This is a genomic window from Sphingobium sp. S6 (genome assembly GCF_905120495.1).
Classification (GTDB): Bacteria; Pseudomonadota; Alphaproteobacteria; order Sphingomonadales; family Sphingomonadaceae; genus Sphingobium; species Sphingobium agri.
The window spans coordinates 1-227728 of record NZ_CAJHOG010000004.1 but is presented as its reverse complement, the minus strand read 5'-3'; the positions used below and the strand labels follow the sequence as shown (position 1 = coordinate 227728).

Genomic DNA, 227728 nt, shown 5'->3' with positions numbered 1-227728 from the left:
ATCGGGCTGTTCGACTTGGCCAGCATCTCCTTCGCCCGCTCATTCTTTGCCTTGAGGTAGACATTGCTCGCCAGATAATCCGCCATCACCGTCTCGCGCGGCACGCCAAGCAGCGTCAATATGACCGCGCTTGCCCAGCCGGTCCTGTCCTTCCCCGCCGTGCAGTGATAGAGGATAGGCGCGCCGTTCAGCTCATCCAGCAAGCCGGCATAGGCCCGCCGCGCGCTTCCCAGCGACACGAAATCGCGGTTCGCCGCCGTCAGCAGCTCCGCGCCCTTGCCCGCCGCGATCGCCGCCATCGCCTTGCGCACGTCACCGCCCAGCGATCCCTCGCTGTCCCCTGCAACATCCAGGATCAGGGGCTGGCTTCCGCGCGGCAGCCGGTCGGGCTCCCTCGTCCTTTCGCTTTCGGTGCGCAGGTCCGCGACCAGCCGCAGCCCCAGCCCCTCCATGGCCTTGAGGTCGGCATCGCTCACCCGGTCGAGTTGGTCCGACCGAAACAGCAGGCCCATCTTCACCCACCGCCCATCGGTGGTGCGATAGCCGCCAATATCCCGCAGATTGGCGATGCTCGGCAAATGCAGCGCCCGATCTGCGATGACCAGCGGCGCGCCACGGTCTGGCACCAAAGTGAAATAAGGCCGCGCGCCCGCCGCTGGCATGCTGACCGTGATGCTGTCCTTCCCGGGCCCACGGGCCACGGGCTCGCCTGTCAGCACGGGGAAGGGCGTTGACTCCGCATAAATGGTGACATGGTCCACCCCCGCTGCGTCCCACGCGATCTGATAGTCGTCGCTCGTCCCAAGCTTCGCCGCCGTCGCGGTCAGGAACGGTATGGCCCCGCCGCGCGCTTCGTAAGCAGGGGTGGCGCAACCCGCCAATCCGGCAACAGAAACGGCCAGAGCAGCAGTGACGAAGGCACGGCGGTCGAGCAGCAAAGCGGTCATCCTGCGATCACCCTCTCTGGGAAGAAATATTGCCGCCATCTACGACGATTTCAGACGCGGTGATATAGCTTGCCTCATCGGACAGGAGGAAGCGCACGACCCGCCCCACTTCTTCCGGCGCGCCCAGGCGGCCAAGCAATATGCGCTTTTCGAAATAGCCTTCGGGCATGGCCTCAACCGCCGGGCGCATCATGGGTGTCAGGATCTGGCCGGGCGATACCGAATTGATGCGGATGCCATCTGTCGACAGCCGGTCGGCCATTGACCGGACCAGCGACAATATCCCGCCCTTGGCGGCGCTGTAGATCGGGTTGAGCGCATTGCCGAGCGTCGCATTGATCGACGCGATCGCGACGATGGCCGAACCCGGCTGCGCGGCGAGGTCTTGCCGGATCGCCTGGACGATGAAGGCAAGCGAACGGAGATGGATCGCGATCCCGCTGTCCCAGCTTTCGGCCGTCAGCCCGTCGATCGACGCCGTATCCACGACGCCTGCGGCATGGACCAGCCCGCCCGGCGCGCCAATCGCCTCGCGCGTTGCCGCAAGCGCCGCTTCGATGCCGCCCAGGTCGCGCAGGTCGATAGCTATGTTGGTCGCCGCCGTGCCATGCTCCGCCGTGATGGCGCGGGCCGCTTCAGCGCCCTTGCTGTCATCGATGTCCCATAGGGCGACCGGGCGCCCCACGGCGGCCAGCGCATGGGCGGACGCCAGGCCTATGCCAGATGCACCGCCGGTTATGATGACGGGCGAAGACGGCGATGCGAGAGCAGGGTTGAGCGACATGAAACCGTTCCTTCACTTGGGCGATGGGCCTTGTTTGTCGAAAAAGCCGTCGAGGCGGATGTTGCTGATCTGCGGTGCGCCATCGGCCAGCGACACCCACATGATATGATCCTGGGCCGCAGGATCGTCCGCCTTGGCTCCGGGCATTCCGCCGGTGACGCCCAGCTGGATATAATCCTGCTCCTTCCGGCGCTCATAGGCATATTTGTGAAAATGCCCCGCCAGCATGGTATAGGGACGGCCTTTCAGCATCGCCTCTATGCGTTCGAAGGCTGGCGACGCGACCTTCCACGCGGGCCGGTGCATCAACACGAAGGTCCAACGCGGGCGCGGGTTGTCCGCCAGCGCCTTGCGCACCATCTCAATCTGTGTCGTGCTGATCGCGACACTTTCGGACGCGGGCAGCTTGGTGGCGAGTTTGCCCAGCTCAGGCTCCCGGGCAAACAGCGCCTCGGCCAGTGCAGCATCGCCCTGCAACGCGCCCATCACTTTGCCCATCGCCTTAACGCCATAAGCTTCCAGCAATTTCTTGCGCGCGATCTTGGGCTGTGGTGGATCCTCGGTGTTGAGGATGATGAACAATGCGCCCTTGTAGCGGAAATGATAATAGTCCGCGCCCAGCTTCGCGCGCCAGATCTGCTGCTGCACGTCGTTGGTCAGGTCATGATTGCCCGGCACATAGAAGAATGGGGTGTGGAGCTGGTCGATCGCACCGTTGACCTCCTTCCACTCCGCCTCGATCTGTGCTCGGTCTTCCGTATTCCCCTCGATCAGGTCGCCGATATTGATGACGAAGTCGGGGTGAAGCCGATCCACCTGCGCCAGCGCCTTCTCGAATATGCCGGGCCGGTGCTGTCCCGTGCGATCGCCGATGACGACGAAGCGCAGGCTGTCCGCCCCGGCAAAGGGGCGCGCTGTCCGCGCGACATCCTTCGCTCCCGGCTGATAATCTCCGGCAGCGACACCGGCCGCCGAACAGGCAAGCGCCAGGACTGGCAGAGCAAGGCGGATCAGCTTCACTGTCCTTCCCCCCTTAAAATTCGACGTTCAGGTCGATGCCATAGGTGCGCGGTTCGCCGAACAATGCGCCGGGGCGGCCGACATTGAACTGCATGATGTAATAATTCTTGTCCGTCAGGTTGCGGCCCCACAGGCTCGCGCGGACGCCCTTCACGCCGGGGATGTCGCCCAGCGTCAGGCGGGCGTTCAGCAGGCCATAGTCGCCGATGATATATTTGCCGCTGCTGATCGTGCTGTTGGTGAACTTGTCGCTTTGCGCGGTATAGTTGACGTTCGCGCTCAACTGGCCGATCGGCAGGCGGGGCAGGTCATAGGTCAGGTCCAGCGCGATCGTATGTTTGGGCGCGTTGGTGAAGCGGTAATTGTCCGCGATATTCGTGCCGGTTGCGTCCAGGATCTCGTCATAGCGCGCGTCCAGATACCCATAGTTCACCGACAGGCGCAGGTCGCGCACCGGCGCCAGGGTAAGGTCGATCTCCACGCCCTTTACGGTCGCCTTGCCCGCATTCAGCACGTCGGTCAGGCGGATATTGGTCGGGTCCGACTGAACATTGACCTGAATGTCGGAATATTTTGATATGAACGCCGCCGCGTTGAAGCGCAGCCGATTGTCCAGCCACTGGCTCTTGATGCCTGCCTCATAGGACCAGAGCGTCTCCGGCCCGAAGCCTTCGTTGAACCGCCCGATTGAACTGGCGCGGACGTTGAAGCCGCCGCTCTTGTAGCCCTTCACCGCCTTGGCATAGACATTGACGTCCTCCGACGCGTCGAAGGCGACGACGAAGCTGGGGCTGAAATCCTTGAACGTCTGGCTGCCATCGCCAAAGCCCGGCACCGTCGTGATCGGGCCGCCATTGACCTGGGTCTGGCGGGAAAGCGTCGCCTCGCGCTTGTCCCAGCTTTGCCGCAGCCCGACAGTCAGGTGCAGCCGGTTGTCCAGCCATTGCGGCGTATAGGTCGCCTGGCCGAACAGCGCGTAGGAACGGTTTTCGATGGTCGCGGTGGTGAAGCTGCGCGTCAGTGTCGGCGGGCTGTAGCTGTTGCTGAAATTGTCGCCGCTCTCGGTGAAGTAATAGAAGCCCGCGACATATTGCAGCCCACCGTCCAGCGCGTCGCCGATCAGCTGCACTTCCTCGCTCCACTGGTCCTGCTTGGCGCGGCTGCTGTTCTTTTGCAGCGGATTGGGGCCAAGGGCGCCGGTCAGATAATCCTGGTTCTGGAAATTATCGAGCTTGCGATAGCCGGTGATCGACCGCAGCGTCAGCGCGTCGCTGGCTTCCCATTCCGCCGTCAGGCTGTGGCCTAGCGCGGTGATGTCGTTGGGCAGGACGTCGCGCACCAGCGGGCTTCCCGCTTCGGGCCGTTCGAGCACCCGCGGATGAAGCGGCGACAGCGCGACATAATAGGGCGTGTCGCCGATCTCCGTGCGATCATAACTGTAGCGCAGGTTGAACCGGTCGAAGGCTGCCACAGCAGGTCAGCGCGCATCGCTTCCCGATCCTTGTCGCCCCACCGTTCGATGCCCGTGCCAGGATTGCGGATGAAGCCATCCTGCCGCTGGTTCACATAGGACAGTCGGGCCGCGAAGGTCTCGCCCAGCGGAATGTTGACCGCCGCCTTGAAGCGCCGGTTGTCATAATTGCCGATCGTCACCTGACCCTTGAAGCCGAAGGCGCCAAGGTCGGGCTTGCGTGTGATGAAGTTGATCGCGCCGCCCGTTGCGTTACGGCCATAAAGCGTGCCTTGCGGGCCTCGCAGCACTTCGATGCGCTCCAGATCGGCGACTTCCATCGCCAGGCCCTGGCTGCGCGCGACATAGACGCCGTCCATATAGACCGCGACGCCGCCATCCTGGGTGATCTGGTCATCGGACAGGCCCACGCCGCGCATGAAGATCTGCGTCGTCGCGGCATTGTTGGGGAAGGGGGTCAGCTGAAGGTTGGGGACTTGGGCGCGCAGGTCTGTCAGCCCGCTTATGCCCTTATTTTCCAGGTCCTGCGCGCTGAATGCGGCGATCGAAATCGGCGTATCCTGCAGTGATTCCTCGCGCTTCTGCGCGGTGACGACGATCTCCTCGATCGCGCTGCCTGCCTGATCCTGTGCCAGTGCGGGCAGGGCGGTCGAACTCATGAGCAGCGTGACGACGGAACGGGCAATCAGGTGATTCGGCATATATCCTCCCCGGGAAACTCCATGCTTCGGTGGGCCATCCGGCCGCATTCTCATCGAGCATGTGCGAATCTACCTACTAGTTCGTAGATAGTTGTGCAACTCCATTCTTGTCGCTACTTCATTCATGCAATCCGCGTTGCCACCGTCCCGCTCCACCGCATAAGAACTTGATCATGACAGCAACCAGACAGACAGTCCGCCAGGCCAAGGGCGACGCCACCCGGCAACAGATACTCGACGCCGCCGAACGCATCTTCGCCGAAATCGGCTTCGCCGCCGCACGCCTCGATCATGTCGCGGAAAGCGTCGGCATCCGCCGTCCGTCGATCCTCTATTATTTCCCCGGCAAGCAGCAGCTTTACGACGAAGTCGAAGCGGACATCTTCGCGTCGATGCACGCCTTCGTCCTCAACCGGACCGAAGACGTCACCGAACCGATGGAGCGACTGCTCGCCCTGCTGGACGCCTGGCTGGATTTCCTCGTCAGCCGCCCCACCGCCGCGCGGATAATCCAGCGCCTGATCGCGGACTCGGCCGCCTACGGCAACAATCCGGTGCGCTTCTCCGAATCCGCGCTTCAGGATCTGGAGGATGTCGTCGCGGCAGGCGTCGCCAGCGGGCAATTTCATCCCGTTTCGGCGATGGTTCTACTCAACAGCGTCGCGGGCAGCGCATTGCATTATGTCTGCAACGCGCATCAGCTTGGTCGCTCACGTTCCTATGACCCGGCGGATCCCGCCCAACTGGCGCAGTTCCGCTCGATGATGCACCGCCTCGCCCGGGTGGCAGTGGCTCCGCAGGACTGACGGCGGCGTCCCGCGTCACTCCCGATCCGCCACCTCGCGTAGACGACCGCTGTCGGTGAGTTCGATCCAGCCATAACCAAGCCGGATCAGCCCCGCTCGCTCGAAAGCGGTAAGATGCAGGTTCACGGTCTTGCGGCTGAAGCCGATCATTTCCGCGAATGTCTGTTGGCTCAGACTGACGATCAGCCCGCGCTCCGACGAAGTAGCCGAAGCCAGTAGGCGTGCAGCGATCCTCTGCCGTGGCGGCAGGGCCATCAGTTCCGCCAGCATGTGCAGGGTTCTGCGCATGTTCGTGTAGGCAAAGTCGGCAATGGCTCGCCAGATTTCCGGCCGGTTCTCGGCAATCTGTTCGAGCGCCGCCTCGCTGATCTCCAGCAGGATACTCGGCCGCACCGATATGGCCGTCACCAAGCGGGGACCGCCGCTGAACTTCGTTGCGTGGCCCAGGACCGATCCGGGGCCGGAAAGCCCGATCATCACCTGCCTGTCGCCCGGCGCGGTGCAGTAGGAATGGAACAGGCCGTCGATCACGATGAAAAGCCCGCCCCGCTCATCCCCTTGCGTCTGCGCCCATTGGCCCGTTCCAAGATGGATCAGCCGCCCGTGCGCGAGGAGTTCTTCCGCCAGCGCGGCGGGATAATCCCGCAGCCAGTCCGTGCCGCGCAAGAGACGCAGCGCCGATGTGCGCTCACTGATTTTCACCCGACTGAATGTAACAGAGGTGACATTCTTCCGCCAAAAACTTCTCTAGCCTCTGCGCAAAAATATGGAGAGAGTGCCATGACCGCCGCAACAGAGAAGGTCGTGAGGATCGGTGGGGCTACCGCATCCTTTTCCGACACGGCATTGTCGGTGCCGCAGCTGCTGGACGGCGGCAGGCTTGATTATCTTGTCTTCGATTATCTGGCCGAAGGATCCATGGGCCTTTTCGGGCGGATGCAGGGCGCTGATCCATCAGCGGGATATGGCACCGATTTTCTGACCGTCCATGTCGGACCTCATCTGCGCCAGATCGCAGCTCAAGGCGTGAAGGTCGTCGCCAATGCCGGCGGCGTCAATCCGGCAGGACTGGCGGCCGCGCTCGACCGCATGATCGCGGAGGCAGGGCTCTCTCTTACCGTCGCTTATGTCGAGGGCGACGATCTGCGCTCGCAAGTCGAGCAACTGAGGGCCGCTGGCCACCGCGACATGTTCACGGGCGCCGCTTTCCCCGACAATGTCATCAGCGCCAACGCCTATCTCGGCGCCTTTCCCATTGCGGTGGCGCTGGAGAAGGGCGCGGACATCGTCGTCACCGGGCGGGTGGTGGATAGCGCCATCGTCCTGGGGCCGCTGATCCACGAATTTGGCTGGGGCGAAGGGGATTTCGACTTGCTGGCGGCGGGGACGTTGGCGGGTCACTTGCTGGAGTGCGGCGCTCAGGTCACGGGCGGCACCTTCACCGACTGGCGCGATGTGCCGGATTGGGCAAATATCGGTTTTCCGATCGGGGAATGTCATGCGGACGGGACCATGATCCTGACCAAGCCCGAAGGGACGGGTGGCCTCGTTTCGATCGGCACCGTGGCCGAACAGCTGCTCTACGAAGTCAGCGATCCGGCGGACTATATCGTTGCCGACGTCTGCTGCGATTTCAGTGAGGTCAGGCTGGAGCAGCAAGGCAACGACCGGGTGAGGGTTTCCGGCGCGAAGGGCCGCCCGCCGACCGAAAGCTACAAGGTTTGCGTCACCTCGGACGGCGGATGGCGCGCCGTCGCCTACCAGCCGATCATCGGTGAGCAGGCTGCAGAAAAAGCAAGGCGGCAGTCCGAAGCGCTCTATGCGCGCAGCCGGGCGCTGCTGCGCGCCCATAATCTGGCCGACTTCACCGAAACCGACACCGTCATCATTGGTGAAGATGCAAGCTTTGGACCGCATGGCGGCGGGGCGGGCGCACGGGAAGTCATCTGCAAGATGGTCGTCGATCATCCCGACCGCCCGGGAGCGGATCTATTCGCCCGCGAACAATGGGCAGGCATCAGCGGCATGGCGGTGGGCACCACGATCAACCTCGCCACCACGGTACTGCCCAAGACCGAGATATTCCTGTTCGTGGTCAGCAAGAGCGGCATCGTGCCACAGGTGACCGTTCGTGGTGAGACCTGGCCGGTGCCAGTGCCTGTGGGCCAGCCTGCATCTGTCCTGGCGAGGGCACCGCAACCAGTTCCCGATACGCCACCCGGGGCGGTCGCCGTCGACCTGATCCGGCTCGCATGGGCGCGCAGCGGCGACAAGGGGCATCTGTTCAACGTCGCCGTCATCGCGCGTCAGCCGCAATATCTGCCTTGGCTCCGCCTGTCTCTAACCCCTCAAGCGGTGGCGGACTGGTATCGCCATTTGGCGTCGGGCGACGACCTTCCTCGGGTCGATCGCTATGAAGCGCCGGGGCTGCACGCTCTCAATTTCGTGGTTTACGACGCCCTGGCTGGCGGCATCAATGCCAGTACCCGGCTCGACCCCGCCGCCAAGGGGATGGCGCAAATGCTGCTTCGCTTTCCCGTCCTTGTTCCTCCCGATCTGGCCGCCACGATCGGCGGGCATGACTTCGCTAACGGAGATCGTTGAGATGGCCGATTATTCCTATTTGATGAGGGGCATCAAGACGGTGGAAACCGACAGCAGCGTGCTTGTCAGTTCCTCCCGCTATCTGAATGACGCACGCGTCCGCGATTGGGTGGCGACCCATTTGCTCCGGCGAAACGGACCTGACGTGCCCACCCCTTCGGATTCGATCCAGCTCGTGCAGATACTTCGTGAGGTTCAGGACATCGATCATATCAACGCCCTGTTCGCCGCGGAACGGCAGAAGAATCCTGCACTCGATGCATGGTTCCGCGAAGGTTTTGTTTCGACATTCGGGCGCGATGACCTCAAACATTATGGCCCGGACACGGTTGGGGGCATCTTCTATGCGCAGTTGACCGGCAATGATCTCCAGGTCGACATTGTCCCGCCATTCACACCGCGCAACGACTTCGAATATTTCCAGCTGCGCGCCGGGCAGACGCACGATCTTGAACATATCCTTGGCGGCGGCGGCTTTGATTTCATCGGCGAGCTGGTGCCCTGTTATATGCGGCTCACCAATTTGTTCGTACATATGAGCCCGGAACTGGCGGGGGAGCTTTCCGCCTTCTCCATTCTCGGCTCCACGCGCATCATCACCCGCGCGGTTCTCCATTACCCCCAGACCTGGCTGGTGGTTCAGGACGCGGTGGAAAGGGGCGCGAAGGTCGGCCGGGATTCCGATCCGCTTTACATGATGCGCTACGAAGACGTGTTCGATCTGACGCCGGATCAAGCCCGCGAACAGCTGGGGGTGAGGGGCGTACGAATGGCCGATACCGCCACCGCATCGGCGCAGTGGTGCTGATCACCATTATATGTCCAAAAGGCGGTCCAATTCCTCGATGTAGAGCTGATAGGCGGGCCCGACCTCCCCATGGCTCGCAATGTGTTGGTCCACTTGCGCGGCGGCTTCGCCCAGGCTGCTGAAGCCCAAGGTGCCCGCCAAGCCCGCAATCTTGTGGGCGGCCGCTCCGATCCGTTCGAGATCGCTTTCGCGCACGCTCTCAGGGGCCGGAAGCTGCGCGCGTTCCTCGCGGCAGCGGGCGACGAACTTGTCGCGCACCGCCATCATCCGCGTGCCTGCGTCCGCCGTCACGGCAGATAGTCCCGAACCGTGGCGCTGAGCGCCATCGAATCGAACGGCTTCGCGATCACGCCCGCCGCGCCCAACGAGATCAGATGCTCTACGTCCGCGCGCGCGCTCCGGGCCGTGACGAATACCACGGGAATATTGGCGGTCTCGGGATCTTCCCGCAACCGCGCCAAGGTGGCTGGCCCGTCCATGCCCGGCATCATGAAGTCGAGCAGGATGAGCGCGGGCCGCCAGCTTGCCGCCGCTTCCAAGGCAGCCTGACCGCCGTCGCACAGCCGCACCTCCAGCTCAGGGTCGAGGCTCAGCGCTATATCCACGACTTCGCGGATATCTTCTTCATCATCCACATAAAGGATGCGGACCATGGTCATTTCCCTCCTTCGGGGCTGGTCTGCCGCCACAAACGCTCGACCGTCGCCACCAGATGATCGATCGACGTCCGGGATTTGGTGAGGAAGGCCTGCACGCTGGCCGCAGCCTCATTGTCGGCATCCTGTGCGGAAAAGATGATGACCGGTATCTGTCCCGCCGCTTTCAGGTCGGGAAGCAGGAGCGATCCCGGTCCGTCGGTCAGGCCCAGGTCCAATATCGCGAGGTCGAATGGCTGGCGGCCAAGCGCCGCTCGCGCCTCGCGCAGGGTCGCGACCGATGTCAGTTCGACCTGATCCTCCAGCGCCGTGGCGATCAGGCGGAGGACGTCCGGATCATCATCGACATGCAGGATGCGCGGCTTCCCGTCGCGCTGCCCGCCGAACAGCGTGTGCTTGACCGCATCCAGCATCTGGTCCGTGGGCAAGGGCTTTTGCAGCCAATCGATGATCGGCAGCGCTTCTGCTTCTACAGAGCCCGCCCGGCTGTCGGCGGAGATCATCAGGATCGGCGGGTGGGACCCGTCCTCCAACGCCCGCAGCGAACGGACGAGCGAGATGCCGCCGCCCTCCGGCAGGTCGGAGTCGATGAGGATCAGCCGGTAACTGCGCGCGCGCGCCGCCGCCAATGCAGCGGAACCGTCATGCACCACGTCGCAGGGGAATCCGGCATTCGCCAATATCTCCTGCATGTCGGCGGAGGTCTGCCGATCCCCTTCGCAGATCAAGATGCGGCCTTCTTGCTCCGCCTTGTCCCGCGCCGTCGCTGGCAGATCGATGTGGAAACGGGTGCCGACGCCCGTCTCCGTGTCGAAGCTGACGCTGCCGCCGAGCCGGGTCACCATCTCTCGAACGATGCTGAGCCCCAGCCCGGTGCCGCCCTTGGCCCGACTGTCTGAACTGTCGGCCTGCGCGAAACGGCTGAAAACCCGTTCCCGGAAGCCTTCGTCGATGCCGGGGCCATGATCGCAGATGCTGATCCTGTGCGCCGCGCCTGAAGGTTGCAGAACGACCTCTACCGCCGCGCCCGCCGGAGAGAATTTGACCGCGTTGGAAATCAGGTTGGTGATGATCTGCATCAGCCGGTCCGGATCAGCCCAGACATAGGCGCGCGGTCCGTCGATCTGCAGTTCCAGGCTGATCTGATACCGGTCGGCAAAGCCGCGATTGGCCTCGATCGCCTGTTTCAGAAAATCCGAAAGGTCGATCAGCTGGCTCTTGAAGACCATCCGCCCGCTGTCGATCTTCTCCAGGTCCAATATGTCATTGATCAGGCGGACGAGCCGCTCGGCGTTGCTGTGCGCGATTGTGATCAGCCGCTGCGCGCGGTCCCCCAGCTCCCCGCCCGCGCCCCCGGCCAGAAGGCTGAGGGACCCTGCGATGGATGTGAGCGGCGTCCGCAATTCATGGCTGACGCTTGCGACGAATTCCGACTTGATCCGCTCGACCCGCTTGCGCTCGCTGATGTCGCGAACCACGGCGACATAATGAGTGCCATCGTTCAACTCGACAGCGGTTATCGCGACGTCGGAGGGGAAGGTGCTGCCGTCCTTGCGGCGGCCAGGTATCTCCTGAATATGCCCCGGATGCCCTTCGCTCAGATTCATGCTGCGCAGATAGGCTGCGACCTGTCCTCGCGGAGGCTGGTTGGCGAACAGCATGCCGACGTCCCGCCGCAGCATGTCGCTATCTTCATAGCCGAAAATCCTCGCACCCGCCCGGTTCACGCCCTCGATGCTGCCGCTTGGATTGAGGATGAGGATGCCGTCCATCGCCGCGTCGAGAATGGCTTTGCGGCGGCGGGACACATCGTCCAGGCGCGCGAGGGCGGCCCCCCTTGCCTTCAGCGTCCGGAGAATGACGATTCCCGCGGCACAGAGCAGGATGGCCAGAAAGCTGAGGAGGGAAAAGGCACGGCCACGCAGCTGCTTCTGCGCCCTGTCTGCCAGTGCGGATGTTTGCGCCAGCTGCTTGGCCTCGACCGCTTGCTGCCGACCAATCTCGGCGCGAAGGCGATCCATCAGCAGCTTGCCGCGCCCGCTGACCACCATGGCCAGCGCCTGATCCCTGCCGCCACGGGCGTTGGAGGATATCGCCTCCTGCACGAAGGCCAGCTTTTCACGCGACAGCTTGCGGAGCGTGTCGAGGCCCTTCTGCTGCTCCGCCGACGCCGAAAGCGCCTGCATCCGATTGAAGCTGTCCGGAATTGCGTGGAGAGCGGCTTCGTAGGGCTCGAGAAACTCACGCCGATTGGTCATCAGATAGCCGCGCTGCCCTGTCTCCGCATCCTGATGCTGGGACAGCATGTCCTGCATCAGCGACCGGCGGTCATAGGAGCGGATGACCTCAAGGCGCAGCTGGGCCGCATTGTCCGCCTGCGCCACAAGGATGAGGCCGACAGCCAATATAATGACCGGAATGGCGACCGCCACCACCCACAGCATGGTTTGTCGAAGACCAGGCATGGTCATCGGCGGCGTTCTCCGGCAAACAGCGCTTAAAAGACCTGGCTGAGCCCTATGGATAGATAAGGCCGGGCATCGCGGCCCTTCTGTTCAGTCGCGCCCGCTGAAAGCTGTCCCGTCCAGCCGCCGCCGATCGCGGTCGAAATATAGGCGCCCAGACCGCCGCGCTTATAGGTGGGATCGCCCTGCAAAGTCGCTTCCAGGCCCAGCCGCTTATCGCTCTGCCGGTTGACAGCTTGGGTGAGGCGGAGCTGCGCCATGTAGCTTTCATTGCGGATGCCCCAGCTTCCGAACCAGCCGAGGCGCAAGCGATCACCCAACACGCCATCCGTTTGGACGCCCACGTCCCATTGTGAACCCTGCAGCTTGTTGCCCGGATCATTGGGGTCGAGATCGGTCTTCGTGAAGCGCGGCCCCGCACCGATATTCGCCCAGCCCCAGGACCCGGACGTTTGGTAGACGAGGGCGGCTTCCGCGCCGATATAGGTGGCCTCGATCCGTTCGGTGGTGCGATAGCGATACGTCCCGCCATTCACCCCGGCGCGGACGGCAAGGCCGTGGCCGAGCGAATTTCCGGGAAGTGAGATCAAGCCGCCGCCATATCCTCCCGCGCCGTCGCCGACAGAACCGCCCGCGTAGATCACGCCCCGGTCCTGCGCCAGCGCCGCCTGCCCCGAAAGCGCTGAAATGGCAAGGAGGGCCAGAAAGCGAAGTGAAATCATTCGATTGTTTCCCGACGGCGGATTGTTGCCGCTGCATAACGTGCGATGGGGTGGAAGGGACAGCCCAAAAACGGCGTTAACGCTCGATTTACCGTATTTTCGGAAAATCTTTGCCATTCAAAGCCTTCCTGTCCGGCGGCTTGGCCGTTAGATGGGGAGGGTGGGGCAGGCTTGTTTTTGGAGAAACGCAGGAATCTCATGACGGCGGAGCCGCTCCCCATTACCAGCCTCAACATACTCATCGTCGACGACGATGACCTGTTCCTTGAGGTGCTGGCGCTGGAGATGGAGGCGCTCAACTGCTCGGTGCAGGTCGCGGGCGATGGGGCGGCCGCTCTTGCGCATGTGCAATTGGCGCCGGTCGATGTCCTCATCACCGATTGGCAGATGCCGGGCATGGATGGTCTTGAGCTCGTGCGGCAGGTGAGGGCGGCGGCGGTGCAGAACCGCTTTCTCCACATCGTCATGATGACCGCGCGCGGCGACAGCAACACGATCCGGGCCGCCACGCTTGCGGGCGTCGACGATTTCCTGTTCAAGCCGCTCGATCCGCTGCAACTGGAACTGACGGTCGCCTCGGCCCGGCGCAATGTGCGCCTGCATCGCAGCCTGGAGCGGCGGAACCGCCATTTGGCGCAGGCGCATGATCGTATCCGCGCGGCCTATCGCCATGTGCGGGCTGACCTGGATGCGGCGGCTGCGCTGCATCACAAGCTGTTGCCCAATGACAAGGAAATGAACGGCGTGCGCATCGCGTGGGCGCATCAGCCAGCGATGAACATGAGCGGCGATACGCTGGGCGTGTCGCGGCAGGACGACAAGATTCTTTTTTTCCTCGCCGATGTTCAGGGGCATGGCGTGCCCGCCGCGCTCGCATCCTTTCACCTGCATCATCGGCTGGTCCAGCTTGCTCCCGGCGATCCGGCGGCGCTGGCGTCCGCGATCGAGCAGCTCAATCGGGAGATCGAGGGGCAGCCCAATGAAAATTATGCGACGCTGATCTGCGGCCTGTTCTCGCCGCATGAAGGGCGCGCCTGGATCATCCGTGCTGGCCATCCAGATCCGCTGATCGTCGGGTCAGGCGGCGTGTCCACCCTGCGCCTGGACGGTGGTTTTCCGCTCGGCTGGTTCAGTGATGCTACGTTCATCCCTGAAGAAGTCACGTTGGAACCCCGGACGCGGCTGATACTCTTTTCCGACGGCGTCACCGAATGCGCCGATCGCGAAGGCACGCAATTGGAGGTCGCGGGGCTCAGCGAGTTGCTGCGCGAGGGGGCCGACGAGCCGCTGGAACTGATGGTCGAACGGGTGAAGGCCGCCGTCGCGATGCGGCGGGGCACGCGCGGTTTTGACGATGATATCTCGCTTCTCGCGATTGAAATGGCATAGATAGACAAGGGTGAAGGAATGACGGCGATCATCACTATGGATGGGGATGTGGCCCTGGTAGAGGTGCAGGCGACGCGGTTCGATGCCGCCGAAGCCCCGGCGTTCAAGGCGGACCTCGCCAAGGGCATCGATGGTGGTCCGCGCAAGGTCGTGCTGGACCTCACGCGCGTCGCTTTCATGGACAGCACGGCGCTCGGCGCGCTGGTGTCGCTCCTCAAGATGCTGGGCAAGGACGGCTCGCTCGCGATCGCGGGGGCGCAGCCTGCGGTGCGCCGCCTGTTCGAACTGACGCGCCTCGACGCTGTGTTCCGGCTTGCCGAGACGGTCCCGGATGCAAGAGCGCTCGTGCGTGGCTGACGAGGGCGCTATCCGCCTGTACCCCGCCCGGCTGGAAGAAGTCGGTCAATTGAGCGAGCATGTCCGCGCCCTCTGCGAAGCCGCCGCTGTTCCACCCGAAGCGATGATCGACATCGAGTTGGCGCTTGCAGAGGCCGCCAACAACATCATCATCCATGGCTATCGCGGCCGGGACGACGGCATGATCGGCGTGGGGGTGCAGATCGTGCCCGGCTCCGTATCGCTCGAACTCCAGGATGAGGGCGAAGCGGTTCCCGAAGGATTGTTTTCCAGATGCCGCACCATCTCCGCTGATGCGGAAAGCGGGCGCGGTCTCGGGATCATCCAGTCGTGCATCGACCAGATCGATTATTGGAGCGAAGGCGGCACGAACCGGCTGCGTCTCACAAAGCGCCTGCGCGGCTGACCGGCGCGCCATCCGCTAACACCGGTCGCCCTAAGCTTGTCGGAGGGCTCCCGCGGCAATCGCCCGCCGTCACTTCAAACTAGCAGGCAACTTGTCCGTCATGGATTGAGGCGGAGCTTTCCCGGTCTCCTGGCGAAGCGCATCATCCTCCATCCTAACGACGATGCTCCCGGCGATGGCCAGAATGGCTGCCATCAGCAAATGGCTCCGCCCTCTTCTAAAACCTTCTTTCCAGTTCATCCTGCCTCTTCCTCGGTGGGTTGCCACAGGGCCGCACGGACCATGATCGACATGCCCAGAATGTTGTTGAGACCCCACAGGCCGTTGGCGATCAGGCCGCCGAGCGTGTAATTGCCAAAGCCCAGCCACAGCGCTGCCGCCGCCCAGCAAAAGGCGGCAAAGGTTCCGATCATCAAAGCCAGCTGAGGCCAGACCAGGTGCAGATAATGGCCGTCCTGCCGATCCTTGGGCGTGACCGGGAACTTGATCTTCTGCTTTCGCACCACCGCCCAGAGCGCCTGGAGCGAGATCGGGAAGGACGCCATATAGCTGACCTTCCCCTTATAGCCCGAAATGCCCCAGGTCCCGAACATGATGGCAAGCTCGGTCACGATCAGGAACGGCAGCGCCCGATCGAAAAAGTCGCCCGTATAGGCGGAAACCGGCGCGACCGACGTCATCAGATAGACGATCGGCGCCAGCAGGAACACAAGGTTCCAGAGCGCGCCCATATAGGACCAGAATGTCGTCAAATACATGAGCCGCTGGCCGAGCGACAAACCCTTGGCCGTCACCGGATTGTCGTGGAAGAAGATGTCGAGGCTTCCACCTGCATATTTGAACCGCTGGATGCTCCAGCTGAGCAGGTCCTGCGGCGAGAGCATCTTCGATTCCACATGCGGGTGAAGCACGGATTTCCACCGCCGTTCGCGGTCCTGATGCAGCACGATCGTGGTGTAGATGTCTTCCGACACATGGAATTTATAGGGCGTCAGCTCCTCGGCCTGCGCGGCTTGCCAGCGGGCGAGCGCTTGCGCTGCCGGATCGGCGCGGCGGCGGACGAGCTTGGCGATGCGCGATTTCGCGTCGCCCGATGCGTGGGCGATGGCATCGGCATAGGCACGCAGCGCGACGAACATCACGGCCTCGCGCCGGTGGATCGATCCCGCCCCGCAGCAGAAGGCGGCGTTATAGGCGTTGCGGCGGCGCTGGATCACGTCGAAGAATAGTTGCGGGTCATTGACGAACGGGTCCTCGCCGATGCGTATCTCGCCAAAGATCCGTTCTACCGCTCCGCCGATAGCGCGGCCCAGCCCGCCGAGTTTGCGGCCCATCCAGTCCTTCAGCCGCTCGCCTTCGGGCAGATCATAAAACCAGTGCGGCGTCTGGACGAAAGCCACGTCAGGATCGCGGAAATAGCCGAGCGTCCGCTCCAGCATCGTGGGGAATGGCCGCGTGTCAGCATCGCAGATCACGATGAAGTCGCCGCTCGTCTGCTCCATGGCGTTGCGCAGATTGCCGGCCTTGAACCCGACATTATTGTCGCGGCTGATATAGTTGACGCCTTCCTCCTCCGCGACAGCCCGCATCGTGTCGCGGCGTCCATCGTCGAGTATATGCACCTTCACGTCGATGGGATGAGGGTAGCGCACCGCCTTGGCGTCGCGGATGCTCAGCCGCACCAATTCCTCATCCTCATTATAGGTGGCGATGAAGATATCGACCGAGATGGGCCGATCATCCTCGCTGCCCGCCGATCCCACGCATTCGCTGGTCCGCGCTGGGGGTGCGCGCAGCGGATAGTCCTTCACCTTCCACAGGTTGAGCGTGAAGAGAATGAGCCCGAAATAGGCGCAAGTCTCCGCGATCACCAAAGGGATAGCGAACCACAAGGCGTCCCAGTTCAGCGAATCCGTCCAGCGCCACAACAGATAGCGCGCGCCCAGCAACAGCATCAGCAGCGCCAATGTCTGCCAGATCAACTCGATCAATCGCGAATGAGGCAGCGGCTCTGGCGGTCGTCGATCCTCAAAGCGATTGAAATAGAAATCCACGGGCGTCCTTCCGGCTTCTCGGGTCGATTCCAACGCCCCCTTGCTGGCCGCAATGGAGCGGGAGGAAGGCTAGGTCTTCAAGATTAATCTTGCAACACAAGAGGTTGGCGCTAGCGCCTCCTCATAGGGCAACTAACTGCGCCCGTCCGCCCGCAGACCTTCTAGAAACAGGAGCGCACATTCCCGGGCGTAAATCTCGCGATCCTTCTCCGCAGGCGGCGTGCTCGCCGTGAAGAAACGGACCGCGAATGTCGCGAGAGTGTAGAAGATGCGCGTCGCCATATGGCTCGGGCGTGGCAGCCCCAGGGCATGCAGATGCGTCTCCAGCGCATCGCCGAGCCGCCGCACGCGGCCTTCATAAAATAGCTGAGCGAGATCGGGAAGGAAATCAGCCTCCACTACCAACAGCCGGTGCATGCGCAAGTTCGCCGGTTCAAGATGCCGGTCCAGCGCTTCCCTTGCGAGCGCGGCAAGCGCCGCTTCGGGCTTGTCACTCACGGGGATCTGCGTAAACGGGCGCTGGCTCGCCTCGAAAATGTCGCGCTGGACGATGTAGCGCAGCAGATTTTCCTTGTTGCCGAACTGCCGGTAGATCGTAGCCTTGCTCACCCGCACCGCAGCGGCGATCCGGTCGATGCTGGCCCGCCGATAGCCATGTTCCAGAAATTCGCTCGTCGCCGCGTCCAGCAGCGCGAGCAACTTGTCCGCAGAAAGCCGCATCGCCGGACCACCCTCGCGTGCAGGCGGCTCGATCGCGGGGGCAGGGACAGCGTCGCGCGGAACATCCGCCACGCTGCGATAGCCGTCCAGGAACAGATGCACGGCACAATCCACGATGCGTTTCTGCGCGGCCTTGCCGGGCAGTTCGGTGCCCAGAAAATAGCGCGCGCCTTCCACCGCCATGCCGCCAAAGCGAATGGCCATGGCCATCGTGTCGCAGGCTATGATGACGCCATCGGCGATAAGCTGGTCAAGATGATCGGCGAGTGGTTGCGACGATGCCAGACGCTTCTCGTGCAGCTCCGCGGCCAATTCCGGAACATGGTTCGCGGCCGCGATATTGGCGCGGAACAGGCCGAAATTCACCGGCTCGGCAAAACCCTCGAACAGCCGCATGGCATAGCGCGTCAGCGTGTCTTCCGCATTCGCCCCGCGATCGATGGCCCTGAGGTTGAGCCACGCACCGTTCAATTTGCTGCGGACGGCGGCCTCGAACAAAGCGAGCTTGCTTGGATAAAGCTCGTAGATGCTCTGCTTGCTCATATGGGCGACGGCGGCGATCCGATCGACGCTCGTTCGCTCAAAGCCATCGGCCAGGAATACTTGGCCCGCGGCGTTCAGGATCTGGGTCCGGTTATCGCGCTCGGCATGCACGGGTTGAGAAGTGATTTCGACCATCTGGGCCTATCTTAACCGCCGGACGGGGCGCGCCGTCAACGGGCAAAGCCGAAAAGCGTCTCCTGATGCCTGCGGCGCATGTCCGCAGGCATCAGGATTGTTCCGTTCAGGGCGCCTTGCCGGGCGCGCCGGGCTTACCCACCGAAATGTCGACTTTCTCAATCCCACCAGGGAAGTGACCGCCATCCTTATAATCGGACGTGACCGGCGTATCGGCGTCGAAACCGATATCCAGCGTGTCGCTCATTTCCGGCAGTTTCGATATGGTCCGCGCGATGCGGCCCTGTGCCACCTTGGTGCCGTTGGCGCTGATGATCATGTCGCCCCCGGCATTCACGCCGCCATCATAGTGAAAATCAAAGACCAGCCTGTTCTTCCCCGCTGGGAGAGGCTGGGTCGCCGCCACCTGTGACTGGTCGCCCGCCAGTTGCGATGCCGCGATCATCGCAACAGGTCGTCCATCCTTCAGATAGAAGCTCCAGCCCCCGAACTTGCTGCCCAGCGCGACGAGCGCGCCGGTCGCGGGCTCCTTCGGCATGTCGACATCAGCGGTGATGCGGAAACTGCGCGCCAGCAGTGGCGCGGCACTGACCGACGGTATGCTGATCCCTGCGCCCCAATAGCTGTAGGTCGAACGATGGGGCCGTTGCCCTTCGGCCGCACGGAACCGGGCAAGCGTCAGGCGGTCGTCCAGCGGCAGCACCTGGTTCCGCTCGGCCTCCTTGCGGAAAAGGGCCTGCATCTCCTTCAGCTTCGCGCCTTGGCTGGCGGCCAGGTCGCGCGACTGGGAAAAGTCCTTGCGCAGGTCATATAGCTCCCACTTATACTGATTGGGTAGGATAGAGCCGTCGCCGCGCTTCCATGGCAGGTTGACTGGCGTGGTGCTTGCCAGCCAGCCTTGATGATAAATGGCATGATTCCCCATCATCTCGAAATATTGGGTGTCGTGCCGCTCTGGCGCGCGGGGCGCGGCAAAGCTGTAGGCGAAGCTGACGCCATCCGTCCGCTGCTGTGCGACACCATTGACGTTGTCGGGCGCTGGCAGGCCCGCAGCCTCCAATATGGTCGGCATCACATCGACCACATGGGTGAATTGTGACCGGATGCCGCGTTCCTTGATATGATCCGGCCAGGATACGACCAGCCCGTTGCGCGTCCCGCCCAGGTGAGAGGCATATTGCTTGAACCAGGGAAAGGGCGCGTTGGTCGCCCATGCCCAGCCATAGCCCCAATTGCCCACCGCATCGGGCCCGCCGATCTTGTCAAGATTGGCGAGCAGCATCCTGTCATCCTCCTGCATCGCATTGGCGAAGGATGACATGGGGTTCGAACTGCCATTCTCTCCGCCCTCGGCCGCCGCGCCATTGTCCCCTTCGATGAACATGATCAACGTGTTGCCGCTCTCGCCCATACGGTCGAGTTCGTCGAGGACACGGCCGATCTGTGCGTCCTGATAGGCGAGCATGGCTGCATAGACTTCCATGAAGCGCGCATTGATCCGGCGCTGATCGGGGGTGAGCGCGCTCCAGGCAGTCAAGCCTTCGGGCCGTGCTGAATCCTTGGTGGCAGAAGGAATGATGCCCAGCTGCTTCTGCCGCTTCACCGTGTCGGCGCGAACGGCGTCCCATCCCTTGTCGAACTGCCCCTTGAACTTGGCGATCCAGTCTGCGGGCGCCTGCAGCGGGGCATGCGCCGATCCGGTCGCATAATAGAGGAAGAAGGGTTTGTCGGGCGCAGCTGCTTTCTGATTGTGGATCCACTGGATGGCCTCGTCGGCCAGCGCCTTGTCCAGCACTCCTTCCTTGAGGGTCGGAATGGCGGTGGTGCCGCGATAGAGGGCGGGGGTGAACTGGTTGGTTTCGGCCGCCATGAAGCCGTAGAAATGTTCGAAACCCAGTCCGGTCGGCCACATGTCGAATGGACCGGCCGGCGATACATCGGCTTCGGGCGCATTATGATGCTTGCCCACCATCGCCGTATTGTAGCCGCTCTGGCGCAACACTTCCGCTACCGTCGCCGCGCTCTTGGGCAGGATATTGGTATAGCCGGGAAAGCCCGTGGACAGGTTCGCGACGATGCCGTTGCCGACCGCATGATGATTTCGCCCGGTCAGCAGAGAGGCGCGGGTCGGCGAACACATAGCCGTCGTGTGGAAACGGTTGTAGACCAGCCCGCGCGCTGCCAGCCGGTCCAGATTGGGCGTGGGTATCGGACCGCCGAACGTAGACGCCGCGCCGAAACCGACGTCGTCCGTCAGGATCAGCAGCACATTGGGTGCGCCAGCAGGGGCGGTGACCGCTTTGGGAAAGGCCGGGACCGAATCGGCATAGGTTTCGCCGATCTTGCCCGCAAAGGGTTCTGCTGCTCGCGGGAGCACATTCTGCGCCGTGAGCGGCGCCGCGCTTCCCATGATAAGGGCCACAAATCCAGCTTTATAGTTCAGTCCTGAGCGCTTTCTCATCTTTCATCCACTCCCTATGCTTTGGTATCTTGTACGGATGAGTTTCGTACAGTACAAGCGGCCATAACGAACAATATATCTGTGTAGGAGAGGATATGACCGTGGAGGTCCTTGACCGCGGCGCGCGTCGGCGCGTCGCTCGCAGGCTGCATTTGATGGGTGGCGCAGCTCTCATGCGCGGGCTCTCGGCGCTTGTGCTGGCGGGCATGGCCGCACCGGCGATCGCTCATGCGCCGGATCTCAACGTGCCTTTTTCCGCTCCATCCAACTATACCGCCCACGCCCGGTTGTTCCAGGAACGCGTCACCCGCGTAGGAAAGACGCCGGTCTGGCAAATCGAATTTCAGGGCATGAACCTCGTCGTGGTCGAGGGCAGCGACGGGCTCGTCCTGCTCGATACCGGCATGAACCGCGATGTTGCGACTGCCGCTCTCGCCAAGATCAGGACGCAGATTTCCACCAAGCCGATCAAGGCCATCATCTACACCCACCATCATCCTGATCATGTGAACGGGGCAGGGGTGTTCGTACCGCCAGCCGATGTCGCCAGAGGCAAGGTGCCGATCTTCGCCGCCTCGAATTTCCTGAAGGAGCTTTCCGACGAAGGGGTCGCCACGCTGCCCATCGTCGCCGCGCGCTCGGCCTACATGTTCGGCTTCAGCCTTGCAGGAAAGGAAGCAGAGGATTTTCATGTCGGCTGCTGCGGCGCTTTGGGTAAGGCGGGGAAGAATGAGTCCGCCTACATCCCGCCCACTCAGTTCGTCGATGTGGATGGCGGGCGCGACATTGAAATCGCCGGGGTGAAGCTGCACCTGTTCCACACCGGGGGAGAGGCCGCGTCGCACATCGCGGCATGGCTCCCCGACTATCAGGTGTTGATTTCGGGCGATGAGGTGCAGGGACCGACATTTCCCAATCTCCATTCGATGCGCGGTACGAAGATGCGCGACGCCAACCGCTGGATCGAGGCGCTGCGCAGGATGGAACGCTATGGCGCGGCCTGGATGGTGCCGATGCACGGCCCCGTCGTGGAAGGTGCGCCGCAGATCAAGGCGCTCCTGACCCGTTATGAAGATGCGATCCAATATACCCATGACCAGACGATCCGTCTGATCAACAAGGGCATGACGCAGGACGACTTGCCTGATGCTCTCGGGCCGTTGCCCGACTGGCTGCGCTCGGAACCCTATACCACCGAATATTATGGCACTGCCGCCGACGCGGCGCGCAGCTATTATGTCGGCTATATCAGTTGGTTCTCCGGCGATGCGACCGACCTTGCGCCCACGCCACGCGTGGAGCGGGCCCGGCGGGAGGTCACGTTGATGGGTGGGCGGACACCCGTGCTCGCCGCCGCCAACCGCGCTTTCGAACAGGGGGACGCGCAATGGGCGGCGGAGCTTGCGACGCTGCTGATCGCCATGGATCATCAGGATATGGAGGCACGACGGCTGAAGGCCGCCGCTTTCCGCAAACTCGGCTACGCTACTTATAACAGCAACCGGCGCGGCTTCTACCTGATGGGCGCGCTGGAACTGGAAGGAAAGCTGCAACAGGCAGGCCTGACCGCGCGCTACATGAACCCGGATAATATCCGCAAGATGCCAGTCGCGCTGATGCTTGAGCAAATCCGCTACAAAGTTGATCCCAAGCGCGCCGGAGCTGCCGCTCATGCCGTCGCCCTGACCATCGCCGGGGAAAGCGACCCATGGCTGCTTGAACTGCGCAACAGCACGCTGAAATTCCGCCGCGGTGAGGCGGACGGCGCGCCGGTCGTCCGGCTCGATCGCAATGCGTTGGGGGAACTGGTTTCCGGCAACCAGACGGTGGACGCACTGGCGAAAGCAGGCGCAATCACGGGCCCGGGTTCGGCAGCGCTGAAGCAGATTTTCAGCTCTCTCGACCTGACCGTCCAACCGATCAATCTCGTCATACGCTAGATAGTACGAAACAACTTCGTACAGCCATGCGCTTTCACGCGTTAAAGGGGAGTAATTAACATGAACAGCTTCATCTCACACGGCGCTTTGGCAATGTGCCTCGCCGCAGCCACGTCACCCGCCTTCGCGCAGGACGATGCCTCCGTCCAAAGCGGGGGTATCGAGGAGATCGTCGTTACTGCACAGAAACGATCTGAATCCCTCCAGAAAACGCCCATCTCGATGATGGCGATGACCGGCGCCGACATCGAAAAGAAGGGCATCGCCGACATCACCGACCTGCGGACCCTTGTCCCCAGCCTTGCCGTCACTCCCCATCCGAACAGCGCGACAACGGCTCGCGTATTCATTCGCGGAATCGGCAACAATGACGACCAGATCACCGTCGATCCCAGCGTTGCCGTCTATCTTGACGGCATCTACATCGCCCGCAACCAGGGACTGTCCGCAGAAGTCGCCGAGGTCGAAAGGATCGAAGTGCTGCGCGGACCGCAAGGCTCGCTCTATGGACGCAACGCGACAGGCGGCGCCATCAACTATATCACGCGCGCTGCCGAACTGGGGGAGTTCTCTGCCAAGCAGACTCTTGCCATCGGCAATTACGACCAGTTCCGATCCCGCACACGCGTCAATATTCCCGTCGGAGAAGCGCTTGCGGTAGAACTGGGCTATCTGCACAGCCAGAAAGACGGCTTCGTCGGCAACCCCGGCACTGGCGTCGACCGCTGGGGTGATCAGCGCCGCGACGCATATCGCGCGGCCGTGCTGTGGCAACCGACAGACGCCCTGCAATTGCGGTACACCTATGATCGTTCCGACATCAACGACACGCCCGTCTTCATGGTTGCCGCGCCCTTCTACCCCCGCATGGCGGATCGGCCGACAGCAGGGTCGCCGCTCGTCCGAAACCTCATGCCCAATGATGCCACATCGCAGGGGCATAATCTGACCATCAGCTGGGAAGTCGCTGACGATGTGACGCTCAGGTCGCTGACCGGCTACCGGAAGCTCTCCAGCATCACCAATCAGAATTATCTGACCGGGGTGGCGGGGCCATTTCCCTTGATCCTGACTGGTTTTGATCAAAAGCAGGATCAGTGGAGCGAGGAACTGCAACTTGTCGGCTCCGCCTTTGACCGCCGCCTGGACTATGTCCTCGGCGCCTATTATTTCGATGAGGACGGCGAAAGCTCGGATTATTCCGCGATCACCGGCCGTCCCCGCATGGATCGGGTCGCAACGATCCACAACCGGGCTTATGCGCTGTATGGCCAGGCCACATTGCGTCCGGCCTTCATGGAGGGGCTGTATCTGACCGGCGGCTTGCGATGGTCTCGGGACGAACGCAAGGCGACGCTCGATCAGACCATCGTCCCTGCGACGGGCTCACCCACCGTGCTGCCTCGCGGAGCAGGCGACAATCATTTCTCGAACATCAGCCCCAGCCTCGTCATCGGCTACAACGCCAATGCAAACCTCAATATCTACGCCAAATATGCGCGAGGATATAAGACGGGCGGCTACAATATCCGCGCAAGCAGCATCGCACGCTTCAACGAAGGATTCGGCCCCGAAACACTCGATTCCTTCGAGCTGGGTATCAAATCGAGCTGGCTCGACAATCACTTGCAGGCCAACCTCGCCCTGTTCCGGTCGAACTACAAGGATATTCAAACGAATATCCAGTCGGACCCGACGAACGTCGCCATTACCGATGTCTTCAATGCGGGTAAGGCGCGCATCCAGGGCTTCGAACTGGATTTGATCGCCAAGCCGATCGATGCACTCACCCTTTCGGTCAACTATGCCTATCTGGACGCCAAGTTCCAGCAAATCCTCGATCAAGCTGGCAATGACATCACGTCGCGCTACACCTTCGTGGAGGCTCCAAAACATACGCTGACCACGTCTCTTGAATATCGCTTCCCTGACACGCCCATCGGCGTGCTCACCGCCAACATCGACTATTTCCTCAAGAGCAAGGTTTCGACGTCAACCGCCGATCCCCGCTATGTCATCGGCGACTATGGCCTGCTCAATGCCCGGCTTACATTGTCGGACATACCGGTTGGCTTCGGTAGCTGGCGCCTGTCGGCTTTCGGCAAAAACCTGACCGACAAGGAATATTATATCGCCCATTTCAATGGAGGGCTGCCAAGCGCGATCTTTGGCGACCCCCGAACCTATGGTCTTGAACTGACATTTGAATATTAAACCCAGCTTCTGTTCGAAAATATGCGCCAGATGGCGTATAGGGTCTTTTGACCGCCTATGTTCATCAAGGGCAGGCGAAGCTTTGTTGACTTAAGGGGAGGCAAGCATGCGTTTCTGGCTATCGATGATGGCGGTGCCTGAGCTTGATCAGATGATCGCACTGGCGCAGCACGCGGAAAGTTGCGGATTTTACGGTGTTACCTATGCCGATCATCTGATCATGCCAGCCTCGATCAAGACGCCATATCCCTATACCGAGTCCGGTGAGATCTTCTGGCCCATGGATGCGCCATGGCCCGACCCCTGGATCACGCTGACGCTGCTGGGGGCTGAAACGCGCGAGTTGAGGCTGGCGACGAACATCTATCTGGCCGCTCTACGCGACCCATTCACGGTCGCCCGTGCGGTCGCCACCGCGTCCGCCTACACGTCCGGCCGCGTGATCTGCGGCGTATCCGCCGGCTGGCTGAAGGAAGAATATGACGCCGCGGGTGTCGACTTCAAATCGCGTGGTCGGCGCCTGGACGAAATACTGGCGATTTGCCGCAGGCTGTGGGCGGGCGAGACGGTCAGCCATGACGGCGAATTCTTCCAGTTCGACGCTGTGCTGCTCCGTCCCCTGCCTCCCGGCCCGGTGCCTATCTGGGTCGGGGGAAAGTCGGCACCAGCGCTGCGGCGAGCGGCGGCCAATGACGGTTGGCTGGGATTGCCCGCCACGGTGGACGACACGATCGCCATTGTCCAACATCTCCAGGCGCTTCGGGCAGAGATGGGATTGCCGGCATCCGGCTTTTCGCCTGTCATATCCCTCATCGAACCACTGCTCGAAAGTAGCGAAGAGCGTCTCGCCAGGCATGGGATCAACGATATGGTTGTGATCCCGTGGATGCCGACGCCGTGGGAAATGGAGAGCTATGTCGCGGAAGGATCGGACATCAGCCAGCTTTCCGTGAAAAAGGACGCGATCAGCCGCTTTGCCGACCGCGTTATCCACAGACGACACTGAAGAGATCAGATTGGCCTAGTTGTCACACCCAGGGAAATAATCGGCATCACCCACGAAGATAGTTGACGAAAACCGCATTTGGTACGAATCTGCAACCATAATCAGACATGGCCTGCCGATGTGCAGGGTAAAAAAGCTATAAAATAGCGTGTCATGACAGGGAGGATGAGGAAATGGGCGGAATCAATCGATCATTTATATCCGGTGTGCTGGCGATGGTGCTGGCTTCACCGGCTCTTGCTCAGGAAACGGCAGTTCCTGGTAGTCAGGGCGCGGAAGCTCAGGCGCAGCCAACTGGGACCGGGCTTTCCGACATCATCGTTACGGCGCGTCGCACCCAGGAAAGACTGCAAACGGTCCCGGTTTCGGTCACGGCTCTATCCGGCGAATTCTTGGAGCAGCAGAATGTGCTCGACGTTACAAGCGTCCCGCGCTTCACGCCCAACCTTTCGCTTCTGCAACAATCAACCAGCCTGACGGCCGTTTCTTTGTTCATCCGTGGCGTCGGCAATCAGCAGCCTGATGCGGCGACCGACCAGGCGGTGGGCGTCTATCTGGACGGCGTCTATATTGCGCGCGCGGCGGGCGCGATCTTCGACCTTGTCGATCTGGAGCGGATTGAAGTGTTGCGCGGCCCTCAGGGCACATTGTTCGGCCGCAACACCATCGGCGGTGCTATCCAGCTTGTCACCAAAAAGCCAACAGATGAGATGCATCTGGAAGCAAAGGCCGGCTATGCGAGCTATGACGACTGGTTCGTCCGTGGCCGTGTCGATACCGGCTTCATCGGCGGGTCGCCGATCAAGATTTCGCTCGCGGCCATGCATCGTGAACGTGACGGTTATATTGACAATCTTTACACCCCGGACAGCCGTGATCCCGGCGCACTGCGCAGTGATGCTATATATGCAGGCGTCGAAGCCGACCTCGGCAATGTGACGATAAATTACAATTTCGACTTCAACTATCGGTCGGGCACCGCACCTTATTTCCAATTGCTGGCCGCGACGCCGAGCGTCTTCAATTATTTCAGCCAGTCCCCCAATTTCGGAGGCGATCCATTTCTCATCAGCCCGGACCGCATCAATCCGGGGCTGCAGGACGGCTTCGTCGATCGCTTTGGCAATCTGCGCTATGGTGCCAAGTCGCGCATTTACGGCCATTCGCTGACCATAGCCTATGAGCCGATCGATGAACTGACGCTGAAGTCGATCACCGGCTACCGCCGCTTCTGGCAGGACACCATCCTGACGCTTGATGGCAACGGCTATCTTCGCGGGCCGGTCGTCGATTTCGATCCGGCTTCTCCAACTGGCGTGACCGTGGCCGATGTCGGCCTCTACAACGGCAACAACGCGCCGCAGAAACAATGGCAGTTCAGCCAGGAATTTCAGGCGCTCGGCTCATCGGGCGACCTGAATTATGTGGCAGGCGTCTATTATTTCTACGAAAAGGCGTCGCAGAACAACCGCCAGGCACTGACGCTTGTCGCGCCCACGGCCTTCCTGGAAGCCTTCGGTGTTCCTGCGACGACGGCGGCCAACATCCTGGCCAACCCGCAACTCACGCCCGGCGGCCTCATCGGCATCAACCTGACGCCCACCCTGGGCTTCCGGGCGACCTCGGAGTCCGCCGCCATATTCGGCCAGGCGAGCTGGAAACCCTCGGCGCTCGACGGCAAGCTAGAAATCACGGGTGGCGCACGCTACACGCAGGATCGCAAGACCTTGCAGCGCACTGACCTGCCGACGTTGACCGCGGCCACTGTGGTCAACAACGACAATATTTCCTGGCTGGGTTCGGTCAACTATCGCTTCACGCCGGATATCATGGCTTATGCGCGCGTATCGACCGGGTATCGTTCAGGCGGCATCGATCCGCAAAACCCTCAAGGACAGTTGACGACCTACAAGCCGGAAAAGGTGACGGCCTACGAACTTGGCCTGAAGTCGGAACTGTTCGACCGTCATCTCAGGCTCAACCTGTCCGTCTACCAAACCGATTATTCCAACCTGCAGATTCAGCAGTTCCAGAGCGGAAGCGGCGGCGCCACATCCGTCGTTTCAAATGCAGGTTCAGCGCGGTTCCGCGGGTTCGAGGCGGAAGCGACGGCCATTCCCTTCACCGGGCTGCAAATCGACGGTTCGGTCGGCTATGTCCACCCGGACTTCAAGGAATATCTGTACCGCGATCCGGACTTCACCTCCCCGACGTTCAACCAGCTGATCAACGTGGGGGATGAAGCGCACTTGTCGCAAACGCCCAAGTGGAACGCGCGCATCGGCGGCCAATATTCGGTAGATGTGGGCATCGGCACGCTGATGCTGCGCAGCGACCTTGCCTATCGCAGCCGCATCTATTTCTTTGCGCTCGACCGGGTCAATCCCTTCAACCGCGAAGTCAGCTCGCGGCCCGACTATGATCTGAGCGCTCGCATCTCGTTGTCCGATATTCAGGCTGGGAACGCCAAGATCGATGTTGGTCTCTGGGGCGCAAACCTGACCAATCAGCGCAATCTTGATTTCGGCATCGATTTCGGCGGGCTCGGCTTCGGCGCGGGCTCCTACAAGAAACCGCGCACCTTTGGCGGTGACGTCAAGGTCAGCTTCTGATCATGGCCATGGGCGGCCCGGTGAATTTTACCGGGCCGCCCTGCATATGCAAGCTGTTCAGAGGGCATAATCCAGCTGTGCCCAGAACTTCCTGGTGTCAGCATCACCGGCAAAGCTGCTGATCCCCTTCCTCCGATAATCCGCATATTTGACGAGTCCGCTGAGATGCTTGTCGATCTTCAACGTAAGCTGGGCATTATATTCGTCGCCATAATGGATCGACAACCGGTCACTGCTGAAATGATGGTAGATGAAGGACGCGACCAGCGGACGTCCACCGCCAGTTCTGCCGCGGGTCCGGAACCTACCCATCAGCCAGCGCATTCTCCGCCGCCAATTTCTCTTCGATGATGCGCCGCCCCAATGCTAAACCATTGTCGGCCATGATGAAGGCCATCTCATCCCCGGTGCTACGGTTGACCTCGTCCTGTTGCGCCTCGATCATGATCCGGTCCTCTTCGAAGCCCTCCGCGATGCGCGCGGCCAGTTTTGCGGTGAAATCCGGGTCGCCGATGTTGAAATTATGGGCATAGCTCCAAAAGAAATGGCTGTTCTGCTCGTCTTCGGGCGTGACGATCTGGGTCGCGCGGAACTGCATCGCTTCAGGAACCCGTTGTCCTTCCGGCGCGCCGCTGCCCGCTGGAGCACTGCCTGAATCCATCAGGAACACATTGCCTGGGATGTGCAATTCGTAAATGTGCCAGCGGTCGACGGGGCCTTCGAATGTGTTGAAGCCCTTGAGATAAGGCGCAATGCAGGGTTCACCAAGATACCACCGGGTCAACCGTACCTTGTCGCCCAGCCGCTCTACCTTTGGCCGTATATGCGCGATGGTTGCTGAGCCTCCCAGCGTATTTTCATGTACGTATGTCAAATGAGAAAAGTCGAGAAGATTGTCGAGGATCAGACGATAGTCGGCTTTGTAATGGATATAGGCGGGAATTGATGCCCAAGCAGGATCATCCTGATAATGACAATCGGGAATGAGGTTGGGATCGGCCTTCGCCGGGTCGCCCATCCATATCCAGACCTGCTTGTACCGTTCGACAGTGGGATAGCTTCGAACGTTGGTTTTGGGACTGACGCCTTTACGACCTGGTTCTTCGATACACTTGCCATCCGCATCAAATAACAGTCCGTGATACATACAGCGCACGCAATCACCTTCCCGCCGTCCCATCGACAGCGGCGCGAACCGATGACTACATCGGTCGCGAATGGCGGCCACTTGGCCGCTGGTGGTGCGAAAGAACAATATATTGTCGCCGAGGAGCCTTCTCGCCTTCATGGGCGTCGCGTCAAGTTCGTGACTCCAGGCGCCCACATACCAGGCATCGCGAATGAACATCATCCTCTCCTTTTCCATTGGCCCCATCATGGCCGTAAAGGAGAGGGATGGCTTTAGCGGCATGCGAAAAGCTTTGGCCATTTACTCAAAAGTCGATAGCATTTCGGCGATGCGTTCCGCGGCTGTGCCCCCTTATTATTTTATCTACGGACAGCATATCCGCGATCTCGATCCACGCTTCATCCATGTCGAGCGGATCAGCGATCGCGGGACTTTGCATCATGGCAATGTCGAACCGCATGTGCATCCGCATCTGCACCAGCTTTCCTACTGGTTGCAGGGGGAAGGGCGCTTCACCGCCGATGGCGCGGAGCATGACCTCGCGCCTGGCACCTTGACATGGATGCCCGCCAGCGTCGTTCATGGGTTCACGGTGGACGCGGCCGCAGACGCCATCGTGCTCAGCTTGTCGCATGATTTTTTGTCCAATGTCCTGGCCCATGTCGATGCCGCGCCCGTCGAAACGTTGGCGCGAACTCCCTTGGTCGCGAAAATACCAGTGGAACTGGTTGACCGAGTAAGGGAGACGTTTCTGGATCTGGAGCGGGAACACCAGTTCCCCTCCTGGGCGCTTAAACATGTTGTGAGTGCGCATGTGCAGATCGTCATGATCATGCTCGCCCGCCTTTTCGAGGCCGACCGGCTGGCACAGGGTTCCCCGCCAAAAGCGGCAGCCTTGTTTTCCAGCTTCCTCAGCCTGCTCGACCGGCGGTTTCGGGAATGCCGCACGGTCGATGCCTATGTCGCGCTGCTGGGAACGACGCCCTATCTCCTCAACCGCGCCTGCCGCGAAGGAGCGGGGCGGAACGCGTCCGAAGTGATCCGGGGCCGCATCCTTCTAGAGGCAAAGCGGCTGCTCCATTATACCGCGCTCAGTTCAGGCGACGTCGCCTTTGCATTGGGATTCAGCGATCCGGCGCATTTCGGCCGGGCATTCCGCGCGGAAACCGGCCTGTCCCCCGCCCGGTGGCGGGCACAACAGCGCGCACTGGCCGAGGTGGATAGGAACTGAAGCCGCTCATTCCGCTCCGCTATGGACGAATATCAATTATCATGATAAATATAATGAGAGCGGGCAAGGAGATGCGCTGCAATGAATGACGATGACCATTCTCTGTTGCAAAGACGCAGGCAGGTGCTGGGGACGGGCGCACCGCTTTTCTATGAGCAGCCCCTGCATCTTGTCCGTGGCGAAGGGGCGTGGGTGTTCGATGCCGATGGCCGCCGCTATCTGGACGTTTACAACAATGTGCCGCATGTCGGCCACTGCCATCCCCATGTGGTGAAGGCGGCGTCGCGGCAGCTTGCGACACTCAACATCAATACACGTTACCTGCACGGCAATGTCGTCGATTATGCCGAACGGTTGGCCGCCACCACCGATTATGATCATGCGGGTGTCTTCTTCACATGCACCGGCACCGAATCGAACGAGTTGGCGTTACGCATCGCCCGGCATGTGACTGGCGGTACGGGCATCATCGCCAGCAGCGTCAATTATCACGGAAATTCGGCTGTGCTCGCGTCACTCTGCACCGCCTTTCCAGTGCCGGAGCCCTTTCCGGACTTTGCCCGGCTGGTGCAGGTGCCCGACCCTTACCGTCACCGGCAGGGCCGGTCCGACGCGGAGTTGGCGAGCCATTATCTGGATGAGGCACGCGGGGCGATCGCGTCGCTGGAGGAGAGTGGCGTCAAGCTAGCGGCGCTGCTGATCGATCCTTCCCTGGCCAATGAAGGCCTGCCCGAATTCGTGCCGGGCTATCTCACCGGCTTGGTTGAATTGGTTCGAGCGGCGGGCGGCCTAGTCATTGCCGATGAGGTGCAGTCAGGCTTTGGCCGGACCGGCGCCGCGATGTGGGCCCACCAATATCATGGCATCACCCCCGACATCATCACTACCGGCAAGCCGATGGGCAACGGCTTTCCGATCGGCAGCGTCATATCGTCCTACGATGTGGTCGACGAGTTCGGCCGGAGCGCGAACTATTTCAATACATTCGGTGGAAATCCCGTAGCCACCGCCGCCGCCGCCGCCGTTCTCGAAGTGATCGAAAATGAAAATCTGATCGCAAACGCCGCCACGGTTGGAGCTTATGTCCAGAACCGGCTGACGGAGTTGATGACGCGCCACGAGATCATCGGCAATGTGCGCTGCCGCGGCATGTTTTTCGGGCTCGAACTGGTTGCGGACAGGGTGAGCAAGAACCCTTCTCCCCTTGCGGGCAGGATCGTCAACCGGATGAAGGACAGGGGCGTGCTGCTCAGCCGCATCGGTCCCTTCGACAACATACTCAAGATGCGTCCGTCGATGATCTTCACCTTCGAGCAGGCAGACATTCTGCTCGCCGCGCTTGACGAAACGCTGGAAGAGGCGGCCCGCTGATGCCTGCACCGATCGATACATTCTATTCGCGCACGCCGGACGAACAGATCGCTGCGCTTCAGTTGCTGGCCGAGGCGGCGTTAAAGCAGTGGCCGGGGCGCTTCACCCGACTGACGCCCGTGAAATATCGCGAGAATGCGGTGTTTTCCGTGTTTCGGGACGATGGCCGCCGCTTTGCCGTCCGCATCCACCGACATGGCTATCACAGCAGCGATGCGTTGCGTTCGGAACTGGCATGGATGCGATCATTGTCCGATGCGGGCGTGGGCGCACCCTTGTCCGCGCTCAGCCATGGCGGTGATGCGCTTGTCGGCATTACCCATCCCGCCGTCCCTGAGCCGCGCCAGGTCGATTTCCTGGAGTGGTTGCCCGGAACGCCGATCGGATCGGCTGACGAAGGCCTTGCGCTGACTGGCTCCGACGCGATCGCGGCGATGGAGAAGGTCGGGGCGCTTGCGGCGCGGGTTCATGGCCATTCGCGGACATGGAGGGGTGCTGGGACCATGGTGCGCCATGCATGGGACGAACATGGCTTGATCGGGCCTGAGCCATTTTGGGGGCAGTTCTGGAACATGCCGGGGCTCACCCCGGCACAGCTTACGCTGCTGCAGCAGGCGCGGGAGCGGGCCGCGCATGATCTAGCTGCCTTTGGCAAGGGCAGCGATCGCTATGGCCTTATCCACGCTGATTTCGTACCCGAAAATTTGCTGTTCGATGGTGAGCGGATCAATCTGATCGATTTCGACGATTGCGGCTTTGGTTGGCATATGTTCGAACTTGCCACTGCGCTGTTCTTCCTGGAGCACCAGAATGACAATGCGCAGCTGACCCACGCGTTGCTGCGCGGCTATCGGCATGAGGCGACGTTGCCGAGGGAGCATGAAGCGATGCTGCCGCTCTTTCTCTTCCTGCGCGGCACCACCTATATGGGATGGACGCAGACGCGTTACGAGACCGAAACGGCGCAGACACAAGGGCCCATGATCATCGAGCGGACGTGTGAATTGGCCGATCGATATTTGGCGGACGCGCGGAAACATCCTCTGGGCAGTTGAGGATCAGCAGAAGGGGAGTGTCCCGATGTCGACGATGCCGCCGCCGCCATCGACGCTGATGGCCGTTCCCGTCATGAAGGACGCGTCGCTGGACGCCAGGAAAGCCACGACGGCCGCAATCTCATCGGGCGTTGCCATGCGGCGCAGAGGGTAGGCGCGGGTCAGTTCCTCCTGAAGCTGCACGGCCTCCATGCCCTTTTCGCGCGCCATATCCTCGATCTCTCGCCGCGCCATTTCGGTTAGCGTCCAGCCCGGGCACACCGCGTTGCAGCGGATATTTTCCGGCCCATAGTCGAAAGCGATGGATCGATTGAGCCCTAGGACCCCTGCCTTTGATGCGCAGTAGGCGGCGTAGGACGGCGCCCCCGCGAGCGCCGCAACCGAGGATATCAGCACGATGGCCCCGCCTCCGCGGGTGCGCATCGCTGGAATGACGGCGCGCGCGGCCAGCATCGCGCCGTCCAGATTGACCTCGAACGTATGGCGCCAGTCCGGAAGGGAAATGCTTTCCACCGACCCCAGCTGTTCGATGCCTGCACTGACCACCAGAATGTCGATGCCGCCCAGTTCCTCAATTGCCTTGTCGATGGCCCGTTGGATGTCGTCCGGGTTGGTGGTGTCGCCCACGATCGCCAGACCGCCGCACTGCATTGCAACCTGCGTCAGTGTCTCGCGCCGCCGCCCGAGCAAGACCACCCGGCCGCCGTCGCTCACGATGCGGCGCGCCGCCGCAGCGCCGATTCCACTGCCGCCGCCGGTTATCAACGCGACCTTCCCGTCGAATCTCATGACGATCTGTCCCATTCATAAAGCAACACCACTGCGCTATTGAATAAATTATCATGATAAGTTATCCAAGGGCAATGGAGGCTGATGCCTTCGCAGCTCGTCGGACGGTTCGCCGAACGGCCCTGCCACGATCCATGACAATGATGGACGCGGCGGTGACAAAAAGGGGAGATTGATGATGACTTGGTCTGCTCCATGGTTAAGCGCGGTTTCCTTGATGGCGGTGTCGCTGGGCAGTCATCCTGCTTTCGCGCAGGATGCTTCCGCAACGCCTCAGATCGATCCGGCGCCTGCGCCTTCCAGCCCCTTTGGCGAAATCACGGTCACGGCCCAGAAACGCGAACAGAGCTTGCGCGACGTACCGGTATCGATCTCCGCCTATTCCGGCGATCAGTTGAAAAGCCTCGGGATCACCAACACGACTGACATCACGCAGCAAATCCCGGCGATGCACATCAATGCCTGGTCACCCAATGTGACGATCTTCAATCTGCGGGGTATTTCGCAGAACAACTTCACCGATTATCTGGAAGCACCCGTCGCGGTCTATACCGACAATGCCTATATGGGATCGATCAATGGCATAAGCGGCCAATTGTTCGATATCGAGCGGGTGGAGGTGCTGCGGGGACCGCAGGGGACGCTGTTCGGCCGTAATGCGACGGGCGGCGTCGTCCATTATCTGAGCCGCGCCGCGACCGACCGCGACTTCAACGGCCATGTCGAAGGCAGCTATGGCTGGTTCGACCAGCGATCACTGGAGGGCGCTGTGGGCGGCCAGATCGTCGAAGGCTGGCGCGCGCGCCTGTCGATGCGCCGGGCGCTTGGCGGCAACTATATCAAGGCCAAGGATACGGACGCCGCCAGCGGCCTTGTCAGTTCAGGCCAGGATGTCGGCGGCCAGAACGCCTTTTCGTTGCGGGCGACGACCCAGATCGACGTCACGCCCGACCTGATGGTCGAACTATGGTATAAATATTCGCGCGATCATGACGTGCCGACGGGCGCCTATACATACGAAAATTGCGTCTTCGAAGCCAATAGCTATTGCCGCGTCAATCCGGCGGGCCTTACCAACGGACCCGGCGGCGTCATCAATGGCATCACGGGCGCCAAGGCGTCGCCCTATGACAATTTTTCCGGAACGGCAGGCTTTCTCAATCGCCATGTCCATATCGGACAGGCCAATATCAGCTGGAAACTGGGCGGCGTCGAACTGACATCGATCACCAACTATACTGCGCTCAACAAAAATTATCTGGAAGATGGCGACGGGCTTCCGGTCGAAGTCATCGTCTTCGGCACGACTGCCAAATATGATCAATTCTCGCAGGAACTGCGCCTCGCGGGCGATGCGGGACCTTTGAAATGGCAGGTCGGCGCCTATTATCTTGACATGCGGACCAAGGGCACGATGACCACTATCGGCGCCCCCGTCATCGGCAACGCGATCGACCTTAACGGCTCCGCCAATGATCCGCGCGTCCTGGAACGTTATGACCTGGTTTCGAAGAACTGGTCGGTCTTTGGCCAGGGCGAATATCAGCTCACGCCCTCCCTGTCGCTGATCGCCGGGCTGCGCTATTCCAAGGATACAAAGTCCATGGATTATGTATCGACACTGAGTGACACTGGCTTTCCCGACAGAACCCTGGCGACCGACGAAAGCTTCGCCAGCCAGCGGCCCGGAGCGGATCGTATCAGCCGAGGTGACTATGCAGCGCGTCTGTCGGTGAACTTCAAGCCCAATCGCGACACGTTGATCTTCGCATCCTATAATCGTGGCATAAAGGGCGGCAACTGGACGCTCAGCCCGACCGTCACGGCGGAGTTGTTCCAGCACAAGCCGGAAACCCTGCACAGTTTCGAGCTGGGCGCGAAACTGTCGACGCCGGACCAGAAGCTTCGCGTGAACGGTACGCTGTTCCACTATATTTACGAGGATTATCAGGCCTTCGCCATGATCGGCGGCACGCCGCAAGTGTCGAACAGCGACGCCATCGCCACCGGTGCTGAACTGGAGCTCACCTGGCAGCCGGTGCGGCACCTGAACGTGATGCTGGGCGGTAGCTGGGAAACATCCAAGGTGAAGACCGTGCGCGCAGCGGGCGAGCAGATCGGGCCTGAACTCTTCCCCGGTGCGCCCGACGCGCAATATTGCACCAATATCGGCGGCGCATTTCGGTGTGTCTTTCCCGAAACGACCGTCAAGAACGCGGAATTTCCCAACGCGCCGCGTTTCAGTCTGAACTATCTTGCCCGCTATGATTTCGACCTTGGCGGCGGGATTGGTGCGGTGCAGGTCGACGGAGCCTGGTACGACAAGCAGTTTCTGGAAGTCACCAACGCACCATCCTCCGTGCAACCCGCCTATAATGTGACGAACCTGTCATTGAGCTGGACCGATCCCAGCAATACGTTCGACGTCACCCTGTGGGGCAAGAATGTTTTCGGCGAAGAATATCGCGCCTACACGCTGAACCTCGGCATATTGGGCACGACATCCTATTACGCGCCGCCCGCCACCTATGGCGCGACGGCACGGATTTCCTGGTGATGACCCGCATGCTCAACATATGTCCGGCGGGGGAGGCTTCGGTATGATGCAGCAGCATGCGGACGGGACACGGGCAAGGTCGCATCCTGATCATCCGCTGGCCATCGCCAGCTTCGTGCTGCTCGGAACGATCGGCGTCCTGTCCTTCATCGTCCAGCCAGCTTTGGTGCAGGGGTTCGTCACCCAGCTCCGCCTCACGGAAACGCAGGCGGTCGATCTGGCCGGCATAGAAATGTCAGGCGTCGCGCTGATGACGGTGGTGCTGGCGTTCCTCGGCAACCGCCTGGACTGGCGCAAGCTGACAGTCGCGTTCCTGCTGGTAGCCGCGGCGGGCAATGTCGCGTCCGCGATCACGGCGGGCGGCGGATGGTTCGGGGCCGCGCGCTTTTTGGCCGGGCTGGGCGAAGGCGGCATCATCAGCCTCAGCTTCAGCTTCGTCGGCCTCACCCGCCGCACGGACCGGAACCTCGCTTATTATCTCGTCGTCCTGCTGACCTATGGTGCGATTGGAATATGGCAGGCGCCGATGCTGTTCGCGACGATTGGGCTTCAGGGCATATTTCTCGCCTTTGCCGTAGCGACGCTGCTCTCCATGATGTGCGCGCCTTTCCTGCCGCGATCGTCCGACGACCGGCATGTCGAGGAAAGCCATGCGGCCTCCAGTCCAGCGATCCCGATCATGATCGCCGCGCTGGCCGGGGTTCTGGTCTATAATCTGGCGCAGGGCATCGCCTGGGCAAACCTGTTCCTGATCGGCATTGCCGCCGGCCTTGGCGAGCAGAAGATCGCCGACGCGCTCTTCATTTCTCAGGTCGTGGCCGTCGGCGGCGCGCTGGCCGCGATCATCCTCGCCGAGAGGATCGGGCGGATGTCCGTGTTCGTGGTGGGGATATGGGGGGGTGTCGCCTGCATCGGCATGCTCATCGGTAAGCCCGGCTCCGCCACGTTCCTGATCGCGGTGTGCGGGTTCAACTTCCTCTGGAACATGGTTCAGCCCTTCATCCTGGGCGCCGTCAACGAGATGGACGGCAAGGGCCTGATGATGCGCGCCGCCATCGCGGTGCAGATGATCGGTCTGGGCGGCGGGCCGATCCTGTCCGGCCGCCTGATCGGCAGTGGGGACTTCACTCTTGTGGAGGCGGTGTGCATCGGCTGCTTCCTGCTAAGCTTCGTCCTGCTGATCCTGCCGCTGCGCAAGCGGCACGTCACGGCGATCCACCCCCATGGCGCCTTTGCCGACGCTGGCTGATCTCAGCGAATATGGGCGCCTGCCTGCGCCGGAGTCCATGAACGGTTCAGCACGTCACACCGGGAAGATGGCGTTGATCTGGCCCGTGCCCGACGATGGGAAATAAGGCGTCACCACTTCCGCCTTGCCGCTATATTCCGCGCCGCCCAGCACGCCCATCATCATCGCCGTGTCGTGCATGAAGCCTTCGCCATGGCATTTGCTGGCATAGTCCTGCAGCATCCCTGCAAAGCTGCGCCATTCGCCCTGCTCCCACATTTCCACCGCGCGGCGGTCGACGGCCTCCAGCAGAGGGCTCCAGATCTTGTTCATATATTCCTCGGACTCGCCATTTTGCGCGAAGCGGTGGGACAGGGATCCGCTGGCGAGAAAGGCGACATTGCCGTCATAGTCGCGCTCCACAGCTTCCCGCATGGCGCGGCCGAGCGTCATCGAATCTTCAAGGTGGTGCACCATGCAGAGTGCGGACACGGACACGGCGCGAAAATGCTGGTCCGGGTTCATGTAGCGCAGCGGCACCAGCGTGCCATATTCGGGCTCCAGCGATGCCAACTGGTGCGCGCGCGTATGCACTCCGGCCTGTGTCGCGGCGGCCGCCAGCAATTCGCCCAAAGCTGGATTGCCGTCGCAGGCATAGGGCATGTCCTTGATGAAATGCGGCAGCTCGCCGGATGTGTAGATACCCTCCCATCGCGGGGCGCAGTTCACATGATAGCCGGAATTGACCAGCCAGTGCGTGTCGAATACCACTAGCGTGTCGACGCCCAACTCCCGGCATCGGCGGCTGATGATACGATGCCCTTCTATCGCGGCCTCGCGGCAGCCCTTGTGCGGGCCATCAAGGTCCGAAAGATACATGGACGGCACATGGGTGATCTTCGCCACCAGTGAAACCTTGCCCATCGTGGCACTCCTTTTTCCTCAAAACCTATGCGCCGCGAGCGTCGCCCGCGCTACGGCTGTTCTTCCCTGACCGCATCGATCAGCGCCTTGCCGCCCTTGACCAGCAGCCCGATGTCCGTTCCCGCCGCGACGAAGGCATAGCCCTCCGTGCAACACAGGCGTGCATGGTCCGGCGACAGCGCGAATATGCCCGCAGGCTTGCCCGCAGCGCGGATAGCCTCCAGCGCCTGCCGGGCTGCGGCCTGCACCTGCGCATGTCCCGCATCGCCAAGATGATCCATCGACGCGGCCAGGTCGCCAGGGCCGACGAACACGGCATCGACCCCCGGCGTGGCGGCGATCGCTCCGGCATTGGCCAGCGCTTCGCGGCTTTCGATCTGGACGATGACCGTCAGCCCCTCAGCTGCCCTGTTGAGATAGCCCGGATCAAGGCCGAACCCGGCGGCGCGGCTGGTCCCGCTCGCAACACCCCGGATGCCATCAGGCGGATAGCGGGTGGCTGCTGCTGCTGCTGCGGCTTGCTCGGCCGTGTCGACCATTGGGACGAGCAGGGTGCGAAAGCCGATGTCGAGATATTGCTTGATGATCACCGGATCGTTCCCGGGCACCCGCGCGATCGGCTCCGGTCCGTGCCGCTCGACCGCCTGCAACTGGCCAAGCAGCGTCTGGGCGGTGTTGGGCGAATGTTCCCCGTCGAACAACAGCCAGTCGAAGCCCAGCCGCGCGCAGATGTCGGCGGTATAATTGTTCGCCAGTGCTTGCCACAGCCCGATCAGCGGACGTCCTTGTGCCAGCCTTTCCTTGAAGGGGATCATGCGAACCTCACCGATATGCTGCCCAACGGGCCGTAATCGACATGGAAGCTGTCCCCCGGCCGCGCAAAAACGGGCGCGGTGAAGCTTCCACCCAGGATGATCTGGCCCGGTTCCAGCCATTCGCCATGAGGCGCGATCTTGTTGGCGAGCCACGCGGGGCCATTGGCGGGATGATTAAGCACCGCCGCCGCGACGCCGGATTCCTCGATCACGCCATTGCGGTAGAGCAAGGCTGAAATCCAGCGCAGGTCGACCGCGTCAGGCTTAACCGGCCGCCCGCCCAGTACGATGCCCGCATTGGCGGCATTGTCGGAAATCGTGTCGAACACCTTGCGCGTGACGCCTGTCGCCCGGTCGATCCGTTCGATGCGCGCATCGATGATCTCGATCGCCGGGGTGACGTAATCGGTAGCGTTCAGCACATCGTACAGCGTGACGCCGGGCCCTTTGAGAGGGTGCTTCAGGATGAAGGCCAGTTCGACTTCCACGCGCGGTTCGATGAAGCGGTCGATCGGGATGTCATGGCCGTCCAGGAACAACATGTCGTCCAATAGGGTGCCGAAATCGGGCTCCGTCACGTTGGACGACCGCTGCATCGCACGGCTGGTGAGCCCGATCTTGTGGCCGATCACCTTGCGTCCGCCCGCCAGCTTCTTCGCAACCCAGGCGCGGCTGACGGCATAACCATCCTCCAGCGTCATGCCGGGATGTTCCAGAGAGAACTGGCTGACCTGAACGCACTGCCGTTCTGCCTCAGCAAGGCGTGCGGCCAGGGTTTCGACGATTTCGGGAGAAAGTGGCATCAGTCCGCTTTTTGCAGTCGTTGGTGGATGGTGTTGGCCTTCCAGCCCTCCGCTTCCTCCACATACATCGACAGCGCCAAAGGGCGCAACGTGAAGAGGGGCTCGAAAAAACTGTGAATGGCGGCGAAAAGGGCATCGAAATAGTTCTGGCGGAACTCGGCCGGGCGTCCCGCGCCCATCTTGACGTCGATATTGACGAAGGCGTCGTCCATCCCTTTCCCGTCTGCGATGACATAATGGTCCAGCCTGATGGCGCGCACGCGGATGCCGCCGACCGGGAACACGCCGCCCGCCTCCTCACGCATATGGCGCGCGATCAGGGCGAGCAGCGCGTCAAGCTCGAATGCGCCCTCGATATTGGCGGTATATTCAACGGTTGCATGCGCCATGTCTTTCCCCTTCAGGCCGCAACCAGATGATTGACGAGCCGGCCGACGCCTTCCACCTGCGTCACCACTATGTCGCCGGGCGCGCAGAAATGGACGCCCTGCGGCGTGCCGGTCAGGATCATGTCGCCGGGCATCAATCTTGTGTGGCGGGAAAGATAGGCGACCAGTTCCGCCACGGACATGATCATGTCGCCGGTCGTGCCGTCCTGAACCAACTCGCCATTCACATGGGTCCTCAGCTTCAGCGCCTGCGGATCGGGCACTTCGGCGGCATCGACGATCCACGGGCCGATCGGCGTCGTCGCGTCGCGGTTCTTCACGCGGGCATTGGGCCGGTAGTAATTTTCCAGATATTCGCGGATCGCATAGTCGTTAGCGACGGTATAGCCGCTGACACAGGCCAGCGCCTCTGCCTCCGTCATGTTGTGCGCGGGACGACCGATTACCGCCACCAGCTCGCATTCGGGGTGCATCTGGTTGCCGTCGGCGGGCCGGGGCGTGTCGCCTTCATGCCCGACAAAGCAATTGCCGCCCTTCATGAAGATCAGCGGCGTGGCCAGTTTTGGCGCGAACCCCAGTTCCTTATTGTGATCGGCGAAGTTGAGGCCCAGCGCGTAGACTGCCGCTCCGTTGACGACCGGCGGCAGCCACTGCGCGGCCGTGGCGGGGATGGACGATCCATTGGGCAGGATCAGGCTCTGTTCGTCCTGCGACACCCGGACCCATATGTCCCGGCCACGATGATAGATGCGCGCCCTCTTCATTGCGCATACTCCTCAATCAAGGCAATGGCGGGTTCGAACCCGTCAGCCTCCACGCGCAAATCCACGCCCGGCTGGACGTCTGGAGCATCGCCCGGCAGCCCGGCCAGCAGCACATCGCCCGCGCGCAACGTCAGAAAAGCGGATATGTCCGCGATAAGCTGGCCAGGCGTACGGACGAGCCGGTCCAGCGGCCAGTCATGCGCCACCCTGCCGTCTACAAAGGTCCTGATTTGTTCGGGCAATGCGGGCGCGCGCCACTGCCCCATCACCAGAAAGCCGTCAGCGTTGCGCTGCGTAATTGCGGGCCGATAATAGTCCGCCTGCTCATAGGCGATGTCGATGGCGAGCGAGGCCGCGCCCACGCACTCCATCGCCTCCTGCGCGCTGACGCCGGTCGTATCCCGCGCGATCAGCAGCGCGACGGTCGCGCCCGCCACGGCGCTCCGCCCGGGTTCCAGCCGCACGGGGCCGCGCGACAGAGTCACGGCAGGCTTCATGTAGACCACCGGGGCAGCAGGCGGCGCGAGATAAGGCTTTTCCTGAAAAGCCTGGGCGAGCCGGACACGTTCCTCCCGGTCGTTCAATATCACCCCATAGATGTGCCCTTTGCAAATCATCGTCTTGTCCTCTCGCTGGCACAGGGTAACAGGGTAAGCGGTCGCACCCGAATCACCCGGGGCTGCCGCCGAAGGGGGTGAGCATGGCGAAGGCAAAGGCCGGACTGACCAGATATTCCGAATCGCTGGCGGGAACCTTGCTGGCGGCTCGCGAAGCGGTGATGGCGCCGATCCGCCCGATCTTGCGGGAAGCGAATGTGACCGAACAGCAATGGCGCGTGCTGCGCGTGCTGACGGAGGTTGATGAGCTGGACGCGAGCAGCATCGCCAAGGAAGCCTTGCTCTACGCGCCTACCGTCACGCGCATCCTGCGGGAACTGACCGAGCGCCAGTGGGTCATGCGCAGCACCGATCCCAACGATGGCCGCCGGTCGGTGATTTCCATTTCCGATGAAGGGCGGCGGCTGGTGCAGGGGACCGCGACCTATACGGTGCCGATGCTGTCCGCCTATGCCGAAGCCTTTGGCGAACAGCGGCTGCGCGATTTCATCGCCGAAGCGCGGGAACTCGCCAAGGCGCTCGAACGCTTTTCCCCCGACCGGTGACCGCTGCCCCCTCATAGCGCGACCGTCATGGTCTTGAGTTCCAGATAATCGTCCAGCCCGTGGCGCGATCCTTCGCGGCCTAGGCCTGACATCTTGATGCCGCCAAAGGGCGCGACCTCGGTGGAGATCGCTCCGGTATTGACGCCCACCATCCCGGCTTCCAGCGCTTCGCCCACGCGCCAGCTGCGCGCCAGATCACGGGTATAGACATAGGCGGCAAGGCCATCGGGCACCGCATTCGCCAGACGGATGGCCTCTGCCTCATCGGCAAAGCGCATGACGGGTGCGACGGGGCCGAATATCTCTTCCTCCAGCAGGCGCATACCGGGAGCAGCATTGGCTAGAATGACAGGCGGTACGAACCGGCCCTCGATTGGTCTTTCCGCCCCTACCGGCATCGCGCCTTTCGCCTTCGCGTCGGCGATCAGCGCCGTCACCTTTGCGACCGCCGCATCATCGACCAGCGGACCGATCGCCGTGCCAGGCGCATCGCCGGGTCCGACCGTCAGCGCGTCGGCGGCGGCGGCAAAGGCCTCGACGAAGCGATCATAGATGCCGTCCTGAACGTAGAAGCGATTGGCGCACACGCAGGTTTGGCCGCCATTGCGGAACTTGGCGATCATCGCCCCTTCCACGGCCGCGTCGATATCGGCATCGTCGAATAACAGGAACGGGGCGTTGCCGCCCAGTTCGAGGCTGAGCTTCTTCACCGTGGGCGCGCATTGCGCATAGAGAAGCGCACCGGTTCGCGTCGATCCGGTAAAGCTCAGCTTCCGCACCACATGGTTGGCCGTCAACGCTCCGCCGATCGTGACGGGATCGCCGGTGACGATGTTGACCACGCCCGGGGGAATGCCCGCCGCCTGTGCCAGGACGCCTAGCGCAAAGGCGGTGAGCGGCGTCTGTTCGGCAGGCTTGATCACGATGGAGCATCCGGCCGCCAGAGCGGGGGCGAGCTTGCGGGTGATCATCGCCGCCGGGAAGTTCCAGGGCGTGATCGCGGCCGCCACGCCCACGGGCTGCTTGATCACCATGATGCGGCGGTCCGCCTGCGTTGCCGGAATGACTTCGCCATAGGCGCGCATGGCTTCGGCCGCGAACCAGCTGAGAAAGCTTGCGGCATAGGCGATCTCGCCGCGCGCTTCGGCCAGCGGCTTTCCTTGTTCTGCGGTCAGGATGCGCGCCAGCTCTTCCTGATGGTCCATGACCAGCTGATGGTAACGGCGAAGCGCATCGGCGCGCGCGGATGCGGGAAGAGCGGCCCAGCCGGGAAATGCCGCCGCCGCCGCCGCGATCGCATCCTGCGTCTCCTGCGCGCCCATTGCGGGCACGCGGGCGATCAGGCCGCCGTCCGCGGGATTGCGGACTTCCAGCCATTCGCTCCCGCTACGCCACTCCCCACCGATCAGGCAGGCGTCAGGCCTCAGGTCCAATGTCACCGGACCCCCATTCGCGGCGTCTTGTGCGTGCCGCGCGCCAGGGCGACATTCTTCGTCTCCATGTAGAAGTCGAAGCTCCAATCGCCCCCGTCGCGACCAATGCCGCTTGCCTTTACCCCGCCGAATGGGGTGGGGAGGTGGCGGACATTTTCGCTGTTCACCCACACCATGCCGACGTCCAATGCCTCCGACACGCGCAGCGACCGGGCGAGATCGCGGGTCCACACATAGCCTGCCAAGCCGTAATCGACGTCATTGGCCTTGGCGATCGCGTCGGCTTCATCGTCGAACGGGATTGCCGTCAGCACAGGACCAAATATTTCCTCGCGCGCGATCCGCATCGACTGTTCGGCCTGGGTGAACAAGGTCGGCTGGAAGAAAAAGCCGTTCGTCCCGCCCACGGGCGCCCCACCGGCAGCGATGATCGCGCCTTCCCCGGCAGCGATGCCGGCATAGCTTGCGACCTTGTCGAAATGGCGCGGGTGGATCAGCGGACCGACTTCCGTCGCCGGGTCGAAGGGGTCGCCAACCTTGAGAGCCTTTACCCGCTCGGCTGCCTTCGCCACGAAGGCGTCGTAGATGTTGCGCTGGACGAGCAAGCGGGATGAGGACGTGCAGCGCTGGCCATTCAGCGAATAGATCATGAATATCGCCGCATCCAGCGCCGCATCCAGATCGGCATCGTCGAACACGATGCAGGGATTCTTGCCCCCCAGTTCGAAATGCACGCGCTTCAGGCTTTGCGCGCCCTGGCGCATGATCGCGCTGCCGGTGGAGGATTCACCGACGAAGGCGATTGCCTTGATGCCCGGATGCTCGGTCAGGCGGCGGCCGGTGGTTTCGCCCAGGCCGTTGACCGCATTGAAGACGCCTGCGGGCAGCCCGGCTTCCGCCCCGATCTCCACCAGCAGCCGCGCTGAATAGGGCGACCATTCGGCAGGCTTGTGCACCACCGTGCATCCCGCGGCCAGCGCGGGTGCGATCTTCCATGTGGACAGCATGAAGGGCGTATTCCACGGGGTGATGACCGCGACCGGGCCAATCGGCTTGCGGGTGGTGTAATTCAGATGATCGGGCGCCGACAGTGCCTGCCCATCGGCGGCGGCTGGCGAACGATCAGCGAAGAAGCGGAAATTTTCCGCCCCGCGCAGCGCCGCCTTGGACATGAAGCGCCAACATTGCCCGGCATCCAGGCACTCGACCGCCGCGATCTCGTCCGCATGGGCGACGATCAGGTCCGCCATGCGGTTGAGTATCCTGCGCCGTTCATCGGCCGGGGTCGCCGCCCAGATGGGAAAGGCCTCGCTCGCGGCGGCGACTGCCGCCTCCAGCTGCGCTTCGGTAGCGTCGGCGCATTGGCCCAGCACATCGCCGGTGCCCGGTTCCAGCACGTCGAACAGCGTTCCCTCGCCTGCAACCGGCTTGCCACCGATGAAATGGCCCAATGGGGCAGCGGTGAAACGGTCGATCGCCGCCATGGCAAGGGCGCGCTTGTCGGTCATCGGCAAACTCCGGGATGAAAGGGCCGCATCAGTCATGCAGCACCTGAAGGGATAGAAATTCACTCAGGCCGTGCGGCCCGAACTCGACGCCGAAGCCGGATGCCTTGACCCCGCCAAAGGGCGTGTCAGGCCGGATGGCGCCATGTTTGTTGACCCAGGCGGTCCCGCATTCCAGCTGCAATGCAAGGTCTCGGGCGAGATCGATGTCAGAGGACCACACCGATCCGCCCAGGCCTACATCCGCTGCATTGGCTGCGGCGATTGCTTCCCCGACATCGGAATAGCGGATGATCGGCAGAGCGGGACCGAACTGCTCTTCGTCCACCAGCGCCATTCCGGGCTTTGCATCGGCGACCAGAGTGACGGGATAGAAAAGGCCAGCGCCCGCCGTCGGGCTGCCACCGGTCAGGACGCGCGCGCCATCCGCCCGCGCTTCATCGACCAACCGGGCGACCTTGCGGAACTGCATCTCATTCTGCAGCGGGCCGAGAGCGCTGTCCTCCTCGGTTCCGGGACCGGTCTTGACCGACGCGGCATAAGCGACAAGCGCGTCGCACACGGCATCATAGATGCTGTCATGGACGAACAACCGCTTCAACGCGGCGCAAGTCTGCCCATTGTTGATGAACGCGCCCCAGAACAGGCCTTCGGCGATGGCTTGCGGGTCGGCATCTGGCAGGACGATACCCGCATCGTTGCCGCCCAGTTCCAGCGTCAGGCGCTTCAGTGTCGGCGCGGCGCTCGCCATCACCTTGCGCCCCGTAGCGGTGGACCCTGTGAAGCAGACCTTGGCGATATCGGGATGGCTGGTCAGCAGGCTGCCAAGCTCATCGGGTCCGGCGACGGCGTTGAGCACGCCGGGCGGTAGCGCCGCCTGCAACAGTTCGACAAGCTTCAGCGTGGACAGCGGGGTGAAGGGCGACGGCTTGATCACCACTGTGTTCCCGGCGCGGATCGCGGGCATGATCTGCCAGATGGCGATCATCAGCGGCCAGTTCCACGGCGTGATCGCCGCGACCACACCCAGTGGGCGGCGGTGGATCGCAATATGCGCGGCATCGTCATCCTGCACATATTCGACCGGCAGGACCAGGCCCGCCGTATGCCGCGTCCACGCCGCCGCGCCGCCTACTTCGAACCGCGATCCCGTGCCGTTCATCGGCTTGCCCTGTTCGGCAGTCAGCAGGCGGGCGAGTTCTTCCGCATGTTCTTCGATGATGTCGGCGCATCGGGCGACGGCGGCCTGCCGCTGCGCATCGGGCTTTGCGGCCCAGCCAGGAAAGGCGGCGCGCGCCGCCGCGATTGCTCGCTCGCAGGCTGCGGCGTCGATGGTGGCAATCTCGCCCGCAGCGTCCCCTGTAGCAGGATTGGCTATAATGGACAGCGTTTCGCCATATTCAGGCGATCCGGCTATGATAGCGCCAGCATAGGTCATTCGTGGCGATCCTTCTCCTCAGATTTCGTCCCGTATAACTTATCATGATAAATTATTCAAGCGGTCGATCGGCGTCTGGCCTTTTGTTTCGACTGCTGTCATTTCCATGGTCGAAAGACGCGAGCCGCGTCGCAAAAAGGCGAGGGCACGACAATGCCGCAGCGAAAGCGAGCAGGCGCACCACAGGTCCCCACCATCAGGGCGGTCAGCGTCCAACGGCTGCTTGAGCGGATCGACAACGATGACGAAAAGGTCGCCGCGCTTCTCGCCCGGCACGATGTTGCCCTTGCAGGATTAATTGATCCTTACGCGATCATGCCGCTTGCGCATTATATAGCGCTGCTTGAGGATGCCGCTGATCTGCTTGACGCGCCGCACCTTGGCGCGGAGATGGGCAGCTGTTTCCGGCCCGCCGATATCGGCCCGACCGGACTGCTATTTTCCCTTTCCGGCACGCTTGGCGACGCATTCGCGCGCATGGGCCGCTATTTGCCGGCCTTTCAGACTTCGACATCTTCCGGTCTGCTGAATGCCGGCGACCATATGTTGTGGGCGTACCGGATTCACGATCCGCGAATCTGGCCTCGGCGGCAGGATGCGGAATATGCGGTCATGGCAACCTGCGAATTGATCCGCAGCTGCTTGACGTCGCCATGGTGGCCGGTCGAGGTGCATTTCGAACATGCCGCACCGGCGGATGTGGGTCCGCTGCGCCGTTTGTTCCGTGCGCCGATCTTGTTCGATCAGCCCACGAACGGACTGCTGCTGTCCAGGCAGGATGTAGAGCGAGTGAACCGCGTCGAAGACCGCGACCTCATGCATATCCTTGAAAGGCACGTTACCGAACTGCTCCAGGTCCATCTGGCAGAGGATAGCTTTACCGGGCGGGTCGAATGGCTGATTGCCATGTATCTCGACAAACGGCCGATCACGCTGGAGGGCATGGCCGCCGCGCTTGGCCTTCCTCAAAGAAGCCTGCAACGCCGTCTTGCAGAGGAGGGGACGTCATTGCGCCAGTTGCTGCGCGATCACCGCACGCGATTGGCCGATGCGCGGCTTGGCGAAGGGCGCGGCGATGTGGCCGGGTTGGTGCAAGCGCTCGGCTATTCGGAACGGTCAGTGCTGTCCCGCGCTTACCGGGGATGGACCGGGCGTTCGTTGATCCGTGGGCGTAAGCCGGTCCGCGCCAGCTGACATCCGCAGCGCGCCAGATCGTGGCGCACTTTGTCTCTTTCTTGTCGTGATCTGCCATATCCTTGTGATGATTCCCCCGCCAGATTTGCCTCTGAATTTTGGGAGAGGCTCGATGCGGGAAGTGATGCGGCGGATCGACGCCCTCAATTATTATACCGCCACGAAAAGATATGACGTCCAATATCCCCGCCTGACGCAGGACATCGACGTAGATGTAGTCGTCGTCGGGGGCGGCTTTTCAGGCATCAACACAGCATTGGAACTTGCGGAAAAGGGCATCACCAATATCGCCGTCCTGGAGGCACGCCATCTGGGATATGGCGGCACGGGCCGGAACGGTGGCCAAGTGATGGCGGGGATCGGCCACGATATCAACAAGGTGGCCCGACATGTCGGCAAGGAGGGCCTCGAAACCCTGTTCGAGATTGCGAGCCTGGGCGCCGGCATCCTGCGCGGCCGGGCGGAAAAATATGGCATCGATGCCGATGTCCGGCGCGGCTACGCCTATCTCGCCTATAATCAGCGGCAGCTCAACACGCTGCGAACCTGGGTCGATGAATTTCGCGCGGCCAGTCCCGATGAGGACATCGAGTTGCTGGTGGGCAAGGATGTCCAACAGGTTATCGGATCGGAAGTGTTCGCAGGCGCGATCAGGCATATGGGCGGCGGCCATGTTCATCCGCTGAACTTGTTGCTCGGCGAAGCCATGGCCCTCGTCGGCCATGGAGCGCGGATCTTTGAAAACAGTCCCGTGATCAGCGTCGAATATGGCGGCCGCATCACCGTTCGCACCAATGCAGGCAGCGTTCGCGCATCCAAGCTGCTCTGGGCGTGCGACAGCTTTCTGGCGGGCCTGGAACCGGAAATATATGGGAAGACGATCAACACCTATGCCTATCAGATCGCGACCGAACCCCTATCCGACGAACTGATCCAGCGTATCAGCCCGATCCGGGGCGCCTACAGCGACATCCGGCCGGTGATCGATTATTATCGGGTCACGGCTGACAACAGGCTGCTTTATGGCTCGGCCACGCAGATGCTCGAATATTTTCCGTCCGACATCGCGGCCTGGACCCGGCCATTGATGCTGAAGACCTTCCCTTATCTCAAAGAGGTGAAGATAGACTATGCCTGGGGCGGGCCGATGGCGTGCAGCGCCAATCTCTTTCCCCAGATCGGTACGCTGTCCGGCCGTCCGAACGCCTTTTACGTTCAGGGTTATTCGGGCTTCGGCGTCACGCCGTCGCATATCGTCTGCAAGGTGTTGGCAGAGGGCATGAGCGAAGGTTCGGCACGCTACGACCTCATGAGTTCGATCTCGCATATGCGGGTGCTGGGCAAGGATTCGCTGCGCCGTGGCATGTTGTCGGCTGCGAAGACCTGGCACCAGATTTCCGGTTTTTTCAATGGCCGCCGCTGATCGGTGAAGTCAAAGGAGGTTAGTCAATGTTCGCCATATATCAGAATCATATTCCTGAACTCGATAGCTGGGGCACCGTCGCCGATCTGGGATCGGAGATAGTGGAAGGAGAGGGACTGTGCTTCGGCAAGATCGTCCATGGCTCCCCGGACATGCCGCTGTCATGCGGTTATTTCGCGGCCGTCAAGGGCAAGTTCCGGATGACTTACCCTTTTTCCGAACATTCCATCGTGGTCGAAGGCAGCGTGACGCTGACTGACGAGGGCACCGGTAAGAGTACGACCTATGGCCCTGGAGACGGTTGGTTCGTCGAAAAGGGCACTTCAGTCCTGTGGGAAATTCACAGCGATCGCTTCACCAAAAATTATGTCGCCATAGCCTGATCGTCATGGCCGTGCATGTCCGGCAATTGAAGGGGTTCTAAGTTCGCCAAACAGTCAGTGGAGCGCCCGCTGCCGATATTGAGCCCCATCGCTTCATCACTGATCCACTCTTTGCGCGGTCAGGGCGAAACTTACCGCGACCTTTGCGGCGATCGTTTCGTCAGTGGCCGAACCGACACCGAACAGATTACGGTCGATCTCCGCTCCGCCTTCCGCCCGTGCGATGTGGCCATTCTGCCGCAGGGTAAAGCGTAGCGTCACCGGGTGGCTGCGTCCGTTCAGATCCAGCGTGCCCCGTGTCTCGTAACGATCATCGCCCTTCGGCCGGAAACCCTTGGCGCGGAACACGGCCTCGGGATGGGCTGACACGCCGAAATAATCGGGGCCTTGCAGCGTTTCGTCCCGCTGGCTGTCGCCCGTGACGGTAGAGGCCAAGTCGATCATCACCGTGATCGCGCTGCCAGGCAAATCGTCGGGACTGTAGCTGATCTCCGATGTCCAGCGACGGAAGGATCCGTTCACGGCCGCGCCGTTCCACATGGCTGTGAAACCGAGTTTCCCCGGCCCGGTCAGGCGCCACTGCGACAGGGGAATGGCAGCCGCCTCGGCCTTGACCTCCGGCGTCTGGGCTTCGGGTGCCGCAGCAGATGGCTGCGCTGGCGAAGAGGGCGGCAGAGAGTCTGCTGCCTTCATGGACGGGGGAACAAGCTGCTGTTGCGGGACGGCTGTCGCGGTCTTTCCGGTCAGAAGGAAGGAGGCCGAAGCCGCAAGCGTCATAATGGCAAGCGCGCCCGCCATCGCGACGCCCGGTGCCAGGCGCGGGGCCATACGGGTCAGCAGATTTTCACCTTTGAAAAATTGATGACGAATGGCGCCCGCGACGTGCAGCACGATCAATCCGGCGAGCAGATAAGCCGTCAACAGATGCGCGTCATAAGCGATCCCGTTGAAGCTGCGCGTGATCGGCAGGTGCGGCCAGGGGATCGTCCCGAACAACAATGTCGGCACCTGCAACCTGCTGGTGGACACCAGCGCCCAGCCGCTCAATGGACCAAGCAGCATGACGGCATAGAGAAGCCGATGCGTCGCCTTGGCCGCGAATGCCGCCAAGCGGTCGTCCGTCAGGGCGTCAGGCCTCGGATGAAAAATACGGATCGCCACCCTCGCCAGTGTGAGCAGCAGGATGACGATCCCGACCGACTTGTGCAGCTGATAGGCGGCGAACTGCCCCGCACCTGGTGAAATGTCCGATAGCTGCCATCCCAGCGACAGTTGAAAGGCAAGGGCGGCGGCGATCGACCAATGGAGTGCGATCGCCGCAATGGAGTAACGTTGGGGTGACATGGTCCGTGTTTTTCCCTGTGGAGACGTCGAAGAAAAGCGGCGCCATGACCAAATTGCAACTGGGTCACATGCTCCCATGATCTCCGCGGACGCCGCCTCGGATGATCGATCATCGGATCGTATATCAGACCCTTTGACAGCCGACAGCGCTCACGTTGTGACCTGGATGCTACTCCGCCGCGCCAGCAGCAGTATCAAGGCACAGGCGGCGATCAGCGAGCCTGATGCCATGACGATCGCGACGGCCTGCAACTTGAAGTCTAGCGTGAAAAGAAAACCCGCGACTATCGGGCCCAAAGCGGCTCCTCCACGGCCGACGCCTATGACTATGCCTGTACCCCCCGCCCGGACCGCTGTTGGGAAAGCGTGGGCGATAATGGCATAGAGGCCGACGACAGCAGCGTTGGTGAAAAATCCTGCAGCCGCCGCCACCAGCGCCAAGCCGGAAAGGCCGGCCTGACCCTGACCGAAAACGGTCACCATGGCCGTCGAGAACAGCAGCGCGCCGATCACCAGTGCGCGAACATCCAGGCGCCAGCTGAGCGCACTGAGCGAAAGCGCGCCCAACAGACCGCCGACATTGGCCCATACCAGCACGCCGCCAGCGGACGAAGGCGCATAACCCATGTCCACGACGATCTTCGGCACCCATTTCAGGATGAAGTAGAATGTCATGATGTGGAAGAAATAGGCGGCCGTCAGAAGCACCGTCGTGCGCGCCAGGCCGGGACTGAGCAGCGCTGCGAATGACGCCTTGGGAGCCACCGGGTCCGGAGCGGGCAAAGCGGCAAGGGGATTGCGCCCCATCCGCGCCATCAATCTATTGATCCGTTCCAGCGCGTTGGCCGGACGCCTTTGCAGCAGGAAGCCGATCGATTCAGGCAGCAGCATGAACGTCAAAGGCAGGAAGATCGCGGTGACGACACCTCCCAGCAGGAAGATGTCGCGCCATCCTCCCGAAACCAGCAGCATGGATGCGACCGAACCGCCAAGGATCGCGCCGATCGGATAGCCCGCCGCCATCAGGGCGACGGCCAGGCTCCTGGAACGGGCGTTGGCAAGTTCCGCAACGATGGCATTGGTGCAGGCCAGCATTCCGCCAATGCCCAGGCCGGTGACTAGCCGCACTGCCGATAGTGATACGACGCTGAAGGAGAAGGTCGCCGCCAACATACCGGCGGCCATGACCATAAGGCAGAGGAGGATGGTCGGGCGGCGGCCTATGCGGTCGGCCAGGCCGCCGAGCAGCACTGATCCCACGGCCATGCCGATCAGTTCCATCGACAGCACGATGCCGAGCGCGCCGCGATCAATGCCCCATTCCGCGGCAATGCCCGGGGACGCAAAGCTGATGGCCAACACGTCGAAACCGTCTAGGGCGTTCAGCATGACACACAGGGCGACCGCCATGATTTGCAGGCGCCCCATCGGAGCTTCATCCAGCATTCGCCGGATATCCGTTCCACTCTGCACCATCCCTGCCTCCCCTGAATGATTATTGATCTGGAAATTCGTGGCCGCGTCAGCCCTCTTTCGGCGCTGTCAGCATGAGTGCGTCGAGAGCGATGGCACCTTGACCCCGAGGATAGACGATGACCGGGTTGAGATCGATTTCCCGGATCGACGGTTCGGCCAGCAGGATGCGGCCGAGCGTGTGGATAATCTGCGACGCCGCCTCCACATCCAGCGCTGGCGACCCGCGAAAGCCGCGGAGCAGAGGGGCTTGCTTGAGCTTGTCCAGTTCAGCGGCGATGGCGCCGACCGTGAGGTCGGGGGTGATCAGGCGGACGTCCTGCAGGATTTCCGCTGTGACGCCGCCAAATCCGCACAGGATGACCGGACCCCAATCGGGATCGTTTTTCGCGCCGATGATGAGTTCGACGCCGCGCTCGCCCATGCCTTCGATTAGGACTCCCTCGAGAGCGATGGCCGCGTCATAGGCCGCGACATTGGCATGTAACCGGTCCCATCCCGCGCGCAGTGCGTCCGCGTTCGACAGGTTGAGGACGACGCCACCCGCATCGCTCTTGTGGCTGAGGCTCGCGGCCTGCGCCTTGATCGCCACCGGATAGCCGATCGCTTCGGCCGCGTTCAGCGCTTCGCCGATGCTGGTGCAAAATGCGCCCTTGGGAAAGGGGATGCCCAAGGGCGCGAGGATCGCCTTCGAACGATATTCCGGGATGACGCCGCTTCGTCCGGCCAGCGCCGGGGCGGGCAGGGGAGCGGCGGACCCCTCGCTGAAGTCGCGACGCGCATGATCGTTGAGCCGCTTCAAGGCACGGAATGCCCGCTCGGTCGAAGGGAAATAGGGAATACCGAGCGCGCGCAACTGATCGATCTGATGGGGCGGAACCGGAGCGCCTTCGTCCAGTCCAGCAAAGATGATCGGCTTGTCCGGCCTCAACTCGCGGACGGCGCGCAGGATCGGCGGCAGTTTGATGCCGACCGTCACGGGATCGGTCTGGATGATCCCCGTGACGATGCTGCCGAACCGGTCGTCGGTGAACAACGCAGCCAGCGTCCGGCGATAGAGGTCGGGATCGACAAGCCCTTGCGCGGTCAGGTCCAGCGGATTGGAGACGGGAACGAAATCGGGCAGCGCCGCCCGCAGGGCAGGGGCGCTGCCATCATTGACCTGCGGCAGGTCGAGGCCGATCGCTTCGCACAGATCGAGGGTAAGCGCCTTGAACGCGCCGCTTTCGCCCAGCACTGCAACGCCGCCAGCCGGAATGGTGGGGCAGCGCACAGCGATCTCGGCGATGTCGCCCAATTCCTCAAGCGTTTCGGCGAGGATGACGCCCGCGCGTTCCACCTTGACGCGCATCACCTGATAGTCGCCCGCCATCGCACCGGTGTGGGTGGCAGCGGATTCACGCGCAGCGGCCGAGCGGCCAGGGTGTAGGAGGACGATCGTCTTGCCCAGCGCGCGGGCGCGGCGGGCGGCGGCGAGGAAGCGCTGCGGCTTGCGGAATTGCTCCACGATCATCGCGATCACCTGGGTGGCGCTGTCTTCCAGCAGGTAGTCGACATAATCCTCGACGCCCGATGCGGCTTCGTTGCCGGTCGAGATCGAGAAGGACAGGCCGAGATCGCGCGAAGCGAGCGTGGTGCACAGGACGCAAGCCATCGCGCCGCTTTGCGACACGACGCCGATGCCGGGACGGTCGCCCAGAGGCTTGACGTCGGTTTCCACGAAGGTGAGCGGCACGCGATCGATGAAGTTGGTCATGCCAAGGCAATTTGGCCCTTCGACAACCATCCCGGTTTCAGCGGCGATCCGGCCGATCTCCCGTTGTTCCGCCAGGCCCTCTTCACCGCCCTCGGCAAATCCTGCGGAAAAGATGACGGCAGCGCCGACATTGCGCGCGGCCAGTGCCTTTACTGTATCGAGCACTGCGGCGCGCGGGATGGCGAGAACGGCGGCATCCACGCCGTCGGGCAACGCATCGACCGACGGCAGGCATGGCCGTCCACCGATTTCCGCGCGCTTGGGGTTGATGAGGTGGATGTCGCCTGAAAAGCCATTGCGCGTCAGGTTGTACAGGACGGATGCGCCCAGTGCGCCCGGCTTGTCCGATGCGCCGACGATCGCCACCGATCGCGGGCGGAGCAGCCGGTCGAGCGCGTTGCCGGTGCGGGCAGCGGTGGCGACGGGCGGATTGAGGGTGTCGGCCGTCATGGGTCCGTCTCTCCAAAACTCTGGGGGGCAGGCCGCCTTTCGGGCGATCCTGCCAGTCTGTCGCGGTTCAGGCCTGCTGTTTCGACTTGTCGTAAGCGCCAAGGCCCGGCTTGTAGCTCTTGTCGTCGATGAACTGTTTGATGCCTTCCTTGCGGCCCTCATTGTCGAAGCTGTTGGCCGCTTCCTGCGCGCGGATCAGATAATCCTCGGCATTGTCATAGGTCATTTCGCGCACGCGCCGGATGGCGTCCTTGGTCGCCTTGAGCGCGACGGGGTTCTTCGTCAGCAATGTCTGCGCGACCTGCGACACACGGTCCCTGAGCGCCCCAACCGGCAGCGCTTCGTTGACGAAGCCCCATTCCGCCGCCGTCCTACCGTCCACATTCTCGCCCATCAGCGCGTGATACATCGCGTTGCGGAAGCTGGTCAGCTCCGTCGCCACCTTGGCCGCGCCGCCGCCGGGCAGGATGCCCCAGTTGATTTCGCTGAGGCCGAATTGCGCCTCTTCCGCCGCGAAGGCGAGGTCGCAGGCGAAGAGCGGACCGTAGCCGCCGCCAAAGCACCAGCCGTTGACCATCGCGATCGTCGGTTTTTGATACCAGCGAAGGCGGCGCCACCAGCCATAGCTTTCCCGTTGTGCCCCCCGCGTGCCCTTCAGGCCCTGCGCCTCGGTCTCCCGGAAATATTCCTTAAGGTCCATGCCAGCGCTCCACGCCGTGCCTTCACCGGTCAGGACGAGGACGCCGACATCCTCGCGAAACTCAAGTTCATCGAGCACGCGCATCATCTGGCGGTTAAGACGCGGCGACATGCAATTGCGCTTGTCCGGCCGGTTGAGGCTGACCCAGGCGACCCCTTCGGCCACCGTGAAGGCGACGGTTTCGATTTCGGCTTGCTCGACGCCGTCGGCATGCAGGAAGTTCGTCATAGTGAAGTCCTTGTTCTGGTCGTCATGCCAGCGGAAGCTGGCATCTCGGGCGGCCAAGTCGCGCCTCTCCGCCTGAGATCCCAGCTTCCGCTGGGATGGCGAGGGAAGTGAATATCAAATCGGATAATGGCCGGGCTGGGTCTCCATCGTGATCCAGCGCAGTTCGGTGAAGCTGTCGATGCCGGCGCGGCCGCCGAACTTGCCATAGCCAGACGCCTTGACGCCGCCGAAAGGCATCTGCGCTTCGTCATGGACGGTCGGGCCGTTCACATGGCAGATGCCGGACTGTATCTGCCGCGCGACCCTGAGCCCGCGCGCCGTGTCGCGGGTGAAGACCGATGCGGACAGGCCATATTCCGTGTCATTGGCGAGCTCGATCGCATGAGCTTCGTCGCGGGCGCGGACGATACCGACAACCGGCCCGAAACTTTCATCGCGGAACAGCTTCATCTGTGGCGTCACGCGGTCGATGACATGGGCGGGCATCAGGACGCCACCCCCTTCGCTCAACACATCGCCACCGTTCAACTGGGTCGCGCCCGCCGCCAGCGCATCATCGATGAGCGAACGGACATGGGATACCGTCCTGCTGTCCACCACCGCGCCCAGTGGCGTCTCGCCCTCACGCGGATCGCCCACCGCCATGGTGCCGACCTTGGCCTGGAACTTGTCGGCAAAGGCGTCGGCGATGGCGTCGACCACGATGATCCGTTCGGTCGACATGCAGATCTGGCCCTGGTTCATGAAGGCGCCGAACGCAGCGGCCTTCACTGCCTCGTCGAGGTCAGCATCCTCCAGCACGATCAGCGGCGCCTTGCCGCCCAGTTCCAGCACGACGGGCTTCAGATGTTCCGCGCAGCGCTTCGCGATGATCCGACCAACGGGCGTCGATCCGGTAAAGTTCACCCGGCGCACCGCCGGATGGTCGATCATCGCGCCGACCACATCGGCCGCATCCTGCGGTGCGTTGGTGACGAGGTTGACGACGCCGCCGGTAAGGCCCGCTTCCACAAAGGCCTGGACGATCAGGCCATGGGTGCGCGGACATTGTTCCGACGCCTTCAGCACCACGCTGTTGCCGCAGGCGAGCGGTACGGCGATGGCGCGGGTCGCGAGGATGATCGGCGCATTCCACGGTGCCATTGACAGCACAACGCCTGCCGGTTCGCGGATCGCCATGGCGATGCAACCGGGCTTGTCGGACGGGATCACCTCGCCGCCGATCTGGGTGGTGAGCGCCGCCGCCTCTCGTACCATGGAGCTTGAGAGCATCAGATTGAAGCGAGCCCACCCTTCGGTCGCGCCGATTTCCTCCATCATTGCATTGATGAAATCGTCAACTCGGGCGTCGAGCGCGTCGGCGGCCTTCATCAGCAGGGCGCGGCGGGCATTGGGGCCCGTCTGCGACCAGGCGGGGAATGCGGCCTGGGCTGCTTCGACCGCAGCAACGGCGTCTTTGACGCTGGCGGCGGGGGCGCGGGTGGCGACGGTGCCGGTAACCGGGTTCATTCGTTCGAAAAGCTGATCGGCGGTGCGCGATTCGCCACCGATAATCAGGGAAATTTGCGATGCGGACATTGGTCAGGTCCTCTCCTAATGTTATGTTTCATATCAATGTTGATTGTTCTGGGCAATAACATTATGAATAAGACATGAGCATGAGTCCCTCCGGCCAAAGATTGATCAATCCTGTCGCCTCGCGTTTGGGATACCGGCTGCGGCGGACATCCTCGGCAATGATGGCGACTTTGGGGGCGTCGTTGGAACTGGTGGGGCTGCGGCCGGTGGAAGCGACCATCCTCTTGACTATCGGAGCCAATCCGGGCTGCATCCAAAGCGACATCGGCCGCATGTTGGGGATCAAGCGGGCCAACATGGTGCCGCTGATTGCCGCCTTGATCCAGAAGGACCTGGTGCAGAAGTCGCCCGTCGATGGGCGCTCCTTCGCCCTGTTCCTCAGTCCGGCGGGCGAAGACGCGCGGAGCGAGGCGGACGCGATCATGACCGCGCATGAACGCCGTTATGCGCGCCTGCTGACGCCTGAATATCAGGATGCGCTGCGGACGGTGCTGGACATCCTGGAGCAGGAAGAAAATGCCACGCATGAGGAGAGGGAAGCGGCAGTCATGTAGGCCGCGCCATCTCCGCAGTGCGTATGTCACTTGGGAGCCTAACGCCGCAGTAAAAATATGCGCGGCAAGCAGGGAGGGATTCAATGGAGGCCAATCTCAGCGCGCGGATACTGCCCGCCCTCTACGGATGCTGCGACCGTCCGGAAAATTGGCGGCCGCTGCTGGACCAGATCTGTGCCAGCCTTGGCGTCCGCAGCGCGGCGGTGCAGATCTACCGGCAGGACGGCGGCCATTTGATACAGCGGTGGCAGGAGCGGGACAGCTATTCTCACGCGAACGCCGCCCAGCATGACCGGTGGATCAACAATCCCGACAATCCCCGGCTCGCCATCGTCCCGCGCGATCGGCTGGAAGCACAGCTTGCCGTGCGCACCGATGAGCAGCGTTTCGATTCCACATCGCCGCAATTGCAAGAAACGCGGCATCGTCTGGCGCAGATCGGCCTAAGGGGTGGATCGGGCGTGCTGTTCGAATTCGAACCCTCGCGCTGGTTCAGCCTGATCCTGCACCGGCAGATCAGCGACACGGCGGACGGGGATGGGAAGGACGCGGCCTTCCTGTCGGACATCGCACCGCATCTTCTGGCACTGTCGCGTCTGTCAGCAACAGTGCAGGCAGCCTATTCTGCGCAGGCGACATTGGCGTCGATCGTGGATCGCCTGCGCCCGGGCGTCATCTTCTGCACCGGCAGCGGGGAGGTCCGCTGGCATAATCGTGCGGCTGCCGCGATGCTGGCGAACGGCGCGCCGCTGACGCTGGGGCATGGCCAACTTCGCGGGGTCTCGGCCGAAAGCCGTCAGCGGCTGGCACGGCTCCTGTCGCCTGCCCGTGATGATGACATGGTTACGGCGGCGTTCGGGGATCTGGACGACAGCATGGTGCAGGCCATTGCGCTGCCCAACGGCGCGTTCAAGGCGGATGTGGCGGAGGGATGGGATGATGACCGGGACGGCGTTGCGCTGATCCTGATCGATCCGTCACAGGCGCCTATGTTGTCGGTCGGGCACGTCACCTCGCTCTTCGGCCTGACGCCTGCGGAGGCGCAACTGGCGGTCGCCCTTTCTCAGGGCGTATCTTTGAACGCCTATGCCGATCGCCGCGGCATATCGGTTGGCACCGTGCGCATACAGATGAAGCGCATTCTGGAAAAGACCGACAGCCGCCGCCAGGCAGACCTTGTCGGCAAGCTGTACGGCTCCGTCATCGCCCAGCTGCATGGCAGCATGCATTGAGTGAACGACCGTGCGGCGTATCCCATTTGGGAGCCGCGCTCGCCACGCCGTCGGTTCACAACAGTCTTGAAGAACCGGCGATCATCAGCCGGCCCGAAAGTAGAGGGTGTGCGTGTGCGCAAAGCATCAGGATTTCTTGTGAGTTTCGCGGCTGGCGCGATGTGCGCAGCCGTTCAGCCTGCGTCGGCGCAGCAGACATTGCCCGCAGTGCTCGCCGACGGACCACCGTCTGCCGTACCGGTCGCCGTTCAGATCGCACGCTGGCACATGCTGGATGGCGACATCAATTCACTGACCTTTCGCAGCATGGATCGCCTGTTCACCACGCGCACCGTCGCTCATGCAGGGACGCCCTGGCGCCTTCCGCGCGCCGACGCGCCGTTGGATGTCAGCTATACCTTCGGAGGCAAGCGCTACACGGCGCAGGACTTCCTCGACCGCACCTACACCAACGCGCTGCTGGTGATGAAGGACGGGAAGATCGTCAGCGAGATCTATCGCAACAACAGCGATGAAAACAGCCGCTTCATCGGCTGGTCCATGACCAAGTCGGTCACTTCGCTGCTGGTCGGCTGTGCGCTGGCGGAGGGGCGGATCAAGTCGCTGGACGACAATATCACCACTTATCTGCCCGAACTGAAGGGCGGCGGCTATGATGGCGCGACTATCCGTCAGATCCTGCAGATGCGGTCTGGCGTTGATTATGAGGAACGGTACGACTTCGCCAATCCGGGCATCGCGGCGCGAAATCATATCGACGCGTTGGTCAAGAATGTCGCGCGCTTTGCTGATGCGGCGCGGACGGTGAAGCGGCTGCACGAGCCGGGCAGCGTGTTCCAGTACAAGACACTGGATACCGCCGTGCTTGGCTGGCTGATCGAACGTGTCAGCGGGACCACCGTCGCGGCCTATACCGCGCAGAAATTGTGGGAGCCGCTGGGCGCTGAACAGGACGGTTTCTACATCATGGATGGACAGCCTGGTACGGGCCGCGAATTCAGCGGCGCTGGTTTTAACGCCACGCTGCGCGACTATGGACGGATCGGCCAGATGATGCTCGACGGCGGCCGCGCCAACGGGCGTCAGGTGGTGCCCGCCGATTGGGTCCGCACATCGACCGCGCCGTCCACGCCTGCCGATCCAAAGGCTCCGGGCATGCCGACCGGCTATGCGATGCAATGGTGGCTGCTCGACAATAGCGGCGCCTACTCGGCGGTGGGGCTGCAGGGTCAGTTCATCTACGTCGATCCGCGATCCCGCACTGTAGTCGTCAAGATCAGCTATTTCCCGCCGGGCGATGAAAAGCCGACGGCGGAAACCGGCGCTTTCCTGAAGGCGGTGTCGGCTTGGTCACCGAAATGATCGCGAAAAATAGCAAAATGAGGGAGGGAAGAATGAAGCGCATATTGCTGACGGGCTCAACCGCCATAATGACCCTGTGGACAGCGTCTGCCTGGGCGCAGGATGCTGCTCCGCAGGCCGAAACATCCGGCACGCTGGGCGAAATCGTCGTGACGGCCCAGCGCCGGACGGAAAATCTGCAAAAGGTGCCGGTTGCCGCCAGCGCGCTTGATGCAAGCGACCTCAAGGCGAATGCCGTCGTCCGGCTGAACGATCTTCAGAATGCGACGCCTGCACTGTCGATTTCCGACGCGGGCATTACCTCGGCCGTCAACATTCGCGGCATCGGCCTTGCCAGTAACTCGCCCAATGTGACGGCAGGTGTTGCAACCTATGTCGACGGCCTGTTCCAGCCGCCGATCGTCCAGGCCAACAGCTTCTACGATCTGGCGAGCGTCGAAGTCTTGCGCGGGCCGCAGGGCACGCTCGTTGGCAGCAACTCGACCGGCGGCGCGATCTTCATCAATTCGCGCAATCCCGATCTGAACGACATCAATGGCTATGCCGAGGGCAGCGCTGGAAATCGCGGCAATTTCGGGCTGGAAGGGGCGGTCAACGTGCCGCTGTCCTCGACCCTGGCGGTGCGCGGCGCTGGCTTCTACCGGGGACATGACAGCTATTTCGACGACGTCGGTCCCTTCAACAACAAGGCAGGCAAGCTCGACGAAAAGGGCGGGCGTGTGGGCGTTCTGTGGCAACCCGGAGACTTTCGCGCGCTGCTGAAGGTCCAGTATAATGATCGGGACATTGGCGGCTATGCCTATCGCCCGATCCGCGGAACCCAATATGCGCCCTACCGCGTCGGCGACATCTATACGCTGAATTACGACACGCCCGTGGCGATCCGGGAAAAGGCGTTCATCTCCAGCCTTGAGCTGCGGCAGGAATTCGCCAGCGGCATCGTGCTACGGTCGATCAGCGGTTATCAGAGCAAGAAGATCGAAGGCGTCAACGATGTCGACGCCTCGCCAGCGCCCGACGGCGTCACGCAGGACTATTATGCCCGCGAACGTCAGTATAGTCAGGAGATCAACCTGATCTCTCCTACCGGCGAAACGCTGGAGTGGATATTAGGCGGTTATTTCCAGCGTAACGAGATCAAGGTGCGCATCCGCGAGTTGCGGTTCGGATTTCCGACGGACATCGACCCCGACAATACCCGCACGACGCTGGGCGTTTTCGCGCAGGGCAGCTACCGCGTGACGCCTGATGTCCAATTGCAGCTGGGCGCGCGCTATTCGCACTATAAGGCGAGCGGCGTCGGCGATGTGCGCATTGGAGCTGGCATCCCAACCTTCCCGCCCGGCGGCTTTCCAGTGGCGAGCCTTGACGGATCGCACCAGGATGGCCGTGTTACTGGCAAGGCGGCGATCAACTGGACGGTCAATGATGACCATCTGCTCTACGCCTTCGTCGCTCGCGGCTATAAGCCCGGCGGCTTCAACGCGGTAGAGTCCGAGTTCCGGCCGGAAATGGTGTGGAACTATGAAATCGGCTGGAAGGCGAGCCTGTTCGACAAGCATGTCCGTACGCAGATTTCGGCTTTCTACAATGATTATTCCGATTTCCAGTTCGAAGTGATCGAACCGACGACCGGCTTCAACGGCGTCCAGAATATCTCGCAAGGCAAGATCAAGGGCATTGAAGCCCAGTTGCAGAGCAAGTTCGGCGGCTTCAGTATCGACGCCAATGTCGCCTATGTTCATTCGAAGCTTGCCGGGCTGACCTTCATCAACACCCGGGCCATTCCGCCGGGAAACCTTGGTCCCCAATGTGTTCCAGGTCAGACCTCCGGTTGTTTTGACTATAATCCTTACATCACCACGACCGATGGCGGCCCCAACCTCTATTCGCCCAAATGGACCTATGGCGGCACAGCGGCCTATGAATTCCAACTTGGAGGTGACGTCACTCTGACGCCGCGCGTGAGTTATTCCTATGTGGGCCCACGCTTCACCTATCTAGCCTATTCGCCGGTGTCGGATCGGATCGCGGGCTATGGCCTGTTGTCCGGCCTCGTCACCCTGCGCACCGGCCAGTTCCATATTGAGGCTTATGGCACCAACCTGACCGGCAAGCGCTATGTCAGCGGCCAGTTCGGCCTCAATGAGTTTTACGGCGCGCCGCGCGAATATGGCATACGCGCCGGGTTCACCTTCTGAACTTTGGGAAACCTGCTGGCTCCCGCCACAGGTCTCAAAAGAAATCTTTGGAGCATGTTCGATCATGCACAGCTCGAACATGCTCCAATCAAGCTGCCCAATAACCAATCATCCATATTTTTATCGGCATGGATTGTTGTATAGAAACATCTCATGCAAACCCGCTTCATCGAATATTTCCTCGCGCTAGAGCGGGAGAGGCATTTCGCGCGAGCGGCCGAATATTGCAACGTGTCACAGCCCACTCTGTCTGCGGGCATCGCCACTCTTGAAGGACAATTGGGCAAGAGGCTGATCCAGCGCGACCGCCGGTTTGTGGGATTGACGCCGGAAGGTGAGGCCATCCTTCCATGGGCCCGGCAGATCGTTGCTGCGGTCGAAGCATTGGAGCAAAGTTCGGCTACAGCGCGCGGCGCTCTGAAAGGTGAGTTGCGGTTGGGCGCGATACCTGCTGCCATGCCGGTCATCGGTCATTTGGCAGGAGCCATGCTGGCGCGCCATCCCGGCCTAAACATCGCGGTCCGTGCGCTGACTTCGCGGCAGATCGAACGCGATCTTGCCGCCTTCGAACTGGATGCAGGTCTTACCTACCTGGATTTCGAACCGCCCGCTCATGCTTTGACCGTTCCGCTCTATGCCGAACGGGCAATGTTGATCAGCGCCGTCGATGGCGTCCATGTTCCAGATCCGCTTGACTGGTCCGATCTCGCCGAGTTGCCATTATGCCTGTTGCATCAGGGCATGCAGAACAGGCGCATTCTCGACGCGCGTTTGGCTGAGCGCGGGCTGGCGCTTCGCCCAATCATCACCGCTGACAGCTATGTGGCGCTGTTGGGATTGGTTCAGCAAGGCCGCCTCTGCTCCATCATACCGGATAGCCACACCAGATTGCTGGAAGGGTTGCAATGGATACGGCTGCACGCGCTGCCCGATCCGCAGGAAGTAAGCCGCATTGGCATCATCGTGTCCGACAGCGCGCCGATGAGCCCGCTCGCCCAAGCGGTCCTGAGCGTCGCGCGGGAACTGCACCTGCCGAGAAGCCCTTAGGTGCTCGTCGATAGACAATGACTATCGATCATCATGGGGTTCGATTTGACTGGAACCCCGGCGATCCACACCCTTCCGCCCAGAATAGAAATGGATGGATGGGATGGACGAGTTCATCGGCGCCTGGGTTGCGCGTCACTCTGCAACGCGGGACCAGCTTCTGCCTCTGCTCCACGCGATTCAGAAAGAGGCCGGTTATATCGACGATGCATGGGTGCCGTCCGTTGCGAAGGCCTTGAACCTCAGCCGTGCGGATGTGCACGGCGTCATCACTTTCTATCACGACTACCGCCGCGCGCCCGCTGGCCGTCACGTGGTGAAGCTGTGCCGGGCGGAAAGTTGCCAGGCGCGGGGCGGTGCGGCGATTGAGGCGGCGGCGGTGCGCCGCCTTGGCGTGCCGCTTGGCCAGACACGCGCGGATGGGCAGGTCAGCCTGGAACCGGTCTATTGCCTCGGCCTATGTGCCATTGGCCCCAACGCTCTGGTCGATGGTCGGCCGGTGGCGCGGATCGACAACGCCGTGTTGGACCGGATCGCGGCAGAGATCGCGGCATGACGCGGGTCTACATCAGCCGCGATATGGCGTCGGTGGCCTTGGGCGCGGACGCTGTCGCGCATGCGTTCGAACAGGTCGGGTGCGACGTGATCCGCACTGGATCACGCGGGCTCTTTTCGATCGAACCGCTGGTGGAGGTGGAAACGGACGAAGGGCGCATCGGCTATGGTCCGGTAGAAGCGGGCGGCGTCGCCACCGTACTGGACGGGACGCATCCGGGAAGGCTGGGCAAGGTCGAGGATCTGCCCTTCTTCGCCAGCCAACAGCGTTTCACCTTCGCCCGCTGCGGCATCATCGATCCGCTCAGCCTGAAGGATTATGCCGCGCGTGGCGGATGGAAGGGGTTGGAGGCCGCACGAGAGCAGACGCCGCAAGCCGTGGTCGATACTGTCAAGGCATCAGGCCTGCGCGGGCGGGGCGGGGCTGGTTTTCCGACCGGGATCAAGTGGCAGACCGTGCTGGACGCTCCTGCCTCCACCAAATTCATCGTCTGCAACGCCGATGAAGGCGACAGCGGCACTTTCGCCGACCGCATGTTGATGGAGGGCGACCCCTTTTGCCTGATCGAGGGCATGGCGATCGCCGCCTATGCCGTGGGTGCGGGCCACGGCTATATCTATATCCGCTCGGAATATCCCTTCGCTTGCCAAACCATGCGCGCGGCCATCGACGCGTCGGCGCATCTGGTCGCGCCCTTCAAACTGGAGGTGCGCGAAGGGGCGGGCGCCTATGTCTGCGGCGAAGAGACGGCGCTGCTCGACAGTATAGAGGGCAAGCGTGGACAGGTGCGTGCCAAGCCGCCGCTGCCCGCGCTTTACGGGCTGTTCGGCCAGCCAACGGTCATCAACAATGTGCTGTCCCTCGCGGCGGTGCCCTTCATCCTTGCCAAAGGCGCCGATGCCTATGCTGCCGTGGGTTTTGGCCGCTCACGCGGCACCATGCCGGTGCAGCTTGCAGGCAATGTGAAGCATGGCGGTCTGTACGAGATCGGCTTTGGCATCACGCTGGGCGAATTGGTGAACGGCATTGGCGGCGGCACGGCGAGTGGCCGCCCGGTTCGCGCGGTGCAGGTCGGCGGACCGCTCGGCGCCTACTTCCCGCCGTCCATGTTCCACCTGCCGTTCGACTATGAGGCATTCGCGCAAGCGGGTGGACTCATCGGCCACGCCGGGATCACGGTTTTTGACGACAGCGTCGACATGGCGCACATGGCCCGCTTCGCCATGGAATTCTGTACAGTGGAAAGCTGCGGCAAATGCACACCTTGCCGCATTGGCTCGACGCGCGGGGTGGAGATCATCGACCGGATCATCGGAACGCGTGACTCCCTTCGATCCGTTCGGGCTGAGCCTGTCGCAGAGCGAACGGTGGAGGGGTTTCTCGATAGTGCTCTTTACTCCCGCTCTCCCGATCGCATCGACGTATCCATCGAAGCGCAGACTAGCCTTCTCCGTGATCTCGCCGACACCATGAAATATGGCTCGCTCTGCGCCTTGGGCGGCTTTACCCCCTATCCAGTGCTGAGCGCGCTCGATCATTTCCCCGAAGATTTCGGTGCAGCGGCACCGACGAAAGAGGCAGCGGAATGACCTTTTCCCGCGAAACCGACCATGGCACGCCGCCTGCGCTGGCGACTGGCAAGTCCGTCACACTCACGATCGATGGCCAAAGCGTCACCATGCCCGAAGGCACCAGCATCATGCGCGCCGCGTCGCTGCTGGGCGGGTCCATTCCAAAGCTGTGTGCGACGGACAATGTCGAAAGCTTCGGCTCCTGTCGCCTCTGCCTGGTCGAAGTGGAGGGGCGCAGCGGTTATCCCGCATCCTGCACCACACCGGTCGCGGAGGGTATGGTGGTGCGCACCCAGACCGAACGGCTGAAAAAGCTGCGGCGCGGGGTGATGGAGCTCTACATCTCAGACCATCCTCTCGACTGCCTGACCTGCGCCGCGAATGGAGACTGCGAATTGCAGGTTCAAGCGGGCGCGGTCGGCCTGCGCGACGTGCGCTATGGCTATGATGGCGCGACCAACATGGGTCAGGCGAAGGACCAGTCGAACCCCTATTTCGACTTTGATCCGAGCAAGTGCATCGTCTGTTCCCGCTGTGTGCGCGCCTGTGAGGAAGTGCAGGGAACATTCGCGCTGACTATCGAGAACAAGGGCTTTGAATCAAAGGTAGCGCCGTCGCAGGGCGAGGATTTTCTCGGCTCCGAATGCGTGTCCTGCGGGGCCTGCGTTCAGGCCTGCCCGACAGCGTCGCTGATCGAGAAGAAGGTGGTGGAAACCGGCACGCCTGATCGCGCGGTCGTCACCACCTGTGCCTATTGCGGCGTCGGCTGCACCTTCCGTGCAGAGATGCGCGGCGAGGAACTGGTCCGCATGGTGCCGTGGAAGGACGGCAAGGCGAACCGTGGCCACAGCTGCGTCAAGGGGCGGTTCGCCTGGGGCTATGCCCAGCACAAGGACCGTATCCTGAAACCCATGATCCGCGCGTCGGTGGACGAACCCTGGCGCGAAGTCAGCTGGGAAGAGGCGATCGCCCACACCGCGTCGGAGTTCCGCCGCATACAGGCGAAATATGGCACTCGGTCTATCGGCGGCATCACATCTAGCCGCTGCACCAATGAAGAGACATTCCTGGTGCAGAAGCTTATCCGCCAGGGCTTCGGCAACAATAATGTCGATACTTGCGCGCGCGTCTGTCACTCCCCGACCGGCTATGGCCTGAAAACGACATTCGGCACGTCGGCGGGGACGCAGGATTTCGACAGCGTGATGGAGGCGGACGTGATCCTGGTGATCGGGGCGAACCCGACGGACGGGCATCCCGTCTTCGCAAGCCGTCTGAAGAAGCGGCTGCGGCAGGGCGCCAAGCTGATCGTCATCGACCCGCGCCGGATCGATCTTGTGAGGTCGCCCCATGTGGAGGCAGAACATCATCTGCCTCTGCGCCCCGGCACCAACGTCGCCATGCTGACGGCGCTTGCGCATGTGATCGTAACGGAGAAGCTCTATGACGAGAGCTTCATCCGCGAACGCTGCGACTGGGACGAGTTTGCCGACTGGGCAGAGTTCGTTTCCGACCCCAGCCGGTCGCCCGAAGCGATCGAACCGCTGACTGGCGTCATGCCGGATGAGGTACGCGCCGCCGCCCGCCTCTACGCGACCGGCGGCAACGCAGCCATCTATTACGGTCTCGGCGTCACCGAACATAGCCAGGGCAGCTCGACCGTGATGGCGATCGCCAATCTGGCGATGGCGACCGGCAATATCGGGCGCGAGGGTGTTGGCGTAAACCCGCTGCGGGGGCAGAATAATGTGCAGGGCGCCTGCGACATGGGCAGCTTCCCGCACGAATATAGCGGCTACCGTCATGTCTCGGACGACGACACCCGGCGCCTGTTCGAACAGGCCTGGGGCGTGGCGCTGGACCCGGAGCCCGGCCTGCGCATCCCCAACATGCTGGATGCAGCGACCGACGGTGTGTTCAAGGGCATCTTCATCCAGGGCGAGGATATCTTGCAGTCGGACCCGAACACGCATCATGTCGCGGCGGGGCTGTCGGCGATGGAGTGCGTGGTCGTGCAGGATCTTTTCCTGAATGAAACCGCGAATTACGCTCATATTTTCTTGCCGGGTTCCACCTTCCTTGAGAAGGACGGGACCTTCACCAATGCGGAGCGGCGGGTTCAGCGGGTGCGCAAGGTGATGGCGCCGCTCAACGGCTATGCCGATTGGGAGATCGTGCAACTGGTCGCGAACGCCATGGGGCTGGGCTGGAAATATAAGCATCCTTCTGAAATCATGGAAGAAATTTCGGCGCTCACCCCCACCTTTGCCGGGGTGCGTTATGACAGGCTGGACGCGGAAGGATCGCTGCAATGGCCCGCCAACGACAGCGCGCCGCAGGGCACGCCGACAATGCATATCGACGGCTTCGTGCGCGGCAAGGGCAAGTTCGTCGTCACCAGCTATATCCCGACGGACGAGAAGACGGGCCCGCGCTTTCCCTTGCTGCTGACGACCGGACGCATCCTTAGCCACTATAATGTCGGCGCGCAGACGCGGCGCACCGCCAATACCGCCTGGCATCCGGAAGACCGGCTGGAGATCCATCCGAGCGACGCGGAAAACCGGGGTCTGAAAGATGGCGAATGGGTGACGCTGCGCAGCCGTGCGGGAGAGACGACGCTGAGGGCGCTGATCACTGACCGGGTGGCGCCGGGCGTCGTATACACGACGTTCCATCATCCCGAGACACAGGCCAATGTCGTCACCACCGACTTTTCCGATTGGGCCACCAACTGCCCCGAATATAAGGTCACGGCGGTGCAGGTTTCCGCATCCAACGGCCCCAGCGACTGGCAGCAAAGCTATGAGGAGCAGGCGCGCCACAGCCGCCGGATCGACGTGGCGCATGCGGCGGAGTGACGGAAGATGAGCGGCGGCGATAGCGTGATGATGTCGAACCAGGCCCGCCTGGTCTACATGGCCAACCAGATCGCCCGCAATCTGGAAGGCACCGGCCATGACGATGCGGCAAAGGCGGTTGCCGATCACATTGCCAGTTTCTGGGACCCCCGCATGCGGGCGCAGATCTCCGCGCTGCAGGAGGCAGGCGACGCGGGTTTGAGTCCGGCGGCCGACGCGGCCATCACCTTGTTGCGTGAGCGCGGCGCGCCGCCGCCGCAGAGCCGTGCGACACTGTTCAACAGCGTGGATGGGGCAGGTCATTCTGACGCGGGCTGACGGACTTCCGCTCATTCTCCAGTATGGGACAGCATGGCTCGGTAAAGTCCCTATCCCAGGAACCGCGCTTTTGTCAGACATTCTTTCCACTCCGCCAGCGGATCGGAATCAGCGACGATTCCAGAGCCGAGGCCGATCGTCAGCCGCGCATCCTTTGGAGCGAAAGTGAGTGTGCGGATCGCCACGTTGAAGCTGGCGTCGCCATTCGGGGCGAAATGGCCGATCGATCCAGTGTAGACGCCGCGCGGCCTGTCCTCCAACTGTGCGATCACTTGCGCCGCGCGGATCTTGGGCGCTCCGGTGATCGATCCGCAGGGAAACAGCGCGGCCAGGATATCGAAGGCATCCACATCATCGCGCCGCCGCGCCGTCACGGCAGAAACCATCTGGTGCACGGTCGGGTAGGTTTCGACCGCGAAAAGCTGCGGCACCTGCACCGATCCGGCTGCCGCCACCCGTGAAAGGTCATTGCGCATCAGGTCGACGATCATCAGATTTTCGGCCCGCTGCTTGGGATCAGCCGCGAGCGACCTTGCCGCTTCGGCATCCGCATCCGGATCCAGATGCCTTTCCGCCGTGCCCTTCATCGGACGGCAGGCAATGTCGCGCCCCTTGAGCGTAAAGAACAGTTCGGGCGAGAAGGAGAAGATGAGCCCGGTGCCGGTGGAAAGGATCGCGCCATAGGGCGCCCGCTGCCGCTGCCGCAGCCGGGCATAGAGCGCCAGCGGATCGCCATGAAACTGCATGTTGGCGGCAAAAGTCAGGTTTGCCTGATACAGATCGCCTGCCTGGATGAGGTCGAGCAGGGCAGCGATCCGCTCTGCATGCTGTCCTTCTGTCGTTCCGGGGAGGAGCGGTCCCAGGTCGAATGCCGCGTCCCCGCCCGGCAGCAATTCCGCGAACCTGTGTGAGGGCAGTGTGCGCGGAGCTTCGAATATTCCGAACCAGAGAAGCGGCCCTTGCGAGGGAGTGACCGGCATGGCGGGATCAAAGGCCGCCCCGGCATCATAGCTGACGAACCCCGCCGCGTGAGCACCTGCTCTTGTCGCCTCGCGCACGGCATCCAAAGCCGGAACGACATCAGCCAGAGTCTCGGCTTCGATCATTTGCAACGGATCGGAAAAAAGCGTGACCTGGCCGCTCGGCGAGGATGCATCGTCCAGCATCACGAAGGGCCGGTCCAGATCCGGAAGGAATGCCATGGCCCGCTTTGGCCGCACACCGCGGAAGGACGTTCATTCGAACTGATCCCATCATATAAGTTTATTCTAATTATCATGGCGAAACAAAGTGGCCGCGCTAACCAGGGGTTAGCCTATATCTTTGACTATCAATGGCTTGGCTTTTGGGATCGTCTTCACCGCACAGTGATGAAAGCCGATCTGGAGCGTGCCGTGTCAAAGCGTGAGCTATTCCCTTTTCCTGATTTATGTGAAAAGTTCCGATCAGGAGAGCGGTGAATGATCGAGCATTTCTCGACGCGCGATGTCGCCAGGCGTGAACGCCTGGCCTATTGGAACAGCGTTGCCTCTGGCCGGTCCGCCGGGCTGATGATCGACAGTTCCAACCACGAATTTCTGGGGCAGCTGGGCTGCTGGACGCTGGGCAACCTCACCATATTCAAGGCGCGGGCAGAATCGTCGATCGTGTCGCGTAGCGCCCGCTATCATGGCGAGGAAAGGTTGCTGGTGCACCTTCAGACCCTGGGTCTCAGCGAACAGCGGCAATCGGGCCGCGAATGCCTGCTGCGTCCGGGAGATCTATCCATCTGCACCACAGCGGCACCGATGCGGATGGAGGTTGCATCCCACGAAATGATGGTTGTCGATGTCGCCCGCCATGAACTTGAACGGCGGGTGCCGCAGTTGGACCTCCACATCGGCAGCCCGACGCCGGGTAATTCGCCGACCGTCCACAGCTTCCATCAACTGGCGCTCGCCTTATGGCGGGAAGCCAAGAGCCGTGCCGTTGCGCCTGATCCGAGCTGGGCGGAAGGGGCTGAAACGCTCATGCTCGACCTGCTCGGCCTGGCTCTGCGCAGCGCTGTTCGGGGCGGGCCCAATGTCGATGGACGGGGGCTGGCCCGCGTCAAGGCTATCGTGGAAGCGCGGCTGGGCGATCCTGAACTCGACACCGAATCCATTGCACGGGAAGTAGGCATTTCCCCCCGCACGATCCAGACCTGGTTCGCCGCTGAAAGCACGACACTGCGCGCCTATATATTGGACAGGCGGATGGAGCGGGCGCTGGAAATTCTGGCCGCTGACCGGGCGCCGAATATCACCGCGATCGCGCTTGAGCTTGGTTTCAATGATCCTGCCTATTTCGCACGCTGCTTCCGCAAGCGGCACGGCTTTTCGCCTCGCGAAGGCCGCCAGATCGCGCGCGCCTGACAGAGCCAATTCCACAAAGATCGTCCATCGGCCGTTCCTGTCGCTGGAGCGCGCTTACCATCAGCATATAGGAGTGACGCGGATGACGAACGGACTGCTTACCGGAAAGACGGGTTTCGTGACCGGCGCGGCCAGCGGGATCGGGTGCGGCATCGCCAAGGTGCTGGCGGCGGAGGGAGCGAATGTCGTGTTGAGCGATCTTTCCTCATCCACGGAGGAAGGCGCCCATGCGGTTGCCGAGATCAAGGGGGCAGGCGGCGTTGCGCGCTTTATCGCGGCCGACGTGACCAGCGGCGCTGATGTCGAAACGCTGATCGCGCAGACATGCGCGATAAACGGGCGGATCGATTTTGCCGTGAACAATGCAGGCATCGGCCTGAAATCCATGCTGGCGGACAGCAGCGAGGATTTGTGGGACCGGATGAATGACGTGAACCTCAAAAGCTGTTTCCGCATCATGCGTGCCGTGCTTCCAATCATGCGAAGGCAGAAGGGCGGCAGTATCGTCAACATATCATCCATTGCCGGAGCCGTGGGATTACGGGAAGCGGGCATATATTCAGCGACGAAGCATGCGATGCTTGGCCTGACCCGAACGGCGGCGGGAGAGAATGGCGACGTCAACGTGCGCATCAATGCCATCCTGCCCAACGCGATCCGCTCCAGGCTGCTGGACGGCACATCGCCGGAGTTCCTGGAAGCCTTGCTGGCGCCCCAGGCGATCAAGCGGCTCGGGGAACCAGAGGAGTGCGGCCATCTCACGGCATTCCTGTTGTCGGAAAGGGCCGCGTTCATCACCGGCGCGTGTATCCCCATCGATGGCGGCTATCTGGCGAACTGAGGGATGCTGTTTCGCATTCATGAAATTTCGTGAAAATGAATCAAATTGCGCTGGAATCCTGATCGGCCGCGCTCCAGTGCAAGCCGGGAGGAGCGGTTTCTGTCATGTCGTCAGTGGAGCGCGAAATGCGTCCATTGCCGAGGGGAGGAACCATGATCAAGATGATTGCCGCATTGCCCGTTGCGTCGGTGCTGGCTGTAGCAGCCGGGACTTTGGCGCCCGCTTACGCCCAGGAGGCGGCGCCCGCGCCCGCCGCGCAAGACGCGCCACAGAGCGGCGGCATTCAGGACATCGTCGTCACTGCCCAGCGCCGGTCGGAAAATGTGCAGAAGGTGCCGATCGCCATTTCGGCCTTCACCAATGACGCGTTGCAGGAACGCGCGGTGCAGAGTGTCGCCGCGCTTTCGGGGCTTGCTCCCAACGTCACCTTCGACGCCGGTACGCCCTTTTCAGGGTCGTCGTCGGTGCTTGCCGCCTATGTCCGTGGAATCGGGTCCAACGATTTCGCCTTCAACATCGATCCGGGCGTCGGCGTCTATCTGGACGGCGTCTATCTGGCGCGATCGGTCGGCGCGAACCAGGAACTGGGCGATGTCGAGCGGATCGAAGTGCTTAAAGGTCCGCAGGGCACGCTGTTCGGCCGCAATACCATCGGCGGCGCGATTTCCATCGTGACCCATGATCCGGGCGATACATTCCGTTTCATCGGCGATGCGACGGTGGGCAGCTATAAGCTGTTCCAGGCGCGCGGCACGGCGGACATTCCGATCGCGGATACGCTGTCGAGTTCGGTGTCCTTTTCGGTCAAGACGCGCGACGGCTATTTCAAGCGCAGGCCCTTTCCGGGCGCGCAGCCGGGCACCTATGATGTCGAGCCTTCTACGGCCTATGCCGGAGCCGGTTATGAAAATACCGGGATAGGCCGCGAAGGTGGCGAAGACGCGTGGAGCCTGCGCACCAAGCTGCGCTGGGAGCCGAGCGACGCGGTGCGCGTGACGCTGACCGGCGATTATAGCAGCAGCAGGCAGGAACAGCTTCCCAACACGCTGCTCGCCACAACGCCCAATGTCGCGGGTGGCGCTTTCGATGTTTTCGCGGGCAGCTATAATTGCGCCATTGCGGGGCAGTCGACCGGATGCGGCAACGGTCCGCCGTCCTTCGCCTATGCCTATCGTCGCGCTGGCCGTACCGGCCTGTTCGATCTGCCGGCGATCTTCGGCGTCAATGCCGATGCGAACCCCGACAATAATCGCCTGCCTTATGATAATCGCTTTGTCACCGGAGACAAGGACAGCAGCTATGCGACGGGGCTTAACTTCGCACGCATGCAATCTTACGGCGGCGCAGGTACGATCGAATATGACCTGTCCGACAGCCTGACGCTCAAGTCCATCACTTCCTATCGCGAACTGCACTGGAAGGTGGGGATGGACAATGACGGGTCGCCGCTCAACATGCTTCAGATCAGCTTCGAGATGAACCAGAAGCAGTTCAGCCAGGAATTCCAACTTCTGGGTAAAGCGCTGGATGATCGCCTGAAATATGTGCTGGGTGCCTATTATTTCAAGGAATCGGGTAATCTTCACGATTATGTGACCTTCGCCGAAGGATTGCTGCAGGTCGACGGCAACAATATCCTGAGCACCAAGAATGGCGCTCTTTTCGGCCAGCTGGACTTCAAGCCCATCGACCTGATCGGCATCACGGTCGGTGCGCGCTATACCAAGGAAAAGAAGGCTTTCGAAGGGTTCCAGTCCGATCGCAATGGCTTGACTTACAAGATACTGAACGGCTTTGGCGTGCCGCCCTGCGCGTCGCTGACGCCGATCAGCGACGATTGCCGCGTTGCTGCGGGCTTTCCCAATGCCGACGCGCCCTTGCAGCTTTATCCTGGTGGCGTGAACCGCAAGACGTTCGACAATTTCTCGCCCAAGATCGGCGTGCAACTCTACCCCACCGACGATTTCATGGCCTACGCGTCCTGGTCGAAGGGGTACAAGACCGGCGGATGGACGACGCGCTTGTCCAACCCACTGCCCGATGCGCCGAGCTTTGACGAAGAAAAGGCGACGACTTGGGAAATTGGTTTCAAGTCGAAGCTGCTCGATCGGCGTCTGCAGCTGAACTTCGCGGCGTTCACCACAAACTATAAGGGCATCCAGCTGAACTTCCAGCAGGGTGTGTCGCCGACGATCCAGAATGCCGGTGACGCCCGGATCAAGGGCTTCGAAGCCGAGGCGGTGTTCGCACCCGTTCGCGCCTTCACCCTGACGTCTTCGGTCGGCTACATCGACGCCAAATATACCGACGTGCTGCCGGGTGCGGTGGTCGCGCCCAGCGTGATCCAGGGCGGCGTGTTCGTCGGTGCCGAACTGCCCAAGACGCCGCACTGGAAAGTCAATGTAAGCCCGCGCATCGAGCTGGACGTCGGCAGCAGCGGCGCGAAGCTCATCATGCTGGCCGACTGGACCTACACGTCCCGGATGCGCAACGATACCGAAGGCACGTTCCTGCTCGACCGCAAGGCGTCGAACGTCGTCAATGCCAATGTGACGCTGCGACTGCCCGACGACCGCTACAGCGTCACCGTGGGCGGCACGAATATCTTTGACGAACGCTTCCTGACCACCGGTCAGGCGCAGATTGCCGGGGGGCAATTCTACGGCACCTATAACCGTCCGGCCGAATGGTACGCCAGGCTGGGCGTGAAGTTCTGATCAACCTTCCATAACGCAAGCAGGATCGCATCATCATGTCCACTACAATGACTGCCCCGCCATCGACCGCCTTCAAGATCGTCGATGTTCCCGAAAATCTGTCCCATGTGATCGACGCGCGCGGCGTGAAAGGCAGCTTCGTCGGGCCGTCGGAGGCGGAAAGCCCCTGGGTGCCCTTTGGCGACAATGCCGCCATCCGTCACCTGGCCTTCGACGTCCGCCAAAACATCTATTGCAACGTGCTCTGGCTGAAGGGGCCCGGCGTGCTCGGCACCCACAAGCATCGCGGGCGGCTGGTCATGATGTGCCTGGAGGGCAGCCTGCGCTATCTGGAACATGACTGGGTGGCGGGTCCAGGAGATTTCTTCCTGGAAGTGCCGGGCGAACGCCACACGCTGGTCAGCGAACATCCCCAGGGCGGCAAGCTGTGGGGATGGATGCAAGGTCCGATCGAATTCTACGACGAGGAAGGCCAGTTCGTGGAAACCGCCGACGTGTGGTGGTTCATCAACCATTATGAGAGCTACTGCCGGGAAAACAACTTGCCCATCAACCCGCAACTCTATCTCTGAGAGGGGGCATCCGCCGGGGGCTGGCCCTCCCCCGGCGGATGATTACGTTTTGCTGGGAAGGTCATTCACGGAATGGCTTGTGCGCATCGGTGATGATTGGCACTTTCAGGAGCGCAGCGGATCGCTCATCTTTTCCGCGTGAGGCTATCCCATTTCATTCCTGATGCTACAGTCGCGTCATGAACGAACAAACGCTTTCGCCCACCGTCAAATCCGCCATGCGCACGATCGACATCATCGAATATGTCGTATCATGCCGCCGCCCGCTGGTGGCGCAGGAGATCGCGCAGGCGTTGTCGATCCCGGTCAGCAGCCTGTCCTACCTGCTCGCGACCCTGACGGAGCGCGGCTATCTGCAACGCGAAGGGCGGCGTTATAGCGCCGGGCCGGGGCTGGCCCGGCTGCAAGGGCCGACGCCCGCCTTTTCGCTGGCCGAACGGGCCGCACCGCTGGTCAGGTCGCTACGCGTCCAGTTGAACGAAACCAGCTCCTTCTTCGTGCGCCAGGGGTGGGAGATGGAGGCGCTCGTCACCGAAACCAGCGACCATGCCTTGCGCTATGCCGTGCAGACCGGCCGCCGCACGCCGCTGCATTGCTTTTCGGCGGGCAAGGCGCTGCTCGCCGCGATGCCGGATTACGAGTTCGAACGCTATCTGAAGGAAAGCCGTCGCGAGGCGCTGACCCCGACGACGATCACCGACGCGGATGCGCTGCGGGAAGAGATCGGGCTGGTCCGGCAGACGGGCGTGGCGCGCACGCGGGAAGAAAGCACGCCGGGCATTTACGGCCTTGCCTATGCCGCGCAGGTGGACGGTGAAGTGGCTGGCGCCTTCAGCGTCGCCGTGCCGGTGGTCCGGTTCGATGAAGAACTCGACCGCCGCGTCGTTTCCGCGCTGACACGGACGGCGGCGTTGTTCGATATCGCCTGAAGGGCGTGCCATTGCAGCAGCACCATGGCGCGTTTCCGCTCCCGAAAAAAATCCGGCGGGGCGTCAGGGAGAAAACGCCCCGCCGGTCGATGATCAGGCGGTCTTGCGGGTCCGCCATCCATCCGCATAGCTGTCACGCGCGACTTCGGAATAGGGCGCGGGGCTGACAGTGGCGTGGATTTCGACCTGGATGTGCGGCTCGACCGTCGGCTTGCTGGTGCCGCCATCGGGTTCGCCCCACAGCAGCGTCACCTTCGTGCCCGGTTCCGCATATTCCGCGTCTACCATGGCGAGGGTCAGCATCCGGCCTTCATTGGCGCTGTAGCCGACCCAGGTGGACAGGCCGACCTGCTTGCCGTCGACCAGTACCGAGTCATAGGGATGCATCGAATATACCGCCGAGGGAAACTCGAAATATTTCGCGCGGTCGCCCTTCTGGAAGGCGGAGCTGATGACGCGGGCGACGTCCTCGCTGTCGAGCGCCAGCGTCACCTTCTTGCGGTGCGGTCCGGCCGCGATTTTCTCCAGCGCTTCCCGGCCGATAAAGTCATGGTCGAACTTGACGAAGGGACCATAGCCAAGATCCCATGGCGTCAGATAATAGCCTTCGATGCTGTCGGGGACATAGCTGCCGCCGATCGACGCCTTGGCTTCATAGGAGTTGGCGGTCAGCCATTCGCGATAGGGCTTGAGCGCTTCGCCGCTGTAAACGGCGGGCAGCGGAGAGGGGATCCAGCCCGACTCCAGCGTGTTGGAAGAATAGGTACGCCCACCGACCAGCGTCAGGCCGAAAGCTTCTCCGGCCTTGATCAGCGCCTGACGTACGGTTTCGCGTTCCGCCCAGGGGCCGAACAGCTCATAGCCCGGCTGGCCCGCCATGCCATGGCGCAACGCACGGACCTTGCAGCCTGCAATGTCGAGCGTGGTCATGTGGAAGAATTTGAGGTCGGGCGGGGTCTGGCCCATCGCCGCCCCGAGCGTCTGCATCGCGTTCGGTCCCTGCAACTGATAGCGATAGGATTTGCGGTTTTCCGGATCGGGACGAACGGCGGTGCGCTCGTCGCGTTCGACGGTGACGTTCCACTCGCCGGTCTGGGCATGATATTCGACCCATTCGATCGCGGGCGCGCGGCCGACCAGGTTGAAGCGGTTTTCCTCAAGGTAGAAGAGGATGACATCGCCGATGACATAGCCGTCGGGCGTCACAGGCACCCACTGCTTGGCGCGGTCGGGAATGAATCCCTTGAAGCTGTTGATGCCGAGATGGTTCAGCATCGCGAAGGCGTCCGGCCCGCTGACTTCCAGATCGACCATATGATAGGATTGGTTGAACAGCACCGCAGTCTGCGCCCAAGCGGTCTGTTCGTTGCGCCAATTGGAATATTCGGCCGGAACGCCGGGATAGGCGTTGGGGCCGGTCTGCTGGTTGCGCAGGAAGTGAACCAGGTCACCCTTGCCCTCGATCAGATTTTGCAGGCTGTCAGTCATTCATCTTCTCCCATCATGGTTTCGGAACCGGCGGGCATTTCCAGCCAGCCGGCTATGGCTTCGTTAAGGGCATCAGGCGCTTCGGCGGGCAGCATGTGACCCGCCCCGGCGATGATCTTGAGCTGCGCCGCGGGAATGCCCGCGGCGATCAAGCGGTGCTGTTCGGGCGGGCTCCATTGGTCATACTCGCCCACCCCGACCAGCGTCGGGCAGGCGATGCGGGGCAACAGCGATTCGACCTCCGGACGGCCAAGAAGCGCGGTGATCTGCGCTGCATAGACGTCGATGCCCGCCTGGACCGCCATTTGGTGCAGCGGCTCGATCAACTGTCGATCGGCGTGGCGGCCGGGCGCGACCATGGGAGGAAGCCAGCGGTCTACGAGCGCCGCCATGCCCTGTTCACGGCCTAGCGCCAGCAGCGCGTAGCGCTTTTCCGCTTCACCAGCACGCACCGGGTGGACGCCGGTGCTGACCAGCGCCAGCCGTTCGACGCGCTCGGGCGCAAGCCGCGTGACCTCCAGGGCAACGCGCGCACCCATGGAATGGCCGAGCAGCGACATAGTCTGCGGCCCGGAGGCGAGAACGCGCCGCGCCATTTCAGCGATGCTGTCAGAGGTCCCGAAACCATCGACTGCAAAAGCGTCCGGGAAGCGCTCCATCTGCGCCGCGAACATGCGGGAATCGCAGAGAAGGCCGGGTAGCAGGACGAGCTTTGAGGAAGACAGCGGCACGAGCCAAATCGCTTTCAATTCGTATTCATGAAATTTCCTATATACGAATTATGAGAATGACGCTAGAGAAGAAATGGCAAAAAGATCGAGCGGCAGAGGCTGCCCGGCAAAAGCTGGAATATACAGGAGAGCGGTCATGGCGGGCGCGGCGACGATCCACCCGAACTGGGAACAGCATATCCCCAAGCGGATCACCGATGGCTATTCGATCGAGATGACGGCCAAGGATTGCGATGCCCTGCGCACCGCCGCCTTGATGCTGGCACCCGAAACGCCGATCGCCATCACTTTCCTGCCCGGTGAGACGATCGACGCGCGGATCGCTGCGGCGAAGCTGGTCCGCGACCTTGGCTTTGAACCCATGTCGCACCTGTCGGCGCGGCGGATCGGCTCCTATGAGGAGTTGGAGCAGACGGTGCGCCGATCCACGCAAGAGGCTGGCGTCCGGCGCATGTTCTTGGTGGCGGGTGATCCCCCCGTCCCGGCGGGGCCGTTCGAGGATGCGCTGTCCTTGTTGCGGACGGGCCTGTTTGAAAAGCATGGCGTGAAGGCGATTGGCATTGCCGGGCACCCGGAAGGCCATCCCGTGATGGATGAAGAAGCGCGGTGGACCGCACTTCTGGCCAAATGTGCGGAGGTGTCGGATCGCGGCATGGCCCCGTTGATCGTCACCCAGTTCGGCTTTGATGCCGCGCCGGTGCTGGATTGGCTGATCGAATTGCGGAGGAGGGGGATCGATGCGCCGGTGCGGATCGGCGTGCCGGGGCCAGCGGGTATCAAGACGCTGCTGCGCTTTGCCGCCCATTGCGGCGTCGGCGCGTCCGCGTCTGTGCTTGCGAAATATGGCATTTCCCTGTCGCGCCTGCTGGGCGCTGCCGGGCCCGACCGGCTGGTGGGCGACATCGCCGCTGGCCTTCACCCCGGCCATGGCCCGGTGCGGCTGCACTTCTATCCATTCGGGGGCTTGGCGCGCACGGCAGAGTGGATCGGGCAGCACCGGTCGAACCAGAATTGACGCATATCATCCATAGGGGGATCGATTGACCCAGACATGCATCCTGACCCTGTCCTGCGCCGACCGGCCGGGCCTGGTCGCCACCGTGGCCGCTTTCCTCGCTTCGCACGGTGGCAATATCCTCGAAGCGCAGCAGTTCGACGACCGGGAAAGCGGCCTGTTCTTCATGCGGGTCGTGGCGGAGCTGGCTGAGCCGTGGAACGACATCGACAAGCTAAGCGCGGCTTTCCGGATGGTGGCGGACGATCATGGGATGATCTGGAGCCTGCGCGACGCGGCGGAACGGCGGCGCGTGCTGTTGCTGGTGTCGAAGTTCGACCACTGCCTCGGCGATCTGCTTTATCGGCATCGCATCGGCGAACTGCCGATGGATGTCGTCGGCATCGTGTCCAATCATCCGATGGCGGCCCTCAACACGACGATGATCGGGGACATCCCCTATCATCATCTGCCCGTGACGAAGGAAACGAAGGCGCAACAGGAAGCGCAGATCAAGGCGGTGGTCGAGGAAACCGGCGCGGAGCTGATCGTACTGGCGCGCTACATGCAGATATTGTCGGACGACCTCGCCGCCTATCTTTCCGGCCGCTGCATCAACATCCATCACAGCTTCCTGCCCGGCTTCAAGGGCGCCAAGCCCTATCACCAGGCGCATGCGCGCGGCGTCAAGATGATCGGCGCGACTGCGCATTACGTCACCGCCGACCTGGATGAGGGGCCGATCATCCATCAGGATGTCGAGCGGATCAGCCATGCCGACAGTCCCGACGATCTCGTCCGCAAGGGCCGGGACATCGAACGGCGCGTGCTGGCGGCGGCGGTCGCCTATCATCTGGAAGACAGGGTATTGGTAAATGACGGCCGCACAGTCGTTTTCCGCAACTGACCTGCGCGTGGCCCGGACCATCGACGGCAGGGCGCTCGCCCGCGCGATCGGCGTGGAGACCGCACGCCGGGCGGCGGAGCTGCATGCGCGCACCGGGGTGCTGCCAACGCTTGCCGTCGTGCTGGTGGGCGAGGACCCCGCAAGCCAGGTCTATGTGCGCCGCAAGGTCAAGGAAACCAGGGCAGCGGGCATGCGGTCGATAGAGCATCGGCTGGACGCATCGATAGCCGAAGGCGAGTTGCTGGCGCTGATAGCCTCGCTGAATGCCGATCCCGCCGTCCATGGCATATTGGTGCAGCTGCCGCTTCCCAGGCAGATCGACGCGACGCGGGTGCTGGACGCGATCGATCCGGCCAAGGATGTGGACGGGTTCCACCCGGTCAATGTCGGGCGGCTATCGACCGGGATCGGCGGGCTGGTGCCGTGCACGCCGCTTGGTTGCATGCGGCTGCTCGATACGGTGGTGGAGGACTATCGCGGCCTCAACGCCGTAGTGATCGGCAAGTCCAACATCGTCGGCAAGCCTGTCGCCATGCTGCTGCTGGAACGCGAATGCACGGTCACCGTCACTCATATCGCCACCAAGGGCCTGGCCCGCATCGTGCGAACCGCCGACATCGTCGTCGCCGCCGCCGGCAGCCCGCGCCTGGTGCGAGGGGATTGGGTGAAGCCCGGCGCGATCGTGATCGACGTCGGCATCACCCGCGTGACGGATGAGGATGGAAAGGAACGGCTGGTGGGCGATTGCGCCTTTGACGAACTCGGCCATGCCGGTGCGGTGACGCCGGTGCCGGGCGGCGTAGGGCCGATGACCATCGCCTGCCTGCTTGCCAATACGGTGCAGGCGGCCAGGCGGGCGGCGGCCCTTGGCTGAGTCCTGCTCCTCGACGCGGGTCGCCGTGCGCGACCTGCCGCTGATGGCGGACATCGGCATCAATCCCGACGAGATCGGCACGCTGCAACCGCTGGTGGTCAGCGTGACGCTGCTGGTCGATCCGGTGACGCAGGACATGCTGGGCGCGACGATCGACTATCGCCGCGTCCACGAACTGGCGCTGACCTTGGCCGAAAAGCGCATCGGCCTTATCGAGACCTTCGGCGCGGAACTGGCGCGATCCTGCCTCGCCTTCGACCGAGTGCGTCAGGCGGAGGTCACGATCGACAAGCCCCGCGCGCTGCCGTCGGGGATGGCGTCAGTGACCATATCGATGTCGAGGTGAGGCGCGGCCGGGGCGGGACGCGTCGTCACCCGTTCCTGAAAGAGGTCGGCGGCCGCCCGAATTCCTGCGCGAAGCAGCGGGCGAGATAGCCCGGATCGTTGAAGCCGCAGGCATAGGCGATCTCGCTCACGGTCAGGTTGCGGCATCCGCTATCCTCCAGCATCGCGCGGACGCGCGCCAGGCGGATCATGCGCAGCTCTCGCCCGGCGCTGCTGCCTGTTGCGGCGAACAGGCTGTGGAGATAGCGGACGGATATGCCATGCTGCGCCGCGATGGCTGCGGGCGTCAGGTCAGGGTCCGCAAAGCGGCTGGACAGCGTCCGGCGGATCTGGTGCAACAGACGGCGACGATGGGTCGTTTCCTCGCCCGCCAGCCCATCACACATCAGCGCCAGGCAGCCGCCCAACTGGTCGGCGATCAGATGAGCGGGCAGGGGCCGCCCTTCCTCCACGGCATGGGCGACACTGTGCAGCAGCCCGTCGATCGCAGCGCCCCACGGCGAAGTCCCGACCAGCGGGCGTATGGTGCAGGCATAAGGGTCAGGGAGCCAGCGTTCGACCCAGGCGCTGGGGAGCGCCACCAGATAGGCCTCGGAAAATGCCGAGGTGACGAAGCTGAAATTGTCGAGATGGCTGAACAGTAGCGCCTCACCCGCGCCCAGCGTGGCTTCCCGCCCGTTCTGGCGCAGGGTGATGCCGCCGCTGCGCATGTAGACGAGGTCGAAGCGTGGCGACGCGCCATGGCGTCCGCTGGCGTCGTGCACCCCCTGCTGACTGGCTGCGCTGATGACGGAAAATTGCACGTCACCGATATGCTGCTTGCGCAATTCGCCGCGGAATGCCGCCCGATCCGGCACGCGAATGTCGATCGGCGTCACATGCGCCTGAACCTCTGCGTGCCAATGAACAAAGGCGGGTGCGCCGTCCAGAGTGGCGGTCGATACATGATAGCCGGGGCCATTCACCCGCAGTCCGTCTCCTTCCCGCGCCTTTGGCCGCGCGTTCGGTGGCGATGATAGCGGCAAATGACCCCATGCGCCACAAGGACCTCGGGTCAGAGGTCCAGCAGCAACAGCGCCGATCGCGCGCGCGAACAGCAGGGGGTGAAAAGCTTGCCCTCATCCCGTTCCTCATCCGTCAGATAGCTGTCGCGATGGTCCGGCGCGCCCTCCAACAGGCCAGTGAGACAGGTGCCGCACACGCCTTGTTCGCAACTGACAGCTATGTCGATGCCCGCCTCGATCAGGACGCTTGCCGCCGATCGGCCCGGCGGAATCGTGAAGGTCTTGCCGGTGCTGGCGATGCGCACGTCGAAGTGCCGGTCGCCTTCCTGCATCAGCGGCTCAGCCGCTTCGAACAGTTCGCGATGGATATTGGCCTCCGCCCAGCCGAGCCGAAGCGCTTCTTCCCGCACGGCGCTCATGAAGCCTGCGGGGCCGCATATATAGACATGCGTGCCCGCGCCGGGCGGGCCGAGCGCTGCCGCCGGATCGAAACGGGCCTGCCGGTCATGCTGGCTGAAATAGCTACGCCCGCCCACGGCCTCGACAGCATCGCCAAATGCAGCATTTTCCGGCGTCCTGCAGCAATAATGCAGATCGAACGGACTCGCTTGCCCGGCCAGCGTCGCCGCCATCGACATGATCGGCGTGATGCCGATCCCTCCGCCGATCAGGATGTGGCGGTTGCCCCCTTGGGCGAGCGCGAACAGGTTGCGCGGCGCGCCGACGCTGACCTGCCGCCCAGGATGGAAAGCGTCATGCACCCGCGCCGATCCGCCCCGTGATTGCCGCTCGCGCAGTACCGCGATCTGGTAGCGGTGCCGCTCAGCCGGATCATTGCAGAGCGAATATTGCCGCACCAGTCCATCATCGATCAAAATGTCGATATGCGCGCCCGCCGTGAAGCGCGGCAGGTCCTCGCCGTCCGCACGCGCCAGATCCAGGCGCACGATGTCGGGAGCCAGCAGTGTTCGACTTGTGATTTCGAGCGCTAACCCGTCAGCCATCCTGGCCATCACCGGCCTCAGACTACCGGCTCGACAGGCAGCCGCGTGCCAGCCTTGCGCCTTAACAGGTCAAGCGGAGCCTCCGCGCCCGGCTGCGGCAGCGCTCCTGCGGCTTCATCGGCAATCAGCTTCTTCATGATGCGGCGCGCACGGGTCGCGGCGACGTCTGCGGACGCCATCACCGGGCCCATCTCATCCAACGTGCGGGTGCCCATCATGCGCTGCTGCTGTTCCAAGATCGGCTTGTCCTGCCCGACGAACGCGATCTCGATCGCGGCACGCCACATCTCGTCCACCGACAGGTCATCCATCTTGTAGTTGCGGGCGAAGGACCAGAAATACCAACTGGAGGTCGCGTCCTTGGGCGTCAGGAGGTCGCAGCCATAGAGCCAGACGCCATCGTCGCGGGTCTTGCCCACGGGCGTCACGCCGACGTCAAGCAGCAGGTTGCCCGGCGGGTCCCAGCGCATATAGGCCCAGTGATCGACATTTTCGGCATAGTTATCGAACGCGGCGGCCCAGGCAGGCGGCGCTGCCCCATCGTGCGCCCAACGGTTCGACCAGACTGTCGTACCGCTTTGCAGCGTCTCAAGCTTGCTGCGGGTCAGCGCCTCGCTGTTCAAAACGCCTTCATGGACAAATTCCGCATGGGTCAGGTCGAGCAGGTTGTCGCTGATCAGCTCGTAATTGGCGGCGACCTCCATCATCCCTTCGATCCGGCGAAAGGACGGATCGTTGTTGCAGGAAAAGTCGGGGATCGTGCTTTCGTCGGCATGGTCAGGATCGCCCAGCCACAGCCAGATCATGTCGTACCGGTCGACCACGGCATAGCGTTTAACCCGCATCTTCGCGGGGATGATGCCATCGATCAGCGGCGTCCGGGTGCAGCCGCCCGACGTGCCGAAACGGAAGCCGTGATAGCCGCACTGGATGTCGTCGCCGATCAGTTTTCCCGCGCTCAGTGGCGCGAAACGGTGCGGGCAGACATTGCCGAGCGCGACCGGATCGCCATTTTCGGTACGGTAGAGAACAATGGATTCATTGCAGATCTGCCGTTCCAGCAAGGTGCGGCCGATCTCGCTGCTCCAGGCGGCGACATACCAGCAATTTTTGAGGAACATGTTCCTCTCCCTTTAGATCGCGAGCCACTGCGGGGCCCTTCGCGCATCAAGGATAGATCGGCGCGCATGATCTTGCGTGGACAGGAGAGCATAAAAGCTGGGACAGGAAAGCAGTGCCGGAAAAAGGCGGCAGCCCAGATGCAAAAATCTCCGCCGCTCTTCGTCGTGCTCTCCCGGCCTTGGGTTATCGCTACATCATTCGCCGGATGACAACCTTGCCCCTGGCCCGGCCGGATGCTGAGCGCTCCAAGGCTGCCGGCGTCTCGTCGAACGAGAAGCCCTGGTCGATCACGGGGCGCAATATGCCTGCCTCGATCAGCTTGCCGATCCGCGCCAGTTGGCTCCCGTCGGGATGCATGAAAAGAAAGCTGTAGTCGATGTCGCGTGCCCGCGCCTTGCGGCGGATGGACGCGCTGCCTAACCGGATGAGTTGACGGACGATCCAGCCCGCCCCGACCATGCGCGCAAAGGCCGGATCGGGTGGCCCGGCGATCGAGATCAGCTGGCCGCCGGGTCTAAGCACATTCAGCGACTTTGCCGTCACCTCGCCACCCAGCGTGTCCAACACCATGTCATAGCCGCTCAGCAGTTCTTCGAACGCCTGGTTTTGATAATCGATCACCTCGTCTGCGCCGAGATCGCGGGCCAGCGCGATATTGGACGTGCCGACCGTGGTCGCGACATGTGCGCCCAAATGCCTGGCAAGCTGAATGGCGACCGTGCCGACGCCGCCTGATCCTGCGTGGATCAGCACCCGCTGCCCCGCTTGTACCTTCGCCCGCTCGACCAGCACCTGCCATGCAGCCAGCGCTACCAGGGGAAATGATGCCGCAGCAGCCGGATCGAGGCCAACCGGCATCGGGGCGAGATCGCCCGTAGCGACCGCTATACGTTCCGCGAAGGTGCCGATACGGTCGCCGCCGACGCAGGCGAACACATGATCGCCGACCCGCCAATCTCGCACCCCTTCGCCAACGGCAACGACTATTCCTGCGAGGTCATGGCCCAGGACCAGCGGCATCTTGTAATGCAGGATCGCCTTGAACGCGCCTTTGCGAAGTTTCTCGTCAAGCGGATTTACGCTGCTCGCCATGATGTTGACGACGACCTCGCCCGGGCCTGCCACCGGTTCGGGCAGGTCATGACGCTTCAGCAGCGCGCCATAATGATCGATGGCATAGGCCTTCATCGGCTGCCTCCCGATGGCGACCGGGCGTCCAGCGTGCCGCGTGCCCCTGCTTCTGCGTCGAAGATCAGCAGCGTCGACGTCGCTGTGGCGCACAGCCGCCCCGAACCATCGTGCAGGCTCGCCTCGGTGAAAGCGACGCGCCGTCCGGAAGAAAGGACGCGCCCGGTCGCGCGCACCGTGCCGCTGTCGACGTTCAGCCCACGCAGATAGGATATCTTCAGCTCCAGCGTCGTGTAGCCGCGCCCTGCATCCAGCATGGTATGAAGCGCGACGCCGCATGCGCTGTCCAGCAGGGTCGCAAAATAGCCGCCATGCACCGTGCCAAGCGGGTTATAGACGCTGCGGTCGGGCGTGCCCTCGAAAACGGCAAGGCCCCGGTCCACCTCTACCAGGTGAAAGTTCAGCGTCTCGCCGATCGGTGCCTGCTGGCCGTTCGCGATCATCGCCCGGATTTGCGCCAGCCCATCCGGCAGTGCTTCGCTGGCCTCGCTCATCGGCGCCGTCCTTTTCACCATGGCTCGTGGAAAGGCCGCACCTCGGCCAGGAACGACCATGCGTCTCGCGGCTGGTGGGCCAGGTGGAACAATTCGGCCGCGATCGATGTCGGCGAGATGAAGAAGTCGTCCGGCTTGTCGGGTTGCAGCTCGCGCTGCCACGGCACGTCGATCGCCGCGTCGATGACGAGGTAGGCGACATGAACGCCCTTGGGACCCAGATCACGCGCCAGCGATTCTGCCAGGATACGCTGGGCCGCCTTGGTCGGGGCAAAGCCTGCAAAGGCCGCCTTGCCGCGTTGCGAAGATCCATTGCCGGTGACCAGGATCACGCCTTCGCCAGCGTCGACCATCGCAGGCGCCGTCAGCCGGGCGAGATGGAACAGCGCCAGCGCGTTGATCTCGAAATTGCGGGCGAGTGTTTCCGCCTCGACCTGTTCGAAGGTGCCGAACGCGCCCCCGACCGCATTGTGCACCACTACCTTGGGCGGCCCCACCCGCTCGATCGCCCGCGCCAGCGCTTGCTGATCGGTCACATCGCACGGCACCGCGATCGTATCGGGAATCTCGTTCGCCAGCGCCTCCAGCCGGGCCGCGTCGCGGGCGAGCATCGCCACGCGATACCCCCCGTCCACGAAGCGGCGAACCGTGGCGGTTCCCGTTCCCGGCCCGACCCCCGTCACCAGCGCGAGCGGCTTTGCAGGATCAGTCATGGCGGCCCTCCAGACGCGCAATTTCCTCGCGCAGGAATTCGATGCGGTCATTGCCGAAGAACATGGCATCGCCCACGATCATGGTTGGCGATCCGAACACGCCGCGCGCCGCCGCCTCTTCGGTGAAGCGGTCGAGCTGCGCCGCCGTCTCGGCCGCATCGATCCGCTCTGCGATCTTGGCCGTGTCGATGCCCGCGTCGGAAAGTTCGGCCAGCACCGCCGCGCTGTTGCCCAGCGTACGCCCCTCGCTCCAAATCGCGCGATACAGGGCCAATGTCACCGCATCCCGCTGTTCCGGCGCGGCTGCGATCACGGCGCGGGCCATCGCCGCCCCGTCATTGGCCTTCATGTCCGACGGGTTGATCGCGACGGCATAGCGCTGCGCCCAGCGGCCAAGGTCGATGCGCGCATAGGCGCCCTTTGCCTCGCAGGTGAGGGTGGTCGGCACATTGCCGACCTTTTCCATGAGGGCCAGAACCTTCATCGGCTTGAAATCGATCTCCGCGCCCAGCTGCCGCAGCTGCGTGAAGGCCAGATAGGAATAGGGACTGCGGAAATCGTAGAAAAATTCGATCGTCACGGGCATCAGTCGTCTCCTTTTGTATCGAAGAGCCGGCGGATGGCCTCGTCCGCGCCGGGGCCGGGCCGCAGCCGCGCCCGTTGGAGCGGCACCACCTCGCTCGTTTCCGCGTCGATCAGCGCCAGGGTGAGGGGGTGTCCGCTCTGCCGGTCGACCATCTCGATCGCGGGCTCGCCAAATCCGCTCGCGTCCCACCGGTCGCCCCATTCGCGCAGCGCCACACTGACCTTCCACAGGTCGCGGCCCTTGGGCGTCAGGCGATACTCATCGCGCGGCGGATGATCCTGATATCGCACGCGCTCGACGATGCCCGATGCGGCGAGATGCTTGAGCCGCGCCGCCAGCGTCGCGGCGGGAATGCCCGTGCTCGCCCGCAGATCGTCATAGCGCGCAAGGCCCAGCGACAGGTCGCGGATCACCAGCAACGCCCACCTGTCCCCGATCAACTCCAGCGCCCCGGCAATCGAACAGCGCATCCCCGAAAAGGATTTGGTCTTCATTCCACCGCTCCTGCAACCCAGGCCAAGCCACCGCCGATCGAGTCACTTCATTGATTGAAGTAACATAGCGCGGCCTCCCGGCGATACAAGTCCCCCGCGTCTCCACGTGTCAGCCTGCCCTGTCTGGCCCTGCTTTAGGTTAACCCGTCGATTATGCCGCGACGGGCGGGAGCCAATCCTCTTCCCCATTGTTTCCCTTCTGCTCACGCATAGCTTAAGGCACTATCCGTGTTTCTCGTTCGGGGAGGAAAGGCGGCGGGCGTTATTGGAGGTCAGCGGCATGCGGACCGGCATTTCCGAAAGGTGCGCTCATCCGTTGCAGGCGGAAAGCGGCCTGCCCAGCCCCTTGCCGCGCATCTGGGGCGCTGACTCTTCGCCAAGGCGCGATATTCCTTGGCTTGTTAACATGGATGATAGTGCCGATCCCATTCTCGACCTTAGATGGCGGGAACGGGGAATACCGGCAGTTCCGGTCAGACCAGCGCTAGAAGGGTTCGGACGGGAATTGATCGAGGAAGCTTTGCCCCGCCGGCTCGGTGCCACCACCAGTCCGCAATTTTCAGGCGGCGGCATTTGCTGCCGCATCACCATGCCGCTCGACATCCATGACGATGACAGCGGCTTCCCCATCCTGGAAGAGGAGGACGGCCGATGACCGAAGGTCTCACTGGCAAGCGCATCCTCATCATCGAGGATGAATATCTGATCGCTACCGATCTCAAGCGGGCGCTTACCGAAGCAGGAGCGATCGTCGTCGGCCCGGCGGGCACGCTGGAGGCCGCGCAAATGCTGGCCGAGGAAGATATCGACCTTGCCCTCCTGGACGTCAATCTGGACGGCGAACACAGCTATCCGCTGGCAAACAGGCTGCGCGATCGTTCGGTGCCCTTCGCCTTTCTGACCGGCTATGACGAATGGGCTCTCCCGCCCGCCTATCGGGAGGTGCCCCGGCTCGGGAAGCCGTTTGCAATGGCGCAGTTGATCAATGAATTGACGGCCCTCAGTCCGGCCGATCAGACATGACCGCCTTCTCCCGCCTTGCCGACCCGGCGCATCCGGCGATCCGCAGGCTGGCCGCGCTGGCTCCACTCGATCCGTCCGCACGAACTGCCCTTGCCGATGCCGCCCTGCGCAGCCGCGCGCTCAGGCCTGCGCGCGAACTGCTCGCCGAAGGTGCGCCGATCGCCAATCCGCTGCTGATCCTTAGCGGCTGGGCCGCTCGCGTCCGCTTCCTCACCGATGGGCGGCGGCAGATCATGAGCCTCCTGCTGCCCGGAGACCTCATCGGCAATTGCCGCCACAGCCGCCCCTTGTCGGTATCGACCATCGTGGCGCTGAGCCCGCTGACCGTTTGCGCGGCGCCGTCCCCCGGTTCCCCGTCGCTCGAAGAAGCCTATCATGTCAGCCACGCGCTCGATGAAGCCTATCTGCTCGCACAGATTACGCGCCTGGGACGCTTCAGCGCGGAAGAGCGGGTAGTCGATCTCATGCTGGAACTGCGTGACCGGCTGACGCTGTGCGGTCTTGTTAGCGATGGCGGCTTCGCATGGCCCCTGACGCAAAGCGCCCTTGCCGACACGCTCGGCCTTACCCCGGTCCACGTCAACCGCACGCTTCAGCAATTACGGCGCCGCGGTGAAGTCGTCCTGCGCGCGGGTCGGCTCCAGTTGACCGATCCCGCCGAACTGATCCATCGCGTCGGCCATATCACGGCGCACGTTACCGCTACGCAGAGTTGAGTCCGGGAAAAGCAGATCAGGACTGCGGCATTGGCTGCGATGATAAGTCTTCAAACCAAGAGAATAATTGTCGGCATCACGATCGTCGCGGACAAATCACCTGAACTGGTTGAGTTCAGCCAAAGGCTTAAATTCCTTCAGCAATAAATTGCGCTGCTCGATATTTATCATGATGTTCAATTATACGAACAACATGAATGACGGCAGAGCACCTCACTTCTCCTCTCCCCTTCAGGGGAGAGGATAGGATGCCTTGCTGCGCCAGCAGCTAGGCGAACTTGGAGAGGGGGGAGGGGGCGAAAAAGGCGGCGTGGAAGAGAGAGGATATGCGGCTCCTTCCCCCTCATCCAACTCCACCTAAGCGGCTCCGCCGCCAAGGCTCCATATCCTTCTCCCCAGAGGAGAGAAGGGACATGTGCAAACGCTCTGATTCCAGTTCCTCGCCGCACCGGCCGAGCCCGTCGCTACCCAAATTCGAACAACGCTGACCCACCCCCATCGATCGCCAAGAAAAAAGGCGCGATGCTCATCAGCACCGCGCCTCATATCCATTTCTTTCAACCTCCCGCCAGCACCTTAAAGGCACCGGCTGGAAGATTTGAACGACGCTATCTCAGCTGTTGGTTTCGGCCGGAGCCGGAGCTGCCTTGGCACGTGCCTTGCGCGGCGCCTTGGCGGCCTTGGGCTCTGCGCCACCGGCGGCGTCGGCCGCCTTAGCGGGCGAAGCCTTGGCGGCAGGCTTTGCCGCTGCCTTTGCGGGCTTGGCAGGCTTGGCCGCCTTGCGCGCGGGAGCCTTGTCGCCAGCGTCTGCGGCTGCAGCCTTGGGAGCGGCCTTTGCGGCGTCTGCCTGCTTGGGCGCTGCGGCCTTCTCTCCACCGTTGGCGGCGGCAGGCTTGCGGCCAAGGCCCAGACGCGTGGCAACCGCGCGGCGGGCTTCGGAATAGCTCGGCGCGACCAGCGGGTAGGATTTGGGCAGGTTATAGCGCTCGCGATATTCATCGGGCGACAGGCCATGCGTCGCCAGATGACGCTTCAGCGTCTTGTAAGGCTTGCCATCGATCATGCTCAGGATGTGATCAGGCGAAGACAGGCTTTTGCGGACGGAAACCGCAGGCGTGTAAGTCGCCGCCTGCGCTTCGTTAGCATCCGCCGCCGGATCTTCAGTCAAGGCGATCCGCGTCGTACGGATAAGCTCGGCCAGCCCTTCGCTCGTAACCGAATTGTTGGAGACAAACGCACTCAAAAGCTGAACTGTGAGCGTCGTGATGTCGGGCTGCGATTCTTCAGACATTGGTACGCTTCTCCACACCGAATAACTGGGGCGACCTTCTGCGCGCTTTCAATTCAAATGTAAATAAGCTTTGCTCTTTTAGTCTCACGATATCTGTCCCTATGATGGACGATTCAGATGTTTTGCGCCCATGGCCGCCTCACTAGACTGCTCATCTTGGCCCGCCGAATTGTTGACGCGGCAAGCAAGCATAGTGATTGAACATGCTTCAGCTTAGAATTGGGCCTGTAATCATCCTATGCATTGCTGCACCGGAAGCGCCTCTGATTTCCGGCTGCGCGGAATGGTTTACGGCCTGCAATAACTTGGGCGAGCGTCCCCCAGGATCGAACAGCGGACGCGTGACGCGGTGTCGTTCGGTTTATCGCGGCTAAACCCTATTGGCGGGACAATGATCCCGCTTTTCCCCAAGACGGCAAAAAAAAAGGGCCGATCCCGAAGGACCGGCCTAATGAGTTTTTAGGAGAGGATGCCTGAAAGGCAGGGCGGCATTTGCCGCCGCGGCCCCCTCCTGACAATTGTTTAGATCGGCAGTTCGATTGCACGTCATGCAATCGTAACATATCGGCACTCGTCCTACTCGGACGAATGCCTGGCCTTTTAGCCGTTCAGCTGATCCTTGACCGCCTTGGCGGGGGTGAAGGTCAGCTTCTTCGACGCTGCGATCTGGATGGTCGCGCCAGTCGAAGGATTGCGGCCTTCACGCGCCGGCTGGTCCTTGACCTTGAACTTCCCAAAGCCGCTCAGCGAAACTTCGTCACCCTTGGCAGCAGCGCCAGCGATAGCGGCAAACACGCCGTCCACATATTTGCGGGCGTCGGCCTTGGTCAGGCCATGCTCGGCTGCAACTGCTTCGGCGAGTTCGGTATTGTTCATCGATCGTCTCCCTTTCGTGGACGACGGGTCTTAACCTGTCTTATCGCCCGCAACTAGAGGGGTTTTTGCCGATTAACCGACATTTTCATGCCGGATTCGACCTAATCCGGGGGTTAAAGAGCGCTCCTGGCCTGTTCGGACCTTCCGATCCTCTCTCCGCCATGGTGATTCCCGGGCGTCCCGGACGACTCCTGATCGCCTCAAGCCGGGTCAAACGCTCCGCCGCTGCCACAGCCGGCCACCCAGCGCCTTGTCCTTCAGCACCGCGCGCGCCGCATTATGTCCCGGCGCGCCGCTCACGCCTCCGCCCGGATGCGTGCCCGCGCCGCACATGTAAAGGCCCTCAACAGGTCCGCGATATGCGCCCTGGCCCAGCACGGGCCTTGCCGCCCACAACTGGTCCAGCGTCATGGCGCCGTGCATGATGTCGCCGCCGACCATGCCGAACTTCCGCTCAAGGTCGAGCGGCGACAATATGTCCCGCGCGATCACCGATGCGGCAAAGCCCGGCGCATAAGCATCGACCGTCGCGATGACATCGTCCGCCGCTGCTTGCCCAGCACCGTCCCAGCTTCGTCCATCCGGCAATTGCGGCGCAAATTGCTGGCAGAACAGGCTTGCGACATGACATCCCGGCGGGGCAAGGCTGTCGTCGATGATCGACGGGATCAGCATTTCGACGATCGGCGCGCGAGACCATCCTTCTGTCTTCGCGTCCGAAAAGGCGCGGTCCATATAGTTCATGTCCGGCGCGATGATGATCCCGGCTTCCAGATGTTCGCCCTTGCCCGGCAGGCAGGAAAAATCCGGCAGTGCCGACAGGGCGACATTCATGCGGAAACTGCCCGATCCCACTTTGAAGTTCCGCATGCGCTTGCGGAAGTCTTGCGGCAGGTCGGCGGGGTCCATCATCTGTTCGTACAACAGCCTGGGTCCGACATTGGCGATCACCGCCGTGCCCATGACCTCTTCGCCGCTTTCCAGGCGCACGCCCACGGCGCGCCCGCCGTCCACCAGCACATGCTCGACCGGCGCTTCCAGGCTGATCTCGACGCCCATCGCTCTTACGACCCGCGCCATCGCCTGCGTGATCGCGCCCATGCCGCCGACGCTATGGCCCCACGCACCCTTCTTGCCGTTCACCTGTCCCATGACATGGTGCAGCAGGACATAGGCACTGCCGGGCGTGTCGGGGGACGCGTAGTTGCCGACCACGGCGTCGAAGGCGAAGACCGCCTTGACCGGATCGCTTTCGAACCAGCCATCCAGGAACGCGCGGGCGGATTTCAGGAACAGGTCCAGCAGGTCGCGCCGTGCCTCCAGCGGCAGTGCCGCCACCCGCTTGCCCTGCGACAGGGCCGCGATCAGCATCGGCAGCCCGTCGCCCGCATTGGGCGGCGTCTCCAGCATCAGCCCGCGCAGCACGTCCGCGATCCTCTCCAGCGTTGCCTGGTAATGGGGAAGGGCGGCCGCATCCTTCTTGCTGAACTTGGCGAACTCTCCTTGCGTCCTTTCCAGCCCGCCGCCCACTTTCAGATAGCGTCCGTCGGGCAGCGGCAGGAAATTGGCGATCGGCCGCTCGATCACGCGATAGCCGTGATCGGCGAGCGCCATGTCCTTGATCACCTTGGGATGCAGCAAGCTGACGGTGTAGCTCGCGACGGAATTGCGGAAGCCGGGGTGGAACTCTTCCGTCACCGCAGCGCCGCCGATTATGCCGCGCCGCTCCAGTATCCGCACCTTGTACCCCGCCCGCGCCAGGTAGAATGCGCAGACCAGCCCGTTATGCCCACCCCCGATAATGACCGCGTCATATTTATACATATGTACAACAACTCGGTTGGCGGGGGGAGGGTTCTCCTCAAAACTCTTTTAATTCACTACTTCCTTCACGACTTCCATACCGCCGCGCCAATCCCGCGCAAACCATCAACTGAATCTGATGGAACAGCATGACCGGCAATAATATCGGTCCCACCGCACTTGCCGGAAAAAGAACCCCCGCAATTGGCACCCCCGTCGCCAGACTCTTCTTCGACCCGCAAAACTGCAACACCACCGCATCTTCCCGCGACAGTCCCAGCAGTTTTCCCAGTCCCCAGGTAAACAGCAGCACCACTGCCAGAATAGCGATCGACAACAGCGCCATCAGCATCAATTCACCACGCGAAACCTTGTGCCACAGTCCCTCGACCACGGCCGCGCTGAATGCGGAGTAGACGATCAGCAGGATCGATCCCCGATCCACCCGTCCCAGCATAGCCTTGTGCCGCGACACGAAGCCGCCAATCCACGGCCGCGCCAGATGACCGAGCAGGAAGGGCAGGAGCAATTGCAGCACGATCCCCTCGATCGCCGACAGGGAGATCAGACTGCCTGCGCCTCCCGCCGCCTTCTGCATCAACAGCGCCACCAGCAACGGCGTCAGCACGATGCCCAAAAGGTTGGAAAAGGACGCACTCACCACCGCCGCCGCGACATTCCCGCGGGCAATCGCCGTGAAAGCGATCGACGACTGCACCGTCGATGGCAGCAGCGTCAGGAACAGCAATCCCGCCCGCATCTGAACTGGGATCGCCTCCACCTGCTGCGTCGCCAGCCCGATCAGCGGGAACAGCGCAAATGTCGTTCCCAGCGTCGCCAGATGCAGCTTCCACGCCTTCGCGCCGTTCCAGATCGCGTCACGTGACAGCTTCGCGCCGTGCAGGAAGAACAGGAGTACGATACCCGCGTCCGCAAATATCCCGACGACATGCGCGCCCTCTCCCCGCGCGGGCATGAAGGAGGCAAGCGCCACCATCGCAATCAGCAGCATGAGGAATGGGTCGGCAATTTCCCGAAGACGGCTCATCCCTGCGGCTGTAGGCAGTCTGGCGGGAAAAGAATAGACGCCGGGCCAATTCGCCGATTAGTGGACAGTCTGGAAATGGAGACTGACATGAGCGACGAGATCGGTATCATCGAACGGGACGGCGTCCTGGAAATCCATATCGATCGCCCGGACAAGAAGAATGCGCTGACCGCGGCCATGTACAACAGCATGACAGCCGCCCTTGCCGATGCGTCGGCGCGGAAGGATATCGGCGCGGTCCTGATCGCGGGAAAGGGAGACGCCTTCTGCGCGGGCAATGACCTTAAAGACTTCACGCAAGGCCCGCAGGGCGGCGCCGCGGCATTCGCCTTCATCCGCGCGATCGCAAGCTTCGACAAGCCGCTGGTCGCCGCCGTCCAGGGACTGGCGGTGGGCGTGGGCACGACGATGCTGTTCCACTGCGACCTTGTCTATGCAGCGCCCGACGCTCGTTTCATCATGCCTTTCGTCAATCTCGGCATCGTGCCGGAAGCAGGCTCAAGCCTGCTCGCGCCTGCCACCCTGGGCTATGCGAAGGCGGCGGCGATGTTGTTGTTGGGCGAACCGATGGACGCCGAAACGGCAGATCGCGCGGGCTTGGTAACGGCTGTCATAAACGGCAGCGAACTGGTCGAGCATGCTCGCGCAAAGGCATCCGCTCTCATGCAAAAGCCGCCTTTGGCCTTGGCCGCCACTCGGCGTCTGTTGAAGGGTGATCAGGCGCTGTTGCTTGATCGCATCGACGAGGAAGCGCGGCTTTTCGAGCAGATGCTGGAGTCGGAAGAAGCTCAGGAAGCCTTCGCCGCTTTCTTCGAAAAACGCCCACCCAAGTTCCGCCGGACCTGATAGCGAAGATGCAGGACGCGCGCCGCGCTAGAAAAGTCCAGGACGGTCAGCGCGATTTCGTTCAAGCAGCCATGCGAACCGGGTTCAGCACAGGAAACGGGAATAGGGATGAGCGACAAGGCCGGAACCATGGCTGATACAGTGCCAACCCCGGCAGGGCGCTTCACCCTGCTGGAACCACTGCGGCAGCGGACCTATCGCACCATCTGGATCGCCAGCCTCTTTTCGAATTTCGGCCAGTTGATCCAAGGCGTCGGTGCTGCCTGGCTGATGACGCGGCTCAGTGCATCGCCACAGATGGTGGCGCTGGTGCAGACCGCCCTCATGCTGCCCCTGATGCTGGTGGCGCTCCCCGCTGGGGCGATCGCGGATATGTTCGACCGGCGCAAGGTGGCGCTGGCCGGGCTCATATTCGCGTCCTTGATGGCCGTGGGACTGACGCTGCTTGCGGGCGCCGGGTTGCTCTCTCCTTGGACATTGCTGCTCTTCTGTTTTCTGATCGGGGCAGGGGTCGCTCTGTTCGGGCCTGCATGGCAGGCATCGATCGGCGAGCAGGTGAGCGGCGAACATCTTCCTGCAGCCATTGCCCTGGGAACGATCAGCTACAATGTTGCCCGCAGCTTCGGTCCGGCGATCGGCGGCATCATCGTGGCTGCCTTTGGAGCGATGGCCGCCTTCGCGGCCAATGCCGTCTTCTACCTCCCCTTGATCATCGCCTTCCTGCTTTGGCAGCGAGAGCATAAGCCTTCGCGCTTGCCGCCGGAGCGGATCGACCGGGCGATCATATCGGGCGTCCGCTACGCACTTCACGCACCATCCATCCGCGTGGTGCTCATCCGCACCCATGTCGTAGGGCTTGCCGGGGCATCCGTGTCGGCTCTGACGCCGCTCATCGCAAAGGACCTGCTGCAGGGCACGGCGAGCACCTATGGACTGCTGCTGGGCGCCTATGGCGTAGGCGCTGTGTTGGGGGCTGCCGGACTTGATTTTGTCCGTCAAAGATTGCGGCCGGAAAAGGCTGCCCGGTCTCTGTCCCTGCTGCTCGGCGCCATGATCCTCCTCGCGGGAGTCAGCGGCAATACGCTTCTCACCTGCACTGCATTGATGATCGCCGGAGCAGCCTGGATGATCCTGGTCGCGCAGTTCAACGTCGCGGTTCAAATGTCTGCACCTCGCTGGGTCACGGCGCGCGCGCTTGCCTGCTACGGCTCGGCATTGACGGGCGGGCTCGCGCTGGGGGCGTGGATTTGGGGATCGGTCGCCAGTGCATTCGGCACTGGCGAAGCGATGATGTTGTCGGGAGCGGCGATGATGTTGAGCGCGCTGCTGGGCCTCATCATTCCACTTGCCCCATCGCTGCCTGACGGCCTGGAAGAAAGCATCCTCACCCATCAACCTCAGGTCGGGTTGGCGCTGACGCCGCGAAGTGGGCCGATCATCGTGGAGATCGATTACAGGGTCGATATTGACAAGGCTCGCGATTTCTACGCGGCCGTGCAGAAGCTGCGCAGTGCTCGCCTGCGTAGCGGTGCCTTTGGCTGGTCAGTGGCGCGCGACATCGCCGATCCTGCGCTTTGGACGGAACATTATCACTGTCCGACTTGGGGCGACTATCTGCGCCAGCGCGACCGCATGACCATTAGCGACCGGCAGGTGGAAGACGCGGTCAACATATTTCATGAGGGCAGTAATGAAGGTCGGGTGCGGCGGCGGCTTGAACGGCCGACCGGTTCTGTGCGATGGCGTGCGGACACGCCAGACCGGCGGGATGAAGCCATCGATATAATCTATCCTTAGATCAACCGGTTCGGTCTGGGCCGACGGGAAGCGTTGTCAATATCGGCAGGAGCGTTAGAATCGCTCTGAAATGGAGTTGGAGAGCGGCATGCCTAGGCAGTCGAAACGGACGGTAGGGCGTCCCCGAAGACTGACGCTGGAAGCGATTGTCGATGCCGCTTGCGAAGTCGGCATCGCCAAGCTGGAAATGAGTCTGGTCGCTGAAAAGCTGAATACCGGCGTCGCAACATTATATGGCTATGTCCGTGGCCGCGAGCATCTGCTTGAACTCGTGGCGCAGCGCCTTGTCGGGCAGGCACTGATTAAGGATGAAGGGCAGAGCTGGCAAGAAATATTGCGTGAGCATGCCACGATTACCTATCGGCTGTTTCAATCTCTGCCTCAACTCATCACTAACCTGATGGCCAAAGAACCTGAGCAGCATTCGTTCGACTATTCAGCAAGGGTGCTCATGATGCTGGAAAACAGAGGCCTTCCTGCGAATTTGGCAGTCGACGCATATATCGAAGTCAACCAGGTCGTGATTGGCGCTGCGATCAGCATGATGCGGAGAGAAGGACTCGCTCAACTGATCGCTGAAGACGAGAATGAATGGGATCCGCTGCCAGCGATCCTCGGTGATTACCGGATTACATTGGAACGTATCATTTCGGGCTACGAGGCGGATCTGCAATCCCTGGGGCCAAAAGCGCGCCGGGCCTGACTTTCGCGAGAGAAAATGAAGCTCTCCCATTTGGGAGGTTTGATGATTCGCACCTTCTGTCATCTGGATCGGCGAAAGGCTGGAAAAGACGATGACAGACAATAACACGCTCACCCACCTGGCGCGCCTGGAAGCGGAGAGCATTCATATTTTGAGAGAGGTTGTGGCTGAGGCTGAAAAGCCGGTCATGCTATATTCCGTGGGCAAGGACAGCGCCGTGATGCTGCATCTCGCCCGCAAGGCATTTTATCCTTCGCCGCCGCCATTTCCCTTGCTCCACGTCGATACGACCTGGAAGTTCAAGGCGATGTACGACCTGCGCGACCGCATGGCGCGGGAGAGCGGCATGGAACTGCTGGTCTATCAAAATCCTGAGGCGAAAGAGCGGGGGATCAACCCGTTCGACCACGGCCCGCTGCACACCGACATGTGGAAGACCGAAGGTCTGAAGCAGGCGCTCGACCTCTATGGCTTCGACGCAGCTTTCGGCGGCGCCCGCCGCGACGAGGAAAAGAGCCGCGCGAAGGAGCGCATCTTCTCCTTCCGCACTGCTTCCCATGGCTGGGACCCAAAGAACCAGCGCCCGGAGTTGTGGAACCTCTACAATGCCAAGAAGAACAAGGGCGAGAGCATCCGCGTCTTCCCGATCAGCAACTGGACCGAACTGGATATCTGGCAGTATATCCACCTCAACAATGTGCCGATCGTGCCGCTTTACTTCGCGCAGGAACGGCCCACGGTCGAGCGTGACGGCATGCTGCTGATGGTGGACGACGAGCGCTTCCCGCTGAAGCCGGGCGAAGAGCCGGTGATGCGCTCGATCCGCTTCCGGACGCTCGGCTGCTATCCGCTGACCGGCGCGGTGGAGAGCAACGCGCAGACGCTGCCGGAAGTCATTCAGGAAACGCTGCTGACCACCACATCCGAACGCCAGGGCCGCGCCATCGACAAGGACGCGGGCGGCGCGGGCATGGAGAAGAAGAAGCAGGAAGGCTACTTCTGATGGCGGCGGTGCGCCCATCTTTGCTCACGCGGAGACGCGAAGACGCGGAGGGGCTGCATCAAGCCGCAGGCTTTCTCCTTTTGACCATGGTGCGGCCTGATGCTGCGACTTGTCCGACAATGCGGCTTCGCCGCGTGCGCGGCCTCTCTGCGTCTCTGCGGCTCCGCGTGAACCCTCTTAACCAGATCAACGAGATCCCAGCTTGCACTGGGATGACGGGACAGATGACATGACCGACACTCTCGACGAACCCATTTACAAGACCGACGCCCTCATTGCCGAGGATATCGACGAATATCTGAAGGTGCATGAGCACAAGACGATGCTGCGTTTCATCACCTGCGGGTCGGTGGACGATGGCAAGTCCACGCTGATCGGCCGCCTGCTCTACGACAGCAAGATGATCTTCGAAGATCAGCTGGCGGCGCTGGAGGCGGACAGCAAGCGTGTGGGCACGCAGGGTCAGGAGATCGACTTCGCCCTTCTGGTCGACGGCCTCGCCGCCGAGCGTGAACAGGGCATCACGATCGACGTCGCCTATCGCTTCTTCGCGACCGAAAAGCGCAAGTTCATCGTCGCCGACACCCCCGGCCACGAACAATATACGCGCAACATGGTGACGGGCGCATCGACCGCGGACCTCGCCGTCATCCTGATCGACGCGCGCAAGGGCGTGCTGACGCAGACCAAGCGTCACAGCTATCTGGCGCACCTTATCGGCATCCGGAATATCGTGCTGGCGGTGAACAAGATGGATCTGGTCGATTATGACCAGGCGGTCTTCGACGGCATCGTCAAGGATTATACCGAGTTCGCGCGGTCGATCGGCATCCAGCATTTCGTGCCCATGCCGATTTCGGGCTTCAAGGGCGACAATATCACTGGCCCCTCGGAAAACACGCCCTGGTACAAAGGTCCGTCGCTCATCACGCATCTGGAGACCGTTGAGGTCAACAGCGCGACCGATGCGGAAAAGCCATTCCGCATGCCGGTGCAATGGGTGAACCGCCCGAACCTCGACTTCCGCGGCTTTTCCGGCCTGATCGCGACCGGCACGGTGAAGCCGGGCGACGCCGTGCGCGTGCTGCCCTCGGGGAAGACCAGCACCGTCACCCGCATCGTCACGCTGGATGGCGATCTTGAGGAAGCAGTGGCGGGCCAGTCCGTGACCATCTGCTTCGCCGATGAAATCGACTGCTCGCGCGGCGACGTCATCGCACTCGCCGACAATCCGCCACAGGCCGCCGACCAGTTCGAAGCGACCATCGTCTGGATGGCGGACGAGGAAATGCTGCCGGGCCGTCCCTACTGGCTGAAGGTGGGGACGCAGACCGTCACCGCGACGGTGCAGCAGCCCAAATATCAGGTTAACGTCAACACGATGGAGCATCTGGCGGCCAAGACGCTGGACCTGAACGCCATCGGTGTCGCGAACCTGTCGACCGACAAGCAGATCGTGTTCGAGCCTTATGAGCAGAATCGGACGCTCGGCGGCTTCATCCTGATCGACAAGATCACCAACGCCACCGTGGCTGCCGGCATGCTGCACTTCTCGCTGCGGCGGGCGCAGAATGTCCACTGGCAGGCGACCGACGTCACCCGCGAATTCCATGCGGGCCTCAAGAACCAGAAGCCTGCCGTGCTGTGGTTCACGGGTCTGTCGGGCGCTGGCAAATCGACCATCGCCAACCTTGTCGAAAAGAAGCTGGCGCGGATGAACCGCCACACCTTCTTGCTCGACGGGGACAATGTCCGCCATGGCCTCAACAAGGACCTTGGCTTCACCGATGCCGACCGCGTGGAAAATATCCGCCGCGTTGGCGAGGTTGCAAAGCTCATGACCGACGCGGGTCTGATCGTCATCACCGCCTTCATCTCACCCTTCCGTTCGGAGCGCGAAATGGTGCGCCAGATGATGCAGCCGGGCGAGTTCGTCGAAGTGCATATCGACACGCCACTGGCGGAAGCAGAGGCGCGCGACGTCAAGGGCCTCTACAAGAAGGCGCGGTCGGGTGAACTCAAGAACTTCACCGGCATCGACAGCCCCTATGAGCCGCCAGAGGATCCGGAAATCCGCATCGACACCACGTCCCTGACGGCGGACGAGGCGGCCGACCTCATCATCGCGAGGCTGATCCCATGAGCGAGGCGATGAGCGATGGCGATCTTGCCGCGCACCTCGCCGAGGTCGCGGGCCGGATTCTGATCAACGTGCGGGCTTCGGGGCTGTTCAGCCCCAAGGCGCTGGGCAAGGCGGGCGATCAGACCGCCAACCAGTTCCTGGTCCACGCCCTGCGGGAAGTCCGTCCCGAAGACGGCCTCCTGTCGGAGGAGGAGAAGGACAATCCCGAACGGCTCGCCAAGAGCCGCGTCTGGATCGTCGATCCGGTCGATGGCACCCGCGAATATGGCGAAGAGCGGTCCGACTGGGCGGTTCATGTCGGCATGGCTGTCGATGGCGAAGCCGTGCTGGGCGCGGTCGCGCTGCCGGGCCTCGACCTCACCGGCACCGGTGGCGGCACCGTGTTGCGGTCCGATCAGCCGCGCCCGCTGCCGCCCGCGCCCGAAAAGCTGCGCATGGTCGTGTCGCGCACCCGCCCCGCCAAGGAAGCGGTGGCGGTCGCCGAACGGCTCGACGCGGAACTGGTGCCGATGGGTTCGGCAGGCGCGAAGGCGATGGCCGTGATCCTGGGTCAGGCGGACATCTACCTCCATTCCGGCGGCCAATATGAATGGGACAGCATGGCCCCGGTCGCGGTGGCGCAGGCGCACGGCCTGCACTGCTCGCGCATCGATGGCAGTCCGCTGATCTATAATCAGGAAGATGTGTATTTGCCCGACCTGCTGATCTGCCGGAAGGAACATGCCGAGCAGGTGCTGACCCTAATAAGCGAAGTACAGGTCAGCGCCTGATATCTGCATGAACTGAATTGAGCCACGCCGCGAGCGCGCAGCGTGGCTCAAACTTCATCTGGTTAAGGCGAACTGGACCGAGACCGTCGCACCCAAAGTCAATTCGCCAGGCGCTACAGGACTGGGTGGAGGCGGGGGAGGGGGCGCTCCTGCCATGCGACCCGTCACCATGATGGGTTGAACCGGATAGTAGCCGCCGCCCTCGCTGATGGAGATGGTTCGCGAAATCCTGAGGCCTGCCGCGCGGGCGTACAGCTCGCCGCGAGCGCGAGCATCCTTGACAGCGGCGACCCGTGCTTCGTCCAATGCGGCCTTTGGATCGTCCAGCGTGAAGGAAGGACCATCCACCTGGTTGGCGCCTGCCGATACCAGCGTGTCGATGATGCGCCCCATCTCGCCCAGTTTGCGCACACGCACCTGAACATTGTTGCGCGCTTCATAGCCGATTATGCGCGGAGCCTCTGGCTGAACGGGCGCGACATAGGGTTCCCGCGCCATTCGCGCCCTCAGCTGCGCTTCCTGTTCAGGATTGGAATATTGCGGCTGAAGCGAGAGCGCCGAGGTTTGAATATCCCTGTCTCCGATACCCGCACGTTTGAGCGCTTTGATCACCTCATCCATGCGCGTGGCATTGGCCGCCAGAGCCTCGCCTCCAGTCTTTCCCTGCGTGACCACGCCTGCCGAAAAGACGGCAAGATCGGGCACCTGCCGGCTCTGCCCTTCGCCGCTTACGACGAGTAGCGTTTCATCCGGTGTAAGAACCGGCGTTGCCGCTGGAAGTTGAGCCTGCACCACCGAAGCTCCTCCCGCCACGGCGATCAGAAAGGCAAGGTATTTCATCGGCATCTCCTGACCCGTTGCTTTAGCGCAACGTATGTTCGAGCATCCGGTTGCATGATCGATGTCATGAGCGCAGCAACTTCGGCGGCTCCCCTGCGTTGCGGCGGAAGGAGATGCTGATGAAAATGATGAGAGAAGATCCCGCTGGCTGGCTGACCATGTTGGCGCGGCTTGGCTTTGCCGCGCGCGGTATAGTGTATCTGTTGATCGGCGTGTTCGCCATGGACGCTGCGCTCAATGGAGGTCGTCCTAGTGACAATCAGGGCGTGATGGGCACGATCGCGGAAGCGCCGATGGGACGACTTCTCCTTGTTCTTTGCGCCCTGGGCTTTGCTGGCTATGCCTTCTGGCGGCTTACAGAGGCTGCCTTGGACCCCGAACATAGGGGCGAGAACATGAAAGGCCGGTTTGAGCGAGCGGGCTACGCCGTGAGCGGGATCATCCATGTCGGGCTGGCTGCCGCAGCTGCAAAGCTTGCCATGCGACAGGCCGCGCCTGCGAGCGGAAGCCCCGGCGACCAGGCAGCGCAAAGCTGGTCCGCGTGGCTGCTCGAACAGCCCGCCGGGCCGGTTTTGCTGGCTCTGGTGGCGATAGCATTCTTCGCGACAGCGGCCGCTCAGGCGCTCAAGGCCTACAAGGCCAGCTTCGATGACTTGGCAGGCGACGTACCAGCCCCGGTGCAAGTGCGCTGGCTCGGCCGGATCGGATATGCTGCGCGGGCATTGGTCTTTGCTATGATCGGATGGTTCCTGATCAACGTCGTGCTTCATCGCAATCCTGATGAGGCTGGCGGACTAGGCGCGGCGCTCAGGCAATTGCGCGAACAGGATCAGGGTCCAATCCTGCTGCTGATCGTTGCCGCCGGACTCGCGCTATTTGGGTTGTTCAGTTTGGTGGAAGCCCGATACCGGCGGCTGCGTGTCGTCACCCCTCGAAGGCCTTAGCAGCGTAAGCCGTCCCAACGATCGAAGGCATCAGCTGCCGCGATTACCGCGCGGCACCCGACTGGGCGAGCCAAAGCGCCACGATCCATCCCGCGACGGCACAACCGCCGAACCAGATCAACCACATTGCGGCATCGCCTGTGTAGGCGATGATCACTCCGGGCACGATAGCGCCAACTACATAGAGATGGCGCATTGGCTGACCATGGCCACCGTGCAATCCCGCAGCCCGCCTCCGCTTGGGATCACCAAGGCCCAGCATGGTCAGCAGGCCAACGGAAAATGCCGTTGCGGCGAGCACAAGCCAGATCATCATTCGGCCGCCTGAAGTGTAAGTTCGCCTGAACGCGGGGCGCGCCGCGGGAAATGGCGGGCAAGCATCCAGACGCCTGCGATCAGAAGTGCGATATCGACCGCGGCTATAATGGGCTGACCTGCTTTCATGGCGATGACCCATCCCGGACCGCCCATGAACAGGCGGAGGGAAGGCAGGATGAGCATCAATATGCCCATGCCGCATTCAAGAAGGATACTGAGCTTTATCCGGTCCCTGATGAATGCTCCGCCTATGATCACCAGAGCGGACGCCATCAGGAAACCTGCCGGTGTCCAGAAAAGGGCGCTTCCGGACGAGGTGGCGCACAGGAATGCGACAGCGGTACAAAGCAGTGCAAAGGGCAGGCCGAGACCGACGATTGTAACCATCCGATCAAGCCAGCCCAATGACCTCGTCTCGTTTGCGCGGCGAACGACCCAAAGGCGCAGACCGGTCAAGGTCACATAGCACATCGCAAAACCAAGCCCGAACCAGACCGCTTTCGACAATATGCCAGCAAAATTGCCAAAGTGCAGTGGCGACATGATCCCTGCCAGGGCGCCCCCGGCTGACGGCTTTGTCCCAATCAGCGGCTTCACCTGTTCGAAACGGCCGTCCGCACCGTCATAGAGCAGGCTGATGGGCAGGACGCCGCCTTTCTCCGGCGGGTGAAAAGTCGTGACCTTGGCATCTGCGCGGCCGAAATTCTCTATCGTCACGAAGGTCGGGATTTCGCCGGTCCGCTGGATGGCGTCGCGCGTGATCCTATCAATGCCGCTGGTGGGGGCCGGGCGGGGGTCCGCTTGCCCCGGATTTCCGAATACGCTGCTGTTAAGAGCCTGAACGTCGCCGCCAAACGCGGCCATGGCGACGATCGGAACGCCTACCGTGCCAAAGAAGGAGAAAAAGCTTCCCGTGAAAGCGAGGATGAAGGCGAAGGGCAAGCTCCATGTGCCTGCGACACTGTGCCGGTCGCGATTGAAAAGCACCGGATTTGCCTTCCGCCGCAGGGTGAATATGTCCTTGAACAGGTGCCGGTGTATCATCAGGCCGGACACCGCCGCCACCAGCATCGCCAGTCCGAGTATGCCGGTCAGCAGCAGGCCCCAAGGATTGGGCAAATGTAGACGGACATGTGTGTCGACAAGAAAATGGCTGAGCGCGTCGTCGTTGCGTGGACCAAATACTTCCTCGCTGGTGCCGGCTTGACGATCGATGACTTGGCCATTGCTGTTGACCCTGTAGAAGATGCCCCTGCTTACCAGTTCACCGTCCGGGTCAATCTCATGCCGGTGGAAGAAGGCGCCAAGATCATGGTCGCCAACCTCGAAGAGATCGACGCCTTCATGATATTTGGTTGGGGTCTGGCTTCCCAGTGCCTGGACATTCTGCCCGACCGGGCGCTCGAACGCTGATGTACTGGACATATGGCCCGAAGACCAAATGCCAATTTCCTCCGCGAACACGGCAGCCGTGCCAGTCAGGACCACGGCATAGAGGACAAGGCCGAGCAATATTCCCGACCAGCCATGAACGGCCACCATCAGCTTCGTTTCATTTTTCGGGAGATGGATCATCTGCCACCCTCCTTGGCTGTGGATGGCCAATTGGCCCATTTATGCGCGAGCAGCCCGCCATGTGTCAGCAGCAGCACCAGCGCAATGAGCGCGACACGGCCGACGCTGCGATCAAGGCATGCGTGAAAGAAAAGCACAGCCCAGATCAATGGCGCGAGCACGAGCGGCAAGACCAGATTGTCGATTCCCGCCCGTCCTCCGGGCAACCACAAGGTCATGCCCGCCATCACGATGACGGTGACGCAGATCGCTCCTGGTCCTGCCAAAAGGATGCGGCTCCAGCGCTTTGGAGCAGGGGGTCCAGCCTTCGCTTTCATGCCCCCTTCATACTGCGATGGGGGTATGATGCAAGTCATTAGCAATTAAGTGACTTCAGCTTTTAGTCCGGGAGGAGACTATCAACCGCCTACTAAAAATCGGCCCCGATCACGCGATAGAGGGCGATCCGGTTTTGCAGCAGTTCAAGATCCGTGGCGATCGCGCTTCGCCGCGCCGAATAGAGCGATCGCTGATTGACGAGTGTCGTCAGGAACGGGTCAATGCCCGCGCGATATCGCTGCTCGGATAGAGCATAGGCGTTCTCGTTGGAAACAACCAAGGCTCGCTGAGCCCGCTGTTGTTCCCCTATGGTGCCAGCGCGGGCCAAGGCATCGGCTACTTCGCGAAAAGCGCTCTGGATGGCATTTTCGTAATTGGCGACCGCTGCCTGCTGCTGCGCCTTGCTGAACTCGACATTGGCCCTGACGCCGCCACCGAATATGGGAAGGCTGGCAGAGGGCGCTGCTGACCAGGTGAAGGCATTGCCTGTAAAAAGAGACGATAGGGCAGAACTCGCCACGCCGATTGCTGAGGTCAGGCTGATGCGCGGGAACATCGCGGCGCGCGCTGCGCCGATGTCGGCATTGGCAGCTTGCAGTTGGTGCTCAGCCTGGAGCACATCCGGCCGTCGCAGCAGGACGTCCGATGAAGTCCCTGCGGGCACCTGCGCGGTCGTTCCGATCAATGACGAGAGGGAGAGGGGCAGGAGTGCTTCTTCGACCGGGGCTCCGGCGAGCAGGTCCAGTGCATTGCGGTCCTGCGCCACCTGTGTGACAGCGGCCGCGACATCGGAACGCGACTGCTCTACCACGGTCTCGGCCTGGTGAACGTCGAGCTTACCGGAAAGGCCTACGCCGTTGAGCGATCTGGTGAGCGCCAGCGTTCGTTCTGCACTGGCAAGCGTGTCGCGCGCGACAGCAAGCAATTGTTGATCGGCAGCGAGCACCGCATAGGCACTGGCCGTTTCTGCGACGAGTGCGATGCGGGCTACCCTCGCTCCCTCTTCGGTCGCCAGATAGGATTGGAGCGCGGATTCACTCAAGTTGCGCAATCGGCCGAACAGATCGATTTCGAAAGCGCTGAACCCGATGTCGGCGCTGTAGCTATCCTGCCGTTGATCATTGCGGCGCGAGAAGGTAGCGCCTGCATCCGCCGTGACTGTGGGCAACTGCGCCGCTCTCTGGATGCGATACTGCGCTCTTGCGGCGAGTAGATTTGCCAGCGTGACGCGCAGATCCCGGTTGTTCGCGAGCGCTCGCCCGATGATGGTTCGCAGCCGCTGATCGCCCAGCAGGGCCGTCCATGGCAGCCCTGCTTCTTCCGTGGAGATCGCCGCAGGATAGGCTGCTCCAGCAGGCCAGGCTGGCGGGACGGGTGCGGCAGGCCGCTCATAGGTTGGCGCGAGATTGCAGGCAGTCAAGGCGGCGGTAAGGCCAAGGAGGACGAGGCGCTTCATGCTGGCACCTCCGAACCGGTCGCAGGCGAGGCACGCTTTCGGGTGAACAGGCGCACGATGGTGAAGAAGAACAAAGGCACATAGAAGATGGCCAGCACCGTGCCGGTCAGCATGCCCCCCGCCACTGCTGTGCCGATAGCGACCCGGCTCTGCGCGCCTGCGCCATGGGCGAGCGCCAACGGGAGAACGCCCGCAATGAACGCCAGTGACGTCATTATGATCGGGCGGAAACGAAGCTTGGCGGCCTCGATCGCGGCGCTCATGGCGTCCTTGCCCTCCCGATACGCGAATTCGGCGAACTCGACGATCAGGATCGCATTTTTCGCGGCGAGCCCCATGGTGGTGAGCAGCCCAACCTGGAAAAACACATTATTCTCCAGACCGCGCCCCCATACCGCAACGACTGCACCGATGAGACCAAGCGGAATAACGAACAGCACGGCGAGCGGCACTGACCAGCTTTCGTACAGCGCGGCGAGGCAGAGAAACACGACGAGCACCGAAAGGGAATAGAGCAATGGCGCCTGCCCACCCGACAATTGTTCCTGATAGGAAAGGCCGCTCCACGCGTAGCTCGTGCCGGCGGGTAGTTGCTTTTGCAACCTCACCATTTCATCCATGGCTTCGCCGGAACTTGCCCCAGGCGCGGCCTGACCCTGTATTTCATAGGAGGACTGACCATTGAAGCGAGCCACAGTCGTAGGACCCATCTCCCAATGCGTCGTCGCGAAGGCTGAGAAAGGAACCATTTCTCCTGTCGCCGCCGAACGGACCTGCCAGTTGTCGATGTCGGTCGGCAAAGCTCTGTATGGCGCATCAGCCTGCATGTAGACCCGCTTCACACGGCCGCGGTCGATGAAGTCGTTGATATAGGTGCTTCCCCAGGCAGAACTCAGTACGTCATCGACGTCACTCTGCGTAAGTCCAAGTACCGCAAGCTTCTCACTATCGATATTGACCTTGAGCTGTGGCGTGTCCTCCAGCGTCGCCGCGCGGACACCGGCAAGAAGGGCGCTTTCCTCAGCCGCAGCAAGCAATTGATTCCTCAAGGCCAGGAACTCGTCGCGGCTGAGACCGCCCGTGTTGAGCAACTCGAAGGTGAAGCCATTTGATTGCCCCAGGCCGCGGATGGCAGGCGGCGTCATCGCGAGGATTTTTGCGTCACGCACCGCTGCCAGTTGCTTAGTGGCGCGGCTCGCGATCTCGCTCGCACTGTTCGCCTTGCCCGATCGATCTTCCCAAGGCTTCAGATTGATGAAGCCTTGTGCGGTATTCTCGCCTTGCCCAGCGAAACTGAAACCTTGTGCGATGAAGACGCTCCCGACGTTTTCGCTTTCCTCGCTTTGAAAATAGTTGCGGACGCTGTCGATCGCCTGCCTTGTCCGGGTTGACTTAGCGCCTGCGGGAAGCGTCATCTGCACCATGACCTGTCCCTGGTCCTCGACAGGCAGGAAGCTGGTCGGAAGGCGAACGAACAACAGGGCAAGGATGCCAAGGATCAGCACATAAACACCCCAGAAGAGGGCACGCCGATGCATGACCTTTTCCAACCGGCGCATGTAGCCGCCGGTTACACGTTCGAACCAGCGGTTGAATTTGCCAGCCCAACCCTGCTGGCGGCGCTCCTCGCTCGTCGGTTTCAGTAGCGTGGCGCACAGGGCAGGCGAAAGAATGAGCGCCACGACCACGGACAAGAGCATGGAAGAGACGATGGTGATGGAGAATTGCCGGTAGATCACGCCGGTCGATCCGCCAAAGAACGCCATCGGCAACAGGACGGCCGACAGGACGAGCGCAATGCCGACCAGGGCGCTGCCAATTTCTTCCATCGACTTAATCGTCGCGGATCGCGCATCCAGCCCCTCGTCGTGCATCAAGCGTTCGACATTTTCGACGACGACGATGGCATCATCGACCAACAGGCCGATCGACAGCACCATTCCGAACAGGGTGAGTGTGTTTATGGAATAGCCGAAGAGCGCAAGCACACCGAAGGTCCCGAGCAGGACCACGGGCACTGCGACTGCGGGGATGAGGGTCGCGCGCCAGCTTTGCAGAAAGACGAACATGACGACGACGACCAGCCCGACCGCTTCGATGAGCGTCTTGATGACCTCGTTCACCGAAAGCCGGATGAAAGGTGTCGTGTCGCGGGGAAATGCGATGCTGTAGCCATAGGGCAGTCCGGTGGACAATTCTTCCACCTTGGCCTTTACAAGTTCGGCAGTTTTCAGCGCATCCGCGCCGGGGGCAAGCTGCAGCGCGATGCCTGAACCCGGATGCCCATTCAGCGTCGCGGAAGACGTGTAGCTTTCATTGCCAAGTTCAACCCGGGCGACATCGGAGAGATGAACGACCGAACCGTCATTCTGCGTCTTGACGATGATGTTGCGAAATTGCTCTGGCGTCTGGAGGCGGGAGCGGGCCCGCACGGTAGCATTGAGCTGCTGCCCGGCAGGCGCTGGATCAGCGCCGATCTGCCCAGCGGAGACCTCGATATTCTGCGACCGGATGGCGCTTTCCACGTCCGACGGCATCAATTTGACGGTGGCGAGCTTATAGGGGTCCAGCCATATGCGCATGGCATATTGCGAACCAAAGATCTGAACGTCGCCGATGCCTTCCAGGCGGGAAATGGGATCCTGGAAATTATTGACGAGGTAATCCGAAATGTCGGCCTGAGTGGATCGATCGGTGCGGTCGTACAGCGCGACCAACATCAGGAAGTCGGTTTGCGACTTGGTGACCGTCAGGCCTTGCTGTTGAACCGCATTCGGCAAGCGGCTTAGCGCCTGCTGCACCTTGTTCTGAACTTGCACCTGCGCGGTGTCGGGGTCCGTTCCCTTGTTGAAGGTGACGTTGATGCGCGACTGGCCGTTGGCCGTGGAGGTCGAGGAGAAATACATCAGGCCATCGATGCCGGTCAGCTGCTGCTCGATAACCTGGGTAACGCTGGTTTCGACAGTATCCGCCGAAGCGCCCGGGTAATTCGCACGGATATTGACGGCGGGCGGGGCAATGTCGGGATATTGTGCGATCGGCAGTGACAGCATAGCGCCCAGACCGGCGAGCATGATGCCGATGGCGATAACCCATGCGAAAATCGGGCGATCGATGAAGAAGCGGCTGATCATTTCGAGGTCCTAGCGCCCCTGGCTGATCGTGGCGGCGCGGACTGTGTCGCCCGGCTTTACCTTGTCGGTTCCTTCGACGATCAGCCGCTCGCCAGCCTTGAGGCCTGAGGTGATCAGCCACTTGTCGCCTATGGCTTGAGCCGCGGTGACTGTCCGGCGCTCGACCTTGTTCGCGCGATTGACGATCAATGCCGTGGCATTTCCCTTCGGATCACGGCTGATGCCTTGCTGGGGCGCAAGTATGCCTCCCGGGATAACGGCTTGAGGCGCCACGACGCGCACGAACATGCCGGGAAGAAGAAGGCGGTCGGGATTGGGGAAGCGCGCGCGCAGGGTGATCGTTCCGCTGTTCGGGTCCACGATGGGCTCTGCAAATTCGACGCGCCCTTCGAGCGGGTATTCGCTGCCATCGTCCAGCTTCAGACGGATGGTCGCGCTTGCCGGCAGCGTCTTGCCGGCAGCCAGGCTGCGCCGGAGTGCAAGCAGCTGGGCGCTCGATTGCGTGATGTCGACGAAAATGGGGTCGAGTTGCTGGATGGTGGCGAGCGGGCTCGCCTGGCTGGCAGTCACCAGCGCGCCTGGCGTGAACAAGGATCGGCCGATCCGACCGCTGATCGGTGCCCTGACTTCCGTGAAACGCAAGTTGATGTTTGCGGTCTGAAGCGAAGCACGGGCCTGCTGGATCGCCGCTCCCGCTTGCCGGGCAGCGGCGACCACATCGTCACGTTCCTGAGCGCTTACAGCCTCGGTTTTCCCGAGAGCCTGATAACGGCGCGCTTTGGCTTGAGCCGCAACCGCCGTAGCCTGCGCGTTGGCGAGGGCTGCCTGCGCCTCGTCACGGGACGCGCGATAGAGCGACGGATCGATCTGATAGAGCGGCTGACCCGCGCGGACGTATGAGCCTTCGGTGAAAAGGCGCTTTTGGACGACACCTGCCACCTGTGGGCGTACTTCCGACATCATCGTTGAAACTGTGCGGCCGGGGAGTTCGGTCGAAACGGTCACATCCTGAGCGCGGAGCGTGACTACGCCGACCTCGACCTGTTTCTTCTCCGGCGGCTTGTTCTGGCTGCAGGCGGTCGCGAGCATGCATAGCGCTAGGCTCAATTGAACGCCGGGGAATGATGAGGGAGCGAGGCGCAGCGGCATGGCGGCGGGCAAATCCAATAAGGAAATCAACAATTGCGAGAACTTCACCCGGCGCAGGGGGAGGGGGGGAGCGCCGGGTGAAGGACGGGCCGACCTTGATGACGAGCGTCACGGGCCATGCTCCGACGCTTCCTATTCGCTCTTCGGCAGGTCCATTAAAAGGCCGATGATGTTCCATTGTGCATCGCAATATGTCGGAATGTATCAGCACGTATCAGCCCCTTGGAGATGGGCAGACTTTTCCTGCCTAAAGCCTTAGAAGGCGGCCATGCCTGACCAGATGAACAGCCGCCCAGCACGCCTGATCGTTGTTGATGATGACCCTGATATTCGCGACCTGATCGTCCGGCAGCTTCAGCAGGAACATTATGATGTCGTGCCTGCCGGTAGCCTGGCGGAGCTTCAGGACGCGCTTGCCGTGCACTCTGCCGACCTTATCGTGCTGGACCTCAACCTGCCCGATGGAGATGGCCTAAACCTGTGCCGGGAATTGCGGGCGCAAGGCAGCGACGTTCGCATCATCATGGTGTCAGCGCGCGGCAGCGCGATCGATCGGGTGCTTGGGCTGGAACTGGGGGCCGATGACTATCTCACCAAACCGTTCGAGCCGCGCGAATTGCTGGTGAGGATCCGCAACCTGCTTCGCCGCGCGCATATCGACGATCCGGAGCGGCAGCGCGACAAGAGCGCGCGAACGGCCAGCTTCGGGCCCTGGCGGCTCGACCTGTTTCAGCGCAGGTTGATCGCAGAGGATGGCCGCCTCGTCATGCTGTCGTCCGCTGAATTCCGGTTGCTGTCGCGCTTCATCGACGAACCCAACGTCGTTCTCTCCCGCGAGAACCTCGTCCCCGAGCGCCGCGCCACGGCCGCCTTCGATCGGTCCATCGATCTTCAGGTCAGCCGGTTGAGACAGAAGCTTGCGGCGATGCCGGGGGGCGAAGAGCTCATCCTGACGGTGCGGGGTGAAGGCTATGTGCTTGCCAGTCCGGTATCCTTCGAATGATCAGGCCGCTGTGGCATCGCGTTCGGAGCTTTTTGCGGTCGCTGACCGGGCGCATATTCCTGTTGTTGACGATCGGCATGTCCCTGGCCGCGATGCTCGCCTTGCTGGTCGCCGAACATAGCCGCAGCCGGGATTTTCAAAGCTGGCGCATCCAGCGCGTCGTCGCGAGCGCAGAGGATATCGCGCATCGCCTGCAACGCGATCCCAAAAGGGTGGAGGCCATGCTGGCGTCCCAGCAGATCATGGGCGCAGCTCTGGCGCCCGAAGGGATCGCCGTGGCCGAGCCGGATGCGGCCTTGGCCAAAGCGCTCAGGGTAAGGTTTGGACGAGGATCTAACCCGGAGGCCAGTCAGGTCCCCGCAGGCCTCTGCTTCCCCCGCCAACGCTATGATCCTTCGGTAGGTGCGGCAGGCGTCGTGGACGCGCCACGCCCTTCCTGCTGGATCGTGCGCTTCACCGACAGGACAGGTGCGCGAAGGTCCATGGCGCTCAACCTGCCGCGCATGGAGCGGCCAGCCAGCATGATGGCCAACCCGCTCTACATGCTGCTGATCGTCATCGCCTCTGCTGGCCTCGCCATCGTCGTGGCGCGGATCGTGGCCGAGCCCTTGCGCCGGCTCAAACATGCAGCCGAGTCCTTTTCATTGTCGCTCGATCCGGAGGAAATTCCAGAAAGCGGTCCCGAGGAAGTGCGGGCGGCGCTATCGACATTCAATGTCATGCAAAGGCGCGCCCGTGCGGGTTTTGCCGAGCGTACACAGTTGCTGGCGGCGATCAGCCATGATCTGCAGACGCCGCTCACCCGGTTGAGGCTGCGGCTCGAACTTGTCGAGAATGACGACCTTCGCGCGCGGCTGTTGCAGGACCATCAGGCGATGCAGACGCTGGTCAAGGAAGGATTGGACCTGGCTGCCAGCACGGAAACACAGGAAGAATGGTCAGTCGTCGATATAGATTCCCTACTGGAGAGCATGGTTGAGGATGCGCAGGACTTGGGCGCTCCCTTGCGGTTCTCAGGCGGATGCGGAGGCACCATTCGTGTGAAGCCCAATGCCCTGAGCCGGTGCATCAGCAATCTGGTCAGCAACGCCATCAAATATGGCGGCGAGGCAGAGGTCGGCTGTTCCCGGCAAGGCGGGCGCGTCCTTATCCACATCAGGGATAAAGGCCCCGGCATTCCGCCGGATCAACTCGACCAGATGTTCGAACCCTTCACCCGTGGTGCTTCAGGGCAACCGGGGGGGCGGCCGGGAACGGGCATTGGCCTCACCATCGCTCGGTCGCTGGCCCTGACTTTCGATGCGTCGGTTCGGCTGATGAATGCCGAAGATGGAGGCTTGATCGCGACTATCGAGATGAAGGCATAAGCTCGATCTTCCGCGTCGCCAACCGGTCCGCTTCCACCGCATTATGCGTGACATAGACGATCGGGAGCGCAAGCTCATCACGAATGCGCAGGATGACGTCCATGATGCCTTCCCGGCGGGCGGGATCGATCGACGCCAGGGGCTCGTCCATGAGGAGGGCCCTGGCACCGGACAGAAGCGCCCGGCCGATGGCTACCCGCTGCGCCTCGCCGCCCGACAGGGTGCCAGGCCAGCGACCGAGCAGATGTTCGATGCCGAGGAAGTCGATGACCGCCTGCAATGACATCCACCGGTTTTCCGGAGCCGCGAGGCGATGGCCATAGAGCAGGTTCGCGCGCACCCGAAGGTGGGGGAAAAGACGTCCGTCCTGAAAGACATAGCCGATGCGGCGGCGATGCGGAGGAAGGTCGATCGCTGCGCTGTCATCGAACAGCATCTGTCCGTCGATGCTGACATGGCCTTGATCGGGGCGCATCAAGCCGGCGATCATGTTCAGGACTGACGTCTTCCCGACGCCAGATGGACCCCAGAGCAGCGTGATGCCGTCGGACGCCACGAAGCGCGCGGCCACGACATGATCGCCAAGGGTTTTGCGGACATCGACGTCAAAGGACATGGCGCGTTCCCCTTGCGCTCGTCTGTCGGGCCAGAGCTTCCGAGAGGAGAAGCGCGCCCAAGGAAAGGCCGATCGAAATCAGCGCCAATCGCCAGACGGCCGCGTCCGCGCCCGGCACCTGAAGGGCGCTATAGATGGCGAGCGACAGGGTGCGCGTTTCCCCCGGGATATTGGAGACAAAGGTGATGGTCGCGCCAAATTCCCCCAGCGACCGGGCAAAGCCGAGGATGAAGGCTGCTGCGACGCCTGGCAGCGACAGAGGCAGGAGGATCGTGAAAAAGCACCGGGCAGGACTGGCGCCAAGGGTCTGGGCCGCTTCTTCCAACCGGTGGTCGACGGCTTCGATCGAAAGCCGGATCGCGCGCACCATCAGCGGGAGCGCCATGATGCCAGCAGCGATGGCAGCGCCCGTCCAGCGGAACATGACCGACAGGCCGAGCCAGCGCTCCAACATGCCGCCCACTGGACCCGCGGGCCCGAAGGTCAGGAGCAACATCCACCCGATGACTACGGGGGGCAGTACCAGCGGCAGATGCACGGCCGCATCCAGCAGAAGCTTGCCGGGAAAGCGCCAACGCGCGAGAACCCAGGCGAGGGCGAACGCGAGGGGCAGGGTTATGAGCATAGCCGCGAGGCTGACCTTCAGGGAGAGCATAACGATCTCCCATTCTTCCGGGCCGAGCGCTGCTACCGTCACCGCGTGCCGAAGCCATAGCGGCGGAAGATCGCCTTGGCGCGCGCGGAAAGAAGGAAGCGATGAAATCCAGCCGCTTCCCTGTGGGTCGATCGGCTGAGTAGCGCTAAGGGATAGGTGATCGGCGGGTGACTGGCCTCCGGAAAGACGCCGACGATCCTCACCGCCTTGCTGGCGCGCGCATCGGTTGCGTAGACGATGCCCAAGGGCACCTGCCGCCGCTCCACCATAGCGAGCGCGGCCCGCACATTTTCCGCCGCAGCGATCTTCGCGGCTATCGCAGGCCAGACGCCGAGAGCGGTGAGCGATGCCTTGCCATATTTGCCAGCGGGAACGCTGCCGGGGTCGGCCATCGCCAAACGGCCATTGCCGAGCGCGCGGGCGAGCGGGAAGCCGCGCCGGATTTGCATCGCTTTCATCGTCCCCGCGGGCGCGATCAGGACGAGCTTGTTGGTGAGTAGCGTGGCACGTGTCCCTCGGCGTAGTAGCCCCTTTTTGGCGACTGCATCCATCCAGGGTTCGTCGGCTGACAGAAACAGGTCGGCGGGCGCTCCGGCTTCGATTTGCCGGGCCAAGGCCGAAGACGCGGCGAAGGACAGAATTGGCCTCTCATACCCCTGTGCGGTCCATGCGTCGGCCGCGGCGGTCAACGATTCCTGAAGGCTGGCCGCAGCCAGTACAAGAGGGCCGCGCTCACGGGCTTCGGCGGATCGCCCTGCAAAAACCGACAGAATGAGAAGGAGAAAGAGGAGACGACGCATATGCTGTCCAAAGCCGGAGATATATATGCCGCTATACAGCGCTTCCCAGCCATGGCGATGGGGAAATTGGAGTTGTACGTGCCTGGGGTCGGATCAGCGGGGCAGGGGAAGCCGGTTGCGCTGCGCTTCAAGTGCGTCACCCGTCAGTGGCCGCCGTTCGCTGGCGGCCTTGCCCTTGCGCAAGCGCTTGCGATCTTTCTCGCTTGGATCGACCAGGCGTACGCGCACGGCGCTTTGGCCCGCAGCGCGTATCCCCAGTGCTTGGGCAGCCCCGCGAGACAGGTCGATGATCCGCCCCCGTGAGAAAGGCCCGCGATCATTGATGCGGACCAGCAGGGTGCGTCCACTGCCAAGCTCAGTCACTTCGACATAAGAGGGCAGCGGCAATGTGGGGTGAGCGGCGCTGATCCCCTTGGCCCGGAATTTCTCTCCCCGCGCGGTCCGGTTGCCGGATTCATTGCCATACCAGCTGGCGTAGCCGACCTCGTCATAGCCTGGCTGCTGGGCCGGGACATAGGTGACGCCGCGCACCGTGTAGGCAGGCCCGATGCGGACCGGGGTGTCGGATACGGGTTGGTAGGATGCGCAGGCGGTCAGGAGCAGAGGCAGCACGGCCATGGCACGATGAAGAGATAACATTTTATCGTCATAATGGCACTGCGGAGGCGATCTCAAGCGCGGCGGCTACCCGGATTGCTAGTCACGATTCCATGGGGATAGCGCGGCTCCTGTTCAATTCTCCTAAAGGAGACACGGCTTCGTCCCTAATCGTCGGCCGGGCAGCATTAAGCGTCAGTGCCTGCTGGTCTTGTCGATTGTACAATGCCCTCAGTCGCTGGTGCTCGGGGAGCCTGCGGCGTCCGCAAGATACCCCCAAGCTTGCGGAACCGGGCCCGGCTGCCCCGACCATGATGAAGGTCGACGATTTACAGCCGGGCCCAATTCAGCCGCGACGTGATCATGAGATGCTGATGAGCGATCAGGGTTTTGAACGCTGCTCCCGCTCTCGATCCGCTTCGTCGATCGCTTTTATCAAATCCTCGAACGCGCCATCGCGCGGTAGCGGAAAGAGGCGGGAAAAACTGTCACCGAGCCGCTGAATATCATTCTGCGTCAAAAGGCCTATTGCGACAATGTCGTCACGGGTGTCCATTCAAGACCCCTCCTGACTGTCGATAACGATGCAAAGCGCGTCTGGTGCCAAGCTATTGTGCCGGAATGGCAAAAATCCGTCACATCCCACTGAAAGATGACTGGTCATGAGGCGCGCCAGCGTTCGAGGGCTGCATCATATTTGCGGCGTTCGGCGGCGGCGCGGCGTTCGAGCTGGTCATTCGCTTTCTCCTGCCTTTTACGCAGGCTTTCGATCTGCGCGCGCAGCCGGGCCTGTTCCTCCTCGAGCGGTTTCAGTTCGGCCTTGGCCTCGACCGCCTGCCGGGCGAGCGCCTCTTCTGCTGCGTTCAGGGCATCGCGACTGGGCCGTGGGCGAGGGGGAGGGGTGCGCTTATGCGCTTGCTGCCTGGTTTGGGCGGGCGTCTTGCTGCGGGGCGCCTTTCGTCCTTGCGCCTGCTGAGATTTGGAAAGGGAGGCGAGATGTTCCGCTTCGCTACCCCGTGGCCGCTTGATGACGGTGCCGGGGTGCGCCATCGGCTCCCGGATCAGGTCCGGCTGGGTGACCTGCTCTGCTGACCCGCGAGCGAAAAGATTGGCGTCAGTGCCCCAGGCTTCGAGCGCGGCCTTTTGGCTCGCGGCCGCGACATAGGCGTCATGGAACCCGATCGGAGTGCGATAAACCTTTAGCGCGCGTGCCATTGGAGCTGAACGCTCCTGATGGCCGGGGGTGCCATGTCGACGGGCTCATCCATGTTAGCGGCAGGCTCGGCGAATGGAAACCTGCGGCCACGGCAGCGTTGGACCAAGATAGCAACCGAGGAAATTTTCATGCAGCAGGACAGGCAACGCGGCCAATCGCCAGATGAACCAGCAGAGGGCAGCAACGACATCCCGCCGCCCGAACGGGGATCGCCCGAGGACGGCAGCGATCGGCAAAGCGGCGAGGCTGAGGAAAAGATCGAGAAAGGCGAAGTCGATGACGCCAATCCGCTCGCGCCACCGGTGAATACGCAAGCTGGAAGCTGAGGCGCGACCCTCTTCTGTCAATCGCTGATCGCCGCTTCTTCCGGCCAATAGAGGCGCATCGGGTTGTCGACCAGCAGCTTGCGCTGAAGTTCGGCCGAAGGCGCGATGCGGGGGATCATGTCGACCAATGGGCCATCGTCGGGGATCGCCTTCTCCATGTTCGGGTGAGGCCAATCCGTGCCCCATAGGACACGGTCCTGATAGTCCGCGACCAACGGCGCTACGCAGCGAGCGAAGTCGTTCCAGGGTGGACCTTTCGGATCAAGCCGATCGGGACAAGTAACCTTGGTCCAGATATCGTCGCGGCTGTCCAACAGGGCGCGGAAGGCCATCATGTCGCGCCCCGCCGGGCCCTGAGAGATATCGGGGCGGCCCATATGATCTACGACCACCAAGGTCGGGATCGCGTCTATGAAAGGCCGCAATTCCTCCAATATGTCGGCTTCGAAATAGATCACCACATGCCAGCTCAGCGGCTGTATGCGGCGGGCGATTTCGAGGAACCGGTCCTTGGGCGCGTCATCGACCAGGCGCTTGAGGAAGTTGAAGCGGATGCCGCGGATGCCGCCTTGGTGCAGCGTCTCAAGCTCGGCGTCGCTGATTGCCGGGTCGATGACGGCGACCCCGCGCGCCTTGCCTTCCGACTGGGCGATGGCGTGCAGCGTCGCGCCATTGTCCGTGCCATGGCAACTGGCCTGCACGATGACATTGCGGGAAAAGCCGAGTTGGTCGCGCAGGGCGAAGAGCTTGTCCGGCCCGGCGTCCTGGGGAAGATATTTCGCCTTCGGGCTGAATGGGAATTGAGCCATGGGCCCGAAGACGTGACAATGCGCATCCACCGCGCCGGGGGGAGGCGTGAATCGGGGAACGGAGGGGTCGTTCGTCCAGCTGATGATGCGTTCGCTCACCCGAAAATCTCTCCATCCATCAGCTTGCGTGCCGTGCGGAGCATGGCCGCGCTGATCACACTGCCTTGTTCGTCGACTTCCATGACGCATGTGGTTTCGCCGCTGGGATGCTCGACCGAAATGACCTTTCGCTCGCCGTTCGGGATGGCGGCCATGTCAGCGGCGGGGGAGCCGGGAAGAAGGCAGGCGGTGGCGACGCTGACCGCGCCGAGTACGCCGATCGACGCATGAGCGCGGTGGGGAATGAAACTGCGCACGGTGATTGCGCCGCCGTCGCGTGGCGGTGCTACCAGCATCATCTTGGGGACGGACTTTTCCTTCACGTCACCCAGGTTCATGCGCTCGCCGACGGCGAGGCGGATTTTTTCGATGCGGGCTTTCAGCACGGCGTCCTGATCCAGAGTTTCGCGATCCTCATAGCCGCTGATGCCGACATCCTGCGCCTTTATGATGACGCAGGGCATGCCGTTGTCGATCAAGGTGACGCGAACGCCACCGACATCATCGAAGACGTTGCCGGTCGGCAGCAATGCGCCGCAGGAAGAGCCGGCGGTGTCGCGGAATTCCAGCGGCACCGGGGCAGCGGTGCCCGGAACGCCATCGATCTTGGCGCTGCCGTCATATCGGACGATGCCGCCCGGCGTTTGCACGGTGGCGATCGCGGTCTGGCCGGTATTTTCCATGTAGATGGCCACGCGGGTTTCGCCGTCCTGCGCTTCCACAAGGCCGCGTTCGATGGCGAAGGGGCCGACGCCAGCGAGGATGTTGCCGCAATTCTGGGCATCGGTGACGATGGCCTGGTCCACGAAGACCTGGAGAAAGAGATAGTCGACATCGGCGCCGGGCCGCGCTGACTTCTTGACGATGGCAACCTTGCTGGCCAGCGGGTCGGCGCCGCCCATGCCGTCGATCTGCCGAGGATCGGGGGAGCCCATGATGCGCAGGAGGAAGCTGTCGCGGGCTGCGGTATCGGCGGGGAGGTCCCCGGCGAGGAAATAGCCGCCCTTCGACGTGCCGCCGCGCATCCACATGACGCGGGCCGAGTCAGACATATTTGAGGCCCATTTCTTCGAGCCGGGGACGCATGTCGTAAATGTCGAGACCGAGTTCTCCCGCGGCGAGGCGCTGGCGCTTGGCTTCTTCGGCGGCTTCGCGGGCCTGCGCTTTTTCGAGGACAGCGGCGGCGTTCGCGCGCGGGACGATGCAGACGCCGTCATCGTCGGCGATGATGATGTCGCCCGGGTTGACGAGGGCGTTCGCGCAGACGACCGGGACGTTCACGCTGCCGAGCGTCGCCTTTATCGTACCCTGGGCGTGGACTGCCTTTGACCAGACGGGGAAGTTCATTTGCGTGAGGTCGAGGATGTCGCGCACGCCTGCGTCGATGACAAGGCCGCGGCAGCCGCGCGCTTGTGCTGAGGTGGCGAGGAGGTCGCCGAAATAGCCGTCGGTGCAGGGGCTGGTCGGCGCGAGGAGGAGGATGTCGCCTTCGCGCAATTGTTCGATCGCGACGTGGATCATCCAGTTGTCGCCGGGAGGAGCGGAGATGGTGACCGCGCTGCCTGCGATGCGGGCACCGGGATAGATGGGGCGCATGTAGGGAGCGAGGAGTCCGGTGCGGCCCTGGGATTCGTGGACGGTGGCGACGCCGCAATGGGCGAGGGCGTCGATGATGGAAAGATCCGCCCGGTCGATATTCTGGACGACGATGCCGGACATGCGGTTTGTTCCTTTGGCGAAAGCAAGAAGGAATTGGCGAGAAAAAGCGGATTGAACAAATTTGATCTGTGCGGCGGGAATTAGTTTTTGCTAAGTGTAGATGATGCAGGCCGATCAGTTCAATATCCGCCACCTGTCCGCCGCCGCCGCCGTGGTCGCGCATGGGAGCGCCAGCCTGGCCGCGCGGGCGGTGAATTTGACGCAGCCTGCGGTGACGCAGGGAATCGCCAAGCTGGAGGCGCAACTGGGCCTGCCTTTGTTCGAGCGGCACCCGGGCGGCATGACGCCCACGGCGGCGGCGGCAAGGCTTGCTCCCCGGCTGGAGGCGGCCTTGCGGCTGATCGGCAGCAACCGGGCGACGGCGGCGCAGATCCGGGCCTTCGTCGCGCTGGCGCGGGCGGGCAGCTATGCGGCGGCCGCAGGGGAGGCAGGCGTTACCGAGCCGTCGCTGCACCGGGCGGTCGGGGACCTGGGGCTGGCCATGGGATACAGGCTGGCGGAGCGGCGCGGGCGAGGGGTGACGCTGACCAGCGCAGGGGCGGCGCTGGCACGGCGGTTGAGGCTGGCGCTGGCGGAATTGCGATCCGGGCTGGAAGAGATAGAGGCGTTGAAAGGGCAGGAGAGCGGACGCGTCGTGGTGGGGGCGATGCCGCTGTCGCGCGCGCGGCTGTTGCCCCGGGTGATCAGCCGGTTCCGGCGGGAGTTTCCGCACGTGCATATCAGCGTCCATGAAGGGTCGCATGCCGAACTGGTGGGGCCGCTGCGGGACGGCGAAGTGGACATGATGATCGGCGCGCTGCGCGACGCGCCGATGGGGCAGGATCTGGTACAAAAACCCCTGTTCGAGGACCGGCCGACGATCATGGCCCGCGCAGGGCACCCGCTGGCGGGAGGATGGGACGCGGATGCGCTGCGGCGTTACCCGTGGATATTGCCGCCGGAAGGCACGCCGCTGCGGCATTTGTGGCGGCGAATGGTGGAGGCGCTGGGTGGTGGCCTGCCTGCGGTGCCGATCGAATGCGGGTCGGTGATGACGATCCGCGAACTGCTGGTGAATGGCGATTATCTGACGATGCTGTCGCTGGATCAGCTGGCGCTGGAGTTGAGCGCGGGCATGGTGATCGACATCGGCCCCGCGCCCGGCGCGATCAGTCGCACGATTGGACTGACGACCAGGGCGGATTGGCGGCCGACGCGCTTGCAGCAATGTTTCATGGACGTGATAGAGCGAGAGACCGGCGTCATAAGTTCGTAAAATCTTATGGAGAGGACATGGATTCGATTGGCTGCAGGGATTTCGATGAGCCATGGCTTTCCCCATGGAGCAGGAAGTCGGTCTGATCGGATTTGGCGAGGCGGGGTCAACCTTTGCATTGGCGGGGGGCTGGGCCGCGCGGGCGCATGTGTTCGACTGCAAGACAGACGATGCGGCGGCGCGCGACGCGATGATCGCGGCCTATGCCCGGGCTCATGTGCCTGGCGCTCGCTTCCTGGAAGATGCGCTGTCGGGCGTGGAACTGGTCATTTCCCTGGTGACGGCGGATCAGGCATTGGCCGCGGCTGAAGCAGCGGCGGAGTGCATCGCGCCCGGGGCCATTTATTGCGACATGAACAGCGTTGCGCCGCAGACCAAGCAGGAAGCGGCGCGCGCGATAGAGGCGGCGGGCGGCCATTATGTCGACGTTGCCGTCATGGCTCCGGTCAATCCGGCGCGGTTGTCGGTGCCGTTGCTGCTGAGCGGTGGCCAGGCGAATGAGGCGGCGGCCCGGCTTGTCGCGCTTGGCTTTGCCAACATGCGGGTCGTGGGTGAAGCAGTGGGGCGTGCCTCGTCGATCAAGATGATCCGGTCCGTAATGGTGAAGGGTATCGAGGCGCTGACCGCCGAATGCGTGCTGGCGGCCGAGGCTGCGGGCGTGCGGGACGAAGTGCTGGCGTCGCTGGATGCGAGCGAGAAGGTGCGGCCATGGGGCGAGCGGGCGGAGTATAATCTGGAACGGATGCTGGTGCATGGACTGCGCCGGGCCGCCGAGATGGAAGAGGTGGTGAAGACGCTTGAGGCGCTTGGCACCGGCGCCGCGATGACGCGCGGCACGGTGGAGCGGCACCGGGAGATCGGGGCTTTGGGGGTGAAGATTGTGCCGGAGGGGTTGGCGGGGAAGGTTGCGGCCATCAACCGTCGCGTCGTCCCAGCGGAAGCTGGGATCTCTTCGGGTGAGGTTGTTGCTTAGTGGACGGAGAAGCCAGTCTCCGTTGGCATGACGGGTTGTGTGGGCGTGTCTGCGCTTTGATCGAGACTTGGACGGGGAGAAGGAGTGGGCTTCGACAAGCTCAGCCCGAACGGGGGAGAGAGTGAGCCGTTTTGAGTGATGTGCTCCTGCGAAGGCAGGAGCCTAGGCCTGCCGTTTGAGCTGGGCTCTCACGAGCCACTCGTTTCGTTCGAATGGGTTCGCAGGGGCGGGTTGAGGGTTGGGCTGGCGGTGCGCCGTGCCGCCTGAGATCCCAGCGTTCGCTGGGATGACGGTAAGGATGGGTGGTGTGAGAAGGATGAGGGTAGGAACGCAATGAGCCTGATTATCGACTGCCATGGTCATTATACCGTGCTCCCCAAGGGGCATGATGCCTGGCGGGAGGAGCAGAAGGCGGCGTTCAAGGCGGGCGTCGTTGCGCCGCCTTATCCGGACATCAGTGATGATGAAATTCGCGACACGATCGAGTCCAACCAGTTGCGGCTCATCAAGGAGCGGGGCGCGGACCTGACGATCTTTTCACCGCGCGCTTCGGCGATGGCGCCGCATGTCGGGGATGCCGAGGTCGCCAGGGAATGGGCGATGCGTTGCAATGACCTGATCGCGCGGGTGGTGGGCCTGTATCCTGAGACGTTCGCCGGTGTGTGCATGTTGCCGCAGTCGCCCAAGGCCGACATGAGCAACAGCATCGCCGAACTGGAACGCTGCGTTACGCAGCTGGGCTTTATCGGGTGCAACCTTAATCCTGATCCCGGCGGCGGGCATTTCCAGCATCCGCCGCTGACCGATCGTTACTGGTATCCCTTTTACGAGAAGATGGTCGAGCTGGACGTTCCGGCGATGATCCATGTGTCGGGCAGTTGCAACCCGGCGATGCATGCGACGGGGGGCTATTATATCGCGGCGGACACGATCGCCTTCATGCAGTTGCTGGAAGGCGACCTGTTCGCCGATTTTCCGACATTGCGCTTCATCATTCCGCATGGCGGCGGTGCGGTGCCCTATCATTGGGGGCGGTATCGCGGGCTGGCCGACATGCTGAAGAAGCCGAGCCTCGACACGCATCTGATGAACAACATCTTTTTCGATACCTGCGTCTACCATCAGCCGGGCATCGATCTGCTGGCCGATGTGATCGACAACAAGAATATCCTGTTCGGATCGGAAATGGTCGGCGCGGTGCGCGGGATCGATCCGACGACCGGCCATTATTTCGATGATACCAAGCGCTATGTCGACGCGCTGGATATCAGCGATGCGGAAAGGCACGCGATATTCGAGGGCAATGCCCGCTATGTCTTCCCCCGTCTGGACGCGCAGTTGAAGGCGCGCGGGCTGTGAGTTTCTGCACCCCCCATTTATCCCTGTGGGGGGTGGTTCCATCTCCCGTCCTTGCTGTGGAAGGACGGGGCGGGAGATGGATTTTCCATTTGTCTGGAGAACCGCCGATGAGCGTTGATATTCATGAATATCTGGCTGAATTCGACGATATCCCCGGCACGCGCGTCTATACCGGCAGTCGCGCGCGGCAGGGATATTGGATGAACCAGTTCGCGATGAGCCTGATGAAGGCGGACAATCGCGAAAGGTGGAAGGCGGACGAGCGTGCCTATCTGAACGAATGGCCGATGACGGAGGAGCAGCGGCAGGCGATCCTTGACCGCGACTATAATCGCTGCCTGGACCTGGGCGGGAACATCTATTTCCTGGCCAAGGTATTTTCGACCGACGGCATGTCATTCTTGCAGGCGGTCGGCACGATGACGGGCATGAGCACCGAAGACTATCAGGCCATGATGATCGCCGGGGGGCGATCACCCGAAGGCCAGCGTTCGATCAGGGAGAAACGTTGATGGCCCGCATTACCGCTGGTGTGGGGACCAGCCACGTGCCCGCGATCGGCGCGGCGATGGACAATGGGAAAGTGGGCGAGCCCTATTGGGCGCCTCTGTTCGCCGGATATGACTGGTCGCGCCAATGGATCGCCCAGGAAAAGCCGGACGTCGTGATATTGGTCTATAACGATCATGCGTCCGCTTTCGACATGAAGATCATCCCGACCTTCGCGATCGGTTGTGCAGACCGCTACGGCATTTGCGATGAAGGTTGGGGACCGCGTCCGGTGCCCGATGTGGAAGGGCATGCCGACCTGGCCTGGCATATCGCGCAGAGCCTGATCCTGGACGAGTTCGACATGACCATCATCAACGAGATGGATGTCGACCATGGGCTGACGGTGCCGATGAGCCTGCTGTTCAATCAGCCTGACAGATGGCCGGTGAAGGTCATTCCGCTGGCGGTCAATGTCGTCACTTACCCGCCGCCTTCCGGCAATCGTTGCTGGATGCTGGGCGAGGCGATTGCGCGGGCGGTGGAAAGCTATGGCGAGGACCTGAACGTGCAGATCTGGGGCACGGGCGGCATGAGCCACCAGTTGCAGGGGCCGCGCGCCGGGCTGATCAATGCGGAGTGGGACAATCACTTCCTGGACCTGTTGAGTGCCGAAGATGACGGAAAGTTGCGCGCGATCCCCCATATCGAATATCTACGGGAAACCGGATCGGAGGGGATCGAGATGGTGATGTGGCTGATCATGCGCGGCGCGCTGGGCAGGAAGGTCACGCCGCTCCATCGTCATTACCATGTTCCCGCATCCAATACGGCCGTCGGGCATCTGGTGTTGAGGCCCGACGATTCATAACGAGGATCGAGGGGATGGGTCATGGGTCGCGCTGATATCGAGGATGCACTGGCCAAGCTGGAACAGGTGCATAAGCAACTGGCGGTCTTGTCGACTGGTGCGGAGGCCGGTTGGGAAAAGGAATATCTGCAGAGGCGGCGAATGTTGCAGGAGCAGATCAACCGATTGTGCCAGGCGGATGCTCAATTGAACCTGGGCGATGAGGACAGCCGCCGGTTCAGGGATGCTTTCAGCAAGTTCCGGACGGCGACAGCGCTGCACCAGGCGGATTGGCCAGTGGTCGATATCAACCGGCAAGACCCGGCATATGGTCAGTCCGCCGCCAACGTCGGACAGACATATCAGAATTTCATGACGGTGATGCGCACGCTGATGCAGCGATAGCAGGGCGCCAGCTCGCGCAGCCAGGACGATGAGGAGTGAGTTATGAGGATCGCGCTGGCTGGTGCGGGAGCTTTTGGTGAAAAGCATCTGGATGGCCTGAAGAATATCGACGGCGTGACCGTCACGTCGCTGGTGGGGCGTGAATTGGCGCCGACGCAGGCGGTTGCCGCGAAATATGGCATCGGTCATGCGACGACCGAGCTGGCCGACACGCTGGCGCGCGATGATGTGGACGCGGTGATCCTGTGCACGCCGACGCAGATGCATGCGGAACAGGCGATCGCCTGCATGGATGCGGGCAAGCACGTGCAGGTCGAGATACCGCTTGCCGACAGCTGGGCCGATGCGCAGGCGGTGCTGGCCAAGAGCCAGCAGACGGGGCTGACCTGCATGGTCGGGCATACGCGGCGGTTCAACCCGAGCCACCAATGGGTGCATCAACAGGTGAAGGCTGGCGCGTTCAACGTCCAGCAGATGGACGTCCAGACCTATTTTTTCCGCCGCAAGAACATCAATGCCAAAGGCGAGCCGCGGTCGTGGACGGACCATCTGCTGTGGCACCATGCGGCGCATACGGTGGACCTGTTCGCCTATCAGGCGGGGCGGATCGTGGACGCACATGCGATGCAGGGGCCGATCCATCCCGAATTGGGAATCGCGATGGACATGTCGATCCAGCTGAAGAGCGAGAGCGGCGCGATCTGTACTCTGTCGCTGAGCTTCAACAATGACGGGCCGCTGGGCACCTTCTTCCGCTATATCGGCGACACGGGCACCTATATCGCGCGCTATGACGACCTGGTGAACGGCAAGGAAGAGCCGATCGATGTGTCGAAGGTGGACGTGTCGATGAACGGGATCGAGTTGCAGGACCGGGAATTTGTGAGCGCCATTCGCGCGGGGCGGGAGCCGAACTCCAGCGTGGCGAAGGTGTTCGACTGCTATCGGGTGCTGGGGGAGCTGGAGAAACAGCTGGGGTGAATTGACGCTGGTTTGTTCGGGCCAGCCTGCGCGCGCCCCCTCGACAGGCTGAGGGCGGACGGGGCGGATCAGGCGGTTAGCAGTGGATGCCGCATGCGCAGGTCGTCCATCAGGCTCTCGATCACCGAGATCTCCTGATTGGTGCCGGTGGGCGTGATCGTCCAGTTGCAATGAGGATGGGTGTCGCGGCTGTAGAGGCGGACGGCGCCCAGCACCTTGCGCCAGTGATGCTTGCTGCGGCCATGGTCGCGGACGAGGCGGGCGACCAGCAGGTCGATGATCTTGTCAGACGTCATCTTCGGCTTTCTCTCCGCCGATCCAGCGGCCGGGCAGTTCGATATAGGCTTCCAGCTCGCGCCAGTGCCGGTCCCAGCCGGGGCCTCGGCGATCTTCCGGCACATAAGCCTCGACCATGCGGCGGGCGCGGGCGACGGGGTTGCCGGGCGGCGTGCGCAGGCGATCGAGAATGTGGCGGATATCCTCGCTCATGACGGGCTGATAGCCTGTCCCCTGGCGGCGCGCCAGTCGCGCGGCGAGCGGCCGGTGTGGCGGGCGAAGAAGCGGGAGAAATAGGCGGGATCGTCGAACCCCACCGCATAGCCGACTTCCGCAACGGAAAGGTTGGAATAGAGGAGCAGGCGGCGGGCTTCGAGCACGGCGCGTTCGTCCAGCATGGCGGCGGGGGAGAGGCCTGCGGCACGGGCGCAGGCGTGGCGGAGCGCGGTTTCGCTGACGCCGAGCGCGCGGGCATGATCGGCGACAGGCTCGCGATGCCGGAAGCGTTGCTCGATCCGCTCACGCAAGCGAGCGACGAGGCGGGCCTGGCGGTCGCTGCTGCTGGCGCTGGCACCGGAGAGGGTGGCATGTCGCAGCGCCTGGACCATCAGCCAGAGGAGAAGCGCGTCGACGGCGGCGCGCTGGCCGGGGCCGGCCCAGGCCAGTTCCCGCGCGAGCGCGCCTATGCGGGTTTCCACTTCGGCCGCGCCCGGCAAGGCCACTGCGCGGGGCGCGCGGAAGAGCGGCTGGAGATCGGCGTCGCGCTCAAGAAGATGGTGGAGATAGCTGTCCGCGACAGTGATGACCCAGCCCCGGGAGTCGCGATGCCAGGAAAAGCCGTGGATGATCCCGGCGGGCACCAGCAGCAGGCAAGGGGCGTCGAAGCCGACACTGTCGCCATCGGCACGCATCGATCCGCCGCCTTCGGCGATCAGGATGATATGGTTGAGATCGCGGTGAAGATGCGGCTGGATCGTCCATTCGCTGGGGCGGGATCGGTCGTCCAGGCTCTCGACATGGACGAAGCCCTCCGCAACGCTGCGCTGCGGCTCACCATAAAGGTAGAAGCTGGGAACGGGAGCGGTCATGGGTGGGCGCAATTAGCTGCTGGATCGTCCAAGTCATAAGCCAGTTCACCCATGTCCCGCAAGCGCCGTCGCGGGCATCATGCGCGGCATAGAAAAGCTGCGAAGAGGATGCCATGAAGACGCAAGTCGCCATTATCGGCGCGGGGCCTGCCGGGCTGTTGCTGGGCCATCTGCTGCGGGCAGAGGGGCTGGACGTGGCCGTGGTGGAGCGGGCATCCCCGGACTATGTGCTGGGGCGCATCCGCGCTGGGGTGCTTGAACGGACCACGACGGATTTGATGGACCGGCTGGGCCTGGGCGAGCGGATGCATCGCGAGGGATTACCGCATGACGGATTTCATCTGGCCGATGGCGAGCGGCTGATCCGCATCGACATCGCAGCGCTGACCGGGCGGCAGGTCATGGTCTATGGCCAGACCGAACTGACCCGCGACCTGATGGAGGCGGCGGCGGGTCGTGGGCTGGAGATCGTCTATGAGGCTGGGGACGTCGCATTGCACGAGGTGGAAGGCGATACGCCTTATCTCACCTACAGGAAGGACGGGCGACTGGAGCGGATCGACGCGGAGTTCATCTGCGGCTGCGATGGATTTCATGGACCCTCGCGGCGGGCGATCCCGGCGGGCGTCGCTACGGCTTACGAGAAAATCTATCCCTTCGGATGGCTCGGCATATTGGCCGATGTGCCGCCATGCGAGCATGAGCTGATCTACGCCAATCATGAACGCGGCTTTGCGCTGGCGTCGATGCGGTCGGAGCAGCGCAGCCGCTATTATATCCAGGTGCCGCTGGACGAGCGGATCGAGGATTGGCCGGACAATCGGTTGTGGGATGAGCTGGCGACAAGGCTTGGCCCGCAAGCAGCGGCGCAGATCGTGCGCGGCCCGGCGCTGGAAAAATCGATTGCCCCGCTGCGGTCGTTCGTTTTCGAACCGATGCGGCATGGACGGTTGATGCTGGCAGGGGACAGCGCCCATATCGTGCCGCCGACCGGGGCGAAGGGCCTCAACCTGGCGGCGTCCGATGTGTTCTACCTGTCGGAAGCGCTGACCGGATGGTTCCGGCGGCGCGATGGCGACGCGGTGGCGGGCTATTCGCGGCGAGCGTTGGCGCGCATCTGGAAAGCGGAGCGCTTTTCCTGGCAGCTGACGCGGCTGATGCACCGCTTTCCGGAAAATGATGCGTTCGACCGGCGGATGCAGATTGCCGAGCTGGATTATATCGCATCGTCGGAAGCGGCGCAGTCGGCGATCGCGGAGAATTATGTGGGACTGCCCTTGTGACGCGGGGTTGGCTTGGACAGAGTATCCCCATCTAAAAGACCAGCGGCTCTGCTGAGCGCTGATGTTGGACAAGGGGACAGGAATGAGCCAGAAATCGACCATTGCCGTCATCGGCGCGACCGGTAAGACGGGCCGCCGCGTGGCGGATCGGCTGACGGGCCTGGGTCATGAGGTCCGCATCGGGTCGCGGCAGGCGGAGCCGCCTTTCGTCTGGGAGGAAGAGGCCAGCTGGCAACCCCTGTTGGAGGGTGTGGACGGCGTCTACATCGCTCATCCCGACAACACGCATCCTGACGCGGGTACGCAGATCGGCCGGTTGGCGAAGGTGGCGCGGGATGGCGGCGCGAGGCGGCAGGTGCTGCTGTCCGGGCGCGCCGATGAAGGCTTCATGGATGCGGTCGAGGCTGGGTTCAGGGCCAGCGGGGCTGACTGGACCATCCTGCGCCCGGCCTGGTTCATGCAGAATTTTTCCGAGATGTTCTTTGTCGACGGCGTGTTGGCGGGCGAACTGGTTTTGCCCGTGGGGGACGCGACGGAGCCGTTCATCGATGTCGAAGATGTCGCCGCCGTAGCGGTGGCGGCTTTGTTGGACGGGCGGCATGCCGGGCAGATTTATGAGCTGACCGGCCCTGAGCTGTTGGGCTTTGAGGAGGCTGCGAGGGCGCTTTCAGAAGCAACGGGGCGGAAGATCAGCTTTGTCCCGATCAGCCTGGATGCCTATCGCGAGGGCATAGTGGCGAGCGGGTTGCCCGAGGAATATGCCTATACCTATTCCGGTATCGCGAATGGCAAGCTTGCTTATTTGACCGATGACGTCGAGCGGGTGCTGGGACGGAAGCCGCGGCGGTTTGTAGATTATGCGCGGGATGCAGCGGCGAGTGGGGTTTGGGCGGTTTGATCAAGCTCGCGGCTCTGATCCTTCAGACGAGTTACGTGCCTTGTTTGAACGTTTGCGAGGGAGATGAAGGTGGTCCCCTCTCCCGCCTTCTCCGCGCTCCGCACCTTGGCCAGAGTTACGTGCCTCTGGCCGATCCCTGAAGGGGAGAGGGAAAGTGGTGCGAAGCCGAGGCGCCTACCTTCATCGGTTTGGATCAATGCGTTGGCGTCGCGGAGGATTTCAGCCAGCCATGCATGCGCATCCAGTCGGCGAACTGGGGCAGCAGCCCGGTTGTGGTGGTGCCGGGGCGTCCCGCGCCGAAGCCGTGCTCGCCACGTTCATAAGCGTGCAGTTCGACAGGGCGGCGGGCGTTGCGCCATGCGTCGGCAATGGCGAAGCCCTGCTTCTTGAAAAGGCTGTCGTCCATGGCGATGGCGGCGAACATCGGCGGGGCGTCGGCGGGAACCGTGACGGCGGTCATGGGGCCGTAGATATAGCCGATGAAGGCGGGGCGCGCGTCGCCCTGTCCCTCCAGCGCGGCACTGAGCGCCGTCATGGCACCGGCGGAAAATCCGATCATTCCGAGGCGGGCGGGATCGACGCGAAATTCCTTGGCGCGGTTGCGGATCATTGCGAGTGCCGTCAATGCGTCCTGCGTCGCGCGGGGTTCCTTGATCTTGTCGACGGCGCCCGGCTGGGTCGCCTGGGCCATGCGCTGGCCCATGAATTTGCTGTACGCCTTCGCATCGCGCGGCGATTCATTCAGGCGATATTTGAGGACGAAGGCGGCGATGCCCTGGCTGGCGAGCCAGCGAGCGATCTCTTCGCCTTCGCTGACCATGGAAAGCTGAAGGAAGGCGCCGCCGGGCGCCACCACAACGCCCGCGCCTGTCGCCTTTGCCGGGTCGGGGAGATAGGGCGTGACCGTCGGCCGCGTGACATTGCGGACAATGTCATTTTCCATGTTCAGCTGACCATAATGGATGCTGTAATGCTCCCATTGTTCGTTGTCCGCATCCTTCGAGGCTGGATAGAGCGGGATTTCGGCGAGCTTGGGCTTGGCGATCGGCGTGATCTGCATCTGGGCGGCGGCGGGGGCGGCAATCGCCAGGGCCAGGGTGATCAGGGCAAGACGCTTCATCGAATGGGTCTCCTCTCCATCTATTTTGTATCAATCGCATGGACGCGTGCGATTGCACCTTAGACGCCCGTATTCAGTTCGGGAAGCGGCGTCCACTCCCTGTCCGCTGGCAGGGGGGCAAAGAGGCTGTCGAGGAGTGTGTCCGTGACCTCTTCGGGAGTCGCGGGGTTCCATCGCGGCGCATTATCCTTGTCGAATATGACGGCGCGGACACCTTCGATGAAATCGGGGCGGCGGATGACATGGCAGGCGATGCGATATTCATTGCGCATGTTCGCCGCAAAGTCCGTGAAGCCAGCGCCCTCGGCCATTTGCCGCAAGGCGACCTTGATCGTCTGCGGCGATTTGGTCGCGAGCACCGCCAGTTGATCGGCGCCCCATTGTGAGCCGTCTGCACGCAAGGCGGCGAGGATATCTTCATAGCGGCGGGCGGCAAAAAGCCGGTCTATGTCGGCGCGCTGTGCTTCCCAAGGGGAGGGAGGCGGCGGGTCGCTCATTTCATCCAGAATCTCGCCGATGCCATCCGGGTCGGCGATGATCCGTGCCTTGACGGCGTCGAGCTTTTCGGAGGCCATATAATGGGTGGCGATGCCGATCGCCGCGCAATCGGCTCCATTGATCCGCGCTCCGGTGGTGGCAAGCCAGGTGCCGGTTCGGCCCGGCATGCGCGGCAGGAACCAGCCGCCGCCTACATCGGGGAAAAGGCCGATGCCCGTTTCCGGCATGGCATAGATGGTGCGTTCCGTGGCGACGCGGAAACGCGCGGGATCCGATATGCCGACGCCGCCGCCCATCACTATGCCGTCGATGAACGCTATGACGGGCTTTTCATATATGAAGAGCAGATGGTTCAGCCGATATTCGGTGTGGAAGAAGCGCTCCGCTTCCGAACAGTCACCCTTCGCGCTGTTGGCTATCATGGCGATATCACCGCCCGCGCAGAAGCCCCGCGATAATTTGGGATCGCCATCGGGGGAAGCGGCATGGTCGAGCATGACAGCGGACACGTTTTCATCGTGACGCCAGGCGAGCAGCGCATCGATCATGGCAGCGCACATTTCGGTCGTCAGCGCATGGAGAGCCCTGGGGCGGTTAAGGCGGATGCGGCCGACGCCATTTTGCACGAAGATGATCAATTGATCAGTCATTTCTCATCCTGCCTGCCGTCCGAGCTTCTTATCTAGATTATCCGAACAGCTGTTATCGGTTCAGATCGTTCCGGGGAAGGGGCCCGGCAGGGAACGGCGGCGCCGCCCGTGTCGTTGAAAAAGCGAATGTCCATTAGAGGGAGGAAAGGATGAACGGCGATCCGAATGGCGGCGGGCCTGCTGAAACCCTGTCCCCTGCTCTGCCGAACGCGACGGAAGAGGCCGCCGAAGCCTTGCTGAAACTCTGTTGCGACGCCGACCTGAAAATCGCAACGGCGGAGAGTTGCACGGGCGGACTGCTGGCGTCGCTGTTGACCGATGTGGAAGGCGCGAGCCATGCGTTCGAGCGCGGGTTCGTCGTGTATAGCGAGGATGCCAAATGCGAACTGCTGGGCATAGCGCGGGAGAAGATCGATTCGTGCGGCGCGGTGAGCCGCGATGTCGCGATCGCGATGGCAGAGGGTGCTATAGCCAAGTCGAGTGCCGACATCGCCTTGGCGGTGACGGGCTATGCGGGCTCTGCGCCGCCGGGAGATGAGCCGGGCTTGGTGCACTTCGGGTGCGCCCGTCGCGGCGGGGAAACACGGCATCGAGAGGAGCATTTCGGTGACGTGGGACGCGGCCCGATCCGGTTGAAAACGATCGCGGTCGCCTTGGACATGATGAGGGAGGCGGTGCATGGGGGCTGAACGGTTTGAGGCGATTGAAACCCATGGGCTGGTGCGGCTGGCTGCCGCGACACCCGAAGCGAGCGTTGCCGATGTCGGCGCCAATGCAGCGGCGATCCTGCGTTTGGCGCGTGAGGCGGCTGGCAATGGGGCGGACATCATCCTGTTTCCGGAACTGTCCCTGTCCTCCTACGCCATCGATGACCTGCATCTGCAGGACGCGCTGCTCGATAGGGTGGAGGCGGAGATCGGGCGGCTGGTTGAGGAGAGCGCTGATCTGCCGGTGCTGCTGGTGGGCGCGCCGGTTCGACGGGCGGGGCGGCTTTACAATGCCGCATTGGTGATTGCGGGGGGGAAGCTGCTGGGCATCGTCCCCAAAAGCTACCTGCCCAATTACCGGGAATATTATGAAAAGCGCTGGTTTGCGTCGGGAGCTGGGCTGGCCGGGCTGGACATCGACCTCGCAGGGCATCGGGCGCCGTTCGGGCCGGACCTGATCTTCGAGGCCGAGGGACGCGGCGACTTCATATTCCATGTCGAGATTTGCGAGGATTATTGGGCGCCGCTGCCGCCGTCCACCTTTGGCGCCCTGGCGGGCGCGCTGATCCTGTGCAACCTGTCGGCGTCCAACATCATCGTGGGCAAGGCGCGGGACCGCGACCTTTTGTCCGCAGCGCAATCCATGCGGTGCATCGCTGCCTACGCCTATTCGGCGGCGGGCTATGGCGAGAGCACGACGGACATGGCCTGGGACGGGCAGGCTATGGTGCATGAGATGGGCGACCTGCTGGCGGAATCGGCACGCTTCGGCGATGCGCCGGAGATCATCTATGCCGATATCGATGCGCAAAGGCTGCGGCTGGAGCGGATGCGCAACGGCACGTTCAACGATACGGCCGAGGCGATGGGGCATCCCGAGCAGCGGTTCCGGAAAGTGGCGTTCGAGGCTGTGGCCGCTGGGAAGCGGGAAGGGCTTTACCGGCCCGTGCGCCGCTTCCCCTTCGTCCCGGCTGATCCGGCGCGGCTGGATGCGGACTGTTATGAGGCGTTCAACATTCAGGTGGAGGGGCTGGTCACCCGTTTCCGCGCGACGTCCGGCAAGCATCTGGTGATCGGCGTTTCGGGCGGTCTGGATTCTACCCATGCGCTGATCGTCGCGGCCAAGGCGTGCGACCGGCTGGGGCTGCCGCGATCGGCGATCCTTGGCTACACGATGCCCGGCTTTGCCACGGGTGAGACGACCAAGGCCAATGCCTGGGCGCTGATGAAAGCGCTGGGCGTGACCGGCGAAGAGATCGATATCCGTCCGGCGGCGCGGCAGATGCTGGCCGACATGAACCATCCCTTTGCGCGAGGCGAGGCGGTGTATGACGTGACGTTCGAGAATGTCCAGGCGGGGTTAAGGACCGATTATCTGTTCCGCCTGGCCAACCGGCATGGTGGTTTCGTCGTCGGGACGGGCGACCTTTCCGAACTGGCGCTCGGCTGGTGCACCTATGGCGTCGGCGACCAGATGAGCCATTATGCGGTCAACAGCGGCGTGCCCAAGACGCTGATCCAATATCTGATCCGCTGGTGCATCGCGACGAACCAGTTCGATGCGGAGACGGACGGGATATTGCAGGCGATCGTCGATCAGGAAATCTCGCCCGAACTGGTGCCCGCCGATGCGTCGGGTGCGATGCAGAGCACGGAGAGCAGGGTCGGGCCTTATGCGCTCAACGACTTTTTCCTGCACCATATCGTGCGCTGGGGACAGCCGCCGTCCAAGGTGGCCTTCCTCGCCTGGCATGCGTGGCGCGACATGAAGGAGGGCAGCTGGCCGCCGGGATATCCCGACAGCGCAAAGCAGGCCTATGACTTGCCCACGATCCGGCACTGGCTCGACAATTTCCTCTACCGCTTCTTCACGATCAGCCAGTTCAAGCGGTCCGCGCTGCCGAACGGGCCAAAGGTTTCGGGAGGAGGCGCGCTGTCGCCGCGGGGGGATTGGCGAGCGCCTTCGGACGGCACGGCGACGCTATGGCTTGAAGAATTGGAGCGGCGCATCGGGCCTGCCGACGAGCGGTGAACAAATACAGGTGGATCGATGGCATAGTTTCCACGACGCATCTTTTTTCCGCCACAAATCATTGACCCGAGGGCATAATTGGGTTAAGCAATTGCTAAGGCAGAAAAGCGCGCGATAGCGAGAGATCTGACCGAAAAGGCAAACTGCCGGTGACGGCAAGACGCAAAGCTTCCGGTCTCATGATTGAGACAGCGGGGTTACCGAAGCAGGACATGACGCAATGCAGTCGCTTAGCCTCTTTTCTTCATTCATGATCTTCGGGCCGGCCGGGCGCGCAACATGGCGTCGGCCTTAAACTCGCTATTCGCTCTGGATGGCGCGGGCCTTGATCAGGCTAGCTCGCCACCAGCCAGATTGCAGCATTTCTTGACCGGTCCTGCCCGGCACCATCTCCTTTAACTCCCTCGGGTCGCACTATGGGAGAGAAGCACAGCGTCCCAAAGACCCATCTCCCCACTCGGGGCGCTGTGCTTCATTTTTTACCGGCGAAGGCATGAGAGCTTCTTCATGATCGCTGCAAATCCTGACGGATGAAACAGACTGGCGGCTTGATCGCGCGGCCAAATTGAACCACTGCTGGTGCAGCCCCACATTCGAGATGAGGAACGCTGCATGAAGACCCGCGCCGCCGTCGCATTTGAAGCGAAGAAGCCCCTGGAGATCGTAGAGGTCGATCTGGAAGGCCCGAAGGCAGGCGAGGTTCTGGTCGAGATCATGGCGACCGGCATCTGCCATACCGACGCCTACACGCTCGACGGGTTCGACAGCGAGGGCATATTCCCGTCGATCCTTGGCCATGAGGGCGCAGGTGTAGTGCGTGAGGTCGGGCCGGGCGTGACTTCGGTCAGGGCGGGCGATCATGTGATCCCGCTCTACACGCCCGAATGCCGCCAGTGCAAAAGCTGCCTGTCGGGCAAGACCAACCTGTGCACGGCGATCCGCGCGACCCAGGGTCAGGGGCTGATGCCGGATGGGACGAGCCGGTTCAGCTACAAGGGGCAGACGATCTTCCATTATATGGGCTGCTCGACCTTTTCGAACTTCACGGTGCTGCCAGAGATCGCCGTGGCGAAGATCCGCGAGGACGCGCCGTTCGACAAGAGTTGCTATGTCGGTTGCGGCGTGACGACCGGCGTGGGCGCGGTCATCAATACGGCGAAGGTGACGCCCGGCAGCAATGTCATCGTCTTCGGCCTGGGCGGCATCGGCCTCAATGTCCTGCAGGCGGCGCGCATGGTGGGGGCGGACCGCATCATCGGTGTCGATGTGAATGACGGCAAGGCCGAGTGGGGCAAGCGCTTCGGCATGACCCATTTCTACAACCCCAGGGGCAAGAGCACGGCGGAAGTGGTTGCTGATCTGGTCGCATTGACCGACGGCGGGGCGGATTACACGTTCGATTGCACCGGCAATACGGAAGTGATGCGGCAGGCGCTGGAAGCATGCCATCGCGGTTGGGGCGTTTCGACCGTGATCGGCGTGGCGGAAGCGGGCAAGGAAATCTCCACCCGGCCTTTCCAGCTGGTTACTGGCCGCGTGTGGAAGGGGAGCGCTTTCGGCGGCGCGAAGGGCCGCACGGACGTTCCCAAGATCGTCGACTGGTACATGAACGGCAAGATCGAGATCGACCCGATGATCACCCATGTGCTGACGCTGGAGGAGATCAACAAGGGTTTCGACCTGATGCATGCGGGCGAGAGCATCCGCAGCGTTGTCGTGTTTTGAGCAGCGGCATGGAACAGGTCAGCGCCAACAAGGCCTTTGGCGGCGTGCAGGGCGTCTATCGTCATGCCTCCGCTGAAACCGCGACGGACATGAGCTTTTCGGTCTATGTGCCGCCGCATGAAGAGGGCGCGAAGCTGCCCGTGGTCTGGTATCTGTCGGGCCTGACCTGCACGCATGCGAATGTGACGGAAAAGGGCGAGTTCAGGAAAGCCTGTGCGGAATTGGGGCTGATCTTCGTTGCGCCGGACACGTCGCCGCGCGGAGAGGGCGTGCCCGATGATCCTGCGGGCGCCTATGATTTCGGTCTTGGCGCCGGCTTTTATGTCGATGCCACTCAGGCGCCCTTCGACCGCAATTATCGCATGTGGTCTTATGTGACGGAGGAACTGCCTGCCCTGATCGCGGAGCATTTTCCGGCCGACATGAGCCGCCAGTCGATCATGGGACATTCGATGGGCGGCCATGGCGCGCTGACCATCGGCTTGCGTCATCCGGACCGGTTCAAGGCGGTGTCGGCTTTCGCGCCGATCGTCGCGCCCGGCCAGGTGGCCTGGGGCGAGAAGGCGTTGGGCGGCTATCTGGGGGACGACCGGGCCACGTGGCGCAAGCATGACGCCGTCGCCCTGATCGAGGATGGCGCGCGCGTGCCCGAATTATTGGTGGATCAGGGGACGGCCGACCAGTTTCTGGAGCAGCAGTTGCGCCCGGAATTGTTGCAGGCGGCTTGCGATGCGGCGGGGATCGGGCTGACGCTCAACATGCGTGAGGGCTATGACCATAGCTATTATTTCATATCGAGCTTCATGACGGATCATCTGCGCTGGCATGCTGCGCGGCTTGGCTCGCAGTGAGGCAAGAATAGGATGGCGGATTTGTCCGCACCACTGGCCCCGTTCGCCCTGAGCTTGTCGAAGGGCTCTCCTTCTTTTTAAAAGAGGAAGGCTTCGACAGGCTCAGCCTGAACGGATGTGGGGTGGGCACTGGATTTCGGGATGGCGCACTATCGTCGCGCTTCCGAGACCTGGAGGCGGCGGGGCTGCTTCAGTTTGACGAAGGTGCCGAGTTCCCGGCGGAGCATGGCCAGCATCCAGCTGCGGTGGTTTGCGATGAATTCGGGAAACCCGTCTGCTCTGGATGGATCGAAGACCGGCACCTGCCAGTCCGATGGCTGTTCCTCGTAATTTGCTTCGATCCGGGCTGATCCGTCGTCCGGGGCATCGACATGGCTGCCGAAATAACTGTTGCCCTTGAACCGGAAAGACTCCGCAGGGTCGAATCCAGCCTTGATCAGATAGTCGGGGCCTTTCCGTCCGATCTCGCTGCCGTAACGGGCAGTGCCCGCGACCTTGAAGACATTGTCGCGAAATCGGATGTCGCTTGCCCATCCGTCCCATTGGGTCGCGACGACCATCTGAACGTCCATCGCCTTGCCGACATGGACGACATTCCTTTCGACCAATGCTCCTGTCACATTGCCTGCGATCTGGAAGATGCGCGTGCCGTCATTGCGGCTGACGTTGAAGCGGGCGACCGTTCCATGATTGCCGATATTGCCGCTGTCATCATGCCGGGGCGAGCAGATGAGCAGAAAGCCACCAGCATTGTCATGGCTGTAATTGTAGAGGAATGTCGTACGGCGGGAGTTGAAGTCTGAATCGAAGCCCTGACCATCATAGCGGGTGCGGGTATAGGCGGCTTCGTTGAGCTGGATGAGGCTGTTGTCGGTGCTCCATTGCCAGATGCCCGCATTATAGCCGGGCGCGCGGCTGCCTGCATGGCGAACGATATTATGTTCGATGAGCGCCCCGTTGGTTCCGCGCGGCACGATGCCGTCGCCGCCCACATCCTCCACATAATTGTCGCGGATGACGACCTTCTCGCTCGGGAACCAGTTGGCGGACGTTACCTGGTCGCTGATGCCTGCAATGCCCGAACGGTCCACGTTCCAGACGATGTTCCGTTCGATGATGAGGTCTTCAAACCTTGTCGGTGTCTTCTGCCCTGCCACGCGGAAGACTATGCCGCCATTGTCCTTGCGATCGTTCGTCCCGCGCACATCATGGATATACATGTCGTGTATGCGGATGCCGCGCGTGATGCCTCGATCTTCGGCCGATATGAGGACGCCGGTGCGGGCGGCGGGCGTCATGCTGTCGTTCGTGACTTCCAGGCCACTGACCGTCACATAATCGGCGTTCACGATCGCGACGCCGTAGGGAGAAATGCCGCCCGCGTCGATGCGCGGAAGGGATCCTATGCCTTCGGCCGTGACGAGGATGGGTGCATTTTCGCTACCTGATCGGGTGAGAGTGAGCGGTTCGCGCCACAACGATCCGGCCATCAGCTTGACTTCATCACCGGGCTGCAAAGGGAAGGCGGCTACGCGGGAGAGCGACGCCCATGGCTGTGTGGGGGACGTACCTGTGGATCGGTCATCGCCAATTGTCGAGCTGACATAATAGGTTTCGGCATGGGCGACGGTAGCCGCCAATGACAGGGCAAGAAGCGAAGCAGCACCCAATGATTTCAGCAACTTTACCCTCTCACTTTGCTATTAACCTCAGGCAGTTTTTAGCGCCGCCGGGCTGAATGCGAAGTGAAATGGGCAGCCGAAACCAGCAAAAAAAGCCCCGCCTCCAAAAAGGAGACGGGGCATGGGGAGGGAGGCACGAATGCCCCGAAAGCTTGTTAGAGCGCGCTGCGTTTAATCGGACGCAGGTCGCGCGCTCCAGTTGTCTGTTGTCACATCGTTACAAGCGCAAAACCGGTTCCCACTTTTGCGCACGATGCTTTAGAATTTGACGCCCACGGTCATGCCGTAGGTGCGCGGTTCGGCATAATAGCCGCCTGCAAAGCCGAGCTGACCATAGTCGATGCCGCGGACGAAATCCTTCGCATTGGTGAGGTTCTTGACCCACAGGCGGACTTCGCCTTCGCCCGAGCCAAGCGCGAAGCCGTCGATGCCGATCTGGGCATCGATCAGGTCGATATCGTCGCCCTTGATCTGCTCATTGAACGGCGATCCCAGCGGACTGCTGAAATTATATTTGCCGTCTTCATGCGTGTAGCCGATCCGTGCGCGCAGGGTGGCGTTGCGCCAGTTCAACGGGAACTGCGCGTTTAGCGCCACATTGGCGGTGAGCGGAGACGTGTAGCCGGGCGTGGCGATCGACGCGATGTTGACCGGCGGTTCCCCGGCTACGGGCGACTGGCCTGCGAGGAACTCCTTATATTTTATGTCGATATAGCCAATGCTGCCGTCGAGCGAGAAATTGTCCGAAAGGACAGCCTGCGCCTCTGCTTCAACGCCGTTGTAAACCACCTTGCCCGCATTGATGATGCGCGTGGCGAACGTCCCGACGGGGGCGTTGGTGACGGGGCCGATGACGGCAAGATTGTCGTAGATATTGTGATAGGCTGCAAGGTTCAGGCGCAGGCGGCGATCCAGAAGCTCGGTCTTCACTCCAACTTCATAGGAGGTCACCTTTTCCGGTTCGAAGCTGCCGAGCTGGCTCGTGCCAGTGATTGCCGGATCCTGGGAATTGAAGCCACCCGAGCGATAGCCGGTGGCCGCGCGGGCATACAGGTTGATGCCGTCGGCGACATCATAGCCTGCCATCAGGTTCCAGGTGAACTTGCTGAACTTGGCTTTGCCATATTCCGGCACGGCGGGTGCGACTGCGCCGTTCTGAAGGCGGAGCATCTTCTTTTCGTCCCAGGTGTAGCGGCCGCCCGCGGTCAGGCGGATGCCGCTGTCACGGCCACCCGGATAGAAGGTAAACTGGCCATAAACTGCGGTGCTTTCGCTCCATGCCGTGTATCTCAGCCGGGCGAGCGTCTGGACGAGGCGGTAGCGCGCCGGATTTGCAGCAACAAAGCTGGGGCCAAGCGGGCCGAAGTTTCCGAGGAAGACGGAATTGGTGTCGAGGATGAAGCCGCTATTCTGACGGCCATTTTCCGTGCCCTTTTCCCAGAAATAGAAGCCGCCGACGACCCAGTCCAGTGAACTGCTGTCACCGGAGATTTCGACTTCCTGGCTGAACTGCTTGTGCCGCCGGCTATTTTCAACGGAGAACAGATCCTGCGTGATCGTCGGCACTGGTGCAGCGGAGATGAACGGAATGGCTGCTGCCGGGATGGTTGGAATGAACTGCAACAGCGATGCGGGCATGCCGTTGAACAGGGTCGCGTTGGAGAAGGCCGGGCCGCTGAACGCGCCGAGGCCGTCCAGGTCGGTCACATTGTCACTGTTCCAGAAACGGTAGCCGGTGGTCGACTTGACCTTGAAGCCGCCAAAATCATTCTGAACCTGAAGATTGTGACCCCAGGTCTTGTCGACGGCGCGGCTGAGGATGTTGTTGCAGACTTCATGACGGTATCTGCGCTCCGGCGTTGCGAGCGCTGCGCATTCCGGATCGGCGAAGGTTGCGCCCGCCAGATACTGTGCCACCGGGGCCTGCTGCGTGACCAAGGCCTGGCGGCCATCGACCGTGATCGGCGCGTTGGGCGTGCCATCCCACACATTGGTCAGGATGAAGGGGAGGGGCGTGCCCTTGATCCGGTTCCAGTCGAAAATATACTGGATGCTGCCGGTTCCGCCGAGATCAATGCGGGCAGCGCCGCGGAACGCGTCGGACGTGCGGGCGCCCGGATCGCGAGAGTCGCGTGGTTGGAGGATGTTGTTGATGACGCCGTCGCGTTCGCTGTGGCTGTAGGAAAAGCTGGTTGATATGCCCGCAATCTCACCCGGATCGATCGACAGCTTGCCGTTCCAGGCGTTGAAATTGCCATAGCCAGCCTCGGCCTTCAGCCGGAAGGTGGATGAAGGCGCGCGGGTGATGAAATGGATCGCGCCGCCAGTCGTGTTGCGGCCGAACAAGGTGCCCTGCGGCCCGCGAAGCACTTCGACGCGTTCAATGTCAGTGACGCCAAGGCCCAGGGCGCCACCGCGAGCAATATACACGCCGTCCACATACAGGCCGTTGGCAGCGTCGATGCCGAAGCTTTCGCTGCCACCGTTGGAGATGCCGCGAATGGAGAAGACGGCGGCGGCGTTGCTGGTCGTCCCCTGGGTCACGACGACGTTGGGCGCCAGGCCGCTCAAGTCGCGGCTGTCGCGGATGCCGAGCTGCTCCACCTTTTCAGAACTGATCGCGCTGATGGCGATGGGAACGTCCTGAAGATTCTGGGCGCGCTTCTGGGCGGTGACGACGATTTCCTCGAGACCGGACGTTGCCGGTTCGGCGTCGGTCTGCGCCATCGACTGACTGGCAAGTGCGAGGCCGCTGACCCCCATGATCAGTTGTAGCGCAGCATATCTATATGTCTTGGCCATGAATATCTCTCCCTTGGATATTATGAAGATGGTGATGAGGATGAACGTGGGCGCACGAAATCTTCGTGCATGCGCCGATCAGGCAGTGTTGATCTGATCCTGGAAGGTATCAGCCGGGCATATACAGTTGAGCGGCCTTTCCGCCGTCTACAGGCAATGCCGTTCCCGTGATGTAACTTGCAGCGTCGGAAAGCATGAAGACGATGGCGTGCGCCAGTTCTTCAGGCTGGCCGCCACGCTGCATCGGTATGGCGGCCGTCGTGCGAGCGGCGGTGTCGGACGCGCGCGCGGAAAACAGTTCCGTGGGGGCTGTCTGAACCTGCCCTGGAATGATGGCATTGATCCGGATGCCAAGGGGTGCGGCTTCCATCGCGGCGGCGGCCGTGAAATGCACCAGCGCGGCCTTCGAAGCGGAGTAGCTGGCCATGTTCACGGTCGCGCGGATGCCGCAGGTCGAGGCGATATTGACGATCGACCCCTTGCCCGCCGCAGCCATCACTTTCAGCGCGGCCTTGGTGCTGACGAATGCGGCGTCGCTGTTGACGGCGAAATCCTTGCGCCAATGTTCGAGCGTCAACTTGCTGATCGGCGCATAATGGGTCGACATGGCATTGTTCACCAGCATGTCGAGCCGGCCATATTTCTGGGCTACGCCCTCGATCATCGCCGTCAGCGCGTCCGTGTCGGCGACGTCCAACTGGATCGCCTCGATCAGGCCGCCTTGCGCCGAAATGCTGTCGCGCGCGCTGTCCAGCAGCGCCTGCCTGCGCCCACAGATGACGACATGCGCGCCGCGCTGCGCCAGCAAGCTGGCAGTGGCGAGGCCGATGCCATCGCTGCCGCCCGTGATGATGGCGACGCGGCCTTGAAAATCCTCGCTCATGTCGACGTCCAGAACCTCACCTAACAGAATCGCACTCTGCTCCGAGTGTGGGTGCGATGCGACTCAAGATTCCCAAAAATACGGAATTTGTAAATCGATAAATTCCGAACTTGAATGTTCTGGAGGTGATATGGAAGGGGCCTTGCAGGCAAATGAGCCATTTATAGATCGTGATATGGGCAGCTCCCGGCTTAGAGAAAATCTAGTAAATACAGGGGCAATCACGTTGTTGGCCTAGAAAATGCTGGCATCAATCAAGTGCACTGATCATGCGGAAAAAAAATGTTGTTGAATTACGCGGGCGGCGGAATAGAGTCGTGTTCAAGCAGAACGGCGATGAGTCGAGGATAGAGGATGCCGGAATCGAACCGGGGCCAAGGCTCCGGCGCAATTCCCCGTCGGACGATCCCTGCGGCGGTGAGGTGATCCCCAAGGATAGCATGAGCAAGATCGATCCCATTTTCGCGGCCGTCACCGCACCCGGCACGCCTTTCGAAATCGGCGAGCAGGATGGCCTCCGCTTCTTCGTAAACGCGCCTTCGGACCTCAACCAGTTAATCGAAGGGGCGCGGCGCTTCGGCGACCAGACATGCATCGTCGATTTTGACGGCGCAGAGGGCGAGCGGCGGGTGAGTTTCACCCAGTTGTTCGCCTGGCGCGACCATTTGGCGGCTCGGCTCGGCATCACGCGGGGGCAGAGGGTTGCGATTTGCATGCGCAACCGTGCCGAATGGATGGTCGCCTTTCTCGCCGTTGTGAAGCAGGGCGGCGTTGCAGCGCTGCTCAATAGCCGGGGATCGCCCGCCGAGCTGAACGCGATGGTCGAAGAGGTGACGCCGGAGCTTGTGCTGGCGGATACCGACAGAGCCGCGCTTCTGCGCGATGGCGGTTATGCGGGCCGGTTGATCGATGTAACGCGGCCTTTGGGAGATGCGCCCACTGCCGTAGAACCCGATAAGACCGCAGCGCCGAATGATCCCTGCGCCATTCTGTTTACATCAGGCACGACAGGACGGGTGAAGGGCGCGGTTCTGTCCCATCGCAGCCTGATCACCGGATTGCTGGGCACGCAGCTGACCGGAACGATGGTGCTGCATAATATGGCTGAGCAATATGGGGTTTCGGTCGATGCCATTGCGTCGCAGGTGCCGCCCCAGGCCATTTTGCTCGTCTATCCGCTTTTCCATATTTCCGGGTTAGGCTCCGGTTTCCTCGCGCCATTCCTGTCAGGCGGCAAGATCGTCATCATGCGCCGCTGGGATGCGGAAGAGGCTGTCCGGCTGATCGAGCGGGAGCGAGTGACGCAGCTTTCGACCGTCCCAACGATGCTGTGGGACATGGTGCATCGGGCGCGCACCAAGGATGCCGACCTCAGTTCGGTGCGGAACATCGGATCGGGCGGCCAGGCGCTGCCGCTCAACCTGCTGGAGGAGGTGCAGAAGCTGTGCCCCCATTCGATGATCGGGACCGGCTATGGCATGACCGAGACATCCGGCGCGATCGCTCAGGCCGTGGGAGCGGACTTCCTGGCAGCCCGTGCTTCGGCGGGACGGGTGCTGCCGCTGGTCGACCTGCGGATCGAGCGGGAGGACGGCACGGTCTGCGGTCCCAACGAAACCGGCGAGATCATCGTGCGCAGCGCCATGATCATGAGCGGATATTGGAACCGGCCGGAGGATACGGCGAAGACCTTCACGCCTGACGGTTGGCTGCGTACCGGCGACATCGGCTATCAGGATGAGGAAGGCTATATCTTCATCGTCGATCGCGCCAAGGACATGGTCATTTCAGGCGGCGAGAATATCTATTGCGCCGAAGTCGAGCGCGTCCTCAGCGAAATGCCGCAGATCACCGAATGCGCGACATTCGGGATAGCGGATGAGCGATTGGGCGAGGCGCTGGTCGCGGTGGTTCAGGCGGATGGCCTGGACGAACGCAGCGTCATCGATTGGGTGGCGGGCAGGCTTGCGCCCTACAAGGCGCCGGTGCGCGTCGCCTTTTCCGCCGAGCCCCTGCCGCGCAACCAATCGCAGAAAATCAACAAGATCGCGCTTCGTGCGCTGTGGCCTGAACTGGCCGGCAACAACTGAACAGGAGAGTTCCGCATGGGCATGCCCAAGGACATAAAGATAATCGACTGCATGCTGGGCATTCCGGAGGCGGAAGACCGCTCCGCATGGTTCGATCCCTTTCGTCCGCTGATCAAGGACCAGCAGACGCTCCAGCAGTTCGCTATGCCCGCGCAATATATGTTCAAGGACATTCCGCAGACCGGCAAGGTTGATGACTTCGTATCATGGACCGTCGAGCAGATGGACCAATATGGTATCGACAAGGCGCTGGTCGGATGGAACGACAATGCGACATCCTACCGCGCCAAGGAAATGTATGGCGACCGCTTCTTCTTCGACCTGCCCTGTGATCCCAACCGGGGCATGGAGGAAGTAAAGCGGATCAAGCGCATCCATGCGGAAGTCGGACTGTCGGCGATCAGCGTCTTTCCGGCGGGCACGCTGCCGCAAGTGGCGATCAATCACAAATATATGTTCCCACTCTATACCTGTGCGGCGGAACTGGGGCTGCCGGTGTTGCTGAATGCGGGCATTCCGGGTCCGCGTATCCCGATGGAAACGCAGAAGGTCGAGCATCTGGACGAGGTCTGCTGGTTCTTCCCGGACCTGAAGGTCGTCATGCGTCATGGCGCGGAGCCGTGGGAAGCTTTGGCGGTCAAGCTGATGCTGAAATGGCCGAACCTCTATTATTCGACCAGCGCCTTTGCGCCCAAGCATTATCCCAAGGCGATCATCGACTACGCCAATACGCGCGGCGCGGACAAGATCATCTATGCGGGCTACTTTCCCATGGGCCTCAGCCTGGAGCGGATCTTCAGCGACATGCAGAACGTCCCCTTCAAGGACGAGGTATGGCCGAAGTTCCTGCGTGAAAACGCCATCAAGGTCTTTGACCTCAAATAATCTGACGGAGCCTTTTCCATGTCTAACCCCGAAATCGCCGCCGCATCCGATGCGCGCACGCCGCCGGTTGCCGTATGGCAGATCCTTGAGAAGCTCAAAGGGCAGGACTTGCTCGACTGGCGGCTGGCCGAAGTGAAGGACCGCGCTTCGATCAAGGAGCGCAACCTCGATATCGGCATTCCTTTTGGCTGGTATCCGATCCTCCTGTCTTCGGAACTGCAGGTCGGAGAAGTGAAGCCGCTGCGCTATTTCTCGCAGGACCTGGCGATCTGGCGCGGCGAGGACGGCAAGGTCCGCATGCTCGACGCCTATTGCAAGCATCTGGGCGCGCATATGGGGCATGGCGGCAAGGTGCACGGCAATCTGCTGGAGTGCCCCTTCCATGCCTGGCGCTATGATGGCGATGAGGCGGTGGTCAAGGACGTGCCCTATGCCCGCAATATCCCGCCGCAGGTGAAGCGCAAGTGCACGCGCAACTGGCACATCACCGAAGCCAATCGTTTCATCTGGGCCTGGTATCACCCGCAGGATGTCGCGCCGCTGTTCGAAGTCGCGGTGCTGCCCGAGGCGAGCGATCCTGAATGGACCGACTATGAGGTTCACGAATGGAATGTCTGGGGTTCGCTCCAGAACATGGCGGAAAATGGCGTCGACGTCGCGCATTTCCGTTTCATCCATGGCACCGCCAACGTGCCGCTGGGCGAACTGCGTTGGGGAGACTGGGGCCGCGGCGCTGACGTGAAGGCGAAAATGGGCACGCCATGGGGCGAGGTGGATGGCTGCATCAGCTATGACACGATGGGGCCGGGACAAAGCTGGACGCGCTTTACCGGCATTTCGGAGACGCTGCTGGTTGCCTGCCTCGCGCCGGTGGAGCTGGACCATGTGCATGTCCGCTTCTGCTTTACCCAGCCCAAGGCCCAGGCCGAAGGCGAGCGGGCGGGTGTCGCCAAGGCGATCATCCGCGACATCTGCAAGCAGTTCGACCAGGATAAGGTCGTGTGGGATCGGCAGAAGTTCGAGCCCAACCCGATCATCTGCGATGGTGATGGCCCCATCCCGCAGTTCCGCAAATATTATGCGCGCTACTATGCGGATCAGAGCGCGGCGGCCGCGGAATAAAGCGGATTACGAGCAGCTGCACCGCCACCCCCGTTCTAGCTAAGCCCTTCGACAAGCTCAGGGCGAGCGGGGCGGGGGATAGATGATCTCCTATGGCTGTCACGCCAAAAGAAGCTCTTGGAGAGATAGGAATGGACATGACACGCCGGGAAACGATAGCGGGCGGTGCGGCGCTTGTGGGGCTGGCGGGCACTGCCAAGGCTGCGACGCCGCGCTCCACTCCGCTCGACACGCATGATGCGCTCGGGCTGGCCGAACTGGTCGCCAAGCGCAAGGTTTCGCCAAGCGAATTGCTGGAATCGGCAATTGGCAAGGCGGAGGCGCTGAACCCACGGTTCAACTTCCTTGCGCAGAAACATTATGACTATGGCCGCGCGGCAATCGCCAAGGGGTTGCCGCAAGGGCCGTTCAGCGGCGTTCCATGGCTGCTGAAGGACCTGAACACTTATATCGCGGGCCTGCCGACCGAGAATGGCAGCCGTTTCTACAAGGGCTACAGGCCTGAGGTAACCTCCGAGCTGGTCCGGCGCATCGAGAAGGCTGGCTTTGTCATCTTCGGCAAGACGACAGTGCCCGAACTGGGCCTGACCGGCACGACTGAAAACAAGCTGACCGGTGACACGCGCAATCCTTGGGACAGAACCCGGATCACAGGCGGATCGTCAGGCGGCGCTGCCGCGGCAGTGGCGGCGGGCGTGCTCCCTGCCGCGCACGCTACCGACGGTGGCGGGTCGATCCGCATTCCGGCTTCCTGCTGCGGGCTCTTCGGCCTGAAGCCGAGCCGGGGGCGCGTGCCGATGGGACCGCCGCGCACCGAAGGGTGGGGCGGATTGTCGGTGCATCATGCCGTCACCCGCAGCGTCAGGGACTCCGCCGCGATATTGGATGCAACGCAGGGGCCGGAGCCCGGCGCCCGCTATGCCGCGCCGACGCCGGGCGAGACTTTCCTGTCGCAGGTCGGCAAGGCTCCGGGCCGGTTGCGGATAGCATTGATGCTGAATGCGCCTGCGGGATCGCCCGTCGACCCGGAATGCGTCGAAGCGGCGCGCAAGGCGGCACGGCTGTGCGAAAGCCTGGGTCATCATGTCGAGGAAGCTGCGCCGAAGCTGGACGTCGCGGCGATGGGCGCAGCAAGTTTCGTGCTGATCGGTTCATCGGTCGCAGCGGATATGATGGATCGCGCCAAGGCGACCGGCATGGCGATAGGGCCGGATGTGCTGGAACCGATCACGCTTGGCTTTGTCGGTTATGGGCAGAAGGCGACCGGCATGGACTTCGCCCGCGCGAACAACACGCTTCAGGCTGCGGCTATCAGCATGGCGCAGTTCATGGCGAATTATGATGTGATCCTGTCGCCGACACTGGCCGCTCCGCCGTTGAAGCTGGGTCAGATCAACCTCACTCCCGACGTCGATTTCGCGGCATGGGGACAGCGGGCGGCGGTCTTCTCGCCCTTTACGCAGGTCGCGAACATGACCGGCCAGCCCGCCATGTCTGTGCCGCTCGCCATGTCATCGGCGGGTCTGCCGATCGGCGTGATGTTCACGGGCCGTTATGGCGACGAGGCGACGCTGTTCCGCCTGGCCGGTCAGTTGGAAAGCGCTGCGCCCTGGAAGAACAGGCGTCCGGCGGTTTAAGATATTGGAGAGAATGATGCGCGGATTGGAAGGCAAGGCAGGGATCGTCGCGGGCGGCGGGCGCGGTATCGGCGCGGCCACGGCGCGGCGGCTGGTCGCCGAAGGCGCATCGGTCGTAATCGGCGACATCGTTGGCGACTGGGCCGAGGAAACGGCGCGCGCGATCCGTGAGGAAGGCGGGCGGGCGATCGGCGTCGTACTCGATGGGACCAAGGCAGCGTCGCAGGGCGCGATCGTGGAGGCGGCCTTGTCCGAGTTCGGGCGGCTCGACTTCTACCACAGCAATCTGGCGGGTGGGACCGAGGGCGACATCGACGTGCTGAACTGCACGGAAGAGGTGCTGGACCGGTCCTTCGCGATCAATGCCAAGAGCCATTTCCTGGCGACGCAGGCCGCTCTTCCAGTGCTGCTGGAGCGGGGCGGCGGCGCGATGATCTACACCTCCTCTGGCGCGGCGATTTCAGGCAACCCGTTGCAGGTCGCCTATCCGATGACCAAGAATGCGCTGCATGCCCTTGTCCGCCACGTCGCGCGAAAATTCGGGAAGCAGGGCATTCGCGCCAACGGCATCTGCCCTGGCGTGGTACTGACAGAAGCGGTCGCACAGCATCTGACACAGGACTATGTGGACAGGATGCTGGAAAATCTGCCTCACCGCCGCCTCGGCAAGCCGGACGATATTGCAGGCGCGGTCGCTTTCCTGGCCTCCGATGATGGGGAATGGGTCAACGGGCAACTCTGGCACGTCAATGGCGGCTCGCTCTTGCGAGATTGAAAGACATGCGCCCTGCTTCCAACCCCTGGGTCGTGCTGGCGGTGCTGCTGGCGATCTACATCGTCAACTATGCCGACCGCTACCTGATCACAGGATTGATCGGCCCGATCAAGGCCGAGTTCGGCATCGGCGATGCGATGATGGGCATGTTGATGGGCCCCGCCTTCGTGCTGCTATATGTGGTGCTCGGCGTGCCCTTCGCGCGGCTGGCGGATCGCACGTCGCGCGTGCGGATCATCGCGGCTGGCTGCATCCTCTGGAGCGCGGCGACGGTCGCCACCGGTCTTGCGAGCGGCCCGGTCAGTCTGACCCTCGCCCGGGTTGGCGTGGGCGTAGGGGAAGCGGCCTTCGTAGCGCCGGCCTATTCGCTGCTATCCGACTATTTCAGGCCGGAGAGGCGCGGGCTCGCCTTTGCGATATTGGGACTTGCAGCCTATGTCGGCCAGATCGCGGGACAGGCGGGAGGGCCAGCGATTGCGGCTGCGCATGATTGGCGCATGGCCTTTCACAGCATGGGCCTTGTCGGGGTCCTTCTGGGCCTTGGCGCGCTCCTGCTGATCCGCGAGCCGCGGCGTAGCGGTACGGGTGGAGAGCAGGTGGAAGCGTTGCCGCTTGGCCAGTTGATTGGATGCCTCGTCCGCAGTCCCGCCTATCTGCTGATGATGTTCGCCTTTGGCTTTGGTGTTTTGTCCGGCGTGTCCTTCGGCTTTTGGGGTCCGGAACTCTTCACCCGGGCTTATGGGCTTGATCCGGTGGCGGCCAAGTCGGCCTTCGCGATCAACTTCGGTCTGTCTGGGCTGATCGGCATGCTGTTGTTTGGCGCGCTGTCCGACCGGCTCGCCAGGCGCAGCATGATCTGGCCGTCGCGCCTTTCCGCATTGGCGCTGGGCGCCGCCACCTGCGCGATCTTGATGTCCAGCTGGGCTGGCAGCTTCGATATGGCGAAGCTGGCGGCCATCCCTGCTGGGCTGCTGGGTGGAGGCTGGTCCGTCGGGTTTATCGCGACACTGCAATATATGCTGCCTGCGCGCATCAGGGCGGCGTCGACGGCTCTGTTTCTGGCGGTTACGACGCTGCTGGGTTTCTTCGTGGGACCATGGGCGACCGGAGCGATCAGCCAGATGCTGGGCCATGACGCGGCATCGCTCCGCATGGCGCTGACCCTCATCATTCCCTTCGGCTTCCTGTCAGCGCTGCTCGGTTGGGGGGCGGCGAGCCGGGTGGAGCAGGACCGTGCGCGACTGAATGATGCTCTTTCGATTCGACCTTCTGACCCTTTGCTGGCAAGAGTGGCGGCAGAAAGAGGTTGAGCGAGTATATGAGTGAGACTTTTGCGTTCGATGAGACGGACCGGAAGATTGTCGAACAGCTGCGGCAAAATGGCCGAGCCACCAATCAACAGATCGCGGAATCCCTCAACCTGATTGCTTCCACCGTTTCGACGCGCATCCGGCGGATGGAGGATGCGGGGATGCTGCGCGTCGTGGCAGTGTCCGATTTCGCGGTGCACGGATATCATGTCCTCATTCACCTGGCGGTGCAGGTGAGTGGCCGGTCGGCATTGGACGTAGCGGAAGAACTCGCTGTATTTCCTGAAGTCTTCGCCGCGCATCTGGTGACGGGTAGTTATGAGATCAGCCTGCTTCTGACGCTCCATGACATTGACGAGCTTCCCTCTTTGATAACGGATCGTTTATCGAAGGTGCCGGGAATAAGATCGATGATACCCGCGATCGGGCTCGATATCGTCCGCTATGGCTTGGACACCGCTCCGATCGATCGCAGGAGGCTTGCATGAGGAGGCCGGACCTGGACGAGCTGGACCACCAGCTGATCGCCATCTTGGCGCAGGATGCGCGCGTTTCCAACCGCAAGATCGCAGCGGATCTTGGCGTGAATGAAGGCACCGTCAGGGGCCGCATCAAGCGGCTGCAGCAGGAAAAGCTGATCGCCTTCACGGCGCTGACAGGGTTGAAGCTTGAGAAGGCGACCAATGTGGCCTTCATCGCGGTACAGGCCGATGTCAGTCATGTCCGGCATATCGCACGTGACATCGCGCATATCCCACTGGTCAAGGCCGTGATGATCACATTGGGGCCGTGCAACATCATGGCGACATGCCTTTATGATGACCTCGACAATCTTCACAGGATGGCGTCGGGACAGATCCTGGCGATGGAGGGGGTTAATCACGTCGAAACCTCGCTGGCGGTCAGGACTGTCAAGTTCAGCAATCGGGTGGTACGGATCACGGACGCGCAAACCGTCAGCAGCTTGTGAGGCTAGGTCGAACAAATAAATTCGGAATTTAAATATTTCAAAATTCCGCATATGAGTGCTTGAAAAGAAAATTAAGCTCATATAGCACTATCTGAACGGCGCTTGCGGCATATTGCCGTCGACCGCCGATGGCAGGAGAGAGCGGCCGGTCTACCGGGCGGCTGACGTGCGACCCCGACGAGTGCCGGGGCGAGAAGCTCCGCCAACATATTTAAAGGCGGTCGAGATGGAATTCGCATTTACCGACGAACAACAGATGATCGCGGAGACGGCGCGCAGCTTCTTCGCGGAGAATGCCACAAGCGAGCGCACGCGCAAGGCTATGGCGGGCGACGGCGTTGACCGGGCGCTTTGGCAGGCTTTCTGCCAGGAGCTGGGCCTGTCCGGCATCGGGCTGCCGGAAAGCGCTGGCGGCGCGGGTCTGGGCATGGTGGAACTGGCGATCATCGCGGAAGCGGCAGGCGCTCAGGTGGCGGCATTGCCCATGCTCAGCAGTCTTGTGCAAGCGGCTCAGGCGATTGCGGCGGGCGGCGATGCCGAGCAGCAGGATCAATGGCTGCCGCGCCTGATCTCTGGCGAGGTGATCGGCGGTTATTTCTATGGTGCGGACATCCAGTCGGATGGCGATCGGCTGACGGGCGGATCGCGTTTCGTTGCCCATGGTGCCTCTGCCGACATGTTCGTGGTTACCGACATGCGGCAGGTCTGGATTGTCCCCGCGAATGCGCCCGGCGTTAGTGTGACGATCCAGACGAGCATGGACCAGACCCGTCCCTTGGCTCATGTGCAGCTGGACAATGTGACGGGCGAGCGGCTTGCCGATCCGCAGGCGGCTCTGGCTGCTGTTCATCGCGCGGCCTTTATTGCTACGGCCGCAGAAGCGTTGGGCGGCGCGCAGGCGTGCCTGGATCGGACCGTCGATTATTCCAAGGAGCGCATCCAGTTCGGTCGGCCGATCGGGTCCTTCCAGGCCTATAAGCACAGGCTGGCCGACATGATGATCGAGATTGAACAGGCCCGGTCGGCGGTTTACTGGGCTGCCTGCGCCGTGGACGAGGGCGCGGAGGAAGCTGAGATGGCCATTCACGCGGCCAAATCCTTTGCGACCGACACATTTTTCCGCTGCGCCGGTGACATGATCCAGCTGCACGGCGGCATCGGCTTCACGTGGGAGCATGACGCGCATCTGTATTTCAAGCGCGCCCGTGCGCTTCAGACGATGCTTGGCACCAATGTTTGGCATCGTGAAAAGATTGCCACGATGATCCTGGGAGAAGCGGCATGAAACTCGGATTTTCCCCGGAAGAGGAACTGTTCCGGCAGGAGTGCGCGGACTGGTTGAACGGCCAGATGGCGGGCGAATTTCGCGACATCAAGGGCATCACCAAGCTGACCGGCAGCCCCGAACGGCGCAAGGAGTGGGAGCAGCAGCTCGCCGAGCACCGCTGGTCCTGCATCGGTTGGCCGTCACAATGGGGCGGGCGCGACGCGACATTGGCGCAGCAGGTGATCTTTGCCGAGGAATATGCCCGCGCTGGCGTTCCAGGGCGGGTGAACCATATCGGCATCGAGCTTGCCGGTCCTACGATCCTGACATTCGGCACCGAGGAGCAGAAGCAGCGCTTCCTGCCGGGGATCGCAGGCGGCAAGACCATTTTCTGCCAGGGCTTTTCCGAACCCAATGCCGGTTCGGACCTGGCGAGCGTGCGGACGAAAGCGCGGCTTGAAGACGGCGAATGGGTTGTGAACGGCCAGAAGATCTGGACCAGCCTTGCCCATATCTCCGACTGGATTTTTGTCGTGACTCGCACGGAGGAAGGGTCGCAGGGGCCTAAGGGTCTGACCTTCCTGATGATGCCGATCGACCAGCCCGGAATCGAGATACGCGGTATCCGCCAGATCAACGGCGACGCGGAGTTCAACGAAACCTTCTTCACCGATGCGCGGTGCCCGGCTGACAGCCTGATCGGCGCAGTGGGCGATGGGTGGCGCATCGCCATGGGCCTGCTGGCATTCGAGCGTGGCGTGTCGACGTTGGGCCAGCAAATGGGTTTCCGCAATGAACTGGATGAGATCATCGCGGCGGCCAAGGCCAATGGCGCGGCGAATGACCCGCTGATCCGCCAGCGCCTCGCCAAGGCCGAAGTGGGCCTGCGTCTGATGCGGTATGGGGCCTTGCGCATGCTGTCGCAAACGGATCATGCCAAGATCGATGGCGCTGCCCTTACCTACAAGATTCAGTGGGCGAGCTGGCGCCGCAGCCTTGGGGAACTGGCCATGGACGTACTTGGCCAAGGCGGTGAGATCAGCGATCATGCCGAATATGAATGGGATACGCTGCCCAACCTGTTCCTCTTCTCTCGCGCTGACACGATTTACGGCGGCACCAACCAGATCCAGCGCAACCTGATCGCGGAGCGGGGACTGGGCCTGCCGCGAGAGCCGCGCGGGAACGCCTGAACGGTGGACGAGGAAGATGCCTTTGAGCGATTGAAGAACCTGCCGCCGCGGGGGCATCATGCGTTGCTAGGCATCTACAATGTCGATCACGGACCGGATTGGGCGGAACTGGCTTGTCCTTTCGCTCCCGGATTTCTGATGGATGCGGACGCGGGCCTGGTATCTTCCGGGCCGATCATATCGCTGGTCGATGCGGCGGCCGGTTCCGCCATCATCGCGCGCACGCGCCAGTGGCGGCCCATGGCCACGCTCGACCTGCATATCGACTATTTGCGGCCCGCAAGGGCAGGGCACAGCCTGCATGCGCGTGCTCATTGCCATCATATCACGCGCAAGGTCGCGTTCACCCGTTGCGATGTGCATGATGGCGACCCGCAGGCGCCGATCGCAACGGCAACCGCCAGCTTCTTCTTCACGGACGAGTCATGATCGTTCGCACACCCTATGCGCAGATGCTGGGCATCCGAAGCGTTGGGCTGGATGGCGACACCGTCCTGATGATGCCAGCTGCCGCGTCGCTCGAAGGACGGTCGGGGTTCCTTTATGGCGGCGTCATCGCCAGCCTTCTGGAACTCGCATGTCTTGAGGCTGTCGCCCAGGATCGGGGGGAGCCTTGGCCCAAGCCGATAAACATGTCGTTCGATTTCCTGCGCGGTGGCCGGATGGTCGATAGCTATGCGCAGGCGCGGCTCGTTCGCGTGGGGCGCCGGGTGGTGAATGCCGATGCGATTTGCTGGCAGGCTGATCGGGACAAGCCCATCGCCACGGGTCGGATGCATCTGCTGCTGGACTGAGAACGAAAAGGGAGAGAGCCATGGCGCTGTTGGATGGACGGGTCGCGATCATCACCGGTGCCAGTCGGGGGATCGGCGCCGCCATTGCACGACGCTTCGCCGCTGAGGGAGCGAGGGTCGCCATTGTCGCACGGACGGTAGAGGCTGGAGGCAGCAGCCTGCCGGGTTCATTAGCCGAAACAGCCGCGCTGATCCGCGCAGCCGGAGGCGAGTGCCTCTCCATCGGCGCCAATCTTGTCGATGCGGACGATCGGTCCCGTATCGTCGCTGAAGCCGTGGGGCATTTCGGCAGGTTGGACATTTTGGTGAACAATGCCGCCTGGTCGCGGTTCGTGCCGATCTGGGAGGCTCAGCCCAAGCATTTTCAGCTGGCGTTCCAGATGAATGTCCATGCGCCGCAGGAGTTATCGCAGCAGGCGCTGCCCTATTTCCGCGATCAGGGCCAAGGATGGATCCTGAACATTTCCAGTGCGACTGCGGACGTGCCGCCGCCTGCGCCCTATGATCCCGAAGATCGCTACACCCGGTTCAATCGCGATGGTCACGCCACGCTCTACGGAACGACCAAGGCGGCGCTCGACCGATTAACAGCAGGATGGGCGGTGGAGCTGTCGCGCGAGAATATCGCCGTCAATTCGCTTGCCCCTGTCGGGGCAGTCGCGAGCGAGGGGGCTTTGTCGGTCGGTGGATGGGATGAACGCGATCATCTGGAACCAGTCGAGGCGATGGCGGAAGCCGCGCTTCAGCTTTGCCATCGGCCCGCGAGTGAACTCAGCGGCAATATCGTCCGCAGCCTCCGCCTCCTTGAGCGGCTGAACGTGCCCGTGCGAGCGCTGGACGGGACGGCTTTTGCGTGACCGCGATGGTTTGAGGAGAGGTCGCGGGATCGGTAGGCGATAATCAACTCCCACCAATCACTGGATCAGTCTCGCCCCTCAGTTGTTTGCTCCCCAACACAGGAGGGAGTTAAGATGTCAGATACCGATAGCGCTCGAGGCCGGACGGCGACGAGCCCACGGGAAATGCCCAAGGCCGCTTGGCGGGACATTCTGATCCGGACGTGGAATGAAAGTGGCAGCGACAATATCGGACTGATCTCCGCAGGGGTGGCGTTTTACGGCTTCCTCGCCTTTGTCCCTACCTTGGCAGCGCTGGTATTATGCTATGGCCTGTTCGCTGACCCGGCGGCGATCGCCGGACATCTGCAATCCCTGTTCCGGCTGCTCCCGGAAGAAGCTGCTCGGCTGATCGGGGAGCAGCTTCTGTCGGTGGTCAACACGGGCAACGGAAAGAAGGGGTTTGGGCTCGTTCTTTCGCTGGCGCTTTCCATCTACGGTGCGATGAACGGCGCGAGCGCGATCGTCACGGCGGTGAACATCGCCTATGATGAGGAAGAGACCCGCAGCTTCATCAGGCTGACGGCCCTGGCCTGTCTGATGACGCTCGGACTGTTATTGGCAGGGATCATCGCCATTTTTGCGATCGCTGCGCTCGCTTTCCTGGAGCAGCTGATGCCTGGCGCACCTGCCATCCTCATCACGGCGATACGCATCGGCTTCTGGATATTGGCCGCGCTGGCCGCGAGCATGTTGCTCAGCACCATTTACCGCTTCGCTCCGGATCGTAAGCGAGCGCGCTGGCGCTGGCTGACGCCCGGGTCCCTGCTGGCGACCGTGGGCTGGCTGGCGGTGAGCCTGGGCTTTGGCCTCTATGCGTCGAACTTCGGGAATTACGGCGCTACTTACGGTGCGCTGAGCGCGGTGGTGGTGACGTTGATGTGGCTGTATCTGTCCGCCTATATCCTGATCCTTGGCGCTGAACTGAACAGCGAGATAGAACATCAGACGGCGGAGGACACGACAGTCGGCCGCCCGAAGCCGATGGGCGAGCGGGACGCCTATGTCGCCGACACGGTTGGAAAGGTGCCTTGATCAGCGATTATTACAGGAGAGGCAACTTTTTCGCTGCTCATGACTTAGCGTGATCATGGACCCGCGAGCGATCAGCAAGGGAGAATTTCATGGCGCGGACTCGTGAGCAACGTGGCGAACAGGAGACGAAGGCGGCAGTCGCCAAGGTGAAGAAGACCGGCAAGGCGACGGGCGGCGCGCGTGGCGGCATTACGGCTCCGGTCACGCCGTCGCCGGAACTCGCGGACATCATCGGCGACAAGAAGATCCCGCGTAGTGAGGTGGTCAAGAAGATCTGGGACTATATCAAGGCCAATGATCTTCAAAACCCGAAGGACAAGCGGGAAATATTGGCGGACGACAAGCTGGAGAAAATCTTCGGCGGCAAGAAGGCCAGCATGTTCGAAATGAACAAGCACCTGGCGAAGCATCTCAAAGCCTGACCGGCCGGTCATGCGTAGAAAAAAGCCTCTCCTCGCATATGCAAGGAGAGGTTTTTTAATGTCCTTCAAAAGATTTGGCTCGGCCTCAGGCCCGGCCAAACTGAGCGATAAGCCACCATGTCCCGCCCGCGACCAGCAGGAAGATGACGAGCGCTGTCCAGGATGACGCGAAATGCAGGGTGGGATGGTCTCCCATCCATTTTCGCCGTCCGCTGATCATCGGACCGACCAGATTGTCGCGCCTGTGAAGCAGGTAGAAGAGGATCGCGACGACGTGCAGGGCCGTCAAGGCAAGGATGATGTTGAAGATGAAGGCGTGCCATTCTGCGGCAACCCTGCCTATTTCGAACTCGACCAGATAGGAGAAGGGGCCGGATTCCATGCCGTCAATATCGACGGAAAAGAAGCCGAGGCCCACCTGAACCGCCAATATGGCGATCATCGCGATCACACTCCATCCACCCACGGGATTGTGCCCCGGCGCTGGAGCGGCGGACCGGTTGAACATATGGCCGCGGATATAATGGAACAGCCTGGAGGGGCCACCCACGAAGTTGGCGAAGCGAGCCGTGCTGCTGCCCGCGACGCCCCAGATGATGCGGAACAGCAGCAGGGTGAAGATGCTGTAGCCAGCCAGCCGGTGCCAGTCGAGCATGCGCTCTTCAGCAGTCCACCAGGCAAAGGCCAGCAGCGGCACAAGCGTCCAGTGGAAGAGGCGGGTCGGCAAATCCCAGATGCGCAGGCGCACAGCCCCGCTGCTCGCGTCCGCCTTCACCATCAGAGCTCCGCGCGGAAGCGGTCGTGGCAGCTTTTGCAGGTGCCGCCCAGGCTGTTGCGGGCGGCAGTAAGGCCCGCGACATTGCCGCTGGCGGCGGCCGCATCAAGCGCCTTTGCAGCGGTGATCATGTCGCCCTGAAGCTTCACGAAGGCGGCATTGTCCTTCCAGATTTCAGCCTTGGCGCGGGTCTTCACGCCCGATTCCGGGCCGCTGCCCTTCGGGAAATATTTGGGCAGCAGCGCTGCGCGCGTGGCGAGATCGCGCGCGAGCGGGCGGACGCTGTTCATGTCGGGCGATCCGGACTTGATTTCGTCATTGACGCTTTTGAACGCTCCGCCGATTTCCTTGTAGCTGGCCTGGCGCGCCTTGATCGCGTTGGTGACCGCGGGCGTGGCGGCATAAGCAGCATAGCTTGCGGCCAAACCGGCGGTCGCCAAGGCCAGGGAGTAGGGGAGCTTCATCATCTGCCTCATTCTTTCTGTGATCGTCACGCCAATATTTCGCTGATGGGCCGTTTGGTGTTCATCGCATCGATACCCCAGCTATCCACCGAAATTCCCATGACTTGTTGAAGAGTCAAGCCGACGCGGCTGATCGTTTCACCATTGCCCTGGATATGCAGGCCGGTCTTCACCTTTCCGCCAGCGCGCCCGGCGAGCATCACCGGGATACCCAGCACATCATGGTTCTTCGCATAGGAAACGTCGGAATGAGCGAAAACCAGTGTATTGTCGAGCAGGGTGCCGTCGCCTTCCTTGATGGCCGCGAGTGCCGACACGAAATCGGCCCATGCCTCCATGTTGCGGATGGCGAAGAAATCGACCGTCGGTTGATAGCCGATGGAGCGGTCGATCAGCTCTTCATGCGTGTTCTGGTGGTATCCGGTCGTCTGCCCCGCCTGGCGCAGATCGGACGCTGCCGTCGAGAAACTCATGTTGAATACGCGGGTCTGATTGCAGGCGAGCGCCATAGCCAGCATCTGCGCCATCAGCCGGTGATTGGTCTTGCGCTGCTCCACATCGGTCGTGTCTCCGGATACGGCAGGAGCGTCCGCCGGCACGACGCAAGCTTCGGCCGGGGGCGGCTTTTGCAGTTGCAGGGCCAGCTTTCCTTCCATCTCGCGGACGGAGGTGAAATATTGATCGAGACGCGCCTTGTCGGTCGCGCCGAGGCTGCTTTCCAAGGCGCGCCGCTGCTCCGTCACGCCGGAGAGGACGCTGCGCCGAACCATGATGCGGGGGTCCGGCTTGAAGTCAGCCTTGTTGGGATCGTTGAAGTCGGGGCCGAAAATCTTGCGGTAGAATTCGACAGCGTTGGGCGTCGCCGAATTCATGCTGCGGCCGTCGCGGAAGGAATAGCTCGTCCGTGGATTGCCATCCGCCGACAGTTCGAGCGAGCGGAAGAAGGAGCCGCCGCCAATTGCGTCGGCGATCAGCACGTCGATCGTGGGCGCGCGGATCGCGAGCCAGTCGTCGGTGGGAGCGCCCGTGCGCACGCCGGTATTGCCGGTCAGGTGCGGCAGATTGCCTTTGCCGTCCAGCACCACGTCGAAACCGGTCAGGACGCTGACATGCTGCTTCACATTGACGATCGGCGCGAGTTGCGGCGGCAGATCGTAATCCGCGCCGGTCTTTTTCGGTTGCCAGCGATCCGGGATCATCCCGCAGCCCCAGAACCAGGTGCCAAAGCGGACGGGCAGGCGCCCACCGCCAAGCGTCGCGGCAAAGGCAGTGCCGTTATTGTCGAGAAATGCGTCGAGCAGGGGCAGGCCAAGCGTCACCGCGCCGCCGCCCATAATGCCGCGCAGCAGGAAACCGCGCCGCGTCGTTCCATGCATCAGCATCAGCCAGTCTCCTTCATTCTGCGAACAGTAGCCACGCGGCGCTCCGGTCCAAGGCGCGGCATCGTGTAAAAGGCGGGATCAAGAGCGATAGCGCGCATCAGCAACGGGAAGCGATGGCCGCCTGCCGCAAAGCTCTGGTCCAGCTTGGCGATTTCCGCCCCATCCGTGCCGGACGGATTGCGGCCATTGGCGTAGCGCCATGCGGACTGAACGAGGCAGCTACTGACGCGCGGATTGTTGCGGAACAGCTGGCCGAGCGCTGCTGCACCATTGAACGCCTGCTTTTCGAAATCGCCGCTGACGTCGATCACCTCGTCATGTTCGACCTTGCGGAACTGTCCCGCACCGTCAAATTGTTCGAGGCCCAGACCAATAGGATCAGTGCGCCGGTGGCAGCTTGCGCATTCCTCGTCATCCAGATGCGCCTGCAGCCGTGCCCGTGTGGTCTTTAACGTCGGGTTATCGACATTCTGCACCACCGCGAAATTCACGTTCGCTGGGGGAGCGGGAATCTTCTCGCACAGGAATATCTCGCGCAGCGCCACCCCGCGCAGCGTGGGCGATGTACGGCCTGGGTGGGAATGTTGCGCCAACATGCTGGCGTGGGTGAGCAGCCCGCTGCGGGGATCACCCTGCGGGAATTCATACATGAACCAGTCGGCCTTGCTGACCGGTATGTCGTAGATCGGGCCGAGCGAGCGGTTCATGGCGATCGACCGGGCCGTGAACAGGTCGCGATAGTCGCCCTTGCGCTCCACCAGAAACCAGCTGATGGTGCGGAGCGTCTGTTCGCGCAGCGATGTGCTGATCGCCTGCGAAAAGGCGGGATAGATAAGCGAGTCCTTTGCCAGCTCGTCCATTCCGTCGAGGCGGAGATAGTCGGTGAAGAAGGCGCGGACGCCCTGTTCGAAACGCGGAGAGGCGATCAGGCGATCGACTGCTTTCGTGAGCCCCGCCTGCGTATCGAGCGCTCCGCTGCGCGCTTCGTCAAGCAGCGTCTGGTCAGGCATGCTGTTCCAGAACAGGAAGGATAGGCGGCTTGCTTTCGACCAGGCATCGATATTGCGGCGGGACGGCGCGGGCCGATCGATGCGGAACAGGAATTCGGGGCTGGTCAGCATGCCGCTGAGCGTCGCAGCAAGCCCCGCATGGAAGTCGCCGAGCGTCGTTGTCGCGTCAGTCGTGGCTTTCGTGAGAGCCGTGACCTCCGCATCGCTCAGTGGCCGCCTGTAGAGTTGCAAGCCCACGCGTTGGAAGAACTGGCGAGCACAGGCAGCGCCATTCTGATCGGCGGGAGTGGGCGCGCAACCGACCAGTTTCGCGCGATGTTGTTCGTCCGTCACCTGCGCCGAAATGCTGCGCGCGAGATTTTCATATTGTTCAAGCCCGGCGGCAGTTACCGAAACGGCGCTGGTCCCGACGGCCTGAAGTCCATCTATCCGCAGATCGGGTTCGAACCGGCCGACAATCTTGATGTCCGGTCCGAAAACATCCGCGATGACGTTGCGATATTGGCTTTCGGTCAGGCGGCGGATCTGGCTGGGCGGCGTATCGGCGTGGCTTTCGTCGGCGCGCGCTCCACTGAAAGCGATACTGAGGCCGAGGGTCAGGCAAGCTCCTGCAAGTGCCAGCGACGGCAGTGCCCTGATCTTCATGGCAATGTCTCTCTTTGCGCGACCTGATCGGGTTTGGCGAGGAACGCCCTGACGCCGACAAAGTCATAAGCGGATGATATGGCGGTGAACCGGCCGGTGCGGGGATCGCGATAGCCGTCCGCGAAATGATCGATGGCCCTGCGAATGCCGGGGCAGGACACGTGCGACAGGTTAGCGCCATTCTGCGTCATCTGCTCGATCGAGTCATAGAAGCTGTCGAGCGTGTAATAGCCGAATATGCTGCCGTCGATGGAGCCATCGGCACCAAACTTCGCCTTTATCCGCGCGCCCCGGATGTGGCGCGGCGTGTCCAATATCTGTTCCTTGTAATTCAGCGTCAGATCGACCGGATCGGTCGTCAGCACCCCGCCTGTGATGCGCCCTTTCACCGATGCGCGAAGCTGCGGGTTGGGATCGGGCGTAAAGGTTGCTCGGGCGAGAGGCTCTCCGCGGCCGTCGCGGGTCAGCGGTTCGTTGACGGCCAAGACAGTCACGGTCACGTCAGGATCATCCTGAAGACTATCGACGCCCCTCAATTCTATCACGGTAGGCGCCCGCATGGACATCATCGTCTTGCGCGCAAGCTCTTCCTTGCTGCTCTCGCGAAATGCAGAAACGCACCCGACAGCGCGCCACAGCCGATTGTCGATTCCCTTTTCACCATCTGGCCCTTCAAAGTCGGATTTCCCGACTTTGCCGTCGAGGTTCATGCCTGCGGCGATCTTGCCTTCGTAGGTCTTGAAGCCTTTCCCCAGCATCGGAAAGTCAGCAGGGTTCGAGCAGGCGCTATAGACTACCTCGCGCTTCTGGAACGCGAGGCGGCCGGCGCCTTTGGGCAGGCCATTCAGCGCGCCGATCGCTGCCGCAAGTTCCTGTGTCGGTTCTGCCTTAGGATCATAGTTCGGCGGGAATTTCACGGAAGAGGCGCGTTCGCCCCGGATGAATATGCGGCGGAACTTGAAATATTCATTCATCCGCTCTTCAAGTGCTTGCCGCTTTTCCTTGCCCGCATATTTGGCCTGCTCCGCGGGCGAGAGCATGGCGTAGAAACGATCAAGATCACCGATGTCGGGGCTGGGACAACTGTCCTTTTCGCCCCCCTGCGCAAGATAGACATTGCTGAGGACAAAGGCGTGCACGCCCTCTTCGCCGCCTGTCGGCGCGTCGGCGCCGACCAGGGATGCAGCGATCAGGGGTAAGGCCCAATATGCCTTGGCCGGCATATGGCCGGTTAAGTCCTCTCTGCCCTTCATGTCGTCCTTTCATGCCGCTTCAACGGGCATTGCTATTTTCATGACTCTTCCCGCAACTGGCCACCACCCCAAAAACGATCATCCGACGCGGCAATTTCGCGCATGGGAAGCTGAGCGGTGTAGGAAAGCGAAAGATTTATCTTGCACGCGTCATATAATAGACTGATCGAAAATAACGGGAGGCGGTGATGCGGTCAGCACAGGCGGAATCAAGCAAATGGCACTTGGCCGAAAGCGTCGCCGAACGTGTTTTCGCGATCTATTCCGAAGCTTTTGGATCGATTGAACCCCTCTTCGAACATGTGGGGCAGAGGCCTGACGGCCGACGTACGCTGAGCAGCCTGCCCGTGGCAGATCTTGCCCGCATGACCAGCTTCGCCATCAATCAACTGGCTCGTCGCGACGCGGTGATGGCGGGCCGCCAAGGTTTACGCGGTTGCGACTGGCGCGTGGTGATGTACAGCCTGACGAGCGCACGCACTCTGCGTGAAGCAATCGTGCGATGTTGCGAATGTTTCGAGGCGATCGACTGGCGATGCGGCAAGATGGCGCTTCGCACCCATGGCGACACGGCTCAGCTTGAACTTGAAGCGGTGCGGGCGGGCGGATCGACTTCGACGGGCTGTTTGATCGACCTGTTCGGGGTGATGGAAATTCATGGTCTTCTTGGCTGGCTAATCGACCATCCGATCGGTGTCCGGAGTGCTTGGCTCAATCATCCGCCGGGAGTCTTCGCTTCGCTCGATTTGCCCGCTTTGCCGTTTCCGGTCCGGCTCGCCGAGGGTTGGAGCGGTTTTGATTTCAGCGCCTCTCTTCTTGATTATCCCGTCATGCGCAGTTGGGAAGACCAACAGCGGCGGCCGCTCAGCAATCTGCTGTTCGTCTCCAGCGTCAGAGAGACGGATCGCATGCCGACTGAAACACGCGTTCGTGGCATCGCCATGGCGGCGCTGAAGAGCGAGGGGCGGCTGCCCGCATTCGGGGAACTCGTCAACGCTCTGGGAGGAAGCGAGGCGACGCTGCGGCGTCAGTTGGCGCGCGAGGGCACCAGTTACCGGCAAGTACGCGAAAGCTGCCGTCGCGAGTTGGCGCTGCACCTGCTACGCCGCACGGGCATGTCGATCGAAGATATTGCAGGGCGGCTCGACTATTGCGACTCCGACGCCTTTCGTCAGGCATTTCGAGCGTGGACGGGACATTCGCCGACAGCTTACCGTCATGATAGTGGCGGGGGAGTGGGAATCCAGAAGCTTGCTGGATGAGCCCGCTTCTTCATCGACATTGGCGCATGCCTGATGCCGAGTTCGCAAGATCAGGAGATTGCGCCCGTTGCAGCCGAATAAGTGCAAGCGCAGGGGGCACATTAGCAAAAGGATGCCAGCCTTCGCCTCCCGTAGGAGGCGGAGGCTGGCAATTCTTTACCACTTCACGTTAGCGGTGATACCAAATTCCCGCGGAACCGTGACATTTACCGAGCGGTAGCCCGAGTTGAACGTGCTTCCAAGCAGGGCATTCACCTGACCCTCGCCACCGGCGATGTTGCTGATCCGCTTCTGATTAAGCAGATTGCGGACGAAGCCGGTCAGTTCCCACTTGGATTCCGGACCACGCAAGCCGACGAACAGGTTGATCTGCTCACGGCTGCGATAATCATATTGCACGCGCTCCGAATAGAACCCCGGACGATAGGCCAACAAGCCGCGGATAAATGGCGTGTAGTCGCCCATCGGGAACCGCAGTTCCGTGTTGGCGGTCAGGCCAAAATCGGGGGTTTCCGCCAGTCGGCCATTGGTGCGGCAGAAGCTGACATTGCCTGTTCCGGTGATACGCGGCGTGCCGTCCTGGTTCGGCGTACCGGTGCCTGCAAAGTCATTGCAGGGAACCAGTGCGTTGCTGAACCGTGCACGCGCGTAGGATGCGGCAATGTTCAGGTCCCAGTTAGGCGTAGGCCTCGCGTCGATGGTGACTTCGATGCCTTTTACCTTGGCAGGAGCATTGTAGTTAAAGTCGAAACCGCCATTTGTTGCAGGCACGTCAGTCGCATTGTCGATCGGTGGCGCGCCGAGGGCGCACGTACCGTCTCCGAAATCAGGGCAGTTATAGAATATGCCCGTGAACCGGCTGAGGAAGCCGTCGAACTTCTGATAGAAGGCCGCGACGGTGAAGTTTACCTTTCGATCAAATACCGATCCCTTCAAGCCGACCTCATAGGAGTCGGTCTTTTCCGGATCGGTCCGGATCAGATCGTTCGAAACGCCAGCGGGAACAGAGACGCCGGTGCTGCCCGAACGGAATGAATGGCCATAGGCCGCATAGACGTTCAGGTCATCGGTAAGTGCATAATTGACGCTGAGGCCGCCTGTGAGTGGCTTGTCAGTGCTGCGCCGCAACGAAGCCGGGATTATTTCCTCCGGACCGCTGTTCACGTCCCCGACCAAGGTCAATATAGTTGAGTCGACCTGCTTCCTGATGGTGTAGCGCAGGCCGCCTTCTACGGTCAGGCCGCCGCCCTTGTAGCGCAGGTTAGCGCTAAACGATGCGGTTTTGACATTGACCGGTACATCGACCAGCGTCCTGATGGCCAAAGTGTTGGGGATCGGGAAGGGCGTAAGTGTATCGCAAGGCGCCGTGGGATCAAGGATGCAACCCGGCACCGGATTAAACGACCCTGGCGCGGCCGCATACCAGAATTGCGATGCATCCTGATTAACGGTGGTGGTTCCAGTCTGTCGTGAATAGAAAGCGCCCACGCCCCAGCCAAGACCTTCGTCATTATTTGACTGCAGGCGCAATTCACCAGTGTCGACCTTATAAGGGGTCACAACATTGGAATATTGTATATAGCCCGGGATCGCATTGGTGGTATCCAGGTCGCGATTGGTTTGGAGCTTGCTGTACTGGTGGGCGCCGACGAAGGACAGGGTGGACCAACCCAAATCCAGATCCGCGGCAAGATTGATGAGGTGGGTCCGGTTGCGTGTGCGGAAACCGCCTTCTTGAACCGACGCATAATCGGTCGCAGACAAAGGTGGGCCGGAACGAACCGTGGTATCGGGGATGAAGATACCGGCCAGAGTTGCCACTGGAACGGCGGAGAACGGCGTGTTGCCGGGACCGAACGACTGAGTGTACTGGTTATTGTCTGCCTGCAGATACTGATAGGTTAGATAGGTCGTCAGATTTTCCGTAGGCCGCCAGCCCAAGGTGACGCGGGCGCTCTGGGTTTGGCCGTACGACCTTTTGTCACGCGGAATATTGTAGACGTGGTTGATGCGGTTCCCGTCAACAAGGCCTGCGACCCGTAGCGACAGGTTTTCATTGAATGGCAGGGTCGTCCCGAGCTGAACGTTATAGCCGCCACGATCTGTTGCGGTCGCCTGGCCATAGCCCTCGATCTGATCGAAATTCGGACGGCGGGTGCGGATTGTGATCGAGCCTGCCGGCGCTGATATACCACGCAGCAAACCCTGCGGCCCGCGAAGAACTTCGATCTGTTCGATGTCGTAGATGGCCGTGAAGGCAGTCTGCGCATCGGTTGGGATTTCGTTGTAATAGAGCTGGACTGCCGGATCGGTGCCCTGGTCTGGATCGAACGTGATGCCGCGAAGGGTCGTCGTGTTGTTACGGCCAGTCGTGTTGGTCAGTTCAAGGCCAGGCGCGAGTTGCTGAACATCCTTGACGTCGAAGATATTGAACTTCTCAAGCTGCTCGCCTGTCGCGACGTTGACCGACATAGCCACGTCTTTGAGGTTCTCAGCGCGGCGCGTGGCCGTGACGACGATGTCGCTCGTCGAATTTTCGGAACCAGCCTGGGCGTAAGCCAGTGCGGGTACAGCAAAAGCAGAAACGCCAGCGCACAGGAGCGCTGCGCGTGTGGCACGCTTCATTCGCATCGATAATCCTCCCCAGAGGTGTTGTTGATAAAACGGCTCTTATGAATTGGCCGTTTGCGTGCACTATATCGGAGGGAAAAACGCAGGCAATAGTTTTTCTGAACGGCTACGTGCGAAATGAACCTCATGCGCAAGATTCCGCAACGCGTTAGGAGTGGTCCAGGCTACGCCTGCCACTTGATCAATGAACGGCCCCCGGCGCAAAAACGCCGCCGCAGAAAAGGCCTGTCAGGCGGCGTGCGTGCGCATTCAGATGGACCGGATCAATGATATTGTCCGCTTCCCCGGTGAAAAAGCGCCGGTGGGATTCCGACAGGATCAGGCTGGTGAGGGACTCCGCTGCGAAGGCGACATCCTGTTCGGGGATCGTCCCCTGATCCACCAATGACTGGAGGAAAGCGATCAGCGGGTCGAGATAACGACGCACGACCACCTGCTCGATATGCGGCCGCGCTTCTTCCATGAAGGACGGGTTCAACATGAGGAGGCGGCGCATGCTGGTGGCATAGGGTTCGCAGACTTCGACCAGGCAGGCTTCGACGAAGGCGAGGAGACTTTCCCGCCAGTCGGGGCGCGGGGGAATGGTGACGGGGCTGAGCGCGTAACCGAGCATTTGCCGGACGACAGCAGCGAAAAGCGCGGTTTTGTTGGGATAATAAGCGTACACGGTTTTACGCGACAAACCGGAGGCGGTGATGATGGAGTTCATCGTCAGGCTGGGACCATGTTCGGCGAGCATTTGCATCGCGGTGTCGACCAGGCGCTGTTCGACGTCGCCGCTTTCTTCGCGGCGGGGGCGGCCCGGACGGCGGATGGGGGGAGGGGAAGTCATGAAGGAAAGCATTGGCAAAAAAAGATTGGGATGAAAATAAACAATCTTGTTTCTTTTTTTCGGTCCGCTATTCGAGAGGCCGTTGATCGAGATTGGAGGTCATCCACTTGCCGCACCTGCCGGGTTCGCGCCCCCTGTCCCTCTTCCTGGGTGTGCTGCTGTGCGGCTGTGCGCCGTCGGTCAAGCTGGCGCGTCCGAACATCAGCTTGCCAGAGCGCTACGAGGCCGCGCCCTCAGCGGTGGCCGACGAAAAGCTGGACCGATGGTGGGAGCGTTTCAGCGATCCGCAACTTTCCGCACTTGTGGAACAGGCGCTGGCGCAGAATACCGATGCGCGGTCAGCCTATTTCCGGTTGCGCGAGGCGCGGGCGATACGCGACCAGTCGCTGTCGCAGCGGTTGCCCACGGGCGCGATCAGCGGATCGGCGCAGCTGCAGAATGGCCGCCAATTGTCCGGCGTGGACCTGTTCGGCTCCACGGCACAGAGCGATAGCCAGTCGCTCGCCTTCAGCCCAAGTTGGGAGATCGACCTGTTCGGCAGGCTGGGTGCAATCGGGGAAGGGGCGCGAGCCACCTATGTCGCGGCAGCCTATGATTATCACGCCGCGCGGTTGAGCCTGGCCGCTGACGTCGCCAGCGCATTGTTCGAGGCGCGCGGCCTGGCGGTACAGCGCGACGATGCGCAGGAAGGTTTGCGGATCGCGCGCGATCTGGCGCGCGCGTCGAAACTCGGGCGCGATCGCGGGCTGATCGCAGCGTCGGAAACCGCGCGGCTGGAAGGCGACGAGGCGACAGCGCAGGCAGAGCTTACCCGAATCGAGACAGCGCTGCGGAACGCCAAGCGATCGCTGCTGGTCCTGATCGGATCGCCGGACGCGCCGACGAGCAGCCTCGCCATCGACGCGCGGCTCGACGCGCCGCCGCAGGTCCCCGCTTTGATGCCCGCCATGCTGCTGGCGCGTCGTCCAGACATATTGGCCGCCGAGGCGCGGGTCGCGGCAGCCACGAGCGCAGTCAAGGTCGACAGGCTGGCCCTGTTCCCGCGCTTCACCCTTCAAGGCAATGGCAATATCAGTCGCACCGCCGGCCCGGCCGTGGGCATTTCGAGCATCTGGTCGATCGCAGCCGGATTGAGCCTGCCGGTACTGGACCGCACGCGGCTGATGGCACAGCTGCGCGCCACGCAGGCACAGGGTGAGCGCGCCGTGGTGAGCTATGAGGCGGCTGTGCAGGCAGGCTTTCGCGATGCCGACATCGCGCTTGCGCTGGTTGCAGCCGATCGGGCGCGATTGGCTGACCTCAGCCGTGCAGAGGAGCGGGCACGCTTCGCGTTCGATGCTGGGCGCAAGGGCTTTGCCGCAGGCCTGACCGACCTCACCACCTTGGTCCAGTCCGAACAGACCTGGCGCGCCGCGCGCCGGGCGCTTACCAATGCGCGGACGCAAGCGCTGACCAATGTCGTTGGCGCTTTCCGGGCGCTGGGCGGCGGATGGAATCCCGATGATCCCGCGACGGCGCCTGAACAGCCCGCCGTCGCCCTGCCTATCCAATCCAAGGAACTGCCGTGATCTTCAAGCCGCGTCCCCTTGCCATGACGCTTTCCCTGACGCTGCTGCTCGCCGCTTGCGGGGGGAGCACGGACGGGGCCAAGGAGCCGCCGCCGCCGACCGTCAGTGTCGCGCTGGTCGGCGAACGGGGATTGGCAGGAGGGCTCAGCGCTTCGGGGCGGTTGATCCCGCGCGAGGAAGTGGCGGTCGCGCCCGAGCTTTCCGGCTATCGCATTGCGCGCGTCATGGTGGAGGAGGATGCCCGCGTAGGCGCTGGACAGGTGCTGGCGGTGCTGGACGACACACTCCTGCGGTCGCAGATCGATCAGGCGCGCGCGCAATTGAGCCAGCAGCAGGTGGCCTATGAACGAGCGCGCATGGAAGCAGGACGCGTCGCGGGGCTCGATAATCAGGGGGTGCTTTCACAGGAGGCCATTTACCAGCGCCGCATCGCTGCCCGGTCGGCACAAGCCGCCGTCGGCGTGGCAAAGGCGCAGTTGGACGACCTGCTGACGCGTCAGCGCAGGCTGATCGTGCGGTCGCCCGTCGCGGGACGCGTGCTCCAGCGGTCGGCACGGCCGGGCGAACCATCGGCCTCGGGCACGATACTCTTCACCATCGCGCGGGACGATCTGGTCGAACTGGAGGCTGAAGTCCCCGAAGCGGCGATGGGCACATTGTCGATCGGCGATCCGGTCGCGGTGACTTTGGCGTCGGGCACGAAGCTGACCGGCAAGGTCCGGCTGCTGGGCGCGCGGGTGGATAATCAGACGGGCTTGTCACGCGCGCGCATCGCGCTGCCGGTAAATCCCGAACTGCGCCCTGGCGGTTTTGCCAAGGCGGATTTCGTGAAGGCCACCGGATCGGTGCTGAGCGCGCCCGAACGCGCTGTCCATTATGATGCCGATGGCGCCTATATGCTGCTGCTCGACAAGCAGGACCGCGTGCATCGCGCATCGGTGCGCACGGGACGGCGCGCGGCAGGGATGGTGGAGATAGTGAGCGGCGCGAAGCCCGGTGTTCGGGCTGTATTGGGCGGCGGCGCTTTCCTGCTTGAAGGCGACCGCGTGCGGATCGCGCCAAGCGGGAGGCCATAGACATGCGCATTTCCGCCTGGGCGATCCGGAATCCGATTCCCGTCGTCTCGCTGTTCATATTGCTGACGATCGCGGGGATCGTGGCCTATGTGGGACTGCCCATCAAGCAGTTCCCCAATGTGAACTTTCCCGTCGTCAGCGTGACGGTCACGCAAAATGGCGCGGCGCCGAGCGAAGTCGAAAACCAGATCACCCGGCCGATCGAAAATGCCCTGAGCAGCGTCGCGGGGGTCAAGCACATCAGTTCGACGGCGGTGCTGGGATCATCGACCACGACGGTCGAGTTCGAACTGCACAGCGACATGCAGAAGGCGACGGACGATGTCCGCACCGCTGTCGAGAGGGCGCGCATCGATCTGCCGCCGGGCATCGACCCGCCGCTGGTGCAACGGTTGGACATCGATAGCGCGCCGATCCTGACTTATGCCGTGAGTGCGCCGGGAATGGGCGACACGGAACTGTCGCGCTTCATCGACAAGGTGGCGACGCGCGCGTTGCAGGCGCAGGCCGGCGTCGCGCAGGTTCACCGCATTGGCGGGGCCGACCGCGAAATCAACATCGTGCTGGATGCGCAGCGCATGGCGGCATTGGGCGTTACGGCGCCGCAGGTGAACAATGCCCTGGCCGCGTTCCACAGCGATGATCCGGGCGGCCGCGCCGATGTGGGCGCGGTGGAACAGACGATCCGTGTTCTTGGATCGTCCATGACCATCGACCGGCTGCGCGAACTCGCCATTCCGGTGCAGGGCCGCTACGTCCGCCTGGCCGACATCGCGGAGATTGGCGACGGATCGGCCGAGCAGCGCGGCTTTGCGCGTCTGGACGGCAGGCCGGTTACGGCGATCCAGGTCAGCAAGACGCGCGAAGCAAGCGACATCAGCGTCGAGGACCGGGCGATCAAGGTGATTGCCCAGCTTCAGGCCGATCATCCCGGCGTCACCTTCACCAAGCTTGTGTCGACGGTGGATTCGACGCGGCGGACCTTTGCATCGACCCAGCACGTGCTGATCGAGGGCATCTTCCTGGCGGTGATCGTCGTCTACATTTTCCTGCGCAACTGGCGCGCGACGATCATTGCGGCAGTGGCCATGCCCCTGTCGCTAATCCCGACCTTCGTCCTGATGTCGGCCATGGGGTTCAGCCTCAACAGCATCACTTTGCTGGCACTGACGTTGGTCATCGGCATTCTGGTAGATGACGCGATCGTGGAGGTCGAGAATATCGAGAAGCGGATCGAGACGGGAGAGACGCCCTATCGTGCAGCCCTGATCGGTGCCGATGCCATCGGGCTTGCGGTGATCGCCACCACCGCGACGATTATCGCGGTGTTCGCGCCGGTGTCGCTTATCCCTGGACAGGCGGGGCAGTTTTTCCGCGAGTTCGGCCTGACGGTCGCGGTGGCGGTGCTCTTCTCGCTGGTGGTCGCGCGTCTGTTGACACCGCTGATGGCTGCCTATTTCCTCGTTCCGTTGAAGGATCGCGCGCATCGGGAGAAGCGGCCGGTCAACCCGATCTATGGCCGCATATTGGATTGGGCGCTGGCGCATCGCTGGAAGACGATGGGAATCGGCGCGGGAATTTTCGCCCTGTCGCTTCTGCTCGCAAGCTTCGCTCCGGTAGGTTTCCAGCCAGTCGGCAATCCGGGTTATCTTTACATCGCCGTGCAGGGACCGCCGGGCGCGACGCGGGACGACATGGCGCGGGCGGTCAATGATGCGACCCGCATGTTGTCGGCAGAGCCCGCCGTGGAGCGCGTCTTCGCCCAGGTGGGATCGACATCGGGCGGCTTCAGCGCTGGCGACGACATGCGCACCGGCACGTTGACGGTGGTGTTGAAGCATGATCGCGATGTGACGACCGACGAATTCCGATCGATCATCCGGCCGAAATTGCGCGACATTCCGGACGTTCGTCTGTCGAACCAGGGTACATTCGGATCGGCATCGGTGAACATCGTCCTTGCCGGTGAGGACGGTCAGGCGCTGGAGCGCACGCAGACCGAATTGCTGCGACAGATGCGCAAGGTGCCGTCCATTTCCGACCCGCGCCCAGCGCCTCCGCCTGCCGGGCCCGAGCTGATCGTGACGCCTCGGGCAGAGGAAGCGGCGCGGCTGAACGTGGACAGCCGGACGCTTGCCCAGGTACTGCGCATCGCGACCATCGGCGACATCGACGCCAGCGTGGCCAAATATTCGGATGGCGACGAACGCGTGCCGATTCGCGTGCGCCTGCCCGAAGGCGCGCGTAAGGATCTGGACACGATCGCGAACCTGCGCGTGCCCACGCTCGATGGGCAGACGACGCCCTTGTCGGCTGTCGCGGACATTCAGTTCAAGGCGGGACCGGGCAAGATCGTGCGTTATGACCGGGAACGGCGCGTGTCGGTAGAGGCTGACCTTGTGGCCGGGCGAACGCTTGGCCAGGCGCTGCAGGAGGTCGCGGCGCTTCCCGTCATGCGGAACCTGCCCCAGGGTGTTCAAGAGGCCAAGGTTGGCGATTCGGAGGCGATGTCGGAGCTGTTCGGCGGCTTCATGCTGGCGATCGTCGCGGGTATCGGGCTGACATTTTCGGTGCTGGTGCTGCTGTTCAAGGGCTTCTTCAAACCGGCGGTCATTCTGGCGGCGCTTCCGCTGTCGCTGCTTGGCGCCTTTGCCGCGCTGGTGCTGTTCGGCAAGACACTGGACCTGCCAGCGATGATCGGCTTGCTGATGCTGTTGGGGCTGTGCGCGAAGAACTCCATCCTGCTGGTGGAATTCGCGATCGAGGAGGAGCGGGCGGGAACGCCAATGACGCAGGCGCTGCGCAATGCCTGCCGTGAGCGCGCGCGGCCGATCGTCATGACGACAGTCGCGATGGCCGCGGGCATGTTGCCCACTGCGCTGGGGATAGGCGAGGGCGCGGAGTTCCGTCAGCCGATGGCGCTGGCGGTGATCGGGGGGCTGATCACCTCGACGGCCCTGTCGCTCATCTTCGTTCCTGTGATTTATGAGATTGTCGATAGCATCGAAAGATGGATCGCGCCGCGTGCCGCTCGCCTCGTGACGCCGCGTCAAGCGGGGGACGACGATCCATTTCCTACATGATGAAATTGTTGACAGGCGATCACTAATTGCTTGACCTATCATACAAGCATGTTCAATTAGAGATGCCTTTTAGGCACTCTCCTACACCTACTTGGGCCGGCCAAAAGCCGGCCTTTTCTTTGCCTGTTGCACTGGGACGCAAGAGGAGCGAGCACAAAAAAGGGCGCTTTCGCGCCCTTTTCTTTTCATTGCTGTAGGCTGTCTGGTTCAGGGCAGCTTGGCAAGGTCCGCATCGATCGCGGCAAGGCGCGCGTCGGTGACATCGTCAGGCGCATATTGCTGGATCGACTTCAGCGTCATGGCGCGGGCCATGTCGACCTGATCATTGGCCGTCATACCCGGGATATGCTTTTCAATGATCGCCTTGGCAGCGGGGTTGTCCAGCAGAACGCCGAGTTCGGTGTCGGTCGTGTTAAGCTTGGCATGGGCCGCATGTGCGGGGGCCGGGGTGGCAGCCGTCTGCGCGAGCGCGGGGGTGGCAACCGACAGAGCAGCAGCGGCAAGAATCAAAAGACGCATAAACAGGATCCTCCATTATGACCGGGCCTATATCGCACGGCTACGTTCTAAATTCAAGTCACCAACTTGCGCGGCCCGCCATAAAAAGTTCGACGGTCTGGCGCGCAGCTTTGATGAACTCCGCTTCCTTGATGGGGCCTGCGCTGCTTTCCTGCAATTCCCACCCGGTGATGGCGGACACGAACATCCGCGCGACCGCGGAGGGATCGCGCGCAGGAATGCCATCACGCTTCGCGGCTTCGCTGATGTCGTTGCTGATCAGGCGGACGATGTAGAGATAGCCTGCCTCATACATCGCGCGGGCCAGTTCAGGGAATCGCTCCCGGTTGGCGAGCGTCAGGAGTTGAAACGCATGAACCTCCGTCTGGAGGACGGACCTGGCGATGGTCTGGGCATGATGGTGGAGCCGCTCGGCAATGTCGTCGGTGAGCAGGTGATCCTCCCGCGCCGAGGCGAGGGACCATTGACTGACCCGGTCCTGGATGACCGTGGTGAACAGCGCCTCCTTTGAAGGGTAGCGCGCGTAGAGCGTGCCCTTGGACACGCCGGTTTCCGTCGCGATATTTTCCATCGCGACGCCGTCATAGCCCAATTCCAGGAACATGCGCGTCGCCGTCGCGAGGATGGCTTTGTCGATCGCCGCAACCTGTTTTGCGTCGGGGCGGCCCCGCTTGGGGGTAAAGGTTTTTTCCATCTTGGTAGCTGGCATGATCACTTCTCTGACTCAAGCCATCGGCGGAAGCAATGGCCTGTCCCAAATCAATCGAACGCCCCCGATCGAATATTGACGCCCGTCGTTTCAGCCCATAGTATGAAAACTGCCGACATGCTCAAAATGTCCCACCAGCGGAGAGGGCTGAACATCCATGAAGAATTCCTCATCAATCCTGTTGCTCGCAATAGCCGGGACGATGCTGACGCCGCTTGCGGGACATGCCCGTGATACCAAGACCGCTGCAGAGCGCCGGGCGGCGGAAACGCTCGCGAAAATGACGGATGAAGAAAAGATCCGGCTGATCCACGGGCCGATGACCGCGCTGGTGCCTGTAGCCAAGAGGCCGAAGGACGTGCCCATCAGCGCGGGATATATCGAGGGCGTCGAGCGGCTCGGCGTTCCGATGCTGGTCGAAAGCGATGCGAGCCTGGGCGTGTCCAATCTGATGGAACAGCGCAAGGGTGACGTGGCCACGGCTCTGCCATCGGGACTTTCGCTGGCTTCCACCTGGGACCCGGAAATTGCGCGCGCGGGCGGGGCGATGATTGGTGCCGAAGCGCGCGCCAAGGGCTTCAACGTGATGCTGGTTGGCGGCGTCAATCTGGTCCGCGATCCGCGTGCGGGCCGCAATTTCGAATATCTGGGCGAAGATCCCCTGCTGGCGGGTGAACTGGTCGGCAATCAGATCAGTGGCGTGCAGTCCAACAACATCATCGGCACGATCAAGCATTTCGCGCTCAACGATCAGGAAACCGGACGCAATATCGCGTCGGTGAACATGGATGAGCAGGCTATGCGCGAAAGCGATCTGCTGGCCTTCCAGATCGGTATGGAACGCGGCAATCCGGGGTCGGTCATGTGCGGATATAATCGCGTTGGCGGCACTTATGCATGTGAGCACCCCTTCCTGCTGAACGACGTGCTGCGGCGCGACTGGGGGTTCAAGGGCTATGTGATGTCGGATTGGGGCGCGGTGCACTCGACCGAAGCGATCGTCGCGGGGCTCGACCAGCAATCAGGCGAGCAGATCGATGGAAAGCCCTATTTCTCCAGTCTGATGGTCGAAGCGGTGAAGGCTGGCAAGGTGCCGCAGTCGGCTGTCGACAAGGCAGCAGGACGCGTACTTTACGCGATTTATGCCTATGGGGTGGCCGACAATCCGCTGAAGGCAGGGCAGCCGATCGACTATGACGCCAATGGCGACATCGCACAGCGGGCCGCCGAACAAGGCATCGTCCTGCTGCGCAATGAAGGCGGCATCCTGCCCCTGGCCGCAACGGCGAAGAAGATATTGGTCGTCGGGGGCAATGCCGATGTCGGCGTCCCAAGCGGTGGCGGATCGAGCCAGGTCAATCCCGTGGGTGGGTTGAAGCGCGTCTCCAAGCCTGCCGAGGGTGGTCCGGCCGCCGGATTTGCGCGGCGCGGCTATGGCGGCACACCGCCGCTCGACGGACTGCGCGCGGAATTCCCCAATGCGGCGATCACCTATCTGGACGGTAAGGACGTCGCTGCCGCCGTTCAGGCCGCGAAGGCTGCGGACATCGTCATCGCCTTTGCCGAGAAATATGCGACCGAGGCAATGGACCATAAGGACATGTCGCTGGGCGAAGGCCAGGACGAACTGATCGATGCAATCGCAAGCGCGAACGGCAAGACGATCGTCGTCCTGGAAACCGGCAATCCCGTGCTGATGCCCTGGCAGGCCAAGGTGCCTGCGATCCTTTCGGCCTGGTATGGCGGTCAGCGCGGCGGCGCAGCCATCGCGCGCGTCATCAGCGGCAAGGTGAACCCGTCCGGCCACTTGCCCGTGACTTTCCCGGCCTCTGTCGATCAGTTGCCAAATCCGGTGCTGCCGGGATCCGACGCGCCGCCAGCGGACAAGGAAACCCGCGCCATTTATGGCCTGCAAGCCGGTCTGAAGCCATTCGACATCGTATATCCCGAAGGATCGGACGCCGGGTATCGCTGGTTCGACAAAAAGGGGTTGAAGCCGCTTTATCCATTCGGCCACGGCCTCAGCTACACGCAGTTCCGCTATGAAGGGTTGAAGGTGACCGGCGGCAAGACGCTGTCGGTGCGCTTTACCGTTGCCAACAGCGGCCAGCGGGAAGGCGCAGACGTGCCGCAGGTCTACGTGACCCGGCCCGGCAAGGCCAAGCGGCTGATCGGGTGGGCGAAACCGAACCTGAAGCCTGGCGAGAGCAAGGAAGTTACGGTGACCGCTGACATGCGCGTTCTGGCTGATTATGATGCGAAGGCGAAGCGCTGGGTTGTCCCTGCGGGCGACGTCAAGGTGGAGGTGGGCACATCTGCCGCCGATCCGGTGTTGACCGGCACGGCTCGGTTGAACCGCATGACCCGGAGGCCCTGAGCCATGATGTCCAAGCATTTGATGAAAACCTGCCTGCTGGCAGCCACCGCGATACTTGCGCTTGCGGAGGCTCCGGCTTTTGCAGCTCCACTCGACGATCATTTTCAGCACCCCCCCATGGAGGCGCGGCCCCGGCTGCGCTGGTGGTGGCCGGGCGATGCCGTGACGGACGAAGAATTGCGGCGTGAGATCAAGTTGATGGCGGACACGGGCTTTGCCGGTGCCGAAATCCAGTCCTTCACGCCCAATTTCGTGACGCTGACGCCGGACGAGAAGCTGCGCGTCAATCAATATGCCGAACCCTCCTTCTTCGCGCATGTCCGCACCGCTGCGGATGCCGCAAGGCAGGCTGGTTTGACGCTGGACTATACGCTTGGGTCATCCTGGCCATCGGGCGGCGGCTTTGCCATCACCCCGGAACTGGCCTTTACCGAGCTTGCCATGGCGAGTACGGAGGTGAAGGGTGGCGAGGCAGGACCGATCAAGCTGAATATCCCCAAGCGCACCCGCCGCCTGGGTGCGCTGAGTTTCCTGGATGCGCGCGTCAAGGACCCGAAGGTTGCCGATTGGGGCAAGCGGATGGACGCCCGCGCCCGCACGGTGGCTGTGGTTGCCGTGAAGGGGAAGGCGCCCGTGCTTCAGCCGTCCGCGCCCGGCGCGATGGGCCTTACACTGACGCCATGGCGGGACGTGGTGACGGCGGGAACGCTGGACCCGTCCTCCAGCATCCTGCTTACGGACAAGATGAGCGATGACGGCACGCTGAACTGGACCCCGCCGCCGGGCGATTGGCAGATTTTCGTGTTCCGCCAATATGCGTCCGATGTCGGCGTGCTGGGTGCAGCGGGACAGGGGCCGCAGCTGATCCTGGATCATATGAACCCGCAAGCCTTTGCCACGCATGCCGCGAGGGTCGGAGATCCATTGGGCAAGAACCCGGCCGGCATCCGGTCGACATTCGTCGACAGCCTGGAATTGATGCAGGATATTCAGTGGGGACCTGAATTGCTGCAGCAGTTCAGGAAGCGGCGCGGCTATGACCTGACGCCCTATCTGCCTTTCGTCGTGCAGCCGGGGTGGATGCAGGCCTGGGCCGAACATTGGTCACCCCCCTATTTCGATACGCCGAACAGCGATCTGGCAGAGCGGGTGCGCGCCGACTATCGCCGCACGGTGTCCGACATGATGATCGAGGGGTTCATCCAACCTTTCGTCGCATGGAACCATGCGCGAGGGCTCAAGGCCAAGTTCCAGGCGCATGGCGGCGCGTTCGACACGATCCGGGGATATGGGCTGGCCGATATCCCGGAAACAGAAGATCTACCGCATGAGGGCGATCCCTTCTTCATGCGGATGGCGCGGTCGGGCGCGCATCTTTATGGGCGGCCCATCGTGTCGGCAGAGAGCCTGGCATGGCCGAACCGCCCCTATGAGGTAACGCCGGACGAGATGCGCCGCAGGATCGATGCGCTGATCTCGGGCGGGGTCAATTCGATGATCCTGCACGGCTATAATTACCGTTTCCATGCCGAAGACTGGCCTGGCTGGCATGCTTTTCAGCCGAGCCCCTTTGCGGGCGGCTTTTCCAGCATGTTGAACGAGACCAACCCGGTGTGGCCCGCGATGAAGCCGATGGCGGCCTATATCGGCCGCTTGCAGGCCGTGATGCAGGCGGGCGAGGCGGTTGTACCGGTCGCCTATTTCTACGGCCGCTACGGCTATTATATCGGCATCGAGGATGATGGCGCGGGCAAGCAGGCAGCCGAGAAGGCGTTCCTGGCGGGTGGCTATGATTTCGACCGGATCAATCCCGATTCGATCGCGCACGCCCGGATCGAAGGAAAGCAACTCGTTTCGCAGGGCGGCCAGCGCTATCCGGTGCTGGTGCTGCCGCCGATCGACGGCATCCAGGCAGAGACGGCGGAGGCAATCGCGCGTTTCGCAAAGGCGGGGCTGCCGATATTCTTCACCGACCGCGCTCCATCACGTGACGAGGGGTTGGCCCAGGCGCGCCAACGCGATGCGCGGGTGAAAAAAGCGATCGCGGCCGCTTTGAAGGCGGGGGCAAAGGTGGTGCCCGCTGCCGGGTTGACGGATAGTCTGCGCGCGGCGGCGATCCCGGCCAATCTGCGCTTCACCGGCGATGCAGCCGACCTGTATTTCGTGCAGCGGCGCGTCGATGGACGGACGGCGACCTTCGTTTATAATCGGGGGCAAGCCGACCGTCAGGTGACGGTGACGCTGCCGGGCGCTGGCGGCGTCACACGGTGGAATGCGATGGATGGGACGGCGACGCCCGTTTCCGCGCAAGCCGGGGGACAAGGCACGGACGTGCCGCTTAGCCTAAAGGCGGGGGAAAGCGCTTTGCTGATGCTTGATCCGCAGACCAAGGCTGTCACCATCCCGGCTGCGGCGATTGTGGGCAGCGTGGCATTGCCGGTGGAGGGCTGGCGGCTTAAGGCCAATGGTCATGTGCAGCGCAAGCCCTATGCGCATGATTTCGCTTCGGTCAGCTTGAAGGATTGGGCGGAGGTGCCGGAACTGTCGCGCTTTGCGGGAACGGCGACCTATAGCCGAGCGATCAGCGTCGATGCCGGCTGGCTGACCATGGGTACGCGCGTCATCCTCGACCTTGGCAAGGTGCATGATGTCGCGACGGTCACGGTCAACGGGCAGAGCCTGCCCACGCTGTTCAGCGCTCCGTTCCGCGTCGATGTGACGAAGCTGGTTCGCGCTGGCAAGAACGACATCAGTGTCGCGATCGCCAACGTTCCGCAAAATGCGATGATCGATCCCAAGGACACGATCTACAAGAAGCTGAAGCCCGTTGCGGCGGGATGGGTTGGACCGGCGAAACTGGAGGCACAGCGTTGAGAGGGCGGCGCTTCGCTGCCGCGCTCGCTTCCTGCCTGCTGATAGCGGCTGCCCCGGCCGCCCCTTCGCCAGAGACGGAACTGAAGTCGGTCAACCCGGAGTTGCGGCCGATCGCGCGCGGCATCATGCAGGCGCAGCGGAAAGGAGCGACGTACAAGCCTTGGAAGCCCGGCCGTCTTCCTGCGGGGGTTGAGGAGCGGCAAGCGCCGGGATTGCGCGGGCATCCACCCGTGCCGGTCTATGTCGTGAACGCCGGTGCGGAGCAGGGGCCGCCGCGCGGGGCGATCTTCTTCGTCCATGGCGGTGGCTTCATCGGCGGCGACGCGCGGGAGAATCTGCCTGCGCTCAAGAGCCTGGCCGAGCGGCTAAACTGCGTGATCGTATCGGTGCAATACCGGTTGGCGCCGGGGACACGCTTTCCCGGGCCGCTGGAGGATGCCTATGCGGGCCTGAAATGGCTGCATGGCAGTGCCGCTACGCTGGGCGTCGATCCGCGCCGGATCGTGGTCATGGGCGAAAGCGCGGGCGGTGGCCTGGCCGCCATGCTGACGATCGCCGCGCGGGACAGGGGCGAGGTGCCGGTCGCGTTCCAGGCGCTTGTCTATCCCATGCTGGACGATCGGACGGGATCGTCGCGTCCGGTGCCGCCGCATATCGGCCAGCTGATCTGGACGGCGGAGTCGAACCGCAAGGGCTGGCAGGCGCTGTTGGGGCGGCGTCCCGGTGCTGCCACCCAGCCTGAAGGATCGGTGCCCGCGCGCGTGAAGAACCTCAAGGCTCTTCCGCCGACCTTCATCGGCGTCGGGTCGATCGACCTGTTCGTCGACGAGGATGTGGAGTTCGCCCGCCGCCTCATCGATGCGGAGGTGCCTACCGAATTGCTGGTGATACCGGGCGCCTTCCATGGGTTTCAGATGATCGCGCCGCGCGCGGCCATATCCCAGCAGTTCAATGCCGCGCTGGAAACAGCGCTTGCCCGTGCCTTATCGCCGGAGAAGAAATGATGAAAATGCGCACCTTGCTGGCCGCTTCGCTGATGATGGGCGCTGCGCCCGCCGCTATCGCTCAGCCCGGTGGAGCCGAGGGCTGGATCAGTCATGCGGAGGCGGGGCCAGCGGTGCGTCCGATCGTCCTGCATTTCCGCCGCACCGTCACGCTGCCCGGCAAACCCCGCGCCTACAAGGTCCGAGTGACAGCCGATAACCGCTTCATATTGTTCGTGAACGGCGCTCGCGTTGCGACTGGTCCTTCGACAGGTGACATCCTTCACTGGCGAGAGGAAAGCATCGACCTCGCCCCCTATATGAAGCGCGGCGTCAATGTCGTTGCGGCGACGGTGTGGAACGGCGTGCAGCCGCTGAAGCTGCCCGCCAACCCAACGCCTGCGCAAGTTTCGGCGGCGCAGGGAAATTCGCTGTTCACCAACACCGCGCCGTTGTTTCAACAGAGCGTCGCGACCGGCTTTCGCCTGATCGGTGAAGGCGATGCGGCGGAGTTGTCCACAGATCGTGCGGGCTGGCGGGTGAAGCGCGACGAGGGCCGCGGCTTTGCCAATGGCTGGGGGCAAGTGAAGCGATGGTATTATGTCGCCGGAAACCCCGAAAAGATCGACGCGGCAAAGGCCGACTTCGACGCCGCCGGGCCGCAGGAGAAAGGCGAGGGCTGGCAGGACGCGGTTCCCGCTCCCGCTGCGGCGAAGCGGACGTTGGTGCCCGACCGGCTGCCGCAGCAATCCTATACCCCGGTCGCAGCGGGCAAGGTGGTGCGGACGGACCTGCCCGCTGCCATGAGCTTCCCCGCGCGGGCGGTGACGATCCCCGCCAACAGCAAGGCGACATTGCTTATCCAGCGCGACGCGATGGTCTCGGCTTATCCGCAACTCGATGTGTCGGGCGGCAAGGGTGCGTCGATCAAGCTGCTGTGGGCAGAGGCGCTGTATGATGCGAAGAGCCGCAAGGGCGACCGGAACCTGATCGAGGACCGCAAGCCGATCGGCATATGGGACAGCTTCATAGCCGATGGGGAAAAGCGCAGCTTCGCGCCGCTCTGGTGGCGGACCTGGCGCTATGCGGAGATCACGGTCGAAACCAAGGATCAGCCGCTGGTGCTGGAGGGATTGCGCGCCTACGAAACCGGCTATCCGTTTCAACAGGTTGGTAAGTTCGCGAGTGATGATCCTGAACTTGCACGGATTTTCGACATAGGCTGGCGCACAGCGCGGATCGACGCGCATGAAACCTATATGGACACGGCCTATTGGGAACAGCTGCAATATGCGGGCGACACGCGCCTCCAGATGCTGATTTCCTATGCCGTTTCGGGCGATCCGCGCCTGGCCGAGCAGGCGGTCGACGCCTTCGCCGCGTCGGATGCCGAAGGCGGCCTGATGGAAGGCGCATGGCCGACGCGCGGCAACAATGTGATCGCGCCCTTCGCGCTGATGTGGGTAGGCATGCTGGACGATTGGCGATTGCGCCAGCCTGACGCCGCACCGATCGTCCGCAATATCCCGCGCATGCGCCGGGTGTTGGACTGGTTCGAAACCTACCGCCGCCCGAGCGGCCTGCTCGGCAAGAACCCGCAGTGGAATTTCATCGATTGGGTGGGCCAGCCGGCGACCGACCGCACCATCTTCCCGTCCTACGGAAAGACGGATGAAAGCTGTTTGATGAGCGTCAGCTGGCTTGGCGCGCTTCAGCAGGGGGCGGCGATCGAGACGGCCTTTGGCGACAGCAGCGTGGCAAAGCGCTACGCGGCGCGTGCCGACACCGTCAAGGCCGCGATCCGCAACCGCTGCTGGGTTCCCGCGCGGGGTCTCTACGCGGACAATCCCGATGGCGACCGGTTCAGCCAGCATATGAATGCGCTGGCCATCCTCTATGATGTCGCCACCCGCGACGAAGCCGGGGCGATCATCGACCGGATCATGGTGCCGGGCAAAGGCATAGATGCGCCGGAAGGGATCACCAGCGTCAGCTATTATTTCTCATGGTATCTGGCTCAGGCTCTGGTCCATGCCGGGAAGAACGACCGCTATCTCGACATGCTCAAGACGTGGCGCGATCTGCTGGCAATGCACTATACGACCTGGCCGGAAGAGCGCGACGATGCGGGCCAAGGCGGGAAGGGCCAGTCGACCCGTTCCGACAGCCACGCGTGGAGCGCGCATCCAAGCGCCGATCTACTCGGCATCGTGGCAGGCATCGGCCCCGCCGCGCCGGGCTATGCGCGGCTGAAGGTCGAGCCTGCACTAGGTTCGCTCAAGAACTTGTCCGCGACCGCTGCCACGCCGCAGGGGCCGGTCAGCGTTCGCTATCGGGTTTCCGGCAGCACCCTGAATGCGCAAATCACCCGGCCAGCCGCATTGCCGGGGGATTTCATTTGGAACGGCAAGCGATATCCGCTCACTCGCACGACGACAAAGCTCAAGGTGCCGCTCCGCTAGAGGGGAACGCACTCAGCGCTTCGGGGCGTCCTTCGCCCCGAAGCCATTGAGGTCGATTTAACGGAACAACGCGCCGTCCACTCCTGGGTGATCGCACCCTGCTGGCGTTACGCGGATCGTCAATTGCGCTCCGACGGAACGGCCGATCACCCCGGCCCTGCCCAGCTTAACCGGCTGCGTCGCCCCATACCTGCGCGAAGAAGGGATTGCGCGCGGCCTCCGCTTCATAGGCTGCGGGATCCAGCATGGTGACCGGGCACCAATGGCCGCCCTGGAGATAAAGGCGCGGCGTCATGGTGAAACGATGGCCTGCCGCCGACTGCCATTCCACCGGCGCATCCGGGCCGTCGAACGAGCTGCCGAGATATTTGCCGCCGCGATATTCCGCCGCTGCCTTAAGGTCGTCGGCGCGCCAATCGTCGGGCGAGCGGCTCTCGTCATAGCCATGGTCGAGCAAGGCCGGTTCCCGCGACGGCTGCGCGAAGCGGAAGTCGTCCCAGTTGCGGGGAATGGCCTCCCACGCTGCCCGCGATCCGAAATAAGCGCGGATCTTGGCTTCGTTGTTGGTGGTGAACCAGTTGAGACTGCCGTCCGGCCCGTTCGCCAGCTTTTCGATCTGCTTCGACACGACGCCGGGCATCAGCTTTGGCACTGTGCGCGCGATCCATGGAATGTGGCGGGGCGCTTCGCGGAAATAGTCATCCAGCGATTGTTCCCGGAACGGCACCAAGGCTTCGAGCCGATCGGAATCCGAGTACCACTGGCCGTGGAAGTTCCGCGTGGCGAACCAGTGCGGCTTCAGCACCTTGCGGTAGTTGGGCATGGATTTCTCCATGAACTCATGGTTCACCACCCGCGAAGAAGCACCGCCGCCCAGATTGTAGAAGTTGCGCCAGAACGTGCCGGGCACATCATCGCCGCAGAGCGCGGCCATTAGGCGGCCGCTGTCATTGGCGGTGGACCATTCGAACACGCCGTTGAGCGGATTGTGGAACATGATGGGGTCGAAAATCTTCCACATCTCGAAATGCGCCATGCCGCTTTGGCGTATCGAGGCCCAATGGGTGATCCCGCTCTGCGCGACGATCGCTTCGGCTTGCGTCTTCGTCACCGCATAATGATCGTACGCGCTGATCTTGATCGGATCGCCGGTCCTGCCCCAATGGACAGGCGCATTGCGGCTGCCGGTTTCGGCGACCGTCCCGATATATATCAGCCGGGTCTGCTTGGGATCGCCCACGGTGTGGATCGCGTCGACGATGTTCTGGGCGCCGCCCACATTGACGCGGGTCACCAGATCGGCGGGGAGGCGGTCTGCGAGCGGCGAGACCAGCGCGCCCACGTGCAGAACGATGTCGGCGCCCTTCACGCCTTCGCGGATGGATGCCGGATCGGTAAGATCCCCCCAGATGATCTCCGCCAGGCCCCGGCGCTGAACATCCTTTACCACAGGATGCGCCTTTTCTTCCGGCCGCACCAATATTCGCAAGTGCAGCGAATCCGCCTTCGCGGCGATACGCTTCACCGTCTCGCGGCCCATATTGCCGGTGGCCCCGGTAAGGAAAACTGTCTTGCGGGTGTCGATCATTTTGCTCCCCTCGAATAATTTCGACACAATCGCACGTCGTCGTATCAATAACAAGGGGAGAGGTTTCAGGCGCGGATCAGCCCCCGAAGCGACAAGAGCGGCATATCACGATTTCCACGATGATATTGGTGATATTCCATAGAAATGCGCATACCTTGTCGGATTTATGCGCGTAGATCGCGGCTGCGGAATTAAGGGATGTTGCTCGCACAGCACGCGGACTTCGAAAAATTTACAAAAAAATGACTGCGTGGATTGCGGGGTGCCTGCACGATGGTTAGCAACTGTCAACATTGTGGACTTGGCCCTGCTAGATAGAAGGAAGCAGTCATGAAAAAGGGGAATTATGTTTCTGCGTTGTTGTGCGGTGCAGCGCTGATCGTGCCTGCCGCCGCCTGGGCGCAGGATGCTGCCGATGGCGGTGGCGAGATCGTCGTTACGGCGACGCGCGAAGCCCGCTCGCTCCAGTCCGTGCCCATGAGCGTCAATGTGGCCACTGGAGAACAATTGCAGAAACTGAACATTTTCGATGCCAAGGACGTGCAGCAGCTCGCCCCGGGCCTGGAAATGACCAACACCACGGGACGCAACAACACAACGACGCTGCGCGGCATTTCATTCGATCCCGATCAGGCCACCGACCCGGCGGTTCAGGTCTATTTCAATGAAATTCCGACCGACGCGCAGACGGTCTACACCGCGCTTTACGACATCAAGCAGATCGAGGTCTTGCGCGGTCCGCAGGGCTTGCTGCGCGGCATCTCCGCCCCGGCCGGTGCAATCACCATTTCCACGGCGCGCCCGAGCTTCGATGAGATCGAAGGCTATGCACAAGCCACCGCGACGACGCGCGATGGCTTCAACGTCCAGGGCGGCGTCTCCCTGCCTTTTTCGGACAAGGTTGCGCTGCGGGTCGCGGCGCTGGTGGATGGCAATCGCCTGAACAATGTCCGCAACATCACGAACGGCGATCGTTCGCGCAGCCGGACCCAGAGCGCGCGTCTGACGCTCGGCCTGCGTCCGACCGACAACATCACCGCCTATCTGAGCTACCAATATCTGTATGCTGACAACATTCAGGCGCTGCAGGTCGTCGGGAGCGGCAATAATTCGACTTTCGAAGCGGGACCGTTCTTCGGCGGCGTCCTCGTGCCGAACACGTCAGTGCGCTCGGGTCCTCCGCTTGAAGCCGACGACTATGCCGCAGTAAGTGAGGGGCGGGCCCGCTATCAGAATGAGGGCCACATCGTAAACCTAGCCGTGGATTGGGATCTGGGCCCGGCGACATTGTCCTTTGTCGGTGCACATCAATATACGCGGCTGAAGACCCAGCGCGACCTTGACGCTGGAAATGCCGTCCCCAACTATATCTCCAACTCGATCGGTTTCGTTCCTTTCAAATATGACACCGTCGAAATGCGCCTCGCGACGAACAACAAGGAAGGTTTCGGCGGCGGCATCGGTGTTTTCTACAACAAGATGGCCGGGACGACGCGGGTCGATCAGCCGGGTGACAGCTTCTTCTTCCCGCTCGAGCCGAATGACAGCCTGGCTAATCTGGGCGCATTGCCTTATCTGCCTGTCGGGACCTCCACTGCCGTGCCGGTCGATCGGAGCATCTGGTCTTTCAATGCCTATGCGAACTTCCGCAGGGATGGCCTTTCGATCGAAGGCGGCGTGCGCTATTCGATCATCAAATCTTATAATACGACCCAACTCGCCCTGAGCACGCCCGGCAACATTCTAGCGTGCACCGGCGACCCGGTGGTGGATGCCGTGTCCTTTGGATGCCTGCCTGCATCCTATCCTGCGGCCGAGATCATTCCCGATCGCCTGCAGCACCTGAAGGACACGCCGCTCACTGGCGGCCTGACCATCAGCTATCAGTTGATGCCATCGCTGAATGTCTTTGCCTCTTACGGTCACTCATTCCGCGCACCTGCGGTCGGTGTAGGCCTGCCGGACGGGCTAACAGATGACCTGATCGTAGGGCAGCCGGAGAAAACCGATGCAATCGAAGCTGGCGTCAAGGGCAGCTTCGCTGGCCGCCGTCTGCATTATGCGGTGTCCGTCTATTATCAGAAGCTCAACAACTTCCTCAATCGTTTCACCGGCATCTACTATGATTCCGCGGACGCTTCCCCGCCGACCGGATTCTTCGACTTCAACTATAATGCCGATGCACGGATCAAGGGTATCGAAGGGTCCCTGGACGGCCGCATCACGAAGGATTGGGACTTCGGGATCAGCGCGGCTTACACCCGTGCCCGCTTCCGCAACGCGCTGGTGCCCTGCAACGACTTCGCGGGCACCGGCACACCCAACCAGGATGGACCGGCGACCGTCAGGGGGCCGGGCAATGTCAGCTATTGCGTCAGCAATGGCCGTCTGGCCGATACTCCGGACTTCAGCCTGACCGCGAATACGGAAATCCGGTTCCCGATGGACAATGTCACGCCGTTCCTGCGCGGATTGTTCACCTATCGTCCGGGCTTCTATTCGGATCGGGTGGATTACAACTATCGCAGCCGCGAACTGCTGAACCTGTTTATCGGTGTCCGCGCCCCGGACAGCAGTTGGGAGTTCACGCTGTTCGCTAAGAACGCCTTGAACCAGAAGCGGATTGCCAACATCAGCCTTGGCAATGCGACCGTTGGCACAGCTACGCCCGGACTGGATTATGACTCCGGCTATCGCCTGGTCAACGTGACCAACCCACGAGAGTTTGGCTTGACGGGCAACTTCAAGTTCTAAAGATAAAGGCAGGGGCCGGTTGGATCACCAACCGGCCCTTTCTTCATAAGCATGACCAAGGGTAGGATGAATGACGTCACATTTCGGTTTCACGAAGCTTGTTGTGCAGGACCTCGAAGCCATGGGCGCCTTCTACAAGGAAGTCGCAGGCCTGGTCGAAATGGCGCGCGTGCAGGATGCGGTCGGCGATCGGCAGATCGATGAAATCCTGTTCAATGCCACGGGTGAGGGCGGGGCGACCTTCGTGCTGTTCAAGTTCCTCGACCGTGACGCTCCCGCGAAAGATGAGGTCATTCTGGGTTTCCAGACCACCGATCTCGTATCCTTTGTGGAACGGGTCGAGAAAGCTGGCGGCAGCGTGGTGCAGCCGATCGAGGTCAAGGAAGCGCATGGCGTAAAGGTCGCCTTCGTGACCGATCCCGAAGGTCATCTGATCGAGGTCGTCGAGCTTCTGGCCAAATAATGTGAGTGGCGGCATGGGTGAAGCCCGCGCCGCCAACTCCCAACCAGGTCCGCTGGTCGTCAGATCTTGGGCGCTCCGAAATCCCGGGCGCTTCCCTGATCATGTTGGGCGTGGAAGGCGTCTCCCGTCGATTGGTTGCCGGGCTGGTTTCCCGTGTTGTCGCCCTGTTGCAGCTTGTCATCGACGCGGCCGACCAGATCGTCCTTCTTTTCACGCAATGTGTCTGTCAGGCCTTGCTTCTGCTCGCTGGCCATCGTGCGCGCCTTTTCGCCCAGGGAGCCGAGCTTTTCCTGCTCGACCCGGCTGATCGGCAGGGCTGAACCAAGGGCAGCGCCGACAGCCGCGGCGATCAGGCCGCCGACCAGCGGATTGCTTTCGTACAGATCCTGCGCTCTGCTTGCCGCCTGGCTCGCACCGCGCGCCGTTGCCTGCCCAGCCCTGCTGGAGCTTTCCGCCCAGGCATGGCGCTTCTCCCTGAACCGGTCGGTCAGTTCGTCTAGCCGCTGGCGGAAGCTGCTGTCATCTTCATCGGCACGCCGTTCCAGCATCAGGTAATTGGCGCGCGCCTGATCGCGGCGGCGCTGGTAGGCGGCGAAATCTTCGCCATCCCGCATCTCGACCGCCGACATGTGGCTGACATAATCGCGGTGATGCACGTCAAGGTCGTGGGGCTGCTGCTCACGCCCTCCACTTCGGGAGGGAAGGCTGGGGAATTTGGAGTCCTTGTCGCTGATCAGCCAGATCGTGCCTGCCGCAATCAATCCCAAGGCAATGGGATTGCGGCGCGCGCCGTCGAGCAGCATGCGGGCATCGACATTATTTTCGTCCGCCTTGTCCAGCAAAGCGTCGAAAATCTTGCGGGGAGTAAGCTGATCGCCGATCTTGTCGATCGTCCGGCTCATATCCTCCTGCGTGCGGCGGATGTCGCGCTCGATCGCATCGGGGTCCCGTTCGAGAGTGTCGGTCATCTTTTATGCTCCGGGTGAAGGTCTCCGCGAAGGGCCGCGGGCGTTCTTTCAAGGCTGTGCTGGGTGCGTTCGGGGGCCAGATCGACATCACGCATCTTCGCCGCGCCGCCCCTGTAAAGAAGGTAGGCGACGATCAGCGTCACGACCCCTACGATCAAGGTCGCAAGGCCGAGATGGTCGATCGCGTCGGCAAGAAGATAAGCGAAGGCCATCAACAGGACGCCAAGGCCCGCAATGCCGACGACCGCCGCGCCTGCCATCGCACCGATCGCCTTCTTCATGTCATTGCCGGTCTCGCGCACTTCGGCCTTGATCAGCGCGAGTTGCTGTTCGGCAAGATGAGACCCCTGACTGGTCAAGTCCCTAAGAAGCGAGACGATATTGTCGTCCCGTCCCGATGGCGCACCGCCCTCGACCGGCGGGCCTGCCGTTCTGTTCATCGTGTCTGCCATCAGATCGCCCCTACGCTTGGACTTGGAGGCTCGGACCAACCACCCTGTGGCGCTGAAAAGCTTTGACTGCTTGGCACGGTGGGTTCTGACCGAAGCACGCGGCTTGCGGCGAACCCGGCAGCGGCGCAGGCTGCAAGGAAGGTCGTGGGATTATCGCGCGCGACCTGACGAAGATCGCTCATCAATTGGCGGGAATCCTTTTGTTCCACTGTATCGGCAAGGCGCTGGATCTGCTGTGCGCCTTGTTCGAACAGCGATTTGAGCCAGCCGGGACTTTGCCCGCTACCCAGGTCTTCGGCGGCCTTGTTCAGGGCCGAGGCTACCGAGCGGGCCTGTTCTACCGCAGGACCCTTGCGGGCATCCGCCTCGCTTTGCAGGCGCTCAGCGGCGGTGCTGGTGAGTTTTTGGGCGTCCCCGCGCAATTCTTCGCGCAGATCGCCCGATGTTTCGGGGGGCTGCTGCATATATGATCCTTCCTGTCCAACTCCAGCAAGTGAACAGGAAGGATCATGTGGAGTTCCGCTTCCTCCGGGCTATTGCGGCAAATTGTTAATCCATGCTGTTGGCCAGGGGATTTTCATGACGTGACAATTAGCATGCGGTATAAGGAAGCATTCTCAGGATTGGCGCTCAAGCGCTTCTGATCACGCTCAGTGCTGCATCAATCGGGCGAGATCTGATGATCTTCAAAGAAGTCGGGCGCATTATGCAGTTGCGCCCCTGCGAAGCGCACCGCTTCGGGGTTGGTCGCCAACCACACCACCGTGTCGGCCGTTTCCTGCGGATCATGGGCCTTCGTGCCAAGACCCACCTCCGCCTCGGCATCTGCCCATGCGGATCGCAACGTGTCCGTCATGGTGAAGGCAGGCTCGATCAGGAATGCACTGATGCCGTCGGCGCGATGTTCGAAATTGATATAGTCGGGGATGTGGTTGAAGGCCGCTTTTGGGCCGGTATAGAAAAGCGCGCCGCCAGTCTCGGTCGGGTCGACAGAGGAGCGCGTCGACATGAAGATCATGCGGCCGCCGCCCTGCTTGATCATCGCCTTCAGCACAAGGCGGCTGAGATGAAATTGGTTGATGAAATTGCCGGCGGTGGCGCGCTCGGCATCGGCCAGGTCGATATCCAGGACCTTCTGCATGATGGAAGGGCCCTGATAGATGCCGTTGTTGACCAACAGGTCTATTCGTCCGGACCGCTGGAGCACCGTTTCCACCGCGGCGTCGATGGACGCCCGATCGGCCAGGTCGAGCCGCACGCCATAGGCGGCCCCGCCCGCTGCTTCGATCTCGGCGACCGTTTCCTCGATGCTGCCTGGGATCGGGACGCCGCCCATTGCGTCATGATGACCGGTTCCGGCGGTCAGCGTACGGCCGGTCACGACAACCTCAAATCCCGCGCGGGCGAGAGCCAGGGCGATCACGCGGCCGATCCCACGCGTGGCGCCTGTCACCAATGCGGTCTTGTGCATCATCTTCCTCAACGTCTTTTTTGCTTGCATGGGCTGTGCCAGCCCGACCATGTTAATACAATAGGCGTTGCTTTAATGACGGCTGTGCCGAGCCGTTTCAGGGAGAGAGATATGACTGATGCTCTACTAGCTGGCCGGGCGGCCGTCATCACTGGCTCAGGCGACGGCATCGGCGAAGGCATCGCCCGCCGCTTCGCCGCCGCAGGGGCTGCCGTGCTGGTTGCGGATATTAATGAAGAGAAAGGCGAAGCGGTAGCCGCGAGCCTCCGGGACATGGGCGCGCGGGCAGCCTTCCGGCGGTGCGACGTCAGGAACCGCGAGATGATCGTGAGCATCGTCGGCGCCTGTGTCGAGGAGTTCGGCTCCATCGATATATTGGTCAACAATGCCTATCGCGGCGACCAAATGACCCGCATCGAGACGAAGAGCGACGACATCTTCGCGGACAGCCTGGAATTCAACCTGTACGCCGTCAAATGGTCGATGGAGGCGGCATTCCCGCATATGCGCCAGCGGGGCTGGGGAAGGGTGATCAACATCGGATCGCTGAACGGCGTCAACGCCCATATCGGCACTGCGGAATATAATGTCGGGAAGGAAGCGCTTCGCGCCTATACGCGCTCGGCTGCGCGCGAATGGGCTCAACATGGGATTTGCGCGAACATCATCTGCCCGGCCGCCGCTTCCGCCAGTTTCCGCCATTTTGCAGAGCTTCAGCCGGAGCAGGCTTCGCAGGCCGCCGCCGCCAACCCGATGGGGCGCATGGGCGATCCGGAAAAGGATATCGGTGGCGTCGCCCTGTTCCTGGCGAGCGAGGATGCCCGCTATGTCACGGGCAACACCCTGTTCGTGGACGGCGGGGCTCATATCAACGGGGTCGCATGGGCGCCCGATCTTGGCCCTGAACAGTAAGTCGGGCTGAAAAGCCTGCCCGGCTTCGGTCCAAGAACAGATTATCTTGTCAGGAGACTGCGGTTGAAACGCGTCAGCATGTTGAAGAGCCTAGCCATCTCGTCACTATCGTTGCTCTTGGCGCCGCCCGTGCTGGCGCAGACTGCCCCCACTCCGGGCAAGGCGGCGATCGATGCGGTTCTGGACAAGAATATCGCCGCGCTGGAAACGCTCTACAAGGATCTTCACCAGCATCCCGAACTCGGCTTCCAGGAACAGCGGACGGCCAAGCTGCTGGCGGCAAGGATGCGCGCGCTGGGGTTCGAGGTCACTGAGAAGGTCGGCACGACCGGGGTCGTCGCGGTGTACCGCAATGGCCCCGGTCCCGTCACGCTGGTGCGCGCCGACATGGACGCGCTGCCCATGGAGGAGAAGACAGGCCTTCCCTATGCCAGCAAGGCGCAGGCGGTGGTCGACGGAAAGCCGACCTTCGTCGCCCATAGCTGCGGCCATGATGCGCATATGGCCTGGTGGGTGGGAACGGCGCAGACGCTGCTGTCATTGAAGGAGCGATGGAAGGGCACGCTGGTCTTCGTCGCGCAACCGGCCGAGGAAGTGCTGGGCGGGGCGAGTGCCATGGTGAAGGATGGATTGTTCACCCGTTTCCCCAAGCCCGACTATGCGCTCGCCGCCCACATCGCCGGGGCTATGCCACTGGGCACGGTGGTGATGAAGGAAGGCGTGATTCTGTCGGCGTCCGACGCGCTGGAGGTCATTTTCCATGGCAAGGGCGCGCATGGTTCGGCGCCAAGCTCGTCGATCGATCCCATCGTCATGGGCGCGCATTTCGTATCCGACGTGCAAAGCGTGGTCAGCCGCCAAAAAGATGCAGCCACCTTTGGCGTGATCACGGTCGGCGCCTTTCAATCCGGCACGGTCGGCAACATCATTCCTGATGAAGCGCGTCTGAAGCTTAGCCTGCGGTCCTTCACGCCGGAGGTGCGCAAGCTGCTGCTGAACGGCGTGGAGAAAACCGCTCAGGCCGCCTCGATGATGGCTGGCGCCCCCGAACCGACGATCACGCGCCTGAATGGCGCGGCCGCCACCCTCAATGATCCGGCGCTGCTTGCCCGGATCACGCCTGCGCTCAAATCCGCATTCGGGCCGGGCGTGGTCTCCATTCCCGCGAGTGCACCCGGCTTTTCCGGAAGCGAGGATTTTTCGGAGTTCGGAGCCGCCGGTATTCCGTCGGCCTATCTGATGATCGGTGGCGACACGCCCGAAAAGCTGGCCGACTACAAGGCGAAGGGTGTCGCGCCGCCGACCAACCACTCTCCGCTTTATGCACCGGCCGCCGCGCCCGCGATCCGCAGCGGGACCATGGCTCTTGCCCTGTCGGTGCTGGCGATCAACGGAATCACGGAGCGCTGAGCTTCTCGGGCAGGATGGGAGCTTGAACAGCGGAGGGGGATCGCCCAATTAGGCAACTCTTCAGTCCTTCGGGACACCTCAGCCAAGAGTAGCCATGACCTCCCCCAATCCCCTCCTTGCCGACACCGACCTGCCCGACTTCGCCGCCATCAAGGCGGCCCATGTGGTTCCCGCGATTGAAGAGGCGATAGAGCAGCATCGCGCTGCGATCGCGCAGATCACCGAAGGGCAGGCGGACGATTTCGGCAGCGTCATTCTGGCGGCGGAGCGGGCCGACTTCCTGCTGTCGCGGACATGGTCGCCCGTCGGCCACCTCGCAGGGGTTGCGGACACACCCGAACTGCGGGAAGCCCACGCGTCGGCGCAGGCGCTGATGACCAGTTACCTGATGGAAGCAGGGCAGAACCGCGCGCATCATGATGCCGTCGCGCGCGTGGCTGCACGGCCGGACTTTGCCGGCCTGCCGCCTGCGCAGAAGCGTGCCGTCGATCTGGCGCTGAGGGCTTTCCGCCTGGCGGGTGTGGCCTTGGAAGGCGAAGCCCGCCAGCGCTTCCTCGACATCGGCGTGGCGCTGAGCGACCTTAGCACCCGCTTCGGCAACGCCGTGCTCGACGCGACGGAAGCATGGAGCGAGCATGTCACTGACGAAGCGGCACTCGCCGGGGTGCCGGAAAGCGACAAGGCGATACTGGCCGCCTATGCGCAGGAAAAGGGCCTGCCCGGCTGGCTGATTACCCTCCGCCAGCCAAGCGTGCTGGCGATCCTGCTGCATGCCGATGATCGCGCGCTGCGGGAACGTGTCTATCGCGCCCATAATACGCGCGCGTCCGATCAGTCGGACGACCGCAGCCATGATAATAGCGATCGGATCGAACAGATCATGGCGCTGCGGCATGAAGCCGCGCAGATATTGGGCTTCAACGATTCCGCCGCGCATTCGCTGGAAACCAAGATGGCGGCGGATGCGGATGAAGCGCTGGCCTTTCTTGACGACCTTGCCAGGCGCGCCCGCCCGGTCGGCGAGAAGGAGCTGGAAGAGGCGCGTGCTTTTGCCGCTGAACATTTCGGCCTGACCGAACTCTATCCCTGGGATCTTTCCTATGTGGCAGAAGCGACGCGGCGGACCTTGCACGGCGTCGATCAGGAAGCGCTGAAGGCCTATTTCCCGCTGCCACGCGTGCTTGCGGGTACGCAGAAGCTGATCGAGCGACTTTTCGATGTACGCCTGGTCGAGCGGAGCGGTGTTTCGACCTGGCATCCCGATGTCCTGTTCTATGATGTGCAGGATGCGAGCGGCGAGGTCGTCGCGGGCGTGTATCTCGATCTGTTCGCTCGGGCGGGCAAGCGGGGCGGCGCCTGGATGGATGTGTGCCGGGCGCGGTTCCGGGACGCGGACGCTTTCCACCGGCCGATCGCCTATCTGACCACCAATTTCGCGCCGCCTGCGGGGGATCGTCCCTCGCTTGTCACCCATAATGACGTGGTGACGCTGTTCCACGAGTTCGGTCATGTGCTGCATCATTTGCTGACGGAGGTCGATCTGCCTTCGGTTGGCGGAATTTCCGGCGTCGAATGGGACGCGGTCGAGCTGCCCAGCCAATTCATGGAGAATTTCGCGTGGGAAAAGGACACGCTGATCGGTCTGTCCGGACATGTGGACACAGGCGAGCCTCTGCCTGAACCACTGTTCGATCGTCTGCTCGCCGCGCGTCAGTTTCAGGCCGGGCTCGCAATCTTGCGCCAGATCGAGTTCGCGACCTTCGACCTGACGCTGCATCGCGACTATCATCCCGCTCAGGGAGCGCGTGTAATCGAGACGCTGGACCGGGTGCGTGCGGCGGTGGCCGTCGTCCGTCCGCCTGAGTGGAATCGCTTCGCTCATGCTTTCAGTCACATATTCGCGGGCGGATATGCGGCGGGCTATTATTCCTATCTCTGGGCTGAGCTGTTGTCGGCAGATGCTTTCGAGATTTTCTCGCACGCCGATCTGCCAGGGGGCGGGGCGAGCGCGTTCCGCCGGGAAATCCTGGCGGCGGGTGCCAGCCGCCCGGCCGCGGACAACTTCCGCGCCTTTGCGGGCCGCGCACCGGAGGTCGACGCCCTGCTCCGCTCGCGCGGGCTGGCAGCGTAACGGAAAGGCTGTCCAGCATGACCAGCCCTCTCCTCGTCAGCTGCCCCTCCTGCGCCGCGCTCAATCGCGTGCCGAAGGAGCGGCTGGGGGAGGGGCGCTGTGGACGGTGCAAGCAGGCCTTGTTTCAAGGACGGCCGATCACGCTCACCAGCGGCAATTTCTCCCAGCATGCCGCAAGCAGCGACATTCCGCTTCTTATCGACTTCTGGGCTGGATGGTGCGGGCCGTGTCGCCAGATGGCGCCCGCGTTCGAAGCTGCCGCCGCGCAGCTGGAACCGCGCGTCCGGCTCGCAAAAGTCGATACGGAGGCGGAAGCCGATCTTGCCGCCCGTTATGCGATCCGCAGCATCCCGTCGCTCGTCATCGTGCACAAGGGGCGTGAAATTGCCCGCAACGCCGGGGCGATGCCCACGGCTGCCATTGTCAATTGGGCACGGCAGCATCTCCCGGCGTGATCAGGCCGGTTCCTTGACGCGCTGGACGATGCTGCTGGCGAGCTTTGGCGCCACTTCAGCGAGATGATCGAAATGCGTTTCGAAGGAAGCCATGCCCTGGCTCATGGATCGGACCTCCGCTTCGAGCCCTTGCAGCCCTGCTTCCGGCAATAGCACTTCGATCACGTCCCAAGCCGACCAGCCTTCCCGGCTCGTCATGCGCAGCATCTGGCCGCGCCGGCTTGCGATAGCGGAGGTGATGCGGGACGATGCCGAGCCGGGCGTCATGATCGTCACATGTGCGATCGGCTCCAGCAGATAGGGGGAGGCCGCGGCCAGCGCCTCGCTCATCGCGATACGCCCTGCCGTACGGAATGCGAGCTCGGAGCTATCGACACTGTGGAATGAGCCATCGACCAAGATAGCCGCGACATCCACCACCGGAAAGCCGAGGGGACCTTTGGCGATGGCGTCCTGGACGCCCTTTTCAACGGCGGGTATCCACTGTTTGGGAATGGCGCCGCCCGTGATCCGTTCTTCGAAGCGAATGCCCTCGCCGCGCTCCAGCGGACGCACCTCCAGCACCACATCGCCAAACTGGCCATGGCCGCCGGATTGCTTCTTGTGCCGTCCGCGCTGCGTGACGGGTTTGCGGATCGACTCCCGGTAGGCGATCGTCGGTGGCTGCGCCGTGACAGCCACGCCATAGCGGCGCCTGAGGCGAGCCAGCACGACGTTCAGATGCTCGTCGCTCACCCCATGCAGCAGCGTCTCGCGCGATGCCTCGTCCTGCGTCCAGTGAAGGGCGTGATCTTCCTCAGCCAGCCGATTGAGGGCGGTGGACAGGCGCACCTCATCCTTGTGATCCTTGGCGGCAATCGCGATGGCGCAATTGGTCGCCGGGCGATCGGCTTGGAGAGCGCTGCCGCCCGGCCTTGCTGAAATGCCGATCAGATCGCCCGCCTTTGCCGTATCGACTTTTGCAATGCCCAGCACGGCGCCGGGATCGGCGGAGGCGATCTTGGCGGTGGCACTGCCCTGAAGCGCGAACAGGCCGCCTGCGCGCAAGGTCTGGCCCGCGCTATCCTGCAACTCCGCGCCGTCTGTCAGCTTTCCGCCGAACAGTCGCGCGATCGCCAGCCGACCGACGGTGGCTGCATGGGAAATCTTCAGCACTTGCGCCGCCGCGCCGTCGATCCCAAGCCGTTCGGCGGTCCGCTCCGGTGAAGGCGTGTCGTGGCGCAGCATCTTGAGCAGCCTGCGGATGCCGAAGCCGTTGGCGGCGGAGCCGAACAGCACCGGCACGATCAGGCCGCTCGCCGTCTCCTGCGCCAGATCGGCGAAGATGGTCTGGAGGCTTGGCTGCTCATCCGAAAGAAGCTGTTCGAGCAGGATGTCGTCATGGTCGGCAAGCTGCTCCAGCATATGGAAGCGCGCGTCGCTTTCATCAGCCTTCAGTTCTTCGGTCAGGGCGATCTGTTGCGATGGCTTGCCTGCCTCATAATGATAGGCGCGTTCCAGCGCGAGATCGACGAACCCATCCACCCGGTCGCCCGACCTTATGGGGATCTGCCGCGCGACCAGGGCGGCGGCGCTCATTGGCGAGAGGGCGGAAAGCAATTCCTGGATGCTGCCCCGGGCCTGCTCGATCTTGTTGACGAATAGCGCGTGCGGGACGCCTGCACGTTCGAGCTTGCGCAGGACGGGCTCTGCCAGGGGCGCTCGCGCCGGGTCTGGATCGATGACGACGATGGCCAGATCGGCAGCGTTGAGCGCGATGGCCGCATCGTCCGCAAAGCTCGGGGAGCCGGGGATGTCGATAAGCGAGAAGGGATCGCCCATCCATTCGAACTGCATGAAGTTGATTTCGGTGGAGCTTCCCCGCTCGCGCGCTTCCGGACTCGCGTCGCCGACGCTGGTGCCTGCCTCTACCGATCCCTGTCGCGTGATAGCCCCGCTGATGTGCAACAATGCTTCAGCGAGGCTGGTTTTACCCGCGCCGGCGGGGCCGATCAGCGCAATGGAGCGCGATTGAGTGCCGCTCATCCTTGCTCTCCTCATCCATCTTTGTCGGGCAAGACGGTCTATGTAAGGGAGCGATGTTCTGCCTATCGCGCCGCGAAGGCAAGGGGGGTTCGGCCCGATTGCCGAACCGCCCGCCTAGCCGGACTTGGCTATTGTGGATGAGCCCGTCAGTCATCCTTTTCGGCGACGCCGTTGCGATTGTCGTCGTCGCCCGTATTGGTCGATCCGAGATGGCCGGGACCGTGATAGTCGATCTCGCTCTGCCCGCCATGGCCCATGATGCTGCCCGGATCATTGCCGGTCTTGCGGCGGCCGTGCGGGTAGGGGGCTCCGGCGCTTTCGCCACCCGGGCTGCTCCCCGCCATGCTGAGATCGCTGACGCCATCGCCGCCTTGCTCGCCCCGCGATCCTGATTCAGGCAAGGTCCGCTTTTCTTCCCCGTCCTCATCCTTGGGATCCTGATCGAGCCCCTGCGCCTCGGCAAAGGCGGTGCCGGAAATCTCCTCCACTTCGGGCCCTACGCCTGGGATATGGCGCCGTTGCGATTGCGCGCCCGCCACCTCATTGGCCGATCGTTCCCCGCGCCATCCCTGTTCGGGCGGCGCAGCATCGTCCTTGATCGGAGAGCCCTGCCCCTGAAGAAATGCGTTGCGGTCATTCATAATAGTCATCCTCATCAGCCGGGAACTGGTTCGCCCGTCGTTCGATTGAGGAAACGCGTGGGCAAAGCCGCTGATCCGCTTCGATCACTTACCCAGGTTAGGACATCAGGACCTTTCGCCCGATCATCCGCGCGCCGACGTATGGAAAGGTGAGACAATGCCCCGCGATCCAGAGCGACGACAAAGGCGCAGTGCCAAGCGATGGCTGTGGGCGATCGTGGCTGCGTGTCTGGCCCTCGTTGCGCTGATCGCCTATACCAGCCTCAGGGCGCCGGACCCGGCATCCCGAACGTCAGATGCCCAGGTTCCTCCCTCCGCGGCCGCCGATCCCGCAGATGCAAGCCGGAACGAACTGGCTGCTCGGTGATTGCAGTGTTTGCGATCCCGGCGAGCTGATCTTCCCACCTTAGGAGTGTGATCGATGTCGCTAACAGGTCTTACTGCCATCATCATCCTGATCGCCGCGGCCTTGCTGGGCCTGGTGCTCTACGCGCGCAACAGGGGCAGGGTGAATAGCGGCTTCGCGCTGATCGCGGCGCTGATCATCATAGCGGCGGCTTCGGTGACGCTGCTCTATCCTTCTTTTCTCACGACGACGCATGCAGACCGGCCGGTGCCCTGACCGGCATGATCGTCCCTGATCAACCGTCAGACACGGCCAGCGTCGCCCTTCATTATGACGAGCTAGACCTCGCCTATCGCCGCATCTGGGGAGACCATGTCCATCATGGCTATTGGCGCCGAGGCGACGAGACGCCGGAGCAGGCGGCTGGGCAGCTGGTGGCCGAAGTGGAGCGGAGGCTTGGCATCGAGCCTGGGCAAAGGCTCTGCGACATCGGCTGCGGCTATGGCGCGACCGCAGCCGATCTGTTGGCCCGCCATGACGTGTCGATCACCGGCCTGACCCTTTCGGCCGCGCAGCACAGGATCGGGAGCGCCCGCTCGCCCCGTTTCACTTGCCTGCTGCGGGACTGGCTCGACAACGGCCTCGATCCGGGATCATTCGACGGCGCCTATGCCATCGAAAGCTCGGAACATATGACGAGCAAGCCGCGCTTCTTCGGGCAAGCCCGGCGGATATTGCGCCCGGGCGGCCGACTGATCGTGTGCGCCTGGCTGGAAGGAGAGGCCGTTCCTGCCTGGCAAGTGCGGCACCTGCTGCTGCCGATCTGCCGCGAGGGCAGGCTGCCGAGCATGGGGAGCCGGCAAGACTATCTGGAGTGGGCCTCCGCCGCCGGATTTCGCCTGATGGATTATCAGGACATCAGCCGGGAGGTCCGGCGCACCTGGTCGATCTGCCTCGCGCTCTTTTCGCAGAGCCTGTTCAGCGACCGCCGCATCCGCCAGCTTGCGCTCAGCCGGGCCACCACCAGCCGCGACTTCATATTGAGCCTGCCGCGCCTCATCCTCGCCCTGCGAACGGGGGCGATGCGCTATGGGATATTTCAGTGGGAGGCGATCTAGCCGCCTCGCGTCCAGCGCCGCGATTCACAGATGAAAAGCACGCAGCCGGTGAGCTTCAGCGACCCGTCCGGGTTTCTCGCAAGCGACGAGCGATAGCTTTTCCCGCTCTTGGGATCATAGGCCCGCCCTCCTGTCCAGCCCGATCCCGACCGGGTGAAATCCCACAGCGTGAGCAGCCCCGCCAAAGGACGCGTGCGAAGGCGCGGATCAGGATTATGCACATCGGTCCTTGGGACATCAGGCCCTGTGTCCAGCACCTTGACGATCCTCCCGCACAGCTTTGCGCCGCAAGGCGCGATCCGGACGAGCCCTTTGCCATCGTCCGTCAGCCAAAGCCCGGTCACGTCGGCAGCAGGAGCCGCAGCCGAAGATGCCAGCATGAGCAGGGCAGCCGCCAACATCGTCATTCTCCCATCATCTCACCTTCGCGGTGATCCCAAAAGTCTGGCGCATCAACCCCGTTCCCGGTGTAGGAGGGTGAGGGGAGTGAATGAACCATGGCCGACCTAAGCACAAGATCGCGTCAGGAAGAGCAGATGGACGCGCCTGACCTTGACCCCGCCATATATGAGCGGGTGCTGCACGATCTCGCTCGGGTGAACCGCTGGACCTTCACGGCCTGGCCAAGCATCGCCTTCCTCCGGCGGGCGGTGGGAAGCGCCAGGCAGTTCCGCCTGCTTGATGTCGGGTTCGGCGATGGCGATGTCCTCCGCGCGATAGCGCGCTGGGCGCGCAAGCAGGGCATCGATGCCCTGCTTGTCGGCGTGGACCTCAACGAAAAGAGCTTGGCGGCGGCTCGGAGCGCGACGCCTCCCGAGCTATCCATCGACTATCGAGCAGGAGATTATCAGGACCAGCCTGAATCCTTCGACTTCATCATCTCCAGCCAGGTCACGCATCACATGACCGATGCACAGCTGATGACCTTTCTCCATCATATGGAAGCGAAGGCGCGGATGGGCTGGCTGATCTGTGATCTGCACCGCCATGGCTTTGCCCATTGGGGCTATCCCATCCTGGCCCGGCTGCTGCGCGTCCACCGGATCGTGCGTGAGGATGGCCAGCTTTCGATCGCCCGCTCCTTCCGCCGTGCCGACTGGATCGGATCGCTGGCGGAGGCGGGCATCACGGCCGATCAGGTGCGCATCGCGCGCCGCTTCGCCTTTCGCCTGTGTGTCGAGCGGGTGAGGGAAGAGCCGCTCACACTCTCCTGATCCGGGTGAATGCGGCTGCGCTCGTTCCTAGCGCTGGCGCGCGATTCAGCACCGTCATGAGCAGGCTTCGCGGAAGCGGCGCGGCGGCGCTGTGGCGCAGCGCTTCGGCGATGCCAACGGGCATGCCGCACTGCCTGCGCCACGCGCGCTGCCATGCCGGGGCGGCATCAGGTCCCCCCGTCACCATCGCCCGGGCGGCGCTCGTCCCGCTGGCCAATGCTATGGCGATGCCGTCGCCTGCGAGTGATGCGATGACGGCGCTCTGATCGCCGGTACGAAAGATGCCCTTGTGCGTCACGCTCGCACGCCAGCCATAGGGGACGCCCGCTACCGCGTCGAAGCGGGAGGACGCACCCTCCAACCGCGCCTTCAGCAGCGGTGCCTCCTGCCGTAATTGATCGATCAGCGCGGGAACGCTGCCCGCTTCGGTCAACCTCTCCCGGCTGACTGACAGACAGAGATTGGCCGATCCATCCTCCTGCAACAGCAGCCCCGCATAGCCCCGGTCGAACAGGTGCAATTCCACCATGCCCTCCAAAGCATCATGCAGGATGTGGGACGGGGGGAGGCTGGTTCGCAAACCGACGGACGAAGATGAAAAATCGCGTCCAACGCCCCGCAACTCATGCTTGCCCACGCTGATGAAAACAGCGTCGGCCGCGCTGCCCTGGCCATTGTCGAAGCGCACCGTGCGTGTGTCCGGATCGATGGCCCGTACGGTTCGGCCCCGGCTGACGAGAGCACCAGCATTTCCGGCAGCTTCGATCAATGCGTCGTCCAGGGTGCGGCGGGAAATTCCGGCAGCCGTTGCAGGCAGGGAGGCTTCAATGCAGCGTTTGGCCGTGGCCAGCCGGAACCGTGTGATAGGCCGCGCTCCAAGCTTCCAGGGATCGACTCCCAGTTCCTCCAGTCCCGCAATGGCATCCCAGCCCAGAAAGCCGCCGCACACGCCAGCCGGGGCCGTCCGGTGGCGCTCGATCAACTGCGGCCGCATGCCCGCCTGCGCCAGCGTGATGGCGGCTGCCGAGCCAGCAGGACCGCCGCCGATGATCAGCGTTTCCGGCATCAGCCTGCTCTGGAAAAGCGGAAACCCTCGGCAGCGACGCCGGGGCCAAAGGCAAGCGCGACGCCATTGCCGCGCCGCTCCTGCTGAAGCAGGTCATGGAGGATGAACATCAATGTGGCGGATGACATATTGCCGTTCCGGCCGAGTACCCCGCGCGAGACCGACAGGGCATCAGGCCCCAGATCCAGGCCATTCTGCACCGCATCCAATATCGATCGGCCTCCGGCATGAACCGCCCAGTTCCCGATCGACGCTGGATCGGACGAACCGCAGATCTTCTCTCTTATGCCATCGTCCCGCAGCGCTGCCTGAATACGCGACGGAACTTCGCCCGACAGGTGCATCACAAACCCAGTGTCGCCGATTTCCCAGCGAATGAGGTCGGCAGAGGCTTCCAGGTTGATCGCAAAGGGCGCATCCATGGCAAAACCATGATCTTCCGCGCTGACCAGGGCGGCCGCCGCGCCGTCGCCGAATTGCAGCATCATCAGCAATCTTTCGACCTGCTGCTCGGGCTGCAGATGAAGGGAGGATAGTTCGACCGTGACGACCAGCACGCGAGCTTGTGGCTCCGATCGGACGATATGCCGCGCCGTCCGCAACGCCGCGACTGCCGCGTAGCAGCCCATGAAGCCGACCAGCGTCCGCTCGACACCCGACAGGCCAAGCGCATCCGCGATGATCTGATCGATGCCGGGCGCTACGAAGCCGGTACAGCTTGCCACCACGAGATGAGTGATGCCGTCCAGCGCTGTCCTGGCGCGCAGGTCTTCGATCGCACGCAGGGCCAGCGGCGGCGCGAAGCGGTGGTAAAGTTGCATGCGCTTCGATGTCGAAGGCATGGCATCCGCATAGAAGCCGCCGGGATCGACCGGCGACCCACTCGCATCGACTGGCGGCAGGACCGACCAGCGATGGTTGATGCCGCTCCGTTCCGCCATCCGGGTGAAAAGGCTGCGCGCCCGTTCATCCGCGATCTGGCGGCTGGCCCAGTTGATGAAAGCGACGTGCACATCCTGATCAGGAACGGCGCAGCCGATGGCGTTTATGCAGGCACGTCTGTCGCTCATCGCGTTCCACTTTTTTGCTCAGACCCTTAACGCCGACGGTGCGTCAGATGATCCGGCCGTTTGCGGCAGTGTAGCGCGATCGTGATTGCTGCCAAATGAAACTGGCAGCTACATCAACCTTGGCGGACGGTGACGGGAACCGTCTCCTCCCAAAGCAGCTCCAGCTTGCGGCGCGTGAACCGCCAGTCCTCGCCGTCGCGGCGCCACTCATCCACATAGCGGATCGTCCAGCGCAGCAGTTGATCCGCGTCATTGAGGAGATGATCGGCGGTGCAATAGGTTTCTCCGCTCGCCCTGTCGCCTTCAATCATAACCATCTGATTATGGACCTTGTGAAAGGTCGATCGGAACATCTGCCCTAGCCCATCGATGGATTGCAGCGTCGCATCCAGCCCTTCGGTCACGAAGCCGGGGCCTTCGATCCGACAGTCTTCCGCCAGCACGGATCGCCACAATTGCTTGTCCTTGCGATCGGCTCCTTGGGCATAAAGACTGGCTGTGCGCCGCAGCGCCGCTTCATCCGCCAGTCTGTTCATGGCGCCGCTCACAGGTTCATGCCATTGCCGGTGACGATCGGCATGTTGGTCCAGACGCCTTTGACGTCGCGAATCCACCCCGCCGCCGCCAATGAACCGCCATCCACATGGATCGCCGTGCCCGTCACCCAGGACGCCAGCGGGCTGGCGAGGTAGAGGGCAGCGCCAGCGCAATCATCAGGATGGCCAAAGCGTCCGAGCGGGACCCATCTTTCGACATGCTCGCGATTTTCCGGCGGCACCATATAGTCGATCGGCGTCTGCGGCGTATTCGTGGTTTCAGGTGCGATGTCGTTGACCCGAATGCCGAGCGGCGCGAGTTCGAGGGCCAGGCTCTTGGTAAAGCCGGTGATGCCCGACTTGGCGGCAGCATAGACGGCGCAGTTGGGAATGCCGCGATAGGCCTCGATCGAGGTGATGTTGATAATCGAACCGCCCGGTGCCGCCGCTTTAAGCAGCGGCAGCAGGCGGTTGGTCACTTGCATGAGGCTGATCAGGTTGACGCCGATAATGTCCTGAATCTCATTCCCGCTGAGATCAGAAAACGGTCTGGAATGAAGGAAATGCCCGACATTGTTGACAAGAATATCGAGCTTCCCGCCTGTCTCCTGCTCCAATCTTCCGGCCAGCGCCTCAACTTGTTCCGGATTCGTAACATCGCACTGAATGGCCGTGCCCGCCGTGAAACCGGCACCGCGCTCCGGATCGATTTCCGCTATGAAAACCCGCGCACCCTGTCGCGCAAAAGCCTCGGCGCAGGCGCGCCCGATACCCGCTCCTCCTCCGGTCACCAAAACCGACTTGCCCGTAAAATCCAGCATCATCCAATCCTTGCTTTCATTCATGCGTTGATCACGCCGCGCCCAACAGATCGGGATTGCGCCGCAATTCCTGCCCGCCATCGACAGCGAAAGACTGGCCGGTGACCCAGGATGCAGCAGGGCTTGCGAGATAGGCCACCGCGGCTGCTATATCTTCCGGTTCTCCCGTCCGCTTCAGCGGCGTCTGCTCCAAAAAGCGGTCAATGACTGCTGGGCTGGCGAACATATCCCTGGTCGCGTCGCTGCGGGTCAGTCCCGGACGCACCGCATTGACACGAATTCCGAGCGCTCCCAGTTCATCCGCCACGGTGCGGATCAAGCCTTCGAGCCCCGCCTTGCTCGCGCAATAGGTCGCAAGCGCGGGGAAGGGGAGTGTCGCGGCGGTCGACGATATGCATATGATCGACCCTCGCTCTCGCATCAATTTCGCCCCGAGCTGCATAGCGATGAACGCGCTAGTGATGTTGAGGTCGAGATCCCGGCGCAAATCCGCGACGCTGCTCGACAGGAAGGGCGCAAAGCCGCCACCGCCGACAGCCGGAACCAATATGTCGAGCCGATCGGCCAGGGCATAGGCTTTCGCCAGAGCATCCCCGACATCCTTTTCGGATAAGGCATCGCCAGCGAAGACAGCGATCTGCGCATCGGGTAGGTCCGCGATGATCCGGCTGCGTGCTGCCTCAAGCGCCTCTTCCCTGCGGCCCATGATGAGCACGCGGGCGCCATCAGCCGCCAAGGCCCTGGCGCAGGCAGTACCGATCCCACCGCTGCCGCCAGTGACGACTGCTGTCATACCCGCAAGCGGAGCGGCGCTCATTTAACTGACCGAAACTGGTCAACAACTTCCTTCACCGCACGAGCGACATCATTGCGGCGATACGTCAGGTCAGCCATCGTTTGCGCGTCAGGCTCATATTGCACGACATTGCCGCGCCCGGTGAAGATCGCGACATCGGGAAGCATCGGATGTTCCTGGTCGAGCGAAGGTACATCGACGTCGTTACCAGCAGCCTGGAAGAACAGCTTGAAGTAATTGGCGAAGCTCAGATTTTCGTCACCGACGAGATAGGCCTTGCCATTTTCTCCTCGTTCCAGCGCGGCTTCGATCGCTTCAGACAAGGACTGGGTCGAAATGAAGTTGGTTACGCCAGCAGGGCCAAAGGGCGGAATGCCGAGTTGTCCTTCGGCATAGCGGGTATAGGCCTCGAACATCGGCAGGCTCATGCCGGGGACGGTGCCGACGACGAAGGGCGCATCCACACTGACGACATGGAAGCTTTCATTCGCCAGCGCGGCAATGCCGTCTGTCGCCATTTTGCGGGCACGAACATAGACGCTCCTTTCCACCAGTTCCGGCGCGACGTGGGGGTAGAAGCTGCCAACATGAATGAAGTGGCGCACCCCGGCCTGCTTGGCCAGCGCTGCGAACTGCGGCACGGCCTCTGCATTGGCGCGATAGACGTGGGCGTCATAATCAGTGCCTTCGGGAACATGACGAATATCATTGCCCGCTGCAAAGATGATTGCGTCAAATCCCGCTAGACCCTGCCCTGTGAAGCTGCCCTCCACATAATCGCCCTGAAGGAACGGCATGCGAGAAAGTTCTGTGCTTTGTTGGGGAGGCTTGCGGCCTGAAACCGTGACATCATGACCCTTGGAAGCAAGATGAAGGGCTGCATGACCACCGATCATACCGGTGCCGCCGACGACTAGAATTTTCATGATAGGTCCTCTCCATGGGCGCGCCGCGCCTCTTGATCCGGAGAGGTATCGATTCGAGTTTCGATTTGCAACAAGGCACCGATCGGGTATTAGGTATCTTATGGATACCAGAGTGAACCCCCAGACTGCCCTCGAGATTCTAGAGCTTGTCGGAAACAAATGGACAATGCTTGTCACTTATCGTTTGGGAGAGGGCGCGATGCGCTTTTCTGATCTCAAGCGATGCGCCGCACCGATCAGCTCCAAAATGCTGACGCAGACCCTGCGCGAACTTGAGCGCTTCGGAATGGTCTCACGCGAGGTGCTGCCGACGATGCCGCCAAGCGTGGAATATCGGCTGACGGATTTAGGCCGAAGCTTCCTGGGAACGGTAAGCGGGATCTGCGACTGGATCGGCGACAATCACGAAGCGCTGGAGGAGGCGCGTCGAAGAGAGACAATTGCTGCGTGAGGTATGAAAAGCCAGATCGTTTTACAAACGAGATCGATCGATAATATGGATTATGTTAAATAGCAGAGGGGGATAAGGGCGCTGACAATATTGCCAGCGCCCCAAATCTGCTTGAACTTAGACGATGCCTGCGCCGAGGCCTACAGGCTTGCGCTCCTGCGCCTTGCGCTCACGCCACAAGCTGGCCCGATAAGTCGACAGCACGTCGATCGCGCCGCCAGCTTCCAGTCGCGCCTTGGCGATGATCGGCGCCACATCGACATTATAAGCGCGACGCAGCGCCTGGAACGCCATCATCGTATCGTTGGTTTCCTGCGCCGCATGCAGCGCTTCGCGATCGACCAGCAGTGCCTTGGCAAAGCAGGCCGTGATCGTTTCCGCCGATGACAGCATGGATTCAATCGGGTCAGTCACATTGTGCGACTGGTCGATCATGTAACTGGGGTTGAACCCGTCGCGCGGGTGCAGTTCTGCCTCCACCAGTTCGTTGAAGACGAGGAAGAGCTGGTGCGGATTGATCGAACCGCTATCTAGATCGTCGTCGCCATATTTGCTATCGTTGAAGTGGAAGCCGCCCAGCTTGCCGAAGCGATGCAGGCGCGCCACGATCTGTTCGATATTGACGTTGGGCGCGTGGTGGCCAAGGTCAACGAGGCACTTCGCCTTGGGGCCAAGTTCCTGCGCGGCGAGGATCGATGAACCCCAGTCAGAGATGACCGTCGAGTAAAAGGCGGGCTCGAACATCTTATGTTCCAGCAGCATTCGCCAGTCGTCGGGCAGCGCGGCATAAACCTGTGCGGCAGCTTCCAGATAGCGGTCCAGGCTGCGGCCCAGATCCTGCTGACCCGGGAAGTTCGTGCCATCGCCGACCCAAACGGTCAGGTCAGTCGAACCCAACTGACGGCCGATCTCGATGCACTCGATATTATGCTCAACTGCCTGCTGGCGCGTCGCTTCCACGGTAGAGGACAGCGATCCGGTGGCGTAGGTCTGCGCCTGCCCGGCCTGATCCTGGAAGGTGTTGGAATTGACGGCATCGAAACCCAGGCCAAGGCTCTGAGCTTCCTCGCGCAAACCCTTGTAATCGCTCACCTTGTCCCAAGGGAAATGCGGCGACACGCGCGGTGTCACGCGGCTCAACTGGTTGATGACGGCGCAATCTTCCAGCTTCTCATGGATGTTGGTCGGCTCGCCAGCGATCGGGAACTTGGCGAAGCGCGTGCCGCCCCGTCCCGCGCCCCAGCTGGGCACGGCGACGGAAAAGCCCGCCACCCGATCCTTGATTGCTTCGATGTCGATGCCGGTGCGCGACAGCTTGCGGCCGAGCGCGGCATAATCTTCGTCCAGCGCGTCCGCATCGCGGGCGTTGGCTTCCGCGATCAGTTCCGCGGAAATGGGTAGGTTGCTCATGATAATAACCTCTCCGTTGCCGATCAGCGCGTGAACGCCTGGGCATTGCCCGCATCGACATTGATCATGTTGCCGGTCGACTTGGCCGACATGTCGCCAGCCAGGAAGTAAACCGCCTCGGCGATGTCGGACGGCAGCACGTCGCGCTTCAACATCGAGCGCTGGCGGTAATGTTCCTCCAGTTCCTTGCCGGAGTCGATCCCATGTGCGCCAGCGCGTTCCTTGCGCCAGTCGCCGTCCCAGATTTTGCTGCCCTTGATCACTGCGTCGGGGTTCACCGTGTTGACGCGGATGCCGAAGGGTGCGCCCTCCAGCGCCAGGCACCGCGCCAGATGGTTGGCGGCAGCCTTGGCCGATGCATAGGCCGACGCGTTGGTCGCGGCGGCAACGCCGTTCTTCGAGCCGATGAACACGATCGACGCGCCGCCCTGTTCCTTCATCCGCTTCATCAGCGGGAAGGCAGCGCGGGCGGTGAGGAAATAGCCTTCTGCCAGCACGTCGTAATTCTTGCGCCACAGCGCGACCGTGGTCTCCTCGATCGGAGCCGAGGAAGCGATGCCTGCATTGGCGACCAGAATATCGAGACCACCAAATTCGCGGGCGCAATCGTCGAATGCGGCCTGGACTTGCGCTTCATCGGTCACGTCGCAGACGGCGGCGCGGATAACATCCTTGCCGAACTGCTTGGCGAAACCTGAGCGAACCTCTTCGATCGCATTGGCATCGCGATCGGCGAGCATTACGCAAGCGCCATCCGCCAGCAGCCGCGCGGCGGTCGCGGCACCGATGCCGCCCGCGCCGCCCGTCACCAGTGCGATCTTGCCGACCAGCGGCTTGGGCTTTGGCATGCGCTGGAGCTTTGCTTCCTCCAGCAGCCAATATTCGATGTCGAATGCTTCCTGCTCATCGAGCGCGATATATTCGCCGATCGCCTCGGCGCCGCGCATCACGTTGATGGCGTTGCCGTAGAACTCTCCGGCCAGACGTGCAGTGGTTTTGTCACCGGCAAAGGTGATACGCCCGACGCCCGGCACGAGGATCACGATCGGGTTCGCGTCGCGCATGGCGGGCGAATTGGACCGCTTGCACCGCTCATAATAGGCGGCATAGAGATCGCGATAGGCCGCGATCTGGTCAGCGAGATAAGCGTCGTCCTGCAGCTTTGCGGGATCGAGCGGCAGCGGTGCGATCTTCGTGCGCAGGAAATGATCGGGACAGGACGTGCCCAGCGCGGCGAGGCGCAGGAAATCGGCTGAACCCACAAATTCCAAAGCTTCGGCGTCGTCGGAATAATGTCCGACCTTGACGCGCGCGCCGGTCATCAGGCCACGCAGACGCGGCATCAGGTCAGCGGCGATCGCTGCACGGTCCGTATTGGGCGCAACCACCTGACCACCGAAGGCTGGCTTTTCAGCCAACTTTGCGTTCAGATATTCGGCGGCGTCCGCGATCAGCTGAACGGTATGTTCGTAGCAGGACTTGGCGGTGTCGGCCCAGCAGATGATGCCGTGACCCGCAAGCATGACCCCTTCGACGCCGGGATTTGCCCTGACGAAGTCACGCAACTGGACGCCGAGCGTGTAGCCGGGACGCTTCCAGGGCAGCCAGCCGATCTTGCCGCCCCAGATTTCCTTGGTTGCGGCTTCGCCACCCGAAGAAGCTGCGAGCGCGATGATGGCGTCGGGGTGGACGTGATCGACATGTGCAAAAGGAAGTAGCGAATGCAGCGGAGTGTCGATCGACGCGGCGCGGGGATTGAGGTTGAACGTGCAGTGGGGCAGGTAGCCGACCATCTTGTCATCGTCGTCCGGGCCGCCATAATGCTTCTCAAGGCCTAGCAGCTTTTCCTGGTAGAGCGTTGAAAAGCCGTCGAGTTTCATTGATCCGATGTCGCCGCCCGAGCCCTTGACCCAGAGCACTTCCACCTTCTCACCCGTCAGGGGATCGGTTTCCACGATCTTGGCGGAGGTATTGCCGCCGCCGAAATTGGTCACAGTCAGGTCCGAACCGAGCAGATTCGACCGGTAAAGAAGCAGTTCGGCGGGGCTGAGAGTCGCGGCGACGCCGTCATCCCAGCGGCTGGAAGGAACGGCAAAGGGAAGTGCCGAGGACGAGACGGGATTTTGCATGTTCATGGCGCTCCTATTATCATTTGCGCTTTCCTCAATCAATCCTTTGCGTTATTAATCGATCATATTCGATCAAACAAGATGAGAAAATTTTCATGCGGGAGGACGAACTGAACCTCGGCTTTGCCATTATCGTCGATATCGGCAAGACGCTGAGCAAAGTGTCCCTATGGTCGCGCGACGGCCGGATTCTGGACCGTCAGGTGCGCCCGAACGAGGTGCGAACGCAGGACGGCATCCGCCGCCTCGACACGGACGGCATCGGCGGCTGGCTCGTCGAATCACTTTCACGCTACGCCTCCAGCAATGTCGAAGTGATCGTGCCCGTAGCCCATGGTGCAGGCGTCGCTGCCCTGACCGATGGCAAGCTGGCTTTTCCGCCGATCGATTATGAACAGTCCATTCCGGACGACATCATGAGCGCCTACCGCAAGGAGCGCGACGCCTTTGCGGTCACAGGTTCCCCCGCCCTGCCCGATGGCCTGAACATCGGATCTCAGCTGTTCTGGCTCGATCGCCTCTACCCGGCCGAAATGGCGGCAGCAACGTTGCTGCCCTGGGCGCAATATTGGGGCTGGTTCCTGTCAGGCACGGCGGCCACCGAGGTGACGAGCCTTGGTTGCCATAGCGATCTTTGGACGCCGGATACTGGCCGCTTCTCTCCGCTGGCCGAGCGGATGGGCTGGGCTGAACGCTTCGCACCGCTGGTGAAGGCGGCGGACAGCATCGGTACGCTGCGGCCCGATCTTGCGGTCCGCACCGGCCTTTCTGCCGACGTTCGCGTACTTGCCGGGCTGCATGATTCCAACGCGGCGCTGCTGGCGGCGCGCGGCTTTGATGAGATCGCGCAGGGCGATTCAACCATCCTCTCTACCGGCACCTGGTTCATCGCCATGCGCCTGCCCCAGGAAGCGCTGGCAACGAGCAGCCTTGCCGAAGGGCGGGATTGCCTGGTCAATGTCGACGCCTATGGCAGCGCCGTTCCATCAGCCCGCTTCATGGGCGGCCGGGAAATCGAGACGGTGATCGAATTTGACACGCGCCGGGTCGACATCAAGCCCGATCAGCCGGCCTTGATTGCGGCGGTTCCGGAAGTGCTGAAGTCCGGAGCGATGCTGCTGCCGACGCTCGCGCCCGGCTTTGGCCCCTACCCCGCCGGTTCCGGCAATTGGACGGAGCGCCCAGACGACTGGTATCAGCGGCGGGCGGCGGTTTGCCTCTACGCTGCGCTGGTTGCCGACACGATGCTGGACCTGATTGGATCGCGAGACCGGCTGCTGGTCGAGGGACGCTTTGCCGATGCCGAAGTGTTCGTGCGGGCGCTGGCTTCCTTGCGGCCCGATATGGAGGTCTATACCGCCAACGCCCATAATGACGTGTCCTTCGGCGCGCTCCGCCTGATCGATCCCAGCCTGAAGCCGCAAGGATCGTTGAGCCGGGTAGAGCCGCTTGACCAGGATCTTTCTTCCTACCGTTCCAGATGGTTAGCTGGAATTGGTGAGCTTGTTTCTTAAAAGGTTTCGTGCATGCCGATAGCCAGCGTCACCGATTTTCGTGAGGCCGCCCGACGCCGCCTGCCCCGTTTCCTGTTCGAATATATCGACGGCGGCTCTTATGCCGAGGTGACGCTGCGCAAGAATGTGAGCGAGTTGAGTGACATCGCGCTGCGCCAGCGTGTGTTGCGCGACGTGTCGGCCCTAGAACTATCCACCAGCCTGTTCGGCCGGAAGCAGGCTCTGCCGGTGGCGCTCGCCCCGATCGGCCTGGCCGGGTTGAATGCACGGCGCGGCGAGACGCAAGCGCTGCGCGCTGCCGAAGCGGCGGGCGTGCCCTTCACTCTTTCGACTGTGGGCGCCTGTTCTCTGGCCGAAGTCGCGCGCGCCGCGTCGCAGCCCTTCTGGTTCCAGCTGTACATGATCCGCGACCGCGCCTTCATGAAGGATTTGCTGGCGCAGGCGGCGGCCGCCCAATGCTCCGCCCTCGTCTTCACGGTCGATATGCCGGTGCCGGGGAGCCGCTATCGCGACTATCATAGCGGCCTTGCGGGCGCGGATGGGTTGAAGGGCGCGATCTGGCGCACGGCGCAAGCCGTGATAAGGCCGGGCTGGGCCTGGGACGTGGGCGTGCGCGGCCGTCCCCATACGCTGGGCAATGTCGCGCCGGTGTTGCAGGGCAAGACCGGGATCGAGGATTTCTTCGCCTGGATGCGCAATAATTTCGACCCGTCGATCCACTGGCGCGACCTGGATTTCATCCGGTCCGAATGGAAAGGACCGTTGATCATCAAGGGGCTGCTTGACCCCGAGGATGCGCGGGAAGCGGCTGCGCTGGGAGCGGACGGTATCGTCGTGTCCAACCATGGCGGGCGGCAGCTGGATGGCGTTCTGTCGACCGCGCGCGCCCTGCCCCCGATTGCGGACGCGGTCGGCGACAAGTTGACGGTGCTGGCCGATGGCGGCGTTCGTTCGGGATTGGACGTGGTGCGCATGCTGGCGCTGGGCGCGAAGGGCGTGCTGCTCGGCCGCGCCTGGGCCTATGCGCTGGCGGCGCAGGGTGAAGCCGGCGTCACGAAGATGTTGCAATTGATCGAAGCGGAGATGCGGGTGGCGATGGCGCTCACCGGCTGTTCCACTATCGCGGACATAAACCAGAGCATTTTGACCGGGAGGGACATGGTATGAGTGCGGGAGCACAGAAGGATAATTGGCGGGACACGATCCTTGCTGGACTTGCCAACTATATCGACGCGGGGTCTATCGTCGCTGGCTCTGCCGCACTCGCGCTCTGGCAGGAAAGCTATGGGCTGTCGAACGACTTCATCGGCCTGATCGGCGCGTTCGGGCCCAATGCGATCGGCGCGGGCGTGGGTGCCTATGTCGGCGGGCGGCTGTGCGACAAGCTGGGCCGCAAGAAGATCTACCAGTGGGACATGCTGGTCTATGCGATTGGCATGGCGATGCTGGTCTTTGCCTTCGCGCCGTGGATGATCGTGGTCGGCTTCCTGATCGTCGGCGTGGCCGTGGGCGCGGATATTCCGGCGTCCTGGTCGCTGATTGCCGAACAAGCACCCGATGACCGGCGCGGCAAGCATTCCGGCGTGGCGCAAGTGCTCTGGTATCTGGGGCCCGTCGTCGTGCTGTTGCTCAGCCTGGCGCTGACCAGCCTTGGCGAACTTGGCGCACGGATCGTCTTTGCCCATCTGCTGGTGATCGCGCTGGGCCTCACCTTCCTGCGTTCGCGGATGAAGGAATCCGAACGGTGGGAAGCTGCGCAGGCGGAAGGCGTGACCAAGCTGCCAGTATCCACGCTGTTCCAGCCCAAATATCTGGCGTCCATCCTTGGCCTGGTGGGCATGTACGGCTTCTGGAACCTGTGGGCGGGGACGAACGGCTTCTTCTTCCCCTACATCCTGCGCACGGTGGGCGCGGCGACGCAGGCGCAGTCGGTCGCCATTCAGGCGCTGTCCTTTGCGATTGGCATGGCTTCGATCGGCCTGGTCTTCATGCGCTATGCCGACAAGGTCAACCAGCGGACGCTGTTCGCGATTTCGGCGATCATCCAGGTGATCGGCATGGTCCTGCTGGCCATCTTCCCGCTGACCATCCCGATCGCGCTGCTGCACGTCTTCCTGCTTCAGTTCGGCGGCGGTTTCGGCGCACAGAGCTTCTTCCAGCTGTGGAGTTCGGAGATGTTCCCGACGATGCTGCGGTCGACCGCGCAGGGCCTGTGCTTTGCGATAGTTCGCATCAGCCTTGGCATATTCAGCTTCTTCGTTCCGATGCTGAGCGCTACGGGCTTCACGACGCTGGCGTGGATTCTGACAGGCTTCCTCGTCATAAGCGGCGTCATCGGCACCCTTTGGGCGCCGCGCAACGAAGGCAAGTCGCTGGAACAGCTTGAAGCTGAACGGGCGGCTGCCTGATCAAGGGGGTTCGGGGACAATGCACGCGGAGGAACGCGAAAGGCTGATCATCGAAGCAATGGGCCCTACCGGCTTCGTCAGCTATCGCGCCCTGGAATCGCGGCTTGCAGCGTCCCCGGCCACGATCCGCCGCGACCTTTCCCGGCTTGAGGACGAGGGTGTGATCCACCGCGTCCGTGGCGGGGCGCGGCTGACGGAAAGCCATGGCGGGAAGCCGGATGGCGGCGCACGGCTGGCGGGCACGCCTTTTGCCCAATCCATCACCGAAAATCTGGCGCAGAAGCGGTCGATCGGCCGGGCTGCTGCCGAATTGTGCCAGCATGGCGAAGGCATCATGATCGATGGCGGCACGACGACGTTGCAGATGTGCCCTCATATCGATGGGCTGGACCTGTCGGTGCTGACCAATTCGCTGCACATCGCCAACGCGCTGCTGCCCCAGTCGGGGACGCAGATACTCCTTCCTTCCGGCACCTTGTTCAGGGAGCAGAACATCATCCTGGCGCCTGCGGGCGAAGAATCGATGCCGCGATTTCACGCGCCCAAGCTCTTCATGGGCGCAGCGGCCGTGGGGCCTCAGGGCGTGATGCAGCAGGATGTCATTCTGGTCGCCGCCGAACGCCGCCTGATCGATCGGGCGGAGCAGGTCATATTGCTGGTCGACAGTTCCAAATTCACGTCGTCGTCAGGAGCGATCGTTTGCGGCCTGAACGAGGTGGATGTCGTGGTCACGGATCGGGGCGTCGAGCCGCGTGCCATCGCCATGCTGGAACATGCAGGCGCTGAGGTCATCATCGCGGACGCATGATACCGCGACGCTTTCGATTGAAATAAAAGCGGGTGAAACTCCGTGTCAGCCCTTTGATGCTGCCAAGGCGTTTCACCCGCTAAACTATTTCTCGGCTTCTTAGCGAGGATTATTCTTCGCCATTATCCTTCACGCCAACGGTCGGAACGTCGATGGTTTCCTTCTTCGAGCCAACGACGACCTCCTTCGAGTCGACGTCGACCTTGGGAAGGTCGCCGCCCTGGACGCTGACTTCCGGCATGTCGCCGCCCTTGACATCGGCCTTCCAGAAGCCCGTGGCGAACAGGATGCCGACAACTGCCAGGATCAGGATCAATACTATTGCAAGCGTGCGCCCGCCGCGGCTTTTGTGAACGACCGTCCGGTCTCCGGTATAGGGATCTCTGTGAACTTCGGCCATCTCTATCCTCCTCTTGGTGGATAGTGAACAGATGGAGCTTCAGCTTGTTCCGTAAGAGTATCAAAGGGTGGCGAGAGACGGGCTGGTAGCTGCCGGGTCTCTCGCCATCTCTTCCCTGAACATCTTCCTTCTAGGCCAGCGGAAACAGGGGTGCGCGTACATAGGTTAGGGCTTCGATAATGTTCGCGATCACCCCACCTTGTTGAGATCCACCCCGCGCGTTTCGGGTGCCGCCGCAACGGCGATGAGGGTGATAAGCAGGCCGCCGATCACATAGGCGGCGACCATGCCGGTGCCCCCGCTCGCCTTGTAGAGCGACAGGGCGATGATCGGGGCGAGCGAGCCTGCGACGATGGATGTCGCCTGATAGGCTATGCTGGCGGCCGAATAGCGCAGGCGCGTGGGGAAAAGCTCGGTGATCATCGCGCCCTGCGGGGCGTACATGGCGCCATGAGCCACCATCGCGACGGTTATGGCGATGCCCACGCTCCAGATCGTGCCGCCGTCAAGCAGCGTGAAGAAGATGAGGAACCAGGCGGCTACGCACAGCGCGCCCGCGCCATAGACGAGCCTGCGCCCGATACGGTCGGACAAGGCGGCGAACAGGGGCATGGTGAGAGATTCGAGCGCGGAGCCGATCAGCACGGCGTTGAGGACGAGCGAGCGATCGCCGCCCTTGATTTCCGTCCAATAGGTGATCGCGAAAGTGGCGGCGACATAGTAGCAGATATTCTCGCCGAAGCGGAGCCCCGCTCCGATGAGGAGGGCGCGGCCCTTGCGGCGGAGCGCCTCGATCGCGGGGAAGCGCTCGACGCCGCCAGCGGCTGCTTCACGGGCGAAGACCATGCTTTCGGACACGGCGCGTCGGAGCCACCAGCCAACGAACACGAGCACGATCGACAGCAGGAAAGGTATGCGCCAGCCCCAGGCCACGAAGTCGGCTTCGGTGAGCAGGGCCGAAGACATGGCGAAAACGGCGGCGGCGAGCAGATTGCCCGCGGGCGCGCCGACTTGCGGCCAGCTGGTCCAGAAGCCGCGTTGCGAGGCGGGTGCGACCTCCGCCACGATCAGCACCGCGCCGCCCCACTCCCCACCAACGGCGAAGCCTTGTAGCAGGCGGAGCAGGACGAGCAGGATCGGCGCCCAGGTGCCGATCTGTTGATAGGTGGGCAGCAGGCCGATGGCGGTCGTCGAAAGGCCCATGGTGAGAAGGCTGATCATCAGCAATGTCTTGCGCCCGATGCGGTCGCCGAAATGGCCGAACACGATCCCACCCAAGGGCCGGGCGAGGAAGCCGAGCGCGTAGGTTGAAAAGGCGAGCAACGTGCCCGTCAACGGATCGAAGGACGGGAAGAACAGGCGGTTGAACACCAGAGCGGAGGCGACGCCATAGATGAAGAAGTCGAACCATTCGATCATCGTACCGATCAGGCTCGCGCCGACGACCGTCCTTAGTTCCCGCTTGCCGACTGCCCCATCGGCGGCATCCATTTGCGCGTTCATCCGCCCTCCCCCTTGTTCGCTATGGTCATCTGCATAGGGGCGAAGCGCTTCAAGGAACAAGCGCGAGTTGAGTGGGCGGCGAACTTTGTGAGGGAACCATTCGCCACTCCGGTCGTTGCAGCCCTTCAAGGCACGCCCGAAAACCCTTTTTAGGGGCTATTCGTGCATGTCGGGCGAAGGGCAAAAAGGGGGAAGTAGGCTTCCTGTGGCGCGGACTGCGCGACAGGGGCTTTTTTTAAACGGATGCAGCAGTCTAAATCGCCGATCACGCAGGCCTGGCTTTATGGTGCGCTGGCCGTTCTTCTCGCCCTGCCCTTCGCAGCCGACATCATCTTCCCGCTCGGGACGGCGGTATGGGTCGCCTATCTGCTTCCCATCGTTCTTTCCTATGTGGCGCGGCGGCAGCAGGTTCCGTTGATCGTTACCGCGCTGGCGACGCTGCTGACCATCGTCGGTTTCACCCTGGCGCCCCCGGGCGTCGATCCCCAGGTCGCGATCACCAACCGTGCGTTGGCAGGCGTTACCTGCTGGGTCCTGGCCATCATCGGCGTGCTGTTCATCCGCAACCGGCTGGCGATCGCGCGGGAGGAGTGGCTGCAAGGCGGACAGGTCGGCCTTGCAAAGGCGGTCGGCGGCGAACAGCCGCTCGATACGCTGGCGACGAGTGCGCTTACATTCCTGGCCGATTATCTAAAGGCGCAGGCGGGCGCGCTGTACATCGCCAATGGGGAAGGTTTTCGCCGCTATGCCACCTATGCGGTGCCTGCGGACGCGCCGCTGCCGGAGCGATTTTCGCTGAGCGACGGGCTGTTGGGCCAAGCGGTGCGCGACAAGCGCAGCTTTTTCCTCAAGGACGTGCCTGACGGTTATCTGTCCTACGGGTCGGCACTGGGCCAATCGAAGCCCGACAGCCTGCTTATCAGCACGACACAGGCCGACGGCACCATCAACGCCGTCATCGAACTGGGCCTGCCCAAGGACGCCGATAGCGAAGCACAGGCATTGCTGGACAGGATCGGTGCGCAGCTGGGCGTCGCCATTCGGTCAGGCAAATATCGTGCGCGCCTGCGTGAACTGCTGGAGGAGACGCAGCAGCAGGCCGAGGAATTGCAGGCGCAAAGCGAGGAGCTGCGCGCCAACAATGAAGAGCTGGAGCAGCAAAGCCGCCAGCTGCAGGAATCGGCCGCCAGGCTGGAAACCCAGCAGGCGGAGCTTGAACAGACCAATTCCCAGCTTGAAGAACAGGCGCGACAGTTGGAAATCCAGCGCGACGACCTGACGCGGACGCAGCGATCGCTGGAGAACCAGGCTGGCGAGCTGGAACAGGCGAGCCGCTACAAGTCCGAGTTCCTGGCGAATATGAGCCACGAACTGCGCACGCCGCTCAACTCGCTGCTGATCATGGCGCGATTGCTGGCGGAAAATCGCGGCGGCAACCTGTCGCCAGAGCAGGTGCGGCATGCCGAAACGATCGAGACGTCAGGCAATGACCTGCTGACGCTGATCAACGACATTCTCGACATTTCAAAGATCGAGGCGGGCAAGCTGGAACTGCATACCCGCCGCATGAGCATCCGTGCGCTCACCGAAAAGATGGAGGCGGTCTTTGCGCCTTCCGCAAAATCGAAGGGCCTTGCATTCAGCGTGAAGCAGGAGCCGGGCGCGCCTGCGGAAATGGACAGCGATCCCCAGCGGATCGAACAGGTGCTGAAGAATTTCCTGTCCAACGCCATCAAGTTCACCGAGACGGGATCAGTCACTCTGGCCGTGAACGCAGCCGCCGACGGCAGGATCGCCTTTACCGTGCGGGACACGGGCGTCGGTATCCCGCCCGAACAGCAGCAGGTGATATTCGAAGCCTTCCGCCAGGCCGATGGCACCGTCAGCCGCAAATATGGCGGCACCGGCCTTGGTCTTTCCATTTCGCGCGAACTCGCCCGCCTGCTTGGCGGCGAAGTGCAGGTGGAGAGTATCGCTGGCGAAGGCAGCGCCTTCACGCTGATCCTGCCCGAGCGCTATGATGATGCGGCAAGCAGTTCCGCAGAGATGTTGCGGCCGGTCGAACAGTTCCGCCCTGCCCCGTCCAACCCCAAGCCTGCCCGCCGCCGCAAAGGCCCGGCCGCGCAGGACGACCGGGAAACGCTGTCGGGCGATGCGCGCGTCATCCTGATCGTCGAGGATGATCCGGTGTTCGCCAAGATCCTCTGCGATGTCGCGCATGAGCTGAACTTTCAGTGCCTGATCGCCACCACCGCTGACGAAGGCGCGCTGATGGCGCGGCAATATGTGCCGAATGCCGTCATATTGGACATGAACCTGCCGGATCATACCGGCCTTTCGGTGCTCGACCGGATCAAGCGCGACGTGCGTACGCGCCATATCCCGGTGCATGTGGTATCCGTCGATGACGATAGTCAGGCGGCGCTGTCCAGCGGCGCCATCGGCTATCTGTTCAAGCCGGTGAAGCGCGACGCTCTGGTCGATATGCTGGAAGGGTTGGAAGCGCGCATGTCCCAGCGCCTGCGCCGCGTCTTGGTGGTGGAGGATGATGCGCAGCAGGCCGAGAGCGTGAAGCTGCTGCTCGCGTCGCGTGATGTCGAGACGGTCGAGGCGCATTCCGCCGCGCAATGTTTCGATCTGCTCGGCCGCGAAACATTCGATTGCATGGTGCTCGACCTCAACCTGCCCGACGCGTCCGGCCTCGATCTGCTGGAGCGGCTGAGCGCCGACGAGGCTGTCGGTTTCCCGCCCGTCATCGTTTATACCGGCCGCGACCTTGCTCCCGAAGAAGAAATGCGGCTGCGGCGCTACAGCAAGTCGATCATCGTCAAGGGCGCTAAATCGCCCGAGCGCTTGCTGGATGAGGTGACGCTGTTCCTGCATCAGGTGGTGTCCGACCTTCCCGAACCGCAGCAGGCGCTGATCGCCAAATCGTTGAACCGCGACGCCGCGTTGGACGGACGCGAAATCCTGGTGGTCGAGGACGACATCCGCAACGTCTATGCCCTCACCTCCATATTCGAGCCGCATGGGGCCAAGGTGCGGATCGCACGTAACGGGCGCGAGGCGCTCCAGACGCTGGACGAGGCGGCGCGCGGCCTTTCCGATCCTGTCGATCTGGTGCTGATGGACGTGATGATGCCGGAGATGGATGGCCTCACCGCCACGCGGGAAATCCGGTCCCAGCCATGGGGCAGGCAGATGCCCATCATCGCGCTCACCGCCAAGGCCATGGCGCGAGACCAGCAGGACTGCCTGGACGCTGGCGCGAACGACTATCTGGCCAAGCCGCTGGACGTGGACAAGCTGCTCAGCCTCACCCGCGTGTGGATGCCGCGATGAGCGAGGAGATATTCGCACCCCACGAGGAGTTGGAGCTTGACCTGCTGCTGGAGGCGCTCTGGCGGCATTATCATTACGACTTTCGCGGCTATTCGCGTGGGTCGCTGCACCGGCGGCTGGCGCGGGCACAGCAGCGGCATGGGTGCGAAAGCCTGTCGCAGCTTCAGCATCTCCTGCTGCGCGACCCGGCGGTGTTCGCCGACCTGATGGGCTTCCTGACCATCCAGGTGAGCGAGATGTTCCGCGACCCCGCCTATTTCCGGGCGTTGCGGGAATTGGTGGTGCCACACCTTCGCACCTATCCTTCGCTCAAGATCTGGATCGCAGGTTGCGCCAATGGCGAGGAATTTTATTCGCTGGCGATCCTGTTCCGGGAAGAAGGGTTGGAGGATCGAACCATCTTCTATTGCACGGACATCAGCCCCGCCGCGCTCAAGAAGGCGGAGGCCGGGATCTATGACCTCGACCGGATCGCACAGTTTACGGAAAATCACCGGCTGGCAGGCGGCAAGCAGTCGTTGTCCGATTATTATACCGCTGCCTATGGCGCGGCCGTGTTCGACAAGACGCTGCGCCGCCGCGCGGTGTTTGCCGAACATAATCTGGCCAGTGACCAGGTGTTCGCCGAAGTGCAACTGGTGTCGAGCCGCAATGTGCTGATCTATTTCGATCGCGAATTGCAGGACCGCGCGCTCGGGCTGTTCGGCGGATCGCTGGTGCGCGGCGGATTTCTGGGATTGGGGTCGAAGGAGACGCTCCGCTTCTCCCGCTATTCCGCAGCCTTTGCCGATTTCCATGAGGCGGAGAAAATCTACCGGCGCAATGTGAAGGACTTGGAGGATCTGCGCCATGCAGCATGAAAAGCCCAAGATCCTGGCGGTGGATGATGTCGAGGAGAATCTGCTCGCGCTGGAGGCTCTGTTCGCTGGAGAAGGCGTAGAGCTGCTGAGGGCGCGGTCCGGCGTGCAGGCGCTCGAACTGCTGCTGGTGCATGATGTCGCGCTGGCGCTGCTGGACGTGCAGATGCCGGGCATGGATGGATTCGAACTTGCCGAATTGATGCGCGGGACCGAGCGGACCCGGCGGGTGCCGATCATATTCCTGACGGCCGTCGCCACCGATGAAAGGCGGCGATTTCGGGGATATGAGGCGGGTGCCGTCGATTATCTGCTGAAGCCCGTCGATGCGCATATCCTGCGGAACAAGACCGCCGTCTTCGTCGAGCTTTTCCGGCAGCGGGAGGAACTGGCGCGCCAGCGTGACGAGATTGCCGCCGCCCTCGCCCGGCTGCACGCGCATAGCGACAATTCGCCGCTCGCGATCATCGAATTTGACGCGGCACGCCATATCATAGGCTGGTCCAATGGTGCCGAGCGGCTGTTCGGATGGCGATCGCCAGAAGTGGCTGGGTTCAAGACGAGCGAACTCAAATGGATCGACCCCGATGATGAGGCGGCGTTCGGTGCGTTGATGAGCGACCTGATCGCCGGGCGCAGCGTTCGCGCCGTCCAGCATTTGCGCATGCGCACGGCCGAAGGGCTGACACTGGAATGCGAATGCTATTGTTCGGCACTGCTCAATGGGCAGGGACGAATCGTGTCCGTCAATGTCCAGATTCTCGACGTGACCGAACGGAAGCGCGCGGAAGAGACGCAGCGCCTGCTGATCGGGGAACTGAACCACCGGGTCAAGAACACGCTGGCGTCGGTGCAGGCCATCGCCGTGCAGACCTTGCGCCATTCCTCGGGTCCGTCCGACTTTGCCCCAACCTTCACGGGGCGCATCCATGCCCTTGCGCGCGCGCACTCCTTGCTCAGCAGCACCACATGGCAGGGCGCGTCTTTGCGCGAACTGGTCAATGGTCAGATCGATATCGGAGCCATCGATCTTGGGCAGTTGCAGATCGAGGGGCCGGAACTGGAGCTGGCGCCCGAGTTGGCGCTGCATGTCGCTCTCATCCTGCACGAGCTTGTGACCAATGCCCATAAATATGGCGCGCTTTGCACACCAGCGGGCACCGTGTCGCTGTCGTGGAAGATGGAGCGTGAGCATCTGGCGATCCGTTGGGCCGAAAGCGGTGGTCCGCGCGTTGCCGAGCCCACGCGCAGAGGATTTGGCACGGCCCTTATCGAACGCAGCCTGAAGGCGGAAGGCGGACAGGCGCGCGTGAGCTATGAGGAAAGCGGCGTTTGCTGGACCATGACATTGCCCAGGGGGCCGCGCATCAGCCGGGTCAACATTGCAAGTCCGGGGATCAATCTCGGCGAAGAGCCGAATGCTGCTGAAGGCGGCGCGATCACCGGGCGCGCTTTCCTGGTGATTGAGGATGAACCGCTGGTGGCGATGGAGATTGCAAGCCTGTTGGAGGATGACGGGGCCGCAGGGGTGACGATCGCTGGCTCGGCTGAAGAAGCGCTGGCATTGATCAAGAGCGCCGACTTCGACGCCGCGCTGCTCGATGGCAATTTGCAGGGCATGTCCGTGGATCATGTTGGCGCGGCACTGGCGCAGAGGAACATCGCCTTCGCCTTTGTGACTGGATATGGCCGGGAAAGCCTGCCCGAGGACTTTCAGGACCGGATGTTGATAAGCAAACCCTTTGATCCCAAGGCATTATTGAATTGTGCGGCGAAGCTGTGCGAAGATGCCGACATCGTCCGCCTCGCAGCGCCCCCCATTGCTGCACAATAACGGCTTTCCTGTCCCGCCAGCGTCTTTTTCCTCATAGGTTGGTGGAAAGCGGCGCGAGCGGCCCCATCTAGGGGGCATGGCAAGTTTTTCGACCGTGAGTTTCCGGGAGCCGCGGGCTCCCTCCATTCTCGCCGCATCGGTGCTTCGATGAACGAGAGCATCGCCTATCTCGGGCTGCTGGCCGATGAGGAGATCGAACTCGACAGCGCCGCGCTGATGTTGAGTGCGCTCGATCATGACGGGATCGACGTTGAACCCTATCTGGAGCTGCTGCGCGGAATCGGCAAAGCCATCGATGCGGAGCGGTCCGGCGCCGGGGACGATGAGCTGCAATCGGGTGAGGCCCAAGGCGCCCTGCTCGCGCGCGTAATCGGCACGCAGTTCGGCTTCGCGGGTGATAGTGAGAGCTATGATGCACCGCTGAACGCGGACATGGTGCGGGTGCTGGACCGGCGGCTGGGGCTGCCGGTCAGCCTGTCCATCCTCTATGTCGCAGCCGCGCGGCGGGCGGGATGGCGTTCCCACGCCCTCAATACGCCTGGACATGTCCTGGTCAGCATCGGGCCTGAGGATGCTCCGGCGATCATCGATCCCTTCCGGCGTGGCGCACTGGTGCAGGCTGAACAATTGGCCGAGTTGTTGACGAGGGCCGCCATTTCCGGTCCCCAGGCCCAATCCGCCGTCGAGCCGATGTCGAACCGCATGACCCTCGTCCGCCTCCTCCTGAACCAAGCCACGCGAGCGGAGGATGCGGGTGATACATGGCGGGCATGCACCATATATGAGCGGATGACCGTGGTCGCGCCTGAACATGACGCCGGCTGGTGGGCACTTGCCCGCTTGCAGCTGGTGCATGGCGAGGTCGAGGCGGCGCGCGCGAGCCTATGCGCCATGCTGGAGATCAGCCGCGACCCTGAACGCCGCCGCTATGTCGCAGCGGCGCTTAGCCAGCTCTCCGGCCAATCTCAGGCCTAAAGTCCTGCCCGGTGCGGGTTCAATCTCGCCTGAGGTCATTCCCGGCGCGCTCCATAGCGGCGCCCGCGTCCTGCTTGGCTTCCCGTGCTTCGCGCCGCGCATCCTGAGCGGCATTGCGGCTAGCAGCCCCGACTTCATTTGCGCCCTCATCAAACGCCCGCCCGGCATCGTCGAGGCCGTTGTCGATTTTCTCGCCCGCCTGATCCACTGCCCGGCTGACATCATTACCGATCGCCGATCCCGCATTCTCAAGGCTGTCCGCTGCCTTTTCCGAGCAACCGGACAGGCTCATACCCGCCGAGATCGCCAGGCCAGCCAGAAGTGATAATCTCATGATGTTCCTCATCTTACCGTGGAGTGCCTGAGCTTAACCACCGCAAGACATTATGGTTGCTCGCCAGTCAGCGGCTGCGCAACCCGAAGACCATCGACCGGTCGACGTCCGGGATCAATCCTTCCAACACGCGCCAAAAGCCGGTGACGGAGCCCTGCCCCGCCTGCGCATAGGCCGCCGCCATCTTTTCACGCAGAGCGCGGAATAACTCAGCCTCCAGCGCCTTGCCCGAGGCACTGAGCCGAAGCAGTTTTTGTCGCCGGTCATTTGCCCCTTGCCGGGTTTCGATATAGCCGCGTTCCACAAGGTCGTTGAGTACGCGGCCGAGCGACTGTTTGGTGATGGACAGAAGGCGCAGCAATTCCTTTACCGTCAGGTCAGGCTGGCGCGAGATGAAATACAGCGCGCGGTGATGCGCGCGCCCCAGCCCCTGCGCCGCAAGCCCATCATCGATGGACCGCGTCAAGGCGGAGTAGCCAAAATACAGCATCTCGATCCCGCGCCTGATTTCGTCCTCCCGCAGGAACAGGGGAGAGGCAGGCGTGACCTGCGAAGCCGGTGCATTGGCGGGCGAACTATTTGCATTCATGCCGGGCGTTCCAGGAAGCGTTTGACGCCCGCATATTGGCGGAGCAAGTCTGTGATGACTAGGCTTTCCTTTCGCGCAAGAGACGCTATATGCCGTCCCCGCGCCCGGCACCTCCGCGCGCATGCTGGGGCGTAGCCAAGCGGTAAGGCAGCGGTTTTTGGTACCGCCATGCGCAGGTTCGAATCCTGCCGCCCCAGCCAAGGTTTTCTGCGGGTTTCAGCCATCTCCGCTGATTTTATCACAGGCATTCCGCACCAATCATGCCTTGCGAGCCTCCAATTTAGCGACCGCCGAGTTGCTCAAGGCCGCTGTCATCGCCTGATACACATCAAGCATTCTGTTCGCTGTCGTCACCGTCCAACCAAGCATCGCTGCGATCTCCGAAGGCGTCCCGCCAGCCTCCCAGCCCACAGGGCAGCGAAAGAGAGTCCGGGAAAACCGCTTCGCATTTTTTTTAGCTGGGACTAACGGGCTTTCCTGAGCCGTAGAGCGCGAAGAGGGGGAGCGCTGAAGGGTTGGATCCCACAGCTCTCCTTGCGTCATCTTGATGGCTTTTTCCGCATCACCGCTGCGGCTCAGGAAGACTCTCTGACCGGATGTAGCCCAGCATCTCCTGCTCGGCCTCGTTAGGGGCCATGCCGTCCTTGCGGTAATCAGCCAAGGCTCGGGCAGCCCCCCGGCTGGAGCAGTATTGAGCGTTGCGCTCCTCCAGCATCTGACAGGCGGGATCATTGAACTGGCGGATGGCATCAACCACCGTTCCTTCTTAGCCTCCTCTGCCATCCCTCCGAACTCCGCAGAGCCGAAGAGTTCACCTAAAGCCGCCCCCTTAGGCGGGGCTCAGTGGAGGCCGCTTCCGCCGCCTGCCAGTTCCTTGGCGATGGAGCCGACCATGTCCTTGG

Annotated in this window: 203 protein-coding genes, 1 tRNA gene and 1 riboswitch (1 of these 205 cut by a window edge); of the genes, 105 read left to right on the top strand and 99 right to left on the bottom strand. The window is 62.4% G+C overall.

The window, feature by feature from the left end; genetic code table 11:
• The 5 genes in view from SPHS8_RS14345 to SPHS8_RS20470 are tightly spaced (at most 13 nt apart) and all read right to left on the bottom strand, a layout consistent with a single transcriptional unit that may run on beyond the window.
• Positions 1-947, bottom strand: the 5' portion of a protein-coding gene (locus tag SPHS8_RS14345) for a tyrosine-protein phosphatase (RefSeq protein WP_201516106.1). Its footprint begins 169 nt before the window's first position; only the first 947 of its 1116 coding nucleotides appear in the window; it begins with the start codon at positions 945-947; its stop codon lies off the left edge, out of view.
• 7 nt (positions 948-954) lie between these two features.
• Positions 955-1731 carry an SDR family NAD(P)-dependent oxidoreductase gene (locus SPHS8_RS14340; RefSeq protein WP_201516105.1) on the bottom strand — a complete coding sequence of 259 codons (777 nt, stop codon included), beginning with the start codon at positions 1729-1731 and terminating at the stop codon, positions 955-957.
• A 12-nt stretch (positions 1732-1743) separates the two neighbouring features.
• Positions 1744-2751: a metallophosphoesterase family protein gene (locus SPHS8_RS14335; RefSeq protein WP_201516104.1), complete on the bottom strand. Its 1008-nt coding sequence runs from the start codon at positions 2749-2751 to the stop codon at positions 1744-1746.
• Positions 2752-2764: 13 nt separating this feature from the next.
• The gene (locus tag SPHS8_RS20475; RefSeq protein ID WP_236575181.1) at positions 2765-4090 is read right to left on the bottom strand and encodes a TonB-dependent receptor; all 1326 of its coding nucleotides are present in this window, start codon (positions 4088-4090) and stop codon (positions 2765-2767) included.
• Positions 4054-4923, bottom strand: coding sequence for a TonB-dependent receptor (locus tag SPHS8_RS20470; RefSeq protein ID WP_236575171.1), 870 nt, complete (start codon positions 4921-4923; stop codon positions 4054-4056). Before SPHS8_RS20470 ends, SPHS8_RS20475 begins: the two co-directional genes overlap by 37 nt.
• A 173-nt stretch (positions 4924-5096) precedes the next feature.
• Between SPHS8_RS20470 and SPHS8_RS14325 the strand changes: the two genes are divergently transcribed.
• Positions 5097-5729 (top strand): TetR/AcrR family transcriptional regulator, encoded by a 633-nt coding sequence (locus SPHS8_RS14325; RefSeq protein WP_201516103.1) that lies wholly within the window; start codon positions 5097-5099, stop codon positions 5727-5729.
• 15 nt (positions 5730-5744) lie between these two features.
• Here SPHS8_RS14325 and SPHS8_RS14320 read toward each other — a convergent pair whose 3' ends face one another.
• Entirely contained in the window at positions 5745-6431 is a 687-nt protein-coding gene (locus tag SPHS8_RS14320; RefSeq protein WP_201516102.1) for a Crp/Fnr family transcriptional regulator, read from the bottom strand.
• Between the two features lie 78 nt (positions 6432-6509).
• On the opposite strand from SPHS8_RS14320, the gene SPHS8_RS14315 reads away from it, so the two are divergent.
• On the top strand, positions 6510-8333 hold the full coding sequence (locus tag SPHS8_RS14315; protein ID WP_201516101.1) for an acyclic terpene utilization AtuA family protein: 1824 nt from the start codon (positions 6510-6512) through the stop codon (positions 8331-8333).
• A complete protein-coding gene (locus SPHS8_RS14310; protein ID WP_236575170.1) occupies positions 8308-9141 on the top strand; it encodes a hypothetical protein in 834 nt (277 codons plus the stop codon). Before SPHS8_RS14315 ends, SPHS8_RS14310 begins: the two co-directional genes overlap by 26 nt.
• Positions 9142-9147: 6 nt before the next feature.
• Here the strand turns inward: SPHS8_RS14310 and SPHS8_RS14305 are convergent, their stop codons facing one another.
• Genes SPHS8_RS14305 through bcsS form a run of 4 tightly spaced genes read right to left on the bottom strand, consistent with a single transcriptional unit; the run spans position 9148 to position 12984 of the window.
• Positions 9148-9432, bottom strand: a complete 285-nt coding sequence (locus SPHS8_RS14305) for an Hpt domain-containing protein (protein ID WP_201516099.1) — start codon at positions 9430-9432, stop codon at positions 9148-9150.
• Positions 9429-9794, bottom strand: coding sequence for a response regulator (locus tag SPHS8_RS14300; RefSeq protein ID WP_236575169.1), 366 nt, complete (start codon positions 9792-9794; stop codon positions 9429-9431). Before SPHS8_RS14300 ends, SPHS8_RS14305 begins: the two co-directional genes overlap by 4 nt.
• A 2-nt stretch (positions 9795-9796) precedes the next feature.
• Entirely contained in the window at positions 9797-12268 is a 2472-nt protein-coding gene (locus SPHS8_RS14295) for an ATP-binding protein (RefSeq protein WP_201516097.1), read from the bottom strand.
• A 26-nt stretch (positions 12269-12294) separates the two neighbouring features.
• Entirely contained in the window at positions 12295-12984 is a 690-nt protein-coding gene (bcsS, locus tag SPHS8_RS14290; protein ID WP_201516096.1) for a cellulose biosynthesis protein BcsS, read from the bottom strand.
• Positions 12985-13182: 198 nt separating this feature from the next.
• Here bcsS and SPHS8_RS14285 point away from each other — a divergent pair, with 198 nt between their 5' ends.
• Genes SPHS8_RS14285 through SPHS8_RS14275 form a run of 3 tightly spaced genes read left to right on the top strand, consistent with a single transcriptional unit; the run spans position 13183 to position 15136 of the window.
• Positions 13183-14373, top strand: a complete 1191-nt coding sequence (locus tag SPHS8_RS14285; protein ID WP_201516095.1) for a PP2C family protein-serine/threonine phosphatase — start codon at positions 13183-13185, stop codon at positions 14371-14373.
• A gap of 18 nt (positions 14374-14391) precedes the next feature.
• A complete protein-coding gene (locus tag SPHS8_RS14280) occupies positions 14392-14730 on the top strand; it encodes an STAS domain-containing protein (protein WP_097093590.1) in 339 nt (112 codons plus the stop codon).
• Positions 14723-15136, top strand: a complete 414-nt coding sequence (locus SPHS8_RS14275) for an ATP-binding protein (RefSeq protein ID WP_201516094.1) — start codon at positions 14723-14725, stop codon at positions 15134-15136. Before SPHS8_RS14280 ends, SPHS8_RS14275 begins: the two co-directional genes overlap by 8 nt.
• Before the next feature lie 236 nt (positions 15137-15372).
• On the opposite strand, the gene SPHS8_RS14270 is transcribed toward SPHS8_RS14275, so the two are convergent.
• The 3 genes from SPHS8_RS14270 to SPHS8_RS14260 all read right to left on the bottom strand — a co-directional run bounded on the left by SPHS8_RS14270 (position 15373) and on the right by SPHS8_RS14260 (position 20998).
• Positions 15373-17190 (bottom strand): glycosyltransferase family 2 protein, encoded by a 1818-nt coding sequence (locus SPHS8_RS14270; RefSeq protein WP_236575168.1) that lies wholly within the window; start codon positions 17188-17190, stop codon positions 15373-15375.
• 132 nt (positions 17191-17322) lie between these two features.
• The gene (locus tag SPHS8_RS14265; RefSeq protein ID WP_201516092.1) at positions 17323-18588 is read right to left on the bottom strand and encodes a TetR/AcrR family transcriptional regulator; all 1266 of its coding nucleotides are present in this window, start codon (positions 18586-18588) and stop codon (positions 17323-17325) included.
• A 106-nt stretch (positions 18589-18694) separates the two neighbouring features.
• Positions 18695-20998 (bottom strand): arylsulfatase, encoded by a 2304-nt coding sequence (locus SPHS8_RS14260; protein WP_236575167.1) that lies wholly within the window; start codon positions 20996-20998, stop codon positions 18695-18697.
• A gap of 146 nt (positions 20999-21144) precedes the next feature.
• Between SPHS8_RS14260 and SPHS8_RS14255 the strand changes: the two genes are divergently transcribed.
• From SPHS8_RS14255 to SPHS8_RS14240, 4 genes are all read left to right on the top strand, one after another.
• The gene (locus SPHS8_RS14255) at positions 21145-22989 is read left to right on the top strand and encodes an alkyl sulfatase dimerization domain-containing protein (RefSeq protein WP_201516090.1); all 1845 of its coding nucleotides are present in this window, start codon (positions 21145-21147) and stop codon (positions 22987-22989) included.
• Positions 22990-23049: 60 nt separating this feature from the next.
• On the top strand, positions 23050-25203 hold the full coding sequence (locus SPHS8_RS14250) for a TonB-dependent receptor (RefSeq protein WP_201516089.1): 2154 nt from the start codon (positions 23050-23052) through the stop codon (positions 25201-25203).
• Positions 25204-25309: 106 nt separating this feature from the next.
• A complete protein-coding gene (locus SPHS8_RS14245; protein WP_201516088.1) occupies positions 25310-26209 on the top strand; it encodes a TIGR03619 family F420-dependent LLM class oxidoreductase in 900 nt (299 codons plus the stop codon).
• 173 nt (positions 26210-26382) lie between these two features.
• The gene (locus SPHS8_RS14240) at positions 26383-28821 is read left to right on the top strand and encodes a TonB-dependent receptor (RefSeq protein ID WP_236575166.1); all 2439 of its coding nucleotides are present in this window, start codon (positions 26383-26385) and stop codon (positions 28819-28821) included.
• A gap of 57 nt (positions 28822-28878) precedes the next feature.
• Here the strand turns inward: SPHS8_RS14240 and SPHS8_RS14235 are convergent, their stop codons facing one another.
• Both SPHS8_RS14235 and SPHS8_RS14230 read right to left on the bottom strand, forming a co-directional pair.
• Positions 28879-29133 (bottom strand): hypothetical protein, encoded by a 255-nt coding sequence (locus SPHS8_RS14235; RefSeq protein WP_236575165.1) that lies wholly within the window; start codon positions 29131-29133, stop codon positions 28879-28881.
• Positions 29126-30172: an aromatic ring-hydroxylating dioxygenase subunit alpha gene (locus SPHS8_RS14230; RefSeq protein ID WP_201531082.1), complete on the bottom strand. Its 1047-nt coding sequence runs from the start codon at positions 30170-30172 to the stop codon at positions 29126-29128. Before SPHS8_RS14230 ends, SPHS8_RS14235 begins: the two co-directional genes overlap by 8 nt.
• A 106-nt stretch (positions 30173-30278) precedes the next feature.
• On the opposite strand from SPHS8_RS14230, the gene SPHS8_RS14225 reads away from it, so the two are divergent.
• The 3 genes from SPHS8_RS14225 to SPHS8_RS14215 all read left to right on the top strand — a co-directional run bounded on the left by SPHS8_RS14225 (position 30279) and on the right by SPHS8_RS14215 (position 33607).
• Entirely contained in the window at positions 30279-31181 is a 903-nt protein-coding gene (locus SPHS8_RS14225) for an AraC family transcriptional regulator (RefSeq protein WP_201516086.1), read from the top strand.
• 81 nt (positions 31182-31262) lie between these two features.
• The gene (locus SPHS8_RS14220; protein WP_201516085.1) at positions 31263-32552 is read left to right on the top strand and encodes an aspartate aminotransferase family protein; all 1290 of its coding nucleotides are present in this window, start codon (positions 31263-31265) and stop codon (positions 32550-32552) included.
• Positions 32552-33607, top strand: coding sequence for a phosphotransferase enzyme family protein (locus SPHS8_RS14215; RefSeq protein ID WP_201516084.1), 1056 nt, complete (start codon positions 32552-32554; stop codon positions 33605-33607). The genes SPHS8_RS14220 and SPHS8_RS14215 overlap by 1 nt, the downstream gene beginning before the upstream one ends.
• 3 nt (positions 33608-33610) lie before the next feature.
• Here SPHS8_RS14215 and SPHS8_RS14210 read toward each other — a convergent pair whose 3' ends face one another.
• Positions 33611-34396, bottom strand: a complete 786-nt coding sequence (locus SPHS8_RS14210; protein WP_201516083.1) for an SDR family NAD(P)-dependent oxidoreductase — start codon at positions 34394-34396, stop codon at positions 33611-33613.
• 175 nt (positions 34397-34571) lie between these two features.
• Here SPHS8_RS14210 and SPHS8_RS14205 point away from each other — a divergent pair, with 175 nt between their 5' ends.
• Together SPHS8_RS14205 and SPHS8_RS14200 are read left to right on the top strand one after the other, a co-directional pair.
• The gene (locus SPHS8_RS14205; protein ID WP_236575164.1) at positions 34572-36953 is read left to right on the top strand and encodes a TonB-dependent receptor; all 2382 of its coding nucleotides are present in this window, start codon (positions 34572-34574) and stop codon (positions 36951-36953) included.
• 43 nt (positions 36954-36996) lie between these two features.
• On the top strand, positions 36997-38202 hold the full coding sequence (locus SPHS8_RS14200) for an MFS transporter (protein WP_201516082.1): 1206 nt from the start codon (positions 36997-36999) through the stop codon (positions 38200-38202).
• A gap of 54 nt (positions 38203-38256) precedes the next feature.
• Here SPHS8_RS14200 and hpaD read toward each other — a convergent pair whose 3' ends face one another.
• From hpaD to SPHS8_RS14170, 6 genes are read right to left on the bottom strand one after another with little or no spacing between them, the layout of a single operon-like run.
• Positions 38257-39105: a 3,4-dihydroxyphenylacetate 2,3-dioxygenase gene (hpaD, locus tag SPHS8_RS14195; RefSeq protein WP_201516081.1), complete on the bottom strand. Its 849-nt coding sequence runs from the start codon at positions 39103-39105 to the stop codon at positions 38257-38259.
• Between the two features lie 50 nt (positions 39106-39155).
• Positions 39156-39920 carry an HpcH/HpaI aldolase family protein gene (locus tag SPHS8_RS14190; protein ID WP_201516080.1) on the bottom strand — a complete coding sequence of 255 codons (765 nt, stop codon included), beginning with the start codon at positions 39918-39920 and terminating at the stop codon, positions 39156-39158.
• On the bottom strand, positions 39917-40723 hold the full coding sequence (hpaH, locus tag SPHS8_RS14185) for a 2-oxo-hept-4-ene-1,7-dioate hydratase (protein ID WP_201516079.1): 807 nt from the start codon (positions 40721-40723) through the stop codon (positions 39917-39919). The genes SPHS8_RS14190 and hpaH overlap by 4 nt, the downstream gene beginning before the upstream one ends.
• On the bottom strand, positions 40723-41112 hold the full coding sequence (locus tag SPHS8_RS14180) for a 5-carboxymethyl-2-hydroxymuconate isomerase (RefSeq protein WP_201516078.1): 390 nt from the start codon (positions 41110-41112) through the stop codon (positions 40723-40725). Before SPHS8_RS14180 ends, hpaH begins: the two co-directional genes overlap by 1 nt.
• Positions 41113-41123: 11 nt before the next feature.
• Positions 41124-41876, bottom strand: coding sequence for a fumarylacetoacetate hydrolase family protein (locus SPHS8_RS14175; RefSeq protein ID WP_201516077.1), 753 nt, complete (start codon positions 41874-41876; stop codon positions 41124-41126).
• Positions 41873-42493 carry a fumarylacetoacetate hydrolase family protein gene (locus SPHS8_RS14170; RefSeq protein ID WP_201516076.1) on the bottom strand — a complete coding sequence of 207 codons (621 nt, stop codon included), beginning with the start codon at positions 42491-42493 and terminating at the stop codon, positions 41873-41875. The genes SPHS8_RS14175 and SPHS8_RS14170 overlap by 4 nt, the downstream gene beginning before the upstream one ends.
• An 83-nt stretch (positions 42494-42576) precedes the next feature.
• Between SPHS8_RS14170 and SPHS8_RS14165 the strand changes: the two genes are divergently transcribed.
• Positions 42577-43038, top strand: a complete 462-nt coding sequence (locus SPHS8_RS14165; protein WP_201516075.1) for a MarR family transcriptional regulator — start codon at positions 42577-42579, stop codon at positions 43036-43038.
• 11 nt (positions 43039-43049) lie between these two features.
• On the opposite strand, the gene SPHS8_RS14160 is transcribed toward SPHS8_RS14165, so the two are convergent.
• The 3 genes from SPHS8_RS14160 to SPHS8_RS14150 are packed head-to-tail and all read right to left on the bottom strand — an operon-like array spanning position 43050 to position 47414.
• Positions 43050-44477 carry an NAD-dependent succinate-semialdehyde dehydrogenase gene (locus SPHS8_RS14160; RefSeq protein ID WP_201516074.1) on the bottom strand — a complete coding sequence of 476 codons (1428 nt, stop codon included), beginning with the start codon at positions 44475-44477 and terminating at the stop codon, positions 43050-43052.
• Positions 44474-45979: a 5-carboxymethyl-2-hydroxymuconate semialdehyde dehydrogenase gene (gene hpaE / locus SPHS8_RS14155; RefSeq protein ID WP_236575163.1), complete on the bottom strand. Its 1506-nt coding sequence runs from the start codon at positions 45977-45979 to the stop codon at positions 44474-44476. Before hpaE ends, SPHS8_RS14160 begins: the two co-directional genes overlap by 4 nt.
• Before the next feature lie 28 nt (positions 45980-46007).
• Positions 46008-47414, bottom strand: coding sequence for an aldehyde dehydrogenase family protein (locus SPHS8_RS14150; protein ID WP_201516073.1), 1407 nt, complete (start codon positions 47412-47414; stop codon positions 46008-46010).
• 153 nt (positions 47415-47567) lie between these two features.
• On the opposite strand from SPHS8_RS14150, the gene SPHS8_RS14145 reads away from it, so the two are divergent.
• The 3 genes from SPHS8_RS14145 (at position 47568) to SPHS8_RS14135 (ending at position 50414) form a co-directional block, all read left to right on the top strand.
• Complete coding sequence (locus tag SPHS8_RS14145; RefSeq protein WP_201516072.1) at positions 47568-48608, top strand: AraC family transcriptional regulator; 1041 nt, start codon at positions 47568-47570, stop codon at positions 48606-48608.
• 112 nt (positions 48609-48720) lie between these two features.
• Positions 48721-50031, top strand: coding sequence for an NAD(P)/FAD-dependent oxidoreductase (locus SPHS8_RS14140; RefSeq protein WP_201516071.1), 1311 nt, complete (start codon positions 48721-48723; stop codon positions 50029-50031).
• A 26-nt stretch (positions 50032-50057) separates the two neighbouring features.
• Positions 50058-50414 carry a cupin domain-containing protein gene (locus SPHS8_RS14135; protein WP_201516070.1) on the top strand — a complete coding sequence of 119 codons (357 nt, stop codon included), beginning with the start codon at positions 50058-50060 and terminating at the stop codon, positions 50412-50414.
• A gap of 96 nt (positions 50415-50510) precedes the next feature.
• On the opposite strand, the gene SPHS8_RS14130 is transcribed toward SPHS8_RS14135, so the two are convergent.
• From SPHS8_RS14130 to SPHS8_RS14110, 5 genes are all read right to left on the bottom strand, one after another.
• On the bottom strand, positions 50511-51758 hold the full coding sequence (locus SPHS8_RS14130) for a YceI family protein (RefSeq protein WP_201516069.1): 1248 nt from the start codon (positions 51756-51758) through the stop codon (positions 50511-50513).
• A 150-nt stretch (positions 51759-51908) separates the two neighbouring features.
• The gene (locus SPHS8_RS14125; protein WP_443020034.1) at positions 51909-53204 is read right to left on the bottom strand and encodes an MFS transporter; all 1296 of its coding nucleotides are present in this window, start codon (positions 53202-53204) and stop codon (positions 51909-51911) included.
• Between the two features lie 76 nt (positions 53205-53280).
• Entirely contained in the window at positions 53281-55437 is a 2157-nt protein-coding gene (locus tag SPHS8_RS14120) for an acetate--CoA ligase family protein (protein ID WP_201516067.1), read from the bottom strand.
• Between the two features lie 67 nt (positions 55438-55504).
• Complete coding sequence (locus SPHS8_RS14115; protein WP_201516156.1) at positions 55505-56365, bottom strand: p-hydroxycinnamoyl CoA hydratase/lyase; 861 nt, start codon at positions 56363-56365, stop codon at positions 55505-55507.
• Positions 56366-56479: 114 nt separating this feature from the next.
• Positions 56480-57943, bottom strand: coding sequence for an aldehyde dehydrogenase (locus tag SPHS8_RS14110; protein WP_201516066.1), 1464 nt, complete (start codon positions 57941-57943; stop codon positions 56480-56482).
• 74 nt (positions 57944-58017) lie between these two features.
• Here SPHS8_RS14110 and SPHS8_RS14105 point away from each other — a divergent pair, with 74 nt between their 5' ends.
• The 9 genes from SPHS8_RS14105 (at position 58018) to SPHS8_RS14065 (ending at position 69645) form a co-directional block, all read left to right on the top strand.
• Positions 58018-58497 carry a MarR family winged helix-turn-helix transcriptional regulator gene (locus SPHS8_RS14105; RefSeq protein ID WP_201516065.1) on the top strand — a complete coding sequence of 160 codons (480 nt, stop codon included), beginning with the start codon at positions 58018-58020 and terminating at the stop codon, positions 58495-58497.
• An 83-nt stretch (positions 58498-58580) separates the two neighbouring features.
• Positions 58581-59729 carry a helix-turn-helix transcriptional regulator gene (locus SPHS8_RS14100; RefSeq protein WP_201516064.1) on the top strand — a complete coding sequence of 383 codons (1149 nt, stop codon included), beginning with the start codon at positions 58581-58583 and terminating at the stop codon, positions 59727-59729.
• 138 nt (positions 59730-59867) lie between these two features.
• Complete coding sequence (locus SPHS8_RS14095) at positions 59868-61091, top strand: serine hydrolase domain-containing protein (RefSeq protein ID WP_236575162.1); 1224 nt, start codon at positions 59868-59870, stop codon at positions 61089-61091.
• 32 nt (positions 61092-61123) lie between these two features.
• Entirely contained in the window at positions 61124-63292 is a 2169-nt protein-coding gene (locus SPHS8_RS14090; RefSeq protein WP_201516063.1) for a TonB-dependent receptor, read from the top strand.
• Between the two features lie 153 nt (positions 63293-63445).
• The gene (locus SPHS8_RS14085; protein ID WP_201516062.1) at positions 63446-64339 is read left to right on the top strand and encodes a LysR family transcriptional regulator; all 894 of its coding nucleotides are present in this window, start codon (positions 63446-63448) and stop codon (positions 64337-64339) included.
• 103 nt (positions 64340-64442) lie between these two features.
• Positions 64443-64895 (top strand): formate dehydrogenase subunit gamma, encoded by a 453-nt coding sequence (locus SPHS8_RS14080; protein ID WP_201516061.1) that lies wholly within the window; start codon positions 64443-64445, stop codon positions 64893-64895.
• Positions 64892-66484, top strand: a complete 1593-nt coding sequence (locus SPHS8_RS14075; RefSeq protein WP_201516060.1) for a formate dehydrogenase beta subunit — start codon at positions 64892-64894, stop codon at positions 66482-66484. The genes SPHS8_RS14080 and SPHS8_RS14075 overlap by 4 nt, the downstream gene beginning before the upstream one ends.
• The gene (gene fdhF, locus SPHS8_RS14070) at positions 66481-69327 is read left to right on the top strand and encodes a formate dehydrogenase subunit alpha (protein WP_201516059.1); all 2847 of its coding nucleotides are present in this window, start codon (positions 66481-66483) and stop codon (positions 69325-69327) included. Before SPHS8_RS14075 ends, fdhF begins: the two co-directional genes overlap by 4 nt.
• 6 nt (positions 69328-69333) lie before the next feature.
• Entirely contained in the window at positions 69334-69645 is a 312-nt protein-coding gene (locus tag SPHS8_RS14065; RefSeq protein WP_201516058.1) for a formate dehydrogenase subunit delta, read from the top strand.
• A 50-nt stretch (positions 69646-69695) separates the two neighbouring features.
• Here the strand turns inward: SPHS8_RS14065 and pabB are convergent, their stop codons facing one another.
• A complete protein-coding gene (pabB, locus tag SPHS8_RS14060) occupies positions 69696-70847 on the bottom strand; it encodes an aminodeoxychorismate synthase component I (protein ID WP_201516057.1) in 1152 nt (383 codons plus the stop codon).
• A 258-nt stretch (positions 70848-71105) separates the two neighbouring features.
• On the opposite strand from pabB, the gene SPHS8_RS14055 reads away from it, so the two are divergent.
• From SPHS8_RS14055 to SPHS8_RS14035, 5 genes are all read left to right on the top strand, one after another.
• Positions 71106-72038, top strand: a complete 933-nt coding sequence (locus SPHS8_RS14055) for an AraC family transcriptional regulator (RefSeq protein ID WP_201516056.1) — start codon at positions 71106-71108, stop codon at positions 72036-72038.
• Positions 72039-72120: 82 nt separating this feature from the next.
• Positions 72121-72879, top strand: a complete 759-nt coding sequence (locus SPHS8_RS14050; protein ID WP_201516055.1) for an SDR family NAD(P)-dependent oxidoreductase — start codon at positions 72121-72123, stop codon at positions 72877-72879.
• Between the two features lie 152 nt (positions 72880-73031).
• The gene (locus SPHS8_RS14045; RefSeq protein ID WP_201516054.1) at positions 73032-75596 is read left to right on the top strand and encodes a TonB-dependent receptor; all 2565 of its coding nucleotides are present in this window, start codon (positions 73032-73034) and stop codon (positions 75594-75596) included.
• Positions 75597-75631: 35 nt separating this feature from the next.
• Entirely contained in the window at positions 75632-76168 is a 537-nt protein-coding gene (locus SPHS8_RS14040) for a 2,4'-dihydroxyacetophenone dioxygenase family protein (RefSeq protein WP_201516053.1), read from the top strand.
• 179 nt (positions 76169-76347) lie between these two features.
• Positions 76348-77097: an IclR family transcriptional regulator gene (locus SPHS8_RS14035; RefSeq protein WP_201516052.1), complete on the top strand. Its 750-nt coding sequence runs from the start codon at positions 76348-76350 to the stop codon at positions 77095-77097.
• Positions 77098-77190: 93 nt separating this feature from the next.
• On the opposite strand, the gene desA is transcribed toward SPHS8_RS14035, so the two are convergent.
• Both desA and SPHS8_RS14025 read right to left on the bottom strand, forming a co-directional pair.
• Complete coding sequence (desA, locus tag SPHS8_RS14030; RefSeq protein ID WP_201516051.1) at positions 77191-78585, bottom strand: syringate O-demethylase; 1395 nt, start codon at positions 78583-78585, stop codon at positions 77191-77193.
• Positions 78582-79316, bottom strand: a complete 735-nt coding sequence (locus SPHS8_RS14025; protein WP_236575161.1) for an alpha/beta fold hydrolase — start codon at positions 79314-79316, stop codon at positions 78582-78584. The genes desA and SPHS8_RS14025 overlap by 4 nt, the downstream gene beginning before the upstream one ends.
• Before the next feature lie 136 nt (positions 79317-79452).
• On the opposite strand from SPHS8_RS14025, the gene SPHS8_RS14020 reads away from it, so the two are divergent.
• Genes SPHS8_RS14020 through SPHS8_RS14005 form a run of 4 tightly spaced genes read left to right on the top strand, consistent with a single transcriptional unit; the run spans position 79453 to position 82437 of the window.
• A complete protein-coding gene (locus SPHS8_RS14020) occupies positions 79453-80331 on the top strand; it encodes a methylenetetrahydrofolate reductase (RefSeq protein ID WP_201516050.1) in 879 nt (292 codons plus the stop codon).
• A 25-nt stretch (positions 80332-80356) separates the two neighbouring features.
• Positions 80357-81217 carry a formyltetrahydrofolate deformylase gene (gene purU, locus SPHS8_RS14015; RefSeq protein WP_201516049.1) on the top strand — a complete coding sequence of 287 codons (861 nt, stop codon included), beginning with the start codon at positions 80357-80359 and terminating at the stop codon, positions 81215-81217.
• Positions 81186-82091 (top strand): bifunctional 5,10-methylenetetrahydrofolate dehydrogenase/5,10-methenyltetrahydrofolate cyclohydrolase, encoded by a 906-nt coding sequence (locus SPHS8_RS14010; protein WP_201516048.1) that lies wholly within the window; start codon positions 81186-81188, stop codon positions 82089-82091. The genes purU and SPHS8_RS14010 overlap by 32 nt, the downstream gene beginning before the upstream one ends.
• Positions 82084-82437: a dihydroneopterin aldolase gene (locus SPHS8_RS14005; protein ID WP_201516047.1), complete on the top strand. Its 354-nt coding sequence runs from the start codon at positions 82084-82086 to the stop codon at positions 82435-82437. The genes SPHS8_RS14010 and SPHS8_RS14005 overlap by 8 nt, the downstream gene beginning before the upstream one ends.
• A gap of 25 nt (positions 82438-82462) precedes the next feature.
• Here the strand turns inward: SPHS8_RS14005 and SPHS8_RS14000 are convergent, their stop codons facing one another.
• The 8 genes from SPHS8_RS14000 to SPHS8_RS13965 form a co-directional block, all read right to left on the bottom strand.
• Positions 82463-83401, bottom strand: coding sequence for a helix-turn-helix domain-containing protein (locus SPHS8_RS14000; RefSeq protein WP_201516046.1), 939 nt, complete (start codon positions 83399-83401; stop codon positions 82463-82465).
• Positions 83402-83490: 89 nt separating this feature from the next.
• Positions 83491-84444 (bottom strand): PDR/VanB family oxidoreductase, encoded by a 954-nt coding sequence (locus SPHS8_RS13995; protein WP_201516045.1) that lies wholly within the window; start codon positions 84442-84444, stop codon positions 83491-83493.
• Between the two features lie 17 nt (positions 84445-84461).
• The gene (locus tag SPHS8_RS13990; protein ID WP_201516044.1) at positions 84462-85565 is read right to left on the bottom strand and encodes an aromatic ring-hydroxylating dioxygenase subunit alpha; all 1104 of its coding nucleotides are present in this window, start codon (positions 85563-85565) and stop codon (positions 84462-84464) included.
• 190 nt (positions 85566-85755) lie between these two features.
• Positions 85756-86754 (bottom strand): NADP-dependent oxidoreductase, encoded by a 999-nt coding sequence (locus SPHS8_RS13985; protein ID WP_201516043.1) that lies wholly within the window; start codon positions 86752-86754, stop codon positions 85756-85758.
• Positions 86751-87248, bottom strand: a complete 498-nt coding sequence (locus SPHS8_RS13980; RefSeq protein ID WP_201516042.1) for a PaaI family thioesterase — start codon at positions 87246-87248, stop codon at positions 86751-86753. Before SPHS8_RS13980 ends, SPHS8_RS13985 begins: the two co-directional genes overlap by 4 nt.
• 14 nt (positions 87249-87262) lie before the next feature.
• Positions 87263-87961: an SDR family NAD(P)-dependent oxidoreductase gene (locus SPHS8_RS13975; protein ID WP_201516041.1), complete on the bottom strand. Its 699-nt coding sequence runs from the start codon at positions 87959-87961 to the stop codon at positions 87263-87265.
• Positions 87954-88547: a 2-hydroxychromene-2-carboxylate isomerase gene (locus SPHS8_RS13970; RefSeq protein WP_201516040.1), complete on the bottom strand. Its 594-nt coding sequence runs from the start codon at positions 88545-88547 to the stop codon at positions 87954-87956. Before SPHS8_RS13970 ends, SPHS8_RS13975 begins: the two co-directional genes overlap by 8 nt.
• A complete protein-coding gene (locus SPHS8_RS13965; RefSeq protein WP_201516039.1) occupies positions 88547-89041 on the bottom strand; it encodes a winged helix-turn-helix transcriptional regulator in 495 nt (164 codons plus the stop codon). The genes SPHS8_RS13970 and SPHS8_RS13965 overlap by 1 nt, the downstream gene beginning before the upstream one ends.
• A 406-nt stretch (positions 89042-89447) precedes the next feature.
• Here SPHS8_RS13965 and SPHS8_RS13960 point away from each other — a divergent pair, with 406 nt between their 5' ends.
• From SPHS8_RS13960 to SPHS8_RS13950, 3 genes are read left to right on the top strand one after another with little or no spacing between them, the layout of a single operon-like run.
• Positions 89448-89696 carry a hypothetical protein gene (locus tag SPHS8_RS13960; protein WP_201516038.1) on the top strand — a complete coding sequence of 83 codons (249 nt, stop codon included), beginning with the start codon at positions 89448-89450 and terminating at the stop codon, positions 89694-89696.
• Positions 89693-90064, top strand: a complete 372-nt coding sequence (locus tag SPHS8_RS13955; protein ID WP_201516037.1) for a response regulator — start codon at positions 89693-89695, stop codon at positions 90062-90064. The genes SPHS8_RS13960 and SPHS8_RS13955 overlap by 4 nt, the downstream gene beginning before the upstream one ends.
• A complete protein-coding gene (locus SPHS8_RS13950) occupies positions 90061-90780 on the top strand; it encodes a Crp/Fnr family transcriptional regulator (RefSeq protein WP_201516036.1) in 720 nt (239 codons plus the stop codon). Before SPHS8_RS13955 ends, SPHS8_RS13950 begins: the two co-directional genes overlap by 4 nt.
• A gap of 613 nt (positions 90781-91393) precedes the next feature.
• On the opposite strand, the gene SPHS8_RS13945 is transcribed toward SPHS8_RS13950, so the two are convergent.
• From SPHS8_RS13945 to SPHS8_RS13930, 4 genes are all read right to left on the bottom strand, one after another.
• Entirely contained in the window at positions 91394-92071 is a 678-nt protein-coding gene (locus SPHS8_RS13945; RefSeq protein WP_201516035.1) for a MucR family transcriptional regulator, read from the bottom strand.
• A 600-nt stretch (positions 92072-92671) separates the two neighbouring features.
• On the bottom strand, positions 92672-92947 hold the full coding sequence (locus SPHS8_RS13940) for an HU family DNA-binding protein (RefSeq protein WP_097093579.1): 276 nt from the start codon (positions 92945-92947) through the stop codon (positions 92672-92674).
• 210 nt (positions 92948-93157) lie between these two features.
• Positions 93158-94771 (bottom strand): phytoene desaturase family protein, encoded by a 1614-nt coding sequence (locus SPHS8_RS13935; RefSeq protein ID WP_201516034.1) that lies wholly within the window; start codon positions 94769-94771, stop codon positions 93158-93160.
• Between the two features lie 37 nt (positions 94772-94808).
• The gene (locus SPHS8_RS13930) at positions 94809-95798 is read right to left on the bottom strand and encodes a bile acid:sodium symporter family protein (protein ID WP_097093577.1); all 990 of its coding nucleotides are present in this window, start codon (positions 95796-95798) and stop codon (positions 94809-94811) included.
• 87 nt (positions 95799-95885) lie between these two features.
• On the opposite strand from SPHS8_RS13930, the gene SPHS8_RS13925 reads away from it, so the two are divergent.
• From SPHS8_RS13925 to SPHS8_RS13900, 6 genes are all read left to right on the top strand, one after another.
• The gene (locus SPHS8_RS13925) at positions 95886-96644 is read left to right on the top strand and encodes an enoyl-CoA hydratase (protein WP_097093675.1); all 759 of its coding nucleotides are present in this window, start codon (positions 95886-95888) and stop codon (positions 96642-96644) included.
• Between the two features lie 129 nt (positions 96645-96773).
• Positions 96774-98441 (top strand): MFS transporter, encoded by a 1668-nt coding sequence (locus tag SPHS8_RS13920; RefSeq protein ID WP_097093674.1) that lies wholly within the window; start codon positions 96774-96776, stop codon positions 98439-98441.
• 70 nt (positions 98442-98511) lie between these two features.
• A complete protein-coding gene (locus SPHS8_RS13915; RefSeq protein ID WP_236575160.1) occupies positions 98512-99144 on the top strand; it encodes a TetR/AcrR family transcriptional regulator C-terminal domain-containing protein in 633 nt (210 codons plus the stop codon).
• Between the two features lie 91 nt (positions 99145-99235).
• Positions 99236-100147 carry a sulfate adenylyltransferase subunit CysD gene (gene cysD, locus SPHS8_RS13910; RefSeq protein ID WP_097093575.1) on the top strand — a complete coding sequence of 304 codons (912 nt, stop codon included), beginning with the start codon at positions 99236-99238 and terminating at the stop codon, positions 100145-100147.
• 229 nt (positions 100148-100376) lie between these two features.
• Entirely contained in the window at positions 100377-102290 is a 1914-nt protein-coding gene (gene cysN / locus SPHS8_RS13905) for a sulfate adenylyltransferase subunit CysN (protein WP_201516032.1), read from the top strand.
• Positions 102287-103060 carry a 3'(2'),5'-bisphosphate nucleotidase CysQ gene (locus tag SPHS8_RS13900; protein WP_201516031.1) on the top strand — a complete coding sequence of 258 codons (774 nt, stop codon included), beginning with the start codon at positions 102287-102289 and terminating at the stop codon, positions 103058-103060. The genes cysN and SPHS8_RS13900 overlap by 4 nt, the downstream gene beginning before the upstream one ends.
• 54 nt (positions 103061-103114) lie before the next feature.
• On the opposite strand, the gene SPHS8_RS13895 is transcribed toward SPHS8_RS13900, so the two are convergent.
• Positions 103115-103900, bottom strand: coding sequence for an SIMPL domain-containing protein (locus tag SPHS8_RS13895; RefSeq protein WP_201516030.1), 786 nt, complete (start codon positions 103898-103900; stop codon positions 103115-103117).
• A 119-nt stretch (positions 103901-104019) separates the two neighbouring features.
• On the opposite strand from SPHS8_RS13895, the gene SPHS8_RS13890 reads away from it, so the two are divergent.
• Positions 104020-104844 (top strand): DUF1206 domain-containing protein, encoded by an 825-nt coding sequence (locus SPHS8_RS13890; protein ID WP_201516029.1) that lies wholly within the window; start codon positions 104020-104022, stop codon positions 104842-104844.
• A gap of 43 nt (positions 104845-104887) precedes the next feature.
• Here the strand turns inward: SPHS8_RS13890 and SPHS8_RS13885 are convergent, their stop codons facing one another.
• From SPHS8_RS13885 to SPHS8_RS13860, 6 genes are all read right to left on the bottom strand, one after another.
• Complete coding sequence (locus SPHS8_RS13885) at positions 104888-105160, bottom strand: hypothetical protein (protein ID WP_201516028.1); 273 nt, start codon at positions 105158-105160, stop codon at positions 104888-104890.
• Entirely contained in the window at positions 105157-106737 is a 1581-nt protein-coding gene (locus tag SPHS8_RS13880; protein ID WP_201516027.1) for a PepSY-associated TM helix domain-containing protein, read from the bottom strand. Before SPHS8_RS13880 ends, SPHS8_RS13885 begins: the two co-directional genes overlap by 4 nt.
• Positions 106734-107054, bottom strand: a complete 321-nt coding sequence (locus SPHS8_RS13875; protein WP_201516026.1) for a hypothetical protein — start codon at positions 107052-107054, stop codon at positions 106734-106736. The genes SPHS8_RS13880 and SPHS8_RS13875 overlap by 4 nt, the downstream gene beginning before the upstream one ends.
• A 92-nt stretch (positions 107055-107146) precedes the next feature.
• Positions 107147-108511: an efflux transporter outer membrane subunit gene (locus SPHS8_RS13870; RefSeq protein ID WP_201516025.1), complete on the bottom strand. Its 1365-nt coding sequence runs from the start codon at positions 108509-108511 to the stop codon at positions 107147-107149.
• The gene (locus tag SPHS8_RS13865; RefSeq protein ID WP_201516024.1) at positions 108508-111645 is read right to left on the bottom strand and encodes an efflux RND transporter permease subunit; all 3138 of its coding nucleotides are present in this window, start codon (positions 111643-111645) and stop codon (positions 108508-108510) included. Before SPHS8_RS13865 ends, SPHS8_RS13870 begins: the two co-directional genes overlap by 4 nt.
• Before the next feature lie 9 nt (positions 111646-111654).
• On the bottom strand, positions 111655-112734 hold the full coding sequence (locus SPHS8_RS13860) for an efflux RND transporter periplasmic adaptor subunit (protein ID WP_236575159.1): 1080 nt from the start codon (positions 112732-112734) through the stop codon (positions 111655-111657).
• Positions 112735-113062: 328 nt separating this feature from the next.
• Here SPHS8_RS13860 and SPHS8_RS13855 point away from each other — a divergent pair, with 328 nt between their 5' ends.
• Together SPHS8_RS13855 and SPHS8_RS13850 are read left to right on the top strand one after the other, a co-directional pair.
• Positions 113063-113797, top strand: a complete 735-nt coding sequence (locus SPHS8_RS13855) for a response regulator (RefSeq protein WP_201516022.1) — start codon at positions 113063-113065, stop codon at positions 113795-113797.
• Positions 113794-115164, top strand: a complete 1371-nt coding sequence (locus SPHS8_RS13850) for an ATP-binding protein (protein WP_201516021.1) — start codon at positions 113794-113796, stop codon at positions 115162-115164. The genes SPHS8_RS13855 and SPHS8_RS13850 overlap by 4 nt, the downstream gene beginning before the upstream one ends.
• Here the strand turns inward: SPHS8_RS13850 and SPHS8_RS13845 are convergent.
• From SPHS8_RS13845 to SPHS8_RS13820, 6 genes are all read right to left on the bottom strand, one after another.
• Positions 115145-115780: an ATP-binding cassette domain-containing protein gene (locus SPHS8_RS13845; RefSeq protein ID WP_201516020.1), complete on the bottom strand. Its 636-nt coding sequence runs from the start codon at positions 115778-115780 to the stop codon at positions 115145-115147. The genes SPHS8_RS13850 and SPHS8_RS13845 overlap by 20 nt on opposite strands.
• On the bottom strand, positions 115770-116435 hold the full coding sequence (gene modB / locus SPHS8_RS13840) for a molybdate ABC transporter permease subunit (RefSeq protein WP_201516153.1): 666 nt from the start codon (positions 116433-116435) through the stop codon (positions 115770-115772). Before modB ends, SPHS8_RS13845 begins: the two co-directional genes overlap by 11 nt.
• A 38-nt stretch (positions 116436-116473) precedes the next feature.
• Positions 116474-117235 carry a molybdate ABC transporter substrate-binding protein gene (gene modA, locus SPHS8_RS13835; RefSeq protein WP_201516019.1) on the bottom strand — a complete coding sequence of 254 codons (762 nt, stop codon included), beginning with the start codon at positions 117233-117235 and terminating at the stop codon, positions 116474-116476.
• A gap of 93 nt (positions 117236-117328) precedes the next feature.
• Entirely contained in the window at positions 117329-117853 is a 525-nt protein-coding gene (locus SPHS8_RS13830; protein ID WP_236575158.1) for a septal ring lytic transglycosylase RlpA family protein, read from the bottom strand.
• Between the two features lie 361 nt (positions 117854-118214).
• On the bottom strand, positions 118215-118388 hold the full coding sequence (locus SPHS8_RS13825) for a hypothetical protein (RefSeq protein ID WP_176502327.1): 174 nt from the start codon (positions 118386-118388) through the stop codon (positions 118215-118217).
• Positions 118389-118492: 104 nt separating this feature from the next.
• Positions 118493-119047, bottom strand: a complete 555-nt coding sequence (locus SPHS8_RS13820) for a hypothetical protein (protein WP_201516017.1) — start codon at positions 119045-119047, stop codon at positions 118493-118495.
• A gap of 129 nt (positions 119048-119176) precedes the next feature.
• Between SPHS8_RS13820 and SPHS8_RS13815 the strand changes: the two genes are divergently transcribed.
• Positions 119177-119374 carry a hypothetical protein gene (locus SPHS8_RS13815; RefSeq protein ID WP_201516016.1) on the top strand — a complete coding sequence of 66 codons (198 nt, stop codon included), beginning with the start codon at positions 119177-119179 and terminating at the stop codon, positions 119372-119374.
• Between the two features lie 17 nt (positions 119375-119391).
• Here SPHS8_RS13815 and SPHS8_RS13810 read toward each other — a convergent pair whose 3' ends face one another.
• From SPHS8_RS13810 to ligK, 3 genes are read right to left on the bottom strand one after another with little or no spacing between them, the layout of a single operon-like run.
• Positions 119392-120282 carry an amidohydrolase family protein gene (locus tag SPHS8_RS13810; protein WP_236575157.1) on the bottom strand — a complete coding sequence of 297 codons (891 nt, stop codon included), beginning with the start codon at positions 120280-120282 and terminating at the stop codon, positions 119392-119394.
• The gene (locus SPHS8_RS13805; protein WP_201516014.1) at positions 120279-121334 is read right to left on the bottom strand and encodes a 4-oxalomesaconate tautomerase; all 1056 of its coding nucleotides are present in this window, start codon (positions 121332-121334) and stop codon (positions 120279-120281) included. Before SPHS8_RS13805 ends, SPHS8_RS13810 begins: the two co-directional genes overlap by 4 nt.
• Positions 121327-122001 carry a 4-carboxy-4-hydroxy-2-oxoadipate aldolase/oxaloacetate decarboxylase gene (gene ligK / locus SPHS8_RS13800; RefSeq protein ID WP_201516013.1) on the bottom strand — a complete coding sequence of 225 codons (675 nt, stop codon included), beginning with the start codon at positions 121999-122001 and terminating at the stop codon, positions 121327-121329. Before ligK ends, SPHS8_RS13805 begins: the two co-directional genes overlap by 8 nt.
• Positions 122002-122104: 103 nt before the next feature.
• On the opposite strand from ligK, the gene SPHS8_RS13795 reads away from it, so the two are divergent.
• The 7 genes from SPHS8_RS13795 (at position 122105) to SPHS8_RS13765 (ending at position 128313) form a co-directional block, all read left to right on the top strand.
• Positions 122105-123256, top strand: a complete 1152-nt coding sequence (locus SPHS8_RS13795; RefSeq protein ID WP_201516152.1) for a LysR substrate-binding domain-containing protein — start codon at positions 122105-122107, stop codon at positions 123254-123256.
• Between the two features lie 64 nt (positions 123257-123320).
• Entirely contained in the window at positions 123321-124229 is a 909-nt protein-coding gene (locus SPHS8_RS13790; protein WP_201516151.1) for an NAD(P)-dependent oxidoreductase, read from the top strand.
• Between the two features lie 333 nt (positions 124230-124562).
• Positions 124563-125588, top strand: coding sequence for an amidohydrolase family protein (locus tag SPHS8_RS13785; RefSeq protein ID WP_201516012.1), 1026 nt, complete (start codon positions 124563-124565; stop codon positions 125586-125588).
• 107 nt (positions 125589-125695) lie between these two features.
• Positions 125696-126100, top strand: a complete 405-nt coding sequence (ligA, locus tag SPHS8_RS13780) for a protocatechuate 4,5-dioxygenase subunit alpha (protein ID WP_201516011.1) — start codon at positions 125696-125698, stop codon at positions 126098-126100.
• The gene (locus SPHS8_RS13775) at positions 126100-126948 is read left to right on the top strand and encodes a class III extradiol dioxygenase subunit beta (protein ID WP_201516010.1); all 849 of its coding nucleotides are present in this window, start codon (positions 126100-126102) and stop codon (positions 126946-126948) included. The genes ligA and SPHS8_RS13775 overlap by 1 nt, the downstream gene beginning before the upstream one ends.
• 21 nt (positions 126949-126969) lie before the next feature.
• On the top strand, positions 126970-127332 hold the full coding sequence (locus tag SPHS8_RS13770) for a hypothetical protein (RefSeq protein ID WP_201516009.1): 363 nt from the start codon (positions 126970-126972) through the stop codon (positions 127330-127332).
• Between the two features lie 42 nt (positions 127333-127374).
• A complete protein-coding gene (locus SPHS8_RS13765) occupies positions 127375-128313 on the top strand; it encodes a Gfo/Idh/MocA family oxidoreductase (protein WP_201516008.1) in 939 nt (312 codons plus the stop codon).
• Between the two features lie 68 nt (positions 128314-128381).
• On the opposite strand, the gene SPHS8_RS13760 is transcribed toward SPHS8_RS13765, so the two are convergent.
• The 3 genes from SPHS8_RS13760 to SPHS8_RS13750 are packed head-to-tail and all read right to left on the bottom strand — an operon-like array spanning position 128382 to position 129677.
• On the bottom strand, positions 128382-128609 hold the full coding sequence (locus tag SPHS8_RS13760) for a hypothetical protein (RefSeq protein WP_201516007.1): 228 nt from the start codon (positions 128607-128609) through the stop codon (positions 128382-128384).
• The gene (locus SPHS8_RS13755) at positions 128599-128802 is read right to left on the bottom strand and encodes a hypothetical protein (RefSeq protein ID WP_201516006.1); all 204 of its coding nucleotides are present in this window, start codon (positions 128800-128802) and stop codon (positions 128599-128601) included. The genes SPHS8_RS13760 and SPHS8_RS13755 overlap by 11 nt, the downstream gene beginning before the upstream one ends.
• A complete protein-coding gene (locus SPHS8_RS13750) occupies positions 128799-129677 on the bottom strand; it encodes a helix-turn-helix domain-containing protein (RefSeq protein ID WP_201516005.1) in 879 nt (292 codons plus the stop codon). Before SPHS8_RS13750 ends, SPHS8_RS13755 begins: the two co-directional genes overlap by 4 nt.
• Positions 129678-129790: 113 nt before the next feature.
• Here SPHS8_RS13750 and pobA point away from each other — a divergent pair, with 113 nt between their 5' ends.
• Together pobA and SPHS8_RS13740 are read left to right on the top strand one after the other, a co-directional pair.
• Positions 129791-130960, top strand: coding sequence for a 4-hydroxybenzoate 3-monooxygenase (gene pobA / locus SPHS8_RS13745; protein ID WP_201516004.1), 1170 nt, complete (start codon positions 129791-129793; stop codon positions 130958-130960).
• 82 nt (positions 130961-131042) lie between these two features.
• Positions 131043-131858 (top strand): NmrA family NAD(P)-binding protein, encoded by an 816-nt coding sequence (locus SPHS8_RS13740; protein WP_201516003.1) that lies wholly within the window; start codon positions 131043-131045, stop codon positions 131856-131858.
• 193 nt (positions 131859-132051) lie between these two features.
• Here SPHS8_RS13740 and SPHS8_RS13735 read toward each other — a convergent pair whose 3' ends face one another.
• Both SPHS8_RS13735 and SPHS8_RS13730 read right to left on the bottom strand, forming a co-directional pair.
• A complete protein-coding gene (locus tag SPHS8_RS13735) occupies positions 132052-132978 on the bottom strand; it encodes an alpha/beta hydrolase (RefSeq protein WP_201516002.1) in 927 nt (308 codons plus the stop codon).
• Positions 132979-133037: 59 nt separating this feature from the next.
• Positions 133038-134126, bottom strand: coding sequence for an enoyl-CoA hydratase/isomerase family protein (locus tag SPHS8_RS13730; RefSeq protein WP_201516001.1), 1089 nt, complete (start codon positions 134124-134126; stop codon positions 133038-133040).
• 149 nt (positions 134127-134275) lie between these two features.
• Here SPHS8_RS13730 and SPHS8_RS13725 point away from each other — a divergent pair, with 149 nt between their 5' ends.
• From SPHS8_RS13725 to fghA, 4 genes are all read left to right on the top strand, one after another.
• Complete coding sequence (locus SPHS8_RS13725; protein WP_201516000.1) at positions 134276-134815, top strand: CinA family protein; 540 nt, start codon at positions 134276-134278, stop codon at positions 134813-134815.
• Complete coding sequence (locus SPHS8_RS13720; RefSeq protein ID WP_201515999.1) at positions 134805-136865, top strand: NAD(+) synthase; 2061 nt, start codon at positions 134805-134807, stop codon at positions 136863-136865. The genes SPHS8_RS13725 and SPHS8_RS13720 overlap by 11 nt, the downstream gene beginning before the upstream one ends.
• Before the next feature lie 127 nt (positions 136866-136992).
• A riboswitch (cyclic di-GMP riboswitch) is annotated at positions 136993-137070 on the top strand.
• Positions 137071-137477: 407 nt separating this feature from the next.
• Complete coding sequence (locus SPHS8_RS13715) at positions 137478-138590, top strand: S-(hydroxymethyl)glutathione dehydrogenase/class III alcohol dehydrogenase (RefSeq protein WP_201515998.1); 1113 nt, start codon at positions 137478-137480, stop codon at positions 138588-138590.
• A gap of 8 nt (positions 138591-138598) precedes the next feature.
• A complete protein-coding gene (gene fghA / locus SPHS8_RS13710) occupies positions 138599-139441 on the top strand; it encodes an S-formylglutathione hydrolase (protein ID WP_201515997.1) in 843 nt (280 codons plus the stop codon).
• Positions 139442-139590: 149 nt separating this feature from the next.
• Here the strand turns inward: fghA and SPHS8_RS13705 are convergent, their stop codons facing one another.
• The 3 genes from SPHS8_RS13705 to SPHS8_RS13695 form a co-directional block, all read right to left on the bottom strand.
• Positions 139591-141123 carry a right-handed parallel beta-helix repeat-containing protein gene (locus SPHS8_RS13705; RefSeq protein ID WP_201515996.1) on the bottom strand — a complete coding sequence of 511 codons (1533 nt, stop codon included), beginning with the start codon at positions 141121-141123 and terminating at the stop codon, positions 139591-139593.
• A gap of 258 nt (positions 141124-141381) precedes the next feature.
• Positions 141382-143925, bottom strand: coding sequence for a TonB-dependent receptor (locus SPHS8_RS13700; protein WP_201515995.1), 2544 nt, complete (start codon positions 143923-143925; stop codon positions 141382-141384).
• 109 nt (positions 143926-144034) lie between these two features.
• On the bottom strand, positions 144035-144808 hold the full coding sequence (locus SPHS8_RS13695; protein WP_201515994.1) for an SDR family NAD(P)-dependent oxidoreductase: 774 nt from the start codon (positions 144806-144808) through the stop codon (positions 144035-144037).
• Between the two features lie 440 nt (positions 144809-145248).
• On the opposite strand from SPHS8_RS13695, the gene SPHS8_RS13690 reads away from it, so the two are divergent.
• The 15 genes from SPHS8_RS13690 (at position 145249) to SPHS8_RS13620 (ending at position 159204) form a co-directional block, all read left to right on the top strand.
• Positions 145249-146898, top strand: coding sequence for a class I adenylate-forming enzyme family protein (locus SPHS8_RS13690; RefSeq protein ID WP_201515993.1), 1650 nt, complete (start codon positions 145249-145251; stop codon positions 146896-146898).
• A gap of 15 nt (positions 146899-146913) precedes the next feature.
• Positions 146914-147783: an amidohydrolase family protein gene (locus SPHS8_RS13685; RefSeq protein ID WP_097093549.1), complete on the top strand. Its 870-nt coding sequence runs from the start codon at positions 146914-146916 to the stop codon at positions 147781-147783.
• A gap of 18 nt (positions 147784-147801) precedes the next feature.
• Positions 147802-148905, top strand: a complete 1104-nt coding sequence (locus SPHS8_RS13680) for a Rieske 2Fe-2S domain-containing protein (RefSeq protein ID WP_201515992.1) — start codon at positions 147802-147804, stop codon at positions 148903-148905.
• A 137-nt stretch (positions 148906-149042) separates the two neighbouring features.
• Positions 149043-150542, top strand: a complete 1500-nt coding sequence (locus SPHS8_RS13675; RefSeq protein ID WP_236575156.1) for an amidase — start codon at positions 149043-149045, stop codon at positions 150540-150542.
• A gap of 13 nt (positions 150543-150555) precedes the next feature.
• A complete protein-coding gene (locus SPHS8_RS13670; RefSeq protein WP_236575155.1) occupies positions 150556-151317 on the top strand; it encodes an SDR family NAD(P)-dependent oxidoreductase in 762 nt (253 codons plus the stop codon).
• Between the two features lie 5 nt (positions 151318-151322).
• Positions 151323-152627 (top strand): spinster family MFS transporter, encoded by a 1305-nt coding sequence (locus tag SPHS8_RS13665; RefSeq protein WP_201515990.1) that lies wholly within the window; start codon positions 151323-151325, stop codon positions 152625-152627.
• Between the two features lie 8 nt (positions 152628-152635).
• On the top strand, positions 152636-153115 hold the full coding sequence (locus tag SPHS8_RS13660) for an Lrp/AsnC family transcriptional regulator (protein WP_097093545.1): 480 nt from the start codon (positions 152636-152638) through the stop codon (positions 153113-153115).
• Complete coding sequence (locus SPHS8_RS13655) at positions 153112-153597, top strand: Lrp/AsnC family transcriptional regulator (RefSeq protein ID WP_097093544.1); 486 nt, start codon at positions 153112-153114, stop codon at positions 153595-153597. Before SPHS8_RS13660 ends, SPHS8_RS13655 begins: the two co-directional genes overlap by 4 nt.
• 226 nt (positions 153598-153823) lie before the next feature.
• Complete coding sequence (locus tag SPHS8_RS13650) at positions 153824-154882, top strand: acyl-CoA dehydrogenase family protein (RefSeq protein WP_201515989.1); 1059 nt, start codon at positions 153824-153826, stop codon at positions 154880-154882.
• A complete protein-coding gene (locus SPHS8_RS13645; RefSeq protein WP_201515988.1) occupies positions 154879-156057 on the top strand; it encodes an acyl-CoA dehydrogenase family protein in 1179 nt (392 codons plus the stop codon). The genes SPHS8_RS13650 and SPHS8_RS13645 overlap by 4 nt, the downstream gene beginning before the upstream one ends.
• A gap of 3 nt (positions 156058-156060) precedes the next feature.
• Complete coding sequence (locus tag SPHS8_RS13640) at positions 156061-156486, top strand: PaaI family thioesterase (protein ID WP_097093541.1); 426 nt, start codon at positions 156061-156063, stop codon at positions 156484-156486.
• A complete protein-coding gene (locus tag SPHS8_RS13635) occupies positions 156483-156851 on the top strand; it encodes a PaaI family thioesterase (protein ID WP_201515987.1) in 369 nt (122 codons plus the stop codon). Before SPHS8_RS13640 ends, SPHS8_RS13635 begins: the two co-directional genes overlap by 4 nt.
• 20 nt (positions 156852-156871) lie before the next feature.
• Positions 156872-157708: an SDR family NAD(P)-dependent oxidoreductase gene (locus tag SPHS8_RS13630; protein WP_201515986.1), complete on the top strand. Its 837-nt coding sequence runs from the start codon at positions 156872-156874 to the stop codon at positions 157706-157708.
• A 114-nt stretch (positions 157709-157822) separates the two neighbouring features.
• Positions 157823-158782, top strand: coding sequence for a YihY/virulence factor BrkB family protein (locus tag SPHS8_RS13625; RefSeq protein WP_097093538.1), 960 nt, complete (start codon positions 157823-157825; stop codon positions 158780-158782).
• Positions 158783-158871: 89 nt separating this feature from the next.
• Positions 158872-159204: an SWIB/MDM2 domain-containing protein gene (locus SPHS8_RS13620; protein ID WP_097093537.1), complete on the top strand. Its 333-nt coding sequence runs from the start codon at positions 158872-158874 to the stop codon at positions 159202-159204.
• Between the two features lie 85 nt (positions 159205-159289).
• Here SPHS8_RS13620 and SPHS8_RS13615 read toward each other — a convergent pair whose 3' ends face one another.
• Genes SPHS8_RS13615 through SPHS8_RS13595 form a run of 5 tightly spaced genes read right to left on the bottom strand, consistent with a single transcriptional unit; the run spans position 159290 to position 164703 of the window.
• A complete protein-coding gene (locus SPHS8_RS13615; RefSeq protein WP_201515985.1) occupies positions 159290-159982 on the bottom strand; it encodes a cytochrome b/b6 domain-containing protein in 693 nt (230 codons plus the stop codon).
• On the bottom strand, positions 159982-160446 hold the full coding sequence (locus SPHS8_RS13610; protein WP_201515984.1) for a c-type cytochrome: 465 nt from the start codon (positions 160444-160446) through the stop codon (positions 159982-159984). The genes SPHS8_RS13615 and SPHS8_RS13610 overlap by 1 nt, the downstream gene beginning before the upstream one ends.
• A 23-nt stretch (positions 160447-160469) precedes the next feature.
• The gene (locus tag SPHS8_RS13605; protein WP_236575154.1) at positions 160470-161825 is read right to left on the bottom strand and encodes a DUF1552 domain-containing protein; all 1356 of its coding nucleotides are present in this window, start codon (positions 161823-161825) and stop codon (positions 160470-160472) included.
• Complete coding sequence (locus tag SPHS8_RS13600; protein WP_201515983.1) at positions 161825-163480, bottom strand: DUF1592 domain-containing protein; 1656 nt, start codon at positions 163478-163480, stop codon at positions 161825-161827. The genes SPHS8_RS13605 and SPHS8_RS13600 overlap by 1 nt, the downstream gene beginning before the upstream one ends.
• Positions 163477-164703 carry a hypothetical protein gene (locus SPHS8_RS13595; RefSeq protein WP_201515982.1) on the bottom strand — a complete coding sequence of 409 codons (1227 nt, stop codon included), beginning with the start codon at positions 164701-164703 and terminating at the stop codon, positions 163477-163479. The genes SPHS8_RS13600 and SPHS8_RS13595 overlap by 4 nt, the downstream gene beginning before the upstream one ends.
• A 218-nt stretch (positions 164704-164921) precedes the next feature.
• On the opposite strand from SPHS8_RS13595, the gene SPHS8_RS13590 reads away from it, so the two are divergent.
• Positions 164922-165995, top strand: a complete 1074-nt coding sequence (locus SPHS8_RS13590; RefSeq protein ID WP_236575153.1) for a helix-turn-helix domain-containing protein — start codon at positions 164922-164924, stop codon at positions 165993-165995.
• 156 nt (positions 165996-166151) lie between these two features.
• Here SPHS8_RS13590 and SPHS8_RS13585 read toward each other — a convergent pair whose 3' ends face one another.
• Both SPHS8_RS13585 and SPHS8_RS13580 read right to left on the bottom strand, forming a co-directional pair.
• The gene (locus SPHS8_RS13585) at positions 166152-168620 is read right to left on the bottom strand and encodes a TonB-dependent receptor (protein ID WP_201515980.1); all 2469 of its coding nucleotides are present in this window, start codon (positions 168618-168620) and stop codon (positions 166152-166154) included.
• Between the two features lie 187 nt (positions 168621-168807).
• The gene (locus SPHS8_RS13580) at positions 168808-169458 is read right to left on the bottom strand and encodes a TetR/AcrR family transcriptional regulator (protein ID WP_176502322.1); all 651 of its coding nucleotides are present in this window, start codon (positions 169456-169458) and stop codon (positions 168808-168810) included.
• A 107-nt stretch (positions 169459-169565) separates the two neighbouring features.
• On the opposite strand from SPHS8_RS13580, the gene SPHS8_RS13575 reads away from it, so the two are divergent.
• The 3 genes from SPHS8_RS13575 to SPHS8_RS13565 are packed head-to-tail and all read left to right on the top strand — an operon-like array spanning position 169566 to position 175185.
• Positions 169566-171026, top strand: a complete 1461-nt coding sequence (locus SPHS8_RS13575) for an efflux transporter outer membrane subunit (RefSeq protein ID WP_201515979.1) — start codon at positions 169566-169568, stop codon at positions 171024-171026.
• Positions 171023-172102, top strand: a complete 1080-nt coding sequence (locus tag SPHS8_RS13570) for an efflux RND transporter periplasmic adaptor subunit (protein WP_201515978.1) — start codon at positions 171023-171025, stop codon at positions 172100-172102. The genes SPHS8_RS13575 and SPHS8_RS13570 overlap by 4 nt, the downstream gene beginning before the upstream one ends.
• A 2-nt stretch (positions 172103-172104) precedes the next feature.
• Positions 172105-175185, top strand: coding sequence for an efflux RND transporter permease subunit (locus tag SPHS8_RS13565; protein WP_201515977.1), 3081 nt, complete (start codon positions 172105-172107; stop codon positions 175183-175185).
• A 207-nt stretch (positions 175186-175392) separates the two neighbouring features.
• Here the strand turns inward: SPHS8_RS13565 and SPHS8_RS13560 are convergent, their stop codons facing one another.
• Entirely contained in the window at positions 175393-175704 is a 312-nt protein-coding gene (locus SPHS8_RS13560) for a hypothetical protein (RefSeq protein WP_201515976.1), read from the bottom strand.
• A 58-nt stretch (positions 175705-175762) separates the two neighbouring features.
• On the bottom strand, positions 175763-176413 hold the full coding sequence (locus SPHS8_RS13555; RefSeq protein WP_201515975.1) for a TetR/AcrR family transcriptional regulator: 651 nt from the start codon (positions 176411-176413) through the stop codon (positions 175763-175765).
• A gap of 157 nt (positions 176414-176570) precedes the next feature.
• Here SPHS8_RS13555 and SPHS8_RS13550 point away from each other — a divergent pair, with 157 nt between their 5' ends.
• From SPHS8_RS13550 to SPHS8_RS13535, 4 genes are read left to right on the top strand one after another with little or no spacing between them, the layout of a single operon-like run.
• Positions 176571-178790: a glycoside hydrolase family 3 C-terminal domain-containing protein gene (locus SPHS8_RS13550; RefSeq protein WP_201515974.1), complete on the top strand. Its 2220-nt coding sequence runs from the start codon at positions 176571-176573 to the stop codon at positions 178788-178790.
• A 3-nt stretch (positions 178791-178793) separates the two neighbouring features.
• The gene (locus SPHS8_RS13545; RefSeq protein ID WP_201515973.1) at positions 178794-181664 is read left to right on the top strand and encodes a glycosyl hydrolase; all 2871 of its coding nucleotides are present in this window, start codon (positions 178794-178796) and stop codon (positions 181662-181664) included.
• Positions 181661-182668, top strand: coding sequence for an alpha/beta hydrolase (locus SPHS8_RS13540; RefSeq protein ID WP_236575152.1), 1008 nt, complete (start codon positions 181661-181663; stop codon positions 182666-182668). The genes SPHS8_RS13545 and SPHS8_RS13540 overlap by 4 nt, the downstream gene beginning before the upstream one ends.
• Positions 182669-182673: 5 nt before the next feature.
• Positions 182674-185109: an alpha-L-rhamnosidase-related protein gene (locus SPHS8_RS13535; RefSeq protein WP_236575151.1), complete on the top strand. Its 2436-nt coding sequence runs from the start codon at positions 182674-182676 to the stop codon at positions 185107-185109.
• A 166-nt stretch (positions 185110-185275) separates the two neighbouring features.
• On the opposite strand, the gene SPHS8_RS13530 is transcribed toward SPHS8_RS13535, so the two are convergent.
• Entirely contained in the window at positions 185276-186697 is a 1422-nt protein-coding gene (locus SPHS8_RS13530) for an NAD-dependent epimerase/dehydratase family protein (RefSeq protein WP_201515971.1), read from the bottom strand.
• A gap of 330 nt (positions 186698-187027) precedes the next feature.
• Here SPHS8_RS13530 and SPHS8_RS13525 point away from each other — a divergent pair, with 330 nt between their 5' ends.
• Together SPHS8_RS13525 and SPHS8_RS13520 are read left to right on the top strand one after the other, a co-directional pair.
• Positions 187028-189451 carry a TonB-dependent receptor gene (locus tag SPHS8_RS13525; RefSeq protein WP_201515970.1) on the top strand — a complete coding sequence of 808 codons (2424 nt, stop codon included), beginning with the start codon at positions 187028-187030 and terminating at the stop codon, positions 189449-189451.
• Positions 189452-189521: 70 nt separating this feature from the next.
• On the top strand, positions 189522-189914 hold the full coding sequence (locus SPHS8_RS13520; RefSeq protein ID WP_201515969.1) for a VOC family protein: 393 nt from the start codon (positions 189522-189524) through the stop codon (positions 189912-189914).
• Between the two features lie 59 nt (positions 189915-189973).
• On the opposite strand, the gene SPHS8_RS13515 is transcribed toward SPHS8_RS13520, so the two are convergent.
• From SPHS8_RS13515 to SPHS8_RS13500, 4 genes are all read right to left on the bottom strand, one after another.
• Positions 189974-190882, bottom strand: coding sequence for a DUF3618 domain-containing protein (locus SPHS8_RS13515; RefSeq protein ID WP_201515968.1), 909 nt, complete (start codon positions 190880-190882; stop codon positions 189974-189976).
• Positions 190879-191334 (bottom strand): phage holin family protein, encoded by a 456-nt coding sequence (locus SPHS8_RS13510; RefSeq protein ID WP_097093518.1) that lies wholly within the window; start codon positions 191332-191334, stop codon positions 190879-190881. Before SPHS8_RS13510 ends, SPHS8_RS13515 begins: the two co-directional genes overlap by 4 nt.
• Positions 191334-191798, bottom strand: coding sequence for a hypothetical protein (locus SPHS8_RS13505; RefSeq protein WP_097093517.1), 465 nt, complete (start codon positions 191796-191798; stop codon positions 191334-191336). The genes SPHS8_RS13510 and SPHS8_RS13505 overlap by 1 nt, the downstream gene beginning before the upstream one ends.
• A gap of 197 nt (positions 191799-191995) precedes the next feature.
• Positions 191996-192808 (bottom strand): SDR family NAD(P)-dependent oxidoreductase, encoded by an 813-nt coding sequence (locus SPHS8_RS13500; protein WP_201515967.1) that lies wholly within the window; start codon positions 192806-192808, stop codon positions 191996-191998.
• A gap of 108 nt (positions 192809-192916) precedes the next feature.
• On the opposite strand from SPHS8_RS13500, the gene SPHS8_RS13495 reads away from it, so the two are divergent.
• From SPHS8_RS13495 to trxC, 4 genes are all read left to right on the top strand, one after another.
• Positions 192917-193717 carry an SDR family NAD(P)-dependent oxidoreductase gene (locus SPHS8_RS13495; protein WP_201515966.1) on the top strand — a complete coding sequence of 267 codons (801 nt, stop codon included), beginning with the start codon at positions 192917-192919 and terminating at the stop codon, positions 193715-193717.
• Positions 193718-193795: 78 nt separating this feature from the next.
• Positions 193796-195127 (top strand): amidohydrolase, encoded by a 1332-nt coding sequence (locus tag SPHS8_RS13490; protein WP_201516148.1) that lies wholly within the window; start codon positions 193796-193798, stop codon positions 195125-195127.
• Between the two features lie 94 nt (positions 195128-195221).
• The gene (locus tag SPHS8_RS13485) at positions 195222-197258 is read left to right on the top strand and encodes a M3 family metallopeptidase (protein WP_201515965.1); all 2037 of its coding nucleotides are present in this window, start codon (positions 195222-195224) and stop codon (positions 197256-197258) included.
• A gap of 17 nt (positions 197259-197275) precedes the next feature.
• On the top strand, positions 197276-197713 hold the full coding sequence (gene trxC / locus SPHS8_RS13480; protein WP_201515964.1) for a thioredoxin TrxC: 438 nt from the start codon (positions 197276-197278) through the stop codon (positions 197711-197713).
• Here trxC and SPHS8_RS13475 read toward each other — a convergent pair whose 3' ends face one another.
• Both SPHS8_RS13475 and SPHS8_RS13470 read right to left on the bottom strand, forming a co-directional pair.
• Positions 197714-199738, bottom strand: coding sequence for an elongation factor G (locus tag SPHS8_RS13475; protein ID WP_201515963.1), 2025 nt, complete (start codon positions 199736-199738; stop codon positions 197714-197716).
• Positions 199739-199884: 146 nt separating this feature from the next.
• Complete coding sequence (locus tag SPHS8_RS13470; protein ID WP_201515962.1) at positions 199885-200379, bottom strand: hypothetical protein; 495 nt, start codon at positions 200377-200379, stop codon at positions 199885-199887.
• 421 nt (positions 200380-200800) lie between these two features.
• Between SPHS8_RS13470 and SPHS8_RS13465 the strand changes: the two genes are divergently transcribed.
• Together SPHS8_RS13465 and SPHS8_RS13460 are read left to right on the top strand one after the other, a co-directional pair.
• Positions 200801-201001 carry a hypothetical protein gene (locus tag SPHS8_RS13465; protein WP_201515961.1) on the top strand — a complete coding sequence of 67 codons (201 nt, stop codon included), beginning with the start codon at positions 200801-200803 and terminating at the stop codon, positions 200999-201001.
• 5 nt (positions 201002-201006) lie between these two features.
• Positions 201007-201843 carry a class I SAM-dependent methyltransferase gene (locus SPHS8_RS13460; RefSeq protein ID WP_236575150.1) on the top strand — a complete coding sequence of 279 codons (837 nt, stop codon included), beginning with the start codon at positions 201007-201009 and terminating at the stop codon, positions 201841-201843.
• On the opposite strand, the gene SPHS8_RS13455 is transcribed toward SPHS8_RS13460, so the two are convergent.
• The gene (locus SPHS8_RS13455; RefSeq protein ID WP_236575149.1) at positions 201840-202244 is read right to left on the bottom strand and encodes a DUF2147 domain-containing protein; all 405 of its coding nucleotides are present in this window, start codon (positions 202242-202244) and stop codon (positions 201840-201842) included. The genes SPHS8_RS13460 and SPHS8_RS13455 overlap by 4 nt on opposite strands.
• 96 nt (positions 202245-202340) lie before the next feature.
• On the opposite strand from SPHS8_RS13455, the gene SPHS8_RS13450 reads away from it, so the two are divergent.
• Positions 202341-203057, top strand: coding sequence for a methyltransferase domain-containing protein (locus tag SPHS8_RS13450; RefSeq protein ID WP_201515959.1), 717 nt, complete (start codon positions 202341-202343; stop codon positions 203055-203057).
• Here SPHS8_RS13450 and SPHS8_RS13445 read toward each other — a convergent pair.
• The 6 genes from SPHS8_RS13445 to SPHS8_RS13420 form a co-directional block, all read right to left on the bottom strand.
• Positions 203044-204123, bottom strand: coding sequence for an NAD(P)/FAD-dependent oxidoreductase (locus tag SPHS8_RS13445; protein ID WP_201515958.1), 1080 nt, complete (start codon positions 204121-204123; stop codon positions 203044-203046). The genes SPHS8_RS13450 and SPHS8_RS13445 overlap by 14 nt on opposite strands.
• Positions 204123-205193: a type III polyketide synthase gene (locus SPHS8_RS13440; protein WP_201515957.1), complete on the bottom strand. Its 1071-nt coding sequence runs from the start codon at positions 205191-205193 to the stop codon at positions 204123-204125. Before SPHS8_RS13440 ends, SPHS8_RS13445 begins: the two co-directional genes overlap by 1 nt.
• Positions 205194-205306: 113 nt before the next feature.
• Positions 205307-205729 (bottom strand): nuclear transport factor 2 family protein, encoded by a 423-nt coding sequence (locus tag SPHS8_RS13435; RefSeq protein ID WP_201515956.1) that lies wholly within the window; start codon positions 205727-205729, stop codon positions 205307-205309.
• Positions 205730-205737: 8 nt separating this feature from the next.
• Positions 205738-206574 (bottom strand): SDR family NAD(P)-dependent oxidoreductase, encoded by an 837-nt coding sequence (locus tag SPHS8_RS13430; RefSeq protein WP_236575148.1) that lies wholly within the window; start codon positions 206572-206574, stop codon positions 205738-205740.
• Positions 206575-206581: 7 nt separating this feature from the next.
• Positions 206582-207367, bottom strand: coding sequence for an SDR family NAD(P)-dependent oxidoreductase (locus tag SPHS8_RS13425; RefSeq protein ID WP_201515955.1), 786 nt, complete (start codon positions 207365-207367; stop codon positions 206582-206584).
• Positions 207364-208272: an NAD-dependent epimerase/dehydratase family protein gene (locus SPHS8_RS13420; protein ID WP_201515954.1), complete on the bottom strand. Its 909-nt coding sequence runs from the start codon at positions 208270-208272 to the stop codon at positions 207364-207366. Before SPHS8_RS13420 ends, SPHS8_RS13425 begins: the two co-directional genes overlap by 4 nt.
• Before the next feature lie 100 nt (positions 208273-208372).
• Here SPHS8_RS13420 and SPHS8_RS13415 point away from each other — a divergent pair, with 100 nt between their 5' ends.
• Positions 208373-208723, top strand: coding sequence for a winged helix-turn-helix transcriptional regulator (locus SPHS8_RS13415; protein WP_201515953.1), 351 nt, complete (start codon positions 208373-208375; stop codon positions 208721-208723).
• 117 nt (positions 208724-208840) lie between these two features.
• Here SPHS8_RS13415 and rhaI read toward each other — a convergent pair whose 3' ends face one another.
• Together rhaI and SPHS8_RS13405 are read right to left on the bottom strand one after the other, a co-directional pair.
• Positions 208841-210133, bottom strand: a complete 1293-nt coding sequence (gene rhaI / locus SPHS8_RS13410; RefSeq protein ID WP_201515952.1) for an L-rhamnose catabolism isomerase — start codon at positions 210131-210133, stop codon at positions 208841-208843.
• Positions 210134-210156: 23 nt separating this feature from the next.
• Positions 210157-212268, bottom strand: a complete 2112-nt coding sequence (locus tag SPHS8_RS13405) for a bifunctional rhamnulose-1-phosphate aldolase/short-chain dehydrogenase (protein WP_201515951.1) — start codon at positions 212266-212268, stop codon at positions 210157-210159.
• Between the two features lie 89 nt (positions 212269-212357).
• Here SPHS8_RS13405 and SPHS8_RS13400 point away from each other — a divergent pair, with 89 nt between their 5' ends.
• The 4 genes from SPHS8_RS13400 to SPHS8_RS13385 are packed head-to-tail and all read left to right on the top strand — an operon-like array spanning position 212358 to position 216992.
• A complete protein-coding gene (locus tag SPHS8_RS13400) occupies positions 212358-213776 on the top strand; it encodes an FGGY-family carbohydrate kinase (RefSeq protein ID WP_201515950.1) in 1419 nt (472 codons plus the stop codon).
• Positions 213777-213788: 12 nt separating this feature from the next.
• On the top strand, positions 213789-214943 hold the full coding sequence (lldD, locus tag SPHS8_RS13395) for an FMN-dependent L-lactate dehydrogenase LldD (protein ID WP_201515949.1): 1155 nt from the start codon (positions 213789-213791) through the stop codon (positions 214941-214943).
• A complete protein-coding gene (locus SPHS8_RS13390; protein ID WP_097093498.1) occupies positions 214940-216184 on the top strand; it encodes an MFS transporter in 1245 nt (414 codons plus the stop codon). The genes lldD and SPHS8_RS13390 overlap by 4 nt, the downstream gene beginning before the upstream one ends.
• A gap of 19 nt (positions 216185-216203) precedes the next feature.
• Complete coding sequence (locus SPHS8_RS13385) at positions 216204-216992, top strand: DeoR/GlpR family DNA-binding transcription regulator (protein ID WP_097093497.1); 789 nt, start codon at positions 216204-216206, stop codon at positions 216990-216992.
• 109 nt (positions 216993-217101) lie between these two features.
• Here the strand turns inward: SPHS8_RS13385 and SPHS8_RS13380 are convergent, their stop codons facing one another.
• Together SPHS8_RS13380 and SPHS8_RS13375 are read right to left on the bottom strand one after the other, a co-directional pair.
• A complete protein-coding gene (locus SPHS8_RS13380) occupies positions 217102-217392 on the bottom strand; it encodes a hypothetical protein (RefSeq protein ID WP_201515948.1) in 291 nt (96 codons plus the stop codon).
• A gap of 189 nt (positions 217393-217581) precedes the next feature.
• Positions 217582-218895: an MFS transporter gene (locus tag SPHS8_RS13375; protein ID WP_236575147.1), complete on the bottom strand. Its 1314-nt coding sequence runs from the start codon at positions 218893-218895 to the stop codon at positions 217582-217584.
• A gap of 243 nt (positions 218896-219138) precedes the next feature.
• Between SPHS8_RS13375 and SPHS8_RS13370 the strand changes: the two genes are divergently transcribed.
• From SPHS8_RS13370 to SPHS8_RS13355, 4 genes are all read left to right on the top strand, one after another.
• A complete protein-coding gene (locus SPHS8_RS13370; protein WP_201515947.1) occupies positions 219139-222237 on the top strand; it encodes a response regulator in 3099 nt (1032 codons plus the stop codon).
• Positions 222234-223097, top strand: coding sequence for a CheR family methyltransferase (locus SPHS8_RS13365; RefSeq protein WP_176502317.1), 864 nt, complete (start codon positions 222234-222236; stop codon positions 223095-223097). The genes SPHS8_RS13370 and SPHS8_RS13365 overlap by 4 nt, the downstream gene beginning before the upstream one ends.
• Complete coding sequence (locus SPHS8_RS13360) at positions 223087-224928, top strand: response regulator (protein WP_201515946.1); 1842 nt, start codon at positions 223087-223089, stop codon at positions 224926-224928. The genes SPHS8_RS13365 and SPHS8_RS13360 overlap by 11 nt, the downstream gene beginning before the upstream one ends.
• A gap of 147 nt (positions 224929-225075) precedes the next feature.
• Positions 225076-225903, top strand: a complete 828-nt coding sequence (locus SPHS8_RS13355; protein WP_201515945.1) for a transglutaminase-like domain-containing protein — start codon at positions 225076-225078, stop codon at positions 225901-225903.
• A gap of 19 nt (positions 225904-225922) precedes the next feature.
• On the opposite strand, the gene SPHS8_RS13350 is transcribed toward SPHS8_RS13355, so the two are convergent.
• Positions 225923-226237, bottom strand: a complete 315-nt coding sequence (locus tag SPHS8_RS13350) for a hypothetical protein (protein ID WP_201515944.1) — start codon at positions 226235-226237, stop codon at positions 225923-225925.
• 67 nt (positions 226238-226304) lie between these two features.
• Positions 226305-226826 (bottom strand): MarR family winged helix-turn-helix transcriptional regulator, encoded by a 522-nt coding sequence (locus SPHS8_RS13345; protein WP_201515943.1) that lies wholly within the window; start codon positions 226824-226826, stop codon positions 226305-226307.
• Positions 226827-226951: 125 nt separating this feature from the next.
• On the opposite strand from SPHS8_RS13345, the gene SPHS8_RS13340 reads away from it, so the two are divergent.
• A tRNA-Gln gene (locus SPHS8_RS13340) sits at positions 226952-227026 on the top strand.
• Positions 227027-227388: 362 nt separating this feature from the next.
• Here the strand turns inward: SPHS8_RS13340 and SPHS8_RS13335 are convergent.
• Positions 227389-227583, bottom strand: coding sequence for a hypothetical protein (locus SPHS8_RS13335; RefSeq protein ID WP_201515942.1), 195 nt, complete (start codon positions 227581-227583; stop codon positions 227389-227391).
• Positions 227584-227728: the final 145 nt, after the last annotated feature.

Excerpts from the sequence above, each read along its gene's own strand:
- SPHS8_RS13550 (WP_201515974.1), top strand. The coding sequence starts at position 176,571 with ATGAAGAATTCCTCATCAATCCTGTTGCTCGCAATAGCCGGGACGATG.
- SPHS8_RS13865 (WP_201516024.1), bottom strand. The coding sequence starts at position 111,645 with ATGATCAGCCGCTTCTTCATCGATCGCCCGATTTTCGCATGGGTTATC.
- SPHS8_RS13390 (WP_097093498.1), top strand. The coding sequence starts at position 214,940 with ATGAGTGCGGGAGCACAGAAGGATAATTGGCGGGACACGATCCTTGCT.
- SPHS8_RS13855 (WP_201516022.1), top strand. The coding sequence starts at position 113,063 with ATGCCTGACCAGATGAACAGCCGCCCAGCACGCCTGATCGTTGTTGAT.
- SPHS8_RS13445 (WP_201515958.1), bottom strand. The coding sequence starts at position 204,123 with ATGCCGGAAACGCTGATCATCGGCGGCGGTCCTGCTGGCTCGGCAGCC.
- SPHS8_RS13845 (WP_201516020.1), bottom strand. The coding sequence starts at position 115,780 with ATGTCCTTTGACGTCGATGTCCGCAAAACCCTTGGCGATCATGTCGTG.
- SPHS8_RS13970 (WP_201516040.1), bottom strand. The coding sequence starts at position 88,547 with ATGCCCGTGACGATCGAATTTTTCTACGATTTCCGCAGTCCCTATTCC.
- SPHS8_RS14190 (WP_201516080.1), bottom strand. The coding sequence starts at position 39,920 with ATGATCCCCTTCAAGGAAAGGCTGGCACAAGGACGTCCGCTGATCGGG.
- pobA (WP_201516004.1), top strand. The coding sequence starts at position 129,791 with ATGAAGACGCAAGTCGCCATTATCGGCGCGGGGCCTGCCGGGCTGTTG.
- SPHS8_RS14260 (WP_236575167.1), bottom strand. The coding sequence starts at position 20,998 with ATGGGAAGCGCGGCGCCGCTCACGGCGCAGAATGTGCTCCCGCGAGCA.
- SPHS8_RS14035 (WP_201516052.1), top strand. The coding sequence starts at position 76,348 with ATGAACGAACAAACGCTTTCGCCCACCGTCAAATCCGCCATGCGCACG.
- SPHS8_RS14245 (WP_201516088.1), top strand. The coding sequence starts at position 25,310 with ATGCGTTTCTGGCTATCGATGATGGCGGTGCCTGAGCTTGATCAGATG.
- modA (WP_201516019.1), bottom strand. The coding sequence starts at position 117,235 with ATGCGTCGTCTCCTCTTTCTCCTTCTCATTCTGTCGGTTTTTGCAGGG.
- SPHS8_RS13940 (WP_097093579.1), bottom strand. The coding sequence starts at position 92,947 with ATGAACAATACCGAACTCGCCGAAGCAGTTGCAGCCGAGCATGGCCTG.
- SPHS8_RS13510 (WP_097093518.1), bottom strand. The coding sequence starts at position 191,334 with ATGGCAGACACGATGAACAGAACGGCAGGCCCGCCGGTCGAGGGCGGT.
- SPHS8_RS14265 (WP_201516092.1), bottom strand. The coding sequence starts at position 18,588 with ATGGTCGAAATCACTTCTCAACCCGTGCATGCCGAGCGCGATAACCGG.
- SPHS8_RS13795 (WP_201516152.1), top strand. The coding sequence starts at position 122,105 with ATGCAGGCCGATCAGTTCAATATCCGCCACCTGTCCGCCGCCGCCGCC.
- SPHS8_RS14180 (WP_201516078.1), bottom strand. The coding sequence starts at position 41,112 with ATGGCGCATGCAACCGTTGAATATACCGCCAATATCGAGGGCGCATTC.
- SPHS8_RS13535 (WP_236575151.1), top strand. The coding sequence starts at position 182,674 with ATGCGCACCTTGCTGGCCGCTTCGCTGATGATGGGCGCTGCGCCCGCC.
- SPHS8_RS13665 (WP_201515990.1), top strand. The coding sequence starts at position 151,323 with ATGCGCCCTGCTTCCAACCCCTGGGTCGTGCTGGCGGTGCTGCTGGCG.
- SPHS8_RS13455 (WP_236575149.1), bottom strand. The coding sequence starts at position 202,244 with ATGTTGGCGGCTGCCCTGCTCATGCTGGCATCTTCGGCTGCGGCTCCT.
- SPHS8_RS13590 (WP_236575153.1), top strand. The coding sequence starts at position 164,922 with ATGCGGTCAGCACAGGCGGAATCAAGCAAATGGCACTTGGCCGAAAGC.
- SPHS8_RS14020 (WP_201516050.1), top strand. The coding sequence starts at position 79,453 with ATGGCGGGCGCGGCGACGATCCACCCGAACTGGGAACAGCATATCCCC.
- SPHS8_RS13915 (WP_236575160.1), top strand. The coding sequence starts at position 98,512 with ATGGAGTTGGAGAGCGGCATGCCTAGGCAGTCGAAACGGACGGTAGGG.
- SPHS8_RS13725 (WP_201516000.1), top strand. The coding sequence starts at position 134,276 with ATGAACGGCGATCCGAATGGCGGCGGGCCTGCTGAAACCCTGTCCCCT.
- SPHS8_RS13600 (WP_201515983.1), bottom strand. The coding sequence starts at position 163,480 with ATGAAGATCAGGGCACTGCCGTCGCTGGCACTTGCAGGAGCTTGCCTG.
- bcsS (WP_201516096.1), bottom strand. The coding sequence starts at position 12,984 with ATGATTTCACTTCGCTTTCTGGCCCTCCTTGCCATTTCAGCGCTTTCG.
- ligK (WP_201516013.1), bottom strand. The coding sequence starts at position 122,001 with ATGTCCGGCATCGTCGTCCAGAATATCGACCGGGCGGATCTTTCCATC.
- SPHS8_RS13470 (WP_201515962.1), bottom strand. The coding sequence starts at position 200,379 with ATGAATGACCGCAACGCATTTCTTCAGGGGCAGGGCTCTCCGATCAAG.
- SPHS8_RS13375 (WP_236575147.1), bottom strand. The coding sequence starts at position 218,895 with ATGAACGCGCAAATGGATGCCGCCGATGGGGCAGTCGGCAAGCGGGAA.
- SPHS8_RS13660 (WP_097093545.1), top strand. The coding sequence starts at position 152,636 with ATGAGTGAGACTTTTGCGTTCGATGAGACGGACCGGAAGATTGTCGAA.
- SPHS8_RS14120 (WP_201516067.1), bottom strand. The coding sequence starts at position 55,437 with ATGACGGCCGACACCCTCAATCCGCCCGTCGCCACCGCTGCCCGCACC.
- SPHS8_RS13400 (WP_201515950.1), top strand. The coding sequence starts at position 212,358 with ATGCGGGAGGACGAACTGAACCTCGGCTTTGCCATTATCGTCGATATC.
- SPHS8_RS13955 (WP_201516037.1), top strand. The coding sequence starts at position 89,693 with ATGACCGAAGGTCTCACTGGCAAGCGCATCCTCATCATCGAGGATGAA.
- SPHS8_RS13900 (WP_201516031.1), top strand. The coding sequence starts at position 102,287 with ATGAGCGAGGCGATGAGCGATGGCGATCTTGCCGCGCACCTCGCCGAG.
- SPHS8_RS13505 (WP_097093517.1), bottom strand. The coding sequence starts at position 191,798 with ATGCAGCAGCCCCCCGAAACATCGGGCGATCTGCGCGAAGAATTGCGC.
- SPHS8_RS13495 (WP_201515966.1), top strand. The coding sequence starts at position 192,917 with ATGACTGATGCTCTACTAGCTGGCCGGGCGGCCGTCATCACTGGCTCA.
- SPHS8_RS13370 (WP_201515947.1), top strand. The coding sequence starts at position 219,139 with ATGCAGCAGTCTAAATCGCCGATCACGCAGGCCTGGCTTTATGGTGCG.
- SPHS8_RS13770 (WP_201516009.1), top strand. The coding sequence starts at position 126,970 with ATGGGTCGCGCTGATATCGAGGATGCACTGGCCAAGCTGGAACAGGTG.
- SPHS8_RS13490 (WP_201516148.1), top strand. The coding sequence starts at position 193,796 with ATGTTGAAGAGCCTAGCCATCTCGTCACTATCGTTGCTCTTGGCGCCG.
- SPHS8_RS13880 (WP_201516027.1), bottom strand. The coding sequence starts at position 106,737 with ATGATCCATCTCCCGAAAAATGAAACGAAGCTGATGGTGGCCGTTCAT.
- SPHS8_RS13465 (WP_201515961.1), top strand. The coding sequence starts at position 200,801 with ATGTCGCTAACAGGTCTTACTGCCATCATCATCCTGATCGCCGCGGCC.
- SPHS8_RS13775 (WP_201516010.1), top strand. The coding sequence starts at position 126,100 with ATGGCCCGCATTACCGCTGGTGTGGGGACCAGCCACGTGCCCGCGATC.
- cysD (WP_097093575.1), top strand. The coding sequence starts at position 99,236 with ATGACAGACAATAACACGCTCACCCACCTGGCGCGCCTGGAAGCGGAG.
- SPHS8_RS14055 (WP_201516056.1), top strand. The coding sequence starts at position 71,106 with ATGATCGAGCATTTCTCGACGCGCGATGTCGCCAGGCGTGAACGCCTG.
- SPHS8_RS13715 (WP_201515998.1), top strand. The coding sequence starts at position 137,478 with ATGAAGACCCGCGCCGCCGTCGCATTTGAAGCGAAGAAGCCCCTGGAG.
- cysN (WP_201516032.1), top strand. The coding sequence starts at position 100,377 with ATGACCGACACTCTCGACGAACCCATTTACAAGACCGACGCCCTCATT.
- SPHS8_RS13380 (WP_201515948.1), bottom strand. The coding sequence starts at position 217,392 with ATGGCCGAAGTTCACAGAGATCCCTATACCGGAGACCGGACGGTCGTT.
- pabB (WP_201516057.1), bottom strand. The coding sequence starts at position 70,847 with ATGGCATTCCTTCCGGATCTGGACCGGCCCTTCGTGATGCTGGACGAT.
- SPHS8_RS13695 (WP_201515994.1), bottom strand. The coding sequence starts at position 144,808 with ATGAGCGAGGATTTTCAAGGCCGCGTCGCCATCATCACGGGCGGCAGC.
- SPHS8_RS13785 (WP_201516012.1), top strand. The coding sequence starts at position 124,563 with ATGAGCCTGATTATCGACTGCCATGGTCATTATACCGTGCTCCCCAAG.
- SPHS8_RS13420 (WP_201515954.1), bottom strand. The coding sequence starts at position 208,272 with ATGAAAATTCTAGTCGTCGGCGGCACCGGTATGATCGGTGGTCATGCA.
- ligA (WP_201516011.1), top strand. The coding sequence starts at position 125,696 with ATGAGCGTTGATATTCATGAATATCTGGCTGAATTCGACGATATCCCC.
- trxC (WP_201515964.1), top strand. The coding sequence starts at position 197,276 with ATGACCAGCCCTCTCCTCGTCAGCTGCCCCTCCTGCGCCGCGCTCAAT.
- SPHS8_RS13760 (WP_201516007.1), bottom strand. The coding sequence starts at position 128,609 with ATGACGTCTGACAAGATCATCGACCTGCTGGTCGCCCGCCTCGTCCGC.
- SPHS8_RS13870 (WP_201516025.1), bottom strand. The coding sequence starts at position 108,511 with ATGAAGCGCCTCGTCCTCCTTGGCCTTACCGCCGCCTTGACTGCCTGC.
- SPHS8_RS13345 (WP_201515943.1), bottom strand. The coding sequence starts at position 226,826 with ATGAATGCAAATAGTTCGCCCGCCAATGCACCGGCTTCGCAGGTCACG.
- SPHS8_RS13720 (WP_201515999.1), top strand. The coding sequence starts at position 134,805 with ATGGGGGCTGAACGGTTTGAGGCGATTGAAACCCATGGGCTGGTGCGG.
- SPHS8_RS13675 (WP_236575156.1), top strand. The coding sequence starts at position 149,043 with ATGACACGCCGGGAAACGATAGCGGGCGGTGCGGCGCTTGTGGGGCTG.
- SPHS8_RS14105 (WP_201516065.1), top strand. The coding sequence starts at position 58,018 with ATGAGCATGAGTCCCTCCGGCCAAAGATTGATCAATCCTGTCGCCTCG.
- SPHS8_RS13630 (WP_201515986.1), top strand. The coding sequence starts at position 156,872 with ATGGCGCTGTTGGATGGACGGGTCGCGATCATCACCGGTGCCAGTCGG.
- SPHS8_RS13450 (WP_201515959.1), top strand. The coding sequence starts at position 202,341 with ATGGCCGACCTAAGCACAAGATCGCGTCAGGAAGAGCAGATGGACGCG.
- SPHS8_RS13875 (WP_201516026.1), bottom strand. The coding sequence starts at position 107,054 with ATGAAAGCGAAGGCTGGACCCCCTGCTCCAAAGCGCTGGAGCCGCATC.
- SPHS8_RS14325 (WP_201516103.1), top strand. The coding sequence starts at position 5,097 with ATGACAGCAACCAGACAGACAGTCCGCCAGGCCAAGGGCGACGCCACC.
- SPHS8_RS14200 (WP_201516082.1), top strand. The coding sequence starts at position 36,997 with ATGATGCAGCAGCATGCGGACGGGACACGGGCAAGGTCGCATCCTGAT.
- SPHS8_RS13560 (WP_201515976.1), bottom strand. The coding sequence starts at position 175,704 with ATGCGTCTTTTGATTCTTGCCGCTGCTGCTCTGTCGGTTGCCACCCCC.
- SPHS8_RS13635 (WP_201515987.1), top strand. The coding sequence starts at position 156,483 with ATGATCGTTCGCACACCCTATGCGCAGATGCTGGGCATCCGAAGCGTT.
- SPHS8_RS14225 (WP_201516086.1), top strand. The coding sequence starts at position 30,279 with ATGCGTTCCGCGGCTGTGCCCCCTTATTATTTTATCTACGGACAGCAT.
- SPHS8_RS13815 (WP_201516016.1), top strand. The coding sequence starts at position 119,177 with ATGCAGCAGGACAGGCAACGCGGCCAATCGCCAGATGAACCAGCAGAG.
- SPHS8_RS13615 (WP_201515985.1), bottom strand. The coding sequence starts at position 159,982 with ATGGTGAAGGCGGACGCGAGCAGCGGGGCTGTGCGCCTGCGCATCTGG.
- modB (WP_201516153.1), bottom strand. The coding sequence starts at position 116,435 with ATGCTCTCCCTGAAGGTCAGCCTCGCGGCTATGCTCATAACCCTGCCC.
- SPHS8_RS13405 (WP_201515951.1), bottom strand. The coding sequence starts at position 212,268 with ATGAACATGCAAAATCCCGTCTCGTCCTCGGCACTTCCCTTTGCCGTT.
- SPHS8_RS14090 (WP_201516063.1), top strand. The coding sequence starts at position 61,124 with ATGAAGCGCATATTGCTGACGGGCTCAACCGCCATAATGACCCTGTGG.
- SPHS8_RS14210 (WP_201516083.1), bottom strand. The coding sequence starts at position 34,396 with ATGAGATTCGACGGGAAGGTCGCGTTGATAACCGGCGGCGGCAGTGGA.
- SPHS8_RS14340 (WP_201516105.1), bottom strand. The coding sequence starts at position 1,731 with ATGTCGCTCAACCCTGCTCTCGCATCGCCGTCTTCGCCCGTCATCATA.
- SPHS8_RS13830 (WP_236575158.1), bottom strand. The coding sequence starts at position 117,853 with ATGGCCGTGCTGCCTCTGCTCCTGACCGCCTGCGCATCCTACCAACCC.
- SPHS8_RS13740 (WP_201516003.1), top strand. The coding sequence starts at position 131,043 with ATGAGCCAGAAATCGACCATTGCCGTCATCGGCGCGACCGGTAAGACG.
- SPHS8_RS14100 (WP_201516064.1), top strand. The coding sequence starts at position 58,581 with ATGGAGGCCAATCTCAGCGCGCGGATACTGCCCGCCCTCTACGGATGC.
- hpaE (WP_236575163.1), bottom strand. The coding sequence starts at position 45,979 with ATGACCGACAAGCGCGCCCTTGCCATGGCGGCGATCGACCGTTTCACC.
- SPHS8_RS14080 (WP_201516061.1), top strand. The coding sequence starts at position 64,443 with ATGGACGAGTTCATCGGCGCCTGGGTTGCGCGTCACTCTGCAACGCGG.
- SPHS8_RS13530 (WP_201515971.1), bottom strand. The coding sequence starts at position 186,697 with ATGATCGACACCCGCAAGACAGTTTTCCTTACCGGGGCCACCGGCAAT.
- SPHS8_RS14170 (WP_201516076.1), bottom strand. The coding sequence starts at position 42,493 with ATGATTTGCAAAGGGCACATCTATGGGGTGATATTGAACGACCGGGAG.
- SPHS8_RS14135 (WP_201516070.1), top strand. The coding sequence starts at position 50,058 with ATGTTCGCCATATATCAGAATCATATTCCTGAACTCGATAGCTGGGGC.
- SPHS8_RS14075 (WP_201516060.1), top strand. The coding sequence starts at position 64,892 with ATGACGCGGGTCTACATCAGCCGCGATATGGCGTCGGTGGCCTTGGGC.
- SPHS8_RS13670 (WP_236575155.1), top strand. The coding sequence starts at position 150,556 with ATGATGCGCGGATTGGAAGGCAAGGCAGGGATCGTCGCGGGCGGCGGG.
- SPHS8_RS13945 (WP_201516035.1), bottom strand. The coding sequence starts at position 92,071 with ATGTCTGAAGAATCGCAGCCCGACATCACGACGCTCACAGTTCAGCTT.
- SPHS8_RS13350 (WP_201515944.1), bottom strand. The coding sequence starts at position 226,237 with ATGAGATTATCACTTCTGGCTGGCCTGGCGATCTCGGCGGGTATGAGC.
- SPHS8_RS13685 (WP_097093549.1), top strand. The coding sequence starts at position 146,914 with ATGGGCATGCCCAAGGACATAAAGATAATCGACTGCATGCTGGGCATT.
- SPHS8_RS14310 (WP_236575170.1), top strand. The coding sequence starts at position 8,308 with ATGACTTCGCTAACGGAGATCGTTGAGATGGCCGATTATTCCTATTTG.
- SPHS8_RS13950 (WP_201516036.1), top strand. The coding sequence starts at position 90,061 with ATGACCGCCTTCTCCCGCCTTGCCGACCCGGCGCATCCGGCGATCCGC.
- SPHS8_RS14085 (WP_201516062.1), top strand. The coding sequence starts at position 63,446 with ATGCAAACCCGCTTCATCGAATATTTCCTCGCGCTAGAGCGGGAGAGG.
- SPHS8_RS13515 (WP_201515968.1), bottom strand. The coding sequence starts at position 190,882 with ATGACCGACACTCTCGAACGGGACCCCGATGCGATCGAGCGCGACATC.
- SPHS8_RS13580 (WP_176502322.1), bottom strand. The coding sequence starts at position 169,458 with ATGACTTCCCCTCCCCCCATCCGCCGTCCGGGCCGCCCCCGCCGCGAA.
- SPHS8_RS13545 (WP_201515973.1), top strand. The coding sequence starts at position 178,794 with ATGATGTCCAAGCATTTGATGAAAACCTGCCTGCTGGCAGCCACCGCG.
- SPHS8_RS13360 (WP_201515946.1), top strand. The coding sequence starts at position 223,087 with ATGCAGCATGAAAAGCCCAAGATCCTGGCGGTGGATGATGTCGAGGAG.
- SPHS8_RS14145 (WP_201516072.1), top strand. The coding sequence starts at position 47,568 with ATGCCGCAGCGAAAGCGAGCAGGCGCACCACAGGTCCCCACCATCAGG.
- SPHS8_RS13585 (WP_201515980.1), bottom strand. The coding sequence starts at position 168,620 with ATGAAGCGTGCCACACGCGCAGCGCTCCTGTGCGCTGGCGTTTCTGCT.
- SPHS8_RS14175 (WP_201516077.1), bottom strand. The coding sequence starts at position 41,876 with ATGAAGAGGGCGCGCATCTATCATCGTGGCCGGGACATATGGGTCCGG.
- desA (WP_201516051.1), bottom strand. The coding sequence starts at position 78,585 with ATGACTGACAGCCTGCAAAATCTGATCGAGGGCAAGGGTGACCTGGTT.
- SPHS8_RS14300 (WP_236575169.1), bottom strand. The coding sequence starts at position 9,794 with ATGGTCCGCATCCTTTATGTGGATGATGAAGAAGATATCCGCGAAGTC.
- SPHS8_RS13620 (WP_097093537.1), top strand. The coding sequence starts at position 158,872 with ATGGCGCGGACTCGTGAGCAACGTGGCGAACAGGAGACGAAGGCGGCA.
- SPHS8_RS13555 (WP_201515975.1), bottom strand. The coding sequence starts at position 176,413 with ATGCCAGCTACCAAGATGGAAAAAACCTTTACCCCCAAGCGGGGCCGC.
- SPHS8_RS13605 (WP_236575154.1), bottom strand. The coding sequence starts at position 161,825 with ATGCTGATGCATGGAACGACGCGGCGCGGTTTCCTGCTGCGCGGCATT.
- SPHS8_RS14040 (WP_201516053.1), top strand. The coding sequence starts at position 75,632 with ATGTCCACTACAATGACTGCCCCGCCATCGACCGCCTTCAAGATCGTC.
- SPHS8_RS13415 (WP_201515953.1), top strand. The coding sequence starts at position 208,373 with ATGGATACCAGAGTGAACCCCCAGACTGCCCTCGAGATTCTAGAGCTT.
- SPHS8_RS14230 (WP_201531082.1), bottom strand. The coding sequence starts at position 30,172 with ATGATGTTCATTCGCGATGCCTGGTATGTGGGCGCCTGGAGTCACGAA.
- SPHS8_RS13655 (WP_097093544.1), top strand. The coding sequence starts at position 153,112 with ATGAGGAGGCCGGACCTGGACGAGCTGGACCACCAGCTGATCGCCATC.
- SPHS8_RS14295 (WP_201516097.1), bottom strand. The coding sequence starts at position 12,268 with ATGACCATGCCTGGTCTTCGACAAACCATGCTGTGGGTGGTGGCGGTC.
- hpaH (WP_201516079.1), bottom strand. The coding sequence starts at position 40,723 with ATGCCACTTTCTCCCGAAATCGTCGAAACCCTGGCCGCACGCCTTGCT.
- SPHS8_RS13730 (WP_201516001.1), bottom strand. The coding sequence starts at position 134,126 with ATGACTGATCAATTGATCATCTTCGTGCAAAATGGCGTCGGCCGCATC.
- SPHS8_RS14255 (WP_201516090.1), top strand. The coding sequence starts at position 21,145 with ATGACCGTGGAGGTCCTTGACCGCGGCGCGCGTCGGCGCGTCGCTCGC.
- SPHS8_RS13610 (WP_201515984.1), bottom strand. The coding sequence starts at position 160,446 with ATGATGAAGCTCCCCTACTCCCTGGCCTTGGCGACCGCCGGTTTGGCC.
- SPHS8_RS13885 (WP_201516028.1), bottom strand. The coding sequence starts at position 105,160 with ATGATGATCTGGCTTGTGCTCGCCGCAACGGCATTTTCCGTTGGCCTG.
- SPHS8_RS13430 (WP_236575148.1), bottom strand. The coding sequence starts at position 206,574 with ATGAATGAAAGCAAGGATTGGATGATGCTGGATTTTACGGGCAAGTCG.
- SPHS8_RS14125 (WP_443020034.1), bottom strand. The coding sequence starts at position 53,204 with ATGCTGGATGAAGCTCCGATGGGGCGCCTGCAAATCATGGCGGTCGCC.
- SPHS8_RS14065 (WP_201516058.1), top strand. The coding sequence starts at position 69,334 with ATGAGCGGCGGCGATAGCGTGATGATGTCGAACCAGGCCCGCCTGGTC.
- SPHS8_RS13895 (WP_201516030.1), bottom strand. The coding sequence starts at position 103,900 with ATGAAATACCTTGCCTTTCTGATCGCCGTGGCGGGAGGAGCTTCGGTG.
- SPHS8_RS13750 (WP_201516005.1), bottom strand. The coding sequence starts at position 129,677 with ATGACCGCTCCCGTTCCCAGCTTCTACCTTTATGGTGAGCCGCAGCGC.
- SPHS8_RS13525 (WP_201515970.1), top strand. The coding sequence starts at position 187,028 with ATGAAAAAGGGGAATTATGTTTCTGCGTTGTTGTGCGGTGCAGCGCTG.
- SPHS8_RS13980 (WP_201516042.1), bottom strand. The coding sequence starts at position 87,248 with ATGAGCGAGGCCAGCGAAGCACTGCCGGATGGGCTGGCGCAAATCCGG.
- SPHS8_RS13930 (WP_097093577.1), bottom strand. The coding sequence starts at position 95,798 with ATGAGCCGTCTTCGGGAAATTGCCGACCCATTCCTCATGCTGCTGATT.
- SPHS8_RS13990 (WP_201516044.1), bottom strand. The coding sequence starts at position 85,565 with ATGTTCCTCAAAAATTGCTGGTATGTCGCCGCCTGGAGCAGCGAGATC.
- SPHS8_RS13890 (WP_201516029.1), top strand. The coding sequence starts at position 104,020 with ATGAAAATGATGAGAGAAGATCCCGCTGGCTGGCTGACCATGTTGGCG.
- fghA (WP_201515997.1), top strand. The coding sequence starts at position 138,599 with ATGGAACAGGTCAGCGCCAACAAGGCCTTTGGCGGCGTGCAGGGCGTC.
- SPHS8_RS14315 (WP_201516101.1), top strand. The coding sequence starts at position 6,510 with ATGACCGCCGCAACAGAGAAGGTCGTGAGGATCGGTGGGGCTACCGCA.
- SPHS8_RS13755 (WP_201516006.1), bottom strand. The coding sequence starts at position 128,802 with ATGAGCGAGGATATCCGCCACATTCTCGATCGCCTGCGCACGCCGCCC.
- SPHS8_RS13365 (WP_176502317.1), top strand. The coding sequence starts at position 222,234 with ATGAGCGAGGAGATATTCGCACCCCACGAGGAGTTGGAGCTTGACCTG.
- SPHS8_RS14110 (WP_201516066.1), bottom strand. The coding sequence starts at position 57,943 with ATGTCCGCATCGCAAATTTCCCTGATTATCGGTGGCGAATCGCGCACC.
- SPHS8_RS13765 (WP_201516008.1), top strand. The coding sequence starts at position 127,375 with ATGAGGATCGCGCTGGCTGGTGCGGGAGCTTTTGGTGAAAAGCATCTG.
- SPHS8_RS13805 (WP_201516014.1), bottom strand. The coding sequence starts at position 121,334 with ATGTCTGACTCGGCCCGCGTCATGTGGATGCGCGGCGGCACGTCGAAG.
- SPHS8_RS13920 (WP_097093674.1), top strand. The coding sequence starts at position 96,774 with ATGGCTGATACAGTGCCAACCCCGGCAGGGCGCTTCACCCTGCTGGAA.
- SPHS8_RS13825 (WP_176502327.1), bottom strand. The coding sequence starts at position 118,388 with ATGGACACCCGTGACGACATTGTCGCAATAGGCCTTTTGACGCAGAAT.
- SPHS8_RS13595 (WP_201515982.1), bottom strand. The coding sequence starts at position 164,703 with ATGCCGGCCAAGGCATATTGGGCCTTACCCCTGATCGCTGCATCCCTG.
- SPHS8_RS13625 (WP_097093538.1), top strand. The coding sequence starts at position 157,823 with ATGTCAGATACCGATAGCGCTCGAGGCCGGACGGCGACGAGCCCACGG.
- SPHS8_RS13975 (WP_201516041.1), bottom strand. The coding sequence starts at position 87,961 with ATGACTGATCCTGCAAAGCCGCTCGCGCTGGTGACGGGGGTCGGGCCG.
- SPHS8_RS14130 (WP_201516069.1), bottom strand. The coding sequence starts at position 51,758 with ATGTCACCCCAACGTTACTCCATTGCGGCGATCGCACTCCATTGGTCG.
- SPHS8_RS14240 (WP_236575166.1), top strand. The coding sequence starts at position 26,383 with ATGGGCGGAATCAATCGATCATTTATATCCGGTGTGCTGGCGATGGTG.
- SPHS8_RS13965 (WP_201516039.1), bottom strand. The coding sequence starts at position 89,041 with ATGAAGACCAAATCCTTTTCGGGGATGCGCTGTTCGATTGCCGGGGCG.
- SPHS8_RS13500 (WP_201515967.1), bottom strand. The coding sequence starts at position 192,808 with ATGATGCACAAGACCGCATTGGTGACAGGCGCCACGCGTGGGATCGGC.
- SPHS8_RS13985 (WP_201516043.1), bottom strand. The coding sequence starts at position 86,754 with ATGAAGGCCTATGCCATCGATCATTATGGCGCGCTGCTGAAGCGTCAT.
- SPHS8_RS13735 (WP_201516002.1), bottom strand. The coding sequence starts at position 132,978 with ATGAAGCGTCTTGCCCTGATCACCCTGGCCCTGGCGATTGCCGCCCCC.
- SPHS8_RS14115 (WP_201516156.1), bottom strand. The coding sequence starts at position 56,365 with ATGACGAACTTCCTGCATGCCGACGGCGTCGAGCAAGCCGAAATCGAA.
- hpaD (WP_201516081.1), bottom strand. The coding sequence starts at position 39,105 with ATGGGCAAGGTTTCACTGGTGGCGAAGATCACCCATGTGCCGTCCATG.
- SPHS8_RS13925 (WP_097093675.1), top strand. The coding sequence starts at position 95,886 with ATGAGCGACGAGATCGGTATCATCGAACGGGACGGCGTCCTGGAAATC.
- SPHS8_RS13935 (WP_201516034.1), bottom strand. The coding sequence starts at position 94,771 with ATGTATAAATATGACGCGGTCATTATCGGGGGTGGGCATAACGGGCTG.
- SPHS8_RS14045 (WP_201516054.1), top strand. The coding sequence starts at position 73,032 with ATGATCAAGATGATTGCCGCATTGCCCGTTGCGTCGGTGCTGGCTGTA.
- SPHS8_RS13440 (WP_201515957.1), bottom strand. The coding sequence starts at position 205,193 with ATGAGCGACAGACGTGCCTGCATAAACGCCATCGGCTGCGCCGTTCCT.
- SPHS8_RS14150 (WP_201516073.1), bottom strand. The coding sequence starts at position 47,414 with ATGACCTATGCTGGCGCTATCATAGCCGGATCGCCTGAATATGGCGAA.
- SPHS8_RS13850 (WP_201516021.1), top strand. The coding sequence starts at position 113,794 with ATGATCAGGCCGCTGTGGCATCGCGTTCGGAGCTTTTTGCGGTCGCTG.
- SPHS8_RS14165 (WP_201516075.1), top strand. The coding sequence starts at position 42,577 with ATGGCGAAGGCAAAGGCCGGACTGACCAGATATTCCGAATCGCTGGCG.
- SPHS8_RS13645 (WP_201515988.1), top strand. The coding sequence starts at position 154,879 with ATGAAACTCGGATTTTCCCCGGAAGAGGAACTGTTCCGGCAGGAGTGC.
- SPHS8_RS13960 (WP_201516038.1), top strand. The coding sequence starts at position 89,448 with ATGGATGATAGTGCCGATCCCATTCTCGACCTTAGATGGCGGGAACGG.
- SPHS8_RS13680 (WP_201515992.1), top strand. The coding sequence starts at position 147,802 with ATGTCTAACCCCGAAATCGCCGCCGCATCCGATGCGCGCACGCCGCCG.
- SPHS8_RS14140 (WP_201516071.1), top strand. The coding sequence starts at position 48,721 with ATGCGGGAAGTGATGCGGCGGATCGACGCCCTCAATTATTATACCGCC.
- SPHS8_RS13475 (WP_201515963.1), bottom strand. The coding sequence starts at position 199,738 with ATGAGCGGCACTCAATCGCGCTCCATTGCGCTGATCGGCCCCGCCGGC.
- SPHS8_RS13460 (WP_236575150.1), top strand. The coding sequence starts at position 201,007 with ATGATCGTCCCTGATCAACCGTCAGACACGGCCAGCGTCGCCCTTCAT.
- SPHS8_RS13385 (WP_097093497.1), top strand. The coding sequence starts at position 216,204 with ATGCACGCGGAGGAACGCGAAAGGCTGATCATCGAAGCAATGGGCCCT.
- SPHS8_RS13690 (WP_201515993.1), top strand. The coding sequence starts at position 145,249 with ATGAGCAAGATCGATCCCATTTTCGCGGCCGTCACCGCACCCGGCACG.
- SPHS8_RS13790 (WP_201516151.1), top strand. The coding sequence starts at position 123,321 with ATGGAGCAGGAAGTCGGTCTGATCGGATTTGGCGAGGCGGGGTCAACC.
- SPHS8_RS14220 (WP_201516085.1), top strand. The coding sequence starts at position 31,263 with ATGAATGACGATGACCATTCTCTGTTGCAAAGACGCAGGCAGGTGCTG.
- SPHS8_RS13435 (WP_201515956.1), bottom strand. The coding sequence starts at position 205,729 with ATGAACAGACTGGCGGATGAAGCGGCGCTGCGGCGCACAGCCAGTCTT.
- SPHS8_RS14285 (WP_201516095.1), top strand. The coding sequence starts at position 13,183 with ATGACGGCGGAGCCGCTCCCCATTACCAGCCTCAACATACTCATCGTC.
- SPHS8_RS14250 (WP_201516089.1), top strand. The coding sequence starts at position 23,050 with ATGAACAGCTTCATCTCACACGGCGCTTTGGCAATGTGCCTCGCCGCA.
- SPHS8_RS20470 (WP_236575171.1), bottom strand. The coding sequence starts at position 4,923 with ATGCCGAATCACCTGATTGCCCGTTCCGTCGTCACGCTGCTCATGAGT.
- SPHS8_RS14215 (WP_201516084.1), top strand. The coding sequence starts at position 32,552 with ATGCCTGCACCGATCGATACATTCTATTCGCGCACGCCGGACGAACAG.
- lldD (WP_201515949.1), top strand. The coding sequence starts at position 213,789 with ATGCCGATAGCCAGCGTCACCGATTTTCGTGAGGCCGCCCGACGCCGC.
- SPHS8_RS13485 (WP_201515965.1), top strand. The coding sequence starts at position 195,222 with ATGACCTCCCCCAATCCCCTCCTTGCCGACACCGACCTGCCCGACTTC.
- SPHS8_RS14235 (WP_236575165.1), bottom strand. The coding sequence starts at position 29,133 with ATGGGTAGGTTCCGGACCCGCGGCAGAACTGGCGGTGGACGTCCGCTG.
- SPHS8_RS13650 (WP_201515989.1), top strand. The coding sequence starts at position 153,824 with ATGGAATTCGCATTTACCGACGAACAACAGATGATCGCGGAGACGGCG.
- SPHS8_RS13995 (WP_201516045.1), bottom strand. The coding sequence starts at position 84,444 with ATGGCTGACGGGTTAGCGCTCGAAATCACAAGTCGAACACTGCTGGCT.
- SPHS8_RS13820 (WP_201516017.1), bottom strand. The coding sequence starts at position 119,047 with ATGGCACGCGCGCTAAAGGTTTATCGCACTCCGATCGGGTTCCATGAC.
- SPHS8_RS14050 (WP_201516055.1), top strand. The coding sequence starts at position 72,121 with ATGACGAACGGACTGCTTACCGGAAAGACGGGTTTCGTGACCGGCGCG.
- SPHS8_RS14205 (WP_236575164.1), top strand. The coding sequence starts at position 34,572 with ATGATGACTTGGTCTGCTCCATGGTTAAGCGCGGTTTCCTTGATGGCG.
- SPHS8_RS13425 (WP_201515955.1), bottom strand. The coding sequence starts at position 207,367 with ATGAGCGCCGCTCCGCTTGCGGGTATGACAGCAGTCGTCACTGGCGGC.
- fdhF (WP_201516059.1), top strand. The coding sequence starts at position 66,481 with ATGACCTTTTCCCGCGAAACCGACCATGGCACGCCGCCTGCGCTGGCG.
- SPHS8_RS13520 (WP_201515969.1), top strand. The coding sequence starts at position 189,522 with ATGACGTCACATTTCGGTTTCACGAAGCTTGTTGTGCAGGACCTCGAA.
- SPHS8_RS13565 (WP_201515977.1), top strand. The coding sequence starts at position 172,105 with ATGCGCATTTCCGCCTGGGCGATCCGGAATCCGATTCCCGTCGTCTCG.
- SPHS8_RS13860 (WP_236575159.1), bottom strand. The coding sequence starts at position 112,734 with ATGCTCGCGACCGCCTGCAGCCAGAACAAGCCGCCGGAGAAGAAACAG.
- rhaI (WP_201515952.1), bottom strand. The coding sequence starts at position 210,133 with ATGAGCAACCTACCCATTTCCGCGGAACTGATCGCGGAAGCCAACGCC.
- SPHS8_RS14280 (WP_097093590.1), top strand. The coding sequence starts at position 14,392 with ATGACGGCGATCATCACTATGGATGGGGATGTGGCCCTGGTAGAGGTG.
- SPHS8_RS13355 (WP_201515945.1), top strand. The coding sequence starts at position 225,076 with ATGAACGAGAGCATCGCCTATCTCGGGCTGCTGGCCGATGAGGAGATC.
- SPHS8_RS14010 (WP_201516048.1), top strand. The coding sequence starts at position 81,186 with ATGACGGCCGCACAGTCGTTTTCCGCAACTGACCTGCGCGTGGCCCGG.
- SPHS8_RS13700 (WP_201515995.1), bottom strand. The coding sequence starts at position 143,925 with ATGGCCAAGACATATAGATATGCTGCGCTACAACTGATCATGGGGGTC.